This is a genomic window from Xanthomonas sp. CFBP 8151, from assembly GCF_011761885.1.
Classification (GTDB): domain Bacteria; phylum Pseudomonadota; class Gammaproteobacteria; order Xanthomonadales; family Xanthomonadaceae; genus Xanthomonas; species Xanthomonas arboricola_B.
Genome location: NZ_JAASQZ010000004.1, coordinates 173,015 through 385,294, shown reverse-complemented (window position 1 = coordinate 385,294; position 212,280 = coordinate 173,015). Strand labels below are relative to the sequence as shown.

Here is a 212,280-nt window from a genome sequence, read left to right as displayed (position 1 = left end):
AGAGGAAGTTGCCGCCGCTGCACCTCAATCCGCCGTAGCGTCTTTCCGTGTAGCGAGCCGCCCATCATAGCCGGCTTTTTCGTTTCGTCAACACCCTAAATCAGGGAATTTTCGAACCCTTTCCGCTCTGGTTCCGCGTTTGCGGGGCCGTTGCGTCGGGGGAGGCGAACTATAGGCCCAAGCAGAGCGTTTGGGAAGGGTTTTGTGAAAAAAGTTTCACGATTTTCTTCTCGGCCGCAGTGGCATGTCCTTACAGTGCACCACGGCAAGCCGCCGATCCGATTCAGGCGTTGCGCGCCTCTATATAGATGTCATCGCACAGCGGAACTTGCCGCCGTGCAGCAACCCTGCGGCAGATCAACCGCTGATCAGCGCCACGCGGGCGAAATTGCGTTTACCCACCTGGATGACACCTTCAAAACCTGGCCCGAATTGGCGCGCCGGATCTTCGACCACTTCACCATCGATCTTGACCGCCCGCTCCTTGAGCTTGCGCGTAGCTTCCGAATTACTCGGCGTCAGGCCGGCTGCGGTAAGCAGGCTTGCGATGCGCAGACCTTCGGCGGGTACAGCGACCTCCTGCAGCGGCAGCAGGCTGGTATCGCCCTGCCCTGTCACTACCGCGTGCCAGCCGGCGATGGCCTGCTCTGCAGTAGCAGCGTCGTGGAAACGTGCGGTGAGTTCGCGCGCCAGCCGCAATTTGACCTCACGCGGGTGCAGTTCACCCGAGGCGACCTGGGCCCTCAGCCGCTCTGCTTCGGCCACGCTAATGTCGAAAGACAGCAGATCGATCCAGCGCCAGGTCAGCTCGTCGCCGATCTTCATGGTCTTGGTGACGATGTCGATGGCCGGCTCGTTGATGCCGATGTAGTTGCCCAGCGACTTGGACATCTTGGCCACGCCGTCCAAGCCTTCCAGCAGCGGCATGGTCAACACGACCTGCGGCGCCTGGCCGTAGTGCTCCTGCAGGCCACGGCCCATCAACAGGTTGAACTTCTGGTCGGTACCGCCCAATTCGACATCCGCCTTCAGGGCGACCGAATCGTAGCCCTGGACCAGCGGATACAGGAACTCGTGGATGGCGATCGGCTGCTGGCCGTTGAAGCGCTTGGCGAAGTCGTCGCGCTCGAGCATGCGCGCCACCGTGTGCTGCGCGGACAGCTTGATCATGTCCGCCGCGCTCATCTGGCCGAACCACTCGGAGTTAAAGCGCACCTCGGTGCGTTCGCGGTCCAGAATCTTGAAGACCTGCTCCTCGTAGGTGCGCGCGTTGGCCAGCACATCGTCGCGGCTAAGCGGCTTGCGGGTGACGTTCTTGCCGCTCGGGTCGCCGATCATGCCGGTGAAGTCACCGATCAGGAAGATCACCTGGTGCCCGAGCTGCTGGAACTGCCGCATCTTGTTGAGCAGGACGGTGTGGCCCAGATGCAGATCCGGCGCGGTGGGATCGAACCCCGCCTTCACCCGCAATGGCACGCCTGATTTCAGCCGCGCTTCGAGCTGATCGAGCTTGAGGATCTCCTCGGTGCCGCGACCGATGAGTGCGAGGGATTCTTCGAGAGTGGCCAACCACAAACTCCAGCGGCATTTGCCGTCAACAACGTGAACGATGTTAAACGCAGGTTAATTCCGCGCCAAATGAAAATAAGCGAACAGGCTCAATGGTTTGACGCGCTGTTACAGGCTGTCTATGGTACCGGCGATTGGGCTCGTACTTCGAGCCAGCAAGGAATTTGAACGATGCAGAATTCAGAGCAGGGCCGTGCACGCAAGCAGCGCTTTCACGAGCGCCTCCACGTCCTCCACGACACTGCCCTGCATCGCAAGCTCAAGGCGCATCTTCCGGCGGCCTTCAACGACCAATGGACGCGCCGTCATTGGATCCATGCGAGCCTGTTCGCGACCATTGGTGCGCTGGTGGCCACGATCGTGCCGGGCTTCTCCAATGCCATCGATACCCCGCTGTCCAGTCATTCCACGCTGGCCCTGCCGCTGCCGCCGTTGGTTCCGAGCCGCAAGCAGCTGGCGCCGAGCACCGACTGGGAAATTCTGCAGGTCAAATCAGGGCAGACGCTGAGCACCTTGTTCGGCGAGTTGGGAATCCCGACCACGGTGATGTACCAGGTGCTGGCGCATCCGGGCACCAAGGAGGCGCTGACCAAGCTGCGTCCTGGCGCCGAGCTCGCCTTCGATATGCCCACGCCGGGCGAGCTGCGCGCATTGCGCTTCGACCGCGACGACAGCCACCGTGTGGAGTTGCGCCTGCTGGGCGACAGCGTGCGCGAGAACGTCACCGAGCGGGCCACGACCACGCGCACGGTGGTGGCAAGCGGGGAAATCAGTAGCTCCCTGTACGCCTCGGCCGGCAAGTCGGGGCTGTCGCCGGCGGCGGTGGCGACCATGACCGACGAGATCTTCAAGTACGACATCGACTTCGACAAGGATCTGCAGCCGGGCGATCGTTTCAGCGTGGTGATGGACGAGACCTGGCGCGAGGGCGAGCGGATCAATACCGGCGACATCCTGGCGGCGACCTTTACCACCGGCGGCAAGACCTACACCGGTTTCCGCTTCGAGCGCGCCGGCAAGCCGGCCGAGTATTTCGACATCACCGGCCGGCCGTTGAAGAAGAGCTTCATCCGGATGCCGGTGGCTTACAGCCGCATCAGCTCGACCTTTGGCGCACGCAAGCATCCGGTGCTGGGCACGATGCGCATACACAAGGGTGTGGACTACGCGGCAGCGTCGGGCACGCCGATCATGGCCGCTGGTGACGCGCGGGTGGTGTTCGTCGGGACCCAGCGCGGCTACGGCAATGTGGTGGTCCTGGACCACGGCAAGAACTTCAGCACGCTGTACGGGCACATGTCGCGCTTCGGGAAGATCAAGGCCGGCCAGCGCATCAACCAGGGAACGGTGATCGGCTATGTCGGCATGACCGGCCTGGCGACCGGCCCGCATCTGCACTACGAGTTCCGCGTCGCCGGGCAGCAGCGCAACCCGATGTCGGTGACCATGCCGCCGCCCGAGCCATTGCAGGGCGCCGAGCTGGCCGCGTTCCGCGCGCAGACGGCGCCGGCGCTGGCGCGTATCGAAGGCATGGAGAAGTTGATCTACGCCGACGCCGGCAAGCCTGCCAAGGGCAAGCCACGCGGTTGAGTGGGTGCGGCTGACTCGCCGCCGGCCTGGCGCTCGCCGATCGGACGGCTGTGCACCGGTTCGCGAAGCGGTATTTAGCTTACGCGTCGCCGCCGCTGGCGCAGGATTCCTGCCAGCGGCGAGTGGAAGCCGTGGTGCCGAGACGACAGTCGGCACCGTGAATGGAGCGCTTGCCTGGCGAGCGCATCGTCGATCATTCAACCGCGATGCGTGCAGGGCCGGTTGACTCTCCCACCCTGGCTGCACAAGCTGCACGACCACTGGCAACTGGCTCTGGCATGCCTGCTCCGGAACACCTGGAATCCCCGCTCTACCTTGGCCTGATGTCGGGCACCAGCGCCGATGGCATCGATGCCGCGCTGGTGCGCTTCGCCGACGACAGCCATCGCCGCTGCGAACTGGTTGCCGGCACGACGGTGGCCTGGGAGCCGCAGCTGCGCGAAACGCTGGTGATGCTGGGCCAGGGCGCCGAGCTGATCGCCATCGATGCGCTCGGGCAACTGGATGCGCAGGTGGGGCTGGCGTTTGCGTCCGCGGCCAATCAACTGATCCGCGACAGCGGCATCGCGCGTGCGCAGGTTCGCGCAATCGGTTCGCACGGACAGACCATTCGGCATCGACCCAAGGCCGATCCGGCCTTCACCTGGCAGATCGGCGATGCCAGCCGGATCGCCGAGCACACCGGCATCACCACGGTAGCCGATTTCCGCCGGCGCGATGTGGCCGCCGGCGGTCAGGGCGCGCCGCTGATGCCGGCCTTCCATCTGGCCATGCTGGGCGCGGGCGACGAAGACCGCGCGATGCTCAATCTGGGCGGCATCGGCAACCTGACGCTGATCCCGCGCGATGGCGCGGTGCGGGGCTTCGATACCGGCCCGGCCAATGCGTTGCTGGACAGCTGGTGCCAGCGGCATCAAGGCACGTCGTTCGATGCCGATGGCGCGTTTGCCGCCAGCGGGCGAGTCGATACGGCGCTGCTGCAGGCATTGCTGGCCGACCCGTGGTTTGCGCTGGCGCCGCCCAAGAGCACCGGACGCGAGCAATTCCATCTGGACTGGGCGATGCAGGCGATGCGGTCGCTGGGAGACGTGGCGCTGTGCGCGGCCGATGTACAGGCAACCCTGCTCGAACTGACCGCGGCCAGCGTCGCCGACGCGTTGCTGCGGCTGCAGCCCGATACCCGCCGGGTGCTGGTGTGCGGTGGCGGGGTGCGCAATCCGGTGTTGATGGCACGACTGGCGGCGCGATTGCCGGGCGTGGTGGTGGAATCCAGCGCGCGGCATGGGCTGGATCCGGACTATCTGGAAGCAATGGGGTTTGCGTGGTTGGCCGCGGAGCTGCTCGCAGGCCGTGCAGCCAATCTACCGTCGGTAACCGGGGCGGCCGGGGCGCGGTTGCTGGGAGCGATCCATCCGGCGTGAGCGGCCTGGATCGGCTCGATCATCCGCATTCGTAACATCCTCGCGCCTAATGGATTCGCACGCGAAGCGCTGGCCGACCGTTTTCAGTGCTACGGACCATTTCCTGCCGGTAGCGCCTTGAGCGCGGCAATCGCTTCGGCCAGGGCATCGACTTCCGGGTGTTGCAGGCCGCCGGTGACTTCGTATTCGCTGGCGAACAGGCCCTGTTCGAGCAGATGCATCACGGTCTGGTGCTGGGTCCAGCCGCGTGCGACGGAGATGCGACGGATCCTGTCCACCAGCAATGGATCGATGTCCCGCAACACCAGATCGGTCATGCCTACTCCCTATTCGCAAGGTTCCCGGCGCGTTGGATGATCATCCCGCAGCGCCTGGGCCACCTGCAACCGTCAAGCTGCGGCAGTGTGCCGGCGCTGCTGCAGGATAAGCATCCCGCACAGGATCACTACGGGGATCGCAACCAGCGCTGTCCCGACGAAGAACAAGGCATACCCTTCCAGCAGGGTTCGTCCCTGTGACAATGCCTGGACCGACCAGCCCGAGAAGCCTTTCAGCGCCTTGCCCGGCATGGCATAGAACGAGCTCAGTAAAGCGTACTGAGTTGCGGTATAGCCAAAACTCGTGAGGCTGGACATGTAGGCGATCAGCGCGGTTCCGGCAAAGCCGTTGGCGAAGTTATCGATTGCCATCGCCACTGCAAATTTGCTTGTGTCCGGCCCGACATAGGCCAGCCATGCAAATGCCAGATTCGAACAGGGACCCAATACTGCACCAGCCATCAAGGTCGCAAGCACTCCCCAACGCACCGAGACCAGACCGGCCGCTGCAATGCCGACGAACGTGGCAACCAGACCCACCGAGCCACGGATGGCACCGACGGTATCCTCGGACAAGCCGAGGTCGACGTAGAATGGGTTGGCCATCGGCCCCATCACGAAATCGGCCATGCGATAGACGCTGATGGCTACCAGGATCAGGATTGCGCCACTGCGGTGCTCACGAATGAAGGCGAGAAAGGGCCCGGCGATGGCGTCGAACAGCCCCCGCGGCGTCCATAGCGACGCAGCCTGCGTTTGTACGGCGATGACTTCGCGAGCCGGCTCACCTGCCATCGTTACGGCGATCACACCCAGCACCATCAGCGCTGCCATGACTTCATACGACACTTGCCAGCCGACGCGTGCGGCGATGATCAGGATCAGCGCATCGGTGACTAACAGGGCCGAGCGATAGCCTAGTGCCGACGCAGAGGTCAGCAGGCCGAGTTGCTCACTATTGTCGGCACTTTCAATGCGCCACGCGTCGATGACGATGTCCTGGGTAGCGGAGGCAAAGGCAACCACCACCGCCATTACGCCGAACACCACCAAGTGTTCCCAGGCGACGCCCATCACCAGTATCTGGCCGCCCTTGGGCTGGACCAGCGCCATGCCAACCAGGCCCGTCGCCACGACCGCCTGCGATAGCAGCATCCAGCCGCGGCGGCGTCCCAATCGGCCCAGCAGCGGCACGTCCGTCTTGTCGACAATCGGTGCCCATAAGAACTTCATGGTGTAAGCCAGGCCTACCCAGGACAGGAAACCGATCGTGTCCAGCTCGATGCCTTGCTTGCGCATCCAGAAGCCGAGCGTGTTGCCAACCAGATACAACGGCAGACCGGAACTGAAGCCCAGCAGCAGCATCGCCAGCACTTTGCGCTGGCGCAGGTTAGTCAGTACTTGCTGCCAGCGCCGACGTGGCTTGGTGACCTGACTCACTCGGCGTAATCCACGAGGTACGGCGCGTGGTCGGAGAAGCGCTGCTCGCGGTAGATGGAGCAGGCCTTCACCTTGTCGCGCAGGCCGGGGGTGACCAGTTGGTAGTCGATGCGCCAACCGACATTGTTGGTGCGCGCCGCGCCGCGGTTGCTCCACCAGGTGTAGTCCTGGCCCTGGGGATGCAGTACGCGGTAGGTATCGACCCAGCCGCGGCCGCTGGCGGCGCTGGCGTCTTCCAGCGCATCGGCGCACAGGCCGTTCAGCCAGTCGCGCTCGGGCGGCAGGCAGCCGGAATTCTTCTGGTTGGATTTCCAGTTCTTGATGTCCAGCGCCGAGCGCACGATGTTCCAGTCGCCGCACAGCACGTACTGCCGGCCGCTGGCCAGCCACTGCTCCAGGATCGGCCGCAGCCATTCCATCACCTGGAACTTGTAGCCCTGGCGCAACTCGCCCGAGGAGCCGGACGGGATATAGAAGGACACCACGCTCAGGTTGCCGAAGCGCGCTTCGACATAGCGGCCCTCCTCGTCGAACTCCGGCCAGCCCAGCGCGGTGCGCACGTCATCGGGTTCGCGCCTGCTGTAGATGGCCACGCCGCTGTAGCCCTTCTTGGTGCTGGCGTCGCGGAACCAGGCCTTGTAGCCGGTGGGCAGGAACTCGGGGCCGGCCAGCTGATGCTCCTGGGCCTTGGTTTCCTGCACGCAGAGCACGTCGGCGTCCTGGTCGGCAAACCACTCGAAGAAACCCTTGGTGACGGCCGAGCGCAGGCCGTTGGCGTTGAAACTGATGATGCGCATAAGGGCCGGGAATGGGGAGTTGGGAATGGGGAATCGTAAAGCCTACCCCAGCGCAGCTGCGAAGGTTGCCGAGGCGCGATGCGTTTACCATTCCCGATTCTCCACTCCCCACTCCCGTTGCCATGACCGACCACCGCACCCGCTTCCTGCAGCTGGCCCTGGGCGCCGATGCCTTGCGCTTTGGCGAGTTCACGCTCAAGTCCGGGCGGCTCAGCCCGTATTTCTTCAATGCCGGACGCTTCGATTCGGGCGCCAAGACCGCGCAGCTGGCGCAGTGCTACGCCGATGCGATCGATGCGGCCGGGGTGGAGTTCGATCTGCTGTTCGGGCCGGCCTACAAGGGCATTCCGCTGGCGACCGCGCTGGCCTGCGCCTACGCCGGGCGCGGGCGCGATCTGCCGCTGGCGTTCAACCGCAAGGAAGCCAAGGACCATGGCGAGGGCGGCAGCCTGATCGGCGCGCCGCTTGAGGGGCGCAAGGTGCTGATCGTCGACGACGTGATCACCGCCGGCACCGCGATCCGCGAGGCGCTGGGCATCATCCGGGGTGCCGGCGGCATTCCGTCCGGGATCGTGGTGGCGCTGGACCGGCAGGAGATCGCTTCCGAGCAGGATCGTCGGTCGGCTGCGCAGGCGGTGGCGGCCGAGGCCGGCATCCCGGTGATCGCGGTGGCCAATCTGGGCGACCTGCTTGCTTTTGCGGCAGGAAACGCCGACCTTGTGGGCTTCCGGGAACCGCTGCTGGCCTATCGTGGCCGCTACGGCACCGGCACCACGGGCTGACGGCAGGCGACAGGGGGGTGCAATGATGCCGAGACACATCCGTTTGGCGTTACTCGCCGCCGTTGCGGCAGCCGCGGCCGCCGCGCCTGCCATCGCGCAGGACAAGCCGGCCGCCAAGAAGCTGTATTGCTGGAACCAGAACGCCGCCCGGGTGTGCAGCGATACGCTGCCGCCGGAGGCGGTCAATCAGGCGCGTGACGAATTCAACGCCAAGAGCGGCCTGCGCAGCGCCGAGGTGCAGCGCGCCATGAGCAGCGACGAGCGCGCCGCCGCCGCAGCCAGCGAGCAGCAACGCCAGGCCGATCTTGCCGCCGAGCAGATGCGCCAGCGCACCGACCAGGCGATGTTGATGTCCTACCAGAGCGAGGACGACCTGCGCCGGGTCTTCAACGAGCGCATCGCCATCGTCGACAACAACATCCACACCGCGCGCTTCAACGTGACCAGCCTGCGCGAAGGGCTGGCCAGCATGCTACGCAGCGCCGGCGACCGCGAGCTGGCCGGCCAGGCGGTGGCCGACAAGCTGGCCGCCGACATCCAGCAACGTCATCGCGAGCTGATGGCGCAATTGCGTCTGCAGACCAGCTTCGAGCAGCAGCGGGTGGCGCTGGACGGCGAGATCGCCGACATCCTGCAGCGCTACCGGGCGATGAAGGAGCCGCCGGCCGGCGCGGCGCCCACCGGCTGACCGGCGCAGCCGTCATTCCGGCCCGTGCGGCGCACCGCCGCGTGCGGCATTTCCCGATCCGACGCCCTGCCCGCATAATGGCCGGTCCTACTCCCTGCCCACGAGGCTCTCCCGCATGGCCCGGATCATCGCCATTGCCAACCAGAAAGGCGGCGTCGGCAAGACCACGACTGCGGTCAATCTGGCGGCCGGCCTGGCGCGCGCGCCCAAGCGTGTGCTGCTGGTGGATCTGGACTCGCAGGGCAACGCCACCATGGGGAGCGGCATCGACAAGCGCGATGTGGCCGCCTCGACCTGCGACCTGTTGCTGGGCGAAAACACCGCCGCCGAAATCCGGGTCACCGCACCGGAAGGCTTCGACCTGCTGCCGGGCAACATCGACCTGACCGCTGCCGAGATCCAGCTGATGGATCAGGACGAGCGCGAGCAGCGGCTCAAGCGCGCCCTGGCGCCGATCCGCGATGAGTACGACTTCATCCTGATCGACTGCCCGCCGGCGTTGTCGCTGCTGACGCTCAATGCCCTGACCGCGGCCGACTCGATCATCGTGCCGATGCAGTGCGAGTATTACGCGCTGGAAGGACTGACCGCGCTGCTGGAAACCATTGAGGCGTTGCGCGCAAACCTCAATCCGGCGCTGGAAATCGAAGGCGTGCTGCGCACGATGTTCGACATCCGCAACAACCTGGCCAACGCGGTGTCGGCCGAGCTGACCGAGCATTTCGGCGACAAGGTGTTCCGTACCATCGTGCCGCGCAACGTGCGCCTGGCCGAGGCGCCCAGCCATGGCCAGAGCATCGTCGGTTACGACCGCACCTCGCGCGGTGGCGTGGCCTACCTGGGGCTGGCCGGCGAAATCGTGCGCCGCCAGAACGACCGCAACAAGGCCTACCGGCCCGTGGAGACCGTCTGATGAACAAGCCGATCCCCGCAAAGAAGCGCGGTCTGGGCCGTGGCCTGGAAGCGCTGCTAGGGCCGAAGGGCGCGGCCGCCGCAGCGGCGCCCAGCGCAAACAGCGAGGAAGCATTGCAGCCGGGCGACAGCCTGCGCCAGTTGCCGGTTACCCAGTTGCAGCCGGGCAAGTACCAGCCGCGCAAGGAGATGGACGAGGTCAAGCTGGCCGAGCTGGCGGAGTCGATCAAGGCGCAGGGGGTGATCCAGCCGATCGTGGCGCGCGAGCTGGCGCCGGGGCAGTTCGAGATCGTGGCCGGCGAGCGTCGCTGGCGCGCCTCGCAGCTGGCCGGGCTGAGCGAGGTTCCGGTGGTGGTGCGCGAGCTGGACGACCGCACCGTCATCGCGATGGCGCTGATCGAGAACATCCAGCGCGAAGACCTCAACCCGCTGGAAGAAGCGCAGGCGCTGCAGCGCCTGATCGACGAATTTTCGCTGACCCACGCCGAGGCCGCCGGTGCGGTGGGCCGCTCGCGTGCGTCGGTGTCCAACCTGCTGCGGCTGCTGGAATTGCCGGTGGCGATCCGCGTGCTGCTGGAAACCCGCCGTCTGGAAATGGGCCATGCGCGTGCGCTGCTCACCCTGGCGCCGGAGCTGGCCAGCAAGCTGGCGCAGGAAGCGGCCGACCAGGGCTGGTCGGTACGCGAGGTCGAACACCGTGCGCAGCAGTTCGCCGCCGGCAAGGTGCCCGGCGCATTGCGCAAGGGCAAGCCGGCCGCCGCCGCGCCGCAGGCCGATATCGCCTCGCTGGAAACCGAACTGTCCGAATCGCTGGGCACCAAGGTGGTGTTCAACCACGGCCGCGGCGGCAAGGGCAAGCTGGTGATCCACTACACCGACCTGGACACGCTGGACGGCGTGCTCGAACGCCTGCGCCTGCAGCGCAGCTGAGCCTGTGTGCACGCACCAGGAGCATCCCCGGCAATGAATCCCGCCAAGGTCGATCGCAAGCACCTGCTGCGTCTGACCGACCTGCCGAACGTGGGGCCGGCCTGCGAAAAGGATCTGCAGCGGATCGGCATCCGGGTTGCCGCGCAGTTGCGCGGTCGCGATGCCTACGACATGTATGCGCAGCTGTGCCTGCGCACCGGCGTGCTGCACGACCCCTGCGTGATCGACGTGTTCCTGTCGATCACGCGCTTCATGCAAGGCGAGGCGCCGCGGCCATGGTGGGCGTTCAGCGCCGAACGCAAGGCAACGCTGGCCAGCGAAGCACCGCTCAGTCTGGGGTGAGTGCGCGCACGTGATCAGGCGCTGCCATCAACCGGAGCAACCCATGAGCAGTGAAGACGACCAGATCAGCCCGGGCGGCAGCACGCTGCTGCTGCATGCGCAGGAAAAGCAATTCGAGCCGGCACACGGCGGTGACTGCATCGAGCAGATCAGCGCACATATCGAGCAGCATCTGGGGCCGATCTTGGCAGTTCCGCACAAAATCGTCTCCGACGCCATACCTCTGGACGTGGCGAAAGGGATTGGGGGACATCATGGCGTTTGATCGCGTCGACGTCGCCAAAAGCGCTTCGGACTGTTCTGAGCGCCGCCTGCCTGCTCGCCGGCTTCCGATATCTCCAGGACCACTGCAATGACCATTCTCGTCACCGGCGCCGCCGGTTTCATCGGGGCCTACACCTGCCGCGCGCTGGCTGCGCGCGGTGAGTCGGTGGTGGGCCTGGACAACTACAACAGCTATTACGACCCGCAGCTCAAGCGCGACCGGGTGGCGGCGCTGTGCCCGGGTATCGATATCCGCACACTGGATCTGACCGACCGCGACGGCCTGGCTGCGCTGTTCGACGAGATCCGGCCCACGCGCGTGGTGCACCTGGCCGCGCAGGCCGGGGTGCGTTACTCGCTGGAAAATCCGTCCGCCTACGTCGACAGCAACCTGGTCGGCTTCGTCAACATGCTCGAACTGTGCCGGCACCGCGGCGTGCAGCATCTGGTGTATGCGTCGAGCAGTTCGGTATACGGCGATTCGGCCACCCCGCCGTTTTCCGAGGACCAGCGCGTGGACCAGCCGCGCTCGCTGTATGCGGCGACCAAGGCCGCCAACGAATTGATGGGCTATACCTATGCGCAGCTGTACGGCCTGCGCGCGACCGGGCTACGGTTTTTCACCGTGTACGGGCCGTGGGGCCGGCCAGACATGGCGCCGCTGATCTTCAGCCGCGCGGTGCTGGCGGGGCGGCCGATCGAGGTCTTCAACCACGGCAGGATGCAGCGCGATTTCACCTTCGTCGACGACATCGTGGCCGGCGTGCTGGGCGCGCTGGACACGCCCGGCAGCGAGCCGGTGCCGCACCGGGTGTTCAACCTGGGCAACCACACCCCGGTGGAGCTGGAGTACTTCATCGACGTGATCGCCCAGGCGGCCGGGCGCCCGGCCGAGAAGGTCTACCGGCCGATGCAGCCGGGCGACATGGTCCGCACCATGGCCGATACGCAGCGCGCGCGCGCCGCCTTTGGCTTCGAGCCGGCCACCCCGGTCGAGCGCGGCCTGCCGCAGGTGGTGGACTGGTGCCGCAGTTATTTTGGCGATCGCGCCTAGGGCACACGTTCGCTTCATGCCTGACTCAGACAGTCAGGGCACAATGCGCGATCTTTTCGCTCCGCCTTCATCTGGCCACCACGAATCCATGAGCCACCCTCAGCTTTCCGTTGTCGTCCCGGTGTTCAATGAGCGCGATAACGTCGCCGCGCTGGTCGGCGAAATCGTCGCCGCCTTGCGCGGGCTGGTGGCGTTCGAGATCGTCTATGTCGACGACCACTCCCGCGACGACACCCTGGCGGTGCTGCAAGGCCTGAAGAGCACCACGCCGGAACTGCGCGTGCTGCACCACGTGACCCAGAGCGGCCAGAGCACGGCGGTACGCAACGGCGTCAAGGCCGCCCGCGCGAGCTGGATCGCCACGCTCGATGGCGACGGCCAGAACGATCCGGCCGACATTCCCAAACTGCTGACCGCACGCGCCAGCGCCGAGGCGCAGGTGAAGCTGTTCGCCGGCTGGCGGGTCAATCGCCAGGATTCGGGGTCCAAGCGCTGGGCCAGCAAGTGGGCCAATGCGATCCGTGCGCGCATGCTGCACGACAACACCCCCGATACCGGCTGCGGCATCAAGCTGTTCGAGCGCGAGGCGTTTCTGGATCTGCCCTACTTCGATCATATGCATCGCTATCTGCCGGCGTTGATGCAGCGCGCCGGCTGGCGCACGGTGAGCGTGCCGGTGCATCACCGTCATCGCACCGCCGGCGTGTCCAAGTACAACAACCTCAATCGCGCGCTGGTCGGCATCCGCGACCTGCGCGGCGTGGCGTGGTTGATCACCCGCAGCAAGCGCACCGTGGTGCAGGAGCGCTGATGGAACTGCATTGGCTGGACCAACCGCTGACCTGGCTGTACTGGACCGGCCTGCATGTCACCGGCTGGAAGCTGATCGGCTATGTGGGCGCACTGATGTTCGGGGGCCGCTGGCTGGTGCAGTTTGTCGCCTCCAAGCGCGCCGGCAAGCCGGTGATCCCGCGCATGTTCTGGTACATGAGCGTGGTCGGCAGCCTGATGACGCTGAGCTACTTCGTGTTCTCGGCCAAGCAGGATTCGGTGGGCGTACTGCAAAACCTGTTTCCGGCGTTTACCGCGTTCTACAGCCTGTATCTGGATGTGAAGCATCGCGGCTGGAAGCGGGATCGGGCGGTGCATTGAGCGGCGATTGGGGAGTCGGGATTGGGGAGTCGCAAGTGCGGCACTCCTGCTCCACGTTTCCGGGCTTTGAGGCGATGCTGGCTGCGTAGCTGAGCTGATGGAGCAGGCTGCACGGCTCTGTTTTGCGGTGGATAACGCCAGGCGCCCGATAGCTGGGGGACGATGCGTTTTTCCGTACGTCGCGATGCGATGGTCACCGACCCGGGATGAGGCGCGTGGGCGATGCCGCGGCTGTTTGCTCGTCGGCATGCTGTGCCTATGTCCAGCGCGCTCCTCCATCGTCCGTTGTCCGAGTCGGCGCCGATTGCGGTGCATTGGCACCTGCGGCTATACACGCATCAGCAGGTACCCCTGTTTGCCGACTGGCGTTGCGCGCGGGCAGCCGCGGCCAGCCTCGCAGCGGCCGGTCATTGGCAGGGTGCGCAGTTGCTGTGCTGGGTGCTGCTGCCGGACAGTTGGTGTGCGCTGTTGCAGGCACCGGGAAAGGCCGCGCTGCTGCAACTGGCTGCCGTTGCGCGACAGGCGGCGGCCGAGGCGATCAATCGCGCGCGCGGCCGTGGCGGGACGGTGTGGCAGCCGCAGATGCAGGCGTCGGCGCTGGGGCTGGATGACGACCATCGACAGTTCGCGCGCTCGCTGGTGGCGTTGCCACTACGTGCAGGGCTGGCCGCGCAGATCGGTGGATATCCTTACTGGGATGCGGTCTGGCTGTTGCACGACAACGCTGCAAACGGCGCCGCGATTCCTGTGCCGGATGATCGCGCACGCATGCCGGGTCTGGAGGGCAGGTGACGTGATCACTGGCGTCTGGCCGGCGCGAGCCAGACGTACAGATGCGCGTTGTCGCCTGTCAGCTTTGCGGGATATCTGTCCAAGCGGCGTCTGTTCGGGCGACGTCTGACGTCGGTCAGGGCTGCGCGTTGCGGTGATCGTCTCTCTGCCAGCGTCGAACACGGTGTGGGCGGCAACTACGGCGCCACGATCTGCTCTGCCGCCCTGCCGGCAGAGCAGTCGACCGGTGCGCAGCGGTCGATCAAAACTCCAGCGGATGGTCCGGCAGCAGGGCCTGCAACTGGCTGCGGAACAACCCGCGAATCCGCTGCAATGCGGCTTCGGTGTCGGCCTCGAAGCGCAGCACCAGAATCGGCGTGGTGTTGGAGGCACGCACCAGACCCCAACCGTCGGCGAAGTCCGCGCGCAGCCCGTCGATCGTCGACAGCCGGGCCGATTCGAACGGCGATTCCTCGCCAGCCTGCGCACGTTCGACAAAGCGCGCGACCAGTGCATGCGCATCGCCGTCTACCGGCACCTTGATTTCCGGCGTGGACACGCTTTCGGGCAAGGCGTCCAACACCTCGGACGGGGTCTGCTCGCGCTGGGCCAGGATTTCCAGCAGGCGTGCGGCCGCATAGATACCATCATCGAAACCGTACCAGCGCTCCTTGAAGAAGAAGTGCCCGCTCATCTCGCCAGCCAGTTCGGCGTCGGTCTCGCGCATCTTGGCCTTGATCAGCGAATGCCCGGTCTTCCACATCAACGGGCTGCCGCCATTGCGCAGCACGTAGTCGGACAGTTTGCCGGTGCACTTGACGTCGTAGATCACCAACGCGCCGGGATTGCGCTGCAGCACATCGGCGGCGAACAGCATCAGCAAACGGTCCGGGAACACCATCGCGCCTTGCTTGGTGACCACGCCCAGACGATCGGCATCGCCATCGAAGGCCACGCCGATATCGGCATCGAAGCGCTGCACCATCTTCACCAGATCGTCGAGGTTGTGCGGCTCGCTCGGGTCGGGATGATGATTGGGGAAGGTGCCGTCGATCTCGCAGTACAACGGAATGACCTCGGCGCCGATGGCTTCCAACAGGCGCGGCGCGATATCGCCGGCCACGCCGTTGCCGGCATCCACCACCACCTTGATCGGGCGGTCCAGCTGCACGTCGTCGGCGATGCGCTGGATGTAGGCATCGCTGATGTCGCGCTGTTCCACATCGCCAGGCGCTGCCGCGGTGTGCAGGCGGCCTTCGTTGATGCGCTGGTGCAGTTCGGCGATCGCCGCCCCCGACAGGGTCTCGCCACCGATCACGATCTTGAAGCCGTTGTAGTCGGGCGGATTGTGGCTGCCGGTGACCGCCACGCAGCTGCCGGCGCGCAGTTCGTAGGCCCCGAAGTACACCACCGGGGTGGGCGCCAGGCCGATATCGATCACCTGGCAGCCGGCGCGGCGCAGGCCGTCGATCAGGCCGTTGGCAAGTTCCGGGCCCGACAGCCGTCCATCGCGGCCGACCACCACCTCGCGCAGGCCCTGCGCCTGCATCATGCTGCCGATGGCCTGGCCGATCAACGCGGCGACGCCGGGGTTGAGGTCCTTGCCGACCACGCCACGGATGTCGTAGGCGCGGAACATCTCGGTGGCGACCTGCACGGCCGGCACCAGCGCCGACGGCGCGGCCGGCGCATCTGCGTCCAGCGCGCGCGCTTGACTGGCGACACTGGCGTCGTGCTGCAGGCTCTGGCTGAAGGTCGGTTCGTCGGCGATCGACTCGCCGGCCACGCGGCGGCGCGGCAGGGCGACGCGGCCACGGCTGGCCAGTACCAACAGCACCGCGATGACGAGCAGCAGCGCGGCCACGATGGCGCAGCCAACGGCGCCCAGACCCAACGGGCCGTCATCGCGTTGCGGCACCGCGGCGGCCACACGCAGGCCGCTGTCACTCAATGGCCTGGCCAGGGTTTCGGCAGCATCGGCCAGCACCGCATCGCCTTGCTGGGCGACGTTGTAGCTGCCCTGGCGCAAGGCCAGGTACGCGCTGCCGGGCACTGCGATCGCATCCAGCGGGCCGGTCAGGCGCAACAGCGGCAGGCGCGCATACGCCACCGCTGGCTGCGCGCCCAGTCGTACTGCTGCCGCCACACCGAGACGGACCTGCTTGGCATCGCGCACCACGTGCACCTGCGCACGCTCGGCCAACAGTGCCGACTCGAGCAGGCTCAGCCGCGCGTAACCGAAGTCCCCGGGATTGTCGTACGCGGCGGTGAGATCGCCGGACAAGACCTGCACGTCCTCGGCGCCCTTGAAGCGCTCGCGGATGATCGAGGCGGCGGCCAGCGCGTCGCCATTGGCCAGCGCGGCGATGACCTGCGGCTGCTTGAGCATGGCATCGAGCTGGCTGGCCTGTTGGGTCATGGCCTGGCTGACGTCCTGCACGGCGCGGTCGCGCGCCCGTTCCAGGTCCTGCGCAACCGCATCCTGGCGCCATTGCGCGTAGCTGCTCCAGCCGAACCAGGCAGCCAGCAGCAATAACGCCGCCCCCAACACCGGACCACTCGTACGCACGCTGGACATCGACTGCCTGCGCTCGTTCGCCTTGCTCATGTGACGTCCCCCGTCAGCGCACGCCGGTGTGGCCGAATCCACCCGCTCCCCGCGCGCTGTCGACGAAAGTATCCACCACTTGCAAGCCCACGCGCACGATCGGCAGGATCACCAGCTGTGCGATGCGGTCGCCCGGCTCGATGGTGAAGGCCTCACGGCCGCGATTCCAGGTGCTGATCAGCAGCGGCCCCTGGTAATCGGCATCGATGAGCCCGGTGCCATTGCCGAGCACGATGCCGTGGCGATGGCCCAGGCCCGAGCGCGGCAGGATCACTGCGCACAGCTGCGGGTCGGCCAGATGGATCGCGATGCCGCTGGGAATCAGCGCCGCATCGCCGGGCTCCAGCGTCATTGGCGCTTCCAGCGCGGCGCGCAGGTCCATGCCTGCGCTGGCGTCGGTGGCGTAGGCCGGCAGCGGCCACAGGTCGCCGAAGCGCGGGTCGAGCAGCTTCACCTGCAGGGACTGGGTCGGGGTGCTCATGCCTGTAATCTCTCCGCGATCAGGGCCAACAGCTGGTCGGCCAATTCGGTCTTGCTGCTGCTGGGGAAGACGCGCTCGCCGCCCTGCCAATAGGCGGTGGCGGCGTTGTTGTCGCTTTCGAAGCCGCCGCCTTCGATCCCCACCTGGTTGGCGATGATCAGGTCCAGCCGTTTGGCGGCCAGCTTGCCACGCGCGTAATGCTCCACGTCGTGCGTTTCGGCGGCAAAACCGACCACCAGCTTCAGCGCGCCGGTCTGCGCGGCGACCTCGGCCAGGATGTCCGGCGTGCGCACCAGTTCGAGGGTCAGCGTCTCGCCGGTCTTCTTGATCTTCTGCGCGACCACCCGCTTGGGGGTGTAGTCGGCCACTGCAGCGGCACCGATGTAGATGTCGGCCGGGAACGCGTCCAGCACCGCATCGCGCATCTGCGCAGCCGAGCGCACGTCGATCCGCCGGACGCCGGCCGGAGTGGTCTGGTGCACCGGGCCGCTGACCAGCACCACGTCGGCACCCTGGCTGGCGGCGGCAGCGGCCAGGGCATAGCCCATCTTGCCGCTGCTACGGTTGCCCACGTAGCGCACCGGGTCCAGGTCCTCGAAGGTGGGGCCTGCACTGATCACGATGCGCAGGCCGTCCAGTTGCGCGCTGCTGGGCACGAACGCAGGGGCAGCAGCACTCTTGGAGGCGAGCAGCGTGGCATTGACAGCACCGGCACCGCCGACCAGGGCGGCGATGATCGCCGCCGGCTCGGCCAGCCGACCGGGGCCGGACTCGCCTTCGGCCAGCGGGCCGTCATCGGGACCGACCACGCGCACGCCGCGTGCCGACAGGCTCGCCATATTCGCCTGCGTGGCCGGGTGCAGCCACATGCGGTGGTTCATTGCCGGGGCCACGGTCAGCGGCGCAGTGGTGGCCAGGCACAGCGTGCTGACCAGGTCGTCGGCCAGACCATGCGCCAGACGCGCCAACAGGTCGGCCGTGGCCGGGGCGACGATCACCTGATCGGCCCAGCGCGCCAGTTCGATATGTCCCATCGCCTGCTCGGCGGCACTGTCCCACAACGTGGTGCGGGTGGGCTGCCCGGACAGCGCCTGGAAGCTGAGCGGGGTAACGAATTGTTGCGCGCCGCCGGTCATGGCGACCTGCACCTGCGCACCGGCGTCGCGCAGGCGACGGACCAGTTCGAGCGATTTGTAAGCGGCAATGCCTCCGCCGACGCACAGCAGCAAGCGCTGTCCGTCCAGGGGGCGGGCCTGAGTGGAGCCGATCACGTCGGAGTCGTCCTACGGTTACAAGGACAACTAGATTAGCCGATGCCCCCGTCCGGTCTGATAGGCGTGAGCGATGAGCACCGGCAATCTCGCCATATGCACATTCACGACTGGCCCACCCACGAACGCCCGCGCGAGAAACTTCTGGCGCGCGGGGCCCCTGCCCTGTCCGATGCCGAGCTGTTGGCGATCTTTGTCGGCTCCGGCCTGCGCGGCCAGGACGCCGTCCAGACCGGGCGCGACCTGCTGCTTCGCCACGGCCCGCTGCGCGTGCTGCTGGATCGCACGGCACCCGCCCTGGCGCGCCTGCCCGGCCTGGGTCCGGCCTCGGCCTGCAAGCTCAGTGCGGCGCTGGAGCTGTCGCACCGCCACCTGCTGAGCGCACTGGAACGCGGCGACGCGCTCAGCGACCCGCCCAGCGTCGGCCGTTACTTTTCGCAACGGCTGCGTGCCCGCTCCTACGAAGTGTTCGCTGCGCTGTACCTGGATACCCGCCATCACGCCATCGCCTTCGAGGAACTGTTCACCGGCACCATCGACGGGGCTGACATCCATCCACGCGAAGTGGTGCGGCGGGCGCTACTGCACAATGCCGCGGCGGTGATCGTCGGGCACAACCATCCGTCTGGCAATCGGGAACCGTCCGAGGCCGACCACGCGGTCACCCGTCGTCTGCTGGATGCCTTGGAGCTGGTGGATATCCGCCTGCTGGACCACTTCGTGATCGGCGACGGGCGTCCGGTCTCGCTGGCCGAGCGCGGCTGGCTGGGATGACAAGGTGGTGACCTGAACCATCGGCCCGACCGCGGGGCGCGCGGTCGGGTAAAATCGGTGGTTTCGTTCCAAGCAGATCCCACGTGAAAGCCCAACTCCGCGCATTGATCGGCCAAGGCATTGAAGCCTTGCGCGCCAACGGCACCCTGCCTGCCGACACCCTGCCGCCGGATTTCGTGGTCGAGCGACCCAAGACGCGCGAGCACGGCGACTTTGCCACCAATGCCGCGATGCTGCTGGCCAAGCCGGCGCGCAGCAATCCGCGCGCGCTGGCCCAGGCGCTGGTCGCCGCATTGCCAGCCAGCGACGACGTGGCCAAGGTGGAGATCGCTGGCCCCGGCTTCATCAACTTCCATCTCGCCCCCACCGCCTACCAACGCGAAGTGGCGCATGTGCTCAAGCAGGGCCACGACTACGGTCGCGGGCTGGCCGGCAATGGCCGCTCGGTGGGCGTGGAATACGTCTCGGCCAACCCGACCGGCCCGCTGCACGTCGGTCACGGCCGCGCAGCGGCGATCGGCGACAGCCTGGCGCGCGTGCTCGATGCTAACGGCTGGAACGTCAAGCGCGAGTTCTACTACAACGATGCCGGCGTGCAGATCGAGAACCTGGCCTTGTCGGTGCAGGCGCGCGCGCAAGGGCTCATCCCCGACAGCGACGGCTGGCCGGAGAATGGCTACCGCGGCGACTACATCGCCGATGTGGCCAACGCCTACCTGGCCGGCGACACCGTCGACCTGGAAGGCCATCTGGTCACCGGAGGCAAGGACCCTGCCGATTTCGACGCGATCCGTCGCTTTGCCGTGGCCTATCTGCGCAACGAGCAGAACCACGACCTGGCCGCGTTCCGCGTCGATTTCGATATCTATTTCCTCGAAAGCTCGCTGTACAAGGACGGCAAGGTCGAAGAGGCGGTGCAGAAGCTGATCGCCTCCGGCCATACCTACGAGGAAGGCGGCGCGTTGTGGTTGAAGTCCACCGACTTCGGCGACGACAAGGACCGGGTGATGCGCAAGTCCGACGGCACCTACACCTACTTCGTGCCGGACGTGGCCTATCACCTGACCAAGTGGCAGCGCGGCTACGAGCGCGCGATCACCGAACTGGGGGCCGATCACCACGGCTCGCTGACGCGCGTGCGCGCCGGCCTGCAGGCGCTGGAACTGGGCATCCCGCAAGGCTGGCCGGAGTACGTGCTGCACCAGATGGTCACGGTGATGCGCGGCGGCGAGGAAGTGAAACTGTCCAAGCGTGCCGGCAGCTACGTCACCCTGCGCGATCTGATCGAAGAAACCAGCGCCGATGCGGTGCGCTGGTTCCTGATCGCGCGCAAGCCCGACTCGCAGCTCACCTTCGACATCGACTTGGCGCGTCAGCAGAGCAACGACAACCCGGTGTTCTACGTGCAGTACGCGCATGCCCGCGTCTGCAGCGTGCTGCGGCAGGCGCAGGAGAAGGGCTACAAGTACGAGCAGGCGCATGGACTGGCCGAGCTGGCGCGCCTGGACGACGAGCACTCGCTCAACGTCATGGTCGAGCTGTCGCGCTATGCGGAGGTGGTGGAAATCGCCGGGCAGACGCTGGAGCCGTACCAGATCGCGCAATACCTGCGTGAATTGGCGCACGCCTTCCACACGTGGTATCACAACACCAAACTGCTGGTGGACGATGCCGCAGAGCGCGACGCCAAGCTCACCCTCGCCGTCGCCACGCAGCAGGTGCTCGCCAACGGCCTGGAACTGCTTGGCGTCAGCGCCCCAGAAAAGATGTAAGCCGGGCCGCATGGCCCGCAACGACGTGATTCGGAGAAGTGGTAGATGGCAGCACGACGCGGTAAGAGTCAGGCGCGACGCAATACCAGCAATGGCACCCCCGGTTGGGTGTGGTTGGTGGCGGGCGCTGCGATTGCGGCAGTGATCTTTCTGGCCGCGCCCAACCTGTTCAAGAAGGACGGCGACGGCTTCCTGCGCGTAGGCCCGCGCGCCAACCCCGACGCGCAGCCCGAACCGGTGGCCGATGCCGACGTGGATACGCCGGCCGAGCTCCCCAAGCCCAGCGCGCAACCGCCCAAACCGCAAGCCAAGCCCGGCGATGCGCAAACCCAGTACGACTTCTATACCTTGCTGCCGGGCAAGGAAGTGCAGATGTCCGATGCCGAACTGGCGGCCAGTGCGCGCGCCGAAGAAGCCGCACGTGCGCGCGCAGCGCTGGAAGGCAAGCCGGTCGCGCCTGCGCCGGGTGCGAGCGTGGCGGCAGCCACGCCGGCGGCCAGCGTGCCGGTTCCGTTGAACGAAACTGCAGCCAGCGCGCCGAAGCCGTTGGCGGAGGCCGCCCCAACGCGTCCGGCCACCACGCCGGCTCCGGCCAGCACTGCGGCGCTCACCACGCCAGCTGCAACGGCTGCGCCGAAGCCGACTGCGGCAGCAGCAGCTGCCACGCCGGCATCCCCCGCCGCAGTGACGGACAACACCCGCTACATCCTGCAGGCCGGCTCGTTCGGCGCCTCCGGGGATGCCGAATCGACCAAGGCCAAGCTGGCGATGATGGGCCTGGCCGCACGCGTCGAATCGGCCGACATCAGCGGCAAAACCGTTTACCGCGTGCGCATGGGGCCGTACGGCAGCGCCGGCGAACTGGCCGAAGCCAAGCAGAAACTGACCGGTAGCGGCTTGCCCGCCATTGCGATCAAGGCGCAGTAGCCGCAGTGCTGCAGCGCGCCGCCGGCCTGTGGTTGTGGTGGGGACTGATCGGCGCGGCGCACGCCACCGAGCAGATCCCCGACCGCATCCGGATCGACGGGCAGGACGCGGCACTGCTGGCCGAGCCATTGGCGCCGGTGCTGGACGACCAGGCCACCTGGCAACGTTTCGTGACGCGTGCGCGGCAGGCGCTGGGCAGTTGCAGTGCAAACTGGCGTGGCTATCGGGCCGATTGGCGCGTGGAGCAGGCGCAGGTATTGCTGGATCGCGTCGTCATCGGCGCCTGCGACACCGCGCCGCCGGCATTGCCCCTCGATGTGCTGTTTCCCGGACGGACCGCCCCGGTGGCCGCGGATTGGATCGATGGCGAGCTGGTGATCGCCCTGCCAACCGCCGCGAGCACCGGCGACACCGCACCCGGCGCCGCAGAAGCACCGTATTTGCTCCTGCAGGTGCGACACGGCCGCGTAGTGACGCGCGAGCCGCTCAGTGAGGCAGGGTTGCGCGCGCTTCGCGCCCAGGCCAACACACCTGGTCCTGCCACCACACCCTGACCCCTTCGCCTCATCCCCTTGTTCGCAGGAGTTATCCCCATGTCCAAGACTGTTCTGATCACCGGTGCCACTTCCGGATTCGGCAGCGCTGCCGTGCGCCGTTTTGCCGCCGCCGGCTGGAAAGTCATCGCCACCGGTCGCCGCGCCGAGCGCCTGGATGCCTTGGCTGCCGAACTGCCCGCCGGTCAGGTGCATACCGCCGCCTTCGACATGCGCGATGCGCAGGCCTTGTCGGCGGCGATCGACGCGCTGCCGGCCGACTTCGCCGACATCGATGTGCTGGTCAACAACGCCGGCCTGGCGCTGGGCACCGCCCCGGCGCAGCAGGCCGACCTGGCGCAGTGGCGGCAGATGATCGACACCAACGTGACCGCACTGGTGACGCTGACGCACCGGCTGCTGCCCACCCTGATCGAGCGCCGCGGCGCCATCCTCAACATCAGCTCGGTCGCGGCCACCTACCCGTATACCGGCGGCAACGTCTACGGCGGCACCAAGGCGTTCGTACGCCAGTTCTCGCTGGGGCTGCGCTCGGACCTGCATGGCACCGGCGTGCGCGTCACCTCGATCGAGCCGGGCATGGCCGAGACCGAGTTCACCCTGGTGCGCACCGGTGGCAACCAGCAGGCCTCGGACACGCTCTACGGCGGCGCCGAGCCGATGACCGCCGAAGACATCGCCGAGCAGATCTTCCACGTCGCCACGCTGCCGCCACACCTCAACATCAACCGGCTGGAGCTGATGCCGGTGAGCCAGTCGTTCGCCGGCTTCCAGGTCGCTCGCCGGCCCGCCTGACACGCCGACCGTTGCCGGCCGCTGACGCGCGCCGGCAGGTGGGGCTGCAGTGGAAGTCGCGGCCCCGGTGTCGCCAGGCAAAGCCCTGGTCCTGCGCAAGCCCTCGGGGCTGAGCCCGGGGGCAGGTGCCCGGGCCGGCATCGCCGCTTCCACCCGCGCCGGCGCTCGGCAACGCCCACGTCGCCGCTAACCGGCGGCCCGGTCCAGGGGCACGCGTCGCGGCCCCGGGGCCGCACGCAGCAGCCGCCCGCGCAGGCGCAGGCACGGCCGCTCCACGGCGTAGTGCAGCAATGCCCCGGCCAGCAGGGTCGCCAGCGCATAGGCGCAGAACGCCAGCAGCGGATGGCCCTGAAGCGCGTCCCCGGCGGTGCGCTCGACCAGGCGGAACACCGCCTTGTGCACCAGGTACAGGCTGTACGAGGCGGCCGCGATCCAGCCCACGCCGGGCAGCGCGCGGCGGCCGATCACGCTGGACCTGCCGGCCGCGGCGAACACCAGCAGCGCCAGGGCCGCCGACAGCACGGGCCAACCCAGCACGTTGCCGCTCAGCCCGGTGCGTTCGCGGAACAGCCACAGCGCAACGGCCAGCAGCGTAAGCCCCGCCAGCACGCAGGCGTCGGCATGCCGCTGCAGGCGCGCCCAGTGCAGGGGCCGGTGGACCTTGAAGGCGGCGAGCATGATGCCGGCCAGCAGGCCGTCGAGCCGGTTCCAGGTCGGGTAGTAGATGTCCTCGACGAACCAGTTGCGTTCCATCGCCCCGCGCGCCTGCGCCGCCGCATCGTGGATCCAGACGCTGCAGCGCAGCAGCATGCCGGCGGCCACGAGCGCCAGGCACAGCCGCACGAAGCCGCGCGCGCTCAGGCGTCCGGCGCAGGCGACCGCCAGCAGCGGGAACACCAGGTAGAAGTGCTCCTCCACGCACAGCGACCAGATCTGCGAGAACGCCGGATTGCGGTAGTCCGCGGTGACGTTGAACAGGAAGAACACGAACTTCCACCACAGCTCCATCCGCGGCACCTCGCGGATCGCCGGCCACCACAGGTACAGCGCCAGCATGACCCAGAACGCCGGCAGGATGCGCAACGCGCGCCGCAGGTAGAAGTCGCCGAAGCGCAGGCGTTCGCCGCGCGCCAGCGGTGTCAGTACCTGGGTACCGATCAGGAAGCCGCTCAGCACGAAGAACAGGTCCACGCCCATCCAGCCGTAGCGCGACATCCAGGTCCAGCCCGGGGCCAGGTCGCCGATGAGATAGGTATGGAACAGCATCACCCAGACGATGGCGATGCTGCGCAGCAGGTCGAGACCGGGAAGGCGTTGTGGGGGGGACACGATCAGCAGGGTCGCGAGGGGGCACCAGCGATCTTACCCGCAGATCTGGCGCAACGCCGCGGGCCGGAGCTGCTGCATCCAGGCCGCGACGGGCCAGGGCCCGCCACAGCGGACGAGGGCGGCGGTGCCCTTCAAATCGGCTGCCCCCCCTTCGAAGGGGGACGGCGAACCCGGCGTCAGGCCGTCTGCACCAAGCGCGCCTTCGCGCACAGCGGACAGCTCGCGAGAAAATCTGCGGTCGCCTCGCGCATCGCCTCGAACGATCGCCCATGCAGGTACAGCGCGGTCTCCGACGGACCCTGCCAGCAGCTCATCACCCTGCCCTGGCCTTCGACCAGCCAATCCAGTTCCGCGTAGACGTGGTTCACGTCGCACTCGGCGTACACCGCATCCGGAAGGTCGGTGTCGTTGAGATAGGCTGCCATCGCCTCGGACGCCCCGAACGCCAGCAGCGCGCGGCCGTCGTCGAACACCGGCCGCGAACCCCGGTCGCGGCCCGGCGGTCGAGCACCCCGGTCAGGGCCTCGATTGAGGCCGGGTCGCCGGACGCCAGCGCGACCCCGATATCGCCGCGCCCGACCTCGCCGATCGGACTGACCTCGGTGCCCCCCCCCCAGGATCTCGCCCAGGCCATGCCCAGCCATGATCCCGGCCAGCGGATCCTCGAAGAGCTCGCCGTGGTGCAACGGTTGCAGGCGGGTGTTGAGTTCGACCGTGAGCCGCAAGGGCCCGGCAGCCGCGGGCGAGGCAGAAGACGAGGTCGTCTTGGCGTGGACGCGGGGCCTCAGCCCAACGGTTCGTCGGACAGGTAGGTGTAACCGGTCAACCCTGCTTCCAGTGCGTCGCTCAATTCCCGTGCGCGCTCGGGCGATAGCTGCGCGGCGGCGATGCGCTCGGCATAGGTCGCACGTAGCGTGTCCAGCTGATAGCCCACGTAGTCCAGCATCACATCGGTGGTATCGCCGCGGCGCTGCTGCGCGATGCGGTAGCCGTCGCCGTCCACGGCCACTTCCACCGCATCGGTATCGCCGAACAGGTTATGGATATCGCCCAGGATTTCCTGGTAGGCACCGACCAGGAAGAAGCCGATGCGATAGCTCTGCCCCGGATTCAACGCATGCAGCGGCATCGAGCTGTCCAGGCTTTCGTTCTCGACGTAGGTCTTGACCATGCCGTCGGAATCGCAGGTCATGTCGGCGATGATGCCGCGCCGCTGCGGCGCTTCGTTCAAGCGCTCGATCGGCACGATCGGGAACACCTGATCGATCGCCCACACATCCGGAATCGACTCGAACACGCTGAAGTTGACGAAATACTTGTCCACCAGCCGCTCGTTGAGCTCGTCCAGCACCGGGCGATGGCTCTTTTCGTCGAAGCTCAGGCGTGCACGTACGCCGTGCGCGATCGCATAGAACAGGTCGTCGATACGCGCGCGGTGGGTCAGGTCGATCTGGCCCAATGCGTAGGCACTCAGGCCTTCGGCATGGAAGTGCTGCGCCTCCTGAAACAGTTCTACTGCAGGGCGCACATCGAGCTCGTCATGGATCTCGCGCAGGTGGCGGATCGCTGCCGGCTCGTCATCGTGCGTGTCCGGTACGCGGCCTTCCGGCGCCTGCTCCACTTCGGACACGTTGGCGATCAACACCGCGTGGTGGGCGGTCATCGCGCGGCCGCATTCGGTGACGATGCGCGGCGGAGCCAGGCCGTGCTCTTCACAGGCGCTGGCCAGGGGCTGCACGATGTTGCTGGCGTAGGAATGCAGGCCGTAGTTGATCGAGCAATAGCTGCGCGAGCGCGTGCCTTCGTAATCGATGCCCAGACCGCCGCCGACATCCACGTGGCTGATCCGCGCGCCCAGCCGCGACAGCTCCACGAAGTAGCGCGTGGCCTCGCGCATGCCGTTGGCGATGTCGCGCACATTGGAGATCTGCGAACCCATATGGAAGTGCAGCAGGTTCAGGCTGTCGGCGTACTCGGTATCGCGCAGCGTCTTCCACAGGTCCAGCACCTGGCGCGGCGACAGCCCGAACTTGGCCTTGTCGCCACCGCTGTTCTGCCACTTGCCCGCGCCAAGCGAAGCCAGGCGCATGCGCACGCCCAGACCCGGCTTGACGTCCAGTGCGCGGGCCTCTTCCAGCACCAGCTTCAGCTCGGAGGGTTTTTCGATGACGATGAAGGTCTGCAGGCCGAGCTTGCGGCCGATCAGCGCCAGGCGGATGTATTCGCGGTCCTTGTAGCCGTTGCAGACGATCAGCCCACCCGGGCGCGACAGCGCCAGCACCGCCATCAGCTCCGGCTTGCTGCCCGCTTCCAGGCCGAAGCCCTCGCCATGGTGCGACGCCAGGGTGCCGGCCACGCCCCGATGCTGGTTGACCTTGATCGGGTACACGGCCGTGTAGCCGCCGGCGTAATCCCATTCGGACTGCGCCTGCGCGAACGCCGCCTGCAACTTGCCCAGGCGCTGGCCCAGGATGTCCGGGAAACGCACCAGCAGCGGCAGCTTGGCGCCGGCCGCGCGCGCGGCGTCCACCACCTCGGGCAACGACACCGACGGACCGTCGCTGGTCGGCGTGACCACCACATGTCCGGCGTCGTTCACATCGAAATACCCGTCGGCCCAATGCGGGATCGAATAGGTCTTGCGGGCTTGGTCGAGGGACCAATCGCTCATTTCGCTGACTCGGCTGGGACAAAAAGGGCGTGAAGTGTAACGCCTGGCACGCGCAGGGTCCGTTACAATCCGCGCCGACTTCACGCCCCTCTCCCGGTTGGAGCGGGGTTGGCGAGGGTTCGGCATGGCCGTCGGCAGCTTGCTTGCACGCGGCTGCGTCCGGCCCTCATCCGGCGCCAAGCGCCACCTTCTCCCGCGTAGGAGAAGGAACAGCCCCCATCTTTTAGGACTTTGCATGAGCGCCAACGACAACTGGTACATCGAACACTTCCAGCCCACCGGCTCGGCGATCGGCTTCCGCATCAGCGGCAAGCTGGACGAGGTGCAGTCCCCGTTCCAGAAGATCGAGATCTACCAGACCACCGACTGGGGCAAGCTGATGCTGATCGACGGCGCGGTGATGCTGACCAGCCGCGACAATTTCTTCTACCACGAGATGATCAGCCACCCGGCGCTGTTCACCCACGCCGCGCCCAAGCGCGTGGTGATCATCGGCGGCGGCGACTGCGGCACCCTGCGCGAGGTGCTCAAGCACCCGGGCGTGGACAGCGCCACCCAGTGCGACATCGACGAGCAGGTCACCCGCATGTCGGAGAAGTACTTCCCCGAGCTGTGCGATTCCAACCACGATGCGCGTGCCGAGTTGCTGTTCGACGACGGCGTGGCCTACATGGCCAACTGCCCGGCCGTTAGCGTGGATATTGTGATCGTCGACTCCACCGACCCGGTCGGCCCGGCCGAAGGGCTGTTCAACAAGGCCTTCTACGAAAGCTGCTTCAAGGCATTGAAGGACGACGGCATCCTGGTGCAGCAGTCCGAGTCGCCGCTGGCGCTGCTGGAGCTGATCAAGGAAATGCGCACCGAAATGGGCAAGGCCGGTTTCCAGTCGTTCAAGACCCTGCCGTTCCCGCAGCCGTGCTACCCCACCGGCTGGTGGAGCGTGACCATGGCCAGCAAGCAGGCCAACGCCGAGTTCGCCTTCCGCCAGGACGCCGCGCAGGCCAAGGGCTTCGAGACGCTCTACTACACCGCCCACCTGCACACCGGCGTGCTGGTCGCGCCGCCGTTCGTGGCCAAGGCGCTGGGCGAGTAAGACTGCCAGCGGCACAAGGTGAACGGTCGCCAGATGGACATGACAGGCGCGGAGCAGCCGCCATGTCCATGCGGCAAGCGGCTCCGCGCAGCGACTGCGCCCGCCCGACGACGATCACGTGACGGTCTTAACTGCCGTAGCCTGGCACCCCACGACCGGCGTAGCGGTCTGCGCGCATGCTGCGGCAAGCGCAGAGCACCGCAGACCGCCGCTTGAAGCGACTTCCCGATCCACTGCGTGCACCGCTTGGCACGGCCGGTGCTCGGAATCGGCATGCACGACGCCGTACGCTCCGGTTCTAGGCGCACCGTCCGCACGGCTTACGACTGCTCGCTACGTCTTGTCAGGCATTCTTGGGCCGCAATCCCCGCCAGCTGACGGCTACCTGCTGAATCTGTCAGCAGCCTTACAGCCGTGCCAACACCTCGGCTTTTTTGGCGTCGAATTCTTCCTGCGTGACCAAACCCGCATCCAATAGCTGCTTGAGCTTGCTCAGCACCTGCATCGGATCATCGGTGACGGCCACCGCGATCGGCGGAGCCGAAGGCACCGCACCCTGCGCTGCAGGAGCGTGCACCACCACACCGCCGGCCGACGCGCGCAACTTGTCGAATTCCAGCTGCTGGCGTTTTTCGTAGGCGGATTCTTCCACCTGCTGCGCATAGGCATACACGCGCCGCGCCTGCTTTTTTGGAAGGCTATCGATGGATGCGTACGCGCCCTGCGTGGTGCGGCACATGATGGTGGCCCCGAGCATCTGTTCGCTCATGTGCACATCGAGCACCTCGCGCCAGGGGAAATCGCGAAACGTCATGCCGAACAGTTTCGGGTAGACCACAATGAACCTGCGGTTGGTCAGCACCACCGCGTCAGGTGACAGGTTCATCACCATCTTCTTCTGCACGGCGATGTACTCGACCTGCTCGTCGCGAGTCAGCAACTCGGTGACCTTGGGCAGGATCCTGCCCACTGCCGTTGGGTCCTGCTCGTCCGTCAAAAACTGCGCCAATGCGTCCATCTGCCCTCGCCAACGGCTGAGTCAATGCGTTGACCGTGACACTACAACAACCCGCATGGATGCCCGTGCAACGCCAATGACCGTATGCGGCGCGGCTACAAGGTGCGGCCTCAAACAGAATTGCCGTCTGCCAAGTCGCTGTTGAACTACATCTGACGCAGAAGGGCGGACGCTGCCGCCCGCCGTTCCTGGATCGTTCGCTTACATTAGAAGCGGACTTCGAGTGCCGCGTTCAGTACTTCGGCACGATTGATGGTGGTGTCTTCGGCGTAGTCATAGTAATCGTTGGCGTAAATGTAGTTGGTGTACATCGCGCTTACACTCGCGTGCTTGCCGATATCGACGCCCAGGCCGAGGCTCGCGTAGCCACCGTAGATTTCATCACTCATTTCTGCGACCTCCGCATACCATGAGCCAATACGCACCACAGCAAACAGTGGAGTGTCACCAAAGTTGAAGCGGGCCGTACCGCCGATGCCGCCAAACTTCACTGCTGGAATAAAGACATCGTCGGTCGAGTCTCCGCGGTCCAGGCGCCCAACCGATCCCTCGAGCCCGATCAACGTCACCGAGCCGGCACGCCAGCGATAGCCGGCACTGAGGCCAAGCATGTCCTGCTTGTAGCCACTGAACACCTCGCCCCTACCACGCTGCACGCTGATAAACGCGCCGCTGTCGATACGCGATTGCTCGGTCCGCGCAGTGCCCGTTGCTGGTACTGGCGCTGCTGCGTACGCCGGCGCAGGCGGCGCATCTACCGCAGGCGTCTGCGCCGTGACGGTGGCAAATCCGCCGGTCTGGTCGACCACACCTGCACTTCCGCTTCCACCGACGGCGGTCGGCGCGCCGCCGGCTTGCGACGGACGCGACTGCGGCGCTGCCGGCGCAGGGGCCTCCTGCGTACCGGCCTGCGGCTGCTTTTGCTGCTGCCGGTAGCTGTCCCAGCCGCGCGACAGCGATTGCGCTGAAGCCTGTGCCGTGACGCCAAGCGCCGTGCAGGCCAATAGCAGTGTTGCAGTCCTTTTCATCGTATTCCCCATGAGTGGTCCCCCATCGTTCCCGCATCCGTGCGCGCGCGGGCGAACCCGACGGCGTCTGGAAGTGGCGCAGTTGCTGTCATCTCTCCGGGGGCGTCCCCGCATCACTGCAATGCCCAAGGCACCGGCCGCGGCACACCGGCGTGGATGTGCGCGACGCGCGCGTGATGCAGCCCCCTGACCGCAGCGCGCACAGTGTCTGGAGTCTCATTGCCTGTCAAGAAGCGGCGACACGCATGTCCAACCGCACTCTGCCGGGGTGAGCTTCGACATGTTCCGCCACTACCGATCCGCCGCGAGCCGATCGCCAGCTCCCATTGCGATCGAGCGAGATCGCACCGCGGCCGTGGTGCCGCGTGTGGCCGTCCAGTGCATCGGCAGAGCGCTCCCGCATGCCGTCCGATCCGGTGATTTTGCAAAACCCGAGTGCTTCAACCGCTTGAATAGCAAGGCTGTTCCATGTCCGGAACATTTCATTTGTTAAACAAATATAATTTCAATACTCGCAAGTTCTAAAATCCGCCGGACCGATCCCTCGCGATCATCGTGAACCCTGCCAGACGCGTGATCGCTCCGCGCCGCCAAGGTCCGGAGACTTGTCATGCATTACCAGCCGCTGGACACCTCCAGCCTGCAAATCGTCACGCCCGTGCTGCTCAAGCAGGGCACCCGGTTGCTCGAGCCCAACGTCTATCGCGCGCATCTGGATGGGCAACTGGCGGTGGTCAAGGACTACAGCCGCTACCGCCGTACGCTGCTGGCGCCGATCGCGCGGCTGATGGTGCGGCACGAGGCCAAGATGCTGGCCCGGCTGCACGGCTGGCGGCATGCGCCGGCCCTGCTCGGCACGCTGGGCGGGCTGGCGCTGGGCATGGAGTTCATTCCGGGCGACACCCTCAGCGCCAGCGCGGTGGTCGGCCAGGAGGTGTTCCAGCAGCTGCAGCAGGCGCTGCGCCGCCTGCACGCCGTCGGCATCACCCACAACGATCTGCACGGCACCAATGTGGTGATCAGTGCCGGCGTGCCGGTATTGATCGACTTCACCTCGGCCTGGCGCTTCCCGCGCTGGTTGCGGCGCGGCCTGCTGGCGCGTCAACTGCAGCGCAGCGACGTGGCCAATTTCCAGAAGATGCGCCAGCGTCTGGCCGGGATCGCGCCGACCGCCGACGAGGCCGCACGCAGCGCCGAGCCGCGCTGGGTACGCACCATCCGCGGCAGCTGGAAGCGGCTGTATCGGCACCTGAAGCGCGATGCGCAGCCAACCAGTGCCGACTGAAACCCGCTGACCGGCAGGCCGCGGCCACCCGCCGCCAAGGCAGCGCGCGCCGGGCGCGATGCCTGGCCGGTGACGTGCAACCGCGCCCTGCATCCAGCACCCGCACCTGCGCAACAACGCATATCGATCCGCATGCCGCATGCTGGTCCGGCGTTGTGGGCCACACCCGCCGGGCTGCAAGCCTGGCCATCCCGATGCCACGCCAACGGTGCGCCAATCTTCCTGGCGAGCAATCGCCAGGTGGTGCGCAACGGCGCGGGGAAACCACAGTGGACAGGGGTACGCGCCGATGCCGTGCACCGGCGGCGCCCTCCAGGCGGCTAACCCGTCGACCGGTCGCCGCCCCGGTTCCTCAATGCGCGTCTGCCGCTTCGGCTGCCGACGGCGCGCGGTAGGCGATCAGGCGCGGCGCGTCGGCGACGAAGCGGTCCAGCACGCCATCGGCGAGCTTGACCGGGCCACCGAAGCGCGTGGCGCCGGGAATCGAGGTAATCGCTGCGGCGTCGGCGGCGATCCGCTTGGCATCGGCAAACGCAACTGCCGCCTGCGCGTCACCGCGATTGGCGGCATCCAGGCCGGCCGCGGTCTGCTGCAGCGCGCGGCCCCAGGCTTCCATCGCCTCCAGCCAGGGCCGCGATTGCTCCGCAAAGCCCTTGTCGGCCACGCCTGCGCGAATGGTCTGCGGCGCGGCCGCGAATGCATCGGCCGTACGCGCCAGCTCGGCGATGGCCTGGCTGCGCGCTGCCGCATCGCCCAGCGCAATCGTTTCGCGCACATGGTCGAGCACGGCCTTCAGCCGCGGCGCCTGTTCCTGCCACGGCTGGCTGCCGAAGGTGGGCGCCAGATGCTGGGTATCGAAGAAGGTCAGCAGCGCGGCGGTCAACTGCGCGTCGCCACCGGCCAGGTCGCGTGCGGCCGCATGCCAGGTGCGCTCGGCGTCGTAGCCGGTGTCGTTCCAGGCGAAGGCGGTCAGCCCCATCACTGCGACCCGGCTGGGCACTTCCTGATTCATCGGGTTGGAGACGATGCCGGACAACTCCGCCGACAGGCCGGCCTCGCGCCGCGCATACGGCGCCATCAGCAGGCGCCCGGCCGAGGTTTCGAAATCGTTGACCGGGTAGTTGTCCCACAGCAGCGTCTTGCGGCCGAACGCCTTGGTCGCCGCGCGTGCATCGGGAATGGAAATGGCTGGCGGCACCACGTCGGTGCCGGTCCACTGCACCACGATCTTCGGGTCCAGATGTTTGCGCAGCGCTTGCTTGTACGGGCTTTCCTTGGCGTCGTAATACTCGGTCGGCACCATGATCAGTTCCGAGGCTGCATCGTGGCGGGCGACCAGATCGGCCTGCACCAGGTTGAGCAGATGCGACTGCGCGATGCCAGCCGCCTGCGCACCGGAATCGCCGAAGGTGGCCTTGTCGCGCTCGCAGTTCCACTTGGTGTATTCGATATCGTCCAGCGCCACGTAGAAGCTGCGCACACCCAGCGCGCGGAAGGCATCGAACTTGCGCAGCAGCGCCTTGGCGTCGGCCGGATCGGAGAAGCACACCGTCGGCCCCGGCGAGATCGCATAGACGAAGTCGACATGGTTGCGCTTGGCGGTGGCCGCCAGCTTGCCCAGCGCCTTGAGCGTTGCGGGCGGATACGCGTCGCGCCAGCGGTCGCGCGCGTACGGGTCGTCCTTGGGGCTGTAGATGAAGGTATTGGCCTTGCTGCGGGCGAGAAACTCGATGTGCTTGCTGCGGTCGGCCATCGACCATGGCGCGCCGTAGAAGCCTTCGATGGTGCCGCGGATCGGCATCGCCGGATGATCCTGGATCGCCAGGGTCGGAATGGCCGGGCGCTCGACCAGCTGGCGCAGCGTCTGCGCCGCATGGAACAGCCCGTCGTTGTCGTGACCGGCTAGCGTGATCAGGCTGCCGGTGCCGAGTGCCACGCTGGCGAGCGTATAGCCCTCCTTGTGGGTGTCCTGCACCGCCTTGCTGCGGCTCAGCGCATCGCGCACCACTGCCGCCTCGCCGGTGCCGAGCACGATGTGCGGCCGGTCGAGTGTTGCCGGCAGACGCGCTGCGGTGACGATCCTGGTGACGCCGGCCGTACCGAGGATGCGGCGTACCAGCGCGACCGATTCCGGATCCGCACCCGGCGCCGCTACCAGCACCACTGACTGACCCAGCGTGACGGTGCCGCCCTCCAGCGTGATCGAAACCGGCGCGGGGAAGATCGCCGGCTGGGTGACCGGCTGCGCCAGTGCGGGGACTGTCGCCGCTGCCAGGCCCGCTGCCAGCCAGAGCGAGAGCGGGCGCAAGCCCGATTTCCTATCGCGTCGCTTCATCCCCTAACTCCGGTATTGAAATGGTATTAGGTGCTAGAGTAGGCAAGTCGTCCCGTGGGGACAAGCAGGACCGGTCTCGAAAGATTTTGAACCAAACCGCCAGCTAGGAGCTGGATCACGGGCATCACGTGAATGCCAACGCTGCCTCAGGTGGCGGATCCGATCTTCGGTATTGAAATGGTATGAGCGCGCTGCGTGGCGTGGCACCGCTCGGGTCCTGTAGCGGACCAGCTGCTCGGATGAAGTTGAGCTCCGGCGCACCGTTTCGCAGACGCATCGACAGCCAGATGCCGCCTGCCCACGAGTGGCGAGTGACCGACGATGCAACTGTGGACGCCATGGCGCCGCGTCGCGGCAATCTTCCGATGGCTTGTGCGATAGCTGCGACATCTCAGCAATCGGCCGATCGCCCAGGCACCAACGGCGCAATGTCGACCGAAGGCGCTGCCCGCTGACGCCTTACAGCGCGTCGCTGTCCAACTCGCCGGTACGGATCCGCACCACACTGCCCAGGTCGTAGACGAACACCTTGCCGTCGCCGATCTTTCCGGTCCCGGCCGCGGTCACGATGGCTTCGACCACGCGCTCGGCCTGGTCGTCGGTCACCGCCACTTCGATCTTCACCTTGGGCAGGAAATCGACCACGTATTCCGCACCGCGATACAGCTCGGTATGCCCCTTCTGGCGCCCGAAGCCCTTGACCTCGGTCACCGTGATGCCAGCCACCCCGCAGCCGGCGAGCGCTTCGCGCACATCGTCGAGCTTGAACGGTTTGACGATGGCCATGATCATTTTCATCGGTGCAGATCCAGGGGCATGACAGGGCGCGCAGCATACCGTGGAAGGCCGTAACACTCACCCCGCAGCGTACTGCCGTCGCCGCGGCCGACAGCCGAATGGGACTATCCTTACCGCCTGCCGACTGCCTTGCCGATGTCCCGCGTGTCCCGGCCTGCATTAGGCTCCCTACGGACCTGCGGAGAACACTCATGATCGATTTCAACCAGCTCGACGACCTCGCCCGCCGCCTCAGCGACCTGGTGCCGCCGGGCCTGCGCCAATCGCGCGAAGAATTGCAAAGCACCTTCAAGGGCGCGCTGCAGGCCGGCCTGGGCAAGCTGGACCTGGTCACCCGCGAAGAGTTCGACGTGCAGCGCGCGGTGCTGCTGCGCACGCGCGAAAAACTCGACGCGCTGGAACAGGCCGTGGCCGCGCTGGAAGCCCGCGCGCCCGCGACGCCGCCCGCAGCGCCACCTGTCACTCCCTGATCAGGGCCTTCCACCATGAGTCTGGCGCTGGTGCACAGCCGTGCCCGCGTGGGGGTGCATGCGCCTGAGGTTCGGGTGGAAGTGCATCTCTCCGGCGGGCTTCCCTCCACCCAGATCGTGGGCCTGCCCGAGGCCGCGGTGCGCGAATCGCGCGAACGCGTGCGTGCGGCGCTGCTGTGCGCACAATTCGAATTTCCCGCCCGGCGCATCACCATCAACCTGGCCCCGGCCGACTTGCCGAAGGAAGGCGGCCGCTTCGACCTGCCGATCGCCCTCGGCATCCTGGCCGCCAGCGGGCAGATCGATCGCCAAACCCTGGCCGATTACGAATTTCTCGGCGAGCTTGCACTGACCGGCGAGTTGCGCGGCGTCGATGGCGTGTTGCCGGCCGCCCTGGCTGCCGCGCAAGCCGGGCGACGGCTGATCGTACCGCTGGCCAATGGCGCCGAAGCGGCCATCGCCGGACACGTCGAAGCCTTCACCGCGCGTACGCTGCTGGAAGTCTGCGCCGCGCTCAATGGCAGCCAACGCGCGCCTGCTGCCGAAATGGCGATCCCGGCGCTCGGCGCGCGTGCACTGCCGGACATGGCCGATGTCCGTGGCCAGCCGCACGCACGTCGCGCATTGGAGATCGCCGCCGCCGGTGCTCACCATTTGTTGTTGGTCGGCAGCCCGGGCTGCGGCAAGACCCTGCTCGCCTCGCGCCTGCCCGGCCTGTTGCCGGAATCCAGCGAAGCCGAGGCACTGGAAACCGCTGCCATTACCTCGGTCAGCGGCCGCGGGCTGGATCTGGCACGCTGGCGACAGCGGCCCTACCGAGCCCCGCATCACACCGCCAGTGCGGTCGCCTTGGTCGGTGGAGGTTGTGAATTCCAGCCAATTACGCGACTTTCCATCTATTAAAGAGACTGCCTTGACTGAGTCAAGCGAGCTGAGCAGATAGCACTCACTGCTCTGGCGCGAATCTTGGACGAGGCTACGCGGAATTTGCATCTTTGCTTAGCCACAACCTACACGATCTCCGATAGCTTGGTGATCTATCCCTGTTGCCAAAGCCCCTAACCGGTCTCCATTTCTCAATGACAGGATTCGAAATCCAGCACGGCGACGGCGCCTCGGACAATGGTGAATGGATAAGCTGGGAATGCGTGCATTGGCAAAGTCAGTGCAATCAAGCCAAAGACCATGCAACTGCTCTACAGGCTCGCTGATCTAGAGCAGCTGACCAACGACATGGTTGCAGCGCGCCTAACGCTCAGTAGTACTTTTCCAAGGTGGAATTCCTTGAAGCACCTCCATGGAGACCGCACACAGGTCCTAAGATCGTGTTACTGATATCTATCGGATACAGCCGGCTTGAGCAAAGCATGAAGGGACTTCGCGTCAGCAGCGTCGCTGGAACATTGAGCTAAGCTGTCTTGCGCGTTAGCGAGGAGCCTAACTACTTGGGATGATCATGTCCTGCTCTTCGTTCTCTCTGGACCGTCAAAGGCTGGGGACAAGCCCCTCCTCTCCCCCGCCTCCGCCTCCGCCTCCGCCTCCGCCTCCGCCTCCGCATCTTTGCTCGTGAGACATGATCGATCTATGATCGGAGGCTATATATGATGATGATTCCCATGGAAAGCAAGACAGCTACATTGCTAGTTCAATTACAAGACTGGTTGCTCCGGCGTGTCCCACCATCAGGTATACGAAGAGTCTTACCTGTTTCGGCAGCACTTGGTAGTGACATAGGTTCAGTGCGAAAGGAGAATCAAGACAGGGCCGCCATTGCACGCGGACGCGATGGATTAGGACAGCAATACATCGTTGCAGCAATCGCCGATGGGATCGGAGGCTTGAAGCACGGCGCTCAGTGCGCTGCGCTGGCAGTTAGCGCAGTAATTGATACTATTCAGCGAAAATCGACATCAGGTTTACCTCCAGTAGTCTGGGCAGACGAAGCAGTGAAGAGCGCGCATGAGAAAGTGCGTGAAACATATAAGGGGGCGGGCGGTGCCACGCTCGTTGTGCTACTAATCACTGAAAATGACGGCTTTTATTGGGCAAGTATAGGGGACAGTCGGTTTTATATATCAGCGAGAAACTCGCTACTCCAGATATCGACCGACGATACCATTGCTGGCCAGTTGGGCCGTCGCGCAGGCACTGACGGCGAACAGGGGAAACTTATTCAATACATTGGAATCGATGGCGAAATCGAGTTCAATGTATCGAAGCTAACTTGTCCATTTGATAGCACTGCCTTTCTTACCACAGATGGAATTCACTTCATAGATTCAAGCTCAGAAATATTATCGATTTTAATCCAAAATTCGCCAGACCTCGGTTCAACCACGCGACGACTAACTGATTTGGCACGCTGGGCTGGGGGGCCTGACAACGCAACTCTTGTAGCTTTATCGCTAGACTTTTCCGATTACGAACGTGGCCCTATGTATCCGTGCCTAGATGTATGGGACGCTTTTGGCGAGATTCGCTTCTCATTAGCATCTGAACACCAGCACTCAATCCATCAATCAGATCGTATCGAGAAAAAAGATTCAAGAGCGACGGCTACAGTGAAGACTGAAGAAGCTCAGGATCTCAATGCTGCACCCTCTCCGCCCACTCCAAAAGGGGATGATCGTAAACCTTTAAAATTAAAATCCAAGGCCGGAAAGAGCAAAGCAAAGAAGCGCAATCCCACAGCGGAGCGAGGTACAACTGTTCCACAAGTTCAGCTCGAATTTTCAAATAAAAAGGACTGACAATGAGAAAATTGGGAGGGCGCTACAAAGTCATAGATCGCGGCCTGTCTGGCGGAATGGGAACCGTCTACCCATGTGAGGATGAAATCCTTGAGCGCAAAGTCGCAGTTAAAGTGATGAAGGATTCTGCGGAAACTAGACGATTAATTGATGAAATAGCTGCTCTTCTAAAGCTCCGATCAAAGCACGTAGTTCAAGTGTACGACATTATACGCCTAGATGATGGCGACATCGGAATCGTTCAGGAGTTCATCGAGGGAGCAGACCTCTTCGATGACAGCAAGAAACCTAAAGATCTTCAAGGACTATATAAACAACTCTGGCAAATTGCTTCGGGAATAACCGACGTTCATGCGGCAGGAATAATTCACCGGGATATAAAGCCAAACAATATGAAGATTGACGCAGAAGATATCGTCAAAATCTTTGATTTTGGTTTAGCTCGAAACGAAGGGCCAACCGCTTCGACAATGGGTTTTGTAGGAACAAAATGGTTTGCAGCACCTGAACTTTATGACACAAATGTTCAATTCAGTGCCGCGGTCGACACCTACGCCTTTGGCGTTTGCGCTGTCTTCTTGATCACTCGCACCATTCCTGAGGAGCTTGGGGAACAACCTCCGCAAGCTATGCCGGCTAACTACCTTGACGCCGCAGCTCTGGGAATCGCTCCCGACATCGTCCCGTTAATTATGTCCTGCCTCTCAAAAAAGCCAATTGCCCGACCGAGTATGAGGGATGTTCGGGATTTGCTTGCAAAGCTCTTATTGTTTGATCGCCATCAGGCGCTAGTTGTCTATAAAGGGAAAGCGTCATATCTTAATTCATCCAAGCGTAATGTATCCGCAGTCCTACCAGCTATGGGCAGCATAGAAATTACCTACGATGGGATGGACTTTCTGGTATCAGACGTTCAGGGCGATGTCTTCATCAACTATGGAAGAACATCGAAAGGCCAAATTCTTCCAGGATCATGCGTCGTTGCGCTTGGAGCTCCTGACAAAGGCTCCGACCGCCGCTACGTCACTTTCGATCTTGCGTCGCCGGAGGTTGTTTTGTGAGCGGACCGTTGAAGGCAGGAGACCTTATTGGGGGTCGCTATGAGATTGGCCATTACATGGCTGAAGGAGGTATGCAATATGTCTATCTGGCTCGGGACACGCTAACAGGACGAGAAGTAGCGCTAAAGACCCCCAAGAATAGCTCAGCGACTAAGCGATTTCGACGAAGTGCAATCGTGGCCGCAAAGGTCAACCACCCTAACGTTGCTAAGACGCTTGACTATCTAAGGGAGGGAGATTTCCGCTATCTCATTGAAGAGCTAATCATTGGCCAAGACCTATCGCACGCCTTACTAAAGCACACAGAATTTCTTGATCCATATTTAGCCGCCAGAGCATTCCATCATCTCGCCAAAGGCGTAGCAGCAGCTCATCACGTCAATGTAATTCATCGCGACTTAAAGCCATCGAACGTGATGGTTGCGGGTGGTTATGATATGACGGAAGTAAAAGTGACTGACTTCGGAATTGCCAAGCTTGCAAAAGAAGAATTAGAAGAAGCTGCGGAAGGTGGCACAGGTACCATGTCAATGTCCCAGACTGCCGTTGGAGCTCTCCCTTATATGGCACCAGAAGCGATCGAGACTCCTAAAGATGTCACAACTGCTGCTGATATCTGGTCGCTTGGCGCAATGCTATATCACATCTTGACCGGCGTAACCCCTTTCGGATCCGGTTTGCGTGCGGTCAGAAGAATCACATCAGGCGAGATCGAAAAACCGCCTCGATTCCTCACAGCCAACCCTCAATTCTCCGCCCTTGCAGAGCAGGTACTACGGTTGTCGTTAGAATGCATGAATCGTGATCCTGATAAACGGCCACGCGCCGACCAGTTAGTTATGGAGTGCGGAGCGCTTTGCTACAACTCAGCCCCTAGACTATTTGGAACTATTCGACGCATGGACTACGGCAAGTACGGATTCATCAATGTGGATGGCGGCAATGAAGCCTTCTTTCATATCGAAAGTTTTTACGGCCCGACCCCGCCCAAGCTCGGAGACAAAGTTATGTTTTCTAGTTATTTAGGAGGTGGAGCGCCCCGAGCTTATCCTATCGTTAAATTAAAATAAGCTAGTACGGCTTCAGTCCCGGCTCATTCACACCGGGGCGAAGCGTATAAGTAGCTGATAAAACTCAAAATTCTTTCAGCGGAATCGAACTGGCTTTACAGGATCTTTAACGTGTCAGCCACGTTTTCGTAACAACGAAGCGGCTGTCGCGCGCCGACGCAATTCCAAAGAGACGACATTACCGCCGTTCGCAGACACGACGGGCAATTCAGGGGGAGTGACACTAGGCGAAACGACAAACTCTTCTACCAGACTGGCGGTCAGATTAAGCGACTCGCAATACGCATCAAAACTCATGCGGTAATGCGTGTACGCCAAGCGAATAGCTTGGGAAAACAACTCCGGCACCTCCCGGGGAATCAAATGATCCTCGTTTTCACCTCGCGCCTCGCCCCCACGGCTAAGACGGATAACTCCCGTAGTGTACTGATCATCGGAAATCAAGCCGAGTTGCTTCGCGCGGTAGAGCAGAGCAGACTTGCTGACCTTCCACCGCATTTTCATGTCAACCAGACCTTGCCAGTTGAGATGACGCCCACGCAACTTGGGAAACTCTTTAACGAAGGAACTGCGGGGCAGCAAAAATGCGCCCGCAAACCGATTTGCTTCCCCTTCGGTCTTCCGATCACCCGTGACAGTACCTACATGCATCACTAAATGGCCAAGTTCATGCGCAACATCAAAGCGAAGCCGGCACGCAGAGGACTCCTCGGAATTCAATACGATGATTGGACGCGCCGCACTGATGGAGTATGCGTCGATTTCTCTGGAAACCCCTCTAAATGACGTTGCCACCGCCCCCACGTGCTCAGCAAGACGGGTCATATTGTTGATCGGCCCTAGGCCTAGACCCCATACCCGGCGGCATTGCTCTGCCGCTTGTTCAATTTCCACCAAACTAGAGACATCGATCTGCGGAATAGAATTGGCGGGCAAGTCCAATTGGCGGTCTAGCGATCCGACCAAACGCCTGAATACTTCGCCTTTGGCGAGTGCAACTTGCTTGACGCCCACGCGTGCGCTCATCCGCTTGCGAAAGTGGCATTGCTCTTCTGTCACTGGTGAGACAGGCGCAGAAAAAAAGAACGCAGGCTGGACCTGCGTTAGAGAAGCAATAGCCTCAACGTCCGCCATAGGTGGCTCGATCTGCTCGGTCTCTACTTTGTGGACGTACTGACGCGTCTTACCGATGCGCACAGCGACGTCTTCCATTGTCAATCCATGGAAGAGACGCGCCAATCGCACATTGGCGCCAACAAACTGCTGCATAGCTTATTCCTTGGGACGATTGTCGCCCGCGGCGCGATCTTCCAACTGGACCCTGGGAACTGTAGCCCTGACAGGCGGCAACTCCACTGCATCAACCCTGGTATTGTCAACGCTAACCAACGCAGGAGTACTCTGGGAATACTTCCACAAGAAAACCAACTCATGATTGGCGTCATAGCCAATGAAATGCACGTCAGCCTCTTCGTCCAAGGTTTCCGGCTTGACGACGATAAACCGAAATAGCTCTGGTTTGCCTGCCTCTACGTCAAATAGCAACCGATCAGCATCGTTACGGCGATAAAAGCCGGGCTTCTTCGGGTTAATAGGGTCATCTGCAAAGAACCGGCATGGGATGCCTTCGATTTCGAACGTTACATCCATGCCAGCATGGGTGAGCTTGATCCAATCATATCGGCTCTCTTGGCAAGTCCGAATTATTGCGTTGCGCTGCCGCCCAAAGGTTGCTGTGCCGCGCACGTAGTTGTCGTCGAGATCTCCAGACAACTCCAACTCAGTGTCATAAAGCGTCTCAAGCAGAAGCTCAGCGATCACACGCAAGCGAGCGCCCTGCAGTTGCGGCATATGATTCCAAGGGGAACTGTCAAGACTCATCCGGTGGGCCTTTATGCAGAATGGCAAATTTGTCCCAGCCATCTTTATGCAAGTTTGCCAACTTGTCAACAGGCAATTCCTCCCTCGAATCCTGCTGGAGAGGCTTGCTCACTTGACCGGACAGCGTGAAAGCAGTAAGGAGCAGTCGCCAGGTCGGTCTAGGCGAGACGGTTCCCATGCCCACTATAAAGCTTGTGAAAAACCGGGCGGCCGGGCAGTTCGGTCCCGGCTTGAGAAGCCGGTGGCTTGGTCGTAGGACGGGACCATGATCTTTAGCGAAGGCTTGGCAAGATTGCCTCTTGGCGGGCCGGCCCAGTTCTCCAACATAATTCGCGACTGAGTTATCTTTAAGATAACTAAGGTCTCAACCCTGCTGCTCCATGCCGATCATTGAGGAGTTTCCCAAAGACGACGCATACCGGCTCGTCAAATGGGTAGACAAGTTCACGCTACCGCACCTGACGACCCGCTCGACCTCGGTCACCGTCCGGCTGCAACGACTTCCGTTTGAGCGCCATAGCGACCTAAATCGACTCACGCGCGATAGCGCTGTTGCCCTGCTTCCGCTGGACCGGAGCGACGCTGGGCAAGCGCATTACGCCTCCGTGGCCGTGCATGCAGGCCTACTGCCGCATCTGGCTATCGGCCGCGTGTACCAAGGCCAGCATCTTGTCGGTGAGCTGCCCACCCGTCAGGCGACACTCGCCCTGGCCGATGCTGAGCTGTCTTGCCATGAGATCAGGATCGGGGAAGAGCTACCGGCGCCTGCGGGATGGACCTATCCGTACAAACAACTGCTCTCTCGAGAATTCGGCGGTATCCAGACGGAATTTGCCGCCTCACGTTGCCTGGTCTTTGTCGATGCGGCCGGCATTGAGTACGTCATCCCAAGGGCACTGATTTTTCAAAGGTTCTACGCGATACAGCGCGAGCTGGCTAATGCCTTCACTAGCGGTCCTTGGGCGCAGACCAGAAGCAGGATCGTCTACGAAGGCCAGCTGAAGTCTGGGCTGGAGACCAAAATCGATCCAGTAACAGGGGCGTGGCATGTCATCCTGCAAACGCACGTAGACAATGACTTTGCTCGGTTAGCGGCGCTGCTGTACTTCGATGACTATGCAGCTGCTCGCGCCGAATCGATCTACACCGGGATGCTGCTCGATCGTCATGGAAGCGCGCACGGGCCCTGGTTCGCCAGCGCGCAAATCCCATTCCGGGCAGATACCAAGCCGCTGAGATTGCAGGTCAAGGGTTTCATGCTGCCGCCGCGTCTGGGCCGTAAGGAAGGAGGCGGCAAGCCGGTGGTACACAAACAGTCGTTTCTTGTGACCTCGATCTTGGGCAGCAGTTGGCCGAGCTACACGCCGCCGATCAAAGCGGGGCGCTTGAACAGCGGGGATAAAGGCAAAGAGCAACTGCCCGCAGAGGGCCACAGACCTTATGCGGGCCAAGTGCGCGGGAAGCCGGCGGGTGAAGACCTAGTCACTACCAGCGCGGTCGACGCCTCTGCAGCCCAGAGCGATGCAATCACCCTAGAAGACACTTTTTCGTGGCTAGACGGTGAGGAACCCGAGAAGCTCACCAAAGATCGGAGCCAGCTATACAGCGACGGCGACGTTCGTCCTGCGCCACCACCGCCAGATGCTGCGTCCGGCGGCGAGCGCACTCACCAGGATGGCAATGCCGCCCCGGCTCATCACAAGGTGCTGGTGCGCGACCCTGTCAATCGCTTCCGCTATCTACTCGATGCTTTCGAGATGCTGCGTAGCTCGGGTGACCTGCAGCGCTACACCGTCTTTCAGCCAGCGATTCCTGCGCAGATGGCTCAGTGCGGTGGCCTAAGCTGTTGGAACTTCCTTGACGAGACCGCGCGGCGCACAGGGCGATGGCCCAGTGTGGGCTGGCGCATGCTCGAACGCGCACGAGGAGCAGGCTCCGAACGCAGCCCAGGCAAGCCTCGGTGTGTTCTGGTCGTGCGCATCGAGATTGGAGACTACGTGGGCTACTGGTTCGAGATCGAAACCAGAACGACAGAAGGGGGCGTACTCTCCCCCCTTGTCGCCAGCACAGGCGCAAACGAACAAGTCGCCGTGTCACACTTGGTCGAATCGATCGCCCGCGCCGAAGGCCGCAACCTCCGGCAGGCAATGACTGCGGCAGCACATGAAATCGGATCGGAGGCTGCGCACTGCTACAAGCACCATTATAAGGGTGATAATAACTCGGAGATCGATCCCAACTCGCTGCGGCGCTTCCTGGTGAAGTGGGCCATTTAACTTGCAGCCTTGATATGCCGTAACCGTCTATTCGCTGGAACCCGGTCAAGCGCCGCGATGTGCCAAAGCACGTGCCCGACCTTCCAGCGGGGACACCGGCACCAGTGCGCCGGACGCCAAAGCGGACATCGCAGATGCCTATTGGTCGAATGGATGCGAGCTCATCGCGCTTTACTCGAAGCTGATTGAACTCACTCCAAGGCGGCTATTGCCGCAACGATGTAATCCTGAAAAAACTGGCCGTTGTAGTAAACGTGAGGAGCATTTAGGGCGACAAGTTCTGCGAAATGATTTCGGGTCGACATTCGGTTGACGATAAATTGCTGCCCTATCACCAGCAACTTATCGTGTGGTTCCGCATGCATGAATATGGTCCGTCCTGGAGGCGGGTCTGGTAGTTGCGCACCGTCGTCGGACTTGTCGTTGTTGATCTCCTCGATCCTGAGACGATGTTTTGCCGTCGCCTCCACGCTCATCAAATACTCACCACCCTCCATGTAGCCCACGAATTCGTAGGTGCCCAGGGGGCTGCTAGGGCTAATCATGAGCACGTGCCCCTGGCTGTGCAGCCTTCCTTGAACCAGCCCCCCACTCCGGCCGTCGACGACCCACCCGTTGACGAAAGCAGAAGCGAAGTCTTCGGGAGTGTGGAGGAGAATGGGGTGGCCGCCTGGCCCGATGACTGGTTCATCTGCAGGTTGTGACGGATCTTCTGACATACACTTTCCAAAGTAAGGTGGGTCCAGGACGCTGCGCCTGAGACCGGTAGAGCATGAAGTGCCCGTCGTGGGAAACCGGACACGTCCACCACTGGCTCCCGGGCTCTTTGGCCCGCCAGGCATCTGCGACGCTTGTGGATGCCGGTGCGGGACGTTGGACCAGGTTGGATTGCATGTTACATCTGCGGGACAGGCGTATTCATGCACCGCTGTTTCTGGGTGTTCGCACCCTGCCCTGCGTTCAATGGCAGGCGCATCCCGTACGACATCTGCAAGGGGTATGCGCTGCTTTGCTAACCCTTGCACTGCCATTAATGCCGTTCAGTTACGTGATGCTTGGCGACGCAGCATGAACCGGCACCCTAGCGCTGGAGTGCCCCTGCGAGATGCTTTCGCATAGCTACTTATGGTATTAGACGAGCTCCCAGGCTAGCCGCCTCAAGCGCACGAAGGGCAATGTGCTTATGGTGACAAGCATCTCACCTACAGTGAGACCAGCTCACCTGGAGCCTGAATCGCTTGTTGATGTTTGCGTCATTTGTAGTTGACGGGAGCGACATGAGTGCCCAATATAGCGCCACTGCCCTTGAGCAGTTACAGGCTCTCCCGACCCGGTGTATAGGGGGAGCTGGCCACCTTCTAAGGGAGGTCCCACCCAGAGTGGGGTTAAGAGACTCCGGCCCGCACTACCATGCTGTTAACAAAAAGCCTGCTCACGCGGGCTTTTTGCTGTCTGCTCATTTAGTGTTGACCAAGACGTCTATCAGCTTTGTAGCAGCTGAGCGTGCGATTTGCTCGTCCATGTCCAGACGGACATAAGCGCTTTCAACAACTAACAACAAGAAATTTCGACCGCGCACCACGCGGAACCAAATGGAGTAATGCCCTTCCGGTGTGACGCGCTTCACGGCGAAATGATTGTGATGCCGTGTTGGATAGACATTGCGTTGATCAAGGGCGGCGATCAATTGCGGCAGCTCCTTACTGTCTTCGTAGCGTTTCGGGCAGAACACCCTGAGGTCGTCTTCGCGCTCGGCCCAGGTGTAAAGATGATCCGGGTTGTAACCCGGAACCTTGGCGACGCCGTTGCTAAAGCAATGATGGGAATATTCAACGCGCACCCTGAAATCCCGGGCGGCCCTTCCCGGATGCCCAGGTGCTGGGGGCCGCGCCGGCGCGTGGAATGAAACGAATACGGGATGAAGGTGCTTTAGAGTGTAACGAACACGATCCTGGACATGGTCTGCCCATATTCTGGTTATGCTGCGGGTTGGCATTGCTGGGCCATCTCAGAAAACGGAAAAATCCTACGCGAAGCCATGCTCGCCCTCGCGCAGCCTGGACTGGCTCCCAGCATACAGCCCGCCGAATCCTCGGCTGCGGACGGAGCATATCCGATACCCTCGCTGGATCACTACACGAGCGACATGATGAGCCAGCCAGGCCTGCCTAAATTCCCGCAAGAACCTTCCGAAGACGCCGCGAAAACAGATGTCTTTGGCACGCTAGGGATTGCGCCAACACTCCCGCTAGGCGACATGGTGGGTCCAGCTGATATGAGGCGCCTCATTCAGAGGATGGCCCCGCTGACGAAAGCGGTAGGAGCCGTAACTGGTCCCCTGTTCCGCTTCAATAATCTGATGGTGCACATAGACAGCCAGCTAGCCAGAGAGCCAGAGAGCCAGAGCTGATGCGCGAGCGCTACCACGAGTCACAATTGGAGCAACTGGGTGGGGAGTAGCAACGTGGCATTGAACAACAGCGGTGAGACGGTTACCAGGCTGGCCCCTAAGCCCGCTGTGCTTCGCAAGCTGTACCTACTGTCGGGCAATCGGTGCTGCTTCACCGGCTGCGACAAGCCGATGGTCGATGCGGATGGAGACTTCATCGGCGAGGTCTGCCATATCGAGGCGGCCGAGGCAGGTGGGCAGAGATTCAACCCGGCTCGCACGAATGAGCAGAATCGGGAAATCTCCAATCTGATGCTGATGTGTCCAACCCATCATAAAAAAACCAACAACATCAAACAGTTCACCGTTTCCGTGCTTGCCGACATCAAAAATAAGCACGAGGCGAAGTTCACGGACATCGGCGGGAGGATCGCCAGCTCCATCAATGACTCCACCGATGGGAACGAAGTGGTGCCGGCGACTAATCTGAAACGTTTCAATCGCGTTCTACATCAACATGTGAACCCTCCCGAGCTGGAAGAGTCTGTCAAGACATTGCTCGCGTACGCCAAGCAGCTCGAGCGCGTCCCCGAGCCAACACGTAACTTCCTCGGGGCCGTTGCCGAGCGCATATACAAGGTTAAGGATACCGGGGCTGTGCGTGAGGAGTGGGGAAAGTACATGATTGCCGTTGCTGACATCCAGCAGGCTCTTTCTCTGAGACCGGAGGAGATTAGGGCGAACTGTACGTTGCTTGAGAGCTACGGGCTGGGTTCACTGGACGACACCGCCGATTGGCCGGCACCGTGTGTTGTGATTCTCTATCCGGCGGAGGGATGGTCATTGTGGATAGATCTAGCCGCTTTCGCCAAGGCCGAAAAGATCGACTTCGATACCTTCTGGAGAGACTTGGATTTCTCGTCCCTGGACGAATGAGTCACATTGCTCTCTAGTACTGCTTCATATTTCAGGCAGTAGTATTGTCTAAGCGTGGCCCTCCACGAAGCGGACCGGGCATCAGTCCCACCGTGTGTGTTTCTTCAGCACCAGCCCATGAACGGGCCCCTCAGGCCCGTCATACATGATCTCAAGCCACCTGCCCTTATGTTCGAGACACAGCGCAATCTGCCCTGGAAGCGCCTTGTGTTTCACCGCCCTTCCGGGCTCCACCGCTCGAAGTGAAGTAGCGACGACAATTTGGCAGGGTCGTCCGGCTGACTTGCTTGTGAAGAACCGCAAACCTTCCGCAATCAGAGCCTGATTGCGTGCTGAGTCAGCATGCGTTTTGCTTGTTTGCAATTCTAATTCTGCAAGCTGCCGCAAAGCTAGTTGATTGCTGCGCGTTAGATCTATTAGCGTCTGCACTTGCGTGTTCGTTGTGGCTGTGTCCTCCCGCAAAAGGTCTCTGCTATCTTTGTAAGCGCCCGGAAGCGCCATGAGCAACTGAATCACCGCGAGGATGATAAGTAGACGCGACTCCGCAGGGAGCGTTGCCCACAACTCTGATGCATCGGCAACAACCGATCTATGGAGCGTTGCTGTTGCTTCGTCTCTTACTGTCAGCCCCGCAGGGCCTGGCGTCAGGACTTCGCTCTCTTCGGCATAGCCCCCGCCCACATCGCCAGAGGCGGAGCCATCCCAAAGATTGCTCATCGCCTTTGCATAAGCTTGCAGACTGGCGGTTGGAAACTTCAAGGATTCGAGTATCTCGGCATGTTGCGCTAACACGCCCCTCAGCGAGATATCGCGATTGGCAGTTAAAGATTCTGCCAACGCAGAGACCGGAAAATAATTCTCTCGGTTGAAAACTCTAAGCTGCTCCAGCATGGGCTGGTGAGCAGACATCGGAAGATAATTCTCCGGGTTAAAAATCTTAAGCTGCTCTGGCATCGCGTGGCGAGCGGCCTCAGCCACAAAATCTCCGAAGCGCGGTCGATTGGCGAACAGGTTTCTAAGCGATATGGCGTGAGTACTCGCGAGATCAGTGACCGAGAGTTGGCGCTCAGCTTGCGTCAACACTGGATTGGTCACCTCGCGCAAAGCAGCCTCGCTTTCCTGCAGCTGCGCTAAGATTGAGCTTGCATTCGATTTAAGCAGGCGTTCGACCTGCATCGAGGCCGGATCGGTCGCCGCGCGCAAGGCGGCATCTTGCCTTTCCTGCAGGTCGGCAAAGATCGAGCCTGCTTTAGGCGCAAACTGGCGCTGCACTTGCGCCCCCACTGTATCCATCGCCGCAACCAAGGCGGCGCGTTCCATTTCGCTTGTGCGATCGAAAAACGTTTTCTTCTCATCCATCGTAGCGGTACCAGCCAGCGCTCTGCCAATCCACGATGTTACTGCCTTTTCTAGGACGGGCGGAGCTTGCACAGACTCCCTAGCTGGGAGAAGCTAGAACAGGCTCAGTCATCGAGGTGATCAGAGTTCGCCACGCGGCGCATCCACGCCTTTACCAAGTTGCGCATTGGTTCGGGAACCAGCAATGACTCCCTGGCATCAGATAGGTACATCTCGCGTCCTTCAATGCGCAGAGACCAGACTGTTGATGTCATTCTCACCGCTTGAAATCCGAATGCCTTTGCGATTGCCCTCCGAAGCAGGGTGACAGGCGCCTGCTCCAAGCCGACCCGCTCGATCTTCGCCAAGAGCACGGACAGGTCTCGCACAGTCCTCGGCGCCTCATCCTTAGCAGAGCTGCGCGGCGGCATAGCTACCTCCCAGCCCAGGACTTTTCGACCAAAGGTGAGCCAACGGAAAAGACTTGCCCGCGCCCCCGGATGCCGGCGCAGGAAGTGCTGCAGTTGGGCGTCACTGCACTGCCCGTTCTCGCCGAGCGCCTCGACCGCACACAACTGGCTTGCAGCCGTCAGATAGAGGCGGATCGTCCGCGTCGGCGTCCGTTGGTCGTCCAGCCAGCCAACGTAGCGTTTAAGAACTGCCGCATAGGGCGCATGCCGCGACACCAGCAGCTTTTCCGTGATCCTACTTCGCTCAACCTGCTCGACCTTGGCAGCCTCGTCCAGATTGGCACCGTGGAGCGCTTCGAGGAAGCGCACTGGCAAGACATGCCTTCTCAACTCGGCGACGTTGAATCTCTCTAGCAAGCCGTTGCCACGTAACGTGCCCGGATTAGTTACCGAGACATCTAACCGGGCGAAGAAAGGGAAATGGCTAGCAAAGACCTTAGCCAGATGCGGCTTATCGGGCAGCGCCGCAAGCAGCCACTGACCAAAGCCCAGATACGCAGCTCGTGACCAATCTCGCTCCAGCGCCATCACTTGGACTGCAGCATCACGCTCGATGCGCTCCCGGTTCAAACACGCGGTGCATCGACCTTGACCATCACCCGCAAGTATCGATCCACATCCCGGGCATGCGTGGACCTGCTGTGCCCCAGGCGTGCACGCCTCGCAGTGAGGCTTGCCGTCAGACAACAGTCCCGCCACCGGCCGATACCGCCGGCAGGTCCCACAGCTCCGATGGGTCAGCTTGTTACGGCAGGCATTGCAGATCTTGTCATCGATCCCAAGGCGTGGCGCCCGGGACAGATGGACGCACTCCAAGCCACACCACGCACAAGGCTCTGGCTGCAGGAAGTAAGGCGCACACGAACCGCACACAGGCCGCCCGTCCACTAGTCGAGCCGCCTTTTCTGGCACTGGACGTTCGCAACGAAGGCACTTGCGAGTCTCCCGATCGCACTGCCGGCAGATGGCCTCGGCGGTAGCGTACCGATGAATTCGCGTCGGACGCGCGCAGCGGGCGCATGGCATGGGAATAAAAACCCGCGGGTAGCACGACGCGCAATACTCCATCCCCTTATGGAGGCGGTGGGCGTTGACGATCGTGCGGCCGCACTCATCGCAGTACCGCTTCCCTTTAGAATCGATGCTCACTTGCTCGCGGCCTGCCACAGCAGCGCTGCGCGTGCGGATCGCCAATCCACGTTACGACGCCGATCCTGTTCCAACTTGGCTCGCAGCGAGTGGTGTTGTCTAGGCAGGGCGTGGCGTGTCCGTCCTGCCGGCAGCTCGTCCACCGCTGACTTCAACCAATCTGGCAACGATCTGCGTGCAAAGCTTCTCTGCGTCAAATGTTGGACACTAGCGAGCTGCCTGAATCCGAACGGCCACAGGGCCAACAGTTGGACAACGCGGAGCACGACGCCGGCCCGAGCCTGTACACGGGCTTGCTCAAGCGACGGCCGGCAATGTTCGGCAGGATCTTGCGGAAGCCAGGCAGGCGCCAGAAGACTGGCCAGCACCCGAGCGCCATGAAACAAGTCATCGCTACAGACAGACCGACCACCAATCTCCGCAGTGCCACTATGTAGGACACACTTAAAGTAAGACTGTGCTCGAAGCACCGGGTCAATCGACACATTCAACTCATCTGGCGTCCTACCCAGCACGCGGCTGCAGTGATGACACAACTGAGATGAGAGCAATTGCCGGTGGATGGCCAACGGAGCATCGCAGTGTGGACAAGCGTCCTGGAGAAGCCGCCGATGTCGGCTGCACGCCACCATGCAGGACATACGCCAGGCTCGGCAGAGTATAGGCCGTTCTGCCAAGCAGTCGGGGCAGTACTGCAAGCCCCAACGTCGCCGCAGGCGATGATAGATACCGACCCTATTGATCCAAGGTGCTGATCCGCGTGCCAAATCCTTTCCCAAACTGCCCTCTAAGCTGCGCAGCGTCATCTGCATCACGCGCGCGGGCGTTATTCCTGCCTTGACTGCGATCGCCGCGAGCAGCGCGTCCGATGCAGAGCGATCGATGTCGCGATTCCAGACCGCAGCACCCGGAAAGTGGAATGCGCAGAAGCGGTAGGGCGACAAGCCATGACGGTGTGCAGACCTGACCAGGAACGAGCTCAGCAGCTCGTCTTCGTGTGGTTCCAAAGGCAGCGGCCAATGCATCTAAATCACACCACGCGCGCGACCGCGTCCCAGTCGCCTAAACGCGTCCAGCCTAGGTCATCCAAGACATTCGGTGTGATGCGCTCTATGCCGGTATTGATGGCGTGCGCCGATGCAGCCTTGAGTAACTTCACTGTGCCGCCAATCGTGTCACCCGCCATGCCGTAGAGCTTGGGCGCGAGCTCCCGACTCGCTAGTTTCGAGGGCTCGGCGAGCGGCAGCAATTGTTCGTAGCTAGCCAGGAAACGCAAATACTCGCTGTTAAGCTTCCAACGATCTAACGCGGTGGGCTCGAAGCGCGACTTCATCTGCGGATCGGAATTCAATGCATTGATCGCCGCCTGAGTGCCGGCTGCGACGATCGATATCTTCAGGTCGTTACTCAGCCCCTTGATAGCGGCCAACAGATCGCCAGCGGCTTTGCCAGCATTTGTGAGATTGTTGAACTCATCAATCACCAGAAGGCGCACGCTGGCATACTGCAAGACAGACTTAGCCTGTCGTTTCTTGATCGAGGCCGGATCCTTCTCGCGATGTGAGATCGCCAATGACCATAGCAGCGTCGACCAAAATTCCGTCTCGTCCGGCGTCTCTGGCATCTCCATGCGCAGGATCGGTGCGATCGGCGAACCTGACTCCGTCATCTGCACGGGATGCCGGTTGGTGAAGTGTTCGATGATCGAGCTCTTGCCATTGCCGCTGCGTCCGACCACCAGCAGGTTCGGCATCCTTAGGCTGCGCGGATAGGTCAGCAGTTGGTCCAACTGATCGAGGATTTGCGTTGCCCTGGTGTAGCCGATCCAGCGATCGGTTTGGCAGAACGTGATCCGCTCGGACTTGGGCAGCTCCAAGGCCTGCGCAACGGCTGCGGTAAGATGGCTGTATCGCGTCATCGGACGAGCGAGACCTCATCGAAGGGCCGGATGGGTTCATCGAACGGATCCGGCTCAATCGTAGGCGTTGGCGCCGGCACATAAGACACTGAAGACGCCGCTGCGGGCTTGGGGAAGTGGTGATTGGCAGTGGCGGGGTTGCGGGTGGCCTGTCGCCTGGCCGCCTTGCTCTTCTGTTTGGCCTCGGCGACCTTGGAGCGCATGCGCTCCAAGGCCTCGAAGATCAGGTTCTCATCCACACCACGACGGCCTTCGGCTTTCAGTCGCGCCTGGACTTCTCTCAGCTCCCAGGCACTCATCGCCGGATACCCAATATTGCGGTAAGGCAGTGCCGTATAACGGCCGTCCTTGGGATCCAGGAAGTACACCTTGCTGATGTCCCGCGGATCGCGTCGGATCAAGAATTCGCGCTTGGCCTTGGCATTGTCCGGATCCACGGCGCTAACGTACGGATCCAAAACAGGATCGTAGTAACTGATGTTGTCGATCTGGATTCCGTACTGCTGCACCGAACGATGGAAGAACGGCATGAAGTCCAGATGGATCCGTAAAGGATCTTCCGGAATAGGGAATATGCCGGTACCCGTGGAGTTTGCATCACCCAGGATGCCTAGGCCCCATTTGGTCTTTGGCGACATTCCCAGCTCGGAATGCACGCGCTGGTGATAAACGTTGACAATGAAGTCAACTAGATGGTTCTCAAACTCTTTGAGTGTCAGTGCCGCCATAGCTTCGGAGTCATAACCACGGCGCTGCTGGGGGTTGGAGAAGGTTGCGCCTGGCAGCTTGCGCAGCTGATTGGCCATAGTGCCCATTAGCCGCTCGATGTGGCCGCCAAAGTGCGGGAGCGTGACCGGACGCCATTGCAGGTCCATGCCGTACTCCTCGCAGGCCCGCTTAAGCATCTGGCCTCGGAACTCCTTGCCGTTATCGCTATGGACCACGCTCATAGTGCCCCACACCGGCCACTCACCGCCCACACTGAGCTCGGCCAGGTATTCCCGCTTGGGACAGATCGCGTGCGCCAGGCACATGCCTACAGAAATCGCCGCTGGCTTTTCAAAGGTGACGTAAATGCCTGCGACCATGCGACTGTACACATCGATTGCCAGCGTCAACCAGGGACGCCCGATGGGTTGACGATGTACCTCATCCACGAGAATAACGTCCGCCTCGGTGTGATCGATCTGGACGACGGCAAGGGGGTGTGTTGCACCCGGGAAGGCACCCTGGATTGCCTCGTAGCGATTCCGCGCCAGGTCTCGAAACCCGCGGCGGCGTAGTGCCTGCGCAGGTTCCACAGCGGCGATGCGGCTTCGGATCGTGTTCGCACTGGGCGCCTCGATCTTGGACAAACGGCAACGTCGGATCACCTCATCTACAACGTCCTGTTTGTTGTGACGCTGTTTGCTCAGATACACATCTTCAATGGCAGAGCCAATCACCTTTTCCTGCTCGTCGCGGAGCAACAGCGTGCCGCTCTTGCGACCGCGCTTCTCCGGGACCAGTGCCGAGACATGCCCTGCGGTCTGGTAAAGCTTTAACCATTTATACAAGGTCGATGTGTGGATACGCTCTTTCTCAGCGAGCTTCTCGACCATAGCGCGCGTGCGTAGCGGATCTACGAGCAATGGTTTGATCGCAGCGAAACGCCGCTGGGCTTCTGCCCACTCATCTTTGCTGTACTGCGCTAAGTCGCGCTCGATCTCAGTCCGGGACTCGTTTGCTACTTCCGGCGCGAGCGGCGTAATCGACTCCACCCGCAGGCGCTGGCTCTCGTTGCTTTCTATATCGACTGCAAGCACGCTGTCGACGGACAGTAGATGGGTTATGCGAAAGCGTCGATCACCATATCCGACCAGCTGGCCGGGTACGGCACAGAAGAACGCTTTGGAAATGCCACTCATCCCCCGCTCCCTGGCAACCAAATGGGCGCGCTCATCGTGAGCGGCATTTGGAGATCCGTACCGAGCCGGCGAGTGGCAATGAGCTTCCATAGCATGGGCAACGCTGCCATGCGCGACTCTTCGGTCCAATAGGCAGCTGCCAGGAGCGCCTGTGGCGTGGTCATGCCGAGTGCCCGAAGCGTGTACAGCAGCTGCTGCACATAAAGATCCTGCTCGGGCAGTAGTCGATAGCGGCGCAAGAACTTGGCGTTATCTAGCAGCGCCGTTCTGATGTGCCGTTCTGTCACAACCTTGAAGCGCCAGCCGTGACTCCGGCAATAACGGACGGCGGCCTTGAACCGCGGACGGTATACCGACCAGTTTTCCTGCAGTTCTCCGTGAGGCTTCACCTCATACACCAATGTGGCCATACCAGATGCCAGGCTGTAGTCAGCTCGCACGTCCGGCGTGTAGCGGCGCGTTGCTGCCTGATGCTCGTATTGGAGAGAGAAGGGCTGGACCTGGATAGCTAGCACACGGGGGTCGAAGTCGAGCGCCAGCAGCCAATCGCGCTCTAACGAAGACTCAAAGGCGGCTACGCCCCCATCGCCCAGAGTCACGCGCCCAGTCAGGCTTCTCCGGCTTGTCCGGAGCTCACGTGCAGGGGTGTCAGAACTCAGTCGCGCCATTAGACAGCATCCCAGAGGCAGTCGCCTCTATTGCAGTAACTCGGTCGTTCTATTTGCTGGAATCATCCTCGTCAGAGCATTTATTTGCAATACATCGAGTCGCCTAATTAACTGAAATTGACAGAGGTACGCATCCGCGCCCCGGCGAGATCTCGCTGGCCCACAACGGCGTACTGTTCCTGGACGAGCTCCCAGAGTGGCAGCGGCAGACCCTGGAAGTGTTGCGCGAGCCCTTGGAGTCGGGCCTGGTGACGATCTCGCGCGCAGCGCGCAGCCTGGATTTCCCAGCACGCTTTCAGCTGGTTGCTGCCATGAACCCATGCCCGTGCGGATGGGCCGGCGATGGCAGCGGGCGTTGCCGCTGCAGCAGCGACAGCATCCGCCGCTATCGCAGCCGCATCTCCGGCCCGTTGCTGGACCGGATCGATCTGCATGTCGAAGTACCGCGACTGCCCCCGCAAGCCTTGCGCAGCGGTGAAGTCGGCGAAAACAGCGTCAGCATGCGTACGCGCGTAGTCGCCGCACGCCACCGGCAACTCGCGCGTGCCGGTGCACCCAATGCACAACTGGATCAGGCTCAGACCGATCACCACTGTCGCCTGCAGGGCGGTGATCAGGTGCTGCTGGAACGCGCCATCGAACACCTGCAACTGTCCGCGCGCTCGATGCATCGCATCCTGCGCGTGGCCCGCACCATTGCCGATCTCGACGACAGTGCAGCCATTGCCACCGGGCATCTGACCGAGGCCATCGGCTACCGCAAACTGGATCGTGCCATGGGTACGGCAAGCGCGGCATAGCAGCGCCTGATCCAAGCGCGTCGACGCGATGGCATTCGTCCGCCGTACAACGATGCCGCGCCGTTCCGTTAGGACGCTAAGGAGTTCGGGACACCGTGCGGTCACCCGCTTCATCCATCGCCGGCTGTCCGCTACTGGCTTGGCGGCAAAACGCGTGCGCTTGCCGCTATCGGGCAGCACAGCATTTTTGCCAGTACGTCCACACGCTGTCTTCAGCGTCGCAACATCCATTTCATGGCGATGCACGTACAACGTCCGCCACACCACTGCGCAGAGGCCGCCATGAGCCGACTTCCCAACCTAGTCACCGTCCCATCCCTGGACCTGAATCGCTATCTGGGCACCTGGTACGAAATCGCACGGCTGCCGATTCGCTTCGAAGATGCCGATTGCACTGATGTGTCGGCGCACTATTCGCTGCAGGACGATGGCACGGTGCGGGTACAGAACCGCTGCCTGGCCGCCGAGGGCGAGTTCAAAGAAGCAATCGGGCAGGCGCGCGCCATCGATGACAGCAACGCGCGACTGGAGGTCACCTTCCTGCCCGAAGGCCTGCGCTGGATTCCTTTCACCAAAGGCGATTACTGGGTGATGCGCATCGATGCGGACTACACCGCCGCGCTGGTCGGCGGCCCCGACCGAAAGTACCTGTGGCTGCTGGCAAGGCTGCCGCAGCTGGACGAAAACATCACCCAGGCCTATCTGGCGCATGCGCGCGAACAGGGCTTCGATCTGGCCCCGTTGATCCACACCCCGCACACCGGGCGACTGACGGAGCAGCCACTTCCCTGATTTTTGTGCCGAGCCGACGAGGCAGGCTGCACCACTCCGGCGAGGACCCGCACCTTCGACCAGCGAAGGTCTTGTATCTCTAGGGAACTGGTTGCAACGATCGATCAGCTGTAGAGCTAGACCAACGCTAGAGCGGCTGAGCTGTGGCTTGGTCGCAGTGCCCTTGCCGCCCGCCTACCGTCGCGGGACACGGCGCAAGTACGTCCTTGCAGGACCTTGTGCGGCATCCATGCCGCACAAGGTCCTGCAATGGTGGGCAGCCGACAACTTGCTGGTGCGGCGCCTTACCAGTTGCCGGACCTTTTACGGCATGGATGCCGCCACGGAGCTTCCACGGACGATGCGCGGCGTGTCCCGCAGGCGGTGAGGGCATCGCGCCCTCGACGACCAGCCCTGGCCTATCTGGTAGTGGAGGACTGGCGACCGGATTGCAGGCCGACTCAACCGTTGAGAGCGCCCAGATCCTTGGCCGCAGCCTGCGCGCCCTCCAGGCTGTCGAAGGCGACCCCGGTGTCCCCGACCACATACTTGGTCAGCTCGCCATCGCGGGTGGTTTCCTGCATCTTGAAGATCGGCACTGCATCGGTGCCGCCGACGCGTTCTTTCTGCGTTGTCATGGTGATTCCTCCAGGGAGAGTGCCTTGCACGGAGCCGGGTGGCGCCGCGGCTCCCGCGTGGGAGCACAGACGGCCCGACCCTAGCGCGCCGCCTTGTGCGGGCGCGTGAATCCATTGACGAGGCCGATTGCCACGTCCCCGCCACTGTCATCTGCAGAAAATCACATCCGCTTCGCTCCCCGGACGCGCGCAACCCATGTGTCTGTCGTACATTCGCGTCGTGCAACCTCACCCGTCCACCGTCACTGTCTCAACCGTCTTCGCGCGGCACCTCCGGATGCGGCGCAGGTGCGCCGCGCCGTTCATAGGGCGCTGCGCGCCAGCGATGCGCTGCTCGGGCTGTTGTGCGTAAGCTCGCCTCCACGCAGATGCGGGTGGTGAGGTGAAGCGTCAACGCATCATCAGTGTGACCGTATTGCTTGTGCTGCTATGCGCAGCACTTCCGATCAGCCTGTCCTACTACTTGGCATGGCGGCTGGCGCTGGACCGCGAGGAAAGCAAACTCGCGCAGCTCGCGGCACTGTCGATCCGGCGCACCGATACCGCCTTCGACGAGGCGCATGGCGCGCTATTGAGCATGGCCGCATCGCAGCTGCCGCCCTGCTCCCCATCGCATCTGGCGCAGATGCGCGCACTGGTGCTGGCCAGTCATTACATCGTCGAACTGGGATACATCCAGCAGGGCCGGTTGCGCTGCACCTCGTGGGGGCCATCACCGGAGGCCGTTGCACACACCACGGCCGATTTCGTGGTCAAGCGCGGCATTGCCGTCACCACCCGGCTGCGCCCGCTGGCCAATCCGCAGCATCTGCTGATGGCCTTGCAGCTGCGGGACTACAACGTCCTGATCAATCCGGACACACTGACCGACATCAACCTGCCGCCCGGCCTGCAGTTGGCGATCGGCACGCCGGACGGACAGATACTGAGCAGTACCGGCACCGCCGCCGAGCAGTTGCTGATCGCACCGCCGGCCGATGCATCCGGCACCGGCGCAGATGCCCAAGCACTGTCCGGCCGCGACCGCCGCGGCGACTGGGCCGCGGTCGTCACCGAGCCCATAGCGTATCTACGCGGGCCGCTGGCGGCCGCACGGCTGCAAGTGGTACCGGTCGGCACTGCGCTGGCCCTGCTGTTGGTCAGCCTGGTGATCTGGATATCGCGGCGGCGATTGTCGCCGCTGGCACGGCTTGAAATTGCAGTCCAGCGCAATGAGTTCGTCGTGCATTACCAGCCGATCATCGCACTCGACACCGGCGCCTGCGTCGGTGCCGAGGCGCTGGTGCGCTGGCAGCAACCCGATGGCGTGCTTATCCCGCCCGATGCCTTCATTCCGCTGGCCGAAGAAAGCGGCTTGATCCTGCCGATCACCGATCTGGTGGTGGCTGAAGTCATCCGCGACCTCGGCCCGACCCTGGCGACCGAACCCTCCCTGCACGTGGCTATCAATGTCTCCGCCGAAGACATCAAGAGCGGCCGTGTGCAGACCGTGCTTGCCCAGGCGCTGCACGGCACCAGCGTGGACAGCGGGCAGTTGTGGGTGGAAGCGACCGAACGCAGCCTGATGGACATCGAAGCGGCACGCGCCACCATCATCCACCTGCGCGGTGCCGGCCACACGGTGTCAATCGACGACTTTGGCACGGGCTATTCGAGCCTGCAGTACCTGCAGGGGTTGCCCCTGGATGCGCTGAAGATCGACAAGTCCTTCGTGGACACCATCGGCACCCACTCGGCCACCAGCGCGGTGACCTCGCACATCATCGACATGGCCAAGACGCTGCAGTTACGCACCATTGCCGAAGGCGTGGAACGACAGGAGCAACTGGACTATCTGCGTGCACACGGCGTGGATCTGGCCCAGGGCTGGCTGTTCTCGCGCGCGCTGCCGGCTACCGGCTTCATCGCCTACCACGCGCTGATGCGCGGCGCCGCGCAATGACCAGCGCCAGTACGGCACCCTGCTGACCGGGGCTGTCAGAACGCGCAGTCGACCAACAGCCACGACGATCCGGGCACCGTAATAAACGTTGTGCGCGCACGGCATTCTCGAATCGCAGCGCAGGTGCTGATCTCACCCGCACGCAAGCTCAAATTGCCCGAAAGCGTGTTGCCCGAGCTGGCGCTACCGCTTTGAGTTCCCCCCTGCCGCAAGCACCGATGCTGAGCACCCGGCAAGGCGCAATCTCGTGTGGCGATCCGGCAGGGACTGACTGCACCCCAAAAAAAGGCCGCCAATGGCGGCCCTTTCGATCAGGCGCTCTGCAGGGCGCCTTCGCGTTGTCGGCGTACCGGCTTGGGCCGGCTCGGGAACGCGTGCCGCACGATCCGCCACATCACCTGGCCGAACTGGCGCGGCAGCGAGCCGGTGTTGTAGTGCTGGCCGTAACGCGCACAGATCTGCTTCACCTCGACCGCAATCTGCGCGTAGCGATTGGCCGGCAGGTCCGGGTAGAAGTGATGCTCGATCTGGTGGCTCAGATTGCCCGACAGCACGTTCATCAGCTTGCCGCCGGTGAGGTTCGAGGAACCCCGCAGCTGACGCAGATACCAGTGGCCGCGCGACTCGTTGCGGATCGACTCCTTCGGGAACACTTCCGCATCGGCGGTGAAGTGGCCGCAGAAGATGATCACGAAGGTCCAGATGCTGCGCAGCACGTTGGCGGCCAGGTTGCCCAGCAGCACGGTCAGGAAGAAGGGGCCGGCAAGCAGCGGGAACACGATGTAGTCCTTGAGCATCTGGCGGCCCATCTTGCGGCCGACCGGCAGGAACGAGGCGCGCAATTCGGCCGCCTTCATCTTGCCGGCGAACCAGCGGCCCAGGCGCAGGTCCTGGATCGCCACGCCCCACTCGAACAGCAGCGCGAAGAACACCGCCACGAACGGCTGTAGCAGGTAGAACGGGCGCCAGCGCTGCTCGGGGAAGATGCGCAGCAGGCCGTAGCCGATGTCGTCGTCCATGCCGCGCACGTTGGTGTAGGTGTGGTGCTTGAAGTTGTGCGTCTTGCGCCAGTTGTCGCCGGTGGCGACGATGTCCCACTCGTAGGTGTTGCCGTTGAGCTGCGGGTCACCCATCCAGTCGTACTGGCCGTGCATGACGTTGTGGCCCAGCTCCATGTTCTCCAGGATCTTGGACAGGGTCAGCAGCACCACGCCGGCGATCCACGCCGGGATCAGCACGCTGTGCACGAAGGCGCCCAGGAACAGCAGCGCGCGACCGGCCACGCCGGTCCAGCGCACCGCCGCCACGATGCGGCGGATGTAACGCGCGTCGGCGGCGCCGACCTGGGCCTGGACGCGGGCGCGGATGGCATCGAGTTCGTCGCCGAAGGACTGCAGTTCGGCAGCGGACAGGGCACGGTTGTGGACTCGGCTCATGAAGATTCCTTACAGATCCAGGATCAGGTCAGTGCTCGGGGCACTGATGCACAGGCGGACCTGTGCGGTGGGTTCGTTGCTGCGCTCACCGGTCAACAGGTGGCGTGTGGTCCCGGACTGGCGCGCGCAGGCGCAGCTATTGCAAATGCCCATGCGGCAGCCGTGTTTCGGACGCAGGCCTTGCGCTTCCAGCCCTTCAAGCAGCGACTGGCCGCGCGGCAGGCTGAGCGTACGGCCGCTGCGTGACAGCTGGACCTGCACGTCACCGGCTTCGCCGTCTTCCAGCGTCGGCACGCTGAAGGCTTCGGCCTGGAACGCGGCCACGCGGCCCTGCAGGCGCGCACGCGCAGCCTGCACGAAACCGCCCGGGCCGCAGACCATGACGTGACGGGCGGAAAGATCGGCGATCTGCTCCAACGGATAGGTATCGATGCGTGCAGCCGGCGCGGTGCCTTCGCGGGTGGCCAGCAACCGTACGCGCAAGCGCGGATATGCGGCGGCCATTGCCTCGAATTCATCGACGAAGCAGGCTTCGTCGCGCTGGCGCACCCAGTACAGCAGGTCCACGTCCATCGGCATGCCGGCTTGCGCGGCGGCCTGCAGCAACGCGCGCATCGGGGTGATGCCCGAGCCGGCAGCCAGCAGCAACAGCGGCGTCGGGGCGGTCGGCAACAGCATGTCGCCGAAGGCCGGATCCAGCGACACCACCGTTCCGATCGGCGCAGCGCCGGCAAGGTAGCGGCTGACCAGCCCACCTTCGATCGCCTTGACGGTAATCGCCAGGCGGCCATCGGCCAGCACGGTCGGGCTGTAGCTGCGGAGCAGGCGGCGGCCTTCGATCTCCACGCCCAGGCTGACGTGCTGACCGGCCTGCAGGCCCCGCCAGTGGCCATTGGGCCGCAACACCAGGGTCACCGCATTGCTGCTGGCCGCCGTACGCGCGACCAGGCGGGCCATCGGCCGTTCCAGCGTCCACAAGGGATTGAGCCGGGTCGCCCAGAAATCGAACAACTGCGGCGACACCAGCCGGCGCGCCAGACGTGTCGGCAACGGTGACTTGGACTTGGGAGGAGATGCCAGGTTCATGGATCGCACTATACGCATGCATGCACAGCCGTGTATACAGTTGTATATCGACCAGAGGGGCTATGATTCAGGCCCACGCCCGGCTGCCGTCCCATGACCTCCATCGCACTGCCTTCCCACGACGCGCCGCCGTCACGCAAGCCGGCGATTTCACGCGAGGATCTGATCGCTGCGGCGCTGTCGCTGATCGGACCGCACCGCAGCCTGTCCACGCTGAGCCTGCGTGAAGTGGCACGCGAAGCCGGCATCGCGCCGAACAGCTTCTATCGCCAGTTCCGCGACATGGACGAGCTGGCGGTGGCCTTGATCGATCTGGCCGGGCGTTCGTTGCGTACCATCATCGGCCAGGCCCGCCAGCGCGCCACCTCCACCGACCGCAGCGTCATCCGCGTGTCGGTCGAAGCCTTCATGGAACAGCTGCGCGCCGACGACAAATTGCTGCACGTGCTGCTGCGCGAGGGGGCGGTGGGCTCGGATGCGTTCAAGCAGGCAGTGGAGCGCGAACTCAGCTATTTCGAAGACGAGCTGCGGGTGGACCTGATCCGCCTGGCCGCCGCCGACAACGCCAAGCTGCATGCACCGGCGCTGGTGTCCAAGGCGATCACCCGGCTGGTGTTTGCGATGGGCGCGGTGGCGATGGACTCGCCGCCGGAAAAAGACCCCGAGTTGATCGAGCAGATCTCGCAGATGCTGCGCATGATACTGACCGGCGCACGCACGTTGGGCACGCACGGCGGGTAACGATGGCTTGACCTCGGAAGCGACCTGTCTGTTGCGCTTTCATCGGTGATGTTCGGTCGTTGCGCGATGCGGTCTTGCTGCCAGCGCAGGGATCAAGTCGCATGCAAGCACTGTGAGTGCGTCCATAACCTTGCAGCCGTTGTCCGTAGTGCCGTTCAAGAGCCTAGCGTTGTAGAAAACAATCTTGGTGTTACCGGCTGATGGGCTGGTAGCCACTCTCCATGGCGCCAGTGACGTAATGCCACTGGCCAATCCAGCGACCTGTCGTACGCCCTTGCTCGCGCGCGTCTTTGCACGCTGGCACCAGCAGCCTCATCTATGACGGCGCATGCACAGTTCAGTCTTGTCGCGACGACACTCACATCCAAGCACACGCGTTTCACTCCTGTCTGGCCAAGGTGGCGCCACGTTCGCGATCTGCTCGACAGACGCACCTACAGCTACCCCGGAGACGACATGAGCAACCACGACACCCCTCTCGACAAGCAGGAACGCAAGGCCGAAGCGCAGGATCTGAATCGTGACCCGATCTCCGGTGCACCCGGTTCGCATCCGGTGGGTGTGGGTGTAGGTGGTATCGCAGGCGGCGCTGCCGCGGGCGCACTGGCCGGCACCGTGTTCGGTCCGCTGGGCACCTTGATCGGTGCTGCCGTTGGCGTAGTGGCAGGCGCTGCAGCCGGCAAGGGCGTGGCCGAGCGGCTGGACCCGACCGTGGAGGCCGAATACTGGCGCCAGGAACATCAGAACCGTCCTTACTACAAGCAAGGCACCGATTACGATCGCGATTACGCCACCGTCTACGGTTTTGGCCTGCAGGCGCGCGAAACGCGTCCGACCAGCACCTGGGAGGAAACCGAAGCGACCCTGGCCGGCGAATGGCCACGCAATCGCGGCGAATCGCGGCTGGAGTGGGACGAGGCGCGACTCGCCGCCCGCGACGCCTGGGAGCGCGCTGATCGCACGCACAGCGTCTACCGCGAGGGCGACACGCACTATGAAGGCCGCTTCGACAGCGCGGACTATCGTGATGCCGAGTATTCCTACGACGACTATCGCCCCGCCTACCGTTATGGCATGCAGGCACGTCAGCTACATGCCGGCCGCCAGTGGGACGACCATCTGGAGCGTGACTTGGGCGATGGCTGGGACCGTTTCAAGTCCAACTCGCGTCTGAGCTGGGAAAAGGCCAAGCATGCGGTACGCGAGGCGTTCGATTCCGAGCGTCACGACGAGACCGCGCGGCGCAACCCGACCGACCCGCGCGTCTAGAGTGCAATAGCCTGGCGCAAGCCACTCTGAGGTTTAAAAAAAATAACGGGCCGATGGGCCCGTTATTTTTTGTCGAAAGCAGCGCCAGACACACTGCGGCGCAGTGTGCACACGACTCAGCTGGAGCTGTTTTCCACTGCACGGATATCGCCACGGAATTCGCGTGCATTCTGCCCCGGCGCCGACGTCATATCGCCCTGCTGCTGCTTGAGCCTCTGCTTGCGCGCAGCCACCACTTCCTTGGCCAGGGCGATACGCCGACCCACCACCATCTCGGTCAGCCAGTCGATCAGCATGCGCGTGTACTCCTGCTGGTGCTCCTTGACGCTCAATGCGTGATCGGCACCGGCAATCACACGCGCACTCAGCGAACGCGCACTGACGAAGGCATCGGCGTAGTTGCGCAATACCGGATGCGGCACGATCACATCGTGTTGCGCCTCCACCAACAGCACATCGCCCCTGTAATCGGCACAGGCGGCCAGGGCGATGTTGTCGTCGGGGGTCAGTACGCGTTGCCGATAGTCCATCAGTTCCGGATCCGCGTTGAGGCTCACCTTGGGGCGATCCCAGTGCTCGTCCTTGTAGAGCGCGGGCGAGCGCAACGCCAGCCATTCCACCGGACGTTCGCGCGTCAGCAATGCCGACAGGTAGCCGCCGTAACTGAGCCCGACCACTGCGATCGACTGCGGATCGACATACGGCAGGCCGGCAAGCTGATCGTAGGCGGCCTTGATGTCGTCCAGGTTCTGCGCGCGTGTCACGCTCCGGCGCATCGATGCGTAGCCTTCGTGACCGCGCAGATCGAAGGTCATGCAGATGCAGCCCAAGCCCACCGCTTCGCGCGCGCGCACCAGGCTGTGGTGTTGGTTGCCGCCCCAGCCGTGCACGAACAACACTGCCGGAATGCCGGTGGGCGTCAGCAAGGTACCGCTGAGTTCGTCCCGGTCGACCGGAATCTGGATGCTGGAAAGTTTGGCTTCCATTAGGTGGTGGATACCCTCCTGTATTTGAAGCGCGGACCCGGCCCGGCGCGCTCTGCACGGTAGTAGATCTGCGCATCCGCGGGCGGTTCGCCCTGATAGATCTCATGCGTGGATGCACGCACCCATTGCAGGTTGGCGTCATCCTGAAAGCTGGAGATCGCGGCGAGCTCGGCCGGTGTCGCGCCGCCAACGCGCCAGGATTGCTCCAGCACCCCGCAGACCGAACCGACCTGCCCATCGCTGCCACTGACCACATCGTAATTGCGCCGCGAGATGTGTACTTCAGGATAGGCGGCGGTGATGAATCGATCGTATCTGCAGGCTTGCTCGATCACGCGCTGTTGCAGGGACGGCAATGCAGTCATGGCCAGTGCCTCGAGCGATCCGCGATACACATGCAGCGATGAGCCGCCGTAGACCTGTTCATCCTGCGCATTGCGCACGTTGCATTGCGTCCCGTAGTAGGCGATCTGAATGCCGGCGACGCATAGCTCACCCACGCTGTGTGTCACGGGTCGCAGGATGTTGCGCTCCAGTACCGCGCCATGCGTCCCCAGGTAGTCCTCCGGCAGGCTGTCCAGCAGCTGTGCGAGTTGCGCTGCGCCGGCGATACGCCATTGACCATTGCCCCCAACGCCGGTCGGCAACTTGAGTCGCACGCCGCCATCGGGTAGCAGGATCTCCAACGCATGCAGGGCATCCATGCGCGAAAACACCGTATAGCCGGCCAATGTGGCCGGCTTCAGCGCGGTGGCAAGCGTCTGGTTCCAACCGGCGATGGTGGTTGCGTGGTCGGCAATCAGCGGATGGCCGATCACCTTTGTTGCCAGGAAGGCATGCGGCACGATGCCTCCCAGCACGTCCGCAGCATCGTCGATACCCAGTCCATGCGCCTGTTCCGTTGTTAAGGTCTCATCGGGCACATGAAACACGGCCCCCGCACCAGCATGCCTTGTGGCGGTACGATCACTGGCTTGGCCCGCCCCGTGCACGTCTAGCAACCGTGCAATTTCGCCGCAGACCCAGGCGTGCGTGACACGCTCGTGGCCGTGCTCGGGCAGCGGCCGAGTGACGTGCCCCACGACTCGGCAGTACTGCTTGTAGGCCATCGCGCCTCCCCTCGCAGCATCAAGCCGCGTGCCGTTGCCGGCTTGCCCAAACAGCCGAGACGCCTGTGGGTGCCATAAGGCGTCACGCCGGCACCGAAAAAAAACGGCTTATTTCAGCGTCAAATAGAACGCAAACACAATCACGAGGACGACGATCAAACTGATGGCGACACGTCCCCCACGTAGTTCGACCAGGGCATGCCACCACACGCGTGCTTCGGGGGTACCGCTTGCGGGTTGCGCCTTACGACGGATTTCGCTGTCCTGCATCCTGAGTACTCATCTCCATAACGTCATCCCGCATCCTAAGCATCAGACGTTACACGGGTGTGGAACGATTCAGAATCTTCCGTAAATTGCGGCGTTGCACGCATGCTTCTCCAGCTTCAACGCAGCCATCCGCTGGTCCGCACTGGCAACGCATAGGCCTGAATTGCCGGTGGTTCGGGTAATGCAATCGATTGCTGACCGCTGCTCAACATATCGATGCGGATTCGATCGAAGCCCTCCTGCGCGCGCCGTGGAGTGCATACACAGTGTGTAGAGGCGCAGCCGCAAGCTGACCAGTTAAGCGCACACTGCGACCGTTCGTTGAATGGTCGGGTTCGATGATCATCCGTTGACACAGCCACAGTTACCCTGCATGTCAAATTGTTTAACCCGGACTACGCGAAGTCATGAGCAGAGACCCATCCGTCATCGATGTACAAGCCGAGATCGCGCATTGGCAGGCGCGGCACGCCCAGGGCAACCTGGGTGCAGGCAAGTTCAGCGAATTGTCTCCGGTGGTGAAAATGGCCTGCGACATCTACCTGCAGGCGCCGCGGTCGAGCGATCAGGAACGTCTGCGCCTGTTTCGCGACCGCCTGGAGCATCACTTCATCTCATCCAGCACACAGTCCAACTACGAGCAATTGGCCACCGATTGCTGGCAGCGGCTGGGTACACGTAATAGCTGAGCAGGCAAGTATCGAGCAGGACCGTTACTTATTGGAGAGCACCATGAAAACCCCGTATCAAGTGCAGCAGGAGCTGGAGCGATTGGAGCGGCTGGTTCCGCACATCGTCAGCGACCAAGGCGACCGCGCGGAGGACATCCTAGGCTTCCATATTGCCAGCCTGCTGGGCAGTGCCCCGACCAGCGAACATGCGCTAATTCGCGAGCGCACTGCACGCATGGCGCGTGTGTGCCGCACCGCACAGGACACGGCGCGCGCGCCGACCAGGCCGCTGGGCCTTGGCTCTGTCATCCAGCCGCAGATGGCTTGATCGGTAGGCGCCGATCCTCGCATCACCGGAGCCGCGTAGCGGCTCCTTTGCATTTCACTGTCGGCTACATTGGCCGCATTTTTTAGGATCTCCATGAAATCCCTTCTTGTCGCGACATCGCTCCTTGCCGTGCTTTCCCTTACCGCTTGCGATCGACCCGGCGGCGATGCATCGCGTACTGCGCCAGCAGTATCGCCCAAGCCCACTGCCGCACCGGTTAGCGGAACCGGTGCGGCCGAATTGGCCAAGGGCGACGCCGCCGTGCTCGGCGTGCTGGCGGCGCTGGATGAAAACGAAATCGCGCTGGCCAAGCAAGCCATTGCGCAGGATCTTGGCGGTGCGACCGACACGTTTGCCAAGCAGCTGCTGCACGACCACGAAGCCGACCTGGAAAAGAGCAAGGCGCTGGGTGCCACCGGCAGCCCCCGTGCCGATGCAATGCGCGCCAAGGGCAAGGCGGCAGTGGATGCACTGGCAAAGACATTGACCTTGCCCGATGGCAAGGACGCATACCGCAATGCCTTCCTGCGCACGATGGTCAGCGATCACGGCGACACCATCAAGATCATCGATGCCGAACTGCTGCCCGCCGCCGAAAGCGCGCCGGTCAAACAGCATCTGGAAGAAAGCCGGCGCGTGGTGTCGGCGCACTTCGAGCGTGCCCACGCGGTGTCCTCCTCGCGCTGAGCCTGTTGCATCGGCACCCATCCGACGCGCCGGCCTGCCCGGCGCGTTTGCGTTTGGACCTTGTCGGTCGGGCGCGCCCTGCGTCCGTTCGCCATCCTGTTGCCCACACGGCCAATGCAGCACGTGCAGTAGTGACTTCACTTCGCAGCAGGCGGCGCTGGCCTATCGTGCCGCATCGATTCTGCGCAGGAATGCCCATGCAGTTGCTCATCACCGGTGGCACCGGCTTCATCGGCCAGGCCTTGTGTCCGGCACTCGTGCAGGCCGGGCACCAGGTCAGCGTGCTGACCCGCGACCTGCGGCGCGCAGCGCGTCGCCTGCCCGGCATGACTGTGGTGGACACGCTGGACGGCGTGCAGGCCGATGCGGTCATCAATCTGGCGGGCGAGCCGCTGGCTGCCGGCCGCTGGACCGATGCGCGCAAGCAGCGCTTCCGCGCGTCGCGCTTGGGCATGACCGGCCAGCTGCACGCCTGGATCGCGCAGCAGCCGGCCGAACAGCGCCCGTCGGTGCTGATTTCCGGCTCGGCGGTGGGCTATTACGGCGAGCGTGGCGACAGCGTCCTGACCGAGGCGGACCGCGCCGGCGACGATTTCTCTGCACAGTTGTGCCGCGACTGGGAAGCCGAAGCGACCAGGATCGCCGCGCTCGGCCCGCGCGTGAGTTGGGTCCGCACCGGCATCGTGCTCGATCGCGACGGCGGCGCCCTGGCCCGTATGCTGCCGGCATTTCGCTTCGGCGGCGGCGGCCCGTTCGGCGATGGCCGGCACTGGATGAGCTGGATCCATCGGGCCGACATGGTGGCGTTGCTGCTGTGGTTGCTGGAACAGGGCCAAGCCGGTGCCTACAACGCCACCGCGCCGACTCCGGTCACCAGTACCGAGTTCGCGCGCACCCTGGCCCACGTGCTGCATCGCCCGGCGCTGCTGGCGCTACCAGCCGGCCTGCTGCGCCTGGGTTTCGGCGAAATGGCCGAACTGCTGCTGATCAGCCAGCGCGTGCTGCCGCAACGCGCCCTGGATGCCGGCTTCCGCTTTCAGTACGTCCGCCTGGAAGCGGCGTTGCGCGCCATCCTGCAGCGCTAGCGTGTGCGCCGCCTGGCTGGACCCTGCGCGATGAGCGGCGCTGCAACGGACTGTCGGGCCATGCACTAATATTTGCCTAACGACCATCTCCGACAGTGCTGCGGATCTCGGACTGGCCCTGAGCCCGGCGGAACACCTATGCACCTGCTGCTTGTCGAAGACGACACCATGCTGGCCAACGCGATCTGCGATGGCGTCCGCCAGCAGTCTTGGACTATCGACCACGTCGGCAGCGCCAACGCCGCCAAGACCGTGCTGGTGGACCACCGCTACACCGCAGTACTGCTGGATATCGGCCTTCCGGGCGAGTCCGGGCTGACGGTGATCCGCTTCATGCGCGGCCATTACGACGCCACGCCGGTGATCGCGTTGACTGCGCGCGGCCAGCTGACCGACCGCATCCGCGGCCTGGATGCCGGCGCCGACGACTACCTGGTCAAGCCGTTCCAGTTTGACGAGCTGATGGCGCGATTGCGTGCGATCACCCGACGCAGCCAGGGCCGCGTGGTGCCGTTGCTCGCGCAGGGCGATGTCTGCGTGGACCCGAGCAACCGCAAGGTCACCCGGGACGGCAAGTGGGTGGCATTGAGCTCGCACGAATATCGCCTGCTGCTGGCACTGATGGAGCGCGCTGGGCGTGTGGTCACCAAGGATCAACTGGAAGAAGGCGTCTACGGCGGTCCGTCCGAAGGCGGCAGCAACATGATTGCGGTGTACGTGCACCAGCTGAGACGCAAGCTGGGCGATGAGCTGATCTCCACGGTGTATGGCCAGGGCTACATGGTCGGCAAGGCGCCCGAATGAAATCGCTGCAGGCGCGCATGCTGGCGGCGCTGGCCGCGATCGTGTTGTTGAGCTGGTCCACCTCCCTGTGGATCCTGGTCGCCCTGGTCACCCAGGGCCAGCACAGCGTGTTCGAGCAGGAGCTCAACATGTTCGGCGACCAGCTGATCAGCGCCTTGCCCGACGCGCTGGAGCACCGCTTCGATACGCCACCGGAACCGCCGGCTGCGGTCGACGTGCATACCCCGATCGGCAATGTCTCCTCGCGGATGAGTTTCAAGCAGACCTTGATTGCGATGGTGCTCAACACCTTGCAACTGGGCGTCCTGGGTGTGCTGGTGTGGTGGGCGGTACGCACCTCGCTCGCACCGCTGCGCGCCATTTCCGGCGCCATTGCGCAACGCACCGGGCTGGAGACCGAACCGGTGCCGCTGGCGCAGGTGCCGGACGAGATTCGTCCGCTGATCGGCTCCTTCAATTCCCTGCTGGCCCGCGTGGAAAAAACCGTGCAGGCCGAACGCGATTTCGTGGCCGACGCCGCGCATGAACTGCGCACGCCGCTGTCCGCGCTGCATGCCTACGCCGAGGTTGCGCTGCGCGCGCCCACGCTGGAGGCCAAGGACGCGGCGCTGCAGCAGCTGCTGGAAACCGCGCGCCGCAGCAACCGCCTGGCCGAGCAACTGCTGGATCTGGCGCGGCTGGATGCAGGCATCAGTTCGGCGACGTACCAGCAGATGGACATGGGCGAACTGATCTCGCATGTGCTGGACGAATTCAGCGTGCAGGCCGACGCCCGCCACGTCAATCTGCAGGTGGAGGCATCGCCGTGCCTGCTGCGTTGCGATGTGGATGCGGTGGGCATCCTGATCCGCAATCTGGTCGACAACGCCATCCGCTATGGTCGGCCCTACGGCATGGTGGAAGTGAGTTGCGGCTATTGCCTGCGCGCCGATGCGCTGCATCCGTTCGTCCAGGTCAGCGATGACGGCCCCGGCGTGCCGGAAAGTGCCCACGCGTCCATCTTCGAACGTTTCTACCGGATTGCCGGCAGCCAGGTGCAGGGCAGCGGGATCGGGCTGTCGCTGGTTGCCGGTATCGCGCGCCTGCACCAAGCCACCATCGAAACCTGCGAAGGCCACGAGGGCCGCGGCCTGTGCGTGCGCGTGGTGTTCGCCAGCGAGGGCATGCGCCACACCGGCTGAACGCACACGGCGCGCGGCAATCGTCCATCGCCCAACCCAATAAGTTTCCAACATCCGCTGCCTACAGTGCACTCACCGCACGCATCCAGGATGCATGGTGATGTTTCACTCGATCCGTTCCATCCCGCCCCCTCCCTCCGCCGCCGTTTCGCTGCTGGCACCACCTACGGCTGCCAACGACAGCGTTGCCCCTGCTCCTGTGGCCGACGTGCCCCTACTGGACTTCCGCTGTGGCCGCACCGGCACGCGCAATCGCGACATCTGGAGCGGGCTGCCGGACATCCGCAGCGCACGTCAGGCGCGCCGGCTGCGGCAGTGGGCCAAAAGCGGTGCGTTGTTCACTGCCGCCGCGATGGTGTCCGCGCTGGCGGTGGCCAGTTATCTGATGCATTGAGCGCGCGGCCTCGGTCGCGCGCGATTGCCCCCATCTGCTCCACTTTCCAGGTATTTGCCCATGTCGCCCCATTTCCCTGTCCGTTGCTGCGCGTTGCTGATTGTCGGCGTGACGCTGATCGGTTGTGCCAGTACGCGCCCGATGCCCTACAGTCAGTTGCCGTCTTCGAGCTATCTGCGCCCGCATGATGGCAGCCGTGGTGACCGCATGCCGTACACCTATCAGAGCGAGGTGGATTGGACGCGCTACCGCGCCGCACTGGTCGAGCCGGTCAGCATCTATCGCGGTCCGGACGCGCAGTTCGAAGACGTGCCCGAGCAGGACAAACGCATGCTGGCCGATTACATGCAACAGCAATTCGGCAATGCGATCGGGCGGCGTTGGCAGCGCGCCACGGTGGCCGATCGCGACACCTTGCGCGTGCGCATCAGCCTGACCGGTGCCAAACCCAGCAAGCGAGTGCTGGGCACTTTCATGAAGGTGGATCTGGGCGGCGGTTCCTATAACGCGGTGCAGGCCGCACGGGGCAAGGAGGGCGCATTCTCCGGCTCGGCCAGCTACGCGGTGGAAATCTTCGACGCGCAGAGCAACCGCCTGCTCGCCGCCTATGTCGAAAAACAGTATCCGAGCGCAATGAACATCAAGGCCAGCCTGGGTGCCTACGACGCGGCCAAGGCCGGCATTCGCAAGGGCGCCGAGCAGTTGGTCGAGGGTATGAAGTAGCTGGGATTGGGGAATCGGGAATCGGATTATCGGAAGCGACGGCTTCTAGTTTCCTTCTCCCACCGGGAGAAGGTGCCCCGCAGGGGCGGATGAGGGCGCGGGCGAAGCCTCGCGACCCCGGAACGACACGCGAACTTGGCCGGCGCCTCACCCCAGCTTTCGCTTGCGGCACGGGCGCTCCAAGGCACGCGCGCCACGGCGCGCAGGCCGTGCCTTCTCGCTCCGTGGGGAGAGGGGCTCGATATCCCGCATCTGGCAATTGATACGGACGAGATGCCCAATCTGGTTCAGATGTCAGATCCAATCACGTGGCCGATCACATGAGCGCAACAAGAAAGCGATCGCCTCGTTGACGATCAAACTACGACAAAGGCCGCCGCTGTACGAACAGCGGCGGCCTTTGTCAGTTTGCACTGCCCACGCCTTGCCAGCGTGCAATGCCATCTTGGTGCTGCAGTATCAGCGCGTCGCGCGTTTGGCCACTTTCTTGCCGACGGCCTTGCGGGCAGCGGTGGTCTTTGCCACTGCACGCGTGGCCGGGGTCTTGGTGACCTTGGCGGCTTTCTTCAGGGTGGTCTTGGTCACCGCCTTCTTGGGCGGGGCCTTTTTCACTGCGACCTGTCTGGTGGCGGTCTGCTTGGCCACCGGTGCCTTCTTGGCGGCGGGCTTGACGATGGCCTTGGCGACCGGCTTCTTGACCGGGGCCGACTTGGCGGCAGCCTTCTTTGCTGCCGCGCGCGCGCCCAGCGTGGCCACCGCGCTCTTGCGCGCTGCGCTCTTGGCAGCGGTCTTGGCACTCAGCGTTGCCGCTTCGGCCTTGGCATTGGCCTTGGCGGTTTCCAGCTTCTGCTTGGTGCTGGCCTTGGTGTCGGCCAGCTTCTTTTTAGCGGCATCGGTGGTGCTGCTCAGCTTCTGCTTGGCTGCATCCTTGGTGGATGCGAGCTTCTGCTTGGCGGCGTCCTTGGTGGCGGTCAACTTGTCCTTGGCGGCCTCCTTGCTCGACACCAGCGAGCGCTTGGTCTTGGCCACGCTGCGCTTGACCGTGGTGGCTGCATCGCCAGCCTTTTCGACGACGCGCCGTTCGACCTTGACCACCGCCTTGCGGGCCTTGGCGACGCGGGTCTTGACCTGTGCCACCGCCGTGCCGGCCGCGTCCTGCACGCTGGCCACCGCGTCGCCGGTGGTGCTGGCGATGGCCTCGCCCAGTTCGGTGGCGCTGCTCTTGACGCTATCGACAGCGTCGGACAGGGTTGCCGTTACACCATTGCCGTTGCTCATAGACCCTCCTTAAGGGCACCAGTGCTGAAAACGCGGGCGATGCGCAGCGGCATGCGTATGCTGAACAGGCATCGGATCAAGCGGACGCTACGCCGGGCTCAAGCGACTGTCAACGCAGCGACGGGAAGGGATCGGCGGCGCTTTCACCAAGCGTTAAATTGCCCGCTGGCACTCTCGTTCAGCTTGATTTACGCAGTCAGACGCCCTATTCCTCTTCCACCGTGTAACCCGGACCCGTTGCATGCGCCCGCTGCCCACCTTGCTGACTCTTTCCCTGGCCGCTGCCTTCGGCGGATTTGCCGCCACCGGCATCAATGCCTGGATGGACAACCGCGCCGAGGCCACACCGGCCGGTGCCGCCACCGCCTTTACCTTGCCCGCAGCCGCCGCGTTGCCGGCTGCCGTCGCCGGGCAACCGGTGCCGTCGCTGGCGCCGATGTTGCAACAGGCAATGCCGGCAGTGGTGAGCGTCAATACCAAGCAAGTGGTGCGCGTGCGCAACCCGTTCTTCAACGACCCGATCCTGCGCCGGCTGTTTCCGCAGGTGCCGCAGGACCGCATCAACGAGTCGCTGGGTTCGGGCGTGATCATCGATGCGCAAAAAGGCTATGTGCTGACCAATCACCACGTCATCGAAAATGCCGACGATGTGCAGGTCACGCTCGGCGACGGGCGCACGGTCAAGGCCGATTTCATCGGTTCCGATGCCGATACCGATATCGCGCTGATCCGCATCAAGGCCGATAACCTCACCGACATCAAGCTGGCCGACAGCAATGCGCTGCGCGTGGGTGACTTCGTGGTGGCGATCGGCAACCCGTTCGGCTTCACCCAGACGGTCACCTCCGGCATCGTCTCGGCGGTGGGCCGCAGCGGTATTCGCGGACTGGGCTATCAGAACTTCATCCAGACCGATGCCTCGATCAATCCGGGCAATTCCGGCGGCGCGCTGGTCAATCTGCAGGGCCAGCTGGTGGGCATCAATACCGCCAGCTTCAATCCACAAGGCAGCATGGCCGGCAATATCGGCCTGGGCCTGGCGATTCCGTCCAACCTGGCGCGCAATGTGGTGGAGCAATTGGTGACCAAGGGCGTGGTGGTGCGCGGCACGCTGGGACTGGAGACCCAGAACCTCACCCAGCAGATGCTGCAGGGCCTGGGCGTGGATTCGTTGCGCGGCGCCCTGGTGACGCGCGTGCTGCCAGGGTCCGCTGCCGCCGCTGCAGGCGTACAGCCGGGCGATGTCGTGGTGGCCGCCAACGACCAACGCGTGGACAGCGCAGAGGCGCTGCACAACTATGAAGGTCTGCAGGCGGTGGGTAGTGCGGTGCGGCTGGAGATTCGTCGCGACGGCAAACCGCTCAAGCTCACCGCCACCTTGAAAGAGCAGGATCGCGCGGTCACCGGCGACATGCTCGACCCACGTCTGGGCGGCGCCATCTTCGTGGATCTGCCCGAGTCGCTGCGCCAGTCCGGGATTACCGGCGTCATGGTCAGCGAGGTCAAGCGCGGCGGTCGTGCCGCAGCCAACGGTCTGGTCAGCGGCGATGTGATCGTGGCCAGCAGCGTCGGCGAATTTGCCGATCTGGCCAGCTGGCGCGCCAATTTCCAGCGCAAACCGCAGCAGTTGGTCGTGCGCATCCTGCGTGGCAACGCGCAGTACGACGCGTTGATGCGTTGACGTAGCGTGCACTGTCATCGGCGTGCACTAACACCTCCTACACCGCAGCGATGCTATTGCTGCACCACGCCCGCATGCTATCGCGGCTGCCATCAATGACCGAAGGAGATATCGCATGAGCCCCACCAATACCGACCAGCTGAAAGAAAATCTGAGCGAAGCCAGCACCCACCTGAAGTCTGCCGCCAGCGCCGCAGGCGAAGCAGTCAAAGGCGCCACCAGCGCTGCGGGCGATGAGCTCAAGCTCGGTCGCGCCAACGTCAAGGCAGAGCTTTCCGATACCGCACTGGCCGGCATGGCTGCTGCAGAGTTCGGCGGCGCCGCTGCCAAGGAACAGCTCGATGTGCTGGTCAGCAAGGGGAACGACCTGCTGGACAGTGCAACCGATCTGATCCGCGAGCGTCCGCTGGCCGCATTTGGTGTGGCGTTTGCGACCGGTTGGATCATCGCCAAGCTGGCACGTAGCAACGACAACTAAGTCGTGAGCGATCAGGCCTCTACAGCTGCCGCTTCCGACGCGCCCAACGCGCGGCCGGAGACGCCGGGACTGGACGAAAGCGTACGTGCTGTCGGCGCAGCCGGCCGTGCAACGCTTGGCTCGGCCAAGGACACCAGCCGCGCATTGCGCCGGCTGGTGTCGGCCGACTTGCAACTTGCACGCAGTGCCTTCGGGCGCGGACTGGCCTGGGCATGTGTTGCCGTGGTCTTTGGTGCGTCTTCGTGGTTGTTGCTGGCAGGTGCGATTATTGCGCTGCTGCAACGTGCCGGTCTGTCGTGGTTCCAGGCGATGTTCTTTACCGCGTTGGCCAGTTTGTTGGTTACCGGCATTGCGGCATGGCGGGTGTTCTTCTACTTCGACCACACCGGCTTGAATGCAACACGTCGTCAGCTGGTCAAGCTGGGTATCTTCGATGACAGCAGCGACGACGACGATGCCCACGCATCGGCTGCCGATGGAGCACGCACATGAAGTTTGGCACCTTGCGTCAACGCGTCGAACGCGCAGAGTTTCTGGTGGAAGGGCGCGCGCAGGAAACGCGCCTGCATTGGGGAGAGTTGCGTGATACCTGGCGTGCCGGGTGGTCTCCGTTGCGGATCGTGGTCGTTGGTTTCGGATTGGGTTTTGTCACCGGTCGTAACGAACCACAGGCGGCATTGGGAAGCATTGCCAGCAAGCTGGGCGGCATCCCGAAGATTCTGCAGATGATCAGCACGATCTCTGCCCTGTTCACCGCACATCGTGCGCAGGAGGCTTCCGAGCAGGCCGAACGCGCCGCGGACAGCGCCGAAGAGGTCGCTGCCGATCCACCGGTGACAGTGGTGCATGCGGCGGTCGATCGCGCCGCCTGAGGATCCGTTCCCGGGCCATCGCTCGGGATCACGCTGACGGATCTGTCATCCACTGTGCGGCAGAGCCCGCCACCGACGCTGTCGCGGACTACGTTATCCGCACGCCCTCTGTGCGCTGCGTTGACGCGCTAGGCTGATAATGGCGCACCGCTGGCAGCACGCCAGTCTGCTGCCAGGGCGCGCATGACTCTTCCCGTCGATTTAATGGATGCTGCCGTTGCGGCAGAATCCCTCCCGCCGCCGCCGGCACCGCGCCCACGCGCACCGGTCTCGTTGGTGGTGCTGGCCACGCTGGCGGTCGGTTACACGCTGTGGGCTGCACAGACGATCATCCTGCCGGTGATGCTGGCGGCGTTCTTTGCCTTGATCGGCAACCCCATCCTGCGCGGTCTGCGCAAGCTGTATATCCCACGCTTTCTCGGCGCCTTGCTGGTGCTGTGCCTGGGCCTGGCCGGTACCGTGACACTGGCCGCGCAACTGGCCGGGCCGGCAGCCGAATGGGTGCAGCAGGCGCCCAGGCAGATGCGCCAGATTGCGCGCGACGTGCGCGATTTCACCAAGCCGGTGATGCAGGCCAATCAGGCCGCGGAAAACTTTGCACGCGCTGCCGGCGGCGACGGCCAGCGCAGTGTGCAGATCGTGCGCACACAGATGGATGACCCCTACAAGGCGCTGGTGCGCACGCCGAAACTGGCTGCCTCGGTGCTCGCGGTGGTGCTACTGACGTTCTTTTTCATGGTCTACGGCGAAAGCCTGCAACGGCACGCGATCGCCTTGCTGCCCAATCGACAGCAACAACGCTTCACCACCGAAATCATGCTGGATATCGAGCGCGAGGTCTCGCGCTATGTGCTCACCATCAGCGTGATCAATACGCTGGTCGGGCTGATCTTCGCCGGCATTCTCTATGCGCTCAAGATTCCGCTGCCCGAAGCGCTGCTGTGGGGCACGGTGGTGGCGCTGCTCAATTTCGCGCCGTACGTGGGCCCGTTGATCGGCGTCATGCTGATGCTGCTGATGGGCTTTGTGGAATTCCGCACCACCCTGTCGGCGATGCTGCCGGCGATCCTGTACCTGGCGCTGCACACCATCGAAGGCCAGGTGGTCACCCCGATCGTGCTCGGCCGCCGCATGGCGATCTCGCCGTTGATGCTGATCCTGGCGCTGATGCTGTTCGGCTGGCTGTGGGGCATGGTCGGCCTGCTGCTGGCGGTACCGCTGCTGGTCTGCATCAAGATGGTGCTGAGTCGGGTGGAAGGAATGCAGCGTTGGGCCAGGCTGCTGGAGTAGCGGGGAATCGGGAGTTGGGATTCGGGAGTCGCAAGGGCAGTGGCTGCGCTCTAGCCATTCTCGATTCCCGACTCCCCATTCCCGGCATTACAATCGCGCGATGAGCTTCCACATCAGCGCCATCACCCTCGACCTCGACGACACGTTGTGGCCCTTTGCGCCGATCGGGGCGCGGATCGATCAGGTGGTGTACGACTGGATGCGCGAGCACAGTCCGGTTACCGCCGAGCGGTTCCCGGTGGAGGCGATGCGCGACCTGCGCGAGCGCAGCTTTGCCGACAACCCGCACCTGCACCACGATCTTAGCGCGCTGCGGCGGTTGACGCTGGAAATGGCGTTGCGCGAGAGCGGCGGCGACCTGGCCTTGCTGGAGCCTGCGTATGAGGTCTTCTACGCCGCGCGCAACCAGGTGGAGTGCTACCCGGATGCGCTGGACGCGCTGGCGCGTATCGCCGCGCATGTGCCGGTGGCAGCGCTCAGCAACGGCAATGCCGATCTGCAGCGCATCGGGCTGATGCATCACTTTGCGTTTCAGCTGGGCTCGCGTGAGCACGGCAGCGCCAAGCCGGATCCAAGCATTTTCCTGGCCGCATGCGCGCGCCTGGAGGTGCCGCCGGCGCAGGTGCTGCATGTGGGCGACCACGTGCGCATGGACGTGCTGGGCGCGCTGGATGCCGGGCTGCGCGCCTGCTGGATCAATCGCGATGGAGCGCAGTGGTCGCACCCGACCCAGCAGCCGGATCTGGAGTTCGACTCCATGACCGGGCTGGCCGATTGGCTGGACGCGCAGCAGCCGCACCCTGGCGCCGCACACGCCGGCATCCGTCTTCCCGCCTGAGCCACTTTTTGCTCGGCGCCGGGCGCCGCTTCCGAGGATTTCCATGTCGCAGCTCACCGGTTTCATCGATCCCAACGCCGCAGCCTTGCCACTGCATGTGCTCGACCGCGAAGGCTTTGCACGTTGGTGCGCCGAGCAGCCCACGCGCGTGCTGTCGTGGGCACAGGCGCAACGGTTCGATGCCGCGCCGGGCAGCGTGCTGTTGTTGCCGGGCGAACAGGGACTGGCCGGCGCGGTGCTGGGCATCGGCGACCGCGCCGATGCCTACGCCTACGCGCATGCACCGATGGCGCTGCCGCCGGCCAGCCGCTGGACCCTGGCCAACACGCTGAGCGAGAACGAGCAGGCACTGCTGCATCTGGGCTGGGGCCTGGGTGCGTACCGCTTCTCGCGCTACCGCAAGGTGCCGCGCGTACCGGCCGAACTGGCCGCCACGCCGGCGCCACAGACACGTGCCTTGATCGAGGCCTGCATCCGCGTGCGCGACTGGGTCAACACCCCGACCGAGGACATGGGCCCGCAGCATCTGGAAGAGGCCACGCGCGCACTGGCGCAAACGCACGCCGCCCAGGTCAATGCCATCGTCGGCGAGCAATTGCTGGCGCAGAACTTCCCCACCATCCACGCGGTCGGGCGCGCCTCGCACCGGGCGCCGCGGCTGATCCAGCTGCAATGGGGCGATGCGGCGCATCCGCATCTGGTGCTGGTCGGCAAGGGCGTGTGCTTCGACACCGGTGGACTGGATCTGAAGCCGGCCGATGGCATGCGCAACATGAAAAAGGACATGGGCGGCGCGGCGCATGCCTTGGCGCTGGCCGGCCTGATGATGGCGCAGCAGCTGCCGGTGCGACTGACCCTGTTGATTGCGGCGGTGGAAAATGCCGTCGGCCCGGATGCGTTCCGCCCGGGCGAGGTCATCACCACCCGCGCCGGCGTCACGGTGGAAGTGGACAACACCGATGCCGAAGGCCGCCTGGTGCTGTGCGATGCGCTGAGCTACGCCACCGAGCAGCGCCCCGATCTGATCCTGGATTTCGCAACGCTCACCGGTGCCGCACGCATCGCCCTGGGACCGGACCTGCCCGCGCTGTTCGCCAACGACGATGCGCTGGCACAGGCCTGGCTGAGTGCCGGCGAGCAGACCCGCGACCCGGTCTGGCGCATGCCGCTATGGCGCCCGTACCTGCGTTACCTCAACAGCCATGTCGCCGACATGGCCAACGCCGGCTCGCGCATGGCCGGCGCGGTCACCGCCGCGCTGTACCTGGAGCGCTTTGTCGCGCCGGGCCAGCTGTGGGCGCATCTGGACGTGTACGCCTGGAACGACAGCGACCGCCCCGGCCGCCCCGCTGGCGGCGAGGCGCTGGCGCTGCGCTCGGCCTTTGCGATGCTTCAGCAACGCTACGGCGGCTGAGCCCGCCGCCCACGCAGCGCGCGCTATCAGTACGCGCCTCAGGTCGCGCCGGTCATCCCTGGCTGCGCAGCAACGGCGCGATCGTGCGCATGCGTGTCTGCGTCGCCGGGCCGACCAGCGCAAACGCGGTCTCGCCTTCGGCCCAGTACTGCGCCAGTAGACGGCCATCGCGACGTTCGCCGGTGGGCATCGGCCCGCTGCGCGGACGCAGATACAGGCCGATACGCGCGCCGTCGGCATCGCTGTAGACCAGCATCGCTGCCGCGCCTTCGGGTGTGGAAAGCAACTGCCCGCCGCGCAGCACATAGCCCTGCACGCGCAGATCCGGCACCACACCGGCATGGCCGAAATGCGTGCGCAACCACGGTTCCAACTCCGCGCGGCGCTGCACGTCCAACGCAACGCCTGGATGCGCGTCGGCATCGGCAAACAGGCGGTAGGCGGCCACCGCATCGGCCATCGGCACGCGCTGGCTGGCGAACCGGCTTTCGCGCAACTGCCAGCCCAGCCCGGTGCCCAGGCCCAGCGCCAGCACGCAACTGACGGCCATGGCAGCCAGGACCCGGCGGCGTTGCTGCAGGCCACGGCGGAGTGCCGCAGGCGTCAGCGCCAGCGTGGCCATCTCCGGCTCCAGGCCGGCATGCGCGGCGCGCAGCGCTTCGGCATCGCGTTTCCAGCCCGCCACGCGTGCAGCCTGCGCCGGGTGCGCCTGCAACCAGGCGGCCACCGCTGCGCGTTGCGCCGGCTCCAGCCGGCCATCGACATAGGCGTGCAGTGCGTGTTCGTCAGGCGGCGGGGTACTGGTCATTTCAGGATCCTCAATGCGGGTACATGGCGCACGTGGCCTTCGTTCAATGCACGCAGGCGTTCGCGCGCACGCGACAGCCGCGACATCACCGTGCCGATCGGGATGCCGAGGGTGTCGGCCACCTCGCGGTAGCTGAAACCCTCCACGCTGACCAGGAGCAGCAAGGCGCGCTGTTCCGGCGGCAGCAACGCCAGGCTGGCCAGCATGGCGCGGCCGTCGTGCACCTGCTCGGCCGATGCGGACTGGCTGGGCTGCTGCGGCGCGAACAAGCCCACCACGCGCTGCCAGCGCGCGGCGCGTCGCTGCCCGTCCAGAAACTGCCGGTACAGGATGGCGAACAGCCACGGCTGCAGGGCCTCGGCGGTATGGCGGGTGCGCCAACGCCGCAGCGCACGTTCCAGCGTGGCCTGCACCAGGTCGTCGGCGCTGGCGGACTCGCCGCTCAGCGAGCGCGCGAAGCGACGCAGCGCCGGCAGCACGGCACGCAGTTGGTCATCGTCCAGAGCATCCATCGGCAGGTTTGGTGGTGGCATCACACAGTAGACGCGCTGGAGCGTGGACTATTCCCACGATTGATGCGCGTGCCACGACGCCTGGGCGATCACGGGAATAAGTCGGCCTGCACGTCGTCTCACTGCATCGACCACTCACCGCACCGACCACTGGAGCCAGCCATGACCTTGCCACCTCCTTCCCCACCGCCGCAGCATGGACGCGTTCGCGCGGCGCCCTTGCTGGGGATCGCCGCGATTGCCGGCGGCCTGGCGGTTGCGTTCGCCTGGACCGCCGACTGGATCGGTGGCGACCGGCTCACCGCCGCGCGCATGACCGACACCATCGAAGCCAGCGGGCCGCCGCATCCGGGCTTTCGCCGCGCGCATACCAAGGGCGTGTGTGTGAGCGGGGAATTCAAGGCCAGCGGCAAGGCCACCTGGTTGTCGTCGGCACGCATCTTCAGCCAGGCCAGCACGCCGGTGCTCGGGCGCATGTCGATCGGCGGCGGCGACCCGCATGGCGCCGATGGCGCGGCCCGCGTACGCAGCATGGCATTGCTGTTGCACAGCGACGACGGGCAGGAATGGCGCACCGCGATGAACAGTTTTCCGTTCTTCGTGGTGGCCACGCCGGCCGGCTTCCAGGCATTGAATGTAGCCTCCAGGCCGGACCCGGCCACCGGCAAGCCCGATCCGGCCAAGCTGGCCGCGTTCGGCAAGCAGTATCCGGAAGCGGCCAAGTTCCAGCGGTGGGCCAAGACCGCAGCGTGGTCCAACAGCTGGGCCAACACGCAGTACAACGGAGTGAATGCGTTCCGCGCGATTGCCGCCGATGGTCGCGAGCGCTACATCCGCTGGTCGATGCGTCCGCATACGCCGTTCCAGGAACTCAGCGCCGAGCAGCGCGCGCAGGCCGATGGCGATTTCCTTGCCACCGATCTGGACACGCGCCTGGCGCAGGGACCGCTGCGTTGGGACATGGTGCTGACCGTGGCCGAACCGGGCGATGCAGTGGACGATCCCTCGCAGCCATGGCCGGAAGGCCGCAAGCAGATCGTGGCCGGCACGGTGTCGATCGATCATGCCCAGCCGCAGGCCACCGGCCCGTGCCGCGACCTGAATTACGACCCGCTGATCCTGCCCAAGGGCATCGCCGGATCGAACGACCCGATCCTGGCAGCGCGCTCGTCGGTGTACTCGCAATCGTTCAACCGGCGCGAGCGGGAGATCGCCAATGGCACAGGCGGCGCCGCCACCGGCCAGGGAGCACACCAATGAGCAGCCGCACGCACTTCAATCTGCCCGCACGCGTGCTGCATTGGTTGATGGCCGCGATGATCCTGACCATGCTGTTCGTTGGCGTGGGCATGGTGGCTTCGGTGACGCAGCGGCCGTGGTTGATCGATCTGCATCGTCCCTTGGGGATCGCGATCCTGATCCTTGCGGTGTTGCGCCTGATCAATCGCCTGCGCAACCGTCCGCCGCCGCTGCCGGCCGACTTGCCGGACTGGCAGAAGGCCGCCGCGATCGCCTCGCACTGGTTGTTGTATGCGCTGATGCTGGGCATGCCGTTGATCGGCTGGGCGATGCTGTCGGCCGGTGCTTATCCGGTCGTGCTGTGGCCGGGCGCGAACCTGCCGGCGATCGCGCCGCACGATCCTGCGCTGTACGCCTGGTTGCGTAGCGCGCATGGCTGGTTGGCGTACCTGTTGTTCGCCACCGTGCTGGGGCATCTGAGCGCGGCGCTGTTCCATGCCTGGGTGCGCCGCGATGGCGTGTTTTCCAGCATGGCACGTGGCGAGCGGTCTGCACGTTGATGGATGGGTCTGGGCTCCCTTGTCCCGCCGGGAGAAGGTGCCCCGCAGGGGCGGCTGCGGGGACGAAGCATCGGGTTCACCGCCGTCTGGAGCGGCTTTGCCCCTTACCCTCACCCCAACCCCTCTCCCCAACCCCTCTCCCGGCGGGAGAGGGGCTAGTGCTTAATGCTGGCGTTTGGTCTTGGCCGCTGGCGCGGATGCTTCGATGCCCTTGCCGGTGGCAGCCCAGTAAATCCCGCCATACAGATGCTCCAGATAACGCGGGTCGTTGTAGGCCTCGGCCAGATGGCCGAGCGCGGTGGCGAACACGCGGCCACCTTCGAAGTGGTGGTACCACGCCACCGGGTGCTGCCTGCCCATGCCCTTGGCGACCTGACCTGGCCAGATCAAGCTGGGGTCGTAACTGGTTTCGTCCACCGTCAGCAGCGTGACCAGGTCATCGCTGTACGGCGGATCGTATTCGTACCATTCGTCGGTCCACACCCAGCGCCTGGGCAGGCCGGCAGTGGCCGGGAAGCCGGCGTCCACCACGTCGACCATCGCGGTCTGCATGTATGGATGGGTGCGGAACGAGCGGCCGATCAGGTGGTCGTACCACTCCCAGTCGCCGCGCTTGATCGCAAATGCCTTGTGCACCGCCACCACGCCGCCACCGTTGCGCACGTAGGCCTGAAAGTTCGCACGCTGCGTGGGATCCAGATCGGTGGCCGGCGTATTGAGCAGCACGATCGCCGCATATTGCGATAGATCGCCATCGAAGGCCTTGGCATTCCACGCCCACACCAACTCGACGTAATGCTTGCGCGCCATCGCTTCGAACTGCGGCTTGGCGACCGGGATATAGTCGTGGTGATACTGGTTGGGAATCGCCGCCACCAGGATCTTGAACTGCTCGGCAGACGCGTTGAATGCGCATACCATCAGTAGACCCAACAGCCACAGAGATTTCATGCCGTTCGCTCGCAGGGGATCGTTCTGGCCCGGCAGTGTACCCGCGCCCGCGTGGCATGCTTTTCGCTTTATTTGGAATCGCTGCAGGTTGCGGCAAGGCACGATCGATACGCGGCAATGCACAGCCCGTGCGATCCGGGGTTGCGCTCGCTGACAGCGCGACGCGTCTGCGTCAGACGCATCACAGCCAGCCTTTCTGCCGCGCCAGCCGATACGCTTCGATGCGATTGGCCACGCCCAGCTTGCCGATGCATTCGGACAGGTAATTGCGCACCGTGCCATGCGACAACTGCAACTGCTGCGCGATCTCGCTGGCAGAGCGGCCTTCGCCCGCCAGCCGCAACACCGTGCGCTCGCGTTCGCTCAGGGGATCGGCTTCCACCCAGGCGTCCAGGGCCAGTTGCGGGTCGATCACCCGCCCGCCACGTTGCACCTGACGCAGTGCGCTGACCAGTTGTTCGGCCGGCGCGTCCTTGAGCAGATACGCCGCCACCCCGGCATCCAGCGCGCGGCGCAAGAAACCGGCGCGGGCGAAGGTGGTGACAATCATCACCCGCACCGGCAGCGCTTGGCGCTGGATGCGCTGAGCCAGCTCCAGGCCGGTCAGGCCGGGCATTTCGATATCGGTGATCAGCACGTCCGGCTGCAGGCGTTGCAGGTCGCGCCAGGCACTTTCGCCATCGCCCGCGTTGCCGACCACCTCGATATCGTCTTCCAGTCCAAGCAAGGCGACCAATGCGCCACGCAGCAGCGCCTGGTCTTCGGCCAGCAACACCCGGATCATTGCGCGCGCTCGTATGCAGACAACGGTGGCGCACGATAGCAGTGGTGGTGCCCGCCGTGCATTTCGTGAAACGCAGCGGGCGTGCGCGCGATCAACGCGACTGCGGCAGCAGCGGCACCGGCAATGGCGGCTGCGCCGTCGCCAGCGTGGGCTGCGGCAACGGCACGCTGGCGCGCAGGTGCATGCCGCGTGGCAGCGCGTCCACCTCCAACGCACCGCCCAGGCCGTGCAGACGCGTGCGCATGCCGTCCAGGCCATTGCCGGGCACGATCACCCCGCCCCGCCCGTCGTCGGTGATGTCCAGCACTGCCTGGTCGCGCTGCGCGCGCAGGCTCACGCGCATCCGCCTGGCCTGCGCATGCCGTTGCACATTGGTGGCCGCTTCGCGCACCACCAGTGCCAGTACGGTTTCGTATTCCGGCGGCAATGCCAGCGTTTCCAGCTCGTATTCCAGCACGATGCCGTCCATGTCCAGCAACACCCGCGCCGACGCCAGCTCGGCCACCAGGCCGGCGGCGCGAATGCCGGTGACCGCGCGCCGCACCTGCGCCAGGGCATCGCGCGAAATCTGCGCCACCGCATCGATCTCGCCACGCGCGGCGTGCGGATCGCGCTCGATCAGGCGCGCGGCCAGATCGGATTTGAGCGCCACCAGCGACAAGGTATGGCCGAGCAGATCGTGCAGGTCGCGGCCGATACGTTCGCGCTCGGCGGTGGCGGCCAGCCGGCGTACCTCGTCCTGCGACAGGCGCAACAACGCGTCCTTGCGTTCGTTGATGCTGTACACCGCCCCGACCGCGGCCATGCCCAGTACCGACACCGGCAACCACACCAGCGATTGCAGGCGCATTCCCAGCCAGTGCGCCCAGCCCAGGTAGAGCACGTTCATCACCACCAGTATCGCGAAGTGCCGCCATAGGGCATGCCGTGTGGACGGGCGCAGGCTCAGGCAGGCGAAGACGAAATAGCTGATCCCCGAGGGATACACCGGCAGCAACGCGGCACTCAGCACACCCATCGCCCAGGCGTAGCGATACAGGGTGCCGCGTGGCGCCAGCAACATGCGCGCGTACAGCAGCAGAAACGCCGGATACGACAACAGCGTGCACAGCAGCCAGGTGCTGTCGTACCCCCGCGAGGAAAACACCGGCACCACGAACACCCAGCTCGACCACAGCAGATGCACGCCATCCATCCATGGCGACTGGCCCTGCGCCAGCCGCGCGGCAACCTGCGAATTGGCGGCGGGGCGAAGCCAGGCGGGTAGCGACACACGCATCGGGGTGGGTCCATGTGGGTGATCGGATTCTGCCACTGCCGGGCCCGGCTGCGCGCGCGCTGCTGCAGGTCGCTGCGAACCAGTGCGCTCATGCATCTGCGCTGCACCTGCTCGCGGTGGTCATGCGCAGCACTGACCTGGGCGATCGCGCAGACCAACGACAGCAATGGACGCAGCGCATGGGGGTTCCGGCAGCATGAGGATGCTGCAGCCTCGCCCATCCTGGAAAGCCCGGCCAGTTGCCGCTGTCATGCACGGCAGGTGACAGCTGTCACTGGTGGATGCCGCCGCTGCGGTCGCATGCTGCGCAGCACCTCGCAGCAGCGTTGGTCGCGCTACCGTTCGTCGCCATAACCGTATTGGTGACTTCCGGCAGCTTGCGGCGACGCCCGCGGCCGGTCACATTTCGCGCAGCATCCCGTCCTGGTCATCGATGAATACTTCTGCCGATCTGCTCAAGCAACTGCGTATCGACCGCCAGCGTCCTGCCGCCCCTGAACCTGCACGGCGCGGCGTCTGGATCGTCGCGGCCGTGGTCATCGTCGTGCTGCTGGCGGCCGCGGCGTGGTGGTTCACCCGCCGCCCGGCGGCAAAGGTGCAGACCGCACCGGTGGTGGCGATCAGCGCCGGCAGCAGCAGCGCCTCGGTGCTGGACGCATCGGGCTACGTGGTGGCGCGGCGCATGGCCACGGTGTCGGCACAGGTCACCGGCAAGGTGCGCGAGGTGATGATCGAAGAAGGCATGCGCGTCGAACAAGGCCAGGTGATGGCCACGCTGGACCCGCTGGATGCCGATGCGCAGCGCACGCTGTCGGCATCGCAGCTGTCGGCCGCGCGCAGCCAGGTCGACAACATGCAGGCGCAACTGGCGGTGGCCAATGCCGATGCGACGCGGCTGCAATCGCTGGTCGGCGCGCAACTGGTGTCGCGCTCGCAGTACGAGCAAGCCACCGCACAGCGCGATGCCTTGCGCGCACAGCTGCAGAATGCGCAACGCAATGTGCGCGTGGCATCGGACCAGCTGGCGATCTCGGCGATCCGCTCGGACTTCAACGTGGTGCGTGCGCCGTTTGCCGGCGTGGTCACCTCCAAGGCCGCGCAACCCGGCGAAATCGTCTCGCCGCTGTCGGCCGGCGGTGGCTTCACCCGCACCGGCATCGGCACCATCGTGGATATGGAATCGCTGGAAATCGAGGTGGAAGTGGGCGAGTCCTATATCGGTCGCGTGCAGCCGAAGATGCCGGTGGAGGCGGTGCTCAATGCCTATCCGGACTGGAAGATTCCCGGGGAGGTGATCGCCATTATTCCCACCGCCGACCGCGGCAAGGCCACGGTGAAGGTGCGCGTGGCGTTCAAGCTCAAGGACCCGCGCATCGTGCCGGAAATGGGCGTACGGGTGAGCTTTCTGGAACGGGCCAACGCGCAGGAAACCCGCAAGCCGCAGGGCGTGCGCGTGCCGGCTGCAGCGCTGGTCGAACGCGACACGCGCACGGTCGCGTTCGTGGTCGGCGAGCGCAGCACCGTCAGCATGAAGACGGTCACTCCCGGGATGGTGATGGGCGAGGACCGCCAGGTGGTGTCGGGGCTGCAGGCGGGCGACAGCGTGGTGCTGGATCCGCCGCAAAGCCTGAAGGACGGCGACACGGTAGCCGAAGCGGAAGCGGGCGCTACCGAATAGCTGCGCCGGCAACTGCAGTCACCGCGTGGGCAGCGACGCCGCTCCGGGGAGCGCGGCGCCCACAGTGGCAGCAGTGGCTGATGCGCTCGTGGCAGCTGGATGGCGCTGTGATCGCGCAGAGCGATGCAACCACGTAGCCACGATTACGGTGACGTTGGTGATCCACATCCAGCGTCGGCATCGATCAGTGCAGACCTGGCCGCCTGGCCTGTCGCCGCCATGCGTCCTGGCGCAGTCACCCAGCAGTTAGGTCTGTCGTCATCCAGCCTCGCACCGTCTTGCCGCCTCACCGTCACCGTCACCGCATCGCCGTGTTGTCGTGTTGCCGCCCCATGCAATCGCGGTCGCCATGCCGCACCGCGCTTGCCTTCTTCCATTGCACCGTCAGGAGTCGCCATGACCACTCTCGTCAGCTTGCGCAACATCACCAAGACCTACCAACGCGGCCCCGAGCAGGTGCAGGTGCTGCACGGCATCGACCTGGAGATCGCCAGCGGCGACTTCGTTGCGTTGATGGGCCCGTCCGGTTCGGGCAAGACCACCTTGCTCAATCTGATCGGCGGGCTGGACAACCCCAGCGGTGGCGAGATCGAGATCCAGGGCGAGCGCATCGACCGCATGAGCGGCGGCCAGCTCGCGACCTGGCGCAGTCACCACGTCGGCTTCGTGTTCCAGTTCTACAACCTGATGCCGATGCTGACCGCGCAAAAGAATGTGGAGCTGCCGTTGCTGCTCACCGCGCTCAACGCCGCGCAGCGCAAGCGCAATGCGGAAATCGCCCTGACCCTGGTCGGCCTGCAGGAACGCCGCAACCACAAGCCCAGCGAGCTGTCCGGTGGCCAGCAGCAACGCGTGGCGATTGCGCGGGCGATCGTGTCCGACCCCACCTTCCTGATCTGCGACGAACCCACTGGCGATCTGGACCGCCACAACGCCGAGGAGATCCTGCGCCTGCTGCAGGAACTCAATCGCGAACACGGCAAGACCATCGTGATGGTCACCCACGACCCCAAGGCGGCCGAGTACGCCACCCATACCATCCATCTGGACAAGGGCGAGCTGGCCGAAGCGCCGCTCGCGCTCTAAGGGAGTGATGCCATGAAGTATCTCTCGTTGGTGTGGGCGCAGCTGTTCCGCAGCAAGACCCGCACCTTGTTGACGTTGCTGTCGGTTGTAGCGGCGTTCCTGCTGTTCGGCATGCTCGATTCGGTGCGCGTGGCCTTCACTTCCGGCGGCAGCGTCAGCGGCGTGAACCGCCTGGTGGTGGCCTCGCGCCTGTCGATCACCCAATCGCTGCCGATCAGCCTGGAGCCGCAGATCCGCAGTGTGCCGGGCGTGCGCGATGTGACCTCGGCGATGTGGTTCGGTGGCATCTACCGCGACCCGAAGAATTTCTTCCCGAACTTTTCGGTGGCGCCCAATTTCTTCGACGTCTACAGCGAGTACGAACTGCCCAAGGAGCAGCTCAAGGCATTCCAGACCACACGCACCGGCGCCGTCGTCGGCGAAACCCTGGCCAAGGCCAACGGCTGGAAGATCGGCGACACCATTCCGCTGCAGGCCACCATCTTCCCCCGTGGCGGCAGCAACGACTGGCCGCTGCAACTGGTCGGCATCTTCCGCATGAAGGACCGCGCGGTGGCAGCCAACCAGGAGCGCCAGTTGATGATGAACTGGAAATACTTCGACGAGTCAAACGACTACATCAAGAGCAGGGTCAGCTGGTACACGGTGACGCTGCGCAGTGCCGACCAGGCCTCGCGCGTGGCGCAGGCGATCGATGCGTTGTCGGCCAACTCCGATCATGAAACCAAGTCACAGACCGAATCGGCGTTCCAGCAGGCCTTCATCAAGCAGTTTGCCGATATCGGCCTGATCGTTACCTCGATCATGGCCGCGGTGTTCTTCACCTTGTTGCTGCTGACCGGCAACACCATGGCGCAGGCGGTGCGCGAGCGCATACCGGAGCTGGCCACGCTCAAGACCCTGGGCTTTCAGGACCGCACCGTGTTGAGTCTGGTGCTGGTGGAGTCGGTGCTGTTGATCGGCCTGGGCGGGTTGATCGGCATGGGTCTGGCGTCGCTGGTGATCCCGCTGGTGGCCGCACGCAGCGGCGGGGTGATGCCGGTGCAGGGCGTGCCGTTGCAGACCTGGTTGGTCGGGCTGGGCCTGATGGCCGGCATCGGCATCGTGGTGGGTGTGCTGCCGGCGCGGCGCGCGCAGCGCTTGAAGATCGTCGATGCCCTCGCCGGCCGCTGACAGGAGCATGCAGATGCAAACCAAATGGAAAAACCGTCTCGTCAATCTGCTGTCGGTCGTGTCGCTGGCCGTCGGGTTGGCTGTGTGGATCGCACTGCCATGGGTCGGCGTGCTGGTCGCCGCCGCCTTGCTGGCGGCGTGGCTGGTCGCCACGCGCAGCGGCCGGCTGTCGTTGGCCGCCGCACGTATCGGCATCGCCACGCTGCCGCAACGCTGGGGTGCCAGCTCGGTGATCGTGGTCGGCATCGCCGGCGTGGTCGGCGTGCTGGTGGCGATGCTGGCGATGGGCCAGGGCTTCCAGGCCACGCTCAACAGCACCGGCGATGACACCACCGCGATTGTTCTGCGCGGCGGCTCGCAAGCGGAAACCAACTCGGTGATCACCCGCGACCTGGTGCCGCTGATCGGCAGCCTGCCCGGCATCGCCGCCGATGCCAGAGGCCGCCCGCTGCTGTCGCCGGAACTCTCGCAGGTGGTCAACATCGCCTCCAGATCCGATGGCACCGACGTCAACGCGCAACTGCGTGGCGTGGGCGAACAGGCCTGGGCGGTGCACGACAAGGTCAAGCTGGTGCAGGGCCGGCGCTTCACCCCCGGCCTGCGTGAGATGGTGGTCGGCAAGGGCGCGTTGACTCAGTTCCGCGGACTGGAGCTGGGCAAAACGCTCGCCCTCGGCAGCCAGCAATGGACCGTGGTCGGCGTCTTCGCCTCCGGCGATGCGCACGATTCGGAGCTGTGGACCGATGCGCAGACGCTGGCCACCACCTACAACCGCAGTGCCTACCAGTCGATCAGTGTGCGCACCACCGGCAAGGCCGGTTTCAGCCAGTTCAAGACCGCCATGGCCGCCGATCCGCGGCTCAAGCTGGATGTGGAAACCACGCGTGCCTACTACGGCAAACAGGGCGGCGGCTTGAACAGATTGATCAGCATCCTGGGCACGGTGATCGGCGCGATCATGGCGGTGGGCGCGGTGTTCGGCGCGCTCAACACCATGTATGCGGCGGTGGCGACGCGGGCGCGCGAGATCGCCACCATGCGCGCGATCGGTTTTCGCGGCACGCCGGTGGTCATGGCGCTGATGCTGGAGACCATGCTGCTGGCGCTGCTGGGCGGCTTGCTCGGTGGCCTGATCGCCTGGGCCATCTTCAATGGTTACAGCGTGTCCACGTTGGGCAGCAACTTCAGCCAGATCGTGTTCCAGTTCAAGGTCTCGCCGGAGTTGTTGTGGAGCGGGCTGAAATGGGCGCTGGGCATTGGGCTGGTCGGCGGGCTGTTCCCGGCCTTGCGCGCGGCGCGGTTGCCGATCACGACGGCGTTGCGTGAGGTTTAGGCGGGCCGCTGGCCCGCCCGGGAATGGGGAATCGGGAGTGGGGAATGGTGACAGCCAAGGCAGAGGGAGTGCGGCTGCTGCGGCTGAACCTAATGCGGGCTGTCATCGTTTTGTCACTGCACTGCGGTAGATGCGCGGAGCGGGCAGGTCGTAGGCTGGCCGGCCGTTGCATCCATCGATCTTGTCCATGACGCGCCTGATTCTGCTGGCCTGCGCCTGCCTGTGGCTGGCCGGCTGTTCCTCGTCCTCCACCTCGCTCAGCGAGCGCCTGGTCGCGCCCGGCGGTACCTCGCCGTTGCTGGATGCCGAGCGCATTGCTGCCACCATCGCCACGGTGCCCAACCGCAGCGGGCATGTGGTCACCCGCGATCAGGTGCCGATCTTCTGGCGCGCGATCGACCCCGGCCAGTACGCCATGCACTACCGCTATCTCAGCCAGCGCCACGATCCGGCCCATGCGCTGGATGTCGATTTCAGTTTCAAGCTGCCAACCGCGACCCCGCCGACGCCGCCGACGCCGCGCGGCACCGTGGTGCTGCTGCATGGCTGGATGATGGATGGCGATTCGCTGCTGCCGTGGTCGCTGGAACTGGCGCAGGCCGGCTACCGGGTGATCACCATCGACCTGCGCAACCACGGCCATTCCGGCGGTGGCCCCTCCGGGTACGGGACGCGTGAATCCGACGACGTCATCGACGTGCTCGATGCGCTGCAACCGCGCGGCGAGATCCGCGGCCCGCTGTACCTGTTCGGCATTTCCTACGGTGCCGCCACCGCGCTGTTCGCCGCCGACAAGCTTGGGCCGCGCGTGACCGGCGTGGTGGCGATGGAATCCTTCGCCAACGCCGGGCGCGGCATCCGCGACATGGTCCCGCACCTGCTCGCCAGCCAACCCAGCGGCTGGCGTGGGCAGGCGGTGGCCGCGTATGCGCGCTGGCGCTATGCCGACCAGAATATCGATGCGGTGATCGCCGCCGCCGACCGCCAGCTGCAGCTGGACCTGGACCACGTCGACGTCACGCAGGCCTTGGCCGACACCCGTAGCTGCGTACTGCTGGTGCATGGCGATGCCGATCAGCACATTCCGGTCGCGCATGGGCGTGCGCTGGCGCTGGCCAACCCGCGCGCGCACTACGTCGAGCTGCCTGGCGAAACCCATCTGAGCCTGCCGCTGCGATTGGACCTGCTCGGTGGGCCGATCGACCAGTGGCTGGCGCAGACGCAACAGGATCCAGGCCACTGCCCCGCGCCGCAGGCACTGCCGACCTCCACGCTGGCGGTGGCGACACCGGCGGTGGCGCCGCGCGGCTGAGAGCGGCGGACAGACGTCGGCAACGGTCGTGAGGTAGGAGCGGACCGTGCGCTCCGAACGGACCTGCATGAATGGCATACCGATACGGGCAGTGCCTGCGCCCGCGCGGCGGTGAGCGCAGGAGTCTGGTTGCTCGCTCTGCATCCGGACGGGGGCGGCGCACCGGCAGGCTGCCGAAGCAGGCAACCGCGCTGCTGCCCACCGCGCAACGCAGCCGCTGCGCGATCGCCCGGATCGCGCAGCGGCCGATGCTTAAGGCGTCACCACCACCGGCCGCCGCTGCCGCCACAGGCTATCGCCGACGAACAGCAGCAGTCCCAACCAGATCGCGGCAAATCCGATCGCGCGCCCCTGATCGAACGGCTCGTGGAAGAACCACACGCCCAGCAGCAACTGCAGGCTCGGCGCGATGTATTGCAGGATGCCCACCAGCGACAGCGGAATCCGCCGCACGCCATACGCAAACCCGATCAGCGGCACCGCGGTCAGCACGCCGCCCAAGATCAGCAGCAGATCGGTACGCAGGTCCCAGCCGCTCAGAAAGGCGCCGCCATGGCCCTGCTCGCCCCAGCCCGCCAGCAGCAGCGCCGGCACCAACAGGTACACGCTTTCCACGCCCAGCCCCGCCACCGGATCCACCGCCACCAGCTTGCGCAGCAGGCCGTAGGCACCGAACGACAATGCCAGCCCCAGCGCAATCCATGGCGGCGCACCGGCATCCAGGGTCAGCCACAGCACGCCCGCCGCCGCACACACCACCGCCACCCACTGGATGCGCTGCAGGCGTTCCTTCAGCACCAGCACGCCCAGCAACACGCTCAGCAGCGGATTGATGAAATAGCCCAGGCTGGCTTCGATCACGTGCCCGGCGTTGATCGCCCAGATGTACAGCCCCCAGTTGAACGCGATCGCCACGCTGCTGCCCGCCAGCATCCACAACGCGCGCGGCTGCGCGACGATCTCGCGCCACCAGCGCAGGCCCGAGCTGGCCAGCAACCACCCCACCACCAGCAGCGCGCTCCAGACGATACGGTGCGCGATGATCTGCAGCGACGGCACCGCCTTGAGCAGATGCCAATACAGCGGCACCAGTCCCCAGATCACGAAGGACGATGCAGTGATCAACAACCCGCGACGCGCCTCGATCGGCGAAACCGCCGTCATCGCCGCGCCTTGGCCAGGGTCACCACCAGCACGCCGGACAGGATCACCGCCATCGCACCGATGTCATGCGCGCTGAAACGCTCATGCCCGAGCCAGGCGCCCAACGCCACCGCAATCACCGGGTTGACGTAGGCGTAGCTGCCGGCCAACGCCGGGCGCACGTGATGCAGCAGCCACACGTAGGCGGTAAACGCCACGATCGAGCCGAACACGCACAGGTACGCCACGGCCAGCAGCCCCTGCGAGGTCGGCAGGCTGTGCGGGCGCTCGCCGATCAGCAGGCCGGTGCTGACCAGCAACACACCGCCGCACAGCATCTGCCCGGCGGCAGTCATGAACGGCGACGGCAGGTCGCGTCCGCGCGACCAGACCGAGCCGAATGCCCAGCCGATCGGCGCGATCAGCAGCAACACCAGCCCGCCCGGCGTGGCGGTCAGGCTGCTGCCGGCGTTGAGCCAGACCACGCCCAGAAAGCCGATCACGATGCCCAGCCATTCGCCACGGCTGGCATGTTGCCCGCGCAGGGCGCCGAACAGGGCCATCCACAGCGGCACCGATGCCACCGAGGTGGCGGCCAGGCCGGACGACACGCTGCGCTCGGCCAGCACCACCATGCCGTTGCCCAGCAGCAACAAGGCCGCGCCCATCATCGCCACATTCTTCCACTGCGCGCGCGTCGGCGCAGCCACACCGCGCCAGCGCAACACCGCATACAACGCCGTGCCGGCCACGATGAAGCGCGCCCCGGACACCATGGTCAGCGGCAGCGCGCCGCCTTCCAACGCAAAGCGGATCGCCAGATAGGTCGAGCCCCAGACCACATAGACCAGCAACAGAGCGACAACGACTAGGCCATTGCGCGCAGGCGCAGCAGCATCGTGTGAAGAGGACATCGGAGATTGCCAAGTGCAGCGGAAGCTTCAATTCTAGATCACCTGCCCACGCCAACGTCGTACGCCCAAGCGCCTGCCGCGCTATGGTGCGCATTGATCCTCAGATCGGAGTGCATATGCAGCGTCGCGTCCCCTGGTTGACCTTGGCCGTCCTGACCGTGCTATCGGCCAATGCGTTGGCACGCGTCCCCGAGCCCTGGGAACCGAGCGGGCGCAAGCTCCTCGAGGCCGGGCTGGACGGTTCGTTGGCGCCGGAGATCTCGCCCGAACAAACCGAACTCAAGGTCATGCTCTCGGCAAACCGCGCCGGCGCTTACCTGCTTGGCGTCGCCAGCAGCAGTTACCGCACGCAATGGTGCATGCCTGCCGGCAAGAGCGGCCCGCCGGATCTGCAGGCGATCATCGCCGATATCGGCGCGCTGCCCGATGCGCGCCTGGACGAGGCCGCACCTGCGTTGATCGTACGCGCGCTGGCCAAGCGCTATCCGTGCCGCACATAGGCGGCGCGATCGCCGCAAGCCGGCTCGACCAACCGCCACGCAACGGCCGGATGCAATGAACGCTTGCAGCGCCGGGCGTTCGATGCCCGGGCTCGAAAGCACCAGGCGTTTGCACACCGCTGGCCCTACTTGCGTGCGGCGTCGCTGCCGGCGCGGATCGCCTTGAACTCCGAACCGTCCTGCCAGCTCGGCCACTGCCGGCCGTTGGCCAGCGCCACGCCGACGTCGTAGACCAGGGTGGTGTCGGCCGCGTGGCCGCTGGCGTCCCATTGCGGCGTCCAGCGATCGCAGGGCTGGTGATAGCACTCGGCAAAATACTTGTCGCGCAGCGCCTTACCGGCCGCCACGCCGCCGTCGAGCATGTCCAGCCCGGGACCGGCAGTGATCGCCGGCACGCCCATGCGCGCAAAGGCGAAATGGTCGGCGCGGTAGAAGAAGCCCGCTTCCAGATTCGGGTCCGGCGAATAGCTGCGGCCGCGCGCCTTGGCCGCGGTTTCCAGATCGCCTTCCAGCGACACCCGTCCGCGTCCCCACGAGGCGATATCGCGGGTGGGGCCATCGGGGCTGAACATCTCCATGTTGAGCACCGCCACGGTCTTGTCCAGCGGCGCCAGCGGATGCGCGGCGTAATAGTTGGCGCCAAGCAGGCCCTTCTCTTCCGCCGTCAACGCGATGAAATACAGCGTGCGCTGCGGCTTGGGGCCGGCCGCGAACACGCGCGCCAGTTCCAGCACGCTGGCCACGCCGGTAGCGTTGTCCACCGCGCCACGCCGCACCGTGTCGCCGCCGGCATCGGCCTTGCCCACGCCGAACGCATCCCAGTGCGCGGAGAAGATCACCGTCTCGTCCGGATGCTGGCTGCCGGTGAGCTTGGCCACCACGTTATGGGTGACCACGCGCTCGCGCTTGAGCTTGAAATCCACCGACAGCGTCGCATCGCCCAACACCATCGGCGCGAAGTCGCGCTGCTGCGCGCGCTGCTTGGCCTGCGCAAAATCCAGCCCGGCGCGCTGGAACAGCGACACCGCCAACGCCTGCTGCATCCAGCCACGCACCGGTACGTGCTGCGCCTTTGCATCGGCATCGCTGCGTTCGATATCGAACAACGGCGACAGGCCCGAACTCTGCACCGTCGCCCAGCCGTACGCGGCCGGCGCGGTCTCGTGCACGATCAACACGCCGGCGGCACCGCGACGCGCCGCCTCTTCGTACTTGTAGGTCCAGCGGCCGTAGTAGGTCACCGCCTTGCCGTCGAAGGCGCCAGGCTGGCTGGATTCGAAGTCGGCATCGTTGATCAGCACCACCGCGATCTTGCCGCGCAGGTCCACGCCCTTGTAGTCGTCCCACTGCCGCTCCGGCGCGCTGATGCCGTAGCCCACGAACACCAGCGGTGCATTCTTCAAGCGCACCGCGTCCTGCGGACGCAGGCTCTGCAGGGTCACATCGGTGCCATTGACCAGCGCCTGAGTCTTGCCGCCGACACCCAGGCTGGCGCGCACCGGGCCATCGACCTGGGCGCGTACCAACGGCACCGCCTGGGTCCAACCGCCCTGCTCGCCGCCCGGCTGCAAGCCGGCAGCCTTGAACTGCTCGACCAGGTAATCGACCGTGCGCTGCTCGCCGGCACTGGCCGGCGCCCGGCCCTCGAACTCATCCGAGGCCAGCAGGCGCACATGCCGCGACAACGCTTCGGCATCGATGCCGCCACCGGGCAGATCGTTGGCGGCCTGCGCCACGCCTCCCACGAACAGGCAGGCGGACAACAACAGGATGCGCATCGGATTCACGGCATGGCCTTGCAGCAGATAGATGACACACAGTTTACAAGCGCGCGGCCGCCACGGGAGTGCTTCGACCCGCGTTGGCAAACGCGATGTCTTCTTTTCTAACAGGCCCCTTGGGCTGCATGGATGCTGTCACGGAGTTCAATGGGCGGGTGTACGGCCTGTCCCGTGCGTGGTGATGGCATCGCGCCTTCGACTCACCGAGCTTTTGAATCGAGCCTCTGATCGCGCGCAAACACGGTTACGGTTCAAGGTCTCGATTGTTTTGGCATTGTTTTCCAGAGCCTGTGCAGTGCGGATAGATCGGTTGCAGGGCGGCGGATCTGCGGCTTGGCTGCAAGGCCCTTGCCCGCCCACCATCGCGGGACACGCCGCAAGTACGTCCGTGTAGGCTCTTACGCGGCATCCATGCCGCGTAAGGTCCCGCGACGGTGAGCGGGCAAGGACCCGTCGGGATGGTCGGTGTGCATGGTTGCAAGCGGGGCATGACCTGCGCTGGTCGGATCACTTGTGCGTTCGACTAGCGCCTCACCATCTCCCGATCGCAAGCCGAGCAGCAGACAGGCTTCAACACGCAACTTAAAACGTCTCAGCTATTACCGCTAGCCGAGCAACAAGCTTTCAAAAGCAGCCGACCAACTCTCTGGTGCGGTGTCCTTGCCGGTTGCGGGACCGTGTGGCGGCATGGATGCCGCCACCGAGCCTCCACGGACGGATTTACCGCGTGTCCCGCAAGCGGTGAGGACACCGCGCGCTCGACGGACTAGGCTTTTGACTGTCGCCGAACGATGCGACGACCCGCTACAGCGTTCGAGTGGGGGTGTTTGGCGCTAATTGGTACGCTTCGCGCGATCCAGCCAGCACGCCAGGCCCTGCGCGTTGAGTTCGATATCGGTACCCAGCAACTGCGCCACGCGCGCATCGTCCAGCCGGCAGCCGTGCCGGCGGGCGCGCTGCAGATACAGGTCGGTCAGCGCCGCCAGCATGCAGCGATGGCGGTCCGCACGCTGCGCGCAGTCCAGCGCGATGGCGGTCATCGCATGGATCTGCTCGACCAGCGCCTGCGCCAGCGGTGTCGGCGATTCGACCCGGCCGTAATGGGTGAGATACACCGCCTGCGGTGCGGTCTCCATCAGCCGCGCGATCGAGTGCAGCATCGCCTCCGGCTCGAACTGTACCGGCGAGGAGGTCGGCAGGATGAAGGCGCCTTGCGCGCTATCGAGCTGGCGATACGACAGGCCGAAGGTGTCGCCAGTGAACCAGCTGCGGCTGCGCGCATCCCACACGCACAGGTGATGTCGTGCGTGGCCCGGCGTCTCGATGGTGCGCAGCGCGCGCTCGCCCAGCATCACGGTCTGTCCGTCGGCCGCTTCCACCACGCGCTCGGCCGGCACCGGCACGATCGCGCCATAACTGCGCGCCATTTCCGCCTCGCCGTACACCGCCGTGGCGCCGGCGATCAGCCGGGTGGGATCGATCATGTGCGGCGCGCCGCGCGGATGCACCAGCACCCGCGCATTGGGCAGGTGCTGCAGCAACGCCCCCGCTCCGCCGGCATGATCCAGATGCACGTGGGTCAGGATCAGCCAGTCCACCTGCGCCGGCGTCAGCCCGGCCGACTGCAATGCGGTCAGCATCTGCGGCACCGACAGCGAAGTACCGCAATCGACGAAGGCGCCACGTTGCGCCTCGACGATCAGGTACGCCGCATCGAACTGCACACCGCCAAAGCCGGTGTCGATGGTGTGGATGCTGGAATCGGCGGTCGCTGTCATTGCTTCCCCCACGGCTATGCGAGAGGCCACAGTCTAGCCACCCCGGCTCCACGGGTGTCGTTACGCCTCGCGCAACACGCGCAGCGCCGCCAGGATCACCTCCGCCTCCACCTGCGCGTGCAGGCCCGGCAATTGCAGGTCGCTGCCCTGCTCGGCCTGCTTCAGCCGCGCAATCAGCTGGCCCGCATCGCGTGGCGAGGCGAAGCCCTCGCTCTGCAGCAGCAAGGCACCGGCGCCATCGTTCAACTTGAAATAGAACTGCCCGTCGCTCTCGCGATACTGCTTGAACACCGGAGGCGCGCTCTTCTCGCTCACCGGCGTCACAGCCGCATCGCCCTGGCCGGACAGGTCGCGCAGACCCACCGCAGCCCGCAGCTGGGCCAGAAACGGCGTTGCGTAGCGCGCGCGCAGACGTGCACCACCGGCACGCAGAATCGCCTCGATCTTGCCCGGCTCGGCCATCAGCGCCTCATAGCGCGTGCGCAGCGGTGCGATCTCCTGGTCTATACGCTCGAACAGCCGTTGCTTGGCATCGCCCCAGCCGATGCCATCGGCAAAGGCCTGCGCAAAGGCCGCTGTTTCCTGCGGCGTGGCGAAGGCCTGGTACAGCTGGAACAATGCCGACCCCTGTGTGTCCTTGGCCTCGCCCGGCGCGCGCGAATCGGTAAGGATGGAGAACACCAGCTTGCGCAATTCCTCGCGCGGGGCGAACAGCGGAATCGTGTTGCCGTAGCTCTTGCTCATCTTGCGGCCGTCCAGACCCGGCAAGGTCGAGACCTGCTCGTCGATCACCGCCTCGGGCAGGGTGAAAAAGTCGCGGCCATACACGTGGTTGAAGCGCTGGGCGAAATCGCGCGCCATCTCGATATGCTGGATCTGGTCGCGTCCCACCGGCACCTTGTGCGCGTTGAAGATCAGGATGTCTGCGGCCATCAGCACCGGGTACATGAACAAGCCGGCGGTCACGCCCGCATCATCGTCTTCGCCGTCGGCGCGATTCTTGTCCACCGCCGCCTTGTAGGCATGCGCACGGTTGAGGATGCCCTTGCCGGCCACGCAGGTCAGCAGCCACAGCAATTCGGTGGTCTCCGGCACATCGGACTGGCGATAGAACCCCACCGTTTCCGGGTCCAGGCCGCAGGCCAGCCAGCTGGCGGCGATCTCCAGCGTGGAGCGCTGCGTCCGCGCCGGGTCCTGCGCCTTGATCAGGCTGTGCAGGTCGGCCAGGAAGTAGAAGCTTTCCGCATCGGCAGCCGCACTGGCCTGGATGGCCGGGCGGATCGCACCGACGTAATTGCCCAGATGCGGGGTGCCGGAGGTGGTGATGCCGGTAAGGACGCGAGTGGTCATCTGCGTAAGGCCAGGGAGTCAGCACGCAAGTTTAGCGGTTCCGTGCCCCTGGCATGGCTGCGGCGCTGTCTTGCGGCTGTCGCTGCCGGCATCGGCGGCAGACGCGCAACAGGCCGCATCGAGCGGCCCGTTGTGTGCAGTTGCGCTCACCACCTCGGGCAAGCGCGATTGCGCGGCACCGTCAGGTGTCGTCGCGCAACGACTTTTCGAAGGCGCGCACTTCGCTCTGGGCGCGATCGCGGTCCCAACCGTAGCGCTCCTGGAGCTTGCCCTGCAGATACTCGGCACTGCCTTCGGCAACCTTGAAATCGTCGTCGGTGAGGTCGCCCCACTTGGCCTGCGCCTTGCCTTTGAGCTGGGTCCACTTGCCGGAAATGATGTCGGTATTCATTGCGTCGACTCCGCTGATGCGGTCGCGATTGACCGTGCGCGCAGGTTGCCCGGGGCGCCGTTCGCTGTAGATCAAAAACCGTCAAACCCGTAATCACCGCACTGAACGGTTGCCGACGCTTTGGCGCAGCTTTTCGCCTTGGCCGCGCCGTTGCATGCCCGAGCGCGTCATTGCGCAGCCCTGCTTGCGCAAAAAACTCGGGCAAAAAAAACGGGCCTTGCGGCCCGTTTTTCTGCATGCAGCGCTAGATTACTTGCGCGCAGCGTCTTCCACCTTCTCGCCAGCGCCCTGCACGTCCTTGCCGGCACCTGCGACGGTGTTGCAACCCGACAGCATACCGACCGACAACACCGACAGCACCAGCAGCACAATTGCACGCTTCATAACAGACTCCTTCGTGGGTAAAGCGGCGGCTTGCCGCAGATCAATCAAATCAAACAACTAGGGTTCAAACAGAACGCAAGGATCAGCACTTACCGTCGCTGCAATTGTCGGCCTTCTTTTCGACCTTCTCGCCTGCACCCTGCATGTCCTTGCCGGCGCCGGCCATGGTATTGCAGCCAGTCATCACACCGGCCGAAAACAGGCCCAGTACCATCAGTGTCAGCAGTCGCTTCATCGGTCTTCCTCAGTTCTGCGTTCGGTGCAGACGCACCGTGTCTGGCGCCAAATCTGACTGCGCGGCCGTGGATTTGATGTGAACGTGGCGTGCTGCGTTCAGCGATCGATCAATCTCGCATCAGTGTCGACTTGCCGAACAGGCTCTCGACCAGATCCACCGCCAGCTCGGCGGTGGCGTTGCGGTTGTCCAGCACCGGATTGAGCTCGACGATGTCCAGCGACCCCATGCGCCCGGTGTCGGCGATCATCTCCATTACCAGCTGTGCCTCGCGGTAGTTGGGCCCACCCGGCACGGTGGTGCCCACGCCCGGCGCGATGCTCGGGTCCAGGAAATCCACGTCGAAGCTCACATGCAGATGGGTGTCCTCGCTCAGGCCCTGCAGGGCGGTCTCCATGGTGCGCTTCATGCCGGCCTCGTCGATGTAGCGCATGTCGTAGACATCGATGCGGTGCTGCTTGATCAGGCGCTTCTCCTCCGGGTCCACCGAGCGGATGCCGATCTGCCGCACCTGCTCGGGCAGCAGCGCCGGTGCGCTGCCGGCCAGATGCGTCAGCGCCTGCGGGCCCAGCCCGCACAGGCAGGCCACCGGCATGCCATGCACATTGCCCGACGGCGTCACCTCGCTGGTATTGAAGTCCGAGTGCGCATCCAGCCACAGCACCCGCAGCGGGCGTTGCTGCTCGCGGCAATAGTTGGCCACGGCGGTGATCGAGCCGATGCCCAGGCAGTGGTCGCCACCGAGCATGATCGGCATGCGGCCGGCGCGCAGCTGCGCATAGCTGGCCTCCATCAGCGCCTGGTTCCAGGCCACCACCTCGTCCAGATGGCGGTAGCCGGCCTGCGGGGCCTGCCAGGGATTGCGCGGGCCATCCAGATTGCCCAGATCGCGCACCTCCACGCCGCGGCCGATCAAGGCCTCCTGCAGCCCGGCGATGCGCAACGCCTCTGGCCCCATCCGCGCACCACGGTGGCCGGCACCGATGTCGGTGGGAACGCCAATCAGGGAAATCGGCAGGTACTGCGTCGCCATGCATTGCTCCAGCATCGAGAAAGCGCTGAAGTCTAGTCGCCGGCTCGCGCACTGACGCGCGGCAGCGCAGCACGGCGCCCGGCGTGCGTCACCGATCACGCAATCGCATCTGCCACTGCAGCAATCCAAAGTGCGGCCGATACTGCGTGGCGGGCAAAGGTCGGACCGGCACGGACGGCAGGCGCAACGCCGCAGTGCAGGTGCGATGCAGTCCGCCGTGGCGCTACCAGGTGCCGGCCGCGGCCGCTTGGCGGCGGCAACGCGTTCCCGATGGCTGCTCGAAGTGACGTGGTTGGGCAGTTTGTGGCGTATCTGCGCTTTGCGGGCTGTGCTTGTCTGGCCGCACAGTTAAGAGATTGGGGCTGCTATGACGATGGCCGAAGGTGCCGATGCTACTGTTCGCCCGCCAACGCGGGTCCCGGTGTCATCGACAGGGTCTTTCATCGCGCAGCGGGTTTCGTACAAGGGGAGGATTTCATGCCGCATAACGCCGTCAACCAGGTCGTCAAGGCTGCCGTGGGCGAGGTCGCGCGGGCGTCGCATCACTACGATCTGCTGCGCATCGGGCGCGAGTTTGCGCAGACCATCGAGCGCGAGCCGGGTATCCGTCTGTTGATGCTGTCCACTGCCGACGGGCGTGCCATCGCCGAGCAATCCAGCCTGGACGTGGATGCTCGCCGTCTGGCAGCGATGGCCAACTCGTTCCTGACCCTGGGCGAGACCCTGGCGCGCGAATCCGGTCTGAGCGAAGCCGATTACGCCGCCGTCAGTACGCGTGGCGGGCAGCTGGTGCTGATCCGCATTCGCGCCGACAGACCGTTGACGCTCACTGCGGTGGGCGGCAGCGACCTCAACGCCGCGGCGCTGCTGTTCAATGCGCGCGACTGCGCCGGCCGCCTGGCGACAGCGCTGGCGCCGCCGACGAACTGAGCGCTTGGCACTGTTCGTGCTTGCGCCAGTGCACTGATTTCTCACCGCTCGTAAGGACGACCCGTGTCAAAACTCAATCTGGAACACCTGCATTCGATCGCCGGCTTCGTCGGTGCTGCCCTGGTCGATAGCGACAGCGGCATGGCGCTGGGCATGACCGGCGGCACCGATCTCAACCTGGAACTTGCCGCGGCCGGCAATACCGAAGTGGTGCGTGCCAAGCGCCGTATCGCCGAGCAGCTCGGCCTCAACGACACCATCGAAGACATCCTGATCACCCTGGCACGCCAGTACCACCTGCTGCGCCCGCTGGAGAGCAACGGCACGTTGTTCCTGTATGTCGTACTGGATCGCGCCAAGGCCAATCTGGCCATGGCCCGTCACGAACTCAAGGCGTTCGAGAAGACCCTGGATTTCGGTTGATGCCCACCAGGCGGCGCACGCGCGTCGCCTGCCCGGCCTGCCGGTCCACATCGGCAGGCACCGCACCTTCTCCGCGCCGACGCGGCGCCATGTCATGACCTCACCCATTCACACCATGCGGGTCGCCACGGCCGGCCTGGACCTGCTGCACACCACGCGCCTGAAACTGGCGTGCTCGTTGCTGCTGGCCGAGCGCATCGACGTGCAGTTGGGACAATGGCCGCACCACGCCGCCGACGTGGTGGTGCTGGGGCTGGAAAGCGCCGACGGGCTGGCCGCCTGGCAGGCCTTGCAAGGGCAACCCGTGCGGATGCTAGTGGTGTCGCGAGCACCGGTCGGCGGCGCCTGGCTCAAGCACGGCGCCACCGTGCGCGAACTCAACGAGCAGATGCGCGTGCTGCTGTCCTCCTCCGCGCACGCGCAGGTTGCCGAGCCGGCCCTGCTGATCCGCCATTGCCGCGGCGAATTCGGTGCCGCCGCGGCACTGTTGCGCAACGCGCAATTGCAGATACGCGTGGATCCGGCCAACGGCTGCGTGCAGCTTCCCGCCGGCATCGCCTTGACCGAGCTGCTCGCGGCCCTGGATCGCCCCGGTTGGCAGGTTGCACCGGACGCCGCCGACAGCGCACTGAGCCAACGTATTTCGTTCGAAGCGCTGTATTTCGCCCTGCCCGATCACCTGCGCCCCGCGCTGCCGGCGGTCGAACCCAGCCATGCGCTGCAGTTGCAGCAATGGCCGGAGCTGAGCGCCGAGACCAGTTCGCCGGCGCAACTGCTTGCCATTGCCCACCTGCATGCACGCCCATGGCGCCCGCAGGCGCTGGCCAAGGCTTGCAAGCTACCGCTGCAAACGGTGGAATGCCTGTTCGCCGCTGCACTCGCCAGCGGCCTTGCCCAGATTGCGGAGATTCCCGTGCCTGCAACGCAGCCCCGTCCGGACAGCAGCAATTCCCGGTTTTTCTCATGGGTCGCACGTCGCTTTGGCCTCTCTCTCTTTCAGGCGCAGTCATGAGTGTTCCGGCCAACAAACTGGTGTTCGTTGGCGGCATGGGCGCCGGCAAGACCACCGCCGTACGCGCCATCTCGGACGTGGAGCCGGTCAGCACCGAGATGCCGCTCAGCCAGGATGCCTACGGCGACAAGACCTACACCACGGTCGCGCTGGACTACAGCTCGATCGAACTGGAGGACGGCGAGTTGCTGCACGTCTACGGCGTGCCCGGGCAGAAGTACCTGGATTTCATGTGGCCGCTGGTGTGCGACGGCGCGTTGGGCGTGATCGTGCTGGTCAGCGCGCGCGATCCGCAGATGCGCGAAGCCACCCTGGCATTGCTGCGCGAGTTTTCGCAGATCGCACCTGCGGCAAGCCTGGCAGTGGGCATCACCATGACCGACGACATGCAGGACTTCCTGCTGCCGCCGTTCCGCGACGCCCTGGTGGCCGAAGGCTTCCGCATCCCGGTCATGCGCGTGGATGCACGCTCGGCCACCCAGATCACGTTCCTGGTGAAGTCGCTGCTGTCCTATCGTTACACCTCGGCGACCAGCTGATCGGGCGCGTACGTGGCATTGCCGACGTGGTCGGCGAGCGAGAAAAACAAGGAATCCGGTCACGACGGTGCCTGAAAAGGGCGTCACGCGGGGGATGCCGCCTCTAGGGTGGCGGCGACGCGTCCATCTTCCTTGATGCCAGACGCGCGACGCGAACGTCATACATTCGAGCGCTTTGCCTGACTTGTTCAGTATGGCGCGCGATCAATAACCAGGGCATCGGGACGTTCCCGACATCGCACAGGACATGCCGGTCATGCGGCATGGGCAATCGCACCGGCAGTAGGCGGCCAGTGCAGCCTGCATCGGCGATCATGCTGCAGTTGTCGTGCGCGCCCGGCAATGCGTTGGACAGACCGTTCGTCAAGCCGTCTGGCACAGGCATCGACGCGCGGCAGCGGCGCCGCCATCGGTGACGCGCAGCCGATACCCGATGCGCCGGTATGGGCTGCTGCAGGGCAACGCCCATACCGATGCCCGAGTGCTGATCCAGCACCACGATCGGATAAAGTAGCGCGATGACAATCGAACTGAAGCCCGGCGGTCTGCTGATCGCGATCGAAGGCATCGACGGCGCCGGCAAGACCACCCTCGCCCGCAGCCTGGCCACCACGCTGGAAGCGGCCGGCGCGCGCGTGGTGCTGAGCAAGGAACCGACTAATGGCCCGTGGGGCACCCAGCTGCGCCAGTCCGCCGCCACCGGCCGCCTCAGCGCGGACGAAGAAGCCGAGCTGCTGATCCGCGACCGTCACGAGCACGTGGACACCCTGATCGCACCGGCGCTGGCACGCGGCGACATCGTGATCCTGGACCGCTACTTCCCCTCGATGATCGCCTACCAGGGCGCCGCCGGCCTGCCGCTGGACGATCTGCTGGAGCGCAACGCCTTCGCGCCGCGCCCGGACGTGCTGCTGCTGCTCGACCTGCCCCCACCCACCGGCCTGGCGCGTATCCGCGCCCGCGGCGATGCACCCAATCACTTCGAAACCCAGGACAACCTGGAACGCTGCCGCAGCATCTTTGCGCAGTTGCAGTTGCCGGGGAAGCACGTCGTGGATGCCAGCGCCGATGCGGACAGCGTGCTTCGTCAGGCCCACGCCATCGTCGTTGCAGCGCTGGCCGAACGCCTGCGCGGCCAGGCCACCCATGCCGACGCCGACAAGGCCGCACTGAAACTGCTATCGGCCGGTCGCCCGGCCTGAGTTGCTGCGCGTACTGCGCGCAGGCAGCAGCACTGGCGCAAGCAATTCGCGTGCTGCGAGCAGATGCCTGCTCTCGACCAATCGAACCCGGGAAAACGGAGGCGTTCTGGGGACGCTGACCCAATAACGCAGCCGGTACCGAGCTACACGGACATTCCGGAATGGAACGCAGACCTTCGTGGTGCCGGCACCCGGATTCGAACTGGGGACCTACCGCTTACAAGGCGGTTGCTCTACCAACTGAGCTATGCCGGCAAAGGCAGGCGCGTTGCGCGCCGGTGCGCATTCTAGCGCAGCGCGGCGCAATCTAGCGACCGCTGACGCGCCGCGCCCGCGGTGCCCTGCAATGTGCCGATCGCGGCCGCGCTGCGCACATCGATCCACCAGCGCGATTGCCCGGAGCCGCTGGGCAGCAATTGCGCCGGGAACCCCGCGCCGACCAGGCTGGCCTGACGTCGCTCGGCACGCTCGCGACTCTGGTACTGCCCCAGCGCGATGGTGTTGTTCTCACCCTGGGCAATCACGTAGTAGTCGCCCATGCCGGCGGCGGCGATGCGCTTGACCAAGGCCTGCGCCGCTGCACGATCGCCGACGTTGGGCAGCATCACCCGGAACGTACTGATCCCCGCGTCCTTGTCCTCGCGCACGCTGGTGCGCGTGGCCTGACCACGCAGGCGCGCCAGCGCGGCATCGGCGTCGGCGCGCGCCGCGTACGGCCCCAGGCTGGCACAGCGCTCGGGCGCAGCGGCCGGGGTAGGTGCCGCTGGCGATGGCTTGATCGCAGCTGCTGCAACCTCGTTCGGTGTTGGAGCGACCTTGGCTGGCGCTGGAACCTGTGCCGATGACTGCAGCGTATCGGTCCCCTTCGCGGCGGCCGCAGCTGGCGACGAAGACGCTGCCGCTGGTGCCGTCGATGTCGATGTCGATACCGGTGCATCCGATGGTGCGGTCGGCGTGGCGTCCGAAGCTGCCGGGGTCGTGCCTGCCTCGCCTGCCGCTGCGGGCCTCGTTGCTGTCGCAGTGCTCGGCAGCACTTCCAAGCGCGCCACACCGGCCGGCTGCGGCGGTGCGGCCACTGCTATCGGTGCCGGCTGCAACGCCCACCACAACGCCACGCCGGCATTGAGGACGATCAGGACAACGATGAATGCGCGTACGTACATGCAATGGATTCTAAGAGGGGTCAGTGACAATGGGCGAGGGCTCGTCGACTTGCTGCCGACGCCAGACGCTGGCGCAGTGTACGAGTACCACCGGTTCGGCCTCACGGCCGCGCCCGCCGCGTGCTCTTAGCAATTGCGTAGCTCGCCATTCAAGGCGCCAGCGCAGACCTCGCCCAGGTCGCCAGCCCATCCAGCACCAGCGCCGCGCGGAAACTGGCACCGGGCAACAACGGCAACAACGGCGGCGCGCCGCCCCCGTGCACCAGCAGCTGCACCGGCACCCCCAGGCTGCGTTGCGCATGCTGCAGGCTGCGCTCGATCAGCGCCACTGCGGCGCCGTCGCAGCCGGAGGTCAGTGCGTCGTCGGTGTCGTCGGCCAGCTCGACATAGGCCCCGCCACTGGCCGGCAACTGCACCGCACGCGCATGCAGCGCTTCGCGCATGGTGGTCGGCGAGGCGGCAATACGTCCGCCGTGGTGCCGTCCATCGGCGCCGAGTACGTCGATGGTCAACGCGGTGCCCACGCCGGCCACCAGCACCGGTGCGTCGCCGCGCGCGCCCAGCAGCGCCAGGAAGCGATCCACCCCGAAGCGGTTCGGGTCTGCGTAGGCGATGCGGATGCCGGCGCATTCGGCCGCGGTCCGCACGATGCGCACCTGTTGGAAGCGCTCGCGCAGGCAGCCGAGCATGCGCTGCGTCAACGCCGGCGCAGCCACGCTGGCCACATGCGCAATACGCCCGGTGGGCAAGGCCGACAACGCGGCCGCATCCATCGCCTCGGCACCGTGCGGCCAGGCCTGCACATCGCCGGCGCGGTCGCCCTGCAGCGGTGCGTACTTGAACCGCGAATTCCCCAGGTCGAACAGCCACTCGCTCATGCAGGTCTCACGCTCACTTCTCCGGAGTGGAACAGCCGCACCGTCTGGCCCAGTTGCACCCGCAACGCGCCGTCGGCAGCCAGGCCAAGCGCAATGCCGCGATGCCGGGTGCCGGCCTCTTCGACCTGCACTGCGCGCCCGCTCAACACGTCCAATGCCGCATAGCGGCTCAGGAACGGGGCCAGCCCCTGCGCCTCGAACAACTCCAGCGCCGGCAGCAGCGCGGACAACACCGCAGCCACCACGGTTTCGCGCGATACCGTGCGGCCGGCCAGCGTGTCCAGATCCATCCATGGTTGATCGATCGCAGCGGCGGCCGCAGCTGGCATATGTACGTTCAAACCCAGCCCGATCACCGCGCGCGCGTTGCCGGCCATTTCGCCGCCGCCTTCGATCAGCAGGCCGCCCAGCTTGCGCTGGCGCGCCAGCAGATCGTTGGGCCACTTCAGCCCGACATCGGTAAAACCGCAATCACGCAATGCTTCGGCCACCGCCACACCCACGGCCAGGCTGAGCCCGGCCAACTGGCCCAGCCCGCCGCTGAAACGGCGCGAGGCCGACAGATAGATGTGCGCACCCAGCGGCGAGGTCCATTGGCGCCCGCGCCGGCCGCGCCCGCCGGTCTGCCGCTCGGCCAGCAGCACCGCCACGCCCCGCTCCGGCGCCGGGCGCGCCAGCAAGCTGGTGTTGGTGGATTCCAGCGTCCAGGCGATCTCCAGCGCAGCCAGGCCTGCCAGCGCATCGGCCGACATCGCCGCACGAATGCGCGCGTCGTCCAGCAGGTCCAGCGGCGCCGCCAGGCGGTAGCCGTCCCCGGCCCGCCCGTCGATGTCGACTCCGGCCGCGCGCAGATTCTGGATGCGCTTCCACACCGCCGCACGGGTCAGCCCGGCATCGCGCGCCAGCGCATCGCCGGATAGCCGGCCGCTCGCAAGTTTGGCCAGCAAGGCGCGGTCATCCACGGCAAGTCCCCAAATCGATCCGTGAAAGTATGCGCCAAGCGTCCGCACCCGCCCACCCTGGCTTGCGTGAGGGAGTGAAAAGCACGTTATGATCGGCGACTCACGCCGCTTGCCCTGGATGTGGACGATGCGCCGAATCACGGTTTGCCTGCTTCTGTTGTTGGCTCCGCTTGCCGCGCTGGCATCGGACCAGCTGGCCGATGGCGATCATGAGAGCTGCGTCAGCAGCAACTCGGCGGCCCGCGGCAGAACCCCCAACGGCGAGCCAGCAACCGCGTCGCGCGCGCCCGCGCACAAGCCCGCGCCGGCCACCGGCGGCGGTGGCAGCGACGGCGACGGCCTGTTCCCACGCATGCGCATGATGCCGCGCTGGCATAGCTTCCTGCCGGGCATGTTCCGCTGATCCAGTGGTTGTTGCGCCGGCTACGCCGGCCGCCCCCCGATGTTCCCGATGCGTTATGGCTGCCGGTCAGCCGCCGCTGTGCCTGGGTCGCTGCGCTCGACCCGTCCCGCCAGCACCGTCTGCGCGCCTTGACCGCGCAGTTCCTGCAGCAAAAGACCATTTCTCCGCTCGACGGGCTGCGGCTGCAACCGCACGATCACGTCCTGCTGGCGGCCATGTGTTGCCTGCCGCTGCTGACCATCGGCGCGGCCGGCTGGCGTGGCTGGTCGCAGCTGATCGTCTACCCGGACGCGTTCCGCGTGCAGCGCACGCACATGGATGCGGCCGGGGTGATGCATGCCTGGGACGACACCCTGATCGGCGAGGCCTGGGAGCAAGGCCCGCTGATCGTCAGCTGGGCCGATGTGCAGGCCGACCTGGACGACCCGCAGGCCGGCTTCAACGTGATCGTGCATGAGATGGCGCACAAGCTCGATGCGCTGGATGGCGCCCTCGACGGCACCCCGCCGCTGCCGCGCGATGCGCAACGCGCCTGGGCACGCGATTTCCAGCGCGCCTTCGATACGTTCTGCCAACGCGTCGATGCAGGCGAAGACACCGAGATCGACCCGTATGCCGCCGAAGCGCCGGAAGAGTTCTTCGCGGTGGTGAGCGAATACCACTTCTCCGCGCCGCAGCTGCTGGCGCGCGTCATGCCGGATGTCGCTGCGCAGCTGACGCGTTTTTATGGACCTTCGCCGTTTGCATCGTCAGCGCAGCGCTGATGGTGTGGTGACACGCCTGCATGACTTGGGCTGTCGTCATGCAATGCTCTAGCCCGCATCAATCGCATGCGTTCCAACCGACTGACCACCACAATGCGCGATGCCGAACGCGAGACGGATCGACATCGCCAGCGCATTGCCAGGCATTCACACTAGCCCAAGATCGCACGGCCTGGCACCGGGAAACACCCGTTCCAACTGCGCAGGCGACAATCCCCACAACCGACTCAATACACCGCCGAACAGGCTGCGGTAATTGGTGAGCACCGGGTAATCGCGGTTCTGCAGCAGTTGCGCCTGCGCAACGGCGACCTGCTCGCCCGCGATCCGACCGCCGCGCACGCTGCCACCCAGCACCCAGTAGGCGGTGCCGTGCCCGTGATCGGTGCCCTTGCTGCCGTTTTCGCGAAAGGTGCGGCCGAACTCGGACAGCACCACCACCACGGTGTCCTTCCATGCCGGTCCCAGGGCGTCGGCGTACGCCGCCAGCCCTTCGCCCAGATTGCGCAGATTGTTCGCCAGGCCGCCTTCGACACTGCCCTGATTGGCGTGCGTGTCCCAGCCGCCGACATCGACAAAGCCCAGCCGATAACGCTCGCGCATCAGGCTTGCCATGCGCCGGGTTTCGTCGGCGAAGGAGCGCGCACTGGCGGCGCCGCGACCGGCCTGCTCCATCTCTTCGCGCAGCTGCGCGGTGACCTGCCGACGCAGGGCCAGTCCTTCGCGCGCGGCCGCTGCCAGCGGCGTCGCGTCGTACATCTGCGACAGGATCTGCGCCTGACGCGCATCCAGACCGCCCTTGCCGATGCCCCGCAACGACACATTGGGCAAGTCGCCGCCGCCCTGGAAGGTCAGCGGCAAGGAATCGGTAAAGGCAATCGCAGGCACTCCGCTCAGCACACCCGACAGGCGCGCCATGAAGCCGGAACGATAATCGCGGCGCTGGCGGCCGGCCTGTCCGGATTCGATATCGTCCTGGGTCTCGAAGTGACTGCGCGACAGATCGTCGGTGCCGGCAAACGGCACGAATGCCAATTGCTGGCGTTGCCACAGCGGCAACAGCGCATCGCGCATCACCGGGTTGAGACCCCATTGCGCATCCAGCGCAACGGCACTGTTCGGATTGGCCGCATCCGGTCGTGCGATCGCCAGGGTCGGGCGCGCCTGGTAATAAAAATCGCTGGCATGCGGCACCAGCAGATTGTTGCTGTCGTAGCCGCCACGCAGAAACACCACCAGCATGCGCGCGCTGTCGCGTGGCGCAGCAAACAGGCGACCGCTCCAGGGCAGACTCGCGGCCGCTGCGGAAGCAAGCAGAAATTGACGTCGTTGCATGGCGCGCTCCCATGGCGATGGTCGCCAATAGACTGTTGAAACAGCAGGCGTTGACTCGGCAGCCGTTGCATCGGCGACGTTCGAATCAGCGATAGTTGAAGTCCGGCGATGACAGCAGGAATCCATTCCACTCTGCGGGCGAACGCGCCTGCCCCAGGGCATCACGCGTGGCACTGGACAGCGACGGTGCGGCCCAGCGGTACGATGGGCGCATGTCGATCTGGGTCAGCGCCGGCAGTGGCGTGTCGTTATCGCCATCCAAGCGGAACAGTTGCTTGGGCCCGCCACCCAGCGCACGCGCCACCTCGAAGCGCCGCGCCAGTTGCCCGGAGCTGGTCCATGCCTGCGATTGCAGCGACCAGCCATCGGGGGTGATGCGCCCGAACAGCGGCCCGCCGAGTTGCTGCACCCAGCTCACCATTGGCGCGGCATTGACCACCGGCTGGCCCTCGTACGCCAGCCGCATCGCCGAAACCACGAACCGGTTCGGGTCCTTGAACTTGCGCGGTTGCGCCTGCGCAAATTCCGCCGAGTCCAGCATGGCCTGCATGACGCTGGCGATGTCGCCATCGCTGCGTCGAAACGTGTTCGCCATGCGCTCGACCAGCGCGGCCGGCGGCTTGTCGCTGACAAAATACTCGGCCAGACGCTGCGACACGAACTGCGCGCATGCCGGCTGCCGCACCAACAGCTGCACCGCACGCTCGATCTCATCCAGCCCGCCCGCGGCGATGCGCTGGCCCAGCAAGGTCTTGTCGCCGGGTTGATGACGCGCAGGATTGAATTCGAACAGCCCCTTGCGCACCACCTGCGACTGCCCCGGCGCAGCAGTCGACAGGGGCGGAACGCCCTCGGCCTTGACCGGCACCAGGCCGGCACCGGTGAGGATCAGTGCCAGTTGCTGCACATCCTGCTGGCTGTAACCGCCATGCACGCCAAGCGTATGCAACTCCATCAGTTCGCGCGCGTAATTTTCGTTGATCTTGCCTCTGGCGTTCTTGGCGTTGTCCAGATATTCCAGCATCGCCGGGCTTTCTAGCGTCGCCATCACCAGGTCGGCAAACTTGCCGGTGGCATGCGGGCGGATCGCATTTTCCATGTAATCGGCCACCATCCATTTCACCCGCCCCTTGTCGGCGTACACGCTGAAATGGTTGAGCCAGAACCACACCAGCTGCTCGCGCGTCTGCTCCGGCGCATACACCGCACGCAACAGCTGTGCCTGGCGCGCCTGGGTCAGCATCTGCCCGCCACGCGCCTGCCACGCCTTGCGCAAGGCGGTCTTTTCCTCGCCATCGGGCATGTCTTGCAGGCGGATCTTGTCGGCCTCGTACTGCGTCAGCAAGGTCGGCAGGGGCGTGTGCAATGCATCGAATTGCTGCAGTTGTGCATGGATCGGCGCTGGCAATGCCGCATCGTCGCTGTCTTGCAACAGCAACCTGCCGTAGCGCCTGGGACCGAGCCGCTGCAGCTGCGCTACGCTGTCGGTATCTACGCCGTAGGTCGCACGCTGCAGCCAGCGCGTCTGTGCCGGCGTCAGTGCCGAATGGGCAGCACTGCACGACATGGCGAAGGCACAGCCCGCCAACAGCGATGCCAGCTGCCAGCGGTGACGGCCGGGCGCGCCCACTGGACGCGCGCTGAGCCAACGCATCTGTGCATTGCGCTCGAACATGCAGCTCTCCATCGCAACAGCCTGGAAGCGGCTCAGTATGGTCAAGCCAACGCGCGGGGCGTTAAACGGTTGTCGGAATGCGCTGCGACGTTGACCACGGGTTCATTCCGCAGCGCAGGCCGGTCACAGTCCCGGCGGCAGGGTCACGTCGAAGCGGGCGCCGCCCAGTTCCTGCGAGCGCACCACCTGCAGCTCGCCGCGGTAGGCCTTGATCAGATCCTGCACGATCGACATGCCGATGCCGTGGCCTTGCACGCGCTCGTCGCCACGCACGCCACGCTGCAGGATCTTGGCCACATCTTCCGGCGCGATGCCCGGGCCGTCGTCTTCCACCGACAGGATCAATCCGGCACGACGGCTGCCGGTGGTAGGACCGGGCTGTGCGGTCAGCAGCACGCGGCTACGTGCCCACTTGAAGCCATTTTCCAGCAGGTTGCCCAGCAGTTCCTGCAGATCGCCCGGCTCGCCATGGAAGCGCGCGTCGGGCGAAATATCGAACTCGCACAACACGCCCTTGACCGAATAGACCTTCTCCAATCCGCGTACGATCTCTTCGGCGGTCGACTCGATCGGCAGCGGTGCGGCAAACAGCTTGTGCCCGCTGGAGGCCGCGCGTGCGAGCTGGTAGGACACCAGATCGTTCATGCGGCGCAGCTGCACATCCATCTCCTCGTGGAGATCGCGCTCGGACTGGCCGCTATCGAGCTGGGTGCGCAATACCGCGATCGGCGTCTTGAGGCTGTGTGCGAGATCGGCCAGCGTATTGCGCTGGCGGTCCAGATTGTCGCGCTCGCTCTCGATGAAGGCGTTGATGCTTTCGGTCAGCGGCTCCAGCTCGCGCGGGTGTTGTTCGCTCATGCGCTGAATCTCGCCGCGCTGCACCTTGGTCAGCTCGTTGATGACCCGCCGCAGCGGACGCAGGCTCCACTGCAGGATGAACGCCTGCAGCACCAGCAGCACCACACCGGCGCTGCCGAGATAGAACCACACCGCGCCACGGAACACGCGCAGCTGCGCGCCCATCGAGCGCGCATCTTCCATCACGTAGATGGTGTACGGAATCTCGCCGCCGTGTTCGCGCTCGACGTAACTCACGCCCAGGCCGTAGCGGTACAGCTGGCCCACGCTGCCATCGATCTGGGTCATCTCCAGCGGGCCGATGAACTCTTCCTGGCGTGGCTCGAGCATGCGCCCGTGCGGAATGTTCGGGCCTTCGGCCGACATCGAGGTCCAGCTCTCGTCCGGGCGCACGACTTCCACGTACAGCCCGCCGCCGGGCACATCGAAACGCGGATCCGGCGGCTGACCGCCGATATACAGCGAGCCGTCGCGGACAAAATCGATATTGGCGGCGTACGCAGAGGCGTAGTTCTTCAGCCGCTCGCGCAGATTCTTTTCGGCGGTGTCGGCAAACGCGACATCCAGCGCATAACCCGCCAGTGCAAGGAAGGCCACCAGACTGAGGCTGGCGGCCAGCAACTGGCGGGCCTGCAGGGAGCGCGGCCGCCAGCGTCTATACCACTTGGAGCGGCCCGGCACCTGATCTTCCTGCTTGCCGATGCGCGGACTCAGCCTTCTGTACGCGGAATGGCGAAACGATAGCCGCGACCGCGTACCGTCTCGATCGGCTTGAGCTCACCATCGGGATCGAGCTTCTTGCGCAGGCGCCCGATGAAAACTTCCAGCACGTTCGAATCGCGATCGAAATCCTGCTGATAGATGTGCTCGGTCAGATCGGCCTTGGAGACCAGTTCGCCGGCATGCATCATCAGGTACTCGAGCACCTTGTACTCGTAACTGGTCAGATCCACGTTGGCGCCATTGACGCTGACCGTCTGCGCTGCCAGATCCAGCGCGACCGGGCCGCATTCCAGGGTCGGCTTGCTCCAGCCCGCCGCGCGCCGCAGCAGCGCATTGACGCGCGCCAGCAGCTCTTCGACATGGAACGGCTTGACCAGGTAATCGTCGGCACCCTGCTTGAGCCCTTCGACCTTGTCCTGCCAGCTCGAACGCGCGGTCAGGATCAGCACCGGGAACTTCTTGCCCTCATCGCGCAGCGCCTTGATCAGTTCCATGCCCGACATCTTGGGCAGGCCGAGATCGATGATGCCGACATCGAACGGGACTTCGCGGCCCATGTACAGGCCTTCTTCGCCGTCTTGTGCAGCGTCGACAGCAAAGCCTTCACGCTTCAGACGCGCGGCAAGGGTCTCGCGCAGCGGAGCTTCGTCTTCGACCAAAAGGATACGCATGCACTCTCCCTAGTTACGTTGTCGGCCAATGGCCGGGGGATTTATAAGACTGAACGTAGAACTATCTACGCCTAGTGGTTATCGTCGCGTGGTGGCACATCGAGTGGCGCCTGGCTGCGCGGCGGCGCGGCCTGCATCTGCTCCGACTCATACACGGTGTGCACACGGCCATCCTTCATGTACTTGACCCGGTTGAGATTGCCCCCATCGAACGGCACGCGTTCGGCGCTGAGGATCTGTCCACCGGTGGACCGTTGCACCTGCCGGATAGTGTCCGAGAGCGTGCGTCCATTGCCGCGCGCCGATGGCGGCAACGCCTCGCGTCCCGCATGCGACATCGGATATCCCTGTCCCCATGCCGACGGCGTTGCCATGGCTACCCCAAGGGCAACCAGGACGACATAGCGAGCGCGGCAGAACGGCTGGGTCACAATGAATCCTAGCGGGTTGTTCAGGAACATTCAAAATTCGTGAAACCAACCACCGGTGCCGGCATGGTCGAGCCCGAGAATAGACCCAAATTCTTGATTTTTCGGGGTGAATCCCATCTGAACTTTTTAGCTTTGTGTTAACGCTGTTCAGTGAAATGAATCCCGGACGTGCATGGAAAGGCGCTTTGCCCTGGATTCCGCCGTCGGGCCTGACGGGCGACATCGCTGCCGAATGCGGTCAACGGATATGCCGGTTCAGGTAATGCAAGCCACAGACCAGTTCAGGCCACCACGCGCCAGGCCTGGGTGTCGGTGCGCTGCAAGGCCTGCTCGACCAACTCCCAACCGGCACCGGGTCGGGGCGCGCCCTCGCTCAGGACCTGCCGGAACGCGCGTCCGCCCGGCTGGCCATGGAACAGCCCCAGCACGTGCCGGGTCATGTGCTTCAATGCCACGCCGTGTTCCAGTTGGGACTCGACGTAGGGCCGCAAGGCGCGCAGCAAGTGGTCGCGCGGTTGCTCTGTACGTCGATCGAGGGCCGCATCCAGGCGATGCAGCAGGTAGGGGTCGTGGTAGGCGGCGCGGCCGAGCATGACGCCGTCGGTCTGGTGCAGATGCTCCATTGCGGTTTCCACCGCCGCAATGCCGCCATTGAGCACCACCGGCAACGCGGGGCGCTCCTGCTTGAGGCGATACGCCCAGTCGTAACGCAGCGGCGGCACTTCGCGGTTTTCCTTGGGCGACAGGCCCTTGAGCCACGCGTTGCGGGCATGTACCACCACCATGGCCGCGCCGGCTGCGACCACTTGGTCGACGAAACTGGCGAAGACGGCGTAGTCGTCATCGTCGTCCACGCCGAGGCGGCATTTGACCGTGATCGGCAACGTGGTCGCCGCACACATGGCGGCAACACAGTCGGCGACCAGCGCCGGCTCGCGCATCAGACAGGCACCGAAGCGCCCGGCCTGCACGCGATCGGACGGGCAGCCGCAATTGAGGTTGATCTCGTCGTAGCCCCACTCCTGCGCGATCGCCGCGGCCTGCGCAAGCAGTGCCGGCTCGCTGCCGCCCAGTTGCAGCGCCAGCGGCTGTTCGACCGGATCGAAGCCGATCAACCGCGCGCGATCGCCATGGATCACCGCATTGGCGTGCACCATCTCGGTATACAGCCGTGCCGAGGGTGCCAACAGGCGATGGAAGACCCGGCAATGGCGGTCGGTCCAGTCCATCATCGGGGCAACGGACAGGCGCAGGGAGGCGGCGTAGCGATCGGCGGAAGCGGTCATCGACATGTGGCTACAGCGAGCAGCCATCGGAATGCGGAGCAGGATCAACAGCTTACACGGGTGTCGGCGAATCTGCCGCGCGCGGCGCGGCATGCTGCCAGGCCGATCTGCCGAAGCGCGCTGCAGGACCACCCGTTCATTGCACCGTGTAATTGCCCCGTATCAGCTGACCGAATTCGAGCACGACGCGCGTTTTGGATTGCGCCGGTGGCGCGCTTCGCCGGCCGGCATCGCAGCTGCTTGTACACCGGCAGGGGCGAACGACATCGCGATGGCGCTGCTGTCATTCCCGCTCGCCGGCTCCGCGTTAACGGGCGGCATCGCTGTAGATGCGCAGTGTCTGGTGGCGTCCGCCGATGCCGGCCGAACGCGGTGCATCATCAGTGATCAGCGGAGCTTCTTTCGTCCAGTGCCGGCTCAGTGCACGGCGCCTGGACGGGATCTGCAGTTACAGGTTGCGGAAGCCCACACGCTCTTCGGCGCTCAGCGGCTTGCCGAGGGCGTGATACGAGGCAACCAGGGTGATCAGGGCGGTGCCCAGCACGGTGTAGAAGCTCCGCGAAGTAGCCAGCACGTGTACCTGACCGAACACCAGGGCGACCACGGCAGTGGCAGTGCACAGCACCATGGCCAACAGGGACATCAGGAAAGGGATGGAGGGATCGAGCTTCATGGTCCGGGGGTTCCAGTGTGCGATAGCGGAAGCATCGGCGTTCGCAGCGGTTTCTTGAACTGTTTTTTGCGGTTTTCGGGAACAGATTTTAAGCAAGTCAGCGCGCGCTCAGATTTATGTCAAAGCCTTGGCGCACAACGGTTTGGCCGTCAGGAAACTCCTGACGCAGTGGCGGAAAAATCACCGCTTCCGCCGGAGATCCAACGCACCTGCGGCAGAAAACCGACGGGGCGGTGACCGCACTCTTCGGCGGCCAGCCAAGGCAGTTTCGGCGCGTCGGCCAGCAATCAACAGATTCGGGATCAACCGTGCACGACATCTAGGGCGCGCATCGGCCAACCGGCAACCGCGTAGGTGGCCATAGCGAAACTGGTGGTCGCTGGCACGCACCGGTGGCCTCAGCGCGCGCGATGGGGTGCTGCGAGCGAGGCCGCCGAGGCGCCGGGTATCGAGGTGCAGGACTCAGGCGGTGGCGATCAGCGACTCACCCAACGGCCGCCGTGACGAGCTGGCGTCGCAACTACGTACAGCGTGTTGAGAGTGGCCGAGCGCTATGCGTGCAAACTGCTCGGATGCGGACTGCAGACGGCTTGCCGGTGCACTACGGTGCGGCACCCTGCAGCAAGCATTACCGATGGCTCACGCCGGCATTGGCGGCCTGACTGGCATCGGCATCGGCATCGGCATCGGCCGCATGGCGCATGGCGCATGGCGCATGGCGCATGCGAGTTTGCTGACGCCTGGCGTCACACATGACTGCCCGCCACGCATAACTGGCGCGCTCAGCGCGCCGGGGACGTCGCAAACTCGCCGCGTTGCAGCTTGGTCACATCGTTGCCCTGCCCGTCCTTGAGGCTGAGGTCCGCGCCCTTGGCGGCCAGATCCTTGAGCACGTCTGTCCGCTGGAACAACGCGGCGTACATCGCCGCGGTCTGGCCTGCGTTGTTGCGCTGGTCCGGCGCGCAGTCGGCCTGCATCAGGCGCTTGGCGATGCCCAACTCGCCCTTGAAGATCGCACCCATCAGCGCGGTATTCCCGCGCTTGTCCTGCACACACGGGTCGGCACCGGCGCTGAGCAACTGCTCCACTGCCGGGCGCTGGCCGTGATAGGCCGCCAGGATCAGGGCGGTGTAGCCCTTCTCATCACGGGTGTTGAGGTCGTAGTGCGAGCGGATGAACTCGGCCAGCATGTCCTGCCGCCCTTCGCGTGCCGCGTCGAAGAAGTACTCGCGCAGCTGCAGCTTGATCTGCGCCGGGTCGGCGGTGGCAGTCGTGGCGCTGGTGGAGACAGATGCGGGCGAGGCGGCGTTGGCAGCCGCAGACAGGGTGCCAAGCATCAGAAACAGCAGGGTGCGCATGTGGCTCTCCCGGTAGCGAAAACGGCACCGCGGCACAGGCCGCGATGCCGTGGGTGGATCAGTCCTGCAGGCTGGAGGCCAGTTGCTTGACCCGGGCCAGGTCGCCCTTGGCGACACGCGTCACGCCAGTGCCGTACTCGGGGTCGGCCTTGTACAGGAACGACAGCAGGATGTGCTTGCTCTCGGTGTCGGTGGTGGCCAGCGACTCGCCGAAACTCTGCACCAGATCGGCCCGATCCTTCTTGCTGTAGGACCGATACAGCTCACCGGCCTGCTTGAAGTTCTGCTCGCGGGTGATCTTGGCCTGCTGGGTGGTGCCCGACAGCGGCAACGCGCTGTAACGCGCGGCGGTGTCCTGCGGACGCGGCTCCAGGCGGCTCGGCTCGTAGTTCACGCCGCTGGTGGTGTGCCCGTTGTTGCCTTCGCCATCCTGGTTGCCGTTGTTGACGGCCACACGCGGACGGTTGACCGGCAGGTTCAGGCCGTTGGCACCGATGCGATACAGCTGGGTGTCGGCGTAGGAAAAGATGCGACCCTGCAGCAGGCGGTCTTCCGACGGCTCGATGCCCGGCACCAGGTTGGCCGGCGCCATTGCGACCTGCTCGGTTTCCTGGAAGAAGTTGTCGACGTTCTTGTTCAACACCATCTGGCCGACCTTCTGCTCCGGTACGTCCGGCCAGATCTTGGTGGCGTCCAGCGGATCGAAATCGAACTTGGCCAGGTCTTCCGGCTTGAGCACCTGTACGTACAGGTCCCACTTCGGGAAGTCGCCCTTCTTGATCGCACCGACCAGATCGTTGGTCAGGTGGCTGTAGTCCTTGGCCTGGACGGCGGCGACCTGCTTGGGGTCGAGGTTCTTGATGCCCTGCAGCGTCTTCCAGTGGAACTTGACGTAATGCACTTCACCCTGCGCATTGACCAGCTTGTAGGCGTGCACACCGTTGCCATCCATGAAGCGGTAGCCGGCGGGGGTGCCTTCGTTGGAGTACAGCAGCGTCAGCGTGCGGGTGCCTTCGGGCACGTGCGAGAAGAAATCGAAGCGGCGCGAATCGTCGTCCAGGTTGGTGCGCGGGTCCGGCTTGAACGCGTGGACCATGTCGGGGAACTTGATCGCATCGCGGATGAAGAAGGTCGGGAAGTTGTTGCCGACCAGATCCCAGTTGCCTTCGCTGGTGTAGAACTTGGTGGCGAAGCCGTGCGGGTCGCGCAACGTTTCCGGCGAGTGGTTGCCGTGCACCACCGAGGAGAAGCGCACGAACACCGGGGTCTTTTCGCCGGCACTGAACACCTTGGCCTTGGTCAGGCTGGACAGATCGGCGGTGGCGGTGAACTCGCCTTTGACGCCGGTGCCGCGTGCATGCACCACGCGCTCGGGAATACGTTCGCGATCGAAGCGCTGCAGCTTCTGGATCAGTTGCACGTCCTGCAGCAGGGCCGGGCCATTGGCCCCGGCGGTCTGCGAATTCTGGTTGTCACCGACCTTGGCGCCGTTGTCGCGGGTCAGAGCGGATTGGGCGAAAACCGGCGGGGCGATCAGCGTCGGGGCTAGCAGGGCTAGCACCATGAGGGATCCAGGGCGCATGGCGTCAGCTCGTTTGAGGGAGCTGAATCATCGCCAGCAGACCGAAGCGTGAGAAGTCGTTAGTTATGATCGCTGCGATAGGCAAACATGATGGTGGGTGCGTTGCGTGATATGTATCGCTAAATGCCCCGGCAGTAGGTTGAGATAGGCGAGCAATGATCCACAGACCGTCTTCGTCTGCATGGACGCAAGTGCGGCGGGAACAAGCTGATGCTGCGATACGAGGTTGCAAACGTTCGGGGTGGTGGTCAAACGTCTTCGTCTTGCATCCGTTTTACGTCGAGCTGACGTTCCGGGCAGGATGCACTGCGCCTCGCATTCAAAATGCAGCTGCAGCATCAATCAGCACTGTCGTGGCACTGCGCTCGTCAGGGTGCGAATGGCGGACGCCATGCGTCGGTCATGCAGCGCCGCAGATGCAGGTTGCTGCTTGTCAGCGGGCCACTGCATCACTGCAGCAGTGATCGATCAACGCCCGATCACCCGCTTGAACGGTGGCAACGCGTCGATGATGCGTTTGCCGTAGCGACGTGTCAGCAGGCGCGAGTCGAGGATGATCACGCGCCCGTGGTCGCTGGAACTGCGGATCAAGCGGCCCGCAAACTGCGTGAGCGTGCGCAGCGCGTGCGGGATGGCGATCAGGTTGAAGGCATTGTGGCCGCGACTCTCCAGCCATTCGCTCAGCGTCGAGGTCTGCGGGTCGGTCGGCACCGCGAACGGCACCTGGGTGATGACCACGGTGGTGCAGGCATCGCCGGGAAGATCCAGACCTTCGCCGAACGAATTCAGGCCAAACAGCACCGAGCCCTCGCCGGCGGCGATACGGCGCAGGTGTTCGGTGATCAGTTGCGACTTGTTGCCCTCGCCCTGCACCAGCACGCGGTTGCGCTGCGCCAGCGGCATCAGGTCGGCGACCTTTTCCATCTTCCAGCGCGAAGTGAACAGCACGATGCTGCCCTTGGCGGTCCAGTCGAGTTCGCGCACCAGGTAACGCGCGACCTCCTTCGGGTGACCTTCGCGATCGTCGGGAGTGACCGGGAAGTTGGGCACGACCAATTCGGCCTGGTTGGGCAGGTCGAACGGTGAAGCCAGCGAGGCCATCTCGGCGTGATCGGGCAGACCGTTGTCGATCGCGAACGATTGGAAATCGCCGCCGCCGGTCAAGGTGGCCGAGGTCATCACCACCGAATCCACCTCGTCCCAGATCATCGTGCGCAGCACCTGCGCAGCCGACACCGGCGAGCAATGGCAGATCAGATCGCCGTCGCGCGAGAGCGTGATCCAGCGTGCCATCGGCGGCTGGCCTTGCTTGTCTTCGCGCCGCCAGCCGCTCCACAGATTGTGTTGCTGCTCGGCCATCTCCAGGGCCAGGCCGAGGCTGCGCTGCAGGCGTTCGCGCGCCGAGTCGTCCTGCTTGCCCTTGGCGATCGCACTGTGTGCGGCATGCACCCAGTTGAACAACGCGCGGGTTTCTTCGCCGAGTTCTTCGATCGCCGGGCCCCATTGCGGCGGCAGCTTGCCGTTGGCCGCACGCCACAAGGGATCGCGCTCGCCGGGCTCGGGCTTCCACACACGTTCGACCTCGGCGTGGAAGGCCTTGAGCAGCTTGGACACGCGCGCAGCCACCTCGATCGCCTCGTTGGGCAGCAGGTTGCCGAGCTTGTCCTTGTCCACCGCGCGGTAGGCGGCAGCGATGAGGATCTGCAACCGGCCGGTGCGCTTGGCCATCTCGTCCAATGGCAGGTTGGCGGCGCCCTGGTCGATCGCCACACCGGCGATGTGATGGCCTTCGTCGAGCACCAGCAGCATGTCGGCGGGCGGGGCGATCAATGGCTGGCCGTTTTCGGCGTCGCCCAGCGACAGCGACGACAGCAGCAATGCATGGTTGGTGACCACGATCTGCGCTTCGCGCACGTCGGTGCGCGCCTTCAGCACCGGGCATTGCGCGGCGTAGCTGCAGCGGCGACCGGCACAGCCGGAGGCCGGCGTGGTGATGCGCAGGCGCAGCGGCACCGAGATCTGTTCCGGCGCATCGTCCAGATCGCCGTTCCAGCTGCGCTCGGCGTAGGCCTTGGCCAGGCGCTTGGCCAGATCCGCGTCGGCCGGGCTGAGCGGGCGGTCGTAGAGCGCCTGCTCATCGTCGAACATGCCTTCCTGGCTGGCTTCGCCCTGCAGCTCGGCAGCGTTGCGCGTGCACAGGTAGCGGGTACGGCCCTTGGCCAGCGCGACGGTGGCTTGCAGCCCGGTGGCCGTAAGGAAGGCCGGGATGTCGCGCTCCACCAACTGCGACTGCAGCGCCACGGTGCCGGTGCTGATGACCAGTTTTTTCTTGGTGGCCAGCGCGATCGGCACGCCGGCGGTGAGATAGCCCAGGCTCTTGCCCACACCGGTTGGCGCCTCGGCAATGCCGATGCCGCCGGAGGTGGCCAGTGCGCGCGAGACCAGGCCGATCATCTGGCTCTGCGCCCGCCGTGTGGCGAAGCCGGGCGTGTTGGCCTGCAGCTTTGCGTAGGCCTCGCGGATGCCGGCCTTGATCGGGTCGGTCAGAACACGCTGGGTGGGAACGGGCGCCGACGGCGCGGCCGGTGGGGCGACTTCATTCATCGCGCTATTTTCGCACGGACCGGCGCAACGCCTGCGACCGGCGTGGCACTCGGCTGAACGTGTTTGCTGGCGCGGGGCGGCGCCACCGCCAGCCTGGTCCCGGGTACGCACGCTGCACGGCCACTGCATGCGTCGGATCCGCTCATCGCCGGCGGGCACTGGCCGCACGTCCTGGCCCGAAAGGTCGCGCAATGGATGCCGACCCAATCACCCTGCGCTGCCTGCAACGAGCAGGCAACGTCGCGCCACGTGTCAGCGGCCTTGCGTCCGCGGCGGCCATGCATGGCGCGCCCATACCAGTCCGATGACTACCATTGCGACGCCCATCAGCAACATGCCGGCGCCCACGCCAGCGGGCCCGAAGCGTTCATACAGCAGGCCACCGCGATTGACCGCAGCCAGCGCCTGCGGATGCAGCAGCGTCCACCCGCCCTGCCCGGCACTGACCAGCCCGACCACCACCAGGGCGATGGCTTTGAGCGGAATCATGGGCGCGGGCCGGCGGCGGGCGGCACGCGTTGCAGGCTGCCTGCCAGCGTCCACACCAGCACGCCGATGCCCACGCCTTGCACCGCCATCAGCACGAAGTGGGCGATGCTGGCCACCATGCTGATCTGACGCACATTGCCTTGCTGCAGCAACAGCATCGGAATCGCCTGGAAGGCAACCTCGGCAAACAGGCAGCCCAGCAGCAGCCAGAGCGCGGCCAGCCCGGTACGCCGCAACGTGCTTTGCGAGGCACGCCACAGCAGAACCAGCCCGAGCAGCAACGCGATCAGCATCGGCACGCGCGACAGCAGGCTGGTGACCAGCGTCAGCAGGATATCGGTGGCGGTGACGCTGCCCACCTCAGTCGGCACTGACCAGAAGGGCCTCGCGCGCGCGCAGCGCGGCGTAGACCGGGTCGGTGTCCGGGCGCACCCCGTGCCACAGCGAGAAACTCTCGGCCGCCTGCTCCACCAGCATGCCCAGGCCATCGACGGCGTAGCGGCATTGCGCCGCGCGTGCCCAGGCCAGGAATGCGATGGCGGTGGCGCCGTAATTGAGATCGACCGCTGCGGTGAGGCTGTTGACCAGGCCCAGCGGCATGGCGAACGCACCGGCGTCGCGATCGCGCCCAGCCGCAGTGGCGTTGACGATCAGTTCGAAGTCGCCCAGATCGCGCAGGTCTTCGATGTAGCGCGAGACCACCCGCCCCGGTTCGCCGAGCGCATCGCACAAGGCATCGGCGCGCTCGGGCGAGCGGTTCACCACCACCATCTCGGTGATGCCCGCTTCCAGCAGCGCCGGCGCCACACCGCGCGCGGCACCACCGGCGCCGAGCAGCAGCACTCGGCGACCACGCAGATCCAGCCCGTGGCGGTCGGTCAGATCACGCACCAGGCCGGCGCCATCGGTGTTGTCGCCCTGCCACTGCCCGTCGTTGCGCACCAGCGTGTTGACCGCACCGGCCAGACGCGCGCGATCGCTCAGGCTGGCCGACAACCCGAAGGCGGCTTCCTTCAGCGGCAGGGTGACGTTTGCGCCCTTGCCTCCTTCGTCGGCGAAGCGCTCCAGCGCGGCAGCGAACTCTTCCGGCGGTGCGTCGATGGCGGTGTAGTCCAGCGCGATGCCGGTCTGCTTCCCGAAGTCGGCATGGATGGCCGGCGACAGCGAATGGGCGACGGGGTGACCGAACACGGCATAACGGGATACGGGCATGAAACGCTCTCTGGTTGACTAGACTGTGCGCGACTTGAGGCAGGAACCCCGCATGCAACTTCGATGGACACTGCTCGCGCTGGCGGCAAGTTTACTCTGCGTCCCCGCCGCGTCGGGGCTTGCCGAATTCGGCATCGAAGGCATGGGCGTGGTCTCCACCCCGGCCAACGAAGCGCGCGCCACGCTGAGTCCGGACGGGCAACGCATCGTCTGGGCCAGCGACCGCGCCGGCGGCAGCGGGGGCTGGGATCTGTGGCAGGCCCGGTTGAGCGGCGGGCGCTGGCAGAACGCAGACGTGCTGCCGATCAACACCGCGCAGGACGAGACCTCCCCGCTGTTCAGTGCCGATGGCCGCTGGCTGCTGTTCGCCTCCACCCGGCCTGGCGGTGCCGGCGGCGCCGACCTGTATCGCGCGCCGGTGGACGCGCAGGGCCTGATCGGTGCGGTGCAATCGCTGGGCGCGGCGATCAACAGCCGCGGCGACGAGCGTTCCCCGACACTGTCGCTGGACGGCACGCGCCTGTTGTTCGCCAGCGACGGCCACGGCGGCGCCGGCGGCATGGACATCTTCGTGGCGCGCTGGGAGGGGCAGACCTTCATCGCGCCGGTGGCGCTGAGCGATATCAACAGCGCTGCCGACGAGCTGGATGCGGCCTGGCTTGGCGATGGACGGGGTCTGGTGTGGGCACGCGGCCAACAGGATGGTCCCAGCCAGTTATTGCTGGCGACCTGCAACAACGGCCATTACACCGTGGGCCAGGCATTGCCGCTGTCGTTCAACGGGCCGCAGGAACGCACCTTCGGTGCGGTGGTGGATGCGGCCAAGCCAGGCGAGTTGCTGGTGACCGGCAGCGCGCGCGCACCGCGTGCGGGGCAGTTGGACATCTATCGGATGAAGGCGCCGGCGGTGGATGGAGATACGAGCTGCCGTTGAGGATGGGTGGGTGCGCAGACTCGGGCCAGGAGCTGCCGGGAATACGACTTCGGGCCAAGCTGTTGTAAAGCGGATGATCTGGGTCACGCTGCAGGGATGCTGATCTGAGGTTTGACTGTAGGGCTGCTGATCTGAAGCTTGGTCGCAGGGCCCTTGCCCGCCCACCATCGCGGGACACGCCGCAAGTACGTCCGTGTAGGCTCTTACGCGGCATCCATGCCGCGTAAGGTCCCGCGACGGTGAGCGGGCAAGGGCCAGTCGAGATGGTCGGTGTGCATGGTCAGAAGCGGGAGCGGCAGCCGGCGGTCAGATGCAGCGGTGGTTGCATGATCCTTGTGATCTGGCAGACGTGGTCTGATTTCCAAAACATTCCGTCGAAGGCGGGCAGCAAGTGGATTGGGTTTGCCCCCTGTCGCTAACAGTCATCCACACATGCATACAAGCGGCCAGGCCGCTGCGTTAAGTCGCCTCGCTTAAGTCATCCCGCTTTTGCAATTCCATCAGCGCACGACCAACTTGGCAGGCGTGATGTCCTTACCGGTTGCGGGACCCTTGGCGGCATGGATGCCGCCAAGGAGCCTCCATGGACGGATTCACGGCGTGTCCCGGAAGTGGTGAGGGCATCGCGCCCTCGATCAACCAGGCTCTCGCCTGCATGCAACAGGATGCAGCCAACGAACACCACTGCGCTCACTGCAAGACGGGCACAGTTGCGCTAGGAAGCAGCATATAAACCTCGTTCCCCGCGGTTCCTCCACGCCATCCGCACCACGCCTGACGACTGCGCGCTAGATTTTTTGTTAGCGCTCCAACGCAGCGATGCAGTGGCGATGGCCGCGCTCAATACACATCGCGCCGATAACGTCCCGCTGCGGTCAGCGACTCCAGGCGCGCCTCGCCCAGCAATTCGCGCAGTGTGGCATCGACCTCACGCGCCATGCTGTCCAGGCTGCCGCAGACATGGATCACCGCACCGCGATCGATCCAGTGGCGCAAGGTATCGCCGGTCTCGCGCAAGTGATGCTGCACGTAGCGCTTGTGCGCCTGGTCGCGCGAGAACACCCGGTCCAGCTGCTGCAGATGGCCACGCGCATGCCAGGCCTGGAGTTCGTCGGCGAACAGACCATCGTGCGCGGCCTGCCGTTCGCCGAACAGCAGCCAATGCCCGTGCACGCCGGCCAGCTCGGCCTCGCGCAGCAGACTGCGCAAGCCGGCGATACCGGTGCCGTTGCCGATCAACACCATCGGCGCCTGTTCGACGCGATGGAAGCCGGGGTTGGTGCGCAACCGCGCGCGTATCTGCCCACCGACGGGTGCGTGGCAGATCAGCCAGCCCGAGCCCAGGCCGGGGCTGCCGTCGGTACCTGTGGTCAGGCGTACCACTGCAGTCGCGAGGCCATCGGCCGGCACGCTGGCCAGCGAGTAGTCGCGGGTCGGCAGCCAGGCGCAGGCGTCCAGCCAGGTCTGCGGATCCGGATGCGGCGTTGGCGGGCGCGTGGGCGGCTCCGGCAGCACGCGCTCGGCAACGGCCTGCTGCAGCGGCAGCAACTGCGCATCGACATGCACCAGCGCGTCGGGCGGCAGTCCCCACGCAGCCAGGCACGCGCGGACGTGCGTATAGGCGTGCGCCGGCTGCACTTCGAGAATGTCGCCGGCCTGCCACTGCGTGCCGGACGGTGGCAGCAGATCGATCTGCCAGATCGGTGCTCCCTCGCTACCCGGGTTGAGATGCGTGCGCGCCGACAACGTCCAGTGCAGCAGCGTCGGGCGTGCCAGCGGCACGGCGGCCACCGGCGCACCGGCAATCTGCGCCAATTGCGCATGCCATTGCGCCAGGGCCTGCGGATCGGTGTTGTCCATCTCCACTGCCGGAAACAATGGCTGCGCGCCTTGCGCCTGCAACCACTGCTCGATGCGTCGCGAAAACCCGCAGAACTGCGCGTACTGGCGGTCGCCCAGGGCCAGCACGGCATAGGTCAGCTGCGACAGCGTCATGCGCTGGCGCAACAGTTCGCGCTCGAAGCTGCGCGCGGTGTCCGGCGGCTCGCCATCGCCGAAGGTGCTGACCACGAACAAGGCATGCCGTGAGCCCTGCAGATGCTGCGCGGTGAGCTGTGCCAGCGAGCGCACCTGCACCGGCAGACCGGCGGCCTGCAGATGCGCGGCCGCCTGCCAGGCCAGCCGTTCGGCAAACCCGCTCTGGCTGGCGAACCCGATCAACCACGGCTCGGCTTGCGAGGCCGCAGGTGCACCGTGCAGGACATCGCGCGCGGCACGCAGCGCGCGCTTCTTGCGGCGGCGATCCAGATAGAGCATCCAGCCGGTCACGAAGAACACCGACATGCCGACACTGGCCAGCATCACCACGATGCGGCCCGGCAGCCCGAAGAAACTGCCCGAGTGCAGCGGAAACATGCTCACCAGCAACTGCTGGCCGCGCGGCAGCAGTGCATAGTCCTGACGACGCAGCAACGCACCGCTGCCCGGCTCGATCTCCAGATTGTCGTAGGCGCGATCGTGGTCGGGATGATCGGGCAGGAACCGTACGCTCAGCGGCTGACCCGCACGCGGCGGAATACGTAGGTCCAGTGCCGTGCCGTGCGTGCCCGGGATGGCATCCAGGGTGCGCTGCACGGCTGCGAAATCCACCGTGGCGGGGCGATGATCGCGCCCGTCGCCACGCATCGCCGGCTCGGTGCCGAGCAAGGCCACCACGCCGTCGCGGTACCAGTTGTAGGACCAGGTCAGCCCGGTCAGCGCCACTAGCAGGTACACCAGCAGACACCAGGTGCCGAACACCGCATGCAGGCTCCACAGAAAACTGCGCCCCTGCCGTCGCCACTCCACCGCCCACCAGGTGCGCAGACTCCACCAGCGTCGCGGCCAACGCAGATACAGGCCGGAGGCGCAGAAGAACAGCAGGATCAGGGTGCTTGCACCGGTCACCGCCTGGCCGCGCTTGCCCGCGGTCAGATGGCGATGCAGGTCCTCGATAAAGGCAAACGCGCCGCTCAGCCGCGGAGCGGCAACCTTCTCCCCGGTATACGGATCGAAATACACCCGGCCGCCGCCCTTGCCGGCCAGGCGTGCGGTGGACGGGCGCTTGCCGGTCGGATCGATCAGCATGCGGGTGACCGCCTGTTGTCGATCCAGATCGAGCCGGCGCAGCAGCACATTCACCGGCAATGGCCGCTCGCCTGCCGTATGCCGTTGTGCCAGCTGTGCGATGGCCGGATTGGCCAGCCGCACGATCTCGTCTTCGAAGGACATCAACGCGCCGGTCAGCCCCATCACCGACAGCACCAGCCCGGCCGTGATGCCGAGCAGCCAGTGCAATTGGAACAGGGCGGTCTTGAGCACGCGCGAGCAGCCTGCAACAGTGGGCCCGCCATTGTAGATGAGAATCGTTATCGCAGTTTGCGTGGCGATTCGAGGCTTGCGTCATTGACGCGACGCGATCACGCAACGATGGGCCTGTCACTCGTTCATTGCAGCGACGCCGGTACCCGCATCCGCGGAAGGCAGACTGACCAAAGCTGCCTGCGCTGCACGATCCTTGCTCATCCAGCAGATTGCAGCACGCCGCACGAAGCGCAGGCCGCGAGAGAACGCGGCCTGCGGGATCATTGCGTCTTTCGAATCACGCCAAGCCTGCAAGTGCCGATTACCCGCCTGGGAGGCGTCACAGCACCGCCTCACCGCACTCAGCCTTCCCGCAACCAGCGCGCCACCTGCGGCGCGAAATAGGTCAGCACGCCATCGGCGCCGGCGCGCTTGAACGCCATCAGCGCTTCCAGCACGCACTTGCGTTCGTCCAGCCAGCCATTGGCGGCGGCGGCCTTGAGCATCGCGTACTCGCCGCTGACCTGATAGGCGAAGGTCGGCACGCGGAATTCCTGCTTCACCCGCCGCACCACATCCAAGTACGGCATGCCCGGCTTGACCATCACCATGTCCGCGCCCTCTTCCAGGTCCAGCGCGATCTCGCGCATGGCCTCGTCGCTGTTGGCCGGGTCCATTTGATAGGTGCTCTTGTCGGCCTTGCCCAGATTGCCGGCGCTGCCGACCGCATCGCGGAACGGGCCGTAGAACGCCGAGGCGTACTTGGCCGAGTAGGCCATGATGCGCACGTTGAGGTGGTCCTGCGCGTCCAGCGCGCGACGGATCGCACCGATGCGGCCATCCATCATGTCCGACGGCGAAATGATGTCCACACCGGCTTCGGCATGCGACAGCGATTGCCTGACCAACGCCTCGACGGTGATCTCGTTGAGCACATAGCCCTTGGCGTCGATGATGCCGTCCTGGCCGTGCGTGGTGTACGGGTCCAGCGCCACGTCGGTCATGATGCCGAGTTCGGGAAACCGCGCTTTCAGCGCACGTACCGCACGCTGCGCCAGGCCGTCCGGATTCCACGCCTCGGCCGCGTCCAGGCTCTTGCCGGCGGGGTCGATCACCGGGAACAGGTCGATCACCGGAATACCCAGCTCCAGGGCCGCTTCGGCTTCGCGCAGCAACTCGTCCAACGACAGACGCTCGACGCCGGGCATGGACGCGATCGGCGCGCGGCCGGACAACTCGTGCACGAACACCGGCCAGATCAGGTCATCGGTGGTCAGCGTGTTTTCGCGCATCAAACGGCGCGAGAACGCATCGTGGCGCATGCGCCGGGGACGGTAGTGGGGATGGGCCATCGGGGGCTCCTGTCAGCAGCCCGCAAGTTTACGCCCGCGACCCGTCGCCGGACGCGATGCGACGCTGTGTCGCAGCGCTGCAACGGGCCGGATCGCATTGCGATTGACGCCAGCGCGAGCCGCCTGGACCACGCGGTCAGCTCACCATAGAGAGTGCGCCCGGCTGGCGGCGGTGCCACGCGTCGATCGTCTCTATCGCCAGCAGGTGCACGGCCCTTCGAGATCGCGCGGCCTGCTTGGAAGGCAATGCCGCGTGCTAGATCACGCCGCCGCCCAGGCTCAGACGGATCACCCCGACCACGATCACCAGGCCGTTGAGCAGCAAGCCGGTCTTGGCACGCCCGCGATTGCCGGCCGAGGTGAACAGCAGCGCGATCGCCGCGATCAGCGCGCCCAACGCCGCAAACGGGATCAGAAACCAGTTGCCCCAGCCCAGCAGCGGGATGAAGGCCAGCACCATCCACAGCAGCGCCACAATGCCCCACAGCAGGCTGATCAATCCCACGTGCCACCTCGCCATTTAAAGAATGGCATCAGCTTAGCGCCGCGCCCGCCAAGACGCTGTGGGCAGATGGTCACCCTGACCAATGGCGGCTTGGCGGTAGCCTCACGTGGGCACGGCTAGGGTGCGGCAAAGTCCGGAGCGATTCAGTCCAGGCGCCGGATCATCGCCATCATCGTCGTCAACAGGGCCCGCACCATGAACAAGCATGTCGTCATCGCCGCTGCGCTAGCCATGCTCCTGGCCGGTTGCGCCAGCAGTTCCAAGGTGATGCTGGGCCAGGCGCGCGCGCCGATCGACCCGGCGCTGGTGCAGGTATATTCCAACGCACCGGCCGGCTCGGTGGAGATCGCCCAGCTCGAATCCACCAGCGCTGCTGGCTTCGGCACCCAGGGCCAGACCGATGCGGCCGTGCAACGCCTCAAGCGTGAGGCCGCCAAGCTCGGCGCCAACGGCGTGGTCATCGTTGGGGTGGGCTCGGAACGCTCCGGCGGCGGCCTGTCGGTTGGCGGCGGCAGCTACGGCGGCCGCGTCGGCGGCGGGCTGGGCATCGGCATCCCGACCACCCAGAAGCGCGCGGCCGGCATGGCGATCTGGGTGCCGGCGGGGGCTAGCGATGCCACTCGCTCTCCGCCTGGCCAATGAACCGCCTGTCTCGGATTCGGATGCCTTCGTCAGCAAAACTCCTAGTAACGAAAATGCTGGGCGTTTTTGTGGGCGCTTCTGGCAAGAGGCGCACCGAGCCGACTTGTAGTGAAACCCCAAATCGGATGCAGTATCCTTTGGCGGCAGCCAGGTTGGGACCGCCTGAGCCTTGCGTGCCAGGCTTCCTGTTTACTGCGCTTGTTCACTTGATCTTGGCAGAGTGCAGTCGTTGGCCTCAGTCATCTAAGGAATCGTCATGAAAAGCTGGATATGGATGTTGATGTTGGCGATGTGCTTTGTGGGAGAAGCCGCGGCGCAGAAGAAGGGAGTCACGCTTGTTTGTCGCTCTGACGATCCGTTCGTCTTCTGTACGCAGGGCTGTAAAGACGAAGACAAGAATTGGATACCGGTAGATCCGATTAGCGCGACCTGGGTTGCCGTACCTGGATATTGCCTGTTCCCCAGTCCGTCACCTTGCTGTGCCGGCCCAGTGTGCCTCCAGGCCTGGACGCCGACTGCCATCACTGCGCTTGCGCAATATCAGAGCATTTGTCCGCAAGCAAAGAAGCAAGGAAAGTGGACAGGTCAGAAGCGACCCGAGAATGTTCCATTCGCTCATTAATTGTGCGGTGGCTTATCAGTGAGACCTTCTCGCCAGCGCGCAGATCACTCTCTTTCTATTCCGAATGAAGCTGTATTGCCTTAACTGGCTGCAACTCCGAATAGCGCTATTCATTAAATCGGCGCGGCCTTCAGGGCCGCGCCTTAGTTTTAGCACTTGAACCGCGCAGAATAATCAGTTCGGCAAACCCTGCTGAGCTTACTTCTGCTGCGCTGGAACAAACTGCGTCTCCACCGCCTTGGCGAGCTGGTCCGGCGGCAGCAGGCCCTGGTCGAGCAGGAAGTTGTTGAAGGCCAGGCGGTCGAACTTCTTGCCTAGGACCAGCTCGGTGCGCATGCGCAGTTCGAGGATGCGGGTGTAGCCGTAGAAGTAGCTGCCGGCCTGGCCGGGCGCGCGGACGGTGTAGCGGTCCAGTTCCTGGCGGGTCATCGCTGGCGAGAGGCCGACGTCGTCTTCGAGCACCTGGCGTGCGCGTTCGCGGTCGATCAGGCCGAGGTTGAGCATCGGGTCGAGCATCGCGCGGGCGGCGCGCAGCAGGCGGAACTGCAGGGCGATCAGCTGACCGTCGAGCGGTTCGTACGGGACCATTTCGGCTTCGGCATACAGCGCCCAGCCTTCGACGTTGACCGAGTTGAACGCAAATAGGCTGCGCGCCAGCGACACGCCGCGTTCGACCATGGCGGTGAACTGCAGCTCGTGTCCGGGGCGGCCTTCGTGCGCGCTGAGCGTCCAGGCGGCCGAGCCGAAGTTGAAGTCGTCGTACTGTTCCTTCTTGGCTCCATCGGCGGTCGGGTTGCCCAGCGGCAGCACGAACTGGCCCTGCTGGCCGGTATTGCCGATCAGCGGTGCCGGCAAGAAGTGCGGCGCCGGTTGCGCAGCACTTTCGGCCGCACTGCCCAGGCGCATCTGCATCGGGCGGTTGGGCACATCGACGATGCGCTGCTGACGGATGATCGGGTCGATCTGGTCGATCACGCTGCGGTAGTGGGTTTCCAGCTGGTCGTCGGCGATCTTGTTGCCCTTGAGCGCACGGATCACCTGCACATAATCGCTGCCCTGCACGCCCTTGGCCTTGGCCACCAGCGGCGCCAGCTGACGCATCGCCGAGCGGGTTTCCATGAATTCCAGCTGCGCGCGCTGGATCAGCTGCTGCGGGGCGATATCGATGCCGACCTGCTTGAGCTGGAAGGCATACAGCGGTTCGGGCAGGCGGGTGTCCTTGCGCGCCTTCGGCAGTACCGTGGTACGGGTCCAGTTGGCGTAATCCTTCAACTGGGTGGACATCGCCTTGAGCGCTTCGTCGCCGCCGGCGATCTTGTACTTGGCGAACAACTCGCCGATGCCGGCGACGTAGGTATCCACATTCGCCAGCGCCTGCTCAACTTCGCGCCGGGTGGGCTGCAGCAAGGCGGTGTTGCCAAGCTGTTCTTCGTAGCGCTGGCGGGCCAGCGTGGTGGTCGGCGTGCTGCCCGGCACTAGGCCGACGTAGCGCTTGAGGCGGTCCAGCGCCTTGGCGCGGCGCTCGGGCACGGTCTGGTCGGACAGCAATCCATTGAGGCCGCTGAAGACCAGCTGTGGGGCGTCGTTCCACGGCAGCAGATAGCGCTCGTTGAGTTCGCTGCCTGCGATGTTCTGCTCGGCCGCAGCGATCATGATCTGCAGGTCCTGGCGCACATTGACGTCGCGCTCGGTGGCCAGCTTGGCCTGCAACGCAGCGCGCGCCTTGCTCATCGCATCGCGGTAGCGCGCGGTGTTGTTTGGCCCCAGGTCGATGACCTGGTCGTCGTAGCCGGGCACGCCGAAGAAACTGGCGTATTCGGGCTGGAACGGCGCCTGCGCGTTCAGCAGGATCTGTGCGTAGCCGTTGCTGGTCTGCACCCAGGCCGGCGTGACGGGCTGGGCCTGCGCGGTTTCACCGGGCTGTGCCTGCAATGGCAGCGAAGCACCGAGCGCCAGCGCAACGGCGAGAACGAGTGGTTTCATGGGGCGGATCCGCAAGTTGAGTAGCGCGACCCTACCCATCCGCAGCGGTGGCGGCAATGCGTCTTAGGTCATGGCCCGCGGGGTTGCGGCGGCGCTTGCGGGTCAGCTACCAGGTTGATTGGATCGGCCTGTCCGCTGGCGAATGTCAGCGTTTGGTAGCGCCATTGCCCGTGCCTGCGGGTGGCGTCCACCTGCAGGCTTCCCTCGCCGCGCGGCCCGTGCAGGTCCACGCTGAAGCGGGCATCTCCTGCCTGACCGGTGTAGCGGATGCTGCCACTGGGCAGGAACGCGTCCTCGACCGGTGTCCCCAGCGCCCGGGTCACGCGCGCATCGGCACGCGCGATGCGAAGCGCATCGCGGTACACATCGCTGGACTTCAGCGTTGCGGCAACCACCGAGAGCAACCCGCCAATCGCCAAGGCCAGCAGCAGGAACAGCGCCACGCCGATGCCGGGGACGATCCACTTCCAGTGCCGGCTCCAGACGTTGGGCGATTGCAGCGTGCGGGGCGATGCAGCGGGAATCGGCGGCGGCGATGACATGGCAACGTCCTTGTAGACCAGCGGTTGGCGCACGACTGCAGGTGGGGCAAGCGACGAACAACGCCACCGCGCGACCAACGCCGCCGGATGTCGCCGGATGTCGCCGATGCTAGGCATCGGCGGCCACTTTACCATTGCTGTTCGCGCGCCCCTGGCACCCGGTTGTCGGCCGCTCAGGGCGTCAGACAGCGCTGGATGAAGGCCTCTGCGGTCTTGTAACGATGCAAGGCAGTGCTGCCGGACAAGCCGTGCTTGGCGCCGGGATAGGTCATCAATTCGAAGGCGGTGCCGCGCGCCTGCAACGCGCTCATCAGCGCGGTGGAGTTGGTGAACAGCACGTTGTCGTCGGCCATGCCGTGGATCAGCAGCAGCTTGGCGCGCATGCCATCCAGATGAGTGGCAATGCGTGCGGCGCGATAGCCGTCGGCATTGCCGGCCGGCAGGTCCATGTAACGCTCGGTGTAATGGGTGTCGTACAGCCCCCAGTCGGTAACCGGTGCGCCGGCCACACCGCAGGCATAGGCCTCGCTGTGCCTGGCCAGCAGCATCAGCGTCATGTAGCCGCCGTTGGACCAGCCCTGCACGCCGATGCGCGTGGGATCGACCCAGCGCTGCGCCTTGAGCCAGGCCACGCCTTGCAGCTGGTCGTCCACTTCCACCGTGCCCTGCCTGCCGTACAACGCGCCACCGAAGGCGCGGCCACGCCGCGGCGTGCCGCGGTTGTCCAGCGAGAACACCACATAACCGCGCTGGGCAAGGTACTGATCGAACAGCGCATCGCCACGGCTCGGCCAGGCATCGAGCACGGTCTGCGCGGCGGGGCCGCCATACACGTACACCACCACCGGATAGCGCTTGGCCGGGTCGAAGTTGTCCGGTTTGATCAGCCGATACTGCAGCGACGTGGTGCCGTCGGCAGCAGTGAGCGTGCCGAATTCCACCGGGCGCTGCGCATCGCGGTATCTGGCGTAAGGATGTTGCGGATCGGCCAGGTCGTTATTAAGCAATGTGGCGATCTTTTCGCCATTGGCATGGAACAGCTCGATCTGCGGCGGCGTGGCGGTGTTGGACCAGGTATCGACATACACGCTGGCATTGCCGGCGAAACTGGCGGCGTGCGTGCCGTGGGTTGTCGAACGTTGTTCGATCGCACCGCCGGCCAGCGGCACGGCGTAGAGGTGGGCCTGGGTCGGCGATTCCTTGCTGGCGGAAAAATACACCGTGCCGGCCTGCTCATCGACGGCGAGCAGTGCATCGACCACCCAGGCGCCGGAGGTCAGCGGCGTGAGCGTGCGGCCATCTTCCGATGCCACGTACAGATGCTCGTAGCCGCTGCGCTCGGAGGTCCAGATGAAGCGACCGTCCTTGAGAAAACGTAGATCGTTGTGGAGCGGCACCCAGGTCGGCGAGGTCTCGGTGATCAGCACGCGTTGCTTGCCGCTGGCCAGCGTGGTTTCGATCAACTCGAGGGTTTTCTGGTCGCGCGACTGGCGCTGGAAGGTCAGCCGCTGCGCATCGCGCCAATCCACCCGTGCCAGATAGATATCGGGGTTATTGCCCAGCTCGATCCAGCGCGGCGCGGCATTGGCGCGCGGTGCGATCACACCCAGTCGCACGGCCACGTTGGGTTGGCCGGCCTGCGGATAGCGCTGGCTGATGACCTCGGTATGGTCGGCATAGACTTCCGGGCGCTTTTGCACCGGCACGCCGGATTCGTCGATACGCGCGAAGGCGATCGCCGAGTCGTCCGGCGCCCACCAGTAGCCGGTGTGGCGATCCATTTCCTCGTCGGCGACGAACTCGGCCACGCCGTTGCCGATGGTCTCGCTGCCGTCGCTGGTGAGCTGCAATTGGTTGCCGCTGGCCAGATCGATCACCCACAGGTTGCGCTGCCGCACGAAGCTGACGAAACCGCCCCTGGGCGAGAGCTTGGCGTCGGTGGCGAAGCCTTCACCGTGGGTGAGCTTGCGCACTGCCGCCGCACCGGTCTTGCGCAGGTCGTACAGATACAGCTCGCCACCGAGCGGGAACAACAATGCATGTGCATCCGGCGCCCATTGGTAATCGACGATGCCGGCGAAGGCAGCGATGCGTTGGCGCTCGCGGCGGGCCTTTTCGACATCGCTGAGCGTTTCGGTACCGGGCAGGACGATTTTGGAATCGACCAGCAGGCGGGTCTGGCCGCTGGCGATGTCGTACTCCCACAGATCCAGTTGATTGCGGTCGCTGTCCTTGCCGCGCAGGAAACTCACCCGCGAGCCGTCAGGGGCGACCTTGGGTTTCATCAACGTCGGGCCGGACAACGGCAACGGGCCGGTGATGGCGTCGAGGGTGAGTTTTTCGGAGTGGGCGGTGGCGGTCGTGCTGAGCATGAGGGCAAGGGCGGCGAGCAGGGCGCGCATCGAAGATCCTGTCGTGAGATAACGCACAGGATGCGGGCGCGTGGGGTGTTTGAGAAGCGCGGCGGCTGATGGCGCGCGTGGAGGTCCTGCCATTTTGTGCACGCGGCGCTAAAGCGCGCGGACCGCACCCTCACCCCAACCCCTCTCCCGGCGGGAGCGGGGCTCAGGCGCCGTGTTGAATTGCTGTACGTGCGCTTTTTTTGCTACTGCACCCTCAGCGCTTGCCGAACAGATGCTTGCGCTCTTCCTCGCTCAGCGGCTTGCCGGCGTTGGGGTTGACCTGCTCCTTCAGCGCATACGCACGTTGCGTTGCCGGGCGCGCGGCGATGGCGTCATGCCAGCGCTTCAGATGCGGGAACTCGGCGTAATCGGGGCGGAGGTCGCCATAGACCTCGATCCAGGGATAGCTGGCCATGTCGGCGATGCCGTACTCCGGGCCGGCCAGGAACGCGTGCTCGGCCAGGCGCTTGTCGAGCACGCCATGCAGGCGACGCACCTCGGCGTTGTAGCGTTCGATCGCGTAGGGAATCTTTTCCGGCGCATAGACGCTGAAGTGGCCCATCTGGCCGCTCATCGGCCCCAGCCCGCCCATCTGCCAGAACAGCCATTCCAGCGCGGCAATGCGGCCGCGCGCGTCGCGCGGCAAGAAGCGGCCGGTCTTCTCGGCCAGATACAGCAGGATGGCGCCGGATTCGAACACGCTCTGCGCGGGGCCGCCGTCGGACGGTGCGTGGTCGACGATCGCCGGCATCTTGTTGTTGGGCGAAATCTGCAGGAAGGCCGGCTCGAACTGCTCGCCCTTGCCGATGTTGACCGGCTTGAGCGTGTACTCCAGCCCGGCTTCTTCCAGGAACAAGGTGACCTTGTGGCCATTGGGGGTGGGCCAGTAGTACAGGTCGATCATCGTGCGCTCCAGTTCGGCAGGGGATGGCACGCGGCCGCGCGCCTTGACGGCCGATAGTACGACCAAGCCAGCTACCTGCGCGCGCCTGCCGTAGCGCTGATTGGAACGATGTGTGACGCGATTGGCTCGTGGCCGATGCTGCAGTGCAAGTTGACTTGGTTAAGGCTGCGCTCACAAATGCTCGATTGTTTCATCGACCTTCGCCTGTCCCGCCTGGGGCCGGCTTATCTTCATTTGGGGAAGGAATCATCGTGAGAGAGCCACGCACCCTGCCGCGCACGCGGCGTCTGACGTCTGCCCTGCTGTTTGCCCTGTCGACGCCACTGGCCGCGCAGACCGCGCCGGCACCGCAGTCCGCATCCACCGTCCCCGGCGCTGGCCAGGCCGATCCTGCCACGCTCGATGCGGTGCAGGTCACCGGCATCCGTGGCAGCCTGACCTCGTCGATGAACGTCAAGCGCGATGCGCAAGGCATCGTCGACGGCATCGTGGCCGAGGACATCGGCAAGTTCCCCGATACCAACCTGGCCGAATCGCTGCAACGCATCAGCGGCGTGTCGATCGACCGTTCGCTGGGCGAAGGCTCGCGCGTCACCGTGCGCGGCGTCGGGCCGGACTTCAACCTGGTGCTGTTGAACGGCCGGCAGATGCCGGGCGCCAGCATCGAGGAATCCAACGCCTCCAACTCACGCGCGTTCGACTTCGCCAACCTCGCATCGGAGTCGATCTCCGGCATCGAAGTGTTCAAGACCAGCCGCGCCAGCACGCCCACCGGCGGCATCGGTGCGACCATCAACATCAAGACGGCCCGGCCGCTGGACAACCCGGGCCTGCATGCCAACGTCGGCCTCAAGGGCGTGCACGACAGTTCCAACGAGAATCTGCCCGGACGCCTGCAGGGCGATTCGCTGACACCGGAAATCTCCGGCATCTTCAGCAACACCTCGGCCGACGGACGCTTCGGCGTGTCGCTGAGCGGTAGCTACCAGGAACGCGACTTCGGCTACAGCCAAGTCGGCGTGCCCAACGGCTGGCGTTCGTTCCGCGGCGATTCCACCGCCTACGGCACCATCCCGCAGCCAGGTACGCCGGGCTCGGAGAACATCGTCAACCGCCCCGGCCCGAACGATATCTATTCGGTGCCGCAGAACCTCAACTACCGCGTGGTCGGCGTGGAGCGCCAACGTACCAACGGCCAGTTGACGCTGCAGTACAAGCCGCTGGACAACGTCACCACGACGCTGGATTACACCTATTCGGAAAACAAGATCCAGCAGCAGCGCAACGAGATGTCGGTGTGGTTCAACTATGGGCCGTCGGCCAGCGCCTGGACCAATGGCCCGGTCGCCGGGCCGGTGACCTATTCGGAAATCGTCAATCCGGCCACCAGCGATCTGGCCACCGCCGGCTCCAATGCGGCCACGCGCAACCAGAACAAGTCGCTGGGTTTCAACGTGGATTGGGCGGTCAACGATCAGTTCAAGCTCAACTTCGACATCCACCGCTCCACCGCCGAAGCCGGCGCGGATAGCCCGTACGGCTCGAGCAACTCGCTGGGCGTGTCCGGTTTTTACCGCGGCACCTCGGTGGTGGATTTCAGCAAGGATTTCCCGGTGTTGCAGCAGCAGCTGGGCTTTGGCCTGACCGGGCTGGATCCGTCACGCACGCTGGTCACCGGCTCGGCGTTCCGCAACAGCTACATGAAGTCGGAGATCGACCAGGCCCAGGTCAACGGCGACTTCACCTTCGAAAACTATTCGCAGTTGAAGTTCGGCATCGGCAGCACCGAGGTCAAGAACCGCTCGGCGTTCTCCAACGTGCAGCGCGACACCTGGGGCGGTGCCGGCACCGCGGCCGATTATCCGGACGATCTGTGGATCCCCAGTTCGTTTGCGCAGTACTTCGATGCGATCGACGGCAGCGGCAATCCGGCGCAGTTCAACCAGCTGTTCCTGTTCGACTTCGAACGTGCTCGCCAGGCTGCCGCGCAGGTGGCCGGCGACGAGGCGCTGTACCGTACCTCGCCGGTATTCACCACCGACCGCCGCGTGACCGAAAAATCCAAGAACGCCTACCTGCAGTGGAACAACAGCTGGGACGATCTGCGCGTGCCGATCAGCCTGGCCGCCGGTGTGCGCTACGAAGAAACCAAGGTGGACGCGCAGGCGCTGGTGCCGGTGGCAGTGGGCATCGACTGGGTCGCCAACAACGAGTTGCCGATCCGCCTGGCCGACTCTGCGTTCGCCAGCGGCAGCGGCAAGTACGAGTACTGGCTGCCCAGCCTGGACCTGAGCTTCAAGCTCACCGAGGATCTGGTGCTGCGCGGCAGCTACGGTGAAACCATCGGCCGGCCCGGCTGGGGCGATATCCAGGGCGGGCAGACGCTCAACCAGATCGCGCGCCTGGAGGGCGGCACCGGCCAGGAAGGCAACCCCGGCCTGAAGCCGCTGCTCTCGCACAATATCGACCTGTCGCTGGAGTGGTACTACAGCGATGCCAGCTACGCTTCGGTGGGCTTCTTCCGCAAGAACATCGACAACTACATCGGCGTGACCACGCGCAACGATGCCTCGCTGGGATTGAACACGCCGGTGGGTGGTGCGTACTGGAACGAAGCGCTGGGCAACGGCTGCGCTTCGGCCGACCTGACCTGCATCCGCAACTACATCTTCCGCAACCGCGGCGGTGCGCCCGGTGTGGTGCGCGGGCAGGACGATTCCAACGGCAACGCCACCGGTGTGATCAGCGGGCAGCCGGGCGATCCGGTAGCCAACTTCGCCATCACCGCGCCGGCCAACCAGCGCTCGGCCTCGCTGGACGGTTGGGAGTTCAACCTGCAGCACATGTTCGGCGCCAGCGGCTTCGGCGTGTCGGCCAACTACACCATGGTCGACTCCGGTCTGACGTACGACAACTATGTGATCGGCGAGCAGTTCGCGCTGGAAGGGCTGAGCGATTCGGCCAACGTGGTCGGCTTCTACGACAGGGACAAGTGGCAGGTGCGTGCGGCCTACAACTGGCGCGACGAATTCCTGGCCGCGCGCTTCGATGGCAGCGGCCAGCCCAATCCGGTCTATACCGAAGCCTATGGCCAGCTGGATCTGAGCATCGGCTACCAGTGGACCGAAAACCTGTCGCTGAGCCTGGAGGCGATCAACCTCACCGACGAGGTGCAGCGTCAGCACGGCCGGCACCCGAACCAGATCATCTACGCCACCCAGACCGGCCCGCGCTACATGCTGGGTGTACGCTACAAGTTCTGGTGATGCCACTGCTTCACCAAGCGTCCCGGCAGCGCGCCTGCCGGGACGCTTGCATGGCCTTCCGACGTGCCGACCGGAGTTGTTGCATCCGGCACTTGCCACGCGAAGGGTCACTGTCCAAACATGGGCCACGCGCCCCGCGTGATGTGGCTTCCCCATGACCAATGCCGTGTTGTTGAACAATCTCGATCACTGCGATCTGCGCGTGATCACCGCGCACGGCGCCGCCTTCGGCGATGACGTGATGTCGGCCGCGACCTTTCCGCAGGAATTTCGCCAACTGCAGGCGCAATACCCGATCGTGTTCCATCGCAGCGGCGAGCGCAGTTTTCGGCCGCTGGCGTTGCTGGGATTGCGCCTGGGCGAAAACCTGTTCCTGGACGGCGCACGCTGGGATGCGCCGTACGTGCCGCTGGCGATCCAGCGGCAACCGTTTTCGATCGGCGAGCAAGCGGACGGGCCGATGGTGCACGTGGATCTGGACAGCCCGCGCATCAGCCGCAGCGAAGGGGAAGTGCTGTTCCGCGAACACGGCGGCACCAGCGAGTTTCTCGACCACATCAGCCAGGTGTTGCGCACCTTGCACGATGGCCTGGCGGCGAGCGAGGCCTTCGTCGCACGCTTGCTTGGCTACGATTTGCTCGAACCGTTCGTGTTCGAGGCCACGCTGCAGAACGGCCTGGAATGCCGTCTTAGCGGGCTCTACGCCGTGCACGAAGAGCGCCTGCGCGCACTCGACGATGCGGCCTTGCTCGATTTGCACCGGCATGGCGATCTGGAACCGCTGTACATGGCGGTGGCCTCGATCGCGCAGTTCCGCCATCTGCTCGACCGCATGCAGCGCCGTCATGCTGGCTGAGCCGCGCGCCATCGAAGAACGGCACGGGCTGGACCCACAGCAGCTGGACCCGGCCGTGCTGCGCTCCACCACGCCCCTGGTGTTGCGCGGGCTGGTGCGCGACTGGCCACTGGCGCAGGCCGGCGCGACCTCTGCGCAGGCGGCGGTCGCCTACCTGCGCGGTTTCGATCGCGGCGAGGCAGTGGTGGCGCAGGTCGGCCCGCCGGACATCGGCGGGCGCTTCTTCTACAACGCGGACATGAGCGGCTTCAATTTCCGCCCCGAACGCGTGCCGCTGAGCGTGGTGCTGGAGACCCTGCTGCGCGATCTGCACAACCCGCAACCCCCGGCGATCTATGTCGGGTCCACCACGCTGGACACCTACCTGCCCGGCCTGCGCGCGCACAACCCGATCGCCCTGCCGCAGGCGCAGCCGCTGGCCAGTATCTGGATCGGCAACCGCACCCGCATCGCCGCCCACCAGGACCTACCCGACAACCTGGCCTGCGTGGTTGCCGGGCGCCGCCGCTTCACCCTGTTTCCGCCGCAGCAACTGGCCAATCTGTATATCGGCCCGCTCGATCTCACCCCTGCGGGGCAGCCGGTCAGCCTGGTCGATATCGCCGCGCCGGACCTGCAGCGCTTTCCACGCTTTGCGCAGGCGCTGGAACACGCGCTGGTGGCCGAGCTGGAACCGGGCGATGCGCTGTTGATTCCCAGCATGTGGTGGCATCACGTCGAAGCGCTGATGCCGTTCAACGTATTGGTGAATTTCTGGTGGCGGCAGAGCCCGGCCTACATGGATTCGCCGATGAACGCGCTGATGCTGGCGCTGCTCACCCTTCGCGACCTGCCCGCCGAACAGCGCGCCATCTGGCAGGACGTGTTCGACCATTACGTGTTCGATGCCGACGCGGACACCGCCGCACACATGCCGGAGTCCGCGCGCGGCGTACTGGCGCCGATGGACGAGGCCCGTGCCCGCAGCCTGCGCGCGCGGTTGCTGCAACGCCTGAATCGCTGAGGATCTAACCCCATGACCGACACCGCCCCTTCCGACCCACAACAGCGCCCGGTACGCCGCGTCGTCATCGCCGGTGGCGGCACCGCCGGCTGGATGGCCGCCGCCGCGTTATCCAAAGTGCTGGGCCGGCACCTGCAGATCGTGCTGGTGGAATCGGACGAGATCGGCACGGTGGGCGTGGGCGAAGCCACCATCCCCAGCCTGGTCACCTTCCACCGCCTGCTGGAGATCGACGAGGCCGCGTTCATGGCCGCCACGCAGGCCACCATCAAGCTGGGCATCGGCTTCGAACACTGGCGCGACGTGGACCGGCACTACATCCACTCCTTCGGCCACACCGGCACCGATCACTGGAGCGCGGGCTTTCAGCATTTCTGGTTGAAGGGCCGGCAGCGTGGCGTGGCGCGCGACTTCGGCGACTACTGCCTGGAACTGCGCGCCGCGCAGGAAGGCCGCTTTGCGCATCTGCCCAATGGCGGCATGAACTACGCCTATCACCTGGATGCCGGCCTGTACGCGCGCTTCCTGCGCCGCTTCAGCGAAGGCTTCGGCGTGCAGCGTATCGAAGGCCGCATCGGCAACGTGGAGACCGACCCGCACAGCGGCTATCTCACCGCGTTGACGCTGGACAACGGCACGCGGGTGGAAGGCGACCTGTTCCTGGATTGCACCGGCTTTGCCGGCCTGCTGATCGGCAAGACGCTGGGCGTGGGCACGGACGATTGGTCGCAGTGGCTGTTCGCCGACAGCGCGCTGGCGGTGCAGACCGAGTCGGTCGGCGCGCCGGTGCCCTACACCCGCTCGCGCGCCGATCGGGCGGGCTGGATGTGGCGCATTCCGCTGCAGCACCGGGTCGGCAACGGCATCGTGTACTCCAGCCGCTACATGGACCAGGACAGCGCCGCACAGGTGCTGCAGCGCAATCTCAGCGGCCGCGCACTGACCCAGCCGCGCGCACTGCGCTTCACGCCCAATCAGCGGCATCGGGTGTGGGAAAAGAACTGCGTGGCGCTGGGGCTGGCCAGCGGCTTCCTGGAGCCGTTGGAATCGACCAACATCCATCTGATCCAGCGCGGCATCATCCGGCTGATGCAGACCTTCCCGCAGGTCATCAACGATGTCGACATTGCCGAATACAACCGCCAGGCCGCCGCCGAAATCACCCATATCCGCGATTTCGTGATCCTGCATTACCACGCCACTGACCGCCGCGACACGCCGTTCTGGCGCGATTGCGCGGCGATGGACATCCCCGACACGCTGCGTCATCGGGTGGAGTTGTTCCGCCAGAGCGGGCGGGTGTTCCACCAGGCCAACGAGCTGTTTGCGGAAAATTCCTGGGTGCAGGTGATGCTGGGCCAGGGCATCACGCCGAAACAGCATCACCCGGTGGCCGACCTGATGGGCGATGCCGAGCTCCGTCATTTCCTGGAGAGCATCCGCACGCGGGTCGATGCCGCACTGGCACGCCTGCCTGCGCATGCGGACTTTCTGCGCCGCTACTGCCCTGCGCCGCCGCTGCCCGAGCCGGCCACAGGGCTGCCGGCCGATGCGGCGCTGGCTACCGGGGCGGAATGAATTTCGCGCGCGGAAGGCGCCTGCCTTGGCTTAGACCACCCCAGCAATGCTAGATTGCCGCTTTGCCGTCCATTGCGGGAACAATGGCCGGCTTCGCCGCAGCATCTTTCGCAATCGGGGTAAGGGGGACGCATGTTGGATCTGACACAGGGCCGTATGGCACGCCGGATCGCGCCGGTCATTTTGTTGGTCGGCCTGGCCGCCTGCTCCAAGCAGGACGACAAGGCCGCCACCACCGCGCCTGCCACCGGCGCCACGCCTGCGGCACCGGCCACCGCGCCGACGCCGGCCACGGCGGTGTCGCCGCAGGTGCAATCGATGGCCGCCGACCAGTTGCGCGCATCGGCCACCAAGGCCTTGCAGGACAACCGCATGTACGCCCCGGCCGGCGACAACGCGGTGGAGTACTACCTGGCCTTGCGTGAAAAGCAGCCGCAGGACGCCACCGTCAACAGCGCGCTGACCGATCTGCTGCCGTACACGCTGATCGCCGCCGAACAGGGCATCAGCCGCGAAGAATTCCCCGAGGCGCAGCGCCTGATCGCGCTGATCGAAAAGGTCGACCCCAAGGCACCGGCACTGCCGCGCCTGAAGAGCGGCCTTGAAAACGGCATGAAGACCGCCGCCAGCCGCTCCGAACAGGATGCCGAGCAGGCCAAGAAGCTGGTCGAGGACAAGGCCAAGCAGGCCGCCGAGCAGAAGCGTCTGGCCGAGCAGCAGACCCGCGAGGCGGCCGCTGCGCAGCAGATCGCCGCGCAACAGGAAACCGCCCGCCAGCAGAGCGCAGAGGCCGAACGCCAGGCCGCCACGCGCCGTCAGGCCGAGGCCCCGGCACCCACTCCAGCCGCCCCGCGCCCGGCACCGGCGGCCGCCGCAGCTGCACCGGCCGCGCAGTCGCTGCGCCCGATCAGCACCCCGGCACCGCGTTACCCACCGGAAGCGCTGCGCGCCGGCACTTCCGGCGAAGTGCTGGTGGAGATCACCGTCGGCACCGACGGCTCGATCACCGCCTCACGTGTGCTGCGCGCCACCCCGCCACGCGTGTTCGACCGCGAAGCGCTCAATGCGGTCAAACGCTGGCGCTTCGAGCCGGTGGCCGCACCGGTGACCACGCGGCGCACGCTGTCGTTCAACCCGGGCGGTTGAGTGGGGCGTTGGGCGATCGAGTCGTTCTGCATGCGGCTGAGTGAGTCCGTTGGTTGATCGCTTGGTTGCTTGATTGCTTCATTGTTTGGTTGCTTGGTCGTTGATCGCTTGATTGGTCGATCGTTTGTTGATTGCTGGCTGATGGCTGATGGCTGATGGCTGATGGCTGCCGATGATCGATGCACTGCACTCCCGGCGAATGTCGGGCACCAAACAAAAAGCCCGCAGCGATGCGGGCTTTTTGTTCGCTGGTGATCCGTCCCCTCATCCGCCCTTCGGGCACCGCCTCCCGAAGGGAGAAGGGACACTAGGCACCTCTCATTCCGAGAAGGAACTGTAAGCCCCTCTCCTGCGGGAGAGGGGTTGGGGTGAGGGTACGGCGACAGAGTGGACGTCACGCACTGCGCAGACAACGACGTTCAATCAACATCAGCATCAGCATCAGCATCAGTAATCGCGCATTCGTACAGGCGGGCGATCCGCGCCCTCATCCGGCGCTACGCGCCGGCTTCTCCCGGTGGGAGAAGATGCATCAACCGGAAATTGCCAACCGTTCCTGGTGGTAGCGACGCACCGCCGCGTACCACAGCACCGCGGCCACACCGAAGCCCGCCAGCAGGTACACCGCCCAGGTCTGCGCAGTGATCTGCTCATGGCGGATCACCTTGAGCAGCATCTGGTTCTGCGCCAGAAACGGCACCGCGAAGTGCCATAGCTGCGTCTTCAACGGATACGCCATCAGTGCATAGCCCGGCAGCATCGGCAGCAGCAACAGCCAGGTCATATGCGCCTGCGCTTCCTTCATGCTCTTGGCGGCGGCGGCCAGATAGGTCAGCAACGACGTGCCGATGAACAGCATCGGCACCAGGATGAACAGCATCTGCAGCATCGGCACGAAGCCGACGTTGAGCTGGCGGCCCAGGGTCGAGGTGGACAGCTGCGCACTCAACTTGAAGGCCAGCAGGGTCAGCAACAGCGACACCATGCCGACCACGCAGGCGGCGGCGATCTTGCCGCTGACGATCGCACTGCGCGGCGCCGGGGTGGCCAGCAAAGGTTCCAGCGACTGGCGTTCGCGCTCGCCGGCAGTGGCATCCAGGATCAGCGAGGCGCCGCCCAGGAACGAGGTGATCACCAGCAGCACCGGCAGCAGCATCGCCATCATCTGCCCGCGCTTGGCGTCGGCGGTGGCCAGATCCTGCGCGGCGATTTCCAGCGGCCTGCCCACCTGCGCATCGATGCCGCGCGCCAGCAGGCGCAGTGCACCGACCTGCTGGCTATAGCTGCCGAGCGCGGCCTGCAGGCGCAGGCTCGGCACGTCGGCCTCGCGCCGCGTGCTGTCCTTGATGACCTCCACCAGGGCCGGGCGCCCGGCGCGCCAATCGTCGGCATAGCTGTCGCTGATGCGCAGTGCCACATCCACATCCTGATTGCGGATCGCGGCGGTCAGATCGGCCGGCGCATCGACCGCATTGAGCCCCTGCGCGGCCAGGAACCGCACCAGATTGGGCGCGTTCTCGCGGCCGAGCATGGGGATCTCCAACGGCTTGTCGATCTGCGTACGCACGCGGCTTTCGCTCAGTGCGCCCATGCCCAGGATCAGGACCGGATACAGCAATGGCGACAGCAGCAAGGCCAGTGCGAGCGTACGGCGATCGCGGCCGATGTCGCGCAATTCCTTGCGCAGCACCGTCCATAATGTGGACAACAACGATGTGGTGCTCATGCGTGCAGTCCCTCGTCCGAGCCGATCGCCTTGACGAAGGCGTCTTCCAGGTTGCTTTCACCGGTGCTGGCGCGCAGTTCGTCGGCGCTGCCGCAGGCCACCACCGTGCCCTTGGCGACGATGACGATGCGATCGCACAGCGCCGCCACCTCCTGCATGATGTGGCTGGAAAAGATCACGCAGCGCCCTTCGGCCCGCAGCTGCTGCAGAAAGCCGCGCATGGCGCGCGTGGTCATCACATCCAGCCCGTTGGTGGGCTCGTCGAGGATGACGTTGCGCGGGTCGTGCACCAGCGCGCGCGCAATCGCGGTCTTGGTGCGCTGGCCCTGGCTGAAGCCTTCGGTCTGACGGTCGAGAATGTCGTCCATGTCCAGCGCCGCCGACAGCAGGCGCGTGCGCTCGGCGATCCGCGCCCGCGACAGGCCATGCAGCTCGCCGAAATAGGCGATGTTTTCGCGCGCGGTCAGCCGCTTGTAGACCCCGCGCGCATCCGGCAACACGCCCAGCGCGCGCCGCACCGTCACCGGGTCGCGGGCGGCATCCACGCCATCCACCGTGACGCTGCCCTGGTCGGGCGACATCAGCGTGTAGAGCATGCGCAAGGTGGTGGTCTTGCCGGCGCCGTTGGGGCCGAGCAGGCCAGTGATCTGGCCGTCGGCAGCACTGAAACTGACCCCATCGACCGCCTTCACCAGCCCGGTCTTGGTCTTGAACGACTTGTGCAACTTGTCGACGACGATCATGCGTGCGCCTCCGTGGCGTGGTCGGTGCGGCTCATGGTTCCCATCCGTTGAACGAGGTAAACGCGGGCACGTTGTTGAGGGTGGCCACGCACTGCGCATCCAGTGCCTTGGCATTGGCGGTCTGCAGGAACTGGCCCAACACCTTGGGCATGCAGCCCAATCGGAACACCCCGTGGCCCTGCCCTGGCGCCACCAGGTGACGGCCGTTGGGCAGGCCCTGCAGCACACGCTCGGCATAGCGCGGCGGCGTCACCGGATCCAGCTCGCCCGACAGCAACAGCACCGGCAGGTTGGATCTGAACGGTGCGGCGTCGGCAGCCGGGGCCGGCTTGGTCGGCCAGGCCTTGCAGGGTGCGAAGAACATCTGCGCCACTTCCGCCCCCAGCAAGGTGTCGTCCTTGCCGGCTGGCGGCGTGTAGCGGCCGGCGTCTTCGCTGCACAACACCGACCATTGCATCGGGCGGTTCATCTGGTCGGACATGTCCGATGCGCTCATCTGCGCCAGTGCCATCAGCGAGGCATAACGCCCTGCCGCCGCTTCGTCCAGCACCAGCGGCAACAACGAGGCGGTTTCCGGCGCATACGAAAACCCGAACGCCAGGCCGACCACGGTATCGGCCGTCACCTGCTCGTGGTGCAGTTCACCGGTGCGCGGGTCGCGGTAATCCACCGCAACCGGCGCCTGACGCAGACGCTCCACCACCTGCCGCAGCTGTGTGCGCGTGTCCACCGGAAAGCGTTTGGCGCATGCCGCTTCCTTGCGGCATTGCGTGGCCTGCAACGCGATCGCATCTTCGAACGTCCGCGCGAACTCGCCGCCGATCACCAGATCGTTTGGCGCCACGCCATCGATCACCAGCGTGCGTGTGTGTTGCCGATAGCGCGCCGCATACTGCTGTGCGACCCGGGTACCGTAGGAGCCGCCAACCAGATTGAGCGTCTGCACGCCCAGCGCGGCGCGCACCGCATCCAGGTCGCCAATGGCTTCACTGGTGGTGTAATAACGCGGATCGGCATCGTTGCGCAGCCCTTGTGCACACTGGCGTGCGTAGTCGGTCAACTGCTCGGCGGTGGCAGCGCTACTGTTTTCCAGTACGAGCGGCTTGCCGGCGGCATCGCGGCACGCAAGCGGATGCGAACCGCCGGTGCCGCGCTGGTCGACCAGGAAGATGTCGCGCTGCTTGCGGACTTCATGCAGCCCCATCTCCACGATCGCGGCGACCTGTGTGGCCGATTGCCCCGGCCCACCGGCAATGAAGAACACCGGATCCGGCGTGCTGCCGGCGCCGGCATCGCTTTCCAGCCAGGCGATCTTCAAGTCGATGCTGCGTCCGGTCGGCGCGGCCGGGTTTTCCGGCACGCGCAAGCTGGCGCATTGCGCTTCGATATTGCCGGCCGCGCTGCCGGAACTCAGCGTGCACGGTGCGAACTGCAGCGTGCCGTAGCGATTGCCCGCGGCAGTGCCGGTCTGCGGCTTCGCTGCACGCGGCTGCGCGCTGCCGGGCGCCGCGTCAGCCTTGGCCGCAGGAGCTGCGTTTTCAGCCGGTTTGTCCGCGCGCTGACATCCGGTTGCCAGCAATGCGATCAGCAGCGCCGCCACCAGTGTGGGTTGCTTCACCATGTTCACCATCTCTCCCGATAGACCCTATTCCCTGACGCCGCATCCGGTCGGGTGTGACCGGTGCGACGACTGCCCGTCTTCGTAAAGAAAGACGTGCTCGATCGATTCCCCGAACAGACGCGCGATGCGAAATGCCAACGGCAGACTGGGATCGTACTTGCCGGTTTCCAGCGCATTGATGGTCTGCCGCGATACGCCCAGGCGTTCGCCCAACTCGCCTTGCGACCAGCCGCTGGCCTCGCGCAATTCGCGCACCCGGCTATTCATTCGAACCTTCGGGCATTGACGCTTTTGGTGACGCCATAGATGGCGCACAACATCGGAAACACCCAAAGCATCGCCACCGTCGCGGGGATGTCGATCAACTGGGCGGCCTGCAGGAATCCGCCGGTCATGTACGCGCCGCTGACCAGGCCGGCGGCAATGGCGATCGACTCCAGTTCGATGCGCCGCTGCATCTCGTCCGAATCGCGTACGTAGCGCGCCACCGCGCGGATCACCAGGGCGACCAGCACGGCCGGCAACAGGGCGATCAGCACGCGCGTCCAGCTCGAATCCACATGCGCAAGCAAATATCTCCAGAACAGCATCACCACCACATACAACCCCATCGGCACGCCGAATTCGCGATGATAGCGCCGCGCCAGTGCCGGCCGCGTGCTGTCGCGCAGGCTGCCGCGCGACAGCCAGAGCAGCAGCGCCAGCAACAGGCAGGACACGCCCACGCCCGCACAGAGCCCGGCAAGGTGGGCACTCAGCGGCAGCAGCCGCCAATGGCCGAGCGCACCCACGGCGAGCAGGCCGGCTCCCAGACAGAGCGCCAGTAGCGCATTGCGTCTGCAGCGGGTCATGCGCGGTGCCTCGCGTGCGCCGATGTACGCACTGGCAGGCCGCTGTCCCCCATCCGGGTATCGCTGCGCAGCGTCCGCTGCGACGACCATGCCGGTATGCAATTCCATTGCCGATGCTGCTGACGCATTCCTTTCGCCTGTCAAGTCAACTTGACAGGCACGATGCACCTGGCACGGCCGTATGTCAAGCACCCTTTACACATTCGACCGCATGCGGTCCCTACCCATCGCCACGCGACGATGGCAGCAGGAAGACCAAGCACGCCGGTCCGCAGCACCGGGCCGGAGCTGGGCCACGCTCTGCGATCGAACATTGGCGGAAGCGGTGATGCGTCTGAAGATCTGGTTGGCAATTGCACTGAGCGGCTGCATGACGACCTCTGCCGTGGCACAGCAGGCAGCACCTGCGCCTCGCACGATCCAACTGGATCTGGCCACCGCCGGCGAACCAGTCGACCGTTTCTACGATCTGTCGATCGGCTCGGACTTTCCCGGCACCTTGATCCGCAGCGACAGCCAGGCGCAGCTGGTTCCGGCGGTACAGGAGCTGGGGTTTCGCTATATCCGCTTCCATGATGTGTTCCATGACGTGCTCGGCACGGTGAAAGACGTCGACGGCACGCTCTTCTAGGATTGGACCAAGCTGGATCGGCTCTACGATGCGCTGCTGGCCAAGCGCATCCGTCCGTTCGTCGAGTTGGGCTTTACGCCCGGCGCGATGAAGACCTCCGAGCAGACGCTCTTCTACTGGAAGGGCAACACTTCGCATCCGGACCCGGCCAAGTGGACGCAGCTGATTGATGCGTACGTGCGCCACATCCGTGCACGCTATGGCGCCGACGAGGTGCGGCAGTGGTACTTCGAGGTATGGAACGTGCCCAACCTCAAGGACTTCTGGGAGAACGCCGACCAGCAGGCCTACTTCGACCTGTATGCGAACACCGCACGCACGATCAAGGCGATCGATCCGCAACTGCGCGTCGGCGGCCCGTCCACCGCCGGTGCGGACTGGGCGCCGGAACTGCTGGCCTTCGTTGCCAAGAACAAACTACCGATCGACTTCGTCACCACGCATACCTATGGCGTGGAGGGCGGCTTTCTCGATGAAGACGGCAAACAGGACGTCAAGCTGTCGGCATTGCCGGATGCCATCGTCGGCGATGTGCGCCGCGTGCGTGCGCAGATCCAGGCCTCGCCGTTTCGGATCTGCCGCTGTATTTCACCGAGTGGGGCAGCAGCTATACGCCGCGCGATTTCGTCCATGACAGCTGCATCAACGCGCCCTACATCCTGACCAAGCTCAAGCAGGTGCAAGGCCTTGTGCAGGGCATGAGTTACTGGACCTACACCGATCTGTTCGAAGAACCCGGCTTCCATGGCGGCTTCGGGCTGGTGAATCGCGAGGGTATCCACAAGCCGGCGTGGTTTGCCTACAAGTATCTGAACGCGCTCAAGGGCCACAATGTTCCGCTGCGCGATGCGCATGCGTTTGCGGCGGTGGATGGCCAGCGCATCGCCGCACTGGTCTGGGATTGGCAGCAGGCGGTGAGCAATACCCCGTCCTATACCAAACAGGTGCCGAACACAGACAGCCCAGCGCTGGTGTTCCGCCTGGCGCACGTGCCGGCCGGCAACTATCGGCTGCAGGTGCGCAAGACCGGCTACCGGCGCAACGATCCGCTGTCGCTGTACATCGACATGGGCATGCCCAAGGACCTGGCGCCGCGGCAGCTGGCGCAGTTGCAGCAGGCCACGCGCGACACGCCCGAACAGGACCGGCGCGTGCACGTCGGCGCCGATGGCGTGGTGGAGATCCGCGTGCCGATGCGCAGCAACGATGTGGTGCTGATGACGCTGGAGCCGTCGGTGCGCTGAGCGCCCAGCACGCCATCGCGCCTGCAATCAGGCGAGGCGTTGAGGGTGGATTCCGTGCGCGCAGCCATGCGCGCAGTTCGGCGCGACGTCCCGACCGTGCATCGTTCGCGAAATCGGGTGCGTCATGCGTGCGTTGCGGCACGTCGCGCGCATCGCCGCAGGACACTGCAGGCACACACCCCAAGGTCCAACGCATGCTTGCAGTCGCTCAGTCCGCGCAGCGCACAAGGTAAAAAGCGAATCGGCGTGATCGCATTGACCCGATGTGCAGGACTTGAAGCGGCAAAAAAAGACGTAGCGCGCAGTGACCAGTGGGTGCAGACAGCGCGTAGGAACCGCAGTGCACGAGTGGCACACGCCGGTTCCGGGCGTCGGCCGCGCCTATCTGACAGTGAGCGCAGTCGTTTTGATGACAGCCCTTACTTGAGATAGGTCTTGAGAATGGCGGTGATGTCGTCTACCGCCAGTTCGCGCTCACCCAGCGCCTCCGGTGCCGCGACATGGTGCTTCAAGTGCTCGCTGAGCAGCTCGACCATCAAGCCCTGCGCAGCGCCACGAAACGCCGCCACCTGCGTCAGCAACGCGGTGCAGTCCACGTCCTGCGCCAGGGCTTTCTCCAGCCCCTCCACTTGCCCACGGATCCTGCGCACGCGGGCGAGCAGTTTGGATTTTTCCTGATTCAGATGCGCCATTGCCGTATACCCCCTGGGGGTATCTGAGATACCATAGGGGGGTATCGTAGCCAGAGCCCCTTCCGATGTCGATCACGCACGCCGCGCCGCACTGCGCGCAGTCGCACACATTCGCCAGCGCCAATCCGCTTGCCGAGCGCAGCACTCGCAAGGCCGTCATCCTGACCGTAGTCATGATGGTGGTAGAGATCGTCGGCGGCTGGACGCTCAACTCCATGGCCCTGCTCGCCGATGGCTGGCATATGAGCTCGCACGCGCTGGCGCTGGGGCTGGCACTGTTCGCCTACCGCTTCGCGCGGCGCAATGCCAACGACCTGCGTTTCAGCTTCGGCACCTGGAAGGTCGAAGTGCTCGGGGGCTATACCAGCGCCATCCTGCTGTTGGGCGTGGCCGGCCTGATGGCGTTCCAGTCGCTGGAACGGCTGTTCTCGCCCAAGCCCATCCAGTACCAGGAAGCCACCGTCATTGCCGTCATCGGCCTGCTGGTCAACCTGATTTGCGCCTGGTGGTTACGCGACTCGCATGGCCATCACCACGGCCACGACCACGCGCATGACGGTCATGGTCATGGTCATGGTCATGGTCATCACCACGATGGGCATGCCGATCTCAACTTGCGTGCCGCGTATCTGCACGTGATGGCCGACGCGGCGACCTCGGTCCTGGCGATTGTCGCGCTGCTTGCCGGCATGTACTGGGGCGTGACCTGGCTGGATCCGATCATGGGCATGGTCGGCGCGGTGCTGGTCGCCGTGTGGGCGGGGGGGCTGCTGCGCAGTACCGGCCGCGTGCTGCTGGATGCGGAGATGGATGCGCCGGTGGTGGAAGAAGTGAAGCAGGTCATCGCCGAGCTGCCGCATGCCATCGACATCGGCGACCTGCATGTCTGGCGCGTGGGCAGCGATCGTTATGCCTGCGTCGTCAGTCTGGTCACGGCGGCCAACATCGATGCGGACCTGGTCCGCACTGCCTTGCAGATCCACGAAGAACTGGTGCACATCACCGTCGAATTGCAGCGCCCGCCAGCGGCGCGGGCTGCGGCCTGACGATTCGGCAGCGCGCTGCATTCGTCGCCCTGCAGTAGTCAGCGCGGAAGCGGTCAGCGAGAATGCCAGCCCGAACAGCAGTGGCTCCAGTTGCACCACGCCGGAGCACAGGATGCGACTGCAGCAGCGCACAGTGGGCGGGAGGGATGACCGGGACAGCATCGCGATGCTGTCGAGGGGCTTGAACGCGTCGGCGCCGGCGCACCGGCGCGATCGGCAATTGCCGAGCAAGCCAGCCCGGCACCGTGGATTGGCTCAGGTTTTCGCCGGCGCCGGGCTGACGTATTTCTCGCGGCGGATCTGCGCGTTCGGCAGGCCGGCGGCCTTCAACGCCTCGATGCAGCTGTCCACCATGTCCGGGTTGCCGCACAGGTAGGCGATATCGCCCTGCGCGTCGGGCGCGCATTCGGCCAGCTGCTGCTGCACATAACCCTGGCGCACATCCGCATGCGGCTGCTCGGGCAATGCGCGCGAAAAACACGGCACATAGCGGAATTGCGGATGCGCATCGGCAAACGCGCGGAAGTCCTCGCCGTACAACAGCTCGGCCGGCGTGCGTGCGCCCTGCAGCAGCAGCACCTGCACGCCGCGGGTGGCGATCGCCTCGGCCAGCAGCGGCAGCATCGACCGATAGGGGGTGACGCCGGTACCGGTGGCGATCAGCACATAACGCCGGTTGTGGTCGCCCGGCGGCAGGCAGAAGCGTCCGTAGGGACCGCTGGCCTGCAACTGGTCGCCGATCTGCAGGCCTTCGAACAGCGCGGTGGCCGAGCCGCCGGGCACGAAGCTCACCGCGATATCCACTGCCTCGCCCGGTCCGAACGCATGGTCGTGGATGGTCGCCAGCGAATAGCTGCGCTTGGTCGGCGTACCGTCGGCGGCATCGAAATGGATCTGGATGAACTGCCCGGGCTGGAAATCCAGCGGCTGGCCGTCGGCACGCAGGAACTGGCAGTGGGCCACGGTGGGCGCAATCATGCGCCGGTCGACAAGCTTGAGGGGGAATTGAACGGGCACGAACGTATTTGGGACAGTCTGTGATCGGGGCTTGCCCCCGCGGGCTTCTATAATAACGGCCTGCAACTCGCTGCGCCGTCACGCTGACGCGAAGGAACATCTTGAATTCTCCATCTCCGATCACCGCACCCGCGCTGCGTGTGTGCGATCTGCGCAAGACCTACGACAACGGCACCCAGGCGCTCAAGGGCGTTTCGCTGGATGTGGCGCCAGGCGATTTCTTTGCCCTGCTCGGCCCCAACGGCGCCGGCAAATCCACCCTGATCGGCATCATCAGCTCGCTGGTGAACCTGTCCGCCGGCCAGGTGGAAGTGTTCGGCACCGACCTGGTCGGCCATCGCAGCGATGCAATGCGCCTGATCGGGCTGGTCCCGCAGGAGGTCAACTTCAATCTATTCGAAAAACCCTTCGACATCCTGGTCAATTACGCCGGTTTCTACGGCATGCCGCGCGCCGAGGCCGAGCGCCTGGCCGAAGCGGAGCTGCGCCGCTCGCACCTGTGGGAAAAGGCCCAGGTGATGAGCCGCACGCTGTCCGGCGGCATGAAGCGCCGGCTGATGATCGCCCGCGCCATGATGACCCAGCCGCGCCTGCTGATCCTGGACGAGCCCACCGCCGGCGTGGACATCGAGATCCGCCGCGACATGTGGCGCGTGCTCAAGGAGATCAACGCTGCCGGCACCACCATCATCCTCACCACGCATTACCTGGAAGAAGCCGAGCACCTGTGCCGCAACCTGGCCATCATCAACCACGGCCAGATCGTCACCCAGGGGCCGATGCGCGAGCTGCTGGCCAAGCTGGACGTGGAAGGCTTCCTGTTCGATATCGACGGCGACCTGCCGGCCGAACTGCCGATGATCGAAGGCACCACGCTCACCGCCATCGACGGCCACACGCTGGACCTGGACATGCCGCGCGCGATGGACCTCAACCGCGTGTTCGCCACGCTCGGCAGCGCCGGCATCCGGGTGCGCTCGATGCGCACCAAGAGCAATCGCCTGGAAGAACTGTTCGTGCGCCTGACCGGTGACGCCCCGGTACCGGCCAGCGCCCCCACGCCTGTCGCCCCCAACGGCACACCGCCCGCGCAGCCGCGCAGCGGAGGCCAGCCATGAACGAGATCCGCACCGTGACCGAACCCACCAATGCGCGCCGCAACTGGATTGCGCTGGGCACCATCGTGCGCCGCGAAGTGCAGCGCATCCTGCGCATCTGGGGCCAGACCCTGGTGCCGCCGGCCATCACCATGACGCTGTACTTCTTGATCTTCGGCGGGCTGATCGGCTCGCGCGTGGGCGACATGGGCGGCTACTCGTACATGCAGTTCATCGTGCCGGGCCTGGTGATGATGAGCGTGATCCAGAACAGCTACGGCAACATCTCCTCCAGCTTCTTCGGCGCCAAGTTCGGCCGGCACGTGGAAGAGCTGCTGGTCAGCCCGATGCCCAACTGGGTGATCCTGTGGGGCTACGTCTCCGGCGCGGTGCTGCGTGGGGTGATGGTCGGGGCGTTGGTGCTGATCATCGCGATGTTCTTCACCCCGGTGCGCATCCCGCATCCGCTGGTCACGCTGACCACGGTGCTGCTGGGCGCGACCATCTTCTCGCTGGCCGGCTTCGTCAACGCGGTGTACGCCAAGAAGTTCGACGACGTGGCGATCGTGCCGACCTTCATCCTGACCCCGCTGACCTATCTGGGCGGCGTGTTCTACTCGGTGAAGTTGCTGCCGCCGTGGGCCGAAGCGGCCACCCACGCCAACCCGATCTTCTACATGGTCAACGCGTTCCGCTACGGCCTGCTCGGCAGCTCGGACGTGCCGATCTGGGTCGCCTACGCGCTGATGCTGGGCTTTGTCGCGGTCCTCAGCGCGCTGGCGCTGTGGCTGCTGCGCCGTGGCGTGGGTTTGCGGAGCTGATGACGATGGCGATGCGTATCCTCATCCTCGGCGCCGGCGGTACCGGCGGCTATTTCGGCGGACGCCTGGCGCAGGCCGGTGTCGATGTGACCTTTCTGGTGCGCGCCGCGCGCGCGGCGCAGCTGCAGGCCGATGGCCTGCGCATCCGCAGTCCGTTGGGCGATGCGGATCTGCCGGTGGCGCATGTCACCGCGCAGGACCTGCCGGCCCTGGTGGCGCAGCGGCCGTTCGATCTGGTGATCCTCAGCTGCAAGGCCTACGACCTGGACAGCGCGATCGAGGCGATTGCGCCGGCGGTGGGCGAGCACACCACGGTGCTGCCGATCCTCAACGGCCTGCGCCATTACGCGGCGCTGGACGAGCATTTCGGTGCAGCACGGGTGCTGGGCGGGCTGTGCTTCATCAGCGCGACCAAGGGCGAGCACGGCGAAATCCTGCACCTGGGCAAGCCGGCGGCGATGACCTTCGGCGAGCGCGATGGCGGCGCCGCGTCCGCGCGGGTGCAGGCGCTTGCGGCGGCCTGCGCGCAGGCCGGCATCGATCATGTGGCCAGCGAGCAGATCGCGCAGGAGCAGTGGATCAAGTACAGCTTCCTCACCGCGCTGGCGGCGGCCACCTGCCTGATGCGTGCGCCGGTCGGGGCGATCGTGGCCACCGACGACGGGCGTGCGTTGATCAACGGCTTGTACAACGAATGCCTGTGGGCCGCCGATGCGGCCGGGCAGCCGATTCCGGAAGCTGCGCGCGCCAAGGCGCTGCAGACCTTGTTGCAGGTGGATTCGCCGCTGAAGGCCTCGATGCTGCGCGACCTGGAAGCCGGCCAGGAGGTGGAAGCGGCGCAGATCGTCGGCGACATGTTGAAGCGGGTGCGCGAGACAGGGCGCAATGCGCCGCTGCTGATGGCGGCGAATGTGCATCTGCAGGCGTATCAGGTGTTGCGGCATAGCTGAGGTTGGCGTGCGGGTGCGGCAGGGATACGTGTAGACCGTACCCCCATCCGCTCTGCGGGCACCGTCCCCGGTGGGGAAGGGTGCGCTCCGGCTAACGGCTTTTCTTTTGGCGCGGCTTGCACCTCGGGTAGCGGAGGTCGCAGCTAGTTGGCACCCTTGTGGCCCCGATCGGGCAATCTGCGCAAACAACCGGCCGCTGAGGCCTGCTTCGATCAGGCGCATGCGTCGCCTTGGCGCGAGGCGTCGACACACCTCACGCGATACCTCCGCAATGCGATGCCTCCGATGTGGATGTTGCCACTGCCTTCGCGCCATCACGACGCGGTGCACACGATGCTCTGCCTCCCCTCGTCCGTGTCGCCTCCGATGAAGCTGCTCAGCCACCTGTTCCGTGCCGGTCATTTCGTGATCCTGGCGTTTTTCGTGCTGTGCGCGGCGGGTCTGGTGGCGATGGCCGCACTGGAGCTGTGGCATGGTTTTACCCCCGGCGGCGACATGGTGGTGCGCGACCGCTTCAACGTGGTGCTGGAGGCGATCGGCCTGCTCACCGTGGCGCTGGTGACGCTGGAACTGGGCCAGACCATCTTCGAGGAAGAGATCCTGCGCGACGTCAAGGTCAGCGGCCCTACGCGTGTGCGCCGCTACCTGTCGCGGTTCTTCGTGGTGATCGTGATTGCGCTGGCGATCGAGACGCTGGTGTCGATCTTCGAGCTGATGCACGACGACCCGGCCAAGCTGCCGTATGCGGCGGCGGTGGGCCTGTGCGCGGCGCTGCTGCTGATCGCCTGGGGCGTCTTCGTCAAACTCAATCGCAGCGCCGAAGAGCTGGAGCCCGAGGCGATGGCGGAAACCAAGCGCGAGGACCGCGAGGTCGAGGAATGACCGCCGTCAGTCGCCGGTAACGAACAGCGGCGGCACCGTGGTCGGCTTGCCGTCGTCGCCGAGCGCGATCATCACGAAGTGGCCGCGGGTGCACAGTTCGCGTGCGCCGCTGAGCAGATCCTCGGCGATCAGTTCCACTTCCACCTTGATCGAACTGCGCCCCACCGACACCACCCGCGCGATGGTTTCCACCATCTGGCCCTGACGGATCGGCAGCTTGAAATCCACCTGGTCCGAGCGCGCTGTCACTACCGCACGGCGCGCATAGCGCGATGCCGCCAGGAAGGCGGCCTTGTCCATCCACGCCAGCGCCTGCCCACCGAACAGCGTGCCCATGTGGTTGGTGTGGTTGGGGAACACGATCTCGGCCATGCGGACTTCGGTCGGTGGCTGGGTCTGCAGGCTGTCTGACATGCGGGGTTTCCAGGGAAGGGGGCACTGCGTGCCAGGGCGATTGCAGCAGCCTGGCACCGACAGGATAGGCGGTCAGCCGCAGCGGCGTACGCCGGAGCGTAGCGCAGTGGTGATTGGCGGCCATCTTGCCGACGCGGACGCTGCACTGCGCTTGCGCGCGGCTGCCGCGGGCGGGTTGGCCGGCGGCCGGTATTCGGCTTGGCTGTCGTGTACCGCCGCGCGCGCGATGGGGTTTGTCGGGACGGCGGTCGCGGCCGGGGCCGCTCCTACGGGAGCATCAAGATGGCTTCGCGGTCACTGGGTAAGGCGGCGGCATGCAGCCACCTTTCCGATGCGATGGCGTGCAACCGCAAGCGCGCAGGCGGCTGCGCGCCACGGTGGCTCAGAGGCTGGTCTTGACCGCGGTTTCCACCTGCGCCGGTGACTGGAAGCCGGGAAGGCGCGCCACCTCGCTGCCGTTCTTGAACAGCGCTAAGGTCGGCGTCTGCCGCAGGCCCAGGCTGCGGAAAAACTCCTCGCCAACCACTTCCAGCTTCACCTTGAGTAGTGCGACGCCCGCAGCGTCCTCGCTCGCGGCGAACTTGGTCAGCGACATGTCGAGCATCTTGCACCCCGGGCAATTGTCCTTGTAGTAGTCGACCAGTAAGCGCGGATGCGCAGCCAGGGCGGCGACGTAGTCGTCAGGCGTGGAGGCGTGGAGAGTTTGCATGGGGGGATGTCTCTGTACAGGCAAGAATATGGTCGGTCCAACGTTGGATCTTGGTGGCGTCGCGTTCGCCATGGGGCATCTGTTCGATCTCCAGCCGCGGGTAGCGCGTACCGAAGAACGCGGCGATGCGCCGCGCCGCGCCGCAGTAGTTCTCCTCGCCCCACTGCGTCTCGCCGGTGCCGAACACCGCCAGGCGCTCCGGCCTGCCGACCGCATTCACGAGCTCCTCGATGAAGCGCTTCATCTCCGGCGGCGTGCGCCCGGCGTTGATGCTCCAGCTGCCGAGGATATAGAGATCGTGCGCCGCTCCATCTGGGCACGCCTGCGCCAGCGTCTGGATATCTGCATCGATCCAAGTCACAGCATGACCCAGTTCCTCGCAGCGCGCGTGGATCGCACGCGCGACATCACGCGTATTGCCGCTGAGCGAAGTGTGGGCGAGGAGGATGTGCATCTCGGAGAAGCAATCACTCAATAACGAGTTTCAGTTCTTCGAGTCGAATGGCCATTGCTTCGACGCTGACTCCAAAAGACTCGGACAACGATACGAAGGGGGAGCCGTTGTAATAAGTCGCACTCGCAAGCTTCCTAGAGATGTGACGAAGAGTCGGAAGAGCTTCAATCACTTTGAAAATAGGCTTACTCAGTAGAGCAAATGCGGTCTGCTCATCGAGGGCAAAAACACCCAGGAAGCGAGACTTAAATTCTTCGGTGAGAAGCTTCTCTGGCAGCAAAAAGTAGGTCGCGAACTTGTCTGCCTCAAGTTCGGTTCGATTGCGCGCTTGCCTAACTCCGTCTAACGGCTGATCCCGATGTAGCTCTGTTTGATCAGGATGAAGAATTGCGTGGCCGATCTCATGAGCCGCAGTAAAACGCATGACTCTTGGGTCAGCGTCCATTGCGATTTGGATGGATCGAGTCGATTGATTAATCATGCCCGCGACCGAAACTTGGCGGTTGCCGTTGATCATCCAACCAAGACTAGAATGAAGGGTGAAGTCAAAGCCCAGAAGCTCCGCGGCAAGCTGCGGGTCTAAGACGTCAATCGGGTGCACGTTCTGGCTAAGCCCGAGATCTGTCCGCTTCTTCCAAATCGCGCGTTGCAACTCTTTAGCTTGTGCCTCTATCGACTCAAAGCTATGGCTTTTCTTTGTAGAGAAGGCCTTACCGTCCGAACTCGCAAATCGATACCGATTCTGGTCATTGCCCGCTTGCCAGCACGCCTCAATTTCTTCCATGTGCGCGTACGGGTTCTCAAGTCGCATGCGACTAGACGAGATGCGTGGATCCAATCGCTTGCTCATGGTGCCCCCGTACTTGTAGGTAAAATTACAGAGAAGTGTTGATAGTTCCGCCTCAGAGATCGTCGAAGCCGTTGTCCGAGTTTGTCTTCTTGTACGAGGCGTTGCGCATTTCGAAGAAGTCGGTCTTGGTCTCGGTGAAGTTGTCGGCGTAGGCCTTGATCCACGGCATCACGTTGTCGTTGGCGCCTTCGTACAGCTTCTCGATGCCGAGCATGCCGGCCATCTTGTTGGCGCGGTACTTCACGTAGCGGATCATCTCGTCGACGTCGATACCGTCGATGCCGTCCAGCACTTCGGCCGTCCACACCGTTTCCAGGTCGATCGCGTGCTCGAAGGCCTTGTGCACGTAATCGGTGAGCTGGTCGCCCTGCAATGCCTGGTTCTCGCCGATGATGGCGCGAATCAGCTCGCTGATGAACTTGGAATGGGCCAGTTCGTCACGGTTGATGAAGCTGATGATCTTGCCGGTGCCGGTCATGCGGTTCTGGCGCACCAGATTGTAGAAATACGCAAAGCCGGAATAGAAGTTGATGCCTTCCAGGATCGAGGACTGGATCAGCGCGCGGATCAGCGTTTCGGCCGTCTTGTCGCGCATGAAGTCTTCGTAGGCGCCCATGATCGGCGCATTGCGCTTGATGATGGTCGGATGCGTACGCGCGATCTCGAACACGCGGTTCTGATCGGCCAGGCCGGTGATCGAGGCCAGCACGTAACTATAGCTCTCGTTATGGATCACTTCCTGCTGGCCGATGATCGCGGCATTGGCGTGCGCGGCCGGGTCGGTGATGTATTCGGCGACGTTGTAGATGAAGCGTGTCTGCGGCGAATCCAGCGTTGCCAGCAGGCCGATGATCGAGTCGTAGGCATTCTTCTCGCGCGCCGACAGCTCGTTGTACTGGCGTGCGTCGCCCTTCATGTCCACTTCGTCTGGGATCCAGAAGTTGGTCGACAGCTCCTTGTAGGCCCGATAGAAGGACGGGTACGGGATGTCGTTCCAGTTGAGGATGCCGGACGTCTGGCCATTGATGATGGCGGTGGAGCGGTTCGGGTGACGCGGCTCCAGGATCTTGATGCGCTCAAGCGGTGTTGCGGACATGGGTCTTTACTCGTATTTCAGGCGTCGCGCGCGCGCGCAGCAGGGACGACGGCAGCGATGGTTCTGGAGGAAAGCCCCCTGAGTCAGGGGGCGCGCCGAGGGCGCGGGTTGTGGGAGCTGATGAAGCAGGGTCCACGGTTCGCAACGCGAACCGTGGAAGCGAAGCGCGAATGCGCTTAGCTGCTACACCACTCGCATTCACTGATGTCGATGTCGTTGGAGCGCACGTAGTACGTAGTCTTCAGGCCTTCGCGCCAGGCCGTCATGTGCAGGTCCAGCAAGGTGCTCGCACGGATGGTGCTGGGCACGTAGAAGTTGAAGCTGATCGACTGGTCGATATGCCGCTGGCGACGCGCGTTCTGGCGCACGCTGGCGAACTGGTCGACCTTGTAGGCGCCCTTTTCGTAGTACGGCCAGGTTTCCAGCGACAGGCCAGGTGCGGCGACCGGGCGACGGAAGTCCTTCTTCTCTTCGTAGTAGAACGCGCTGTAGATCGGGTCGATCGAGGCGGTGGAGCCGGCGATCTGCGCGGTGCTCATGTTCGGCGCAACCGCCAGCATCCAGGCATTGCGCACGCCGTTGACGGCCACCTGCGCGGACAGCTCCAGCCACTGCGGGCTGTTGTAGTCGCGCGCACGGAAATACTCGCCGGTGTGCCAGTCGCTGCCGCGGAACACGCTGTAGGTGCCCTTTTCCTTGGCCAGCTCCATGCTCGCCTGGACGGTCAGATAGTTGATGCGCTCGTACAGCTCGTCGCTGTAGTCCTCGGCTTCGGTGGCATTCCAGTGGATGGATTTCTGCGCCAGCAGATGGTGCCAGCCGAAGGTGCCCAGGCCGATGGCGCGGTACTTCTGGTTGGTGATGGTGGCCTGCGGCACCGGCAATTGGTTCAGATCGATCACGTTGTCGAGCATGCGCACCTGGATCGGGATCAAGCGCTCCAGCACGTCGGCGCCCAGCAGATCGGCCTGGTCTGCCTGCACGGTGATCGCACGGCCCAGGTTGATCGAGGACAGGTTGCACACGACGAAGTCGCCGGCCTTCTTGGTGGTGACGATCTGATTGCCGCTGATGATCTCCTGCATCATCCGCGTCGGGCTCATGTTCTGCAGGATCTCGGTGCACAGGTTGGACGAATAGACCATGCCCTCGTGCTTGTTCGGGTTCTTGCGATTGACCTCATCGCGATAGAACATGAACGGGTTGCCGGTTTCCAGCTGGCTGACCATGATGCGCTTGAAGATCTCGATCGCCTTGACCGTCTTGCGGGTGATGCGCTCGTCGGCGACCACTTCCTCGTACTTGCGACGGAAGCTGCTGTTGGCGTCGCCCTTCTTCTCATCAAAGAAGTCCTGCAGGTACCAGCCCTTGATCCGCTTCACTTCGTGCGGATCGAACAGATACCAGTCGCCGCGACGCTCGACCGCTTCCATGAACAGGTCGGGGATGCACACCGAGGTGAACACGTCGTGCGCGCGCAGGCGCTGGTCGCCGTTGTTCAGGCGCAGATCCAGGAACGACTCGATGTCGCGGTGGAAGATGTCCAGATAGACCGCGATGGCGCCCTTGCGCTGGCCCAGCTGATCCACCGACACCGCAGTGTTGTTGAGCTGCTTGATCCACGGCACCACGCCGCCGGAGGAATTGGACACCCCGCGGATCGCCGAACCGGACGAACGCACATAGCCCAGATACGCGCCCACGCCGCCGCCGTGCTTGGACACGCGCGCCACGTCGGTATTGGAGTCGTAGATGCCCTGCAGGCTGTCGTCGACGGTGTCGATGAAGCAGCTCGACAGCTGGCCGCCGACCTTGCCGGCATTGGCCAGGGTCGGGGTGGCCACGGTCATGTACAGGTTGGACAGCGCCCAGTAGGCCTCGCCGACCAGCTGCATGCGGCGCTCGCGGCTGCCCTTGCCGTTGCCGATCTCGTCCTGCATCAGGTACAGCGCGATGGTCAGCCAACGCTCCTGCGGCAGCTCGAACACGCCGCGCGAGTTGTCGGTGGCCAGGTAGCGCGTGGCCAGCAGGTACAGGCCGTTGTAGGCGAACAGCTTGTCGCGCTCGGGCTCGATCATCTTGCCGGCTTCGATCAGTTCGTCCTTGGAGTAGCGGCGCAGGATGTCGTTGGAATAGACATTGCGGTCGGCCAGGCTCTCCTGCAGGCCGACGAACGAGCCGTACTTCTGGCTGGCGTCGTAGAAGCGGTTGCGGCTGGCGCGCTTGTACAGGCGGCGCAGGTACAGGCGCGCGGCAAAGTGCTCCCACTCCGGGGTGGTCAGATCGACGCGGGCCTCGGCCTCGCGGATCAGATGGTCGACCAGGTCGTCGGCGTTGACGCTGTCCTTGCGGTCGACGAAGCCGAACACCGAGCGCTTGTAGTCGGACACGTCAAGCTGCGGGAATTCGGCATGGATCTGGTCGATGGCGCGCTCCAGGCGCTCCGGCTCGAACGGGATCCGGCGGTTGCCGGCTTCCTTGGTGATCCAGGTGGCGACGGCTTGTTCTTCGATGGTCTGTGCGTGCATTGCAATGGCTTGGCGGGGAGGCGGCACGATATCCGACGGGTCGGTCAATTCCGGCGCGCCGCAACCGGGCGCGGCGACACTGGCGGGAACGCTGGTGGGTGTTGCGGTACCGGCGGCGATCGCGGCAAGGGTGTCGTTGGTGGTCATGCGTCCTCCATGCGTAGGCACACGAACCCGGCTGGGGACGGGCTGCGACCGGATTCCCTGGACAGCGATGGCGGTGCGCGACGACCAGCACGCAAGACCCACGGTCTGCGGCGGCATCGCCTTCACCAGCCATCTCCTTCCCGGAGATTCCACGGCCGCCACCGCGCGGTGTGCTGTCGCGCAGTGGTCGGTGGCGAAACAACCGCAACCCCATCGGCCCACGCAGTCCGCGCCACGGCATTGCCATGGATGGCTGGATGACACCGAATGCGGTTGCGGCGAGGAGGCTGATCGACCGCGTACCGACTGCAGATCGTGCTCTTTCAGGTCCAGCTGCTTGGGGCAGCCAACCACCGACTCCCCCAAGATAGTGGGGTACCCATGAGGGGTCAACACATAATGTGGGAAAAGCCCGTAAACCCTTGTGGTGCAAAGCGCCATCTGACGAACGGTCGATTCGCCGCCGCGGACTGCCCAATCTGAGTGCGCAGTCAAGGCCCGAAACGGCAATTTTGTCGATCGGTTGGGTCCGGTTGGGTCGGCTGCGACACCCATCGATGCCGAGGCCGGTCACGGTTGGCCGTGACTGCCTCAGGCGGCACCCCACGCCTGGGACGCCTGCTCTGGCCCGGGCGACGGGAGGAAACTCGCACTGCCGACTTTAGGTCGAGGGCGCGGCGCCCTCACCGCTCGCGGGACACGCCGTGAACCCGTCCCTGGGGGCTCGATGGCGGCATCCATGCCGCCAACGGTCCCGCAATCGGCGAGGACACCGCACCAGAAAGTTGGTCGGTGGTCGCGTGAAAGCTGCTGTAGCGCATTGCGCGTCGGACGCGGAGCCGGCGCGTCATGATCGAACAACGCGCATCAAACACGGCTCCACCCGTGCACACCGACCAACTCGGCTGGTCCTTGTCCGCCCACCGTCGCGGGACCTTGAGCGGCATGGATGCCGCGCCAGAGCCTACATGGATGTACTTGCGGCGTGTCCCGCGAGGGTGGGCGGGCAAGGGCCCTGCAGCAAACTCACAGCGTCAAGGGCGCGGCGAGGGCACCGCACCAGCCAGAAAGTCAGCCGGTGGTTTATAGAAAGCCGTGCACACCGACCAACTTGACTGGTCCTTGTCCGCTCACCGTCGCGGGACCTTGAGCGGCATGGATGCCGCGCCAGAGCCTACATGGACGTACTTGCGGCGTGTCCCGCGAGGGTGGGCGGGCAAGGGCCCTGCAGCAAACTCACAGCGTCAAGGGCGCTGCGAGGGCACCGCACCAGCCAGAAAGTCAGCCGGTGGTTTATAGAAAGCCGTGCACACCGACCAACTCGACTGGTCCTTGTCCGCTCACCGTCGCGGGACCTTACGCGGCATGGATGCCGCGTAAGAGCCTACAAGGACGTACTTGCGGCGTGTCCCGCGATGGTGGGCGGGCAAGGGCCCTGCAGCAACTCACTGCGTCGAGTGTGGGCAGGCAGGAGCCCTGCAGCCAAGCCACAGAACTAGCGACGCCCGCCCGATGGCCATGAAGACGCTGTCAGCCGCTCTCAAGTGAACAGCATTACGCCCTGAGCGCGGCCATGCGCGAGATCAGATCTCGGTCGGGCCGATGTGGTGGCGCTTGCGGTAGCGGATCGACGACCACACCGAGGCGGCGATGAAGGCCACGCCGATCAGGCCGGTCAGCACTTCCGGCACGTGGTATACGGTGCCGACCAGCATGATGATCGCCAGCACGCCGATGGCGTAATGGGCGCCGTGCTCCAGGAACACGAACTCGTCCAGCGTGCCCTTGTGCACCAGATAGACCGTCATCGAACGCACGAACATCGCGCCGATCGCCAGGCCCAGCATGATGATCACCACATCGCGGGTGATCGCGAACGCGCCGATCACCCCGTCGAACGAGAACGAGGCGTCCAGCACTTCCAGGTACAGGAAGGCGGCAATACCCGAGCGCTTGGCCGGGCCCATGCCGTCCTCGCCCTCTTCGGCCTCGAACAGCGCGTCCACGCTGCCGACCAGCAGGTACAGCAGGATGCCGCCCAGGCCGGCGAACAGCACGCTCTGGAAGATTTCGTCAGGCAGGAACAGCTTGGTGCCCAGCAGCACCGACACCGCCACGATCACCGACATCGCATCGGCCTTGCCCAGCTTGCCGACCAGCCGTTCCACCGGCCCGAGCCAGTGCAGCTTGCGCTCCTGGTCGAACAGGAAGTTCAGGAACACCAGCAGCAGGAACATGCCACCGAAGGCGGCGATGGACGGGTAGTTGTCGGTCAGTACCTGGCTGTAGCGGTCCGGCTCCTTCAGCGCCATCTGCATCACCGGCACCAGACCCATGCCGGTGGCCACCGACACGATCACGATCGGAAACACCAGGCGCATGCCGAACACCGCGATCAGGATGCCGACGGTGAGGAACAGCTTCTGCCAGAACGCATTCATGTGCTTGAGCACGCCGGCGTTGACCACCGCGTTGTCGAACGACAACGACACCTCCAGCACGCTCAGCACCAGGCACAGCCACAGCGCCTGCCAGATGCCCATCGCGGAGGTATGACCCCACCAGGCAGCCAGGCCCAGGCAGATCGCTGTGACCAAGAACGACATTCTGAAATCGCGAAACATTGACACTCCCAGGCGGGCCGAGACGACAGCCGGAGCAACCGGCCAGGGCGGGGCCCGGCAGATCCGGCATGCGGTGGAGGATGGGGGACCGCGGCGTGACGCAAGGTCAGGCCGGGCGTGGCTCGCCCATTATAGGGAGTGTCACCGCCATCAGGGTCGCATCGTCCGGATCCGGGCGGACCCCGAAGCCCAGGCTCTGGCACATCGCCAGCATGGTGCGGTTCTCGCGCAGCACCTGGCCTTCGATCTGCTTCAGGCCCAGCCAGCGCGCGTACTCGATCATGATGCGCATCAGCTGCCAGCCGATGCCGTGGCCCTTGAGGTCGGAGCGGATCAGGATGCCGTACTCCCCGCGCTCGTAGTCGGCGTCGGCATGCAGCCGCACCGCGCCGAGCATGTCGCCGGTCTTGGGGTCGATGGCCACCAGCGCGATCGAGCGCGCGTAATCGAGCTGGGTCAGCCGCGCGATGAATTCGTGGCTGAAATGCTTGACCAACTGGAAGAAGCGCAGCCGCAGGTCTTCGTCGGTCACCCGCGCGAAGAACGCGCGGAACAATGCATCGTCCTCGGGGCGCACCGGGCGCACCAGCGCGTGCGTGCCATCGCCCAGCCCGATCTGGCGCTCCCATTCCTTCGGATACGGAAAGATCGCAAAGCGCGGATGACCGCGCCCCTTGTGCAGCTTGCGCGCCGGTGCCACCGCCACGCGCGCGTCCAGCGCAATCACGCCATCGCGGTCGGCCAGCAGCGGGTTGATATCCAGCTCGGTGATCTCGGGGATGTCGGCAGCCAGCTGCGCCAGCTTGACCAGCACCAATGCCACCGCGCGCTCGTCGGCGGCCGGCACGTCGCGGTAGGCCTTGAGGATGCGCGACACCCGCGTGCGCCCGATCAGTTCGTGGGCCAGACGCAGGTCCAGCGGCGGCAGCGCCAGCTCGCGGTCGTTGATCACTTCCACCGCAGTGCCGCCGCGCCCGAACACGATCGCCGGGCCGAACACCGGGTCGTCGGCGATCCCTGCGATCAATTCGCGCGCCTTGGGCCGCAGCACCGTGGGCTGCACGATCACCCCATCGATCACCGCCTTGGGGTGCGCGGTGCGCGCACGCGCCAGGATGCCGGTCGCCGCTTCGCGCACCGCCGCCACGCTGGACAGGTTCAGGCGTACGCCGTCGACATCGGACTTGTGCGCGATGTCGCTGGACAGCACCTTCAAGGTCACCGTGCGGCCGACGGCCAGTAACGGGTCGGCCAGCAAGGCGGCCTCGTTGGCGGTGGCGGCCACCTGCAGCGGCACGATCGGGATGCCGTAGGCGGCCAGCAGCCGGTTGGTGGCCACCGGATCCAGCCAGCGCTGGCCCGCGGCCAGCGCCTCCTCCACCAGCGCGCGGGCGATGCCGGCATCCACCACGAAATCTTCCGGCAGGCTGGGCGGGGTCTCCATCAACGCCGCCTGCGCCTCGCGGTAGCGCACCAGGTGGGTGAAGCCGCGCACCGCGTCCGATTCGGTCGCAAAGGTGGGCACGCGCGCGGCATTGAGTGCGGCAATCGCCGCATCGTCCTGGCCCAGCCATACCGCGAACACCGGCTTTTCGCGCTGGTGGCGGTTGCGTTGGTCCAGCGCGCGGGTCAGCGCCTTGGCCGCATCGGCCGAGGAGGTGAATGCGGTGGGCACGTTGACCACCAGCAGTGCGTCGTTCTCGGGGTCGTCCAGCAAGGCTTCGATCGCCGCGGCATAACGCGGCCCGTCGGCATCGACGATGATGTCGACCGGATTGCTGCGCGACCAGCCCTGCGGCAGCGATTGATCCAGCCGCTCCAGCGTCTTGGCCGACAGCTCGGCCAGGGTGCCGCCGCGCAGCACCAACTGGTCCACCGCCAGCTGCCCCACCCCGCCGCCATTGCTGAGGATGGCCAGCCGCCGGCCGGGAAAACTGCCGAGCCGGCCCAGGGTTTCGGCGGCGGCGAACAATTCGTCCAGCGCGCCCACCCGCAACAGACCGGCACGCGCGAATGCCGCGCCATACACCGCATCCGAGCCGGCCAGCGCCTGCGCATGGGTGTCGGCATTGGGATTGATGCGGAACTGGCGCCCGGACTTGACCACCACCACCGGCTTGGCGCGCGCGGCGGCGCGTGCGGCCGACATGAACTTGCGCGCATCGCCGATGCGTTCGACATACAGCAGGATCGCGCGGGTGCGGTAGTCGGTGGCGAAGTAGTCGAGCAGATCGCCGAAATCCACATCCAGCGTATCGCCCAGCGACACCACCGCCGAGAACCCCACCGAGCGCGCCACGCCCCATTCCACCAGTGCGGCGGCAATCGCGCTGGATTCGGAAATCAGCGCCAGGTCGCCGGCCTGCGGGCAATGCGCAGCGATGCTGGCATTGAGCCGCGCATGCGGGGCGATCACGCCCAGGCAGTGCGGGCCGAGGATGCGCATGCCCTTGGCGCGCGCGGCCGCCTCCATCCGCGCAGCCGGCGAGCCGGGGCCACTGCCCAGCCCGGCGGTGAGGATGATTGCCGCGGCCACCCCGCGTCGCGCCGCGATCGACACGATGCGCGGCACGATGCGCGCCGGCGCGGTGATCACCACCAGGTCCGGCACCCAGGCCAGATCGGTCAGCCGCGCCACCGTGCGCACGCCATCGATCTCGCTGTAGCGCGGGCTCACCCAGCCGATCTGCCCGGCAAACCCGGCTGCGCGCAGGTTGCGCACCACCGCCCGCCCGGCCGAGCGATCACGCGGACTGCCGCCCACCACCGCCACGGTGGTGGGGCGAAAGACCTGCTGCAGGTGGTAGGTACTCATGGCTAAAAGAGACGCGGAGAAACGGACACGGTACACGTCGGCCCGAGCGCACGTCATCGATCGCGCGGCACAGAACAGCGACGCACCGCCCCTTATTTGTTGTGAACGATTCGCATTTTCGTTAATATCCCGTGGTCAGCCAGCTTCCTGCGCCGCCCCGCGCCCTCCGCCAGCGACCCACTCGGAACAGGGCCCCCCAATGAAACTGCTGACCTTGTCGGCGCTGCTGCTCGCTGCGTCCGCCTCTGCGCACACCCCTTATCTGGCACCCAACACCTTCGCGCCCCAGCCCGGCCAGACGGTGACCCTGGACGCGGCCTTCGCCGAGACCTTTTTCGTCCCGGAAGCGGCCTTCGACCAGAGCCACTTCAGCATCACCGGGCCCGACGGTCGCGATGTCGAACCGGCCCGGGTGCAGCCGCTCGACACCCGCACCGTGGTCGAACACACCCTGGGCAAACAGCCCGGCACCTATCGGGTCAGCACCGGCCTGCGCGTGGGTGCGCAGTTCCGCACCTGGGAGCTGGACGGCAAACGGCAGACCGTGCGCGACCCGAACGTAGCCATGCCCAAGGGCGCCACGCTGATCGCCAGTTTCCAGTCGCGCACCCTGGCGGAAACCTATCTGAGCGTCGGCAAACCCGATCGACGCGCACTGGCGCCGCGCAACCGCGGGCTGGAGCTGGTGCCGGTAACGCATCCAAACGACCTGTACGTCGGCGAGACCTTCGCCTTCACGGTGCAGTACGACGGCGTGCCGCTGGCCAGGCAGAGCGTGGACATCAGCGAGGCGGTCTGGACCTCCGACCGCAAGCCGGCGCAGGTCAGCGTGACCACCGACGCAGCGGGCCGCGCCACCCTGCAACTGGACCGCGCCGGCACCTGGCTGGCGCTGACCCGCCACCGCACCCCGGCCCCGCCCGATGCCCCGGTGCGCGAGTACAGCAACAGCACCACGCTCACCTTCCAGGTGCTGGAGCCATAGCGCCGCGCAGCCGCTGCGGCGGTTGCATTGCCCCACCAGCATGACGCCACCGGCGCGGCGCATCCGCCCGGCCCACCGATCCGCCTGCAGGCCCAGCCAGCGCCACGGCCCGGCACCGTTTTTTTCCTCAAGAGGCAACCCATGAACCCTGGCTCCCTGGCCGGCGCGTGCCTGTGCGCGCTGCTGCTTCCTGCGACCGCAATCGCCCAGTCCGACCCGCGCCCGCTGCTCGGCGGGCACGGCAACAACGTGCAAGCCTTCATCACCCAGCATGACGACGACCACGACGGCCGCATTACCGCCGCCGACTTCGCGGCCTTCCGCCGCGCCCGCTTCGACGCCACCGACCGCAACCACGACGGCAGCGTCGACGAGGACGAGTACGTGGCCGAGTTCCGCCAGCGCCGCCAGCGTGCGCTGGAGCAGGAACGCGGCGCTCAGGCGGCACAAGGCCGGACCCGTTTTGCCGCACTCGATATCGACGGCGACGGGCAGGTGTCGCGCGCCGAATTCGATGCCACCGGGGCGCAGGACTGGACGCGCGGCCAGGCGGCGCTGGAGGCGGCGGCCAAGGAGGCCGGCACCGAGCGGACGCTCGCCTTCGATCGCGACGGTGGCCGCCCGGGCATGCCCGACAGCGGCTCGGCCGAGGGCTTTGTCGCGCTGTACGACGAAAACGGCGACGGCAAGGTGGGCCGCAAGGAGTACGCGGACCTGCGCGCAGCGCAGTTCGCCAGTGCCGACGGCGACCGCAACGCGGCGCTGTCGCTGGACGAGTACCGGGTGGAGTTCGAGGACCGCCTCAACCGCCGCCTTACCGCGCTCGAGCAGGCCGACGACCGCCAGGTGCATGTGCGTTTCACCGTGCTCGATACCGACAAGGACCAGCGCATGAGCTTTGCCGAATATCAGGCCTCGGGGCTGCGCACCTTCGCCCGCGTCGACCGTAACCACGACGGCGTGGTCGATGCCGGCGATGCCGCGTTGCCGCCGCCAGCGCCTGCGACTGCGCCGGCCACCACGCCGGCCCGGGCCGACTGACCTCCCGACGCGGGCCTTGGCGCCCGCGCCCCTGGCCCGCCACCGGCGGGCCCACCCAGCCACGCGACCGCTCTTGCCGCCCGCAGCCAGGTGCGCGCCTTCCGGCGCCCCTTCCTCTTTCCTGACTGTGGACTCCACGATGACCTCGACACCGACCCTGCTGGCCCTGGCGATCGCCGCCGGCCTGGCCTTCCCGCTGCATGCCGAACAGGCACCCGCCGACGCCACCACCTTCGACCCGGTCGAAGTGAAGGCCGCGCGCGACAAGCGCGCCTCCAGCAACCAGAACGTCACCACCCTCGACACCGCGCAGCTGCAGCAGGAGCAGGCCGAGAGCATGGAAGACCTGGTGCGTTACATCCCCGGCGTCAGCATCGCCGACATGGGCCGCTTCGGCGAGAACGGCTTCAACATCCGCGGCCTGGAAGGCGACCGGGTGGCGATGACCATCGATGGCCTGTCGATGGCCGAGGGCGTGGAGACCGCGCGCGACTACGAGTTCTTCCGCGCCGGCCGCGGCGGGGTTGACGTCGATTCGCTCAAGCGCGTGGACATCGTCAAGGGCGCCGACTCCATCAGTGCCGGCAGCGGCGCGCTCGGTGGCGCGGTGGTGTTCACCACCAAGGATCCCTACGACTACCTCAAGGCACAGGGCAACGACAGTTATGTCGGCCTGAAGACCGGCTACACCGGCCATAACGACCAATTGCTCGGCAACCTCACCGTCGCCAACCGCAGCGGCATCGTCGAATCGATGTTGACCTACACCCGCCGCGAGGGCCACGAATCGGAAGGCTGGTACTCCAGCACCGACATCGACACCGGCAGCGCGCGGCGCACGCCCGACCCGGTCGACAGCCAGAGCGACAACGTGCTGGCCAAGCTCGACGTGGTGCCGAATGCGCAGCACCGCATCGGCGTGGTGTACGAACGCAATCGCTCGCAGAACCGGGTCGACAACCTGAGCCGCGTCAGCGCGCCCAGCTACGCCGAGCGCATCGGCGAAGACAGCAACGACCGTGACCGCTATGGCCTGCGCTACATCTGGAACGCCGACAACACCTTGTTCGACACCATGGAGGCGCAGCTCGACCGCCAGCAGACCGACAGCCGCGGCACCACCCGCATCCTCACCCAGAGCGGCAGCTCGAGCACCCCGGCCACCGCTGCCACCACCCGCTGCACGGTGGCGCTGCCGTGTCGCCGTGCCGAGGACCGCGACACCGAGCAGACCCTGGACCGCCTCGCGGTCGATTTCGACAAGCGGCTGCAGGGAAGCGGCTGGTCGCAAGCGCTGCTGTACGGGGCAGCCTGGCAGCGCCGCAGCATCGATTTCAGCGCGATCGACTACCGCTGGAACAACGCCGGCACGCTGGACACCGCCACCGTCGACCCGGCGCAGGTGCCCAAGACCGATGCCGACACGTGGAGCGTGTACCTGCGCGACCGCATCGGCCTGCTCGACGACCGCCTGCAGCTCACCCTGGGTGCGCGCTACGACCACTACCGCTATGCGCCGACGCTGTCGTCCACCTTCGTCGACGTCACCGGCACGGTGCGCGAGGTGACCTTCGCCTCGCCGACCTGGCAGGCCGGCATCAGCTACGCGTTCACCCCGCAGCAGACGTTGTGGTTCCAGGCCGGGCGCGGCTTCCGGGCGCCGACCACCGCCGAGATGTACGCCCCGACCAGCATCACCGCACTGACCCGGCTGGACACCGGCGCTACCGTCAACGTGCCGACGGTGGCCGCCAACCCCGCGCTCGAAGCCGAGCGCAGCCTCAACCTGGAACTGGGCTGGCGCTGGGAAAGCGACTGGGCGCGCGTGGGCCTGTCGGTGTTCCGCGACCGCTACGACGACTTCATCCAGAGCGAGACGGTCACCACCGATGCCGGCACGCTCTACCAGACCTGTACCCGCGGCGTGTGCACCACGCGCAACGGCTACGCCTACACCACGCTGCTCAACGTCGGTCAGGTCGAGGTCAAGGGCGTGGAACTGGATGCGCAGTTCAAGCTCGGCGACGCCTGGCTGCTGCGCGCGGCATGGACCCACAATCAGGGCGAGCTGGAAGATGGCCGCCCGCTGGACAGCATCAATCCGGATCGCGGCGTGCTCGGCCTGAGCTGGCAGGGCCTGGACGAGCGCCTGCGTGTCACCGCCAACATCACCCACGCGCTGGCCAAGCAGGCCAAGGACGTCAACGTCGAGAACGACATCTTCGGCGCTGCGGCCGAGCCGTTCCTCAGCGACGCCTACAGCGTGGTCGACCTGTTCGGCAGCTACCGCTTCAACGCGCACGTGCGCGTCAATCTCGGCGTCTACAACCTGTTCGACGAGCGCTACTACCAGTGGGCGCGCATCCGCAATGTCACCCGCGGCGATTTCTATCTGTACGGCTATGCCACCGACGACGGCATCGGTCGCTACAGCGAACCGGGGCGCAACCTGCGTGCCACGCTATACGTGACCTTCTGATGCGATCGCCGCTGCGCATCGCTGCATGCCCCGCCGTGCAGCGATGCAGGCCGGACCAGCCGGTACCGCCTGGCCCTGCACCGGGCGCGTTGCGTCGGGTTTCGCGTTTCGATTGCCGGGACGCAGAGTCGACAACCGGGTGAGGTGCCGCACCGCATGCGACACCTCGACCAGGGCATGGCGGGCGCGCAGCGCTGCGCGCACCCCGCCCCCTTCCCGCTGCGCTACAACAAGGTGCCGCTGAGGATCGCGGCAGCAATGCTGAAATAGATCACCAACCCGGTGACATCCACCAGGGTCGCCACGAACGGGGCCGAGGCGCTGGCCGGGTCGAAGCCGAGCCGCTGCAGCACGAACGGCAGCATCGAGCCGGACAGCGAGCCGAAGGTGACAATGCCGATCAGCGCCGCGCCGATGGTCAGCGCCACCATCTGCCAGTGCGGGCCGTAGTCGTACAGGCCGGCGGTCTGCCAGATGGTGATGCGCACGATCGCCAGGATGCCCAGGATGGTGCCCAGGGTGAGCCCGGTCGGCAGCTCGCGCAGCGCCACCTTCCACCAGTCGCCCAGGCGCAGCTCGCGCAGTGCCAGCGAGCGGATCAGCAGCGAGGTGGCCTGCGAGCCGGAGTTACCGCCGGAGCTCATGATCAGCGGAATGAACAGGGTCAGCACCACCGCCTTGGACAACTCGTCCTCGAAGTGCTGCATCGCGCTGGCGGTGAGCATTTCGCCCAGGAACAGCACGCTCAGCCAACCGGCGCGCTTCTTGATCATCTGGCCGAAGCCGATCTGCATGTAGGGCTTGTCCAGCGCCTCCATGCCGCCGAACTTGTGCACGTCCTCGGTGGACTCGGCGATCAATGCATCCAGCACATCGTCCACGGTGACGATGCCGAGCACATGGCCATGGGCATCCACCACCGGGATCGCCAGCAGGTCGTGGCGGCGGATCAGGCGGGCGACTTCTTCCTGGTCCAGCGCCGGGTCCACCGTGACCGGCGGGTTGACCTGTGCCACCTCCAGGATCGGCGCGTCCGGCGCGCCGGTGATCAGCCGGCGCATGGTGACCACCTGGGTCAGCACGCGGCTGTGCGGATCGAGCAGATAGATCGCATAGACCGTCTCGCGGCTGCGCTCCACCTGGCGGATGTGCTGCAGGGTGCGGCCCACCGTCCAGTCGGCCGGCACCGCCACGAACTCGGTGGTCATCAGCGCGCCGGCGGTATTGGGCGGGTAGCGCATCAACGCCTGGATCGACAGCCGCGCCTCGGCACTGAGCAACCACAGCAGTGGCGCGCGCTGGTCGGCATCCAGGCCGTGGAAGATGTCGGTGGCGCGGTCGTCGGCCATCTGCCCGAGCAGGGATGCGGCCTGCTCGGCCGGCAGCAGCGCGACCAGCGCGCTGGCGGCGTGCAGCTCGGGTTGTTCGAGCAATTTCACCGCACGCGGCTGCGCCAGCGCGGCCAGCACCTGTGCGGCCTCGTCGCGGCCGAGGGTGTTGAGGTATTCCACCGCATCGGCCGTGTTGAAGTCGGCGATGGGTGCGATCAAGGCATCGACGCCTTGGGCAAGGCGCAGGGTTTCGTTGGACATGGGGTTCGCCTGGTGACGACCGTCGTCGATGACAGCCGGCGAACCTTGACGTCTCAGGCGCGCGCCAGCTGGGTCATCGACCCGGGTCTAGGGTGACTGTCGCTGGACATGAAAAGGGCTCCGAGAGTGCGCACCGGCCGGTGATCCGGGCGGCGGCGCGGCGCAGTCTGCGCGCCTGCGCCGGCTTGGTCAATGCCCCCGCGCGGGCGGCGCTCAGCGCGCGTCCAGGCGACCGTGCACGGCATGGCTTCAAGGTCTCGATCGGGCGGCCGTGCGTCGGACGCAGCACGCGCACCTGCGGCAGATCCACATGGGGAGCAGCCGGAAGATGGCGCGTATGTCGCGCAGGATGCCCCGGCGTTCGATGGCGATCGCCTGCAGTGTGGCAGGCAGCACACGCTGATCCAGGCCGACATGTCGCTGCGGGCGGCATAATGCGTACCTCAACGGAGAGCGCGCATGCATAGCGGTGGTCTGGAACTGGCTCTGGTGCTGATGCTGGCCGCCATCGTGGCGGTGCCGGTGTTCAAGCGCTTCGGCCTGGGCGCGGTATTGGCCTATCTGGTCGCCGGTGTGGTGCTCGGGCCCGATGGCGTGGGCGTGGTGCAGGATGCCGAGCGCATCAGCGGCGCGGCCGAAATCGGCGTGGTGATGCTGCTGTTCGTAATCGGCCTGGAACTGTCGCCGGCCCGCCTGAAGGTGATGCGTCATTCGGTGTTCGGCGCCGGCGCCACCCAGGTAGTGGTGACCACGCTGATCCTGGGTGGCCTGCTGATGCTCGGCAACCTGGGCTGGAAAAGCGCGTTGATCGTCGGCGTGGCGCTGGCGTTGTCGTCCACCGCGGTGGGCCTGCAGCTGCTGGCCGAACGCAAGGCGCTCAATAGCGACTACGGGCGCCTGGCGTTCGCCATCTTGCTGTTTCAGGATCTGATCGCCATTCCGTTGCTGGCGGCGATTCCGTTGCTCGGCGGCAGCAAGAACGCCACGCTGGCGTGGCCGGACGTGGCCAAGGCGGTCGCGGCACTGGCGCTGGTGATCCTGTGCGGACGCTTCGTGCTGCGCTATCTGTTCAACATGGTGGCGCGCACGCGCATGCCGGAAGTGTTCACCGCCAGCGCCTTGCTGGTGGTGCTGGGCACCGCCTGGATCATGCAGGAAGCCGGATTGAGCGCCAGCCTGGGTGCGTTTCTGGCTGGTGTGCTGCTGGCCGATTCGGAATTCCGCCACGAGCTCGAATCGCAGATCGAGCCGTTCGAAGGATTGCTGCTGGGGCTGTTCTTCATCTCGGTGGGCATGGGGATCGATCTGAACCGGGTGGTCGCCGAGCCCTGGTTGATCGCCAGCGGCGTGGCGATCCTGCTGGTGGTGAAGTTCTCGCTGCTGGTCGGCATCGGCAGCGTGGCTAGGCTGCCGCTGCGCAGCAGCCTGATGCTGGGCAGCGTGTTGTGGCTGGGCGGCGAGTTCGCCTTCGTGGTGTTCAACGAGGCCGATCGGGTCGGCTTGCTGGAGCGCGCCAACCACGACCGGCTGGTGGCCATCGTCGGCGTGTCGATGGCGCTGACGCCGCTGTTGCTGCTCGGCATGCAGCGCATCCTCAACGGGCCGCTGCGGCTGCATGCGCCCAAGTCCGACCGCCCGTTCGACACCATCGATGCGCAGACGCCCAAGGTGCTGGTCGCCGGCATGGGCCGCTTCGGTCAGGTGGTCGCGCGCCTGCTCACCGCGCGGCATGTGCCGTTCGTGGCACTGGAACACAACCCGGATACCGTGGAAGACCTGCGCCGCTTCGGCAGCCAGCTGTACTACGGCGACCCCACGCGACCGGAACTGCTGCGCGCCGCCGGCGCCGATCGCATCAAGGTGTTCGTGATCGCGGTGGACGACCCGGAGACCAACATCAAGACGGTGCGGCTGATCCGCCGCCTGTACCCGCAGGCCACCGTGCTGGCACGTGCACGCAATCGCCAGCACGCCTGGAAACTGATGGACCTGGGTGCCGAACCGTTTCGCGAGGTGTTTGCCTCCAGCCTGGAACTGAGCGAACGCGTGCTGACCTCGCTCGGACTGGGCGAGGCGGTCGCCAGGGATCATGTCAAACGGTTCCGCCAGCACGACGAAGAGTTACTGCATCGCCAACACCTTGTCTATGACGACGAAGCCAAGGTGATCCAGACCTCGCGCGACGCACGCACGGATCTGATGAATCTGTTCGAGGCCGACGTGAAGGCCGAACCCGCGCCCACCACGCAGGATCGCTGAGCGTTTCGTAGGAGCATGCCTGCGCGCGACCAGGCATTACCGATAAAGCCCGTCGCGCGCAGGCACGCTCCTACGTGGAGCTGCGGCGGCTGTATGCCGCTCGCCTCCGTCAGCGGCGTGGTGTACGCGCTGCGGTCTTGCTGGCCGACGTCTTCGCTGCGCCCTTGCCCGCCGCGGTTTTGCCGGCGGTCTTTGCGACCTTGCCGGTTGCGCGTTTGCCCACGGCGCTCTTGGCCGCGCTGCTAGGCGCCGTAGCCGCATCCTGCGATGGTCTTGCTGAAGCCGCGGATGCGCGTTTGGCTGGCGCCTTGCTGACCTTTTTGGCTGGCGCCTTGGTGACCTTGGCGACCTTCTTGGCAGATTTGCCGGTGGCTTTCTTGATCGGCGTCGTGGCGCTGCCACGCGCTTCCGGTGCGCGCCGCGGCGGTGGCTTGCGGCCCGGGGTGAGCGCGCGCCAGGCGTGTCCGCCGTTCATGGCCAGCAAGGCATCGGCAGCCGATGGGCCAGCGCTGCCGGCGGCATAGTTGGGGAAGTCGCTGGGCGGTTGCTTCCAGGCGTCCAGGATCGGTTGCACGATGCGCCAGGCACCTTCCACCATTGCCGCGTCCTGGAACAGGCCGGCTTCGCCATTCATGCAGTCCTGCAGCAAACGCTCGTAGCCCACCGTGTATTCCTTGGGGAACCAGTCGCGGTAGCGGAAGTCCATGCGCACCGGTGCCAGACTGACCTGCGCGCCTGGGCGCTTGACATCGAACTGCAGCGAAATACCTTCGTCAGGCTGGATGTGCAACACCAGCCAGTCGGGGCCGTAACCGCCCACCTCGGTGCTGCGGAACGGCGCCAGCGGCGCAGGCTTGAAGCGGATCGCGATCTCGGTGGTGCGCTCGCGCAAACGCTTGCCGGTGCGCAGGTAGAACGGCACGCCGGCCCAGCGCCAGGTGTCGACCTGCAGTTTCATCGCCACGTAGGTTTCGGTTTCCGAATCTTCCGGCACCGTGTCTTCTTCGCGATACCCCGGCACTGCGCTGCGACTCACCGCACCGGAGGCGTACTGGCCGCGCACCACGTCTTCGGGCTTGATCGGGCGCACCGCTTCGATCACCTCGGCGCGGCGCCGATGCATCGCTTCGGTGGTGAACGCGGCCGGCGGTTCCATCGCAATCATCGCCAGCAACTGGAACAGGTGATTGGGCACCATGTCGCGCAGACAGCCGGTGGGATCGTAGAAACGTCCGCGCCCTTCCACCCCGATGGTTTCGGCGGCGGTGATCTGCACATGGTCGATGCGGTCGCGGTTCCACACCGGCTCGAACAGGCCATTGGCGAAGCGGAACGCCAGGATGTTCTGCACGGTTTCCTTGCCGAGGAAATGGTCGATGCGGAACACCTGATCCTCGTGCAGGACCTTGGCGACGGTGGCGTTGAGCGCGACGGCGCTGGGCAGATCGTGGCCGAACGGTTTTTCCACGATGACCCGACGCCAGCCCTCGCCCTCGCGTTGCTTGACCAGCCCGGCGCCGCCCAGGTTGAGCAACACCGGCTCGAAGAAGCGCGCGGCGGTGGCCAGGTAAAACAGCACGTTGCCCTGGGTGCCGTAGCGCTTGTGCAGTTTTTCCAGTGCGGCATCCAAGGTTTGATAGGCGCCCAGGTCGGTGAAATCGCCGCGCAGATAATGCATGCGCTCGCGCAGCCATTCCCAGGTGCCGGTATCGAACTCGTCGGTCTGGAATTCGGCATCGCGGCTGCTGAGCAGGGCGGTCATCGACTGGCCCATCATCGTACGCCACGAACGCTCGCTGATATCGCCGTGATCCATGCCGACGATGGCGAACTGCTCGCCCAGTGCGCCGGAACGACGCAAGTTGTACAGCGCCGGCATCACCAGGCGCTTGGTCAGATCGCCGCGCGCACCGAACACCACGATGATGCACGGCGGGGTTGTGGCTTGTTCGTTCATGGATGTGTTTCCTCTTCGCCCATGCGTCCGTGCAGGCGCAATGCCGCATTGACCAGAGCCACGTGGGAATACCCTTGCGGGAAGTTGCCAAGCATGCGTTTGCTGCGCGGGTCGTACTCTTCGGCGAGCAGGCCCACGTCGTTACACAGCCCGAGCAGACGTTCGAGCAGGACCCGTGCCTGCTCGGTGCGCCCGAGCAGGGCGTAGTTTTCCACCAGCCAGAAGCTGCAGGCAAGAAAGGTGCCCTCGCCGGCCGGCAAGCCGTCGGCGCTGTCGTCGGCGCGATAGCGTTCGACCAATCCATCGATGGTCAGATCGCGTGCAATCACATCGGCGGTTGCGGCGATGCGCGGATCATCGGCCGGCAGGAACCCCACGATCGGGATCAGCAACAACGCCGCATCCAGGCGATCGGAGCCGTAGCTCTGCACGAAGTGACCGTCCGGGTGCACGCCCTTTTCAAGCACTTCGGCGCGGATGTCGTCGGCGATGCGCCCCCAGTGCGCGCGCTTGGCCGCATCGGCGTCGGTGATGCCATCGCGCGCGCCGCAATCGAATGCCAGCCAGGCCATCACCTTGGAATGCACGAAATGACGGCGCTCGTCGCGGATTTCCCAGATGCCTTCGTCGGGCAGGCGCCACACCGTTTCCAGCGTCTCCAGCACCTTCTCCAGCAACGATGCCGACGAGCCCTCGTCATCGGACGGCGGCGCCACGCCCTTTTCGCGCGCGTAATGCAACGCGCCGATCAGCTCGCCGTAGACGTCGAGCTGGAACTGATCCACCGCACCGTTGCCGATACGCACCGGGCCGGAATTTTCATAGCCGGGCAGCCAGTGCGCTTCCCATTCCTGCAGCCGGCGCTCACCGGCGATGCCGTAGAGCGCCTGCAGCTGATCCGGCGAACCGGCGATGGCGCGTTGCACCCAATCGCGGAAGGCCCCTGCTTCATCGCGGTACCCGGCCTGCAGCAAGGCAATCAGCGTGAACACCGAATCGCGCAGCCAGCAGTAGCGGTAGTCCCAGTTGCGGGTGCCGCCCAGATGCTCCGGCAGTGATGCAGTGGGCGCAGCGACGATGCCGCCGGTCGGTAGATAGCTGAGCCCTTTCAACACCACCAACGAGCGACGCACCTGCGCGGTCCAGGGGCCGACATCGGTGCAGCGACGCGCCCAGCCATGCCAGAACGCGGTCGTGCGTTGCAGCGCCTGTTCCGGATCGATCGCCGCCGGCGTGGGCTGATGCGACAGGCCGTGGCTGAGCAGAAACCAGGTACTCTCGCCCTGACGCAGCGTGAAGTCGGTTTCGGTGCCCATGTCCTCGCCGTGCAGCGCCTGCGGCGAGCGCAGGGCAAGCTGGTCGGGGCCGGCAATGGCGCGGATGCCACCATCGATGTGCGTCACCCATGGCACGGTACGGCCATAGTTGAAGCGGAAGGTCAGGCGCATGTGCATCGGCACCTCGCCCTGCACGCACCGCACGATCCGCACCAGGTGCTGGTGGCCGTCGCCTTCGTCGCTGGCACCCATGAAGTCGACCAGTTCCACCGTGCCGGTGTCGGTGCGCATGCGCGTGCACAACACCAGGCTGTCGTCTTCATAGGCACGTTCACTGCGAAAGTCGCCGGCCGGCGACAACGCCCATTGCCCGTGCTGCTCATCGCCCAGCAGGGATGCGAAAAACGCGTCGGAATCGAAACGTGGCAGACACAGCCAGTCGATGGTGCCGCGGTGGTCGACCAGGGCCGCGCTGTGGCAATTGCCCAGCATGGCATGGTCCTCGATACGTGAAACCATTGTGTTTGTCGTTGGCTGGAAAGACCTCAGTCTGCCCGCAACCGCGTTTGCTTCACGTAAGGGCGGCGACGCGCGCATGCGGCGGCGGCTACACTGCGTTGGCACATGAATGCCTATCCCGCCGCCGCCCTACGTGTCCTGGTCCTGGAGGACGATCCGATGCTGCGCGAGCGCATCTTGCTACCCGGTCTCCGCCGTTTCGGTTTCGATTCCCACGGTTGCGGCACCGGCGCCGAACTGCAGTCGCGACTGCAGGCCGATCCGACCGACATCGTCGTGCTCGATGTCGGCCTGCCCGATACCGACGGCTTCACCTTGGCCCGCGATCTGCGCCAACGGCATCCCGGCATTGGCATTGTCATGCTGACCAGCCTGGGCCAGACCGAAGACCGGGTGCGCGGACTCACCGGCGGCGCCGACGCCTATCTTTCCAAGCCGGTGGAGATCGACTTGCTGGCGGCGACGCTGCACAGCCTGACCCGGCGCCTAGGCCGCGCGCCCTCTGCACCGGTACGCGGCCGTTGGCAGCTGAGCGAGGATGGCTGGTGCCTGCTGGCCCCCTCTGGTGCCGTCGCCGCGCTGACCGCGAGCGAGCGACGGCTGTGCCAGCGCCTGCTCCAGCAGCCCGGCTTACTGGTCTCGCGCGAGGCGCTGATCGCAGCGCTGACCGACCACGTGTACGACTTCGACATGCACCGGCTCGACTCGATGGTGCACCGCCTGCGCAGCAAGGCACAGCGCCGCTGCGGCGCCGCGCTGCCGCTGGCAGCGGTGCACGGCGAGGGCTACATCCTCGATCCGAGCGGCTGAGCGCGCCCCGCCGCAACGGCGAGCCGGTGCCGCCACCCGGTCGTCGGGACACATGGTGCAGCCCGCCGAGCACGGTCGGTCCTGTGCCAGACACGCCACGGGCCAGTGCGGCGAACGACTCCGGTCACGCGCATCGAGCGACGTGCCGGCCATGCCGTTTGCCAGGGAATGAGAGCACTTCCGCAAAATGCGCGGAAGGCTGACCGCCTTCACTGCGGCCATCGCACCGGCCCTGGCAGACAGCCCATGAGGCTAGGCCGGCGACGCTCCGGATAGCCTCGCCGGATCACCTCCCGTCTATTGCCGCGCGACGATCGTGAGATCGGCGTAGGTGCCGGTGAGCTTGATGTAGTAAGTGCCCGCCTTCGGGGCAGTGAAGCGCACCGTTTCCGTGTTGCTGTTGCTGCGCACAGAACGCGCATCGCTGTCGGTCGCCGACGGCACACGCTCGAAGGCCGCGTACATCGACACGTTGCCCGTGCCGCCGAAGGTCATGAAGCTCAGCGTCTTGCCCGCCTCGGATCGGAAAGAAAAAACGGCATCATCGCCGGAACTGGCCAGCCCCCTGAGTTCGAGCTTGTTGTCGAGCAACATGGTCGGGGGCGCACAGTTGCTCGTGCAGGGCGCTTCGGTGGCATTGCGCAGCAAGGCATCCAGATTCAGGATGCCCGATCCCATCGGAGTGGCGGTCGGGACGGACACGGGAAACGGCCTGGTCGTCTTCCTCAGCAATTCGCGCATCTGATCCCATTTCAACGGTGTGGGTGCCACGCTTTGCACCATTGCCACGGCAGCAGCCACGTGCGGCGAGGCCATCGATGTGCCTGTGAAGCCGCCCAGAATCCAGTTCGCCGTGGGACGCGTGGTTCCCTCGTTGACGACCTGGAAGATGTAGCCGTCGGGATCGCCATCGATGCCGCCGCCGCCGCCGGGCGCCGATAGATCCACGCGCTGCCCCCAACTGGAGTACGACGCCTTTCCACCCGTCACGCGCGTCGCACCGACGACGATGACGTTGCTGCAGCTGCCCATCGTGTACGTGCCGGCATCGGCGTTGGAGTTGCCGGCCGCCACCACCACGATCGTCCCCATCTGGGTGACCTTGTCGATCGCATCCTGGTAGAGCGTCGGACACGTCTGGGGTCCTCCGCTTCCCAGGCTCATGTTGATGACCTCTGCGGGATTGGGATTGGTCGGCAGCCCAGCGACGGGCGCGCCCGCCGCCCACAGGATGCCGTCGGCAATGTCGCTGCCGAAGCCACCGCAGGACCCCAGCACACGCACCGGAAGGACTTTTGCGTCGAAGGCCAACCCCGCCACACCAATGTTGTTGTTGGTCTGCTGGGCGATCGTGCCTGCCACATGGGACCCGTGCCAGGAACTGCCCTCCGGTGGGTTGCCGTCCCATCCAAGTGCATCGCAATAGTTGGCCTCGACCCAGTCGCCGACGTCCCAGCCGCCCGGAGCGCGTCCGTCGCTGTCGCGCCTGGACACGCGCCTGTCGGTGATCATGTCATAGCCCGGCAGGACATTGGTCTGTAGTTCCGGGTTGTTCTCCACGATGCCGGTATCCACGACCGCCACGACGACGCCTTTGCCGGTCGAGATATCCCAGCCCTTCTCGGCGCGGACACCACCGGTGGGGTTGTAGAAATTCCACTGAAGTCGCTGCGAATTGGGGTCGTTCGGAACGAACGTCGGCCCCATCACACGTCCCGTGTCTGCACGGCGATAGAGCCGATCGACCTCAACCGTCTCCACGGAGGAATCGGCCGCCAGCTCCCGCATGAAGCTCGCCGACTCGGCGTCCGTCAGCTTTCTCGACGCTTGCACGACGTACCATCCGGGCACCGCCATGCTACGCAGCACCTGCGCCTGGGCGGCCGGCACGCCGGCCGGGCGTGCGCCGGGGGCGGTAGTCCCGACCAGCCCCGCGCGACGAACCGAGCTCGCCAGCGCATCGCTGAGAACGGCGCGCGGCACGGCAGAAGTCTTGGTCTTCACCACGAAGCGCTGCCCACGCTCCAAGGGTTGCTGCTGGTTCTGAATCGGATCGCGCGTCACCGTGCGGTCGATGCCGCCTTGCGCTGCGAGAGCCGTCGCGGTGGACAAGACCAAAGTGATGCCGATTGCGAGGGGAGTACGCTTCTTCATGAGTCTCTCTCTGGTTCAGTAGGAAAAAAAGAAGTGTGATCAGAGATCGACACCAAAGCCGACACCCGCGGTCTTTTCGTCGCCACTGAAGGCGCCGCCCAAGCTGAAGGACGCGCGCTCGCCGATCTTCTTGGCATACCCCACCGACAGCGCCCTCTCGCCGCTCTGGAAGCCGGCACCCACCGCGATGCGACCGCGTTCGCTTTGCACGCCCGCCGCGTTGGTGGCCATGCTGACCATGGCCGAGGTCATCGCACCCTGACGATCCAAGCGACGATCGACTGTCTGGAAGCGCCGGTCCATGTCGTCGCGGTACTGATCCATCTGTGTACTCCAGTCCGCCAGGCGGCGATCCGTGTAGGACTTCGCCTCGGCCACGCCCGAGCGCACTTGATCGACGTTGGCCGCATCGGTTGCCTCGGTGCCGGCTGCGACGCGGGTGATCTGCCGGGCGCTTTGTGCATTACCGACCGATACCGTGTTCGCGCGTTCGGCCACGGCGCCCTGCCCCAGCGCGACGGATCCTTCCGCCGTCGCGCTCGCTCCCTGGCCAATGGCCGTGCCCTGGGCTGCCGACACGCTGGCGCCATCGCCTACCGACACACCATTGTCGGCACTGACCGATGCCGAGGCACCGACCGCCACCGACTGGGTGCCGGGCGCGACCGTCGCGGCGCCGGTTCGACCCACCGCCACGCCTCTGTCGGCGCCGGCGCCGGCGCTGGCGTCGTCATCCATCCGCGTCTCGATCCCGCTCACGCGCAGGCCCAGCGCCGCCATCCTGGCATTGGCTTCGGTGGCAAAGTCGATGAAGCCGCCGGACATCTGCCGCAGCTGGGAAAGATTGACCGCATCGGTATCGCGCGTGCCCGCCGCGACATTGACGATCTGGCGCTCGCCGCCCGCATGTCCGACCGAGATGGTATTGCCGCGATCGGCGATCGAGTTGGAACCGAGCGCCACGCTGTCGTCGATGATCAACGGCGCGTTGGGGTCGGTCGACAGACTCCATCCGCCGACGAAGGCGCCCGGGCCGATCGCGACGGACCGGCTGCCGTAGACCTCCGAGCGCCAGCCCATCGCCAGGCTGTCGGTGTACAGAATGGGTTCTGGAAGGCTGCCAAAGGAGCCGGCCCAGACGGTGCCACCGCCCATCGCCAGGCTGTTGCGACCAGCCGCCCAGGATCCGTTGCCCAGTGCAGTGCTGTTCTCGTTGTTGGCCATCGCGCCCGCGCCCACCGCCGTCGACCCGGCCGCCCACGCGTTGGCATTGCTACCGAGCGCCACGGAATTGGACGCGAGCGCCCTCGCACCGGAGCCCACCGCAGTGGCCCAATCCGCCCTTGCCTCGGCGCGATCGCCGATCGAGGTCGCATCGTAGCCTGTGGCCCTGGCGACGTAGCCGATCGCGATCGAACGTATGCCCGACGCCTGCGCCAAGGCACCTAGCGACGTTGCCGCATACTCCGTTGCCTGAGCGCCGCCGCCGATCGCCGTCGATAGCCGGCCGGAAGCTTGCGTGTTCTGCAGGACGCTGCCCGCGAAATCGGAGCCCAGCTCGTCTTCCTGGACGTCGACGATGCCACCCAGCGCCACCGCCGACTTGCCCTCGGTGAGGGTGCCTGCACCGATGGCGGTATTGAAATCTCCCTTGGCCTGAGCACCCGCCCCGTTCGCCGTCGACGCCATTCCGATTGCCGTCGTTTGCTGGTTGATCACAGCACCGAAGTCGTTGCCCGGGGTAAAGTCCAGTGCCAGCCTCCCACCCACGGCCGTCGAAGAAGCGCCTTGGGCAAAGCTATCGGTGCCCAGTGCTGTCGCTGCATCCGCGTATGCGACCGCGCCGGCACCGAGCGCGGAAGCTCCAGCACCGATCGCGGACGACGCTTCGCCTGCCGCAAGCGTGTTTTCGCCCTCGACGTAAGCGCCCGCACTGCTTTCGCTGCTGCCCCCCGCCTGAAAGTAGAGCGCGACATCCGCCGTCTCCAATGCCTGTGGAAGTAGCAACGCATTGGGCACATGGCCGCCGTTATCGGCCTGTTGCGCGTGCAGGGTCGGCGCCAGCAGCAAACCGATGGCGATTGCCCCACTCAGATGCAGGCGTCGCGGCGCGCAGTTCCTCGTGAAGATCTGGACGCCGCTGCGGTCGGACGGCAGTGAAGGATGGTTGATCTGGTTCATTGGCTTTCTCGGCAAATAAATAGAAACAAGGCGCGCAGGGACCACACTGCTGAGACGCCTCCCCCTGATTGCGACGTCCTTGTCTTGGCCCTGTCACCCCGATCGGGTAACGTCGCGCCCCCAGCCGAGAACATAGACGCGCCACCAGCTAGTTGTCACCAGCGACTTCTCACAGCAAGATCACCGAATTCTCACCGCCCCGAGCCCGGCTCCGACCATGCCCAGTCCCATCTTGCGTTGGCTCGACCGCTTGCCGATCGCCGACGCTGTGGACCGGCGCAATGCGCGTGTCATCCAGGTGTTGTTGCTGTTTCTGGCGCTCACCATCCCCGCCACCATGGCCTTCGGTATCGCGGTGACATGGGAAGCGCTCAGCCGAGGCGACTTCCCCTGGCCTCTTGCCGTCTCGCTGGGTTTCAGCGCACTTCTCTCGGTGTTGGCGATGATCGGCGTCTGGATGATTCGCCGCGGTCGGTTTCGACCGACCGTGCGCATGCTGCTCGCCGCGCTGATCACGATGCTGTTCGTCAATGCGCTGGTCAACGGCTTCGAGCGGCAACTTCCCGATCAGCTGGCGCAGATGTTGGTGCTGATCCTGAGCGGACTGGTCCTCGGGCGGAAACCGCTTTGGCTGACCTTTGGCTTGCTCGTGATGGCGGTCGGGATAGGCGCGGCGCGGGACGCGATGGTGCTATACGACGAGACACCGTTGCGCGCGCTCTACAACGTGCCATCTACGCTTTTCAGCTATTTCCTCGTGTCAATCCTAATCGACCGGACGACCGAGGCGTTACGAGAGACGTTGCGGCAATCGAACGAGCGCGGAGAAGCATTGGCGATCGAGATCCGGGAACGCGAGCGCACGCATGCGCAACTAATTCATGCCCAGAAGCGCGAAGTCGCCGAACGTACGGCGAGCGGAATGGCGCATGACTTCAACAACATCCTCTCGGTCATCGCTGGGTTCTCGGCCGAGCGGCACCATGACGATGGCGGCACCGACGTCGAGCGCGTCGAGCAACTCGAGGACAGCTTGGCGGCGGTGGAAGCAACCGCACGACGCGGAATGGCGATCGGCCGCCGCCTGCTCCGTTTCAGCCGCCTGGACGAAGCGAGAGCAGAGGTCTTCGATGCGGGCGATGCAATCGACGTCCTGGGGCCAATGCTGCGGCGGCTACTGGAAGCCCCGATCGTGCTGCAGTACGAACGCCCCGACACGCGATGTCACATCCTGTTCGACCGGAGTGAGTTCGAACTAATTCTGCTCAACCTTGCCTCCAATGCGCGCGACGCCATCAAGGGCAACGGGACGTTTTTCATCGCAGTGCGATCCACGACCGACCGCGTGATCGTCGTCGTCGCAGACAGCGGCGAAGGCATGCCTGCCGAAGTCGCCGCGCGCGTTTTCGAGCCATTTTTCAGCACAAAACCTGCCGATAGCGGCACCGGACTCGGCCTGACCGTTGTCCATGACCTCATCACGAAGGCGAGCGGGAGCATCAGCGTGCAGAGCGCCCCCGGGCGCGGCACGACGTTTCGAATGGAATTTCCGCGTTCCCACTAGAGCGCAGACGGCGACTCTGCCGGATCAGGCCGAAATGCGACCGAGGCGACAATGCCCGAGACCGTTCGTCGCGCATCCGGTCGTTCGTAGAATGCAGGCGTACCGGCTACCATGCACCGCTCCTTACGCATGGCCGTCGCCGATCTGACCAGCCGAGCTTCCTCTGGGCATGGATGCCGGGGTGGCCGGGCGCTCGCGCAGCTCCGTCTTCAGGCGCCAAGGAAACGTCCGCAGCCTTCGGGTACAAATGCGACGGCACGCGCCTGCCGTACGCCACAATGTCCGGCTAACCGCAGCCCAGGCATGCAATGCGCAGCCGGCGCGCCTAACGGCCTTCGCGCAGGAAGCGCGCCATCGAGGACACACCCGGCAAGGCGGGTTCGAACTGGCCGGCCACATCGATGAAGCCGCGCATGATCGCGATCTCGCGCGGGGTGCGGTTGAGCGCGTCGCGGCGGTCGGCATCGGCGCCGGCCCGCAGCAGGCGCTGCACCAGCAACGGCAGACCGTGCAGCGCGGCCAGGTGCAACGGGCCGAAGCCGCGTTGATCGGCCACATCCAGCGACACGTCTTCGTCGAGCAGGCGTTCGACGCCGGCCAGTACCACCTGCTCGTCGCAGGCAGTGCCCGGCTCGGCGCGTGCACCCAGCACCAGCAACAAGGCGCTGACCCGGCCACCGGCCAGATAGTCCGGGTCGGCGCCGGCCAGCAGCAAGGTATCCAGCAAGGCCAGCAGGCGGCTCTTGTCGCGCGCGGTGAAGCCATACAGCGCGGCGCAATGCAGCGGCGCCAGACCCTGGTCGTCGTTGGCGTGCACATCGGCGGCCGCAGTGAGCAGGCGCGCCACAATATCCGGCAGGCCCAGCGCACAGGCCAGCATCAGCACGGTGACGCCGCCGGGCAGGCGATGCTCGATCTGCGCACCGGCCTGCAGCAACGCGGCCACGATCTCGGTCTGACGCATGCTCACCGCCGCCGACAACGGCGTGGCGCCGCTATTGGCTGCGCGTTGCGGGTCTGCGTGGCGATCGAGCAGATGCGCCACCACCCCCAGATGGCCGCCACCGGCGGCACGCAGCAACGCGGTGCAGCCCTGGGCATCGATGGCATCGACCGGCAGGCCGAGATCGATCAGGCGCCGCACCGCATCGGTGTCGCCGACCATCGCGGCGGCCGGCACATCCGCCTCGCGCAGGCTGCGGTGTGGCAGCGACCAGATGCGCCAGTCCAGCCAGTCGGCCAGGTCGCGGCGGCCGATCGACAGCGCCACGCCCAGCGGGGTCTGTCCGTCGGCAGCGCGCGCTTCCGGCGAGGCGCCCTGCTTGACCAGCAACTTCAGCGATGCCTCGCGGCCCAGCGCGGTGGCCAGATGCAGCGCGGTCATGCCGTGGCTGTCGCGCGCCTCGCGGTCCACGCCGTGTTCCAGCAACCACTGCTGCAGGCGCAGCCAGCCCAGCCGCACCGCCAGCGACAAGGGTGGATCGCCGGCGGCCGACGCGGCGAACGGGTCGGCGCCGCGTTCGAGCAGTTCCAGCGCGAACTGTTCCAGCCCGCGCGATGCCGCATCGTGCTGCACGCAGGCGCTGAGCAGCCGTGTCAGACCGCCGGCACCGGCCGGCGACACGCCATGGCGCAGCAGCGCCTGCAGCGCCGGCACCGCTTCCACGCCCCGTGAGAGCAGCGCAAACATCGGCACATCGCCGCAGGCATCGCGCACCTCGGCATCGGCACCGTGGCGCAGCAGCCAGTCCACCGCATCGGCGTTCAAGGCCAGGTGCGCGTCGTGCAGCAGACCGCCAAGTTCTTCCGGGCCGCACAGGCGGGCCAGTGCGACCAGCCCGTCGCGTTGACCGAACTGCAGGCCTTCGCGCAGCAGCACCAACGGCGGGCGGTCGGGCAGCAGCGCAACGCCGGGGGTCTCGCCCTGCGCATCACTGACCGCCGCCGGCAATGGATAGCCGGGATCGAGCAGTTGCACGATCGCCCAGCGCCCGGCTTCGGCGGCAACATCCACCGCGCGCCGGCCGTGCGCGTCGGTGCTGTCGGCCGGCACCTGCAGGTCGAGCAGGCGCCGGATCAGGGCCGGCGACACACTGTCGGCGGCGCAGGCCAGCATCACCGCATTGCGGCCCTCGCCGTCGATGGCCAGCACATCGGCCTTGCGCGCGACCAGGCGTTCGAGCACGCCGCTGCGCGCCTGCCGCGCCGCATCCAGCCACGGCGTACGGCCAAGCAGATCGCGCGCTTCCAGATTGGCGCCGGCCGCCAGCAGCGCCTCGACGATGTCGCCGTGCCCGGCCAGGGCGGCTTCGTGCAGGGCACTGCGGCGCTGGCGGTCGCGCGCATCCACGCGCGCCTTGTGCTTGAGCAACAGTTGCACGCCGGCCGGGTCGTCTTCCTCGGTGCCGGCCGCCGCCAGCAGCACCGGCGCGCCACCGTCCGGCTCGGAATGCGCGCCGCGTTCCAGCAGGAACTTGGCCAGCCGCCAGTTGCCGACCTGGCAGGCCATCGCCAGCGGCGAGTGGCCTTCGTTGTTGAGCGCGTCGAGCTCGGCGGCGGCATCGCGCAGCAGCGCGGCCACGCCCGGGTCGGAACTGCGCACCGCGTGATGCAGCGGCGTGTTGCCGTCGTTGTCGCTGGCGCGCGGGTCAGCGCCGTTGGCCAGCAGCGTCATCACCGCGTCCGGGCGGCCGTGCCAGCTGTCGCGGGTGGCGGCCAGCAACGGGGTCATGCCGCGGTGCGGCTGGTTGACGTCGACACGGCGCACGATCAGCTCGCGCAGCAGGCGCAGGTCCGGCAGCACCGCGGCCAGCGCGGGCAGGCTGCGTTGGTCGCGCCACTCCGGCAGCGGCATCGCCTGCGGGTCGGCGCCGGCATCGAGCAACTGCAGCGCGCGGTCCACGCGTCCGCTGCGCGCGGCCTCGAACAGCTCGGGCACCAGTTGATGCTGGGCCACCGGCTCCAGCGGACGCGGCTCGGCCGCCGCTTCGGAAAAGAAATCGGCCGCCTGCAGCGCCGCCGGGGCGTCGCTGCGTCCCGGCGCGGCGGTGCGCTGCAACAGCAGATGGGCGGCCGGCAGCAGCACGCTGGCGGCGATCGCCAGACTCCAGCGCAAGCTGCTCGACAGCCAGCCCGGCCAGGCCAGCGCCACCACCAGCGTGCACATCGCCAGTACCAGCGCAGCGGCGAGCAGGCCGCGCCAGGCGTGCAACTCCTGCGTCGCCAGCGCATGCCAGCGCGGGGCCAGGGCGCCGCCATCGCGCTCGACCTCGCCCCACAGCGGCCAGGTCCGCCACAGCCCGAGCAGCGCAGCGCTGACCGCCACACTCAGGGCCAACGCGGCAGCCAGGCTGCCGCTGTCGCGCAGGGCGGTCAGCGGCCAGCTGATCAGGGCGGCCAGCGCCAGCAGGCCCACGCCCCAGACCGTCAGCAGCGGCGGCAGGGCCTGCGCAACCGCGCGCGGCGGGCTGGGCAATGCGCGGGTACCGCGCGCCCACGACACCGCCAGCGCGAACGCCGGCTGTGCCAGCCACAGCGCCACCGCGGCAACACCGCCGCCGATGCCGCCCAGCAACGACAACGCCACGCCGGCCGCCCCGGCCAGCGCTGCGGCCCGCACGCGTGCGGCCCGTGCGGCCTCAGTCATAGTCGCACTCGCCCGCCAGCACCACCGTCTTGGGCAGCTGCAGATAGAAGCCATGCTTGCCAAGTGCGTCGCGCACCGTGGCCACGTCGGCCTGCGCCAGGCGGCGCTCGGGCGTCAACGCCACCTCCAGCACGAACGCGAACGGCGCCAGCTGCGCGTGCACGGCGGCGGGAAGACCGGAGAAGTCGTCGCGCGTGGCGAGATAGACGAAGGTGTCCTGCTTGCGTTGGCTTTTATAGACGTAGGCGTGCATGCGCGCGTGGTCGCGCTCGATCGGCAAGTGTGTCGCAGGATTGTGTCCCAATTGCGCCGATGGCGAAAGCGCGGCAACACGCGAAAACCCCAGCCGCGTCAGCGACATGACCGGCACGTTCAGGTGCGTCATCGACGGGAAGCGGACCCGCCATCGATATACTGAGCCCACTTCTTGCCAGCCGGACCACCGTGAGCCAAGCGCAGCATTCGTCCCAGATGGCCCCGGTCGCCGTCACCGCTTTTACCTCCACCACCGCGCTCGGCGCCGGGCGCGATGCCCAGGCCGCCGCCCTGGCTGCTCGCCGCAGCGGGATGCGTCGCAACGATTTCGGCCCGCAACCGCTGCCGTGCTGGATCGGCCGCATCGACGGCGTGGAAGACGTGGTCCTGCCGGAGTTCCTGCACGGCTGGGACTGCCGCAACAATCGCCTGGCCTGGCTGGCCCTGCAGCAGGACGGCATGGCCGAGGCCGTGCAGGCCGCCGCGCAGCGCTACGGCGCCGAGCGCGTGGCGGTGATCATCGGCACCTCCACCTCCAGCATCGGTGCCAGCGAAGAGGCCTACACGCGCCTGGTCGAAGATGCCGACGGCGCGCGTTTCCCAGACGATCTGGATCGCCCGATCGTGCACACCCCGCACTCGCTGGGCGACTTCGTGCAGCACGCCACCGGCCTGCGCGGCCCGAGCGTGACCGTGGCCACCGCCTGTTCGTCCAGCGCCAAGGTATTTGCCCAGGCCGCGCGCCTGATCGATGCCGGGGTGGTGGATGCCGCCCTGGTCGGCGGCGTGGATACCTTGTGCGGCAGCGTGCTGTTCGGCTTCAACTCGCTGCAGGTGGTGGCGCCGGAGCTGTGCCAGCCGTTCGATGCGCGCCGGGTCGGCCTGAGTCTGGGCGAGGCCGGCGGCTTTGCCCTGCTCGAACGCACCGCCGCCGCGCCGGACGCAACGCTGTGGCTATACGGGTATGGCGAATCCAGCGATGCGCACCATATGTCCGCCCCGCATCCGCAGGGCCTGGGCGCGCAGCTGGCGATGCGCGGCGCGCTCGAACGCGCCGGCCTGGCGCCGGCCGCGGTGGGCTACCTGAACCTGCACGGCACTGCCACCCCGGCCAATGACAGCGTCGAAGCCGCCGCGGTGGCGGCGATCTTCCCGGCCACCCTGCACGCCAGCTCGACCAAGGCCTGGACCGGCCACACCCTGGGCGCAGCCGGCATCGTCGAGTCGGTGATCGCGCTGCTGGCGCTGCGCGACGGCGTGCTGCCGGGCACGCTCAACAGCGAAGTGCCTGACCCCGCCTGCGGCCCGCAGATCCGTTTCGACAATGCCCATTCCAAGATCGATTACGCAATGAACAACTCCTTCGGTTTTGGCGGCAACAACTGCTCGCTGCTGTTCGGGCAGGCCCGCTGATGCTGGCTGCCACCATCGAGGGGATCGGCTTCTGGACCCAGGGCCTGCCGAGCTGGGATGCCGCTGCGGCGTTCGTGCGCGGCGGCGCGTTGCAGGACACCGGGGCACGCCCGGCGCCGCAGCTGCTGGCCGCCAACGAGCGCCGCCGCGCACCGGACACGGTGGCGGTCTCGCTGGAGGCCGCGCTGGCCGCCTGCACCGCCGCCGGGCGCGAGCCGGCCAGCCTGCCGTCGATCTTCACTTCCACGTACGGCGATCTGGCCATCTCCGACTACATGTGCACCACCCTGGCCAGCGACCCCACGGCAATCTCGCCGACCAAGTTCCACAACTCGGTGCACAACGCCGCGGCTGGCTACTGGACCATCGGCGCCGGGGCGATGACTCCGGCCACCGCGATCAGCGCCAGCCTGGGCAGCTTCGCGCAGGGCCTGCTGGAGGCGCTGGTCCAACGCGCCGCCGGCATGGACGCGGTGCTGCTGGCCGGCTACGACGCCCGCTCGGTCGGGCCGCTGGGCCGGGTCGCCCCCAGCCAGGGGCTGCTCGGCGGTGCGCTGGTGCTGGGCGTGCCCGGCCAGCCCGGAAAGCTGCAGCTGCGGGCGCGGCTGGACGACGGCACGCCCTCGCCGGGCGAGGGGCCGCTGTCGCGACATGTCGCCTGCAATGCGATGGCGCCGATGCTGCCGCTGTTCGACCTGATCGCCGCTGGCGGCGAGCGCGTGGCGCTGTACGCCGGCCCGGGGCGGGTGTTGCGCGTGGAGCTCCAGCAGTGAGCCGGCAGCCACTGACCCGCGACGACACCGCGATCCTGGTGCCGGCGCTGAACGAGTCGCTGCGCATCCGCGAAGTGGTCAACGATGCACTGACCTATTGCTCCAACGTGATCGTGATCGACGACGGGTCCGACGATGGCACCGCCGATTGCATCGCCGGCCTGCCGATCACCTTGATCCGGCATCCGCAGCGCAAGGGCAAGGGCGCCGCGTTGCGCAGCGGGTTTGCGCAGGCGCAGCGGATGGGCATGCGCGCAGTGATGACCATGGACGGCGACGGCCAGCACAAGGCCGCCGATTTCCCGCGTCTGTTGGCCGCGGCCAACCGCCACCCCGGCTGCGTCATCGTCGGTGCACGCATGCGCAAGCGCGCCACCCAGCCCACCATCCGCCGCATCGGCAACGATTTCGGCGACTGGGGCATCGCCTGGGCCTGCGGCTTCCAGCTGGTCGACAGCCAGAGCGGCCAGCGCCTGTATCCGGCCTCGGTGTTCACCCTGCCCGAGGTGCCCGGCGAGGGCTTCGTATTCGAAGCGCAACTGCTGATTTCCGCCGCACGCCAGGCCGGCGCGCGCGTGGTCGCGGTGCCGATCGAAACCCGCTACGCCGGCACCTCGCCGGGCACGTTCCGCAAGAGCCATTTTCGCCTGGTGCGCGATCTGTGGGAAATCACCTCGCATGTGGTGGTCCAGGCCTGGAGCTACGGGCATATCTGGCGCGAGTACCGCCGCGTGCGCGCCAACCCGGTGCTGATCGACGACGCTGACGGCGAATTTGCTACTGTGCCGGCGATTACCAAGAGCAAGCCATCTCCATGAATGCACAGCGTGCCGACGTCGTTATCACCGGTGGTGGCCTGGCCGGACTGAGTCTGGCCCTGCAGCTACGCCAACGCGATCCGGAACTGGCGATCACCGTGCTGGAGCGCCGTGCGCACCCGGTGCGCGAGGCGGCGTTCAAGGTGGGCGAGTCCACGGTGGAGATCGGCGCGCACTACTTCGCCGAGGTCTTGGGCCTGCGCGAGCATCTGGAGACCGAGCAGATCCGCAAGTTCGGCTTCCGCTTCTTCTTCTCCGACAAGCGCGAGGACATCGACCGCTGCACCGAGCTGGGCGTCAGCCAGATCCTGCCGACCCCGTCGTGGCAGATCGATCGCGGCCGCTTCGAAAATTTCCTCGGCGAGCGCGCCCGCGCGCAGGGCATCACGTTTGTCGACAGCTGCAGCGTCAAGGGCGTGGACCTGTCCGATGACCAGGCCGACCACGCCGTGCGCTACGAGCGCGCGGGCGAGGCCGGCACGCTGAGCGCACGCTGGGTGGTGGATGCCAGCGGCCGCGCCGGCCTGCTCAAGCGCAAGCTCGGCCTGGCGCAGGACAATGCGCACGACGCCAACGCGGTGTGGTGGCGCGTGGAAGGCCTGATCGACCCCAATGTCTGGTCGCAGGACAGCAGCTGGCTGCAGCGCTGCACGCCGCCGGACCGCTGGCGCTCGACCAACCACATGTGCGGGCCGGGCTACTGGTTCTGGCTGATTCCGCTGTCATCCGGCGCGCATTCGCTGGGCATCGTCTGCGATGCGTCGATGCACCCGCTGGACACCATGAACACCCACGCCAAGGCGATGACCTGGTTGCGCACGCATCAGCCGCAGGTCGCCGCCACGCTCGACAAGGCCGACTACCGGCTGCAGGACTTCCTGTTCCTGCGCAATTTCTCTTATGGCTGCAAGCAGGTGTTCTCGCCGCAGCGCTGGGCGCTGACCGGCGAAGCGGGTTTGTTCCTGGACCCGTTCTATTCGCCCGGCAGCGACTTCATTGCGATTTCCAACACCTACATCTGCGAACTGATCGGCCGCGACCGCGCCGGCAGGTCGCTCAGCCCGTACGTCGAGCTGTATCAGCAGCTGTATTTCTCGTTCTACGAAAACACCCTGACCCTGTATCAGGACCAGTACGCGCTGTTCGGCGACGCGCAGGTCATGCCGGTCAAGGTAATCTGGGATTACACCTACTACTGGTCGTTGCTGGCGCCGTTGTTCTGCAGCGGACGCATCGCCGACCTCAGCCTGCTCTCGCGCATGAAGTCGGATTTCTTCTATGCGCGCGACATGAATCTGGCGATGCAACGTGTGCTGCACGACTGGGGCCAGCACAACGCTGCACAAGGCCTGGCCGCCGACGATGGGCGCCTGCTCGATCAATACCTGATCGGCTGGTTCAACGAACTCAATGGCGCCTTGAACGCCACCCTCGACGACGACGCCTTTGCCGCACGCATCCACAGCAACGTGGCGCAGATGGCGGTGCTGGCACGCGAGATCCTGCAGCAGGCACGCCAGCGCCATCCCGCACTGCCGGACCATGGGCTGGATGCCTTGACCGCCAACGCCATCGGCGAGCCGATCCTCACCGCCGCCTGGTACGCCGACGCGGCGTGAGTTTTAGAATCGCGTCGGCAACGGCGCGTGCGTTTCTGCATTCAAACCTAGCACCTATACTTCGGGCATCCGCACTCACAGGAGGTGAGCCATGTATCGAAGTCTGTTCTATCCGCTTGTCCTGGCAATCGCCGGCGCGATCAGTACGCAGGCTGTGGCGCAAAACATCGTGCAATACGTCCCCGAACCGCTGCTGATGAACGGTAGCGACCTGGTTCCTGTGTGTCGGCGTGCCGCTGAAACCCATTACCTTGCACAAGGCGCCAGCATCTACAACTGGACGGCGTCGTATCACGATCGCGGCGATGGCCTGTATGTCGACGGCCGCCTGCGTGCCAATGGCAATACCGTGTCGGTGCATTGCAGTGCCGCGCGCGGTGCGCACGAGCGCGATCTGGTCATGAGGATCGACGAGACCGGTGGCTAATTCGGTATGCACTGCTGTCGATGTGCAGCGCAGTGTTCCGATGAAACTGAGCTGATCCTAGACCGCACCTCATCGAAGAGCCGCGCAGCGTGCATTGCTTGCACCATGCACACCGACCATCTCGACTGGTCCTTGCCCGCCCACCGTCGCGGGACCTTACGCGGCATGGATGCCGCGTAAGAGCTTACAAGGACGTACTTGCAGCGTGTCCTTCGATGGTGGGCGGGCAAGGACCCCGCAGCAAACCAGCAGATCACCCGCCCTCAGCCCATTCCACCATTGATGCCGATGACCTGGCCGTTGATGTAACCGGCTGACTCCGAACACAGGAACGCGACCAATGCGGCCACTTCGTCGGGCTTGCCGACGCGGCCGGCCGGCACCAGTTGCTTGATCACTTCCGGGGCGAAGCTTTCGCCGACCATCTCGCTTTCGATCACGCCTGGCGCGACCACGTTGACCGCGATGCCGCGGCTGGCCATCTCGCGCGACAGCGATTTGCTAGCACCATGCAAGGCGGCCTTGGCCGCGGCGTAATTGGTCTGCCCGCGATTGCCCAGCACTGCCGCCACCGACGACACGCTGACGATGCGGCCCCAGCGCGTACGCGCCATCGGCAGCAGCAGCGACTGGGTGACGTTGAAGAACCCGTGCAGCGACACGTCGATGACCCGATGCCACTGTTCGGCGCTCATGCCGGCCATCGGCGCATCGTCGTGGATGCCGGCGTTGTTGACCACGATCTGGATCGGGCCGGCCTCCAGCAGGCTCGCCAACGCCACCGCGCTGGCCTGCGCATCGGCCACGTCGAATGCCACCGCCTGGGCGCTGCCGCCGTCTGCCACGATCGCTGCGACCACGGCATCGGCGCGGGCGATGTTGCGGTTGGCATGCACGATCACATGGCGCCCCTGCGCCGCCAACTGACGGCAGATCGCACCACCAAGATCGCCGCTGCCGCCGGTGACGAGTGCGCGGCGCTGTGGAATGGAAGTGCTCATGGAAGCCTCGATGAAAGCCGCAGACACGACGGCGGAAAGAGCCTCATCCTAACGACTCGCAGCAAGCGCAGGAATAGATCGCCAGCATTGATCGCCCACATCATGTAGGAGCGTACTTGTGCGCGATGCGGCGTCAGCGGTCACGCTTCATCGCGCGCTGCCGCCCCTCTACAGGGCCTGGGTGGCCTGCGCAGCGCCCAGCATCACCGTGGCGCGCCCTTCGGCGAGCAATTGCGCGCCGTGGCTCAGGCGAAAACTGTATTGCTGGCTGTCCTCGCCCTGCATCAACACCTGCGCCTCGCAGACGATCGCATCGGGCAGGTCGTCCAGATACGCGACGTGCAGGTCCACCGCGCGCAGCGCCACCAGCATGCCCGGGCGCACCGGCTTGCCCGAGTCCCGGCCGAGCAAGCCGCCGTGCACGGCCATGGCTTGTGCACCGTATTCGCATAGATGCAGCGCACGCAGGCGCCCGTTGCAACGCAATGGATGCGTATCGCTGCGATGGGCATCACTACGCAACACGATGCGCTGCGCATCCCATTCCAGCACTTCCTCCCACAGGCACATGCTGCCCTGATGCGGAATCAGCGCCGCAATCGCCTCACGTCCCTGCATGTGCCTCTCCGTTTCTTGCGCGCTCCAGCGCCGGCTCGCGCGACACCAGCAAGGCCAGGATGAAATTGAACACCACCCCCAGCGCCACCGTGCTGCCGATCGCACGCAACACCGGGATGCTGGACGCAGCCAGCAACGCGAACACCAGCAAGGTCATCAGGCTGCATACGATCAGCGCATGCAGGGTGCGCAGCTGGTCGGCGTGATCGTCGCCGGCATGGTCGAAGAACAACGCGTAATCCAGGCCCAGACCTGCCGCCAGGATCAGCGCGATCAGATGGAACAGATTGAGCTCCACCCCCATGCCGCGCAGGATCGCCAGGATCAGCACCGTGGTCAACGCCATCGGCAGCAATACGCGCACGATCCGGCGCGGGCTGCGCAACGCGATCGCCACCGTCACCGCCAGCAGCAGCGCGGCCAGCCCCAGCGCGCCGAGCACACGCCCGCGATACGCGGCAACCAGGGATTCGGACGCATCCTTGAGATCCAGCAACTGCGCCCCGCTGCCTTGCATGGCGGCCGCCAGTACCGATGGATCGCGCAAGCCGGTCAACGACACCAACGCAGTGCTGCGATCGCCGCGGCCCAGCAGCAGCCCACCGACCGACGTTGCCAGCGGCGAGCCTGCCAGGTCCTTCGGCAACAGCGGCGCGGCGCGCTTGGCAGCGTCCAGGTCTTGCAGGAACGGCGCAAACGCATCGCTGCGAAACGGCGTGGCGGCCACCGCAGCGTCGGTCGATGCGCGCGCTTGCGACGCATCCGGCAACGCGGCCTGGCGCGCACGCTGGGTCTTGACGCTGGGCAGATAGCGTGCGGCCATGTCGTAACCGGTCAATGCGCCGTCGCGCACCAGCGCATCCAGGCGCGGGCGCAACTGCTCGCTGGCCTGCAGCGCCGCCTCGTCGTTGGCGGCAGGCAGCGCGAGCACGTAACGCACATCGGGGGCGCCCAGTTCCTGGCGCAGATGCGTGTCCTGCGCCAGGGCCCTGGGCGGCACCGGAGTCAATTTCGACAGATCGTTCTGCCAGAACTGCCCCGGCGCGAACGCGATCACCGCGATGCCGATCAGCGCAATCACCGCCAGGCTGATGCGCGGCCGTGGCAGGCGCGCAATGCCGCGCCACAGCGCGGCGAGCATGCGCGAATCGGCGTAGTCGCGCGGCGCCGGGTCGATCAACGATGGCAGCAGCCACCGCGTGGTGATCGCGGCGGTCGCCAGCCCGGCGATGGTGAACACCGCCAGCTGCCGCAAGCCGTCCACCCCGGAGAACAGGAAAGTCACATAGGCAATGCAGGTGGACACCACGCCGGTGGCCAGCGTCGGCCACAGATGGCGCGCGTTGTCGCGTGGATCCAGATCCGGGCGCTGATGACTGAACAGGTGGATCGGATAGTCCTGCACCACGCCGATCAAAGTGAAGCCGAATGCCACGGTGATGCCGTGCACGCCATCGAACAACAGCGCCACTGCCGCCAGACCGGCCAGGCCGGCACTGGCCAACGGCAGCACGCCGAGCACCGGAATCTTCCAGCTGCGATAGGCCACCAGCAGCAACACCACCAGTCCCACCGTATCCAGCGTACCGATCCACTGCGCCTCGCCCTGCGTGCGCGCGGTGATTTCCACGGCAAATGCGCCGGGGCCGGTCAAGGTAAGCCGGGTCGTGCTGCCCTTGCCGACCTTGGCGAAGGCCGCCTGCACCGCGTCGTAGGCCAGTTGCTGGCCGGTGGGATCGAAGCCGGCCGCACGCGTCTGCACGACCAGCAAGGCCGAGGTGCCGGCACGGTCGAACCACACCTGGTTGCGCGTCTGCGGCGCCGCTGCAGGTTGCAGGGTTTCGGCCAGATGCAGCACTTCCAGCGTGGGGTCGCGCGGCAGCAACGGCTCCACGAGCGCGGCCGCAGGCGACCCCAGATCCTGCACGCGCGACTGCAAGGCCGCTTGCAGGGTGTGCGCATCCAGCGGCGTGGTGTCGAAGCTGTCGCTGAGCAGATAGCGATACGGCAGCAGGCGCTCGGGGATCGCATCCAGCCCCGCAGTGCCGCCATTGCCGACCAGCTCGAACAGCTGCGGTTGTGCGGCCAGGGCCTGCTGCAGTGCCTGCGACTGCGTGGCCAGCGTGGCCGGTTCGCTGTTGGACAGCGCCATCAGCAACAGGCGCGAGCCGGGGCCTTCGCCCAGTTCCTCGATCAGCAGTTTCTGCGCCGGCGTGCGCGGGGCGGGCATGAACTTGCGCAGGTCGCCGGTGACCTTGAGCGTCTCGCTCAACCAGAACCCGGCCACCGCCAGCAAGGCCAGCCACAGCAGCGCCAGGCCGATGCGGCGGTTGGCATTCAACTCAAATGCCATGTATCAGCTCCAGCTGCGTGGCCGAACGTGCACCGGCCGCGCGCGCGGCATCGGGCAGCAACAGTGCTTTCAGTGTGCTGAGGGCGGGCATGAACTTACGCAGATCGCCGGTGACCTTGAGCGTCTCGCTCAACCAGAACCCGGCCACCGCCAGCAACGCCAGCCACAGCAGCGCCAGGCCGATGCGGCGGTTGGCGTTCAACTTAAACGCCATGCGCACGCCTCGTTGTGCCAGCGGAACGTCCACCGGCCGCGCGCGCGGCATCGGGTTGTGCAAGCGCCTTGCCTGCGCCGAAGGCGCGCTGCGTCACGCGCCCGACCCGTGGCACAGCGTGGTCAGGGCGGCCGCATCGGTCACGCGTGCGGCCTCGCGCGCTGCAGCGGCCAGCAGCGTGCGTTGCACCTCGCCCTTGGCCGGCACGCTTTCGATGCAGCGCAACTCATCAGTGCGTCCGTACAGTCGCAACTCGCGCACCTGCTTGGCCACGGCAGCGTCCTTGGGCTGCAGCGTCAGTTGCCAGGCCTGCGGCTGGCCCTGCCCGCTGATGCGGTAGTGCTGCTCCAGCAGCGCGCGGTCGCCGGCCAGCAACGCGCCGAAGCCGGACTTCAAGCCGGCCAGCTCCGGCACCCGGCTCAGCGAAAAACGCCGCGGCGATTTGCCTTCGCGCTCCAGTACGCCTTCGTCACCCTGCAACGTGGTGGTCTCGCGATACGGCGTGCTGACCTCGCGCACCAGGGTCTGCGCATCCGGGCGACGGTAATGGCCCTGCACGCGCAGCGGCGTCTTCAGCAGGGCCGAGCCACGCAGTTCGACGAACTCGGTGCTAACCGGTGCGGGGCGCGCCAGGCGCTGCAGCACCTGGCCGACGTCCAGCGTCTCAGGCGGTGCGGCGCATAGCGGTGCGGCGCTGAACAGCAGTATCAGCATCCACGGCAGGGTGCGGCACATCGGCATGGTGGGTGTTCCAGAAATCGTAGAAGTTGAACCAGTTATACGGCGCGTAGCGTGTGTAATGTTCCAGCCTGGCCGCGTAATCGCGCATGAGCACCGCCAGCACCGGCGCGCGCTGGCGACGCGGCACGTCCAGGCCTTCGCTGAAGGTCTCGAACGCCAGCTCGTAATGATTGCCGCCGCGATACAGGCCGAACGCCAGCACCACCGGCACCTTCAGCGCTGCGGCGATCAGCCACGGCGAGGTCGGGAACATCGCGTTGCGACCGAGGAACGTCGCCGGCAACGCCGGGTCGCCCTCGCGCGGGCGATCGATCAGCAGCGCCACCAGCGCACCGGCGTCGGTGGCGTCCTTGATCGCCATGACGATCGAGGTCGCGTCCATGCCGGCGTCGATGATGTTGGCGGCCAGCTGTGGATTCAGCGCGCCCAGCAGTTCGGTCATGGCGCGGTTGTGCGCCTTGTCCAGCACCACCTTGACCTGTACGTCCGGCCGTTCGGTTGCCAGCACGCGCAGCGCATCGAAACTGCCCAGGTGCGAGCCGAAGATCAGCACGCCGCGGCCGCGATCCATCTGCGTATGCAGCTGATCCAACCCGGTGATGTCGACCCGGAAGCGCTGCATCTGCCCGCACAGCATGTACACGCGGTCCAGAATAGTCGAGGCGAAGGTGTGGATATGCCGCGCCACATCGCGCAGCGTGGCCGGGCGATCCAGCACGCGCGTCAGATAGGCTCGCGAGGCGCTGCGCTCGGGCCCACGCACCAGCAGGAAGTACAGCGTGATCGGGTACAGCAGCGCGCGTCCCACCGCGCGCCCGGCATGCTGGGCGATGCCGCGGATCAGCCACAGCGCGAAACGTCCACCGCCTTCCGGGCGTTGCTTCCACTGACTGCTCATCGCGCCGCCTCCGCCACCACTTCGCCGCTGACCAGCAGCTCGTCGGCGCGCTGCACGCGAAAGCGCCAACGCGGGCCCACGCCGTCCAGCGTGACCGATGCCGTCTGCCCGGGCAGCAACGGCTGCACGAACTTCACCTGCGGCAGGCGTGCCGCGGCACGTGGGCCATACGCAGCTTCCAGCGCCTGCAGCACATGGTCGAGCACGACCACGCCAGGCACCACGGGGCGTCCCGGAAAGTGCCCGGGCAGGCAGGGATGATCATGCGGCACGACGAAATCCATAAGCGGGTAACTCAGATCCTGGGTTGAAGCATCGCAGCCACGGCGTTGTGTGCCTGCTCGGTCAATTGCTGGCGGTCCGGCGCGTCCGGCCCGGTCACCCGAATCGGCGCGCCGATGCGTACACGGATGATGCCCGGGCGCACCCTGAACACACCCTCCACCGGCAGCACCTTGCCGCAGCCATCCACCGCCACCGGCACCACCTGTACGCCAGCATCGATAGCGGCCTGCAACAGCCCGGCCTTGAACGGCAATAATGCGCCGCTGCGGCTGCGGGTGCCTTCGGGAAACAGACACAGCTGCTTGCCCTCGCGCAGCAGGGCGGCGGCCTGCCGGCGCACCATCGCCCCGGCACGCCGGCTGTCGCGGTCCAGGAACAGCATGCCGGTGGCGCGCGCATACCAGTTCACGAACGGTACCTTGAGCATTTCGTCCTTGAGCAGGAACCGCAGCGGCACCGGCAAGGCGTAGAACAACGCGCAGATATCGATGACCGACTGGTGGTTGCTGACGAACAGATAGTTCCTGGACCAGTCCACGCGCTCGCGGCCTTCCACGATCACCTTGGCACCGGCGCCGCGAAACAGCACCGGCGACCACATCCAGGCGCCCATGCGCAGCAGGCGGTCGGCATCGCGCGTGATCGCCAGCAACGCCAGGGCATAGACGATTCCGCCAGCGGTAAACGTCAGCGTGAAGGCCAGCTGCAACAGATTGAACACGGCCCACGCCAGGCGCGACGGCATCCTTGCCAACGGCATTTTTGTATTGTCCCCGAAAATGTGCACGTACGTCGCTGCCCCTGGCCACGCACTCAGCGCAGCAGATCGCGCCAGAATTCCGGCCCGAGCCGCGCCATCTGGCGCAAGAAGTCTGGCAGATTACGATAGGGGCGCTGTGGAAACCAGCGGCCGCGCAATAGATATTCGCCTATAAAGAACCCGCCAACCACCCCGTACGCCAGCAGATTGGCGAACAACGACGCGCGCGCGTCGCTGATCGGCAGCGGCGAGGGGTAGCCCAGTTGCGCCAGCACGCCACTGGGTTCGGCGCACAGGCCCAGCACCAGGTTGACCAGGGTCAGCGCGCACAGCAGCAGCGCCCAGGCCAGGGTGAGACGACGCGTATAGCGGTATTGCTCCGCAGTGATCGGCATGCCGGCCTGGCGATACAGCCCTTCGACAATGCGGCTGATCAGCGGCGTGCGCCCACGGCGCAGGCTGCGGCCGAAGAACCAGGCGATCCAGCCGGTGAACACCACCGGCGGCGCGGCCAGCACCAGCATCGCGTACGGCGAGTGCCACAACGCGCTCAGGCCCAGCAAGATCAGCACGCCCAATGTCCAGGCCCAGGCCCGGCGCGCGGCCATCGGTTCGATCAGCACCATCAGCACCAGCAAGGCGCCGGCGATGACGGCCAGTTCCGGGCGATGGCTGGCGTTGGCCCAATGTGCCAGCGGCGAATACGCCACCGCCAGCAACACGCCCAGCCCCAGCACCCACGGGGGCGCATCGCCGGACGCGGCGGTCGCAACCTCAGACGGTCTTGTTGGCTTCGACATGCGCCGACAATGCGCGCAGCGACGCGAAGATGCGACGGTTCTCGTCATTGTCCGAGCGCAGCTGGAAGCCATAGCGCTTGCTGATCGCCAGCGCCAGTTCCAGCGCGTCGATCGAATCCAGTCCCAGCCCGGTGTTGAACAACGGCGCCTCCGGGTCGATGTCGGCGGGCTGGACGTCTTCCAGGTTCAGACTTTCGACCAGGAGTTCGGCCAGTTCACGTTCGGCAGCGGTTTGCGAGGACATCCAGAGAGCTTCCAGGTGAGGGTCGGGCGACAGATTCGCAGCGAAATTTCAGGGCAACCACCACAGCGGCGCAGCCAACCGTCAGGTCGGCGTGGGCGATGCTGCGGAACCACGGACAGTGTACGTTGCCGTGCGGGCCGATTCCGAGCACTCGCCACGCCGGCCTTGCGGCCGCATCGGCGAGGGTGTCGATCGGTCTGCAACAGCGATCCGGCGGCCGGCATACCTGTCCGGGCCGCCGGTCAGGCTATCATGACTGCATGACGCTCGCCCGCTGCAGGTTCGCTCCAGGATGACTTCCACCGCTGTTGGCCCTACCCCGACCGCCAAGCCGGCAGCCGGGTCGGCTCCCGGACCCGAGTGCCCGGATGTGCTGATCATCGGCGGCGGGCCGGCGGGCTGCGCGGCCGCCATCGTGCTGGCCCAGCAGGGCTGGCAGGTGACCTTGCTGGAGAAAGCGCAGCACCCGCGCTTCCATATCGGCGAGTCGCTGCTGCCGATGAACATGCCGATTCTCGAACGCCTGGGCGTGTTGGAAGACGTGCGCAGCATCGGCGTGCTCAAGCGCGGCGCGGACTTTCCCAACGACAGCGGCGGCTACAACACCTTCCGTTTTTCGCATGCGCTGGATGCCAAGGCCGATTTCGCCTTCCAGGTGCCGCGTGCGCAGTTCGACCAGGTGCTGTTCGAGCGCGCGCGGGCGGTGGGCGTGGACGCGCGCGATCAGGTCATGGTCGAAGCGGTACAGTTCGATGGGCAGCAGCCGGTGCTGCAGGCACGAGGCGTGGCGGGTGTGCAGCAGTTCCGTCCGCGCTATCTGCTCGATGCCAGCGGCCGCGACACCTTCCTGGGCACCCGCTTCAAGCTCAAACGCGCCAATGCCAGGCATCAATCGGCCGCGTTGTTCAGCCACTTCCGCGGCGTGACGCGCCGACCGGGCGAAGATGCCGGCAACATCAGCATCTACCGCCACGCGCACGGCTGGATGTGGCTGATCCCGTTGCCGGACGACATCATGAGCGTGGGCGCGGTCTGCTACCCGGAGTACATGAAGACCCGCAAAGGCGACAGCGAGGCCTTCTTCATGCGCACGCTCGCGCTCAACGCCGAGCTCAACGCGCGCATGCTCGGCGCCGAACGCGTGGCACCGGTGCATGCCACCGGCAACTACGCCTACGAATGCACACGCATGTCCGGCCCGCGCTGGTTGATGCTCGGCGATGCCTACACTTTCGTCGACCCGATGTTTTCGTCGGGCGTGTTCCTGGCCATGCACAGCGCCGAGCGCGGTGCGGCGATGGTGGACCAGGCCCTGCGCATGCCGCAGCACGAGGCAAAACTGCAGCGCGCCTTGCAGCGCGAGCTCAAGCGCGGCGTGGACGAGTTCAAGTGGTTCATCTACCGCTTCACCTCGCCGACCATGCGCGCCCTGTTCGCGCAACCGCAGAACACCTGGCAGATCGAACAAGCGGTGGTGGCGATGCTGGCCGGCGATGTGTTCGACAGCCCCAAGGTGCGCCTGCGCCTGCGCGCGTTCCGCGCCATCTATGCACTGACCACCTTGTCGATGATGCCGCGCGCCTGGCAGTCCTGGCGCCAACGCCGGCGTCAGGCCACGCTCGGCTTCGACGGCGACACCTTGCAACGCGACACGCAACAACGAGACACGCGATGACCGCTTCCCAGGCCCAGACCACGCACACCGTGCGCCATCCCCGTCTGCAGGTCGACTATGTCGATCAGACCGACCCGTCTGCCCTGCTGGCCGATCCGCAGGTGCTGGCCGTGTTCGGCTTCGGCACTGCGGCGCCGCGCCTGGACGACCCGCGCTACCTGCGCGTGCCGCTGCAACCGTATCAGGCCGAGATGCTGGAGGTGTGGCGCAGCGACGCAGCGGTGCACAGTGGCCGCGATGGCAACATCGCCTGGGCCAGCGACGGCCGCCTGCAGTTCGGCGTGATCGAAATCGACGAGCAGGATGTCGATATCGAAGCCGCCGCCGCCAGGGCCTATGCGGAGATCACCGCCTTCGTCACCGGCAGCCAGACCCCGCGCCTGCTGCGTATCTGGAACTATCTGGATGCCATCACCCTGGGCAGTGGCGACCGCGAACGCTACCGGCAGTTCTGCGTGGGCCGTGCGCGCGGCCTGGGCGCCTTCGACAATGCGCAGCTGCCGGCCGCCACTGCGGTGGGACGCTGCGATGCCGAGCGCATCATCCAGATCTATTGGCTGGCCGCCAGCGACGCCGGCACCCCGCTGGAAAATCCGCGCCAGGTCAGCGCCTACAACTACCCGCGCCAATACGGCCCGCAGCCGCCGAGTTTCGCGCGCGCCATGCTGCCGCCGGCCGGCAGCGACATGCCGCTGCTGCTGTCAGGCACCGCCGCCGTGGTCGGGCATGCCTCGATGCACACCGGCCAGTTGCTGGCGCAGCTGGAAGAGACCTTCGCGAACTTCGACGCCCTGCTCGGCGCCGCACGCCAGCACGCCCCCACCCTGCCCGCACAGTTCGGCGCCGGCACCCGCCTGAAGGTCTACGTGCGCGAGCAGGACGACCTGCCCAAGGTCGCGCAGGCGCTGGACGCCCGCTTCGGCGATGCGGTGCCGCGTCTGCTGCTGCACGCGGTGATCTGCCGCGACGAGCTGGCAGTGGAGATCGATGGGGTGCATGGGTAAGTCAGCGACTGCAACTTGCCGGTCCTATGCTGGCAACGCCGCCGTCCGCTTCCACGATAATTTCGTTGGGCCTGTTTGCCACCAAAGACGACCACTCACGCGACCACTGTGCGGCCAGAGCGTCGGCGCGGGCCAGATCCGCAGCACTGGCCCGCTGCTGAAGCCAAACTATGTTGTCGTCGATGACACGACGTGTCAGTGCGGGAGACTTGGCGGGTAACAGTTGCGCTCCACGTCGATATAGCGCCAATGAACGCGCTATGTTCGGCTTTACGACTTGCGCAAGAAAAATGCGGTCTCCACTGTCGCGACGAGGCGAGTACGCCGCTGCCAGGACGAGCGATGTTCGTAGATCTCCTTTCGCGGCAGCCTGCAATGCCATTCCTTCCGCGTCTCGGCGATAACCCTCCAACTCCGGAATGACTTCGAGCAGATCGCGGAATTTGAATGCATTGCCTACTGCGTAGTTCGCCAAGGCCGCAGGCTGCCCGGCCAAGGCCCCCTGCCGCCACAGTGCTACCCGTTCCGCCGACGAAAGTTGCGGAGCGCCCTCGCAGTCTTTCACTAGAGTCAGCAGACTATCGCCAATCGCTTCCAGCGAGGCCTCCCTAGCTTGCAAGCCAGCGCGTTCGGCGGCGCTCGTAGTACGCCTAACCTGCTCGAGCTTCCACAGTTGCTCATCGTACGAGGCCACTTGCTCATGAAGATTCTCACACCGCTGTGACTCCGCTGCCAATCGGCAAGCCGCGCGAGGATCACCCATCTCGGCCCGGCGGCGTAGATCCGCAAAAACGCGACGCAGTGGTGTCCCAAGTGGCGGCAGTGGCGTTGCGTTCCAATCACGCTTTGGCGATGCCGCCCGCTGCACGGGCGAAGTTGTAGATACAGTCGTGACCTCAGCGGCGCCTTTCCGGTCAATCCCACCGGACAGCAGTACAGACAAGCCTCCCAAGCAGACTGCGACCGTGAGCACCGCGGCCAAACGTCCTTTTTTCATTCGACCTCTCCGTGCACCTTACGCAGTATCACTCAGCCGTTGAGCAAACCCAGCACCACATCGCGTGGCAGCTTGCCGGTTTCGTTGCGCGGCAGGGAGGCGAGTTTGCGCAGGCGCCGCGGCAGGAACACCGGATCGACGCTGACGCGCAGGGCGGCGAGGATCTGCGCTTCGTCCAGGGTCGGGGCGACCACCAGTGCGGCGATGCGGCCGACCGCCTGACCGGGGTCGGGCACGAGTTGCACGATAGTGCCGTCGACGACGCCGGGGATGGCCAGCAGGCGACGGGTCAGATCGGCCAGCGAGGCGCGTTTGCCGGCGATTTCCAGCAGATCGGCCTGCCGGCCGCGGACCTGGAAGCGGCCGTCGGCGGCCACGTCCATCATGTCGGCCAGCAGCACCGGCGTGGCCAGATGCGGTGCGTGCACCAAGGTGCCCGCCGCCTGCGTTTCCAGGCGCACACCGGGCAACGGTGTCCACGCCGCCTCCAGTGCGGTGCGGCGCACGGCGAACACGCAGGTCTCGGTGGAGCCGAACATCTCGCGCACCTCGCCGCCAAATCGCGCCTCGGCGGCAGCGGCCACCTCCTGCGCCAACGGCGCGGTGGCCGAGACGATGCCGACCAGCGGCGGCAACGCCACGCCGGATTCGACCAGCGCGCGCAGATGCACCGGCGTGGTCACCAGCACGCGCGGGGCAGGAATGTCCGACAGCGCGCGCGCCACATCGTCCGGGAAGAACGGGCGGCCCGCATGCACCGCAAGCTCGGTCACCATCGGCAGCAGGACCGACAATTCCATGCCGTACATGTGCTGCGGCGGCACCGTGGCGACCACGTGTGGCACCGCATCGGTGTGCGCCCACAGGCTCTCCAGCGCGACCAGATCCTGGCGCGTGCTGGTCAGAAAGCTGCCCCAGGTCTTGGGGTTTGGTTGCGGGCTGCCGGTGCTGCCGGAGGTGAAGCCGATGGCCACCAGGGCGTCGTCGGCCAGCTGCGGAATCTGGCCCTCGGCTTGCGGCAACTCGGCCGGCAGCTGCCAGTAACGCGGCGGTGCCAGTTCCAGCGCCAGATCGCCCAGGCAGTATGCATCGGCATGCCGCGCCTGCACTTCGCCGACCACGGCCGGCGCGCGCGAGGACGGCAGCAGCGACACCTGCCCGCGCAACGCGCAGGCATAGAACGCGACCATGAAGCGATAGCGGTCCTCGCACAGATTCACCGCGTGGCGACCGTCCGGCAGCTGCTGGGCCAGGCCATGCACGTGTGCAATGAAGGTGGCCAGATCGACCGACTGCCCCGCGCGCCAGGCCAGCGGCCGGCCGGGCGCGCCGACGGCCATCGGGTGGGAAACGGCAGGAACAGGCAAGCTGGACATGGGAACCGGCAATCGCAAAAGCGCGTTAGCTTGGCCGCCACCTGCCCTGCTGGCAAGTCGGGAGGTTTCCGGCTACGCGGCGGTGGCCGAACTTCGGAACCTCGGCCAAGGCCCGCGTGAAGCAGATTTCCACGGCTTTGCAGCTGTGTGGTGTGGCGCGCGTGCATCGAGCCGCTACGGTGACATTGGCGAGCTCGCGGGTGGACGCGGTGCGCGGAGTGCGCGGCCATCGCTGCGGACCACACTGCGTTTTCAGGCGCTTTGCCGGCATCGACGGCCAGGTCGCCCAA

186 protein-coding genes, 1 tRNA gene, 2 other RNA genes and 3 pseudogenes are annotated in these 212,280 nt (G+C 65.5%); 88 read left to right on the top strand and 104 right to left on the bottom strand.

Annotated features, from left to right (window positions below; genetic code table 11):
• Positions 1-357: 357 nt before the first annotated feature.
• Entirely contained in the window at positions 358-1,569 is a 1,212-nt protein-coding gene (gene tyrS / locus FHT08_RS18490; RefSeq protein WP_166776234.1) for a tyrosine--tRNA ligase, read from the bottom strand.
• Between the two features lie 171 nt (positions 1,570-1,740).
• Here tyrS and FHT08_RS18485 point away from each other — a divergent pair, with 171 nt between their 5' ends.
• Both FHT08_RS18485 and FHT08_RS18480 read left to right on the top strand, forming a co-directional pair.
• Positions 1,741-3,159, top strand: coding sequence for a M23 family metallopeptidase (locus FHT08_RS18485; protein ID WP_166776232.1), 1,419 nt, complete (start codon positions 1,741-1,743; stop codon positions 3,157-3,159).
• 278 nt (positions 3,160-3,437) lie between these two features.
• Positions 3,438-4,580, top strand: coding sequence for an anhydro-N-acetylmuramic acid kinase (locus FHT08_RS18480; protein ID WP_104537759.1), 1,143 nt, complete (start codon positions 3,438-3,440; stop codon positions 4,578-4,580).
• Between the two features lie 89 nt (positions 4,581-4,669).
• On the opposite strand, the gene FHT08_RS18475 is transcribed toward FHT08_RS18480, so the two are convergent.
• From FHT08_RS18475 to FHT08_RS18465, 3 genes are all read right to left on the bottom strand, one after another.
• Positions 4,670-4,897 carry a hypothetical protein gene (locus FHT08_RS18475; protein ID WP_104537758.1) on the bottom strand — a complete coding sequence of 76 codons (228 nt, stop codon included), beginning with the start codon at positions 4,895-4,897 and terminating at the stop codon, positions 4,670-4,672.
• A 72-nt stretch (positions 4,898-4,969) separates the two neighbouring features.
• Positions 4,970-6,337, bottom strand: coding sequence for an MFS transporter (locus FHT08_RS18470; RefSeq protein WP_104537757.1), 1,368 nt, complete (start codon positions 6,335-6,337; stop codon positions 4,970-4,972).
• Positions 6,334-7,134: an exodeoxyribonuclease III gene (locus tag FHT08_RS18465; RefSeq protein ID WP_104605770.1), complete on the bottom strand. Its 801-nt coding sequence runs from the start codon at positions 7,132-7,134 to the stop codon at positions 6,334-6,336. The genes FHT08_RS18470 and FHT08_RS18465 overlap by 4 nt, the downstream gene beginning before the upstream one ends.
• Before the next feature lie 122 nt (positions 7,135-7,256).
• Between FHT08_RS18465 and pyrE the strand changes: the two genes are divergently transcribed.
• From pyrE to FHT08_RS18415, 10 genes are all read left to right on the top strand, one after another.
• On the top strand, positions 7,257-7,916 hold the full coding sequence (gene pyrE, locus FHT08_RS18460) for an orotate phosphoribosyltransferase (protein WP_104537755.1): 660 nt from the start codon (positions 7,257-7,259) through the stop codon (positions 7,914-7,916).
• A gap of 22 nt (positions 7,917-7,938) precedes the next feature.
• Positions 7,939-8,604 carry a hypothetical protein gene (locus tag FHT08_RS18455; protein ID WP_146096471.1) on the top strand — a complete coding sequence of 222 codons (666 nt, stop codon included), beginning with the start codon at positions 7,939-7,941 and terminating at the stop codon, positions 8,602-8,604.
• 115 nt (positions 8,605-8,719) lie between these two features.
• Positions 8,720-9,517 (top strand): AAA family ATPase, encoded by a 798-nt coding sequence (locus tag FHT08_RS18450; protein ID WP_104537753.1) that lies wholly within the window; start codon positions 8,720-8,722, stop codon positions 9,515-9,517.
• Positions 9,517-10,446, top strand: a complete 930-nt coding sequence (locus FHT08_RS18445) for a ParB/RepB/Spo0J family partition protein (protein ID WP_104537752.1) — start codon at positions 9,517-9,519, stop codon at positions 10,444-10,446. The genes FHT08_RS18450 and FHT08_RS18445 overlap by 1 nt, the downstream gene beginning before the upstream one ends.
• A 33-nt stretch (positions 10,447-10,479) precedes the next feature.
• A complete protein-coding gene (locus tag FHT08_RS18440) occupies positions 10,480-10,788 on the top strand; it encodes a helix-hairpin-helix domain-containing protein (RefSeq protein ID WP_104537751.1) in 309 nt (102 codons plus the stop codon).
• 43 nt (positions 10,789-10,831) lie between these two features.
• Positions 10,832-11,053 carry a hypothetical protein gene (locus FHT08_RS18435; RefSeq protein ID WP_181141277.1) on the top strand — a complete coding sequence of 74 codons (222 nt, stop codon included), beginning with the start codon at positions 10,832-10,834 and terminating at the stop codon, positions 11,051-11,053.
• Between the two features lie 87 nt (positions 11,054-11,140).
• Entirely contained in the window at positions 11,141-12,106 is a 966-nt protein-coding gene (locus tag FHT08_RS18430) for an SDR family NAD(P)-dependent oxidoreductase (RefSeq protein WP_104605774.1), read from the top strand.
• An 88-nt stretch (positions 12,107-12,194) separates the two neighbouring features.
• Positions 12,195-12,917, top strand: coding sequence for a glycosyltransferase family 2 protein (locus tag FHT08_RS18425; protein WP_047127516.1), 723 nt, complete (start codon positions 12,195-12,197; stop codon positions 12,915-12,917).
• Positions 12,917-13,258, top strand: a complete 342-nt coding sequence (locus FHT08_RS18420; protein ID WP_039816706.1) for a lipid-A-disaccharide synthase N-terminal domain-containing protein — start codon at positions 12,917-12,919, stop codon at positions 13,256-13,258. The genes FHT08_RS18425 and FHT08_RS18420 overlap by 1 nt, the downstream gene beginning before the upstream one ends.
• Before the next feature lie 258 nt (positions 13,259-13,516).
• Positions 13,517-14,050 (top strand): hypothetical protein, encoded by a 534-nt coding sequence (locus FHT08_RS18415; protein WP_104537749.1) that lies wholly within the window; start codon positions 13,517-13,519, stop codon positions 14,048-14,050.
• Between the two features lie 241 nt (positions 14,051-14,291).
• On the opposite strand, the gene FHT08_RS18410 is transcribed toward FHT08_RS18415, so the two are convergent.
• Genes FHT08_RS18410 through coaBC form a run of 3 tightly spaced genes read right to left on the bottom strand, consistent with a single transcriptional unit; the run spans position 14,292 to position 18,389 of the window.
• Complete coding sequence (locus tag FHT08_RS18410) at positions 14,292-16,637, bottom strand: phosphomannomutase/phosphoglucomutase (protein ID WP_166776230.1); 2,346 nt, start codon at positions 16,635-16,637, stop codon at positions 14,292-14,294.
• Between the two features lie 13 nt (positions 16,638-16,650).
• Complete coding sequence (dut, locus tag FHT08_RS18405; protein WP_016901966.1) at positions 16,651-17,118, bottom strand: dUTP diphosphatase; 468 nt, start codon at positions 17,116-17,118, stop codon at positions 16,651-16,653.
• Positions 17,115-18,389, bottom strand: a complete 1,275-nt coding sequence (gene coaBC / locus FHT08_RS18400; protein WP_104645508.1) for a bifunctional phosphopantothenoylcysteine decarboxylase/phosphopantothenate--cysteine ligase CoaBC — start codon at positions 18,387-18,389, stop codon at positions 17,115-17,117. The genes dut and coaBC overlap by 4 nt, the downstream gene beginning before the upstream one ends.
• A gap of 96 nt (positions 18,390-18,485) precedes the next feature.
• On the opposite strand from coaBC, the gene radC reads away from it, so the two are divergent.
• The 5 genes from radC to FHT08_RS18375 all read left to right on the top strand — a co-directional run bounded on the left by radC (position 18,486) and on the right by FHT08_RS18375 (position 23,211).
• Entirely contained in the window at positions 18,486-19,163 is a 678-nt protein-coding gene (gene radC / locus FHT08_RS18395) for a DNA repair protein RadC (RefSeq protein ID WP_104537746.1), read from the top strand.
• An 83-nt stretch (positions 19,164-19,246) separates the two neighbouring features.
• Entirely contained in the window at positions 19,247-20,935 is a 1,689-nt protein-coding gene (gene argS, locus FHT08_RS18390; protein WP_166776228.1) for an arginine--tRNA ligase, read from the top strand.
• Positions 20,936-20,980: 45 nt separating this feature from the next.
• Positions 20,981-21,862 (top strand): SPOR domain-containing protein, encoded by an 882-nt coding sequence (locus tag FHT08_RS18385; RefSeq protein ID WP_166776226.1) that lies wholly within the window; start codon positions 20,981-20,983, stop codon positions 21,860-21,862.
• Positions 21,863-21,867: 5 nt separating this feature from the next.
• Positions 21,868-22,416 carry a hypothetical protein gene (locus tag FHT08_RS18380; protein ID WP_166776224.1) on the top strand — a complete coding sequence of 183 codons (549 nt, stop codon included), beginning with the start codon at positions 21,868-21,870 and terminating at the stop codon, positions 22,414-22,416.
• A gap of 39 nt (positions 22,417-22,455) precedes the next feature.
• The gene (locus tag FHT08_RS18375; protein ID WP_104605785.1) at positions 22,456-23,211 is read left to right on the top strand and encodes an SDR family NAD(P)-dependent oxidoreductase; all 756 of its coding nucleotides are present in this window, start codon (positions 22,456-22,458) and stop codon (positions 23,209-23,211) included.
• 186 nt (positions 23,212-23,397) lie between these two features.
• Here the strand turns inward: FHT08_RS18375 and FHT08_RS18370 are convergent, their stop codons facing one another.
• From FHT08_RS18370 to speA, 3 genes are all read right to left on the bottom strand, one after another.
• On the bottom strand, positions 23,398-24,540 hold the full coding sequence (locus FHT08_RS18370; RefSeq protein WP_343204164.1) for an acyltransferase: 1,143 nt from the start codon (positions 24,538-24,540) through the stop codon (positions 23,398-23,400).
• A gap of 176 nt (positions 24,541-24,716) precedes the next feature.
• Positions 24,717-25,013: a hypothetical protein gene (locus tag FHT08_RS20100; RefSeq protein ID WP_243849086.1), complete on the bottom strand. Its 297-nt coding sequence runs from the start codon at positions 25,011-25,013 to the stop codon at positions 24,717-24,719.
• Between the two features lie 311 nt (positions 25,014-25,324).
• Complete coding sequence (gene speA / locus FHT08_RS18360) at positions 25,325-27,211, bottom strand: arginine decarboxylase (RefSeq protein WP_166776222.1); 1,887 nt, start codon at positions 27,209-27,211, stop codon at positions 25,325-25,327.
• Between the two features lie 235 nt (positions 27,212-27,446).
• Between speA and speE the strand changes: the two genes are divergently transcribed.
• Positions 27,447-28,304 (top strand): polyamine aminopropyltransferase, encoded by an 858-nt coding sequence (gene speE / locus FHT08_RS18355; protein ID WP_166776220.1) that lies wholly within the window; start codon positions 27,447-27,449, stop codon positions 28,302-28,304.
• Between the two features lie 273 nt (positions 28,305-28,577).
• A non-coding RNA gene (locus FHT08_RS18350) (sX9 sRNA) lies at positions 28,578-28,653 on the top strand.
• A gap of 57 nt (positions 28,654-28,710) precedes the next feature.
• Here FHT08_RS18350 and FHT08_RS18345 read toward each other — a convergent pair.
• Both FHT08_RS18345 and FHT08_RS18340 read right to left on the bottom strand, forming a co-directional pair.
• Positions 28,711-29,322: a PH domain-containing protein gene (locus FHT08_RS18345; protein WP_104537737.1), complete on the bottom strand. Its 612-nt coding sequence runs from the start codon at positions 29,320-29,322 to the stop codon at positions 28,711-28,713.
• A gap of 206 nt (positions 29,323-29,528) precedes the next feature.
• A complete protein-coding gene (locus tag FHT08_RS18340) occupies positions 29,529-30,350 on the bottom strand; it encodes a hypothetical protein (protein WP_166776218.1) in 822 nt (273 codons plus the stop codon).
• A gap of 610 nt (positions 30,351-30,960) precedes the next feature.
• Here FHT08_RS18340 and FHT08_RS18335 point away from each other — a divergent pair.
• A complete protein-coding gene (locus FHT08_RS18335; protein WP_166776216.1) occupies positions 30,961-31,635 on the top strand; it encodes an RIO1 family regulatory kinase/ATPase in 675 nt (224 codons plus the stop codon).
• A gap of 352 nt (positions 31,636-31,987) precedes the next feature.
• Here FHT08_RS18335 and FHT08_RS18330 read toward each other — a convergent pair whose 3' ends face one another.
• The gene (locus FHT08_RS18330) at positions 31,988-33,970 is read right to left on the bottom strand and encodes a beta-N-acetylglucosaminidase domain-containing protein (protein WP_166776214.1); all 1,983 of its coding nucleotides are present in this window, start codon (positions 33,968-33,970) and stop codon (positions 31,988-31,990) included.
• Between the two features lie 459 nt (positions 33,971-34,429).
• Positions 34,430-34,768 carry a P-II family nitrogen regulator gene (locus FHT08_RS18325; protein WP_016904463.1) on the bottom strand — a complete coding sequence of 113 codons (339 nt, stop codon included), beginning with the start codon at positions 34,766-34,768 and terminating at the stop codon, positions 34,430-34,432.
• A gap of 191 nt (positions 34,769-34,959) precedes the next feature.
• Between FHT08_RS18325 and FHT08_RS18320 the strand changes: the two genes are divergently transcribed.
• The 5 genes and pseudogenes from FHT08_RS18320 to FHT08_RS18300 all read left to right on the top strand — a co-directional run bounded on the left by FHT08_RS18320 (position 34,960) and on the right by FHT08_RS18300 (position 40,119).
• Positions 34,960-35,238, top strand: coding sequence for an accessory factor UbiK family protein (locus tag FHT08_RS18320; RefSeq protein WP_104605791.1), 279 nt, complete (start codon positions 34,960-34,962; stop codon positions 35,236-35,238).
• Positions 35,239-35,253: 15 nt separating this feature from the next.
• A pseudogene (locus FHT08_RS18315) lies at positions 35,254-36,117 on the top strand (magnesium chelatase domain-containing protein); the annotation flags it as partial.
• Positions 36,118-36,839: 722 nt separating this feature from the next.
• A complete protein-coding gene (locus FHT08_RS18310; protein ID WP_166776210.1) occupies positions 36,840-37,988 on the top strand; it encodes a PP2C family serine/threonine-protein phosphatase in 1,149 nt (382 codons plus the stop codon).
• Between the two features lie 2 nt (positions 37,989-37,990).
• Positions 37,991-39,049, top strand: a complete 1,059-nt coding sequence (locus FHT08_RS18305) for a serine/threonine-protein kinase (RefSeq protein WP_166776208.1) — start codon at positions 37,991-37,993, stop codon at positions 39,047-39,049.
• Positions 39,046-40,119, top strand: coding sequence for a serine/threonine-protein kinase (locus tag FHT08_RS18300; protein ID WP_166776206.1), 1,074 nt, complete (start codon positions 39,046-39,048; stop codon positions 40,117-40,119). The genes FHT08_RS18305 and FHT08_RS18300 overlap by 4 nt, the downstream gene beginning before the upstream one ends.
• 114 nt (positions 40,120-40,233) lie before the next feature.
• Here the strand turns inward: FHT08_RS18300 and FHT08_RS18295 are convergent, their stop codons facing one another.
• Both FHT08_RS18295 and FHT08_RS18290 read right to left on the bottom strand, forming a co-directional pair.
• The gene (locus FHT08_RS18295) at positions 40,234-41,388 is read right to left on the bottom strand and encodes an XRE family transcriptional regulator (RefSeq protein ID WP_166776204.1); all 1,155 of its coding nucleotides are present in this window, start codon (positions 41,386-41,388) and stop codon (positions 40,234-40,236) included.
• 3 nt (positions 41,389-41,391) lie between these two features.
• The gene (locus tag FHT08_RS18290; RefSeq protein ID WP_166776202.1) at positions 41,392-42,000 is read right to left on the bottom strand and encodes a hypothetical protein; all 609 of its coding nucleotides are present in this window, start codon (positions 41,998-42,000) and stop codon (positions 41,392-41,394) included.
• Between the two features lie 380 nt (positions 42,001-42,380).
• Here FHT08_RS18290 and FHT08_RS18285 point away from each other — a divergent pair, with 380 nt between their 5' ends.
• Positions 42,381-44,276, top strand: a complete 1,896-nt coding sequence (locus FHT08_RS18285) for a hypothetical protein (protein WP_166776200.1) — start codon at positions 42,381-42,383, stop codon at positions 44,274-44,276.
• A gap of 191 nt (positions 44,277-44,467) precedes the next feature.
• Here FHT08_RS18285 and FHT08_RS18280 read toward each other — a convergent pair whose 3' ends face one another.
• Together FHT08_RS18280 and FHT08_RS18275 are read right to left on the bottom strand one after the other, a co-directional pair.
• Complete coding sequence (locus FHT08_RS18280) at positions 44,468-44,995, bottom strand: hypothetical protein (RefSeq protein WP_166776198.1); 528 nt, start codon at positions 44,993-44,995, stop codon at positions 44,468-44,470.
• A 737-nt stretch (positions 44,996-45,732) separates the two neighbouring features.
• Positions 45,733-46,116, bottom strand: coding sequence for a hypothetical protein (locus FHT08_RS18275; protein ID WP_166776196.1), 384 nt, complete (start codon positions 46,114-46,116; stop codon positions 45,733-45,735).
• 624 nt (positions 46,117-46,740) lie between these two features.
• Here FHT08_RS18275 and FHT08_RS18270 point away from each other — a divergent pair.
• Complete coding sequence (locus FHT08_RS18270) at positions 46,741-47,601, top strand: HNH endonuclease signature motif containing protein (protein WP_166776194.1); 861 nt, start codon at positions 46,741-46,743, stop codon at positions 47,599-47,601.
• An 81-nt stretch (positions 47,602-47,682) separates the two neighbouring features.
• On the opposite strand, the gene FHT08_RS18265 is transcribed toward FHT08_RS18270, so the two are convergent.
• From FHT08_RS18265 to FHT08_RS18240, 6 genes are all read right to left on the bottom strand, one after another.
• Positions 47,683-48,960, bottom strand: a complete 1,278-nt coding sequence (locus FHT08_RS18265) for a hypothetical protein (RefSeq protein ID WP_166776192.1) — start codon at positions 48,958-48,960, stop codon at positions 47,683-47,685.
• Between the two features lie 104 nt (positions 48,961-49,064).
• Positions 49,065-49,979 carry a hypothetical protein gene (locus FHT08_RS18260; protein ID WP_166776190.1) on the bottom strand — a complete coding sequence of 305 codons (915 nt, stop codon included), beginning with the start codon at positions 49,977-49,979 and terminating at the stop codon, positions 49,065-49,067.
• Positions 49,980-50,554: 575 nt separating this feature from the next.
• Positions 50,555-51,583: a TniQ family protein gene (locus tag FHT08_RS18255; RefSeq protein WP_243849085.1), complete on the bottom strand. Its 1,029-nt coding sequence runs from the start codon at positions 51,581-51,583 to the stop codon at positions 50,555-50,557.
• 5 nt (positions 51,584-51,588) lie between these two features.
• Complete coding sequence (locus FHT08_RS18250; RefSeq protein WP_166776188.1) at positions 51,589-52,476, bottom strand: TniB family NTP-binding protein; 888 nt, start codon at positions 52,474-52,476, stop codon at positions 51,589-51,591.
• A complete protein-coding gene (locus FHT08_RS18245; RefSeq protein WP_166776186.1) occupies positions 52,473-54,383 on the bottom strand; it encodes a Mu transposase C-terminal domain-containing protein in 1,911 nt (636 codons plus the stop codon). The genes FHT08_RS18250 and FHT08_RS18245 overlap by 4 nt, the downstream gene beginning before the upstream one ends.
• Positions 54,380-54,982, bottom strand: coding sequence for a TnsA endonuclease N-terminal domain-containing protein (locus FHT08_RS18240; protein ID WP_166776184.1), 603 nt, complete (start codon positions 54,980-54,982; stop codon positions 54,380-54,382). The genes FHT08_RS18245 and FHT08_RS18240 overlap by 4 nt, the downstream gene beginning before the upstream one ends.
• Positions 54,983-55,182: 200 nt before the next feature.
• Here FHT08_RS18240 and FHT08_RS18235 point away from each other — a divergent pair.
• Both FHT08_RS18235 and FHT08_RS18230 read left to right on the top strand, forming a co-directional pair.
• Positions 55,183-55,851: pseudogene (locus tag FHT08_RS18235) on the top strand (ATP-binding protein); the annotation flags it as partial.
• A gap of 282 nt (positions 55,852-56,133) precedes the next feature.
• On the top strand, positions 56,134-56,643 hold the full coding sequence (locus tag FHT08_RS18230; protein WP_166776182.1) for a lipocalin family protein: 510 nt from the start codon (positions 56,134-56,136) through the stop codon (positions 56,641-56,643).
• Positions 56,644-57,083: 440 nt separating this feature from the next.
• Here the strand turns inward: FHT08_RS18230 and FHT08_RS18225 are convergent, their stop codons facing one another.
• Positions 57,084-57,260, bottom strand: a complete 177-nt coding sequence (locus FHT08_RS18225; protein WP_166776180.1) for a hypothetical protein — start codon at positions 57,258-57,260, stop codon at positions 57,084-57,086.
• Between the two features lie 382 nt (positions 57,261-57,642).
• Here FHT08_RS18225 and FHT08_RS18220 point away from each other — a divergent pair, with 382 nt between their 5' ends.
• Positions 57,643-59,202, top strand: coding sequence for an EAL domain-containing protein (locus FHT08_RS18220; RefSeq protein WP_104605792.1), 1,560 nt, complete (start codon positions 57,643-57,645; stop codon positions 59,200-59,202).
• Between the two features lie 311 nt (positions 59,203-59,513).
• Here the strand turns inward: FHT08_RS18220 and FHT08_RS18215 are convergent, their stop codons facing one another.
• Both FHT08_RS18215 and FHT08_RS18210 read right to left on the bottom strand, forming a co-directional pair.
• Positions 59,514-60,638, bottom strand: a complete 1,125-nt coding sequence (locus FHT08_RS18215) for an acyl-CoA desaturase (protein ID WP_104605793.1) — start codon at positions 60,636-60,638, stop codon at positions 59,514-59,516.
• 9 nt (positions 60,639-60,647) lie between these two features.
• A complete protein-coding gene (locus FHT08_RS18210) occupies positions 60,648-61,724 on the bottom strand; it encodes a ferredoxin reductase (RefSeq protein ID WP_104605794.1) in 1,077 nt (358 codons plus the stop codon).
• Between the two features lie 93 nt (positions 61,725-61,817).
• Between FHT08_RS18210 and fabR the strand changes: the two genes are divergently transcribed.
• Positions 61,818-62,465 carry an HTH-type transcriptional repressor FabR gene (fabR, locus tag FHT08_RS18205; protein WP_010374793.1) on the top strand — a complete coding sequence of 216 codons (648 nt, stop codon included), beginning with the start codon at positions 61,818-61,820 and terminating at the stop codon, positions 62,463-62,465.
• A gap of 456 nt (positions 62,466-62,921) precedes the next feature.
• Positions 62,922-63,734: a hypothetical protein gene (locus FHT08_RS18200; protein WP_104605795.1), complete on the top strand. Its 813-nt coding sequence runs from the start codon at positions 62,922-62,924 to the stop codon at positions 63,732-63,734.
• A gap of 116 nt (positions 63,735-63,850) precedes the next feature.
• Here the strand turns inward: FHT08_RS18200 and FHT08_RS18195 are convergent, their stop codons facing one another.
• Together FHT08_RS18195 and FHT08_RS18190 are read right to left on the bottom strand one after the other, a co-directional pair.
• The gene (locus FHT08_RS18195; protein ID WP_104605796.1) at positions 63,851-64,720 is read right to left on the bottom strand and encodes an alpha/beta fold hydrolase; all 870 of its coding nucleotides are present in this window, start codon (positions 64,718-64,720) and stop codon (positions 63,851-63,853) included.
• On the bottom strand, positions 64,720-65,829 hold the full coding sequence (locus FHT08_RS18190; RefSeq protein ID WP_104605797.1) for a DUF3182 family protein: 1,110 nt from the start codon (positions 65,827-65,829) through the stop codon (positions 64,720-64,722). Before FHT08_RS18190 ends, FHT08_RS18195 begins: the two co-directional genes overlap by 1 nt.
• Positions 65,830-66,506: 677 nt before the next feature.
• Between FHT08_RS18190 and FHT08_RS18185 the strand changes: the two genes are divergently transcribed.
• The 8 genes from FHT08_RS18185 (at position 66,507) to FHT08_RS18150 (ending at position 71,972) form a co-directional block, all read left to right on the top strand.
• Positions 66,507-66,788 (top strand): hypothetical protein, encoded by a 282-nt coding sequence (locus tag FHT08_RS18185; RefSeq protein WP_016902660.1) that lies wholly within the window; start codon positions 66,507-66,509, stop codon positions 66,786-66,788.
• A gap of 43 nt (positions 66,789-66,831) precedes the next feature.
• The gene (locus FHT08_RS18180; protein ID WP_166776178.1) at positions 66,832-67,098 is read left to right on the top strand and encodes a hypothetical protein; all 267 of its coding nucleotides are present in this window, start codon (positions 66,832-66,834) and stop codon (positions 67,096-67,098) included.
• A 93-nt stretch (positions 67,099-67,191) separates the two neighbouring features.
• Positions 67,192-67,785, top strand: coding sequence for a DUF4142 domain-containing protein (locus FHT08_RS18175; RefSeq protein ID WP_104605799.1), 594 nt, complete (start codon positions 67,192-67,194; stop codon positions 67,783-67,785).
• A gap of 197 nt (positions 67,786-67,982) precedes the next feature.
• Positions 67,983-68,870 carry a TIGR01777 family oxidoreductase gene (locus FHT08_RS18170; protein WP_166776176.1) on the top strand — a complete coding sequence of 296 codons (888 nt, stop codon included), beginning with the start codon at positions 67,983-67,985 and terminating at the stop codon, positions 68,868-68,870.
• A gap of 138 nt (positions 68,871-69,008) precedes the next feature.
• Positions 69,009-69,674: a response regulator transcription factor gene (locus FHT08_RS18165; protein WP_104537722.1), complete on the top strand. Its 666-nt coding sequence runs from the start codon at positions 69,009-69,011 to the stop codon at positions 69,672-69,674.
• A complete protein-coding gene (locus FHT08_RS18160) occupies positions 69,671-70,855 on the top strand; it encodes an ATP-binding protein (RefSeq protein WP_166776173.1) in 1,185 nt (394 codons plus the stop codon). Before FHT08_RS18165 ends, FHT08_RS18160 begins: the two co-directional genes overlap by 4 nt.
• Positions 70,856-70,955: 100 nt before the next feature.
• Positions 70,956-71,249 carry a hypothetical protein gene (locus FHT08_RS18155; RefSeq protein ID WP_166776172.1) on the top strand — a complete coding sequence of 98 codons (294 nt, stop codon included), beginning with the start codon at positions 70,956-70,958 and terminating at the stop codon, positions 71,247-71,249.
• Positions 71,250-71,309: 60 nt separating this feature from the next.
• Positions 71,310-71,972: a DUF3313 domain-containing protein gene (locus FHT08_RS18150; RefSeq protein ID WP_166776170.1), complete on the top strand. Its 663-nt coding sequence runs from the start codon at positions 71,310-71,312 to the stop codon at positions 71,970-71,972.
• 459 nt (positions 71,973-72,431) lie between these two features.
• Here the strand turns inward: FHT08_RS18150 and FHT08_RS18145 are convergent, their stop codons facing one another.
• On the bottom strand, positions 72,432-73,250 hold the full coding sequence (locus tag FHT08_RS18145) for a histidine biosynthesis protein HisIE (RefSeq protein WP_166776168.1): 819 nt from the start codon (positions 73,248-73,250) through the stop codon (positions 72,432-72,434).
• 241 nt (positions 73,251-73,491) lie between these two features.
• On the opposite strand from FHT08_RS18145, the gene FHT08_RS18140 reads away from it, so the two are divergent.
• The 7 genes from FHT08_RS18140 (at position 73,492) to FHT08_RS18110 (ending at position 79,823) form a co-directional block, all read left to right on the top strand.
• A complete protein-coding gene (locus FHT08_RS18140) occupies positions 73,492-74,931 on the top strand; it encodes a Do family serine endopeptidase (protein ID WP_104605803.1) in 1,440 nt (479 codons plus the stop codon).
• A gap of 115 nt (positions 74,932-75,046) precedes the next feature.
• Positions 75,047-75,409: a hypothetical protein gene (locus tag FHT08_RS18135; RefSeq protein WP_046344877.1), complete on the top strand. Its 363-nt coding sequence runs from the start codon at positions 75,047-75,049 to the stop codon at positions 75,407-75,409.
• Positions 75,410-75,412: 3 nt separating this feature from the next.
• Positions 75,413-75,901, top strand: a complete 489-nt coding sequence (locus FHT08_RS18130; protein WP_166776166.1) for a phage holin family protein — start codon at positions 75,413-75,415, stop codon at positions 75,899-75,901.
• On the top strand, positions 75,898-76,281 hold the full coding sequence (locus FHT08_RS18125; protein ID WP_104605805.1) for a hypothetical protein: 384 nt from the start codon (positions 75,898-75,900) through the stop codon (positions 76,279-76,281). The genes FHT08_RS18130 and FHT08_RS18125 overlap by 4 nt, the downstream gene beginning before the upstream one ends.
• Positions 76,282-76,464: 183 nt before the next feature.
• Complete coding sequence (locus FHT08_RS18120) at positions 76,465-77,571, top strand: AI-2E family transporter (protein ID WP_104605806.1); 1,107 nt, start codon at positions 76,465-76,467, stop codon at positions 77,569-77,571.
• Positions 77,572-77,671: 100 nt separating this feature from the next.
• The gene (locus FHT08_RS18115) at positions 77,672-78,409 is read left to right on the top strand and encodes an HAD family hydrolase (protein WP_104537714.1); all 738 of its coding nucleotides are present in this window, start codon (positions 77,672-77,674) and stop codon (positions 78,407-78,409) included.
• Positions 78,410-78,452: 43 nt separating this feature from the next.
• Entirely contained in the window at positions 78,453-79,823 is a 1,371-nt protein-coding gene (locus tag FHT08_RS18110; protein ID WP_166776164.1) for a leucyl aminopeptidase family protein, read from the top strand.
• Positions 79,824-79,875: 52 nt separating this feature from the next.
• Here FHT08_RS18110 and FHT08_RS18105 read toward each other — a convergent pair whose 3' ends face one another.
• On the bottom strand, positions 79,876-80,631 hold the full coding sequence (locus FHT08_RS18105) for an anti-sigma factor (protein WP_166776162.1): 756 nt from the start codon (positions 80,629-80,631) through the stop codon (positions 79,876-79,878).
• Positions 80,628-81,143: an RNA polymerase sigma factor gene (locus tag FHT08_RS18100; protein WP_104537711.1), complete on the bottom strand. Its 516-nt coding sequence runs from the start codon at positions 81,141-81,143 to the stop codon at positions 80,628-80,630. Before FHT08_RS18100 ends, FHT08_RS18105 begins: the two co-directional genes overlap by 4 nt.
• Before the next feature lie 162 nt (positions 81,144-81,305).
• Here FHT08_RS18100 and FHT08_RS18095 point away from each other — a divergent pair, with 162 nt between their 5' ends.
• Positions 81,306-82,403, top strand: a complete 1,098-nt coding sequence (locus FHT08_RS18095; protein WP_166776160.1) for a catalase family peroxidase — start codon at positions 81,306-81,308, stop codon at positions 82,401-82,403.
• Positions 82,400-82,942: a cytochrome b gene (locus FHT08_RS18090; RefSeq protein ID WP_104537709.1), complete on the top strand. Its 543-nt coding sequence runs from the start codon at positions 82,400-82,402 to the stop codon at positions 82,940-82,942. Before FHT08_RS18095 ends, FHT08_RS18090 begins: the two co-directional genes overlap by 4 nt.
• A 162-nt stretch (positions 82,943-83,104) precedes the next feature.
• Here FHT08_RS18090 and FHT08_RS18085 read toward each other — a convergent pair whose 3' ends face one another.
• From FHT08_RS18085 to FHT08_RS18075, 3 genes are all read right to left on the bottom strand, one after another.
• On the bottom strand, positions 83,105-83,893 hold the full coding sequence (locus FHT08_RS18085) for a ThuA domain-containing protein (RefSeq protein WP_104537708.1): 789 nt from the start codon (positions 83,891-83,893) through the stop codon (positions 83,105-83,107).
• 181 nt (positions 83,894-84,074) lie between these two features.
• Complete coding sequence (locus tag FHT08_RS18080; protein ID WP_104537707.1) at positions 84,075-84,677, bottom strand: response regulator transcription factor; 603 nt, start codon at positions 84,675-84,677, stop codon at positions 84,075-84,077.
• 91 nt (positions 84,678-84,768) lie between these two features.
• Positions 84,769-85,956: a sensor histidine kinase gene (locus tag FHT08_RS18075; RefSeq protein ID WP_166776158.1), complete on the bottom strand. Its 1,188-nt coding sequence runs from the start codon at positions 85,954-85,956 to the stop codon at positions 84,769-84,771.
• A 433-nt stretch (positions 85,957-86,389) separates the two neighbouring features.
• Between FHT08_RS18075 and FHT08_RS18070 the strand changes: the two genes are divergently transcribed.
• The 5 genes from FHT08_RS18070 to FHT08_RS18050 all read left to right on the top strand — a co-directional run bounded on the left by FHT08_RS18070 (position 86,390) and on the right by FHT08_RS18050 (position 92,538).
• Positions 86,390-87,634: an efflux RND transporter periplasmic adaptor subunit gene (locus FHT08_RS18070; protein ID WP_166776156.1), complete on the top strand. Its 1,245-nt coding sequence runs from the start codon at positions 86,390-86,392 to the stop codon at positions 87,632-87,634.
• Positions 87,635-88,030: 396 nt separating this feature from the next.
• Positions 88,031-88,720 carry an ABC transporter ATP-binding protein gene (locus FHT08_RS18065; protein WP_104537704.1) on the top strand — a complete coding sequence of 230 codons (690 nt, stop codon included), beginning with the start codon at positions 88,031-88,033 and terminating at the stop codon, positions 88,718-88,720.
• Positions 88,721-88,732: 12 nt separating this feature from the next.
• Positions 88,733-89,893 (top strand): ABC transporter permease, encoded by a 1,161-nt coding sequence (locus tag FHT08_RS18060; protein WP_104605815.1) that lies wholly within the window; start codon positions 88,733-88,735, stop codon positions 89,891-89,893.
• A 7-nt stretch (positions 89,894-89,900) separates the two neighbouring features.
• Entirely contained in the window at positions 89,901-91,226 is a 1,326-nt protein-coding gene (locus tag FHT08_RS18055; RefSeq protein WP_166776153.1) for an ABC transporter permease, read from the top strand.
• A 187-nt stretch (positions 91,227-91,413) separates the two neighbouring features.
• On the top strand, positions 91,414-92,538 hold the full coding sequence (locus FHT08_RS18050) for an alpha/beta fold hydrolase (RefSeq protein WP_104537701.1): 1,125 nt from the start codon (positions 91,414-91,416) through the stop codon (positions 92,536-92,538).
• Between the two features lie 252 nt (positions 92,539-92,790).
• Here the strand turns inward: FHT08_RS18050 and rarD are convergent, their stop codons facing one another.
• Complete coding sequence (rarD, locus tag FHT08_RS18045; RefSeq protein WP_104537700.1) at positions 92,791-93,702, bottom strand: EamA family transporter RarD; 912 nt, start codon at positions 93,700-93,702, stop codon at positions 92,791-92,793.
• The gene (yedA, locus tag FHT08_RS18040) at positions 93,699-94,595 is read right to left on the bottom strand and encodes a drug/metabolite exporter YedA (RefSeq protein WP_104537699.1); all 897 of its coding nucleotides are present in this window, start codon (positions 94,593-94,595) and stop codon (positions 93,699-93,701) included. The genes rarD and yedA overlap by 4 nt, the downstream gene beginning before the upstream one ends.
• Positions 94,596-94,678: 83 nt before the next feature.
• On the opposite strand from yedA, the gene FHT08_RS18035 reads away from it, so the two are divergent.
• The gene (locus FHT08_RS18035; protein WP_104537698.1) at positions 94,679-95,095 is read left to right on the top strand and encodes a Rap1a/Tai family immunity protein; all 417 of its coding nucleotides are present in this window, start codon (positions 94,679-94,681) and stop codon (positions 95,093-95,095) included.
• A 125-nt stretch (positions 95,096-95,220) separates the two neighbouring features.
• On the opposite strand, the gene FHT08_RS18030 is transcribed toward FHT08_RS18035, so the two are convergent.
• The 7 genes from FHT08_RS18030 to rocF all read right to left on the bottom strand — a co-directional run bounded on the left by FHT08_RS18030 (position 95,221) and on the right by rocF (position 102,047).
• Positions 95,221-96,915 carry a M28 family metallopeptidase gene (locus FHT08_RS18030; RefSeq protein WP_166776263.1) on the bottom strand — a complete coding sequence of 565 codons (1,695 nt, stop codon included), beginning with the start codon at positions 96,913-96,915 and terminating at the stop codon, positions 95,221-95,223.
• 794 nt (positions 96,916-97,709) lie between these two features.
• Positions 97,710-98,654: an MBL fold metallo-hydrolase gene (locus FHT08_RS18025; RefSeq protein ID WP_166776152.1), complete on the bottom strand. Its 945-nt coding sequence runs from the start codon at positions 98,652-98,654 to the stop codon at positions 97,710-97,712.
• A gap of 60 nt (positions 98,655-98,714) precedes the next feature.
• A complete protein-coding gene (locus FHT08_RS18020) occupies positions 98,715-100,004 on the bottom strand; it encodes a tryptophan--tRNA ligase (protein WP_166776150.1) in 1,290 nt (429 codons plus the stop codon).
• 181 nt (positions 100,005-100,185) lie between these two features.
• Positions 100,186-100,395, bottom strand: coding sequence for a CsbD family protein (locus tag FHT08_RS18015; RefSeq protein ID WP_166776148.1), 210 nt, complete (start codon positions 100,393-100,395; stop codon positions 100,186-100,188).
• 249 nt (positions 100,396-100,644) lie between these two features.
• On the bottom strand, positions 100,645-100,779 hold the full coding sequence (locus FHT08_RS18010; protein ID WP_016904515.1) for an entericidin A/B family lipoprotein: 135 nt from the start codon (positions 100,777-100,779) through the stop codon (positions 100,645-100,647).
• A gap of 82 nt (positions 100,780-100,861) precedes the next feature.
• On the bottom strand, positions 100,862-101,014 hold the full coding sequence (locus FHT08_RS18005) for an entericidin A/B family lipoprotein (RefSeq protein WP_006451340.1): 153 nt from the start codon (positions 101,012-101,014) through the stop codon (positions 100,862-100,864).
• Between the two features lie 109 nt (positions 101,015-101,123).
• The gene (rocF, locus tag FHT08_RS18000) at positions 101,124-102,047 is read right to left on the bottom strand and encodes an arginase (protein WP_166776146.1); all 924 of its coding nucleotides are present in this window, start codon (positions 102,045-102,047) and stop codon (positions 101,124-101,126) included.
• A gap of 477 nt (positions 102,048-102,524) precedes the next feature.
• Here rocF and FHT08_RS17995 point away from each other — a divergent pair, with 477 nt between their 5' ends.
• The 5 genes from FHT08_RS17995 to tmk all read left to right on the top strand — a co-directional run bounded on the left by FHT08_RS17995 (position 102,525) and on the right by tmk (position 106,153).
• Entirely contained in the window at positions 102,525-102,977 is a 453-nt protein-coding gene (locus FHT08_RS17995; RefSeq protein WP_166776144.1) for a roadblock/LC7 domain-containing protein, read from the top strand.
• A 63-nt stretch (positions 102,978-103,040) separates the two neighbouring features.
• Positions 103,041-103,400, top strand: coding sequence for a hypothetical protein (locus FHT08_RS17990; RefSeq protein ID WP_016904518.1), 360 nt, complete (start codon positions 103,041-103,043; stop codon positions 103,398-103,400).
• A 94-nt stretch (positions 103,401-103,494) separates the two neighbouring features.
• Positions 103,495-104,412: a hypothetical protein gene (locus FHT08_RS17985; RefSeq protein WP_166776142.1), complete on the top strand. Its 918-nt coding sequence runs from the start codon at positions 103,495-103,497 to the stop codon at positions 104,410-104,412.
• Positions 104,409-104,951 carry a GTPase gene (locus tag FHT08_RS17980; protein WP_104537691.1) on the top strand — a complete coding sequence of 181 codons (543 nt, stop codon included), beginning with the start codon at positions 104,409-104,411 and terminating at the stop codon, positions 104,949-104,951. Before FHT08_RS17985 ends, FHT08_RS17980 begins: the two co-directional genes overlap by 4 nt.
• A 518-nt stretch (positions 104,952-105,469) precedes the next feature.
• The gene (gene tmk, locus FHT08_RS17975; protein WP_104537690.1) at positions 105,470-106,153 is read left to right on the top strand and encodes a dTMP kinase; all 684 of its coding nucleotides are present in this window, start codon (positions 105,470-105,472) and stop codon (positions 106,151-106,153) included.
• A gap of 179 nt (positions 106,154-106,332) precedes the next feature.
• Here tmk and FHT08_RS17970 read toward each other — a convergent pair.
• The 4 genes from FHT08_RS17970 to birA all read right to left on the bottom strand — a co-directional run bounded on the left by FHT08_RS17970 (position 106,333) and on the right by birA (position 109,204).
• Positions 106,333-106,408, bottom strand: a tRNA-Thr gene (locus FHT08_RS17970).
• A gap of 32 nt (positions 106,409-106,440) precedes the next feature.
• The gene (locus FHT08_RS17965; RefSeq protein WP_104537689.1) at positions 106,441-107,316 is read right to left on the bottom strand and encodes an SPOR domain-containing protein; all 876 of its coding nucleotides are present in this window, start codon (positions 107,314-107,316) and stop codon (positions 106,441-106,443) included.
• 149 nt (positions 107,317-107,465) lie between these two features.
• Positions 107,466-108,194 carry a type III pantothenate kinase gene (locus FHT08_RS17960; protein WP_104537688.1) on the bottom strand — a complete coding sequence of 243 codons (729 nt, stop codon included), beginning with the start codon at positions 108,192-108,194 and terminating at the stop codon, positions 107,466-107,468.
• Positions 108,191-109,204, bottom strand: a complete 1,014-nt coding sequence (gene birA, locus FHT08_RS17955) for a bifunctional biotin--[acetyl-CoA-carboxylase] ligase/biotin operon repressor BirA (protein WP_343204163.1) — start codon at positions 109,202-109,204, stop codon at positions 108,191-108,193. Before birA ends, FHT08_RS17960 begins: the two co-directional genes overlap by 4 nt.
• Before the next feature lie 40 nt (positions 109,205-109,244).
• On the opposite strand from birA, the gene FHT08_RS17950 reads away from it, so the two are divergent.
• Positions 109,245-109,559: a hypothetical protein gene (locus FHT08_RS17950; protein WP_104537686.1), complete on the top strand. Its 315-nt coding sequence runs from the start codon at positions 109,245-109,247 to the stop codon at positions 109,557-109,559.
• A gap of 8 nt (positions 109,560-109,567) precedes the next feature.
• Entirely contained in the window at positions 109,568-110,323 is a 756-nt protein-coding gene (locus tag FHT08_RS17945; protein WP_104537685.1) for a M90 family metallopeptidase, read from the top strand.
• A gap of 147 nt (positions 110,324-110,470) precedes the next feature.
• Here the strand turns inward: FHT08_RS17945 and FHT08_RS17940 are convergent, their stop codons facing one another.
• The 13 genes from FHT08_RS17940 to aroE all read right to left on the bottom strand — a co-directional run bounded on the left by FHT08_RS17940 (position 110,471) and on the right by aroE (position 125,220).
• Entirely contained in the window at positions 110,471-111,658 is a 1,188-nt protein-coding gene (locus tag FHT08_RS17940; protein WP_166776138.1) for a DUF1501 domain-containing protein, read from the bottom strand.
• Between the two features lie 85 nt (positions 111,659-111,743).
• Positions 111,744-113,312, bottom strand: coding sequence for a DUF1800 domain-containing protein (locus FHT08_RS17935; RefSeq protein ID WP_243849090.1), 1,569 nt, complete (start codon positions 113,310-113,312; stop codon positions 111,744-111,746).
• 144 nt (positions 113,313-113,456) lie between these two features.
• On the bottom strand, positions 113,457-114,827 hold the full coding sequence (locus FHT08_RS17930) for an ATP-binding protein (RefSeq protein ID WP_024939071.1): 1,371 nt from the start codon (positions 114,825-114,827) through the stop codon (positions 113,457-113,459).
• A 74-nt stretch (positions 114,828-114,901) separates the two neighbouring features.
• Positions 114,902-115,585 carry a response regulator transcription factor gene (locus FHT08_RS17925; protein ID WP_002808458.1) on the bottom strand — a complete coding sequence of 228 codons (684 nt, stop codon included), beginning with the start codon at positions 115,583-115,585 and terminating at the stop codon, positions 114,902-114,904.
• A 71-nt stretch (positions 115,586-115,656) separates the two neighbouring features.
• Positions 115,657-116,046, bottom strand: coding sequence for a hypothetical protein (locus tag FHT08_RS17920; protein ID WP_181126310.1), 390 nt, complete (start codon positions 116,044-116,046; stop codon positions 115,657-115,659).
• A gap of 251 nt (positions 116,047-116,297) precedes the next feature.
• Positions 116,298-117,302, bottom strand: a complete 1,005-nt coding sequence (dusA, locus tag FHT08_RS17915) for a tRNA dihydrouridine(20/20a) synthase DusA (RefSeq protein WP_166776136.1) — start codon at positions 117,300-117,302, stop codon at positions 116,298-116,300.
• A gap of 448 nt (positions 117,303-117,750) precedes the next feature.
• The gene (locus FHT08_RS17910; protein ID WP_166776134.1) at positions 117,751-117,975 is read right to left on the bottom strand and encodes a hypothetical protein; all 225 of its coding nucleotides are present in this window, start codon (positions 117,973-117,975) and stop codon (positions 117,751-117,753) included.
• Positions 117,976-118,757: 782 nt separating this feature from the next.
• A complete protein-coding gene (locus tag FHT08_RS17905; RefSeq protein WP_104537681.1) occupies positions 118,758-119,333 on the bottom strand; it encodes an ankyrin repeat domain-containing protein in 576 nt (191 codons plus the stop codon).
• Positions 119,334-119,391: 58 nt separating this feature from the next.
• Positions 119,392-120,897: a catalase KatB gene (katB, locus tag FHT08_RS17900; RefSeq protein WP_181141282.1), complete on the bottom strand. Its 1,506-nt coding sequence runs from the start codon at positions 120,895-120,897 to the stop codon at positions 119,392-119,394.
• A 486-nt stretch (positions 120,898-121,383) separates the two neighbouring features.
• A complete protein-coding gene (gene dinG, locus FHT08_RS17895; RefSeq protein ID WP_166776132.1) occupies positions 121,384-123,519 on the bottom strand; it encodes an ATP-dependent DNA helicase DinG in 2,136 nt (711 codons plus the stop codon).
• A 252-nt stretch (positions 123,520-123,771) separates the two neighbouring features.
• Positions 123,772-124,008 (bottom strand): hypothetical protein, encoded by a 237-nt coding sequence (locus FHT08_RS17890; RefSeq protein ID WP_104537678.1) that lies wholly within the window; start codon positions 124,006-124,008, stop codon positions 123,772-123,774.
• On the bottom strand, positions 124,005-124,379 hold the full coding sequence (locus FHT08_RS17885; protein ID WP_181126307.1) for a hypothetical protein: 375 nt from the start codon (positions 124,377-124,379) through the stop codon (positions 124,005-124,007). Before FHT08_RS17885 ends, FHT08_RS17890 begins: the two co-directional genes overlap by 4 nt.
• Positions 124,369-125,220, bottom strand: a complete 852-nt coding sequence (gene aroE / locus FHT08_RS17880) for a shikimate dehydrogenase (protein WP_047130032.1) — start codon at positions 125,218-125,220, stop codon at positions 124,369-124,371. The genes FHT08_RS17885 and aroE overlap by 11 nt, the downstream gene beginning before the upstream one ends.
• A 52-nt stretch (positions 125,221-125,272) precedes the next feature.
• On the opposite strand from aroE, the gene FHT08_RS17875 reads away from it, so the two are divergent.
• Complete coding sequence (locus tag FHT08_RS17875; RefSeq protein WP_166776130.1) at positions 125,273-126,154, top strand: PD40 domain-containing protein; 882 nt, start codon at positions 125,273-125,275, stop codon at positions 126,152-126,154.
• 840 nt (positions 126,155-126,994) lie between these two features.
• On the opposite strand, the gene FHT08_RS17865 is transcribed toward FHT08_RS17875, so the two are convergent.
• The 4 genes from FHT08_RS17865 to FHT08_RS17850 all read right to left on the bottom strand — a co-directional run bounded on the left by FHT08_RS17865 (position 126,995) and on the right by FHT08_RS17850 (position 131,347).
• Positions 126,995-129,514, bottom strand: a complete 2,520-nt coding sequence (locus tag FHT08_RS17865; protein WP_166776128.1) for a sulfite reductase flavoprotein subunit alpha — start codon at positions 129,512-129,514, stop codon at positions 126,995-126,997.
• Between the two features lie 117 nt (positions 129,515-129,631).
• The gene (locus tag FHT08_RS17860; protein ID WP_166776126.1) at positions 129,632-129,781 is read right to left on the bottom strand and encodes a hypothetical protein; all 150 of its coding nucleotides are present in this window, start codon (positions 129,779-129,781) and stop codon (positions 129,632-129,634) included.
• Between the two features lie 77 nt (positions 129,782-129,858).
• Positions 129,859-130,848, bottom strand: a complete 990-nt coding sequence (gene hemB, locus FHT08_RS17855) for a porphobilinogen synthase (RefSeq protein WP_166776124.1) — start codon at positions 130,846-130,848, stop codon at positions 129,859-129,861.
• 256 nt (positions 130,849-131,104) lie between these two features.
• Complete coding sequence (locus FHT08_RS17850) at positions 131,105-131,347, bottom strand: hypothetical protein (protein WP_024939083.1); 243 nt, start codon at positions 131,345-131,347, stop codon at positions 131,105-131,107.
• Positions 131,348-131,548: 201 nt separating this feature from the next.
• Here FHT08_RS17850 and FHT08_RS17845 point away from each other — a divergent pair, with 201 nt between their 5' ends.
• On the top strand, positions 131,549-131,995 hold the full coding sequence (locus FHT08_RS17845) for a hypothetical protein (protein WP_166776122.1): 447 nt from the start codon (positions 131,549-131,551) through the stop codon (positions 131,993-131,995).
• An 820-nt stretch (positions 131,996-132,815) separates the two neighbouring features.
• On the opposite strand, the gene FHT08_RS17840 is transcribed toward FHT08_RS17845, so the two are convergent.
• The 4 genes from FHT08_RS17840 to FHT08_RS17825 all read right to left on the bottom strand — a co-directional run bounded on the left by FHT08_RS17840 (position 132,816) and on the right by FHT08_RS17825 (position 138,448).
• On the bottom strand, positions 132,816-134,600 hold the full coding sequence (locus tag FHT08_RS17840) for a DUF885 domain-containing protein (RefSeq protein ID WP_166776120.1): 1,785 nt from the start codon (positions 134,598-134,600) through the stop codon (positions 132,816-132,818).
• Positions 134,601-134,668: 68 nt separating this feature from the next.
• Positions 134,669-135,142, bottom strand: a complete 474-nt coding sequence (locus FHT08_RS17835; protein ID WP_104537926.1) for a cytochrome c oxidase assembly factor Coa1 family protein — start codon at positions 135,140-135,142, stop codon at positions 134,669-134,671.
• 173 nt (positions 135,143-135,315) lie between these two features.
• Positions 135,316-137,544, bottom strand: coding sequence for a S9 family peptidase (locus tag FHT08_RS17830; protein ID WP_166776117.1), 2,229 nt, complete (start codon positions 137,542-137,544; stop codon positions 135,316-135,318).
• 214 nt (positions 137,545-137,758) lie between these two features.
• Positions 137,759-138,448: a glutathione binding-like protein gene (locus FHT08_RS17825; RefSeq protein ID WP_104537925.1), complete on the bottom strand. Its 690-nt coding sequence runs from the start codon at positions 138,446-138,448 to the stop codon at positions 137,759-137,761.
• A 251-nt stretch (positions 138,449-138,699) separates the two neighbouring features.
• On the opposite strand from FHT08_RS17825, the gene FHT08_RS17820 reads away from it, so the two are divergent.
• From FHT08_RS17820 to FHT08_RS17800, 5 genes are all read left to right on the top strand, one after another.
• On the top strand, positions 138,700-141,714 hold the full coding sequence (locus FHT08_RS17820; protein WP_104537670.1) for a TonB-dependent receptor: 3,015 nt from the start codon (positions 138,700-138,702) through the stop codon (positions 141,712-141,714).
• Between the two features lie 154 nt (positions 141,715-141,868).
• On the top strand, positions 141,869-142,570 hold the full coding sequence (locus tag FHT08_RS17815) for a SapC family protein (RefSeq protein WP_166776115.1): 702 nt from the start codon (positions 141,869-141,871) through the stop codon (positions 142,568-142,570).
• On the top strand, positions 142,560-143,573 hold the full coding sequence (locus FHT08_RS17810) for a cupin-like domain-containing protein (RefSeq protein ID WP_166776113.1): 1,014 nt from the start codon (positions 142,560-142,562) through the stop codon (positions 143,571-143,573). The genes FHT08_RS17815 and FHT08_RS17810 overlap by 11 nt, the downstream gene beginning before the upstream one ends.
• A 12-nt stretch (positions 143,574-143,585) precedes the next feature.
• Positions 143,586-145,151 carry a tryptophan halogenase family protein gene (locus FHT08_RS17805; RefSeq protein ID WP_166776111.1) on the top strand — a complete coding sequence of 522 codons (1,566 nt, stop codon included), beginning with the start codon at positions 143,586-143,588 and terminating at the stop codon, positions 145,149-145,151.
• A 132-nt stretch (positions 145,152-145,283) separates the two neighbouring features.
• Entirely contained in the window at positions 145,284-146,297 is a 1,014-nt protein-coding gene (locus FHT08_RS17800; RefSeq protein WP_104605842.1) for an energy transducer TonB, read from the top strand.
• Positions 146,298-146,829: 532 nt separating this feature from the next.
• Here FHT08_RS17800 and FHT08_RS17795 read toward each other — a convergent pair.
• From FHT08_RS17795 to FHT08_RS17775, 5 genes are read right to left on the bottom strand one after another with little or no spacing between them, the layout of a single operon-like run.
• The gene (locus tag FHT08_RS17795; RefSeq protein WP_166776109.1) at positions 146,830-148,023 is read right to left on the bottom strand and encodes an ABC transporter permease; all 1,194 of its coding nucleotides are present in this window, start codon (positions 148,021-148,023) and stop codon (positions 146,830-146,832) included.
• Positions 148,020-148,766, bottom strand: a complete 747-nt coding sequence (locus FHT08_RS17790; RefSeq protein ID WP_104605844.1) for an ATP-binding cassette domain-containing protein — start codon at positions 148,764-148,766, stop codon at positions 148,020-148,022. Before FHT08_RS17790 ends, FHT08_RS17795 begins: the two co-directional genes overlap by 4 nt.
• A 31-nt stretch (positions 148,767-148,797) precedes the next feature.
• Positions 148,798-150,393 carry an alpha/beta hydrolase gene (locus FHT08_RS17785; protein ID WP_166776107.1) on the bottom strand — a complete coding sequence of 532 codons (1,596 nt, stop codon included), beginning with the start codon at positions 150,391-150,393 and terminating at the stop codon, positions 148,798-148,800.
• An 18-nt stretch (positions 150,394-150,411) separates the two neighbouring features.
• Positions 150,412-150,654: a helix-turn-helix transcriptional regulator gene (locus FHT08_RS17780; protein ID WP_166776105.1), complete on the bottom strand. Its 243-nt coding sequence runs from the start codon at positions 150,652-150,654 to the stop codon at positions 150,412-150,414.
• Positions 150,651-151,238, bottom strand: a complete 588-nt coding sequence (locus FHT08_RS17775; RefSeq protein WP_166776103.1) for a hypothetical protein — start codon at positions 151,236-151,238, stop codon at positions 150,651-150,653. The genes FHT08_RS17780 and FHT08_RS17775 overlap by 4 nt, the downstream gene beginning before the upstream one ends.
• A 328-nt stretch (positions 151,239-151,566) precedes the next feature.
• On the opposite strand from FHT08_RS17775, the pseudogene FHT08_RS17770 reads away from it, so the two are divergent.
• A pseudogene (locus tag FHT08_RS17770) lies at positions 151,567-153,113 on the top strand (beta-xylosidase).
• Positions 153,114-153,394: 281 nt separating this feature from the next.
• On the opposite strand, the gene FHT08_RS17765 reads toward FHT08_RS17770, so the two are convergent.
• Both FHT08_RS17765 and FHT08_RS17760 read right to left on the bottom strand, forming a co-directional pair.
• Positions 153,395-153,470: non-coding RNA, sX9 sRNA (locus tag FHT08_RS17765), on the bottom strand.
• 62 nt (positions 153,471-153,532) lie between these two features.
• Positions 153,533-153,805 (bottom strand): metal/formaldehyde-sensitive transcriptional repressor, encoded by a 273-nt coding sequence (locus FHT08_RS17760; RefSeq protein WP_039521109.1) that lies wholly within the window; start codon positions 153,803-153,805, stop codon positions 153,533-153,535.
• A gap of 65 nt (positions 153,806-153,870) precedes the next feature.
• Between FHT08_RS17760 and dmeF the strand changes: the two genes are divergently transcribed.
• Positions 153,871-154,851 carry a CDF family Co(II)/Ni(II) efflux transporter DmeF gene (gene dmeF, locus FHT08_RS17755; RefSeq protein ID WP_166776101.1) on the top strand — a complete coding sequence of 327 codons (981 nt, stop codon included), beginning with the start codon at positions 153,871-153,873 and terminating at the stop codon, positions 154,849-154,851.
• Positions 154,852-155,106: 255 nt separating this feature from the next.
• Here dmeF and FHT08_RS17750 read toward each other — a convergent pair whose 3' ends face one another.
• Positions 155,107-155,934 carry a ferredoxin--NADP reductase gene (locus FHT08_RS17750; RefSeq protein ID WP_166776099.1) on the bottom strand — a complete coding sequence of 276 codons (828 nt, stop codon included), beginning with the start codon at positions 155,932-155,934 and terminating at the stop codon, positions 155,107-155,109.
• Positions 155,935-155,969: 35 nt separating this feature from the next.
• Here FHT08_RS17750 and FHT08_RS17745 point away from each other — a divergent pair, with 35 nt between their 5' ends.
• The 4 genes from FHT08_RS17745 to FHT08_RS17730 all read left to right on the top strand — a co-directional run bounded on the left by FHT08_RS17745 (position 155,970) and on the right by FHT08_RS17730 (position 159,618).
• The gene (locus tag FHT08_RS17745) at positions 155,970-156,986 is read left to right on the top strand and encodes an ABC transporter ATP-binding protein (protein WP_166776097.1); all 1,017 of its coding nucleotides are present in this window, start codon (positions 155,970-155,972) and stop codon (positions 156,984-156,986) included.
• Positions 156,983-157,786, top strand: coding sequence for an ABC transporter permease (locus FHT08_RS17740; RefSeq protein ID WP_016903649.1), 804 nt, complete (start codon positions 156,983-156,985; stop codon positions 157,784-157,786). Before FHT08_RS17745 ends, FHT08_RS17740 begins: the two co-directional genes overlap by 4 nt.
• 5 nt (positions 157,787-157,791) lie before the next feature.
• On the top strand, positions 157,792-158,736 hold the full coding sequence (gene panE / locus FHT08_RS17735; protein ID WP_208409109.1) for a 2-dehydropantoate 2-reductase: 945 nt from the start codon (positions 157,792-157,794) through the stop codon (positions 158,734-158,736).
• Between the two features lie 366 nt (positions 158,737-159,102).
• Complete coding sequence (locus FHT08_RS17730) at positions 159,103-159,618, top strand: hypothetical protein (RefSeq protein WP_166776095.1); 516 nt, start codon at positions 159,103-159,105, stop codon at positions 159,616-159,618.
• Positions 159,619-159,624: 6 nt separating this feature from the next.
• Here the strand turns inward: FHT08_RS17730 and FHT08_RS17725 are convergent, their stop codons facing one another.
• The 8 genes from FHT08_RS17725 to FHT08_RS17675 form a co-directional block, all read right to left on the bottom strand.
• Positions 159,625-160,032, bottom strand: coding sequence for an acyl-CoA thioesterase (locus tag FHT08_RS17725; protein WP_104537658.1), 408 nt, complete (start codon positions 160,030-160,032; stop codon positions 159,625-159,627).
• 382 nt (positions 160,033-160,414) lie between these two features.
• Positions 160,415-160,741, bottom strand: coding sequence for a thioredoxin family protein (locus FHT08_RS17720; protein ID WP_104560576.1), 327 nt, complete (start codon positions 160,739-160,741; stop codon positions 160,415-160,417).
• Positions 160,713-161,195, bottom strand: coding sequence for a flavodoxin (locus FHT08_RS17715; protein WP_166776093.1), 483 nt, complete (start codon positions 161,193-161,195; stop codon positions 160,713-160,715). Before FHT08_RS17715 ends, FHT08_RS17720 begins: the two co-directional genes overlap by 29 nt.
• A 13-nt stretch (positions 161,196-161,208) precedes the next feature.
• Positions 161,209-161,979, bottom strand: coding sequence for an ImmA/IrrE family metallo-endopeptidase (locus FHT08_RS17710; RefSeq protein WP_243849082.1), 771 nt, complete (start codon positions 161,977-161,979; stop codon positions 161,209-161,211).
• 118 nt (positions 161,980-162,097) lie between these two features.
• Positions 162,098-163,141 carry a ribonucleotide-diphosphate reductase subunit beta gene (locus FHT08_RS17705; protein WP_016903642.1) on the bottom strand — a complete coding sequence of 348 codons (1,044 nt, stop codon included), beginning with the start codon at positions 163,139-163,141 and terminating at the stop codon, positions 162,098-162,100.
• A gap of 176 nt (positions 163,142-163,317) precedes the next feature.
• Positions 163,318-165,816, bottom strand: a complete 2,499-nt coding sequence (locus FHT08_RS17700; RefSeq protein ID WP_104605852.1) for a ribonucleoside-diphosphate reductase subunit alpha — start codon at positions 165,814-165,816, stop codon at positions 163,318-163,320.
• Between the two features lie 1,583 nt (positions 165,817-167,399).
• Positions 167,400-168,440, bottom strand: a complete 1,041-nt coding sequence (locus FHT08_RS17680; protein WP_026064785.1) for a DUF475 domain-containing protein — start codon at positions 168,438-168,440, stop codon at positions 167,400-167,402.
• A gap of 106 nt (positions 168,441-168,546) precedes the next feature.
• Entirely contained in the window at positions 168,547-171,255 is a 2,709-nt protein-coding gene (locus FHT08_RS17675) for a bifunctional acetate--CoA ligase family protein/GNAT family N-acetyltransferase (protein WP_102596997.1), read from the bottom strand.
• Between the two features lie 199 nt (positions 171,256-171,454).
• Between FHT08_RS17675 and FHT08_RS17670 the strand changes: the two genes are divergently transcribed.
• The 3 genes from FHT08_RS17670 (at position 171,455) to FHT08_RS17660 (ending at position 175,760) form a co-directional block, all read left to right on the top strand.
• Entirely contained in the window at positions 171,455-172,240 is a 786-nt protein-coding gene (locus tag FHT08_RS17670; protein ID WP_016904362.1) for a DUF4198 domain-containing protein, read from the top strand.
• 141 nt (positions 172,241-172,381) lie between these two features.
• On the top strand, positions 172,382-173,281 hold the full coding sequence (locus FHT08_RS17665; RefSeq protein ID WP_166776086.1) for an EF-hand domain-containing protein: 900 nt from the start codon (positions 172,382-172,384) through the stop codon (positions 173,279-173,281).
• 139 nt (positions 173,282-173,420) lie between these two features.
• Complete coding sequence (locus tag FHT08_RS17660; protein WP_166776084.1) at positions 173,421-175,760, top strand: TonB-dependent hemoglobin/transferrin/lactoferrin family receptor; 2,340 nt, start codon at positions 173,421-173,423, stop codon at positions 175,758-175,760.
• A 224-nt stretch (positions 175,761-175,984) separates the two neighbouring features.
• Here the strand turns inward: FHT08_RS17660 and mgtE are convergent, their stop codons facing one another.
• The gene (gene mgtE, locus FHT08_RS17655) at positions 175,985-177,352 is read right to left on the bottom strand and encodes a magnesium transporter (RefSeq protein WP_166776082.1); all 1,368 of its coding nucleotides are present in this window, start codon (positions 177,350-177,352) and stop codon (positions 175,985-175,987) included.
• 459 nt (positions 177,353-177,811) lie between these two features.
• On the opposite strand from mgtE, the gene FHT08_RS17650 reads away from it, so the two are divergent.
• The gene (locus FHT08_RS17650; protein ID WP_104537648.1) at positions 177,812-179,611 is read left to right on the top strand and encodes a monovalent cation:proton antiporter-2 (CPA2) family protein; all 1,800 of its coding nucleotides are present in this window, start codon (positions 177,812-177,814) and stop codon (positions 179,609-179,611) included.
• Between the two features lie 109 nt (positions 179,612-179,720).
• Here FHT08_RS17650 and zwf read toward each other — a convergent pair whose 3' ends face one another.
• Together zwf and FHT08_RS17640 are read right to left on the bottom strand one after the other, a co-directional pair.
• Entirely contained in the window at positions 179,721-181,568 is a 1,848-nt protein-coding gene (zwf, locus tag FHT08_RS17645; protein WP_166776080.1) for a glucose-6-phosphate dehydrogenase, read from the bottom strand.
• Complete coding sequence (locus FHT08_RS17640) at positions 181,565-183,364, bottom strand: glycoside hydrolase family 15 protein (protein WP_166776078.1); 1,800 nt, start codon at positions 183,362-183,364, stop codon at positions 181,565-181,567. The genes zwf and FHT08_RS17640 overlap by 4 nt, the downstream gene beginning before the upstream one ends.
• A gap of 105 nt (positions 183,365-183,469) precedes the next feature.
• Between FHT08_RS17640 and FHT08_RS17635 the strand changes: the two genes are divergently transcribed.
• The gene (locus FHT08_RS17635; protein WP_166776076.1) at positions 183,470-184,174 is read left to right on the top strand and encodes a response regulator transcription factor; all 705 of its coding nucleotides are present in this window, start codon (positions 183,470-183,472) and stop codon (positions 184,172-184,174) included.
• Between the two features lie 297 nt (positions 184,175-184,471).
• On the opposite strand, the gene FHT08_RS17630 is transcribed toward FHT08_RS17635, so the two are convergent.
• Both FHT08_RS17630 and FHT08_RS17625 read right to left on the bottom strand, forming a co-directional pair.
• The gene (locus FHT08_RS17630; protein WP_166776074.1) at positions 184,472-186,328 is read right to left on the bottom strand and encodes a S8 family peptidase; all 1,857 of its coding nucleotides are present in this window, start codon (positions 186,326-186,328) and stop codon (positions 184,472-184,474) included.
• A 39-nt stretch (positions 186,329-186,367) separates the two neighbouring features.
• Positions 186,368-188,509: a YadA-like family protein gene (locus tag FHT08_RS17625; protein ID WP_166776072.1), complete on the bottom strand. Its 2,142-nt coding sequence runs from the start codon at positions 188,507-188,509 to the stop codon at positions 186,368-186,370.
• A gap of 217 nt (positions 188,510-188,726) precedes the next feature.
• On the opposite strand from FHT08_RS17625, the gene FHT08_RS17620 reads away from it, so the two are divergent.
• A complete protein-coding gene (locus tag FHT08_RS17620; protein ID WP_166776070.1) occupies positions 188,727-190,073 on the top strand; it encodes an ATP-binding protein in 1,347 nt (448 codons plus the stop codon).
• A 325-nt stretch (positions 190,074-190,398) separates the two neighbouring features.
• Here the strand turns inward: FHT08_RS17620 and FHT08_RS17615 are convergent, their stop codons facing one another.
• Positions 190,399-193,719 (bottom strand): ankyrin repeat domain-containing protein, encoded by a 3,321-nt coding sequence (locus tag FHT08_RS17615; RefSeq protein ID WP_166776068.1) that lies wholly within the window; start codon positions 193,717-193,719, stop codon positions 190,399-190,401.
• The gene (locus FHT08_RS17610; protein ID WP_104585241.1) at positions 193,712-193,972 is read right to left on the bottom strand and encodes a YcgL domain-containing protein; all 261 of its coding nucleotides are present in this window, start codon (positions 193,970-193,972) and stop codon (positions 193,712-193,714) included. Before FHT08_RS17610 ends, FHT08_RS17615 begins: the two co-directional genes overlap by 8 nt.
• Before the next feature lie 218 nt (positions 193,973-194,190).
• Between FHT08_RS17610 and FHT08_RS17605 the strand changes: the two genes are divergently transcribed.
• The 5 genes from FHT08_RS17605 to FHT08_RS17585 all read left to right on the top strand — a co-directional run bounded on the left by FHT08_RS17605 (position 194,191) and on the right by FHT08_RS17585 (position 199,024).
• Positions 194,191-195,387 carry a beta-ketoacyl-[acyl-carrier-protein] synthase family protein gene (locus FHT08_RS17605; RefSeq protein WP_166776065.1) on the top strand — a complete coding sequence of 399 codons (1,197 nt, stop codon included), beginning with the start codon at positions 194,191-194,193 and terminating at the stop codon, positions 195,385-195,387.
• Positions 195,387-196,160: a beta-ketoacyl synthase chain length factor gene (locus FHT08_RS17600; RefSeq protein ID WP_166776063.1), complete on the top strand. Its 774-nt coding sequence runs from the start codon at positions 195,387-195,389 to the stop codon at positions 196,158-196,160. The genes FHT08_RS17605 and FHT08_RS17600 overlap by 1 nt, the downstream gene beginning before the upstream one ends.
• Positions 196,157-196,978, top strand: coding sequence for a glycosyltransferase family 2 protein (locus FHT08_RS17595; protein WP_104537641.1), 822 nt, complete (start codon positions 196,157-196,159; stop codon positions 196,976-196,978). The genes FHT08_RS17600 and FHT08_RS17595 overlap by 4 nt, the downstream gene beginning before the upstream one ends.
• On the top strand, positions 196,975-198,597 hold the full coding sequence (locus FHT08_RS17590; RefSeq protein ID WP_166776061.1) for an NAD(P)/FAD-dependent oxidoreductase: 1,623 nt from the start codon (positions 196,975-196,977) through the stop codon (positions 198,595-198,597). The genes FHT08_RS17595 and FHT08_RS17590 overlap by 4 nt, the downstream gene beginning before the upstream one ends.
• A gap of 91 nt (positions 198,598-198,688) precedes the next feature.
• The gene (locus FHT08_RS17585; RefSeq protein ID WP_208409108.1) at positions 198,689-199,024 is read left to right on the top strand and encodes a hypothetical protein; all 336 of its coding nucleotides are present in this window, start codon (positions 198,689-198,691) and stop codon (positions 199,022-199,024) included.
• A gap of 263 nt (positions 199,025-199,287) precedes the next feature.
• On the opposite strand, the gene fabG is transcribed toward FHT08_RS17585, so the two are convergent.
• The 10 genes from fabG to xanC form a co-directional block, all read right to left on the bottom strand.
• Positions 199,288-200,025 (bottom strand): 3-oxoacyl-ACP reductase FabG, encoded by a 738-nt coding sequence (fabG, locus tag FHT08_RS17575; RefSeq protein ID WP_166776059.1) that lies wholly within the window; start codon positions 200,023-200,025, stop codon positions 199,288-199,290.
• A gap of 168 nt (positions 200,026-200,193) precedes the next feature.
• Entirely contained in the window at positions 200,194-200,643 is a 450-nt protein-coding gene (locus tag FHT08_RS17570) for a phosphotransferase (RefSeq protein ID WP_104607445.1), read from the bottom strand.
• Positions 200,630-202,996: an MMPL family transporter gene (locus FHT08_RS17565; protein ID WP_166776057.1), complete on the bottom strand. Its 2,367-nt coding sequence runs from the start codon at positions 202,994-202,996 to the stop codon at positions 200,630-200,632. The genes FHT08_RS17570 and FHT08_RS17565 overlap by 14 nt, the downstream gene beginning before the upstream one ends.
• Positions 202,986-203,261 (bottom strand): hypothetical protein, encoded by a 276-nt coding sequence (locus FHT08_RS17560; RefSeq protein WP_208409125.1) that lies wholly within the window; start codon positions 203,259-203,261, stop codon positions 202,986-202,988. The genes FHT08_RS17565 and FHT08_RS17560 overlap by 11 nt, the downstream gene beginning before the upstream one ends.
• A 42-nt stretch (positions 203,262-203,303) precedes the next feature.
• On the bottom strand, positions 203,304-203,951 hold the full coding sequence (locus tag FHT08_RS17555) for a LolA-related protein (RefSeq protein WP_166776053.1): 648 nt from the start codon (positions 203,949-203,951) through the stop codon (positions 203,304-203,306).
• Complete coding sequence (locus tag FHT08_RS17550) at positions 203,875-204,849, bottom strand: acyltransferase (RefSeq protein WP_104537636.1); 975 nt, start codon at positions 204,847-204,849, stop codon at positions 203,875-203,877. The genes FHT08_RS17555 and FHT08_RS17550 overlap by 77 nt, the downstream gene beginning before the upstream one ends.
• Positions 204,846-205,073: a hypothetical protein gene (locus FHT08_RS17545; RefSeq protein WP_258079554.1), complete on the bottom strand. Its 228-nt coding sequence runs from the start codon at positions 205,071-205,073 to the stop codon at positions 204,846-204,848. The genes FHT08_RS17550 and FHT08_RS17545 overlap by 4 nt, the downstream gene beginning before the upstream one ends.
• Positions 205,074-205,144: 71 nt before the next feature.
• Positions 205,145-205,894, bottom strand: a complete 750-nt coding sequence (locus FHT08_RS17540) for a lysophospholipid acyltransferase family protein (RefSeq protein ID WP_104537634.1) — start codon at positions 205,892-205,894, stop codon at positions 205,145-205,147.
• Between the two features lie 53 nt (positions 205,895-205,947).
• The gene (locus FHT08_RS17535) at positions 205,948-206,631 is read right to left on the bottom strand and encodes a ketosynthase (RefSeq protein ID WP_166776257.1); all 684 of its coding nucleotides are present in this window, start codon (positions 206,629-206,631) and stop codon (positions 205,948-205,950) included.
• A 37-nt stretch (positions 206,632-206,668) separates the two neighbouring features.
• Entirely contained in the window at positions 206,669-206,938 is a 270-nt protein-coding gene (xanC, locus tag FHT08_RS17530; protein ID WP_011260626.1) for a xanthomonadin biosynthesis acyl carrier protein XanC, read from the bottom strand.
• Positions 206,939-207,230: 292 nt separating this feature from the next.
• On the opposite strand from xanC, the gene FHT08_RS17525 reads away from it, so the two are divergent.
• A complete protein-coding gene (locus FHT08_RS17525; RefSeq protein ID WP_104537632.1) occupies positions 207,231-208,613 on the top strand; it encodes an FAD-dependent oxidoreductase in 1,383 nt (460 codons plus the stop codon).
• Positions 208,610-209,617 carry a pteridine-dependent deoxygenase gene (locus FHT08_RS17520; RefSeq protein ID WP_166776051.1) on the top strand — a complete coding sequence of 336 codons (1,008 nt, stop codon included), beginning with the start codon at positions 208,610-208,612 and terminating at the stop codon, positions 209,615-209,617. Before FHT08_RS17525 ends, FHT08_RS17520 begins: the two co-directional genes overlap by 4 nt.
• 1 nt (position 209,618) lies before the next feature.
• Here FHT08_RS17520 and FHT08_RS17515 read toward each other — a convergent pair whose 3' ends face one another.
• Together FHT08_RS17515 and FHT08_RS17510 are read right to left on the bottom strand one after the other, a co-directional pair.
• A complete protein-coding gene (locus FHT08_RS17515) occupies positions 209,619-210,614 on the bottom strand; it encodes a hypothetical protein (protein ID WP_166776049.1) in 996 nt (331 codons plus the stop codon).
• Positions 210,615-210,646: 32 nt separating this feature from the next.
• Positions 210,647-211,990, bottom strand: coding sequence for an AMP-binding protein (locus tag FHT08_RS17510; RefSeq protein ID WP_208409106.1), 1,344 nt, complete (start codon positions 211,988-211,990; stop codon positions 210,647-210,649).
• Positions 211,991-212,280: the final 290 nt, after the last annotated feature.

Bases quoted from the DNA above. Each gene is read 5' to 3' on its own strand.
- FHT08_RS18485 (WP_166776232.1), top strand. From the start codon at position 1,741: ATGCAGAATTCAGAGCAGGGCCGTGCACGCAAGCAGCGCTTTCACGAG.
- FHT08_RS18480 (WP_104537759.1), top strand. From the start codon at position 3,438: ATGCCTGCTCCGGAACACCTGGAATCCCCGCTCTACCTTGGCCTGATG.
- FHT08_RS18475 (WP_104537758.1), bottom strand. From the start codon at position 4,897: ATGACCGATCTGGTGTTGCGGGACATCGATCCATTGCTGGTGGACAGG.
- FHT08_RS18465 (WP_104605770.1), bottom strand. From the start codon at position 7,134: ATGCGCATCATCAGTTTCAACGCCAACGGCCTGCGCTCGGCCGTCACC.
- pyrE (WP_104537755.1), top strand. From the start codon at position 7,257: ATGACCGACCACCGCACCCGCTTCCTGCAGCTGGCCCTGGGCGCCGAT.
- FHT08_RS18455 (WP_146096471.1), top strand. From the start codon at position 7,939: ATGATGCCGAGACACATCCGTTTGGCGTTACTCGCCGCCGTTGCGGCA.
- FHT08_RS18450 (WP_104537753.1), top strand. From the start codon at position 8,720: ATGGCCCGGATCATCGCCATTGCCAACCAGAAAGGCGGCGTCGGCAAG.
- FHT08_RS18445 (WP_104537752.1), top strand. From the start codon at position 9,517: ATGAACAAGCCGATCCCCGCAAAGAAGCGCGGTCTGGGCCGTGGCCTG.
- FHT08_RS18440 (WP_104537751.1), top strand. From the start codon at position 10,480: ATGAATCCCGCCAAGGTCGATCGCAAGCACCTGCTGCGTCTGACCGAC.
- FHT08_RS18435 (WP_181141277.1), top strand. From the start codon at position 10,832: ATGAGCAGTGAAGACGACCAGATCAGCCCGGGCGGCAGCACGCTGCTG.
- FHT08_RS18430 (WP_104605774.1), top strand. From the start codon at position 11,141: ATGACCATTCTCGTCACCGGCGCCGCCGGTTTCATCGGGGCCTACACC.
- FHT08_RS18425 (WP_047127516.1), top strand. From the start codon at position 12,195: ATGAGCCACCCTCAGCTTTCCGTTGTCGTCCCGGTGTTCAATGAGCGC.
- FHT08_RS18420 (WP_039816706.1), top strand. From the start codon at position 12,917: ATGGAACTGCATTGGCTGGACCAACCGCTGACCTGGCTGTACTGGACC.
- FHT08_RS18415 (WP_104537749.1), top strand. From the start codon at position 13,517: ATGTCCAGCGCGCTCCTCCATCGTCCGTTGTCCGAGTCGGCGCCGATT.
- FHT08_RS18410 (WP_166776230.1), bottom strand. From the start codon at position 16,637: ATGAGCAAGGCGAACGAGCGCAGGCAGTCGATGTCCAGCGTGCGTACG.
- dut (WP_016901966.1), bottom strand. From the start codon at position 17,118: ATGAGCACCCCGACCCAGTCCCTGCAGGTGAAGCTGCTCGACCCGCGC.
- radC (WP_104537746.1), top strand. From the start codon at position 18,486: ATGCACATTCACGACTGGCCCACCCACGAACGCCCGCGCGAGAAACTT.
- FHT08_RS18385 (WP_166776226.1), top strand. From the start codon at position 20,981: ATGGCAGCACGACGCGGTAAGAGTCAGGCGCGACGCAATACCAGCAAT.
- FHT08_RS18375 (WP_104605785.1), top strand. From the start codon at position 22,456: ATGTCCAAGACTGTTCTGATCACCGGTGCCACTTCCGGATTCGGCAGC.
- speA (WP_166776222.1), bottom strand. From the start codon at position 27,211: ATGAGCGATTGGTCCCTCGACCAAGCCCGCAAGACCTATTCGATCCCG.
- speE (WP_166776220.1), top strand. From the start codon at position 27,447: ATGAGCGCCAACGACAACTGGTACATCGAACACTTCCAGCCCACCGGC.
- FHT08_RS18345 (WP_104537737.1), bottom strand. From the start codon at position 29,322: ATGGACGCATTGGCGCAGTTTTTGACGGACGAGCAGGACCCAACGGCA.
- FHT08_RS18340 (WP_166776218.1), bottom strand. From the start codon at position 30,350: ATGAAAAGGACTGCAACACTGCTATTGGCCTGCACGGCGCTTGGCGTC.
- FHT08_RS18335 (WP_166776216.1), top strand. From the start codon at position 30,961: ATGCATTACCAGCCGCTGGACACCTCCAGCCTGCAAATCGTCACGCCC.
- FHT08_RS18330 (WP_166776214.1), bottom strand. From the start codon at position 33,970: ATGAAGCGACGCGATAGGAAATCGGGCTTGCGCCCGCTCTCGCTCTGG.
- FHT08_RS18325 (WP_016904463.1), bottom strand. From the start codon at position 34,768: ATGAAAATGATCATGGCCATCGTCAAACCGTTCAAGCTCGACGATGTG.
- FHT08_RS18320 (WP_104605791.1), top strand. From the start codon at position 34,960: ATGATCGATTTCAACCAGCTCGACGACCTCGCCCGCCGCCTCAGCGAC.
- FHT08_RS18310 (WP_166776210.1), top strand. From the start codon at position 36,840: ATGATGATGATTCCCATGGAAAGCAAGACAGCTACATTGCTAGTTCAA.
- FHT08_RS18305 (WP_166776208.1), top strand. From the start codon at position 37,991: ATGAGAAAATTGGGAGGGCGCTACAAAGTCATAGATCGCGGCCTGTCT.
- FHT08_RS18295 (WP_166776204.1), bottom strand. From the start codon at position 41,388: ATGCAGCAGTTTGTTGGCGCCAATGTGCGATTGGCGCGTCTCTTCCAT.
- FHT08_RS18290 (WP_166776202.1), bottom strand. From the start codon at position 42,000: ATGAGTCTTGACAGTTCCCCTTGGAATCATATGCCGCAACTGCAGGGC.
- FHT08_RS18285 (WP_166776200.1), top strand. From the start codon at position 42,381: ATGCCGATCATTGAGGAGTTTCCCAAAGACGACGCATACCGGCTCGTC.
- FHT08_RS18280 (WP_166776198.1), bottom strand. From the start codon at position 44,995: ATGTCAGAAGATCCGTCACAACCTGCAGATGAACCAGTCATCGGGCCA.
- FHT08_RS18265 (WP_166776192.1), bottom strand. From the start codon at position 48,960: ATGGATGAGAAGAAAACGTTTTTCGATCGCACAAGCGAAATGGAACGC.
- FHT08_RS18255 (WP_243849085.1), bottom strand. From the start codon at position 51,583: ATGCATTGGCCGCTGCCTTTGGAACCACACGAAGACGAGCTGCTGAGC.
- FHT08_RS18250 (WP_166776188.1), bottom strand. From the start codon at position 52,476: ATGACGCGATACAGCCATCTTACCGCAGCCGTTGCGCAGGCCTTGGAG.
- FHT08_RS18245 (WP_166776186.1), bottom strand. From the start codon at position 54,383: ATGAGTGGCATTTCCAAAGCGTTCTTCTGTGCCGTACCCGGCCAGCTG.
- FHT08_RS18230 (WP_166776182.1), top strand. From the start codon at position 56,134: ATGAGCCGACTTCCCAACCTAGTCACCGTCCCATCCCTGGACCTGAAT.
- FHT08_RS18225 (WP_166776180.1), bottom strand. From the start codon at position 57,260: ATGACAACGCAGAAAGAACGCGTCGGCGGCACCGATGCAGTGCCGATC.
- FHT08_RS18215 (WP_104605793.1), bottom strand. From the start codon at position 60,638: ATGAGCCGAGTCCACAACCGTGCCCTGTCCGCTGCCGAACTGCAGTCC.
- FHT08_RS18210 (WP_104605794.1), bottom strand. From the start codon at position 61,724: ATGAACCTGGCATCTCCTCCCAAGTCCAAGTCACCGTTGCCGACACGT.
- fabR (WP_010374793.1), top strand. From the start codon at position 61,818: ATGACCTCCATCGCACTGCCTTCCCACGACGCGCCGCCGTCACGCAAG.
- FHT08_RS18200 (WP_104605795.1), top strand. From the start codon at position 62,922: ATGAGCAACCACGACACCCCTCTCGACAAGCAGGAACGCAAGGCCGAA.
- FHT08_RS18195 (WP_104605796.1), bottom strand. From the start codon at position 64,720: ATGGAAGCCAAACTTTCCAGCATCCAGATTCCGGTCGACCGGGACGAA.
- FHT08_RS18190 (WP_104605797.1), bottom strand. From the start codon at position 65,829: ATGGCCTACAAGCAGTACTGCCGAGTCGTGGGGCACGTCACTCGGCCG.
- FHT08_RS18185 (WP_016902660.1), top strand. From the start codon at position 66,507: ATGAGCAGAGACCCATCCGTCATCGATGTACAAGCCGAGATCGCGCAT.
- FHT08_RS18180 (WP_166776178.1), top strand. From the start codon at position 66,832: ATGAAAACCCCGTATCAAGTGCAGCAGGAGCTGGAGCGATTGGAGCGG.
- FHT08_RS18175 (WP_104605799.1), top strand. From the start codon at position 67,192: ATGAAATCCCTTCTTGTCGCGACATCGCTCCTTGCCGTGCTTTCCCTT.
- FHT08_RS18170 (WP_166776176.1), top strand. From the start codon at position 67,983: ATGCAGTTGCTCATCACCGGTGGCACCGGCTTCATCGGCCAGGCCTTG.
- FHT08_RS18165 (WP_104537722.1), top strand. From the start codon at position 69,009: ATGCACCTGCTGCTTGTCGAAGACGACACCATGCTGGCCAACGCGATC.
- FHT08_RS18160 (WP_166776173.1), top strand. From the start codon at position 69,671: ATGAAATCGCTGCAGGCGCGCATGCTGGCGGCGCTGGCCGCGATCGTG.
- FHT08_RS18155 (WP_166776172.1), top strand. From the start codon at position 70,956: ATGTTTCACTCGATCCGTTCCATCCCGCCCCCTCCCTCCGCCGCCGTT.
- FHT08_RS18150 (WP_166776170.1), top strand. From the start codon at position 71,310: ATGTCGCCCCATTTCCCTGTCCGTTGCTGCGCGTTGCTGATTGTCGGC.
- FHT08_RS18145 (WP_166776168.1), bottom strand. From the start codon at position 73,250: ATGAGCAACGGCAATGGTGTAACGGCAACCCTGTCCGACGCTGTCGAT.
- FHT08_RS18140 (WP_104605803.1), top strand. From the start codon at position 73,492: ATGCGCCCGCTGCCCACCTTGCTGACTCTTTCCCTGGCCGCTGCCTTC.
- FHT08_RS18135 (WP_046344877.1), top strand. From the start codon at position 75,047: ATGAGCCCCACCAATACCGACCAGCTGAAAGAAAATCTGAGCGAAGCC.
- FHT08_RS18125 (WP_104605805.1), top strand. From the start codon at position 75,898: ATGAAGTTTGGCACCTTGCGTCAACGCGTCGAACGCGCAGAGTTTCTG.
- FHT08_RS18120 (WP_104605806.1), top strand. From the start codon at position 76,465: ATGACTCTTCCCGTCGATTTAATGGATGCTGCCGTTGCGGCAGAATCC.
- FHT08_RS18115 (WP_104537714.1), top strand. From the start codon at position 77,672: ATGAGCTTCCACATCAGCGCCATCACCCTCGACCTCGACGACACGTTG.
- FHT08_RS18110 (WP_166776164.1), top strand. From the start codon at position 78,453: ATGTCGCAGCTCACCGGTTTCATCGATCCCAACGCCGCAGCCTTGCCA.
- FHT08_RS18105 (WP_166776162.1), bottom strand. From the start codon at position 80,631: ATGACCAGTACCCCGCCGCCTGACGAACACGCACTGCACGCCTATGTC.
- FHT08_RS18100 (WP_104537711.1), bottom strand. From the start codon at position 81,143: ATGGATGCTCTGGACGATGACCAACTGCGTGCCGTGCTGCCGGCGCTG.
- FHT08_RS18095 (WP_166776160.1), top strand. From the start codon at position 81,306: ATGACCTTGCCACCTCCTTCCCCACCGCCGCAGCATGGACGCGTTCGC.
- FHT08_RS18090 (WP_104537709.1), top strand. From the start codon at position 82,400: ATGAGCAGCCGCACGCACTTCAATCTGCCCGCACGCGTGCTGCATTGG.
- FHT08_RS18085 (WP_104537708.1), bottom strand. From the start codon at position 83,893: ATGAAATCTCTGTGGCTGTTGGGTCTACTGATGGTATGCGCATTCAAC.
- FHT08_RS18080 (WP_104537707.1), bottom strand. From the start codon at position 84,677: ATGATCCGGGTGTTGCTGGCCGAAGACCAGGCGCTGCTGCGTGGCGCA.
- FHT08_RS18075 (WP_166776158.1), bottom strand. From the start codon at position 85,956: ATGCGTGTGTCGCTACCCGCCTGGCTTCGCCCCGCCGCCAATTCGCAG.
- FHT08_RS18070 (WP_166776156.1), top strand. From the start codon at position 86,390: ATGAATACTTCTGCCGATCTGCTCAAGCAACTGCGTATCGACCGCCAG.
- FHT08_RS18065 (WP_104537704.1), top strand. From the start codon at position 88,031: ATGACCACTCTCGTCAGCTTGCGCAACATCACCAAGACCTACCAACGC.
- FHT08_RS18060 (WP_104605815.1), top strand. From the start codon at position 88,733: ATGAAGTATCTCTCGTTGGTGTGGGCGCAGCTGTTCCGCAGCAAGACC.
- FHT08_RS18055 (WP_166776153.1), top strand. From the start codon at position 89,901: ATGCAGATGCAAACCAAATGGAAAAACCGTCTCGTCAATCTGCTGTCG.
- FHT08_RS18050 (WP_104537701.1), top strand. From the start codon at position 91,414: ATGACGCGCCTGATTCTGCTGGCCTGCGCCTGCCTGTGGCTGGCCGGC.
- rarD (WP_104537700.1), bottom strand. From the start codon at position 93,702: ATGACGGCGGTTTCGCCGATCGAGGCGCGTCGCGGGTTGTTGATCACT.
- yedA (WP_104537699.1), bottom strand. From the start codon at position 94,595: ATGTCCTCTTCACACGATGCTGCTGCGCCTGCGCGCAATGGCCTAGTC.
- FHT08_RS18035 (WP_104537698.1), top strand. From the start codon at position 94,679: ATGGTGCGCATTGATCCTCAGATCGGAGTGCATATGCAGCGTCGCGTC.
- FHT08_RS18025 (WP_166776152.1), bottom strand. From the start codon at position 98,654: ATGACAGCGACCGCCGATTCCAGCATCCACACCATCGACACCGGCTTT.
- FHT08_RS18020 (WP_166776150.1), bottom strand. From the start codon at position 100,004: ATGACCACTCGCGTCCTTACCGGCATCACCACCTCCGGCACCCCGCAT.
- FHT08_RS18015 (WP_166776148.1), bottom strand. From the start codon at position 100,395: ATGAATACCGACATCATTTCCGGCAAGTGGACCCAGCTCAAAGGCAAG.
- FHT08_RS18010 (WP_016904515.1), bottom strand. From the start codon at position 100,779: ATGAAGCGTGCAATTGTGCTGCTGGTGCTGTCGGTGTTGTCGGTCGGT.
- FHT08_RS18005 (WP_006451340.1), bottom strand. From the start codon at position 101,014: ATGAAGCGACTGCTGACACTGATGGTACTGGGCCTGTTTTCGGCCGGT.
- rocF (WP_166776146.1), bottom strand. From the start codon at position 102,047: ATGGCGACGCAGTACCTGCCGATTTCCCTGATTGGCGTTCCCACCGAC.
- FHT08_RS17995 (WP_166776144.1), top strand. From the start codon at position 102,525: ATGCCGCATAACGCCGTCAACCAGGTCGTCAAGGCTGCCGTGGGCGAG.
- FHT08_RS17985 (WP_166776142.1), top strand. From the start codon at position 103,495: ATGACCTCACCCATTCACACCATGCGGGTCGCCACGGCCGGCCTGGAC.
- FHT08_RS17980 (WP_104537691.1), top strand. From the start codon at position 104,409: ATGAGTGTTCCGGCCAACAAACTGGTGTTCGTTGGCGGCATGGGCGCC.
- tmk (WP_104537690.1), top strand. From the start codon at position 105,470: ATGACAATCGAACTGAAGCCCGGCGGTCTGCTGATCGCGATCGAAGGC.
- FHT08_RS17965 (WP_104537689.1), bottom strand. From the start codon at position 107,316: ATGTACGTACGCGCATTCATCGTTGTCCTGATCGTCCTCAATGCCGGC.
- FHT08_RS17960 (WP_104537688.1), bottom strand. From the start codon at position 108,194: ATGAGCGAGTGGCTGTTCGACCTGGGGAATTCGCGGTTCAAGTACGCA.
- FHT08_RS17950 (WP_104537686.1), top strand. From the start codon at position 109,245: ATGATCGGCGACTCACGCCGCTTGCCCTGGATGTGGACGATGCGCCGA.
- FHT08_RS17940 (WP_166776138.1), bottom strand. From the start codon at position 111,658: ATGCAACGACGTCAATTTCTGCTTGCTTCCGCAGCGGCCGCGAGTCTG.
- FHT08_RS17935 (WP_243849090.1), bottom strand. From the start codon at position 113,312: ATGCGTTGGCTCAGCGCGCGTCCAGTGGGCGCGCCCGGCCGTCACCGC.
- FHT08_RS17925 (WP_002808458.1), bottom strand. From the start codon at position 115,585: ATGCGTATCCTTTTGGTCGAAGACGAAGCTCCGCTGCGCGAGACCCTT.
- FHT08_RS17920 (WP_181126310.1), bottom strand. From the start codon at position 116,046: ATGTTCCTGAACAACCCGCTAGGATTCATTGTGACCCAGCCGTTCTGC.
- dusA (WP_166776136.1), bottom strand. From the start codon at position 117,302: ATGACCGCTTCCGCCGATCGCTACGCCGCCTCCCTGCGCCTGTCCGTT.
- FHT08_RS17910 (WP_166776134.1), bottom strand. From the start codon at position 117,975: ATGAAGCTCGATCCCTCCATCCCTTTCCTGATGTCCCTGTTGGCCATG.
- FHT08_RS17905 (WP_104537681.1), bottom strand. From the start codon at position 119,333: ATGCGCACCCTGCTGTTTCTGATGCTTGGCACCCTGTCTGCGGCTGCC.
- katB (WP_181141282.1), bottom strand. From the start codon at position 120,897: ATGGTGCTAGCCCTGCTAGCCCCGACGCTGATCGCCCCGCCGGTTTTC.
- dinG (WP_166776132.1), bottom strand. From the start codon at position 123,519: ATGAATGAAGTCGCCCCACCGGCCGCGCCGTCGGCGCCCGTTCCCACC.
- FHT08_RS17890 (WP_104537678.1), bottom strand. From the start codon at position 124,008: ATGATTCCGCTCAAAGCCATCGCCCTGGTGGTGGTCGGGCTGGTCAGT.
- aroE (WP_047130032.1), bottom strand. From the start codon at position 125,220: ATGCCCGTATCCCGTTATGCCGTGTTCGGTCACCCCGTCGCCCATTCG.
- FHT08_RS17875 (WP_166776130.1), top strand. From the start codon at position 125,273: ATGCAACTTCGATGGACACTGCTCGCGCTGGCGGCAAGTTTACTCTGC.
- FHT08_RS17860 (WP_166776126.1), bottom strand. From the start codon at position 129,781: ATGATCCCGCAGGCCGCGTTCTCTCGCGGCCTGCGCTTCGTGCGGCGT.
- hemB (WP_166776124.1), bottom strand. From the start codon at position 130,848: ATGGCCCATCCCCACTACCGTCCCCGGCGCATGCGCCACGATGCGTTC.
- FHT08_RS17845 (WP_166776122.1), top strand. From the start codon at position 131,549: ATGAACAAGCATGTCGTCATCGCCGCTGCGCTAGCCATGCTCCTGGCC.
- FHT08_RS17840 (WP_166776120.1), bottom strand. From the start codon at position 134,600: ATGAAACCACTCGTTCTCGCCGTTGCGCTGGCGCTCGGTGCTTCGCTG.
- FHT08_RS17835 (WP_104537926.1), bottom strand. From the start codon at position 135,142: ATGTCATCGCCGCCGCCGATTCCCGCTGCATCGCCCCGCACGCTGCAA.
- FHT08_RS17830 (WP_166776117.1), bottom strand. From the start codon at position 137,544: ATGCGCGCCCTGCTCGCCGCCCTTGCCCTCATGCTCAGCACGACCGCC.
- FHT08_RS17825 (WP_104537925.1), bottom strand. From the start codon at position 138,448: ATGATCGACCTGTACTACTGGCCCACCCCCAATGGCCACAAGGTCACC.
- FHT08_RS17815 (WP_166776115.1), top strand. From the start codon at position 141,869: ATGACCAATGCCGTGTTGTTGAACAATCTCGATCACTGCGATCTGCGC.
- FHT08_RS17810 (WP_166776113.1), top strand. From the start codon at position 142,560: ATGCTGGCTGAGCCGCGCGCCATCGAAGAACGGCACGGGCTGGACCCA.
- FHT08_RS17805 (WP_166776111.1), top strand. From the start codon at position 143,586: ATGACCGACACCGCCCCTTCCGACCCACAACAGCGCCCGGTACGCCGC.
- FHT08_RS17800 (WP_104605842.1), top strand. From the start codon at position 145,284: ATGTTGGATCTGACACAGGGCCGTATGGCACGCCGGATCGCGCCGGTC.
- FHT08_RS17795 (WP_166776109.1), bottom strand. From the start codon at position 148,023: ATGAGCACCACATCGTTGTTGTCCACATTATGGACGGTGCTGCGCAAG.
- FHT08_RS17790 (WP_104605844.1), bottom strand. From the start codon at position 148,766: ATGATCGTCGTCGACAAGTTGCACAAGTCGTTCAAGACCAAGACCGGG.
- FHT08_RS17780 (WP_166776105.1), bottom strand. From the start codon at position 150,654: ATGAATAGCCGGGTGCGCGAATTGCGCGAGGCCAGCGGCTGGTCGCAA.
- FHT08_RS17775 (WP_166776103.1), bottom strand. From the start codon at position 151,238: ATGACCCGCTGCAGACGCAATGCGCTACTGGCGCTCTGTCTGGGAGCC.
- FHT08_RS17760 (WP_039521109.1), bottom strand. From the start codon at position 153,805: ATGGCGCATCTGAATCAGGAAAAATCCAAACTGCTCGCCCGCGTGCGC.
- dmeF (WP_166776101.1), top strand. From the start codon at position 153,871: ATGTCGATCACGCACGCCGCGCCGCACTGCGCGCAGTCGCACACATTC.
- FHT08_RS17740 (WP_016903649.1), top strand. From the start codon at position 156,983: ATGAACGAGATCCGCACCGTGACCGAACCCACCAATGCGCGCCGCAAC.
- panE (WP_208409109.1), top strand. From the start codon at position 157,792: ATGGCGATGCGTATCCTCATCCTCGGCGCCGGCGGTACCGGCGGCTAT.
- FHT08_RS17730 (WP_166776095.1), top strand. From the start codon at position 159,103: ATGAAGCTGCTCAGCCACCTGTTCCGTGCCGGTCATTTCGTGATCCTG.
- FHT08_RS17725 (WP_104537658.1), bottom strand. From the start codon at position 160,032: ATGTCAGACAGCCTGCAGACCCAGCCACCGACCGAAGTCCGCATGGCC.
- FHT08_RS17720 (WP_104560576.1), bottom strand. From the start codon at position 160,741: ATGCAAACTCTCCACGCCTCCACGCCTGACGACTACGTCGCCGCCCTG.
- FHT08_RS17715 (WP_166776093.1), bottom strand. From the start codon at position 161,195: ATGCACATCCTCCTCGCCCACACTTCGCTCAGCGGCAATACGCGTGAT.
- FHT08_RS17710 (WP_243849082.1), bottom strand. From the start codon at position 161,979: ATGGAAGAAATTGAGGCGTGCTGGCAAGCGGGCAATGACCAGAATCGG.
- FHT08_RS17705 (WP_016903642.1), bottom strand. From the start codon at position 163,141: ATGTCCGCAACACCGCTTGAGCGCATCAAGATCCTGGAGCCGCGTCAC.
- FHT08_RS17700 (WP_104605852.1), bottom strand. From the start codon at position 165,816: ATGACCACCAACGACACCCTTGCCGCGATCGCCGCCGGTACCGCAACA.
- FHT08_RS17680 (WP_026064785.1), bottom strand. From the start codon at position 168,440: ATGTTTCGCGATTTCAGAATGTCGTTCTTGGTCACAGCGATCTGCCTG.
- FHT08_RS17675 (WP_102596997.1), bottom strand. From the start codon at position 171,255: ATGAGTACCTACCACCTGCAGCAGGTCTTTCGCCCCACCACCGTGGCG.
- FHT08_RS17670 (WP_016904362.1), top strand. From the start codon at position 171,455: ATGAAACTGCTGACCTTGTCGGCGCTGCTGCTCGCTGCGTCCGCCTCT.
- FHT08_RS17665 (WP_166776086.1), top strand. From the start codon at position 172,382: ATGAACCCTGGCTCCCTGGCCGGCGCGTGCCTGTGCGCGCTGCTGCTT.
- FHT08_RS17660 (WP_166776084.1), top strand. From the start codon at position 173,421: ATGACCTCGACACCGACCCTGCTGGCCCTGGCGATCGCCGCCGGCCTG.
- mgtE (WP_166776082.1), bottom strand. From the start codon at position 177,352: ATGTCCAACGAAACCCTGCGCCTTGCCCAAGGCGTCGATGCCTTGATC.
- FHT08_RS17650 (WP_104537648.1), top strand. From the start codon at position 177,812: ATGCATAGCGGTGGTCTGGAACTGGCTCTGGTGCTGATGCTGGCCGCC.
- zwf (WP_166776080.1), bottom strand. From the start codon at position 181,568: ATGAACGAACAAGCCACAACCCCGCCGTGCATCATCGTGGTGTTCGGT.
- FHT08_RS17640 (WP_166776078.1), bottom strand. From the start codon at position 183,364: ATGGTTTCACGTATCGAGGACCATGCCATGCTGGGCAATTGCCACAGC.
- FHT08_RS17635 (WP_166776076.1), top strand. From the start codon at position 183,470: ATGAATGCCTATCCCGCCGCCGCCCTACGTGTCCTGGTCCTGGAGGAC.
- FHT08_RS17630 (WP_166776074.1), bottom strand. From the start codon at position 186,328: ATGAAGAAGCGTACTCCCCTCGCAATCGGCATCACTTTGGTCTTGTCC.
- FHT08_RS17625 (WP_166776072.1), bottom strand. From the start codon at position 188,509: ATGAACCAGATCAACCATCCTTCACTGCCGTCCGACCGCAGCGGCGTC.
- FHT08_RS17620 (WP_166776070.1), top strand. From the start codon at position 188,727: ATGCCCAGTCCCATCTTGCGTTGGCTCGACCGCTTGCCGATCGCCGAC.
- FHT08_RS17615 (WP_166776068.1), bottom strand. From the start codon at position 193,719: ATGACTGAGGCCGCACGGGCCGCACGCGTGCGGGCCGCAGCGCTGGCC.
- FHT08_RS17610 (WP_104585241.1), bottom strand. From the start codon at position 193,972: ATGCACGCCTACGTCTATAAAAGCCAACGCAAGCAGGACACCTTCGTC.
- FHT08_RS17605 (WP_166776065.1), top strand. From the start codon at position 194,191: ATGGCCCCGGTCGCCGTCACCGCTTTTACCTCCACCACCGCGCTCGGC.
- FHT08_RS17600 (WP_166776063.1), top strand. From the start codon at position 195,387: ATGCTGGCTGCCACCATCGAGGGGATCGGCTTCTGGACCCAGGGCCTG.
- FHT08_RS17590 (WP_166776061.1), top strand. From the start codon at position 196,975: ATGAATGCACAGCGTGCCGACGTCGTTATCACCGGTGGTGGCCTGGCC.
- FHT08_RS17585 (WP_208409108.1), top strand. From the start codon at position 198,689: ATGTATCGAAGTCTGTTCTATCCGCTTGTCCTGGCAATCGCCGGCGCG.
- fabG (WP_166776059.1), bottom strand. From the start codon at position 200,025: ATGAGCACTTCCATTCCACAGCGCCGCGCACTCGTCACCGGCGGCAGC.
- FHT08_RS17570 (WP_104607445.1), bottom strand. From the start codon at position 200,643: ATGCAGGGACGTGAGGCGATTGCGGCGCTGATTCCGCATCAGGGCAGC.
- FHT08_RS17565 (WP_166776057.1), bottom strand. From the start codon at position 202,996: ATGGCATTTGAGTTGAATGCCAACCGCCGCATCGGCCTGGCGCTGCTG.
- FHT08_RS17560 (WP_208409125.1), bottom strand. From the start codon at position 203,261: ATGCCGCGCGCGCGGCCGGTGGACGTTCCGCTGGCACAACGAGGCGTG.
- FHT08_RS17555 (WP_166776053.1), bottom strand. From the start codon at position 203,951: ATGCCGATGTGCCGCACCCTGCCGTGGATGCTGATACTGCTGTTCAGC.
- FHT08_RS17550 (WP_104537636.1), bottom strand. From the start codon at position 204,849: ATGAGCAGTCAGTGGAAGCAACGCCCGGAAGGCGGTGGACGTTTCGCG.
- FHT08_RS17540 (WP_104537634.1), bottom strand. From the start codon at position 205,894: ATGCCGTTGGCAAGGATGCCGTCGCGCCTGGCGTGGGCCGTGTTCAAT.
- xanC (WP_011260626.1), bottom strand. From the start codon at position 206,938: ATGTCCTCGCAAACCGCTGCCGAACGTGAACTGGCCGAACTCCTGGTC.
- FHT08_RS17525 (WP_104537632.1), top strand. From the start codon at position 207,231: ATGACTTCCACCGCTGTTGGCCCTACCCCGACCGCCAAGCCGGCAGCC.
- FHT08_RS17520 (WP_166776051.1), top strand. From the start codon at position 208,610: ATGACCGCTTCCCAGGCCCAGACCACGCACACCGTGCGCCATCCCCGT.
- FHT08_RS17515 (WP_166776049.1), bottom strand. From the start codon at position 210,614: ATGAAAAAAGGACGTTTGGCCGCGGTGCTCACGGTCGCAGTCTGCTTG.
- FHT08_RS17510 (WP_208409106.1), bottom strand. From the start codon at position 211,990: ATGTCCAGCTTGCCTGTTCCTGCCGTTTCCCACCCGATGGCCGTCGGC.